The 230,686-nt window shown below is 61.1% G+C and carries 179 protein-coding genes and 8 pseudogenes (1 of these 187 running past the window's edge); 105 read left to right on the top strand and 82 right to left on the bottom strand.

All coding sequences use genetic code 11. The features are described 5' to 3' along the window. Nucleotides 1–1,962 carry the 5' portion of a beta strand repeat-containing protein gene (locus RPMA_RS10810; RefSeq protein ID WP_211912807.1) on the bottom strand. Its footprint begins 147 nt before the window's first position, so 1,962 of the gene's 2,109 nt are visible here — the first part of the coding sequence; it begins with the start codon at nucleotides 1,960–1,962; its stop codon lies beyond the left edge, outside the window. Between the two features lie 1,318 nt (nucleotides 1,963–3,280). After that, nucleotides 3,281–4,204, bottom strand: coding sequence for a hypothetical protein (locus tag RPMA_RS10805; protein ID WP_211912806.1), 924 nt, complete (start codon nucleotides 4,202–4,204; stop codon nucleotides 3,281–3,283). Nucleotides 4,205–4,579: 375 nt separating this feature from the next. Between RPMA_RS10805 and RPMA_RS10800 the strand changes: the two genes are divergently transcribed. Continuing rightward, nucleotides 4,580–5,548, top strand: coding sequence for a DUF2336 domain-containing protein (locus RPMA_RS10800; RefSeq protein WP_211912805.1), 969 nt, complete (start codon nucleotides 4,580–4,582; stop codon nucleotides 5,546–5,548). Here the strand turns inward: RPMA_RS10800 and RPMA_RS10795 are convergent. The 3 genes from RPMA_RS10795 to RPMA_RS10785 are packed head-to-tail and all read right to left on the bottom strand — an operon-like array spanning nucleotide 5,545 to nucleotide 8,470. Continuing rightward, nucleotides 5,545–5,892, bottom strand: a complete 348-nt coding sequence (locus RPMA_RS10795) for a DUF1491 family protein (protein WP_211912804.1) — start codon at nucleotides 5,890–5,892, stop codon at nucleotides 5,545–5,547. The two genes, RPMA_RS10800 and RPMA_RS10795, sit on opposite strands and share 4 nt — an antisense overlap. A 33-nt stretch (nucleotides 5,893–5,925) precedes the next feature. Further along, the gene (locus RPMA_RS10790) at nucleotides 5,926–6,651 is read right to left on the bottom strand and encodes a peptidoglycan-binding domain-containing protein (protein WP_249225627.1); all 726 of its coding nucleotides are present in this window, start codon (nucleotides 6,649–6,651) and stop codon (nucleotides 5,926–5,928) included. Further along, nucleotides 6,644–8,470 (bottom strand): PAS domain-containing sensor histidine kinase, encoded by a 1,827-nt coding sequence (locus tag RPMA_RS10785; protein WP_408056521.1) that lies wholly within the window; start codon nucleotides 8,468–8,470, stop codon nucleotides 6,644–6,646. The genes RPMA_RS10790 and RPMA_RS10785 overlap by 8 nt, the downstream gene beginning before the upstream one ends. A 428-nt stretch (nucleotides 8,471–8,898) precedes the next feature. On the opposite strand from RPMA_RS10785, the gene RPMA_RS10780 reads away from it, so the two are divergent. Further along, nucleotides 8,899–9,297 (top strand): DUF5330 domain-containing protein, encoded by a 399-nt coding sequence (locus RPMA_RS10780; protein ID WP_211913605.1) that lies wholly within the window; start codon nucleotides 8,899–8,901, stop codon nucleotides 9,295–9,297. A 93-nt stretch (nucleotides 9,298–9,390) separates the two neighbouring features. Beyond that, the gene (locus tag RPMA_RS10775; RefSeq protein ID WP_211912803.1) at nucleotides 9,391–9,825 is read left to right on the top strand and encodes a SufE family protein; all 435 of its coding nucleotides are present in this window, start codon (nucleotides 9,391–9,393) and stop codon (nucleotides 9,823–9,825) included. Here RPMA_RS10775 and RPMA_RS10770 read toward each other — a convergent pair. From RPMA_RS10770 to RPMA_RS10760, 3 genes are all read right to left on the bottom strand, one after another. Continuing rightward, complete coding sequence (locus tag RPMA_RS10770; protein WP_211912802.1) at nucleotides 9,822–10,418, bottom strand: DUF6456 domain-containing protein; 597 nt, start codon at nucleotides 10,416–10,418, stop codon at nucleotides 9,822–9,824. The genes RPMA_RS10775 and RPMA_RS10770 overlap by 4 nt on opposite strands. 182 nt (nucleotides 10,419–10,600) lie before the next feature. Continuing rightward, on the bottom strand, nucleotides 10,601–11,020 hold the full coding sequence (locus RPMA_RS10765; RefSeq protein WP_211912801.1) for a MucR family transcriptional regulator: 420 nt from the start codon (nucleotides 11,018–11,020) through the stop codon (nucleotides 10,601–10,603). A gap of 150 nt (nucleotides 11,021–11,170) precedes the next feature. Next, entirely contained in the window at nucleotides 11,171–12,088 is a 918-nt protein-coding gene (locus RPMA_RS10760) for a hypothetical protein (RefSeq protein ID WP_211912800.1), read from the bottom strand. Nucleotides 12,089–12,457: 369 nt separating this feature from the next. On the opposite strand from RPMA_RS10760, the gene RPMA_RS10755 reads away from it, so the two are divergent. Together RPMA_RS10755 and bla are read left to right on the top strand one after the other, a co-directional pair. Then, nucleotides 12,458–14,107, top strand: a complete 1,650-nt coding sequence (locus tag RPMA_RS10755) for a glycosyltransferase family 39 protein (RefSeq protein ID WP_211912799.1) — start codon at nucleotides 12,458–12,460, stop codon at nucleotides 14,105–14,107. Between the two features lie 72 nt (nucleotides 14,108–14,179). Next, on the top strand, nucleotides 14,180–15,037 hold the full coding sequence (bla, locus tag RPMA_RS10750) for a class A beta-lactamase (RefSeq protein WP_211912798.1): 858 nt from the start codon (nucleotides 14,180–14,182) through the stop codon (nucleotides 15,035–15,037). Here bla and RPMA_RS10745 read toward each other — a convergent pair. Beyond that, nucleotides 14,997–15,941 (bottom strand): DMT family transporter, encoded by a 945-nt coding sequence (locus RPMA_RS10745; RefSeq protein WP_211912797.1) that lies wholly within the window; start codon nucleotides 15,939–15,941, stop codon nucleotides 14,997–14,999. The genes bla and RPMA_RS10745 overlap by 41 nt on opposite strands. A gap of 90 nt (nucleotides 15,942–16,031) precedes the next feature. Between RPMA_RS10745 and pdxR the strand changes: the two genes are divergently transcribed. The 3 genes from pdxR to RPMA_RS10730 all read left to right on the top strand — a co-directional run bounded on the left by pdxR (nucleotide 16,032) and on the right by RPMA_RS10730 (nucleotide 19,467). Beyond that, nucleotides 16,032–17,585, top strand: coding sequence for a MocR-like pyridoxine biosynthesis transcription factor PdxR (gene pdxR / locus RPMA_RS10740; RefSeq protein ID WP_249225626.1), 1,554 nt, complete (start codon nucleotides 16,032–16,034; stop codon nucleotides 17,583–17,585). An 86-nt stretch (nucleotides 17,586–17,671) separates the two neighbouring features. Further along, on the top strand, nucleotides 17,672–18,454 hold the full coding sequence (locus RPMA_RS10735) for a class II aldolase/adducin family protein (RefSeq protein ID WP_211912796.1): 783 nt from the start codon (nucleotides 17,672–17,674) through the stop codon (nucleotides 18,452–18,454). 131 nt (nucleotides 18,455–18,585) lie between these two features. Then, a complete protein-coding gene (locus RPMA_RS10730) occupies nucleotides 18,586–19,467 on the top strand; it encodes a DUF3800 domain-containing protein (RefSeq protein WP_211912795.1) in 882 nt (293 codons plus the stop codon). Nucleotides 19,468–19,650: 183 nt separating this feature from the next. On the opposite strand, the gene RPMA_RS10725 is transcribed toward RPMA_RS10730, so the two are convergent. From RPMA_RS10725 to RPMA_RS10715, 3 genes are all read right to left on the bottom strand, one after another. Next, nucleotides 19,651–19,866, bottom strand: coding sequence for a hypothetical protein (locus tag RPMA_RS10725; RefSeq protein WP_211912794.1), 216 nt, complete (start codon nucleotides 19,864–19,866; stop codon nucleotides 19,651–19,653). 190 nt (nucleotides 19,867–20,056) lie between these two features. Beyond that, a complete protein-coding gene (locus tag RPMA_RS10720; protein ID WP_211912793.1) occupies nucleotides 20,057–21,463 on the bottom strand; it encodes a M20/M25/M40 family metallo-hydrolase in 1,407 nt (468 codons plus the stop codon). Between the two features lie 49 nt (nucleotides 21,464–21,512). Further along, on the bottom strand, nucleotides 21,513–23,150 hold the full coding sequence (locus RPMA_RS10715) for a helicase HerA-like domain-containing protein (RefSeq protein WP_211912792.1): 1,638 nt from the start codon (nucleotides 23,148–23,150) through the stop codon (nucleotides 21,513–21,515). A gap of 359 nt (nucleotides 23,151–23,509) precedes the next feature. On the opposite strand from RPMA_RS10715, the gene RPMA_RS10710 reads away from it, so the two are divergent. Together RPMA_RS10710 and RPMA_RS10705 are read left to right on the top strand one after the other, a co-directional pair. Next, nucleotides 23,510–23,869 (top strand): DUF2267 domain-containing protein, encoded by a 360-nt coding sequence (locus tag RPMA_RS10710; protein ID WP_211912791.1) that lies wholly within the window; start codon nucleotides 23,510–23,512, stop codon nucleotides 23,867–23,869. A gap of 54 nt (nucleotides 23,870–23,923) precedes the next feature. Continuing rightward, nucleotides 23,924–24,331 (top strand): DUF4332 domain-containing protein, encoded by a 408-nt coding sequence (locus RPMA_RS10705; RefSeq protein WP_211912790.1) that lies wholly within the window; start codon nucleotides 23,924–23,926, stop codon nucleotides 24,329–24,331. Nucleotides 24,332–24,350: 19 nt separating this feature from the next. On the opposite strand, the gene RPMA_RS10700 is transcribed toward RPMA_RS10705, so the two are convergent. Then, a complete protein-coding gene (locus RPMA_RS10700; protein ID WP_249225295.1) occupies nucleotides 24,351–25,346 on the bottom strand; it encodes an IS110 family RNA-guided transposase in 996 nt (331 codons plus the stop codon). Between the two features lie 297 nt (nucleotides 25,347–25,643). Between RPMA_RS10700 and folP the strand changes: the two genes are divergently transcribed. From folP to RPMA_RS10620, 16 genes and pseudogenes are all read left to right on the top strand, one after another. Continuing rightward, the gene (gene folP, locus RPMA_RS10695; protein WP_211912789.1) at nucleotides 25,644–26,477 is read left to right on the top strand and encodes a dihydropteroate synthase; all 834 of its coding nucleotides are present in this window, start codon (nucleotides 25,644–25,646) and stop codon (nucleotides 26,475–26,477) included. Further along, the gene (folB, locus tag RPMA_RS10690) at nucleotides 26,474–26,839 is read left to right on the top strand and encodes a dihydroneopterin aldolase (RefSeq protein WP_211912788.1); all 366 of its coding nucleotides are present in this window, start codon (nucleotides 26,474–26,476) and stop codon (nucleotides 26,837–26,839) included. Before folP ends, folB begins: the two co-directional genes overlap by 4 nt. Before the next feature lie 3 nt (nucleotides 26,840–26,842). Then, the gene (folK, locus tag RPMA_RS10685) at nucleotides 26,843–27,334 is read left to right on the top strand and encodes a 2-amino-4-hydroxy-6-hydroxymethyldihydropteridine diphosphokinase (RefSeq protein ID WP_211912787.1); all 492 of its coding nucleotides are present in this window, start codon (nucleotides 26,843–26,845) and stop codon (nucleotides 27,332–27,334) included. Between the two features lie 353 nt (nucleotides 27,335–27,687). Continuing rightward, the gene (locus RPMA_RS10680; protein WP_211912786.1) at nucleotides 27,688–29,553 is read left to right on the top strand and encodes a methylmalonyl-CoA mutase subunit beta; all 1,866 of its coding nucleotides are present in this window, start codon (nucleotides 27,688–27,690) and stop codon (nucleotides 29,551–29,553) included. Nucleotides 29,554–29,556: 3 nt separating this feature from the next. After that, on the top strand, nucleotides 29,557–30,024 hold the full coding sequence (locus RPMA_RS10675; RefSeq protein WP_211912785.1) for a GFA family protein: 468 nt from the start codon (nucleotides 29,557–29,559) through the stop codon (nucleotides 30,022–30,024). Nucleotides 30,025–30,153: 129 nt separating this feature from the next. Next, complete coding sequence (scpA, locus tag RPMA_RS10670; protein WP_211912784.1) at nucleotides 30,154–32,310, top strand: methylmalonyl-CoA mutase; 2,157 nt, start codon at nucleotides 30,154–30,156, stop codon at nucleotides 32,308–32,310. Between the two features lie 3 nt (nucleotides 32,311–32,313). Next, nucleotides 32,314–32,592, top strand: coding sequence for a type II toxin-antitoxin system Phd/YefM family antitoxin (locus RPMA_RS10665; RefSeq protein WP_211912783.1), 279 nt, complete (start codon nucleotides 32,314–32,316; stop codon nucleotides 32,590–32,592). Next, complete coding sequence (locus tag RPMA_RS10660; protein WP_211912782.1) at nucleotides 32,589–32,996, top strand: type II toxin-antitoxin system VapC family toxin; 408 nt, start codon at nucleotides 32,589–32,591, stop codon at nucleotides 32,994–32,996. Before RPMA_RS10665 ends, RPMA_RS10660 begins: the two co-directional genes overlap by 4 nt. Before the next feature lie 58 nt (nucleotides 32,997–33,054). Next, entirely contained in the window at nucleotides 33,055–33,372 is a 318-nt protein-coding gene (locus RPMA_RS10655) for a nucleotidyltransferase family protein (protein WP_211912781.1), read from the top strand. A 73-nt stretch (nucleotides 33,373–33,445) separates the two neighbouring features. Beyond that, a pseudogene (locus RPMA_RS10650) lies at nucleotides 33,446–33,699 on the top strand (HepT-like ribonuclease domain-containing protein). After that, complete coding sequence (locus RPMA_RS10645; RefSeq protein ID WP_211912780.1) at nucleotides 33,696–34,484, top strand: DUF3298 and DUF4163 domain-containing protein; 789 nt, start codon at nucleotides 33,696–33,698, stop codon at nucleotides 34,482–34,484. Before RPMA_RS10650 ends, RPMA_RS10645 begins: the two are co-directional and overlap by 4 nt. Before the next feature lie 10 nt (nucleotides 34,485–34,494). Further along, nucleotides 34,495–35,484, top strand: a complete 990-nt coding sequence (gene meaB / locus RPMA_RS10640; protein WP_211912779.1) for a methylmalonyl Co-A mutase-associated GTPase MeaB — start codon at nucleotides 34,495–34,497, stop codon at nucleotides 35,482–35,484. 118 nt (nucleotides 35,485–35,602) lie between these two features. Continuing rightward, nucleotides 35,603–36,268, top strand: coding sequence for a pyroglutamyl-peptidase I (locus RPMA_RS10635; RefSeq protein ID WP_211912778.1), 666 nt, complete (start codon nucleotides 35,603–35,605; stop codon nucleotides 36,266–36,268). A gap of 118 nt (nucleotides 36,269–36,386) precedes the next feature. After that, on the top strand, nucleotides 36,387–37,637 hold the full coding sequence (locus tag RPMA_RS10630; protein ID WP_211912777.1) for a multidrug effflux MFS transporter: 1,251 nt from the start codon (nucleotides 36,387–36,389) through the stop codon (nucleotides 37,635–37,637). 124 nt (nucleotides 37,638–37,761) lie between these two features. Next, nucleotides 37,762–38,019, top strand: a complete 258-nt coding sequence (locus RPMA_RS10625) for a hypothetical protein (RefSeq protein WP_211912776.1) — start codon at nucleotides 37,762–37,764, stop codon at nucleotides 38,017–38,019. A gap of 311 nt (nucleotides 38,020–38,330) precedes the next feature. After that, nucleotides 38,331–39,692, top strand: a complete 1,362-nt coding sequence (locus tag RPMA_RS10620; protein ID WP_211912775.1) for a TIGR03808 family TAT-translocated repetitive protein — start codon at nucleotides 38,331–38,333, stop codon at nucleotides 39,690–39,692. Nucleotides 39,693–39,699: 7 nt separating this feature from the next. Here RPMA_RS10620 and RPMA_RS10615 read toward each other — a convergent pair whose 3' ends face one another. The 3 genes from RPMA_RS10615 to RPMA_RS10605 form a co-directional block, all read right to left on the bottom strand. After that, a complete protein-coding gene (locus RPMA_RS10615; RefSeq protein ID WP_211912774.1) occupies nucleotides 39,700–40,215 on the bottom strand; it encodes a TIGR03809 family protein in 516 nt (171 codons plus the stop codon). A 434-nt stretch (nucleotides 40,216–40,649) separates the two neighbouring features. Then, the gene (locus RPMA_RS10610) at nucleotides 40,650–41,480 is read right to left on the bottom strand and encodes a zf-HC2 domain-containing protein (protein ID WP_211912773.1); all 831 of its coding nucleotides are present in this window, start codon (nucleotides 41,478–41,480) and stop codon (nucleotides 40,650–40,652) included. Further along, nucleotides 41,477–42,046, bottom strand: coding sequence for a sigma-70 family RNA polymerase sigma factor (locus tag RPMA_RS10605; protein WP_211912772.1), 570 nt, complete (start codon nucleotides 42,044–42,046; stop codon nucleotides 41,477–41,479). The genes RPMA_RS10610 and RPMA_RS10605 overlap by 4 nt, the downstream gene beginning before the upstream one ends. 496 nt (nucleotides 42,047–42,542) lie before the next feature. Here RPMA_RS10605 and RPMA_RS10600 point away from each other — a divergent pair, with 496 nt between their 5' ends. The 4 genes from RPMA_RS10600 to RPMA_RS10585 all read left to right on the top strand — a co-directional run bounded on the left by RPMA_RS10600 (nucleotide 42,543) and on the right by RPMA_RS10585 (nucleotide 47,347). Beyond that, nucleotides 42,543–43,691, top strand: a complete 1,149-nt coding sequence (locus tag RPMA_RS10600) for a GGDEF domain-containing protein (protein WP_211912771.1) — start codon at nucleotides 42,543–42,545, stop codon at nucleotides 43,689–43,691. 59 nt (nucleotides 43,692–43,750) lie between these two features. Further along, complete coding sequence (locus tag RPMA_RS10595) at nucleotides 43,751–44,863, top strand: DUF2336 domain-containing protein (protein WP_211912770.1); 1,113 nt, start codon at nucleotides 43,751–43,753, stop codon at nucleotides 44,861–44,863. A gap of 124 nt (nucleotides 44,864–44,987) precedes the next feature. Beyond that, complete coding sequence (locus RPMA_RS10590; protein ID WP_249225625.1) at nucleotides 44,988–46,022, top strand: NAD-dependent epimerase/dehydratase family protein; 1,035 nt, start codon at nucleotides 44,988–44,990, stop codon at nucleotides 46,020–46,022. Further along, complete coding sequence (locus RPMA_RS10585; RefSeq protein WP_211912769.1) at nucleotides 46,019–47,347, top strand: flavin-containing monooxygenase; 1,329 nt, start codon at nucleotides 46,019–46,021, stop codon at nucleotides 47,345–47,347. Before RPMA_RS10590 ends, RPMA_RS10585 begins: the two co-directional genes overlap by 4 nt. Nucleotides 47,348–47,350: 3 nt before the next feature. On the opposite strand, the gene RPMA_RS10580 is transcribed toward RPMA_RS10585, so the two are convergent. From RPMA_RS10580 to RPMA_RS10560, 5 genes are all read right to left on the bottom strand, one after another. After that, nucleotides 47,351–48,658: an HlyD family type I secretion periplasmic adaptor subunit gene (locus tag RPMA_RS10580; protein ID WP_211912768.1), complete on the bottom strand. Its 1,308-nt coding sequence runs from the start codon at nucleotides 48,656–48,658 to the stop codon at nucleotides 47,351–47,353. Next, on the bottom strand, nucleotides 48,655–50,427 hold the full coding sequence (locus RPMA_RS10575; protein ID WP_211912767.1) for a type I secretion system permease/ATPase: 1,773 nt from the start codon (nucleotides 50,425–50,427) through the stop codon (nucleotides 48,655–48,657). Before RPMA_RS10575 ends, RPMA_RS10580 begins: the two co-directional genes overlap by 4 nt. Nucleotides 50,428–50,522: 95 nt before the next feature. Further along, the gene (locus tag RPMA_RS10570; protein ID WP_211912766.1) at nucleotides 50,523–51,521 is read right to left on the bottom strand and encodes a hypothetical protein; all 999 of its coding nucleotides are present in this window, start codon (nucleotides 51,519–51,521) and stop codon (nucleotides 50,523–50,525) included. Nucleotides 51,522–51,686: 165 nt separating this feature from the next. Beyond that, complete coding sequence (locus RPMA_RS10565; protein WP_211912765.1) at nucleotides 51,687–52,325, bottom strand: NrsF family protein; 639 nt, start codon at nucleotides 52,323–52,325, stop codon at nucleotides 51,687–51,689. Between the two features lie 2 nt (nucleotides 52,326–52,327). Next, nucleotides 52,328–52,873 carry a sigma-70 family RNA polymerase sigma factor gene (locus RPMA_RS10560; protein WP_211912764.1) on the bottom strand — a complete coding sequence of 182 codons (546 nt, stop codon included), beginning with the start codon at nucleotides 52,871–52,873 and terminating at the stop codon, nucleotides 52,328–52,330. Nucleotides 52,874–53,007: 134 nt separating this feature from the next. On the opposite strand from RPMA_RS10560, the gene RPMA_RS10555 reads away from it, so the two are divergent. The 3 genes from RPMA_RS10555 (at nucleotide 53,008) to RPMA_RS10545 (ending at nucleotide 54,695) form a co-directional block, all read left to right on the top strand. Continuing rightward, nucleotides 53,008–53,544 carry a hypothetical protein gene (locus RPMA_RS10555; protein ID WP_211912763.1) on the top strand — a complete coding sequence of 179 codons (537 nt, stop codon included), beginning with the start codon at nucleotides 53,008–53,010 and terminating at the stop codon, nucleotides 53,542–53,544. Nucleotides 53,545–53,615: 71 nt separating this feature from the next. After that, nucleotides 53,616–53,837 carry a hypothetical protein gene (locus RPMA_RS10550; RefSeq protein WP_211912762.1) on the top strand — a complete coding sequence of 74 codons (222 nt, stop codon included), beginning with the start codon at nucleotides 53,616–53,618 and terminating at the stop codon, nucleotides 53,835–53,837. A 78-nt stretch (nucleotides 53,838–53,915) separates the two neighbouring features. Beyond that, nucleotides 53,916–54,695, top strand: coding sequence for an enoyl-CoA hydratase (locus RPMA_RS10545; RefSeq protein ID WP_211912761.1), 780 nt, complete (start codon nucleotides 53,916–53,918; stop codon nucleotides 54,693–54,695). Here RPMA_RS10545 and RPMA_RS10540 read toward each other — a convergent pair. Then, nucleotides 54,658–56,535, bottom strand: coding sequence for an acetyl-CoA hydrolase/transferase C-terminal domain-containing protein (locus RPMA_RS10540; RefSeq protein ID WP_211912760.1), 1,878 nt, complete (start codon nucleotides 56,533–56,535; stop codon nucleotides 54,658–54,660). The two genes, RPMA_RS10545 and RPMA_RS10540, sit on opposite strands and share 38 nt — an antisense overlap. Nucleotides 56,536–56,878: 343 nt before the next feature. Here RPMA_RS10540 and RPMA_RS10535 point away from each other — a divergent pair, with 343 nt between their 5' ends. Then, nucleotides 56,879–58,276, top strand: coding sequence for a TolC family outer membrane protein (locus RPMA_RS10535; RefSeq protein ID WP_249225624.1), 1,398 nt, complete (start codon nucleotides 56,879–56,881; stop codon nucleotides 58,274–58,276). A gap of 2 nt (nucleotides 58,277–58,278) precedes the next feature. Here RPMA_RS10535 and RPMA_RS10530 read toward each other — a convergent pair whose 3' ends face one another. From RPMA_RS10530 to RPMA_RS10500, 7 genes and pseudogenes are all read right to left on the bottom strand, one after another. After that, a complete protein-coding gene (locus tag RPMA_RS10530; RefSeq protein WP_211912758.1) occupies nucleotides 58,279–60,840 on the bottom strand; it encodes an HWE histidine kinase domain-containing protein in 2,562 nt (853 codons plus the stop codon). Nucleotides 60,841–61,013: 173 nt separating this feature from the next. Continuing rightward, nucleotides 61,014–64,141, bottom strand: a pseudogene (locus RPMA_RS10525) (efflux RND transporter permease subunit). 35 nt (nucleotides 64,142–64,176) lie between these two features. Continuing rightward, complete coding sequence (locus RPMA_RS10520) at nucleotides 64,177–65,313, bottom strand: efflux RND transporter periplasmic adaptor subunit (protein WP_211913602.1); 1,137 nt, start codon at nucleotides 65,311–65,313, stop codon at nucleotides 64,177–64,179. A 255-nt stretch (nucleotides 65,314–65,568) separates the two neighbouring features. Next, nucleotides 65,569–66,981: a CoA transferase gene (locus tag RPMA_RS10515; protein WP_211912757.1), complete on the bottom strand. Its 1,413-nt coding sequence runs from the start codon at nucleotides 66,979–66,981 to the stop codon at nucleotides 65,569–65,571. 91 nt (nucleotides 66,982–67,072) lie between these two features. Continuing rightward, the gene (locus RPMA_RS10510) at nucleotides 67,073–70,423 is read right to left on the bottom strand and encodes an error-prone DNA polymerase (protein WP_211912756.1); all 3,351 of its coding nucleotides are present in this window, start codon (nucleotides 70,421–70,423) and stop codon (nucleotides 67,073–67,075) included. Continuing rightward, complete coding sequence (locus RPMA_RS10505) at nucleotides 70,420–72,012, bottom strand: Y-family DNA polymerase (protein ID WP_408056546.1); 1,593 nt, start codon at nucleotides 72,010–72,012, stop codon at nucleotides 70,420–70,422. Before RPMA_RS10505 ends, RPMA_RS10510 begins: the two co-directional genes overlap by 4 nt. Then, on the bottom strand, nucleotides 71,897–72,715 hold the full coding sequence (locus tag RPMA_RS10500) for an ImuA family protein (RefSeq protein WP_249225623.1): 819 nt from the start codon (nucleotides 72,713–72,715) through the stop codon (nucleotides 71,897–71,899). Before RPMA_RS10500 ends, RPMA_RS10505 begins: the two co-directional genes overlap by 116 nt. 155 nt (nucleotides 72,716–72,870) lie before the next feature. On the opposite strand from RPMA_RS10500, the gene RPMA_RS10495 reads away from it, so the two are divergent. Together RPMA_RS10495 and RPMA_RS10490 are read left to right on the top strand one after the other, a co-directional pair. Then, entirely contained in the window at nucleotides 72,871–74,112 is a 1,242-nt protein-coding gene (locus RPMA_RS10495) for a putative DNA modification/repair radical SAM protein (RefSeq protein WP_211912754.1), read from the top strand. 173 nt (nucleotides 74,113–74,285) lie between these two features. Next, nucleotides 74,286–75,746 (top strand): UdgX family uracil-DNA binding protein, encoded by a 1,461-nt coding sequence (locus tag RPMA_RS10490; RefSeq protein ID WP_211912753.1) that lies wholly within the window; start codon nucleotides 74,286–74,288, stop codon nucleotides 75,744–75,746. Nucleotides 75,747–75,873: 127 nt separating this feature from the next. Here the strand turns inward: RPMA_RS10490 and cnbZ are convergent, their stop codons facing one another. The 4 genes from cnbZ to RPMA_RS10470 all read right to left on the bottom strand — a co-directional run bounded on the left by cnbZ (nucleotide 75,874) and on the right by RPMA_RS10470 (nucleotide 81,755). Beyond that, nucleotides 75,874–76,617: a 2-amino-5-chloromuconate deaminase CnbZ gene (gene cnbZ / locus RPMA_RS10485; RefSeq protein WP_211912752.1), complete on the bottom strand. Its 744-nt coding sequence runs from the start codon at nucleotides 76,615–76,617 to the stop codon at nucleotides 75,874–75,876. A 120-nt stretch (nucleotides 76,618–76,737) separates the two neighbouring features. Beyond that, entirely contained in the window at nucleotides 76,738–79,827 is a 3,090-nt protein-coding gene (locus tag RPMA_RS10480) for a MexW/MexI family multidrug efflux RND transporter permease subunit (protein ID WP_211912751.1), read from the bottom strand. 19 nt (nucleotides 79,828–79,846) lie between these two features. Further along, nucleotides 79,847–81,034, bottom strand: a complete 1,188-nt coding sequence (locus RPMA_RS10475; protein WP_408056545.1) for an efflux RND transporter periplasmic adaptor subunit — start codon at nucleotides 81,032–81,034, stop codon at nucleotides 79,847–79,849. 7 nt (nucleotides 81,035–81,041) lie between these two features. Further along, nucleotides 81,042–81,755: a TetR/AcrR family transcriptional regulator gene (locus RPMA_RS10470; protein WP_211912749.1), complete on the bottom strand. Its 714-nt coding sequence runs from the start codon at nucleotides 81,753–81,755 to the stop codon at nucleotides 81,042–81,044. A 735-nt stretch (nucleotides 81,756–82,490) separates the two neighbouring features. On the opposite strand from RPMA_RS10470, the gene RPMA_RS10465 reads away from it, so the two are divergent. Continuing rightward, nucleotides 82,491–83,393, top strand: coding sequence for a cobaltochelatase CobT-related protein (locus tag RPMA_RS10465; RefSeq protein WP_249225622.1), 903 nt, complete (start codon nucleotides 82,491–82,493; stop codon nucleotides 83,391–83,393). A 267-nt stretch (nucleotides 83,394–83,660) separates the two neighbouring features. On the opposite strand, the gene RPMA_RS10460 is transcribed toward RPMA_RS10465, so the two are convergent. The 8 genes from RPMA_RS10460 to RPMA_RS10425 all read right to left on the bottom strand — a co-directional run bounded on the left by RPMA_RS10460 (nucleotide 83,661) and on the right by RPMA_RS10425 (nucleotide 92,108). Continuing rightward, nucleotides 83,661–84,524 carry a sugar phosphate isomerase/epimerase family protein gene (locus RPMA_RS10460; RefSeq protein WP_211912748.1) on the bottom strand — a complete coding sequence of 288 codons (864 nt, stop codon included), beginning with the start codon at nucleotides 84,522–84,524 and terminating at the stop codon, nucleotides 83,661–83,663. A gap of 2 nt (nucleotides 84,525–84,526) precedes the next feature. After that, a complete protein-coding gene (locus tag RPMA_RS10455; protein ID WP_211912747.1) occupies nucleotides 84,527–85,723 on the bottom strand; it encodes a dihydrodipicolinate synthase family protein in 1,197 nt (398 codons plus the stop codon). Between the two features lie 9 nt (nucleotides 85,724–85,732). After that, nucleotides 85,733–86,884, bottom strand: a complete 1,152-nt coding sequence (locus tag RPMA_RS10450; protein WP_211912746.1) for a Gfo/Idh/MocA family protein — start codon at nucleotides 86,882–86,884, stop codon at nucleotides 85,733–85,735. Between the two features lie 2 nt (nucleotides 86,885–86,886). Beyond that, complete coding sequence (locus tag RPMA_RS10445) at nucleotides 86,887–88,290, bottom strand: hypothetical protein (RefSeq protein WP_211912745.1); 1,404 nt, start codon at nucleotides 88,288–88,290, stop codon at nucleotides 86,887–86,889. Nucleotides 88,291–88,442: 152 nt separating this feature from the next. After that, entirely contained in the window at nucleotides 88,443–89,300 is an 858-nt protein-coding gene (locus tag RPMA_RS10440; RefSeq protein WP_249225621.1) for an ABC transporter ATP-binding protein, read from the bottom strand. A 22-nt stretch (nucleotides 89,301–89,322) separates the two neighbouring features. Next, on the bottom strand, nucleotides 89,323–90,327 hold the full coding sequence (locus RPMA_RS10435; protein WP_211912744.1) for an ABC transporter substrate-binding protein: 1,005 nt from the start codon (nucleotides 90,325–90,327) through the stop codon (nucleotides 89,323–89,325). Between the two features lie 71 nt (nucleotides 90,328–90,398). Further along, entirely contained in the window at nucleotides 90,399–91,208 is an 810-nt protein-coding gene (locus RPMA_RS10430; RefSeq protein WP_211912743.1) for an ABC transporter permease, read from the bottom strand. A 246-nt stretch (nucleotides 91,209–91,454) separates the two neighbouring features. Next, complete coding sequence (locus tag RPMA_RS10425; protein WP_211912742.1) at nucleotides 91,455–92,108, bottom strand: TetR/AcrR family transcriptional regulator; 654 nt, start codon at nucleotides 92,106–92,108, stop codon at nucleotides 91,455–91,457. A gap of 259 nt (nucleotides 92,109–92,367) precedes the next feature. Between RPMA_RS10425 and RPMA_RS10420 the strand changes: the two genes are divergently transcribed. Beyond that, nucleotides 92,368–93,129 (top strand): sulfite exporter TauE/SafE family protein, encoded by a 762-nt coding sequence (locus RPMA_RS10420; protein ID WP_211912741.1) that lies wholly within the window; start codon nucleotides 92,368–92,370, stop codon nucleotides 93,127–93,129. A gap of 105 nt (nucleotides 93,130–93,234) precedes the next feature. On the opposite strand, the gene RPMA_RS10415 is transcribed toward RPMA_RS10420, so the two are convergent. Continuing rightward, complete coding sequence (locus tag RPMA_RS10415) at nucleotides 93,235–94,080, bottom strand: VOC family protein (protein WP_211912740.1); 846 nt, start codon at nucleotides 94,078–94,080, stop codon at nucleotides 93,235–93,237. 246 nt (nucleotides 94,081–94,326) lie between these two features. Here RPMA_RS10415 and RPMA_RS10410 point away from each other — a divergent pair, with 246 nt between their 5' ends. Then, nucleotides 94,327–95,217, top strand: a complete 891-nt coding sequence (locus RPMA_RS10410; RefSeq protein ID WP_211912739.1) for a sugar kinase — start codon at nucleotides 94,327–94,329, stop codon at nucleotides 95,215–95,217. A 109-nt stretch (nucleotides 95,218–95,326) separates the two neighbouring features. Here RPMA_RS10410 and RPMA_RS10405 read toward each other — a convergent pair whose 3' ends face one another. From RPMA_RS10405 to RPMA_RS10395, 3 genes are all read right to left on the bottom strand, one after another. Beyond that, entirely contained in the window at nucleotides 95,327–97,033 is a 1,707-nt protein-coding gene (locus tag RPMA_RS10405; RefSeq protein WP_211912738.1) for an IlvD/Edd family dehydratase, read from the bottom strand. Nucleotides 97,034–97,136: 103 nt separating this feature from the next. After that, nucleotides 97,137–98,315, bottom strand: coding sequence for an IS481 family transposase (locus tag RPMA_RS10400; protein WP_211912318.1), 1,179 nt, complete (start codon nucleotides 98,313–98,315; stop codon nucleotides 97,137–97,139). A 127-nt stretch (nucleotides 98,316–98,442) separates the two neighbouring features. After that, nucleotides 98,443–99,261, bottom strand: a complete 819-nt coding sequence (locus RPMA_RS10395; RefSeq protein WP_211912737.1) for an NAD-dependent epimerase/dehydratase family protein — start codon at nucleotides 99,259–99,261, stop codon at nucleotides 98,443–98,445. A 226-nt stretch (nucleotides 99,262–99,487) separates the two neighbouring features. On the opposite strand from RPMA_RS10395, the gene RPMA_RS10390 reads away from it, so the two are divergent. Then, entirely contained in the window at nucleotides 99,488–100,444 is a 957-nt protein-coding gene (locus RPMA_RS10390) for an SMP-30/gluconolactonase/LRE family protein (RefSeq protein WP_211912736.1), read from the top strand. A 186-nt stretch (nucleotides 100,445–100,630) separates the two neighbouring features. Here the strand turns inward: RPMA_RS10390 and RPMA_RS10385 are convergent, their stop codons facing one another. The 3 genes and pseudogenes from RPMA_RS10385 to RPMA_RS10375 all read right to left on the bottom strand — a co-directional run bounded on the left by RPMA_RS10385 (nucleotide 100,631) and on the right by RPMA_RS10375 (nucleotide 104,611). Further along, nucleotides 100,631–102,061, bottom strand: a complete 1,431-nt coding sequence (locus RPMA_RS10385; protein WP_211912735.1) for an aldehyde dehydrogenase family protein — start codon at nucleotides 102,059–102,061, stop codon at nucleotides 100,631–100,633. A 352-nt stretch (nucleotides 102,062–102,413) separates the two neighbouring features. Further along, nucleotides 102,414–103,388 (bottom strand): DMT family transporter, encoded by a 975-nt coding sequence (locus tag RPMA_RS10380; RefSeq protein WP_211912734.1) that lies wholly within the window; start codon nucleotides 103,386–103,388, stop codon nucleotides 102,414–102,416. A 303-nt stretch (nucleotides 103,389–103,691) separates the two neighbouring features. Then, nucleotides 103,692–104,611: pseudogene (locus tag RPMA_RS10375) on the bottom strand (c-type cytochrome). A gap of 77 nt (nucleotides 104,612–104,688) precedes the next feature. On the opposite strand from RPMA_RS10375, the gene RPMA_RS10370 reads away from it, so the two are divergent. Together RPMA_RS10370 and RPMA_RS10365 are read left to right on the top strand one after the other, a co-directional pair. Beyond that, nucleotides 104,689–104,904 carry a type II toxin-antitoxin system PrlF family antitoxin gene (locus tag RPMA_RS10370; RefSeq protein ID WP_211912733.1) on the top strand — a complete coding sequence of 72 codons (216 nt, stop codon included), beginning with the start codon at nucleotides 104,689–104,691 and terminating at the stop codon, nucleotides 104,902–104,904. After that, nucleotides 104,891–105,235 carry a type II toxin-antitoxin system PemK/MazF family toxin gene (locus RPMA_RS10365; RefSeq protein ID WP_211912732.1) on the top strand — a complete coding sequence of 115 codons (345 nt, stop codon included), beginning with the start codon at nucleotides 104,891–104,893 and terminating at the stop codon, nucleotides 105,233–105,235. The genes RPMA_RS10370 and RPMA_RS10365 overlap by 14 nt, the downstream gene beginning before the upstream one ends. 13 nt (nucleotides 105,236–105,248) lie before the next feature. Here the strand turns inward: RPMA_RS10365 and RPMA_RS10360 are convergent, their stop codons facing one another. The 5 genes and pseudogenes from RPMA_RS10360 to RPMA_RS10340 all read right to left on the bottom strand — a co-directional run bounded on the left by RPMA_RS10360 (nucleotide 105,249) and on the right by RPMA_RS10340 (nucleotide 112,097). Next, a complete protein-coding gene (locus RPMA_RS10360) occupies nucleotides 105,249–105,695 on the bottom strand; it encodes a c-type cytochrome (RefSeq protein WP_211912731.1) in 447 nt (148 codons plus the stop codon). 105 nt (nucleotides 105,696–105,800) lie between these two features. Further along, nucleotides 105,801–108,097: pseudogene (locus tag RPMA_RS10355) on the bottom strand (xanthine dehydrogenase family protein molybdopterin-binding subunit). 101 nt (nucleotides 108,098–108,198) lie between these two features. Beyond that, nucleotides 108,199–109,731, bottom strand: coding sequence for a murein biosynthesis integral membrane protein MurJ (gene murJ, locus RPMA_RS10350; RefSeq protein ID WP_211912730.1), 1,533 nt, complete (start codon nucleotides 109,729–109,731; stop codon nucleotides 108,199–108,201). 149 nt (nucleotides 109,732–109,880) lie between these two features. Continuing rightward, nucleotides 109,881–111,020, bottom strand: coding sequence for a DegT/DnrJ/EryC1/StrS family aminotransferase (locus RPMA_RS10345; protein WP_211912729.1), 1,140 nt, complete (start codon nucleotides 111,018–111,020; stop codon nucleotides 109,881–109,883). A gap of 72 nt (nucleotides 111,021–111,092) precedes the next feature. After that, nucleotides 111,093–112,097: a Gfo/Idh/MocA family protein gene (locus tag RPMA_RS10340; RefSeq protein ID WP_211912728.1), complete on the bottom strand. Its 1,005-nt coding sequence runs from the start codon at nucleotides 112,095–112,097 to the stop codon at nucleotides 111,093–111,095. 620 nt (nucleotides 112,098–112,717) lie between these two features. Between RPMA_RS10340 and RPMA_RS10335 the strand changes: the two are divergent. The 5 genes and pseudogenes from RPMA_RS10335 (at nucleotide 112,718) to RPMA_RS10315 (ending at nucleotide 120,073) form a co-directional block, all read left to right on the top strand. Continuing rightward, nucleotides 112,718–114,255, top strand: a pseudogene (locus RPMA_RS10335) (TolC family outer membrane protein). A gap of 195 nt (nucleotides 114,256–114,450) precedes the next feature. After that, nucleotides 114,451–116,676, top strand: a complete 2,226-nt coding sequence (locus RPMA_RS10330; protein WP_211912727.1) for a type I secretion system permease/ATPase — start codon at nucleotides 114,451–114,453, stop codon at nucleotides 116,674–116,676. After that, nucleotides 116,663–117,997 carry an HlyD family type I secretion periplasmic adaptor subunit gene (locus RPMA_RS10325; protein ID WP_211912726.1) on the top strand — a complete coding sequence of 445 codons (1,335 nt, stop codon included), beginning with the start codon at nucleotides 116,663–116,665 and terminating at the stop codon, nucleotides 117,995–117,997. The genes RPMA_RS10330 and RPMA_RS10325 overlap by 14 nt, the downstream gene beginning before the upstream one ends. A gap of 209 nt (nucleotides 117,998–118,206) precedes the next feature. After that, nucleotides 118,207–119,295, top strand: coding sequence for a transglutaminase-like cysteine peptidase (locus RPMA_RS10320; protein WP_211912725.1), 1,089 nt, complete (start codon nucleotides 118,207–118,209; stop codon nucleotides 119,293–119,295). 313 nt (nucleotides 119,296–119,608) lie between these two features. After that, nucleotides 119,609–120,073, top strand: coding sequence for a hypothetical protein (locus RPMA_RS10315; protein WP_249225620.1), 465 nt, complete (start codon nucleotides 119,609–119,611; stop codon nucleotides 120,071–120,073). A 112-nt stretch (nucleotides 120,074–120,185) separates the two neighbouring features. Here the strand turns inward: RPMA_RS10315 and RPMA_RS10310 are convergent, their stop codons facing one another. Together RPMA_RS10310 and RPMA_RS10305 are read right to left on the bottom strand one after the other, a co-directional pair. Beyond that, a complete protein-coding gene (locus tag RPMA_RS10310) occupies nucleotides 120,186–136,997 on the bottom strand; it encodes a DUF5801 repeats-in-toxin domain-containing protein (protein ID WP_211912724.1) in 16,812 nt (5,603 codons plus the stop codon). Then, on the bottom strand, nucleotides 136,976–138,748 hold the full coding sequence (locus tag RPMA_RS10305) for a DUF5801 repeats-in-toxin domain-containing protein (protein WP_211912723.1): 1,773 nt from the start codon (nucleotides 138,746–138,748) through the stop codon (nucleotides 136,976–136,978). Before RPMA_RS10305 ends, RPMA_RS10310 begins: the two co-directional genes overlap by 22 nt. Before the next feature lie 242 nt (nucleotides 138,749–138,990). Here RPMA_RS10305 and RPMA_RS10300 point away from each other — a divergent pair, with 242 nt between their 5' ends. Next, nucleotides 138,991–139,374 (top strand): hypothetical protein, encoded by a 384-nt coding sequence (locus RPMA_RS10300; RefSeq protein WP_249225619.1) that lies wholly within the window; start codon nucleotides 138,991–138,993, stop codon nucleotides 139,372–139,374. 702 nt (nucleotides 139,375–140,076) lie between these two features. Here RPMA_RS10300 and RPMA_RS10295 read toward each other — a convergent pair. Continuing rightward, entirely contained in the window at nucleotides 140,077–141,489 is a 1,413-nt protein-coding gene (locus tag RPMA_RS10295) for a mannose-1-phosphate guanylyltransferase/mannose-6-phosphate isomerase (RefSeq protein ID WP_211912722.1), read from the bottom strand. Nucleotides 141,490–141,529: 40 nt separating this feature from the next. Next, on the bottom strand, nucleotides 141,530–142,522 hold the full coding sequence (locus tag RPMA_RS10290; protein ID WP_211912721.1) for an NAD-dependent epimerase: 993 nt from the start codon (nucleotides 142,520–142,522) through the stop codon (nucleotides 141,530–141,532). Between the two features lie 214 nt (nucleotides 142,523–142,736). Here RPMA_RS10290 and RPMA_RS10285 point away from each other — a divergent pair, with 214 nt between their 5' ends. Further along, a complete protein-coding gene (locus tag RPMA_RS10285) occupies nucleotides 142,737–143,762 on the top strand; it encodes an MraY family glycosyltransferase (protein ID WP_211912720.1) in 1,026 nt (341 codons plus the stop codon). Here the strand turns inward: RPMA_RS10285 and RPMA_RS10280 are convergent. The 3 genes and pseudogenes from RPMA_RS10280 to rfaD form a co-directional block, all read right to left on the bottom strand. Beyond that, complete coding sequence (locus RPMA_RS10280; RefSeq protein ID WP_211912719.1) at nucleotides 143,759–145,669, bottom strand: polysaccharide biosynthesis protein; 1,911 nt, start codon at nucleotides 145,667–145,669, stop codon at nucleotides 143,759–143,761. The two genes, RPMA_RS10285 and RPMA_RS10280, sit on opposite strands and share 4 nt — an antisense overlap. Continuing rightward, nucleotides 145,666–147,134 (bottom strand): annotated as a pseudogene (gene rfaE1, locus RPMA_RS10275) (D-glycero-beta-D-manno-heptose-7-phosphate kinase). Before rfaE1 ends, RPMA_RS10280 begins: the two are co-directional and overlap by 4 nt. Nucleotides 147,135–147,150: 16 nt before the next feature. Beyond that, complete coding sequence (rfaD, locus tag RPMA_RS10270; RefSeq protein ID WP_211912718.1) at nucleotides 147,151–148,131, bottom strand: ADP-glyceromanno-heptose 6-epimerase; 981 nt, start codon at nucleotides 148,129–148,131, stop codon at nucleotides 147,151–147,153. Nucleotides 148,132–148,311: 180 nt separating this feature from the next. On the opposite strand from rfaD, the gene waaF reads away from it, so the two are divergent. Beyond that, nucleotides 148,312–149,385: a lipopolysaccharide heptosyltransferase II gene (gene waaF, locus RPMA_RS10265; RefSeq protein ID WP_211912717.1), complete on the top strand. Its 1,074-nt coding sequence runs from the start codon at nucleotides 148,312–148,314 to the stop codon at nucleotides 149,383–149,385. Then, on the top strand, nucleotides 149,382–149,915 hold the full coding sequence (locus RPMA_RS10260; protein WP_211912716.1) for a D-glycero-alpha-D-manno-heptose-1,7-bisphosphate 7-phosphatase: 534 nt from the start codon (nucleotides 149,382–149,384) through the stop codon (nucleotides 149,913–149,915). Before waaF ends, RPMA_RS10260 begins: the two co-directional genes overlap by 4 nt. Here the strand turns inward: RPMA_RS10260 and RPMA_RS10255 are convergent. Beyond that, the gene (locus RPMA_RS10255) at nucleotides 149,897–150,955 is read right to left on the bottom strand and encodes a glycosyltransferase family 4 protein (RefSeq protein WP_249225618.1); all 1,059 of its coding nucleotides are present in this window, start codon (nucleotides 150,953–150,955) and stop codon (nucleotides 149,897–149,899) included. The genes RPMA_RS10260 and RPMA_RS10255 overlap by 19 nt on opposite strands. Nucleotides 150,956–151,072: 117 nt before the next feature. Between RPMA_RS10255 and galE the strand changes: the two genes are divergently transcribed. From galE to RPMA_RS10235, 4 genes are all read left to right on the top strand, one after another. After that, a complete protein-coding gene (gene galE / locus RPMA_RS10250) occupies nucleotides 151,073–152,086 on the top strand; it encodes a UDP-glucose 4-epimerase GalE (protein WP_211912714.1) in 1,014 nt (337 codons plus the stop codon). Between the two features lie 156 nt (nucleotides 152,087–152,242). After that, a complete protein-coding gene (locus tag RPMA_RS10245) occupies nucleotides 152,243–154,045 on the top strand; it encodes an ABC transporter ATP-binding protein (RefSeq protein ID WP_211912713.1) in 1,803 nt (600 codons plus the stop codon). Nucleotides 154,046–154,108: 63 nt separating this feature from the next. Continuing rightward, nucleotides 154,109–154,807: a fumarylacetoacetate hydrolase family protein gene (locus RPMA_RS10240; RefSeq protein ID WP_211912712.1), complete on the top strand. Its 699-nt coding sequence runs from the start codon at nucleotides 154,109–154,111 to the stop codon at nucleotides 154,805–154,807. An 82-nt stretch (nucleotides 154,808–154,889) separates the two neighbouring features. Then, the gene (locus RPMA_RS10235; RefSeq protein ID WP_211912711.1) at nucleotides 154,890–155,915 is read left to right on the top strand and encodes an LLM class flavin-dependent oxidoreductase; all 1,026 of its coding nucleotides are present in this window, start codon (nucleotides 154,890–154,892) and stop codon (nucleotides 155,913–155,915) included. 163 nt (nucleotides 155,916–156,078) lie between these two features. Here RPMA_RS10235 and ahcY read toward each other — a convergent pair whose 3' ends face one another. From ahcY to RPMA_RS10220, 3 genes are all read right to left on the bottom strand, one after another. Further along, a complete protein-coding gene (ahcY, locus tag RPMA_RS10230; RefSeq protein ID WP_211912710.1) occupies nucleotides 156,079–157,500 on the bottom strand; it encodes an adenosylhomocysteinase in 1,422 nt (473 codons plus the stop codon). Nucleotides 157,501–157,650: 150 nt separating this feature from the next. Continuing rightward, nucleotides 157,651–158,844 carry a methionine adenosyltransferase gene (gene metK / locus RPMA_RS10225; protein WP_211912709.1) on the bottom strand — a complete coding sequence of 398 codons (1,194 nt, stop codon included), beginning with the start codon at nucleotides 158,842–158,844 and terminating at the stop codon, nucleotides 157,651–157,653. 71 nt (nucleotides 158,845–158,915) lie between these two features. Beyond that, nucleotides 158,916–160,271: a hypothetical protein gene (locus RPMA_RS10220; protein ID WP_211913597.1), complete on the bottom strand. Its 1,356-nt coding sequence runs from the start codon at nucleotides 160,269–160,271 to the stop codon at nucleotides 158,916–158,918. 211 nt (nucleotides 160,272–160,482) lie between these two features. On the opposite strand from RPMA_RS10220, the gene RPMA_RS10215 reads away from it, so the two are divergent. Continuing rightward, nucleotides 160,483–161,796 (top strand): UDP-glucose dehydrogenase family protein, encoded by a 1,314-nt coding sequence (locus RPMA_RS10215; RefSeq protein ID WP_211912708.1) that lies wholly within the window; start codon nucleotides 160,483–160,485, stop codon nucleotides 161,794–161,796. An 18-nt stretch (nucleotides 161,797–161,814) separates the two neighbouring features. On the opposite strand, the gene RPMA_RS10210 is transcribed toward RPMA_RS10215, so the two are convergent. The 7 genes and pseudogenes from RPMA_RS10210 to RPMA_RS10180 form a co-directional block, all read right to left on the bottom strand. Then, a complete protein-coding gene (locus RPMA_RS10210; RefSeq protein ID WP_249225295.1) occupies nucleotides 161,815–162,810 on the bottom strand; it encodes an IS110 family RNA-guided transposase in 996 nt (331 codons plus the stop codon). 311 nt (nucleotides 162,811–163,121) lie between these two features. After that, complete coding sequence (locus RPMA_RS10205) at nucleotides 163,122–164,240, bottom strand: cobalamin-independent methionine synthase II family protein (protein ID WP_211912707.1); 1,119 nt, start codon at nucleotides 164,238–164,240, stop codon at nucleotides 163,122–163,124. Nucleotides 164,241–164,289: 49 nt separating this feature from the next. Further along, nucleotides 164,290–164,997: pseudogene (locus tag RPMA_RS10200) on the bottom strand (ABC transporter ATP-binding protein); the annotation flags it as partial. Beyond that, a complete protein-coding gene (locus tag RPMA_RS10195) occupies nucleotides 164,990–165,742 on the bottom strand; it encodes an ABC transporter ATP-binding protein (protein WP_211912705.1) in 753 nt (250 codons plus the stop codon). The gene RPMA_RS10195 and the pseudogene RPMA_RS10200, both read right to left, overlap by 8 nt. Further along, nucleotides 165,739–166,755 carry a branched-chain amino acid ABC transporter permease gene (locus RPMA_RS10190; protein ID WP_408056520.1) on the bottom strand — a complete coding sequence of 339 codons (1,017 nt, stop codon included), beginning with the start codon at nucleotides 166,753–166,755 and terminating at the stop codon, nucleotides 165,739–165,741. The genes RPMA_RS10195 and RPMA_RS10190 overlap by 4 nt, the downstream gene beginning before the upstream one ends. A 4-nt stretch (nucleotides 166,756–166,759) precedes the next feature. After that, a complete protein-coding gene (locus RPMA_RS10185; protein ID WP_211912704.1) occupies nucleotides 166,760–167,626 on the bottom strand; it encodes a branched-chain amino acid ABC transporter permease in 867 nt (288 codons plus the stop codon). A 229-nt stretch (nucleotides 167,627–167,855) separates the two neighbouring features. After that, a complete protein-coding gene (locus RPMA_RS10180) occupies nucleotides 167,856–169,025 on the bottom strand; it encodes an ABC transporter substrate-binding protein (protein ID WP_211912703.1) in 1,170 nt (389 codons plus the stop codon). A 224-nt stretch (nucleotides 169,026–169,249) separates the two neighbouring features. On the opposite strand from RPMA_RS10180, the gene RPMA_RS10175 reads away from it, so the two are divergent. Together RPMA_RS10175 and RPMA_RS10170 are read left to right on the top strand one after the other, a co-directional pair. Next, nucleotides 169,250–169,738, top strand: a complete 489-nt coding sequence (locus RPMA_RS10175; RefSeq protein ID WP_211912702.1) for a MarR family winged helix-turn-helix transcriptional regulator — start codon at nucleotides 169,250–169,252, stop codon at nucleotides 169,736–169,738. A gap of 224 nt (nucleotides 169,739–169,962) precedes the next feature. Then, entirely contained in the window at nucleotides 169,963–170,133 is a 171-nt protein-coding gene (locus RPMA_RS10170; protein WP_211912701.1) for a hypothetical protein, read from the top strand. A gap of 18 nt (nucleotides 170,134–170,151) precedes the next feature. Here RPMA_RS10170 and purU read toward each other — a convergent pair whose 3' ends face one another. Next, a complete protein-coding gene (purU, locus tag RPMA_RS10165) occupies nucleotides 170,152–171,012 on the bottom strand; it encodes a formyltetrahydrofolate deformylase (protein ID WP_211912700.1) in 861 nt (286 codons plus the stop codon). Between the two features lie 128 nt (nucleotides 171,013–171,140). Between purU and RPMA_RS10160 the strand changes: the two genes are divergently transcribed. The 7 genes from RPMA_RS10160 (at nucleotide 171,141) to RPMA_RS10130 (ending at nucleotide 179,732) form a co-directional block, all read left to right on the top strand. Next, on the top strand, nucleotides 171,141–171,971 hold the full coding sequence (locus tag RPMA_RS10160; RefSeq protein ID WP_211912699.1) for a uroporphyrinogen-III synthase: 831 nt from the start codon (nucleotides 171,141–171,143) through the stop codon (nucleotides 171,969–171,971). A gap of 64 nt (nucleotides 171,972–172,035) precedes the next feature. Then, nucleotides 172,036–174,480, top strand: coding sequence for a CaiB/BaiF CoA-transferase family protein (locus RPMA_RS10155; protein WP_211912698.1), 2,445 nt, complete (start codon nucleotides 172,036–172,038; stop codon nucleotides 174,478–174,480). A 138-nt stretch (nucleotides 174,481–174,618) separates the two neighbouring features. Then, the gene (locus RPMA_RS10150; protein ID WP_211912697.1) at nucleotides 174,619–175,866 is read left to right on the top strand and encodes a branched-chain amino acid ABC transporter substrate-binding protein; all 1,248 of its coding nucleotides are present in this window, start codon (nucleotides 174,619–174,621) and stop codon (nucleotides 175,864–175,866) included. A gap of 179 nt (nucleotides 175,867–176,045) precedes the next feature. Next, on the top strand, nucleotides 176,046–176,993 hold the full coding sequence (locus tag RPMA_RS10145) for a branched-chain amino acid ABC transporter permease (protein WP_211912696.1): 948 nt from the start codon (nucleotides 176,046–176,048) through the stop codon (nucleotides 176,991–176,993). Continuing rightward, nucleotides 176,990–178,291: a branched-chain amino acid ABC transporter permease gene (locus RPMA_RS10140; protein WP_211912695.1), complete on the top strand. Its 1,302-nt coding sequence runs from the start codon at nucleotides 176,990–176,992 to the stop codon at nucleotides 178,289–178,291. Before RPMA_RS10145 ends, RPMA_RS10140 begins: the two co-directional genes overlap by 4 nt. Further along, nucleotides 178,288–179,037, top strand: coding sequence for an ABC transporter ATP-binding protein (locus RPMA_RS10135; protein WP_211912694.1), 750 nt, complete (start codon nucleotides 178,288–178,290; stop codon nucleotides 179,035–179,037). Before RPMA_RS10140 ends, RPMA_RS10135 begins: the two co-directional genes overlap by 4 nt. After that, a complete protein-coding gene (locus RPMA_RS10130) occupies nucleotides 179,037–179,732 on the top strand; it encodes an ABC transporter ATP-binding protein (protein ID WP_211912693.1) in 696 nt (231 codons plus the stop codon). The genes RPMA_RS10135 and RPMA_RS10130 overlap by 1 nt, the downstream gene beginning before the upstream one ends. A gap of 104 nt (nucleotides 179,733–179,836) precedes the next feature. Here the strand turns inward: RPMA_RS10130 and RPMA_RS10125 are convergent, their stop codons facing one another. Next, nucleotides 179,837–180,511, bottom strand: coding sequence for a Crp/Fnr family transcriptional regulator (locus RPMA_RS10125; protein WP_211912692.1), 675 nt, complete (start codon nucleotides 180,509–180,511; stop codon nucleotides 179,837–179,839). A 229-nt stretch (nucleotides 180,512–180,740) separates the two neighbouring features. On the opposite strand from RPMA_RS10125, the gene RPMA_RS10120 reads away from it, so the two are divergent. The 6 genes from RPMA_RS10120 (at nucleotide 180,741) to RPMA_RS10095 (ending at nucleotide 187,859) form a co-directional block, all read left to right on the top strand. Beyond that, a complete protein-coding gene (locus RPMA_RS10120; RefSeq protein WP_211912691.1) occupies nucleotides 180,741–181,562 on the top strand; it encodes an ABC transporter ATP-binding protein in 822 nt (273 codons plus the stop codon). After that, nucleotides 181,559–183,490, top strand: coding sequence for a long-chain fatty acid--CoA ligase (locus RPMA_RS10115; protein ID WP_211912690.1), 1,932 nt, complete (start codon nucleotides 181,559–181,561; stop codon nucleotides 183,488–183,490). The genes RPMA_RS10120 and RPMA_RS10115 overlap by 4 nt, the downstream gene beginning before the upstream one ends. A 10-nt stretch (nucleotides 183,491–183,500) precedes the next feature. Beyond that, entirely contained in the window at nucleotides 183,501–184,394 is an 894-nt protein-coding gene (locus RPMA_RS10110; protein ID WP_211912689.1) for a branched-chain amino acid ABC transporter permease, read from the top strand. Nucleotides 184,395–184,397: 3 nt separating this feature from the next. Next, nucleotides 184,398–185,471: a branched-chain amino acid ABC transporter permease gene (locus RPMA_RS10105; RefSeq protein WP_211912688.1), complete on the top strand. Its 1,074-nt coding sequence runs from the start codon at nucleotides 184,398–184,400 to the stop codon at nucleotides 185,469–185,471. A gap of 53 nt (nucleotides 185,472–185,524) precedes the next feature. Beyond that, on the top strand, nucleotides 185,525–186,805 hold the full coding sequence (locus RPMA_RS10100) for an ABC transporter substrate-binding protein (RefSeq protein WP_211912687.1): 1,281 nt from the start codon (nucleotides 185,525–185,527) through the stop codon (nucleotides 186,803–186,805). A 214-nt stretch (nucleotides 186,806–187,019) separates the two neighbouring features. Beyond that, complete coding sequence (locus tag RPMA_RS10095; RefSeq protein WP_408056519.1) at nucleotides 187,020–187,859, top strand: ABC transporter ATP-binding protein; 840 nt, start codon at nucleotides 187,020–187,022, stop codon at nucleotides 187,857–187,859. Here RPMA_RS10095 and RPMA_RS10090 read toward each other — a convergent pair. Next, the gene (locus tag RPMA_RS10090) at nucleotides 187,856–188,497 is read right to left on the bottom strand and encodes a TVP38/TMEM64 family protein (RefSeq protein WP_211912685.1); all 642 of its coding nucleotides are present in this window, start codon (nucleotides 188,495–188,497) and stop codon (nucleotides 187,856–187,858) included. The genes RPMA_RS10095 and RPMA_RS10090 overlap by 4 nt on opposite strands. A 70-nt stretch (nucleotides 188,498–188,567) precedes the next feature. Here RPMA_RS10090 and RPMA_RS10085 point away from each other — a divergent pair. From RPMA_RS10085 to RPMA_RS10075, 3 genes and pseudogenes are all read left to right on the top strand, one after another. Next, nucleotides 188,568–189,796 (top strand): annotated as a pseudogene (locus RPMA_RS10085) (phenylacetate--CoA ligase family protein). Between the two features lie 105 nt (nucleotides 189,797–189,901). Then, on the top strand, nucleotides 189,902–190,324 hold the full coding sequence (locus RPMA_RS10080) for a GtrA family protein (RefSeq protein WP_249225617.1): 423 nt from the start codon (nucleotides 189,902–189,904) through the stop codon (nucleotides 190,322–190,324). A 186-nt stretch (nucleotides 190,325–190,510) separates the two neighbouring features. Beyond that, the gene (locus RPMA_RS10075) at nucleotides 190,511–191,407 is read left to right on the top strand and encodes an FkbM family methyltransferase (RefSeq protein ID WP_211912683.1); all 897 of its coding nucleotides are present in this window, start codon (nucleotides 190,511–190,513) and stop codon (nucleotides 191,405–191,407) included. On the opposite strand, the gene RPMA_RS10070 is transcribed toward RPMA_RS10075, so the two are convergent. The 5 genes from RPMA_RS10070 to RPMA_RS10050 form a co-directional block, all read right to left on the bottom strand. Then, complete coding sequence (locus tag RPMA_RS10070) at nucleotides 191,401–192,513, bottom strand: AGE family epimerase/isomerase (protein WP_211912682.1); 1,113 nt, start codon at nucleotides 192,511–192,513, stop codon at nucleotides 191,401–191,403. The genes RPMA_RS10075 and RPMA_RS10070 overlap by 7 nt on opposite strands. 174 nt (nucleotides 192,514–192,687) lie before the next feature. Continuing rightward, complete coding sequence (locus RPMA_RS10065) at nucleotides 192,688–193,704, bottom strand: NAD-dependent epimerase (protein WP_211912681.1); 1,017 nt, start codon at nucleotides 193,702–193,704, stop codon at nucleotides 192,688–192,690. 2 nt (nucleotides 193,705–193,706) lie between these two features. Continuing rightward, entirely contained in the window at nucleotides 193,707–194,990 is a 1,284-nt protein-coding gene (locus tag RPMA_RS10060; RefSeq protein WP_211912680.1) for a nucleotide sugar dehydrogenase, read from the bottom strand. Nucleotides 194,991–195,178: 188 nt separating this feature from the next. Then, nucleotides 195,179–195,781: an acyltransferase gene (locus tag RPMA_RS10055; RefSeq protein WP_211912679.1), complete on the bottom strand. Its 603-nt coding sequence runs from the start codon at nucleotides 195,779–195,781 to the stop codon at nucleotides 195,179–195,181. 2 nt (nucleotides 195,782–195,783) lie between these two features. After that, nucleotides 195,784–196,719, bottom strand: a complete 936-nt coding sequence (locus RPMA_RS10050) for a Gfo/Idh/MocA family oxidoreductase (RefSeq protein ID WP_211912678.1) — start codon at nucleotides 196,717–196,719, stop codon at nucleotides 195,784–195,786. A 273-nt stretch (nucleotides 196,720–196,992) separates the two neighbouring features. Between RPMA_RS10050 and RPMA_RS10045 the strand changes: the two genes are divergently transcribed. From RPMA_RS10045 to RPMA_RS10030, 4 genes are read left to right on the top strand one after another with little or no spacing between them, the layout of a single operon-like run. Further along, nucleotides 196,993–197,559, top strand: coding sequence for a winged helix-turn-helix transcriptional regulator (locus RPMA_RS10045; protein WP_408056544.1), 567 nt, complete (start codon nucleotides 196,993–196,995; stop codon nucleotides 197,557–197,559). Further along, nucleotides 197,556–198,059, top strand: coding sequence for a transcription termination/antitermination protein NusG (gene nusG / locus RPMA_RS10040; protein ID WP_211912676.1), 504 nt, complete (start codon nucleotides 197,556–197,558; stop codon nucleotides 198,057–198,059). Before RPMA_RS10045 ends, nusG begins: the two co-directional genes overlap by 4 nt. Nucleotides 198,060–198,072: 13 nt before the next feature. Continuing rightward, entirely contained in the window at nucleotides 198,073–198,756 is a 684-nt protein-coding gene (locus RPMA_RS10035) for a class I SAM-dependent methyltransferase (protein ID WP_211912675.1), read from the top strand. A gap of 11 nt (nucleotides 198,757–198,767) precedes the next feature. Beyond that, on the top strand, nucleotides 198,768–199,628 hold the full coding sequence (locus tag RPMA_RS10030; RefSeq protein ID WP_211912674.1) for a class I SAM-dependent methyltransferase: 861 nt from the start codon (nucleotides 198,768–198,770) through the stop codon (nucleotides 199,626–199,628). A 23-nt stretch (nucleotides 199,629–199,651) separates the two neighbouring features. On the opposite strand, the gene RPMA_RS10025 is transcribed toward RPMA_RS10030, so the two are convergent. From RPMA_RS10025 to RPMA_RS10015, 3 genes are all read right to left on the bottom strand, one after another. Then, nucleotides 199,652–200,659 (bottom strand): GDP-mannose 4,6-dehydratase, encoded by a 1,008-nt coding sequence (locus tag RPMA_RS10025; RefSeq protein WP_211912673.1) that lies wholly within the window; start codon nucleotides 200,657–200,659, stop codon nucleotides 199,652–199,654. Between the two features lie 23 nt (nucleotides 200,660–200,682). Further along, on the bottom strand, nucleotides 200,683–200,877 hold the full coding sequence (locus RPMA_RS10020) for a hypothetical protein (RefSeq protein WP_211912672.1): 195 nt from the start codon (nucleotides 200,875–200,877) through the stop codon (nucleotides 200,683–200,685). 300 nt (nucleotides 200,878–201,177) lie between these two features. Then, a complete protein-coding gene (locus RPMA_RS10015; RefSeq protein WP_211912671.1) occupies nucleotides 201,178–201,600 on the bottom strand; it encodes an aldo/keto reductase in 423 nt (140 codons plus the stop codon). A 229-nt stretch (nucleotides 201,601–201,829) separates the two neighbouring features. Here RPMA_RS10015 and RPMA_RS10010 point away from each other — a divergent pair, with 229 nt between their 5' ends. From RPMA_RS10010 to RPMA_RS09880, 27 genes are all read left to right on the top strand, one after another. Beyond that, complete coding sequence (locus tag RPMA_RS10010) at nucleotides 201,830–202,957, top strand: aminotransferase class I/II-fold pyridoxal phosphate-dependent enzyme (RefSeq protein ID WP_211912670.1); 1,128 nt, start codon at nucleotides 201,830–201,832, stop codon at nucleotides 202,955–202,957. Further along, nucleotides 202,954–203,523 carry an acetyltransferase gene (locus RPMA_RS10005; protein ID WP_211912669.1) on the top strand — a complete coding sequence of 190 codons (570 nt, stop codon included), beginning with the start codon at nucleotides 202,954–202,956 and terminating at the stop codon, nucleotides 203,521–203,523. Before RPMA_RS10010 ends, RPMA_RS10005 begins: the two co-directional genes overlap by 4 nt. Continuing rightward, entirely contained in the window at nucleotides 203,520–204,527 is a 1,008-nt protein-coding gene (locus RPMA_RS10000; protein ID WP_211912668.1) for an N-acetylneuraminate synthase family protein, read from the top strand. Before RPMA_RS10005 ends, RPMA_RS10000 begins: the two co-directional genes overlap by 4 nt. Beyond that, nucleotides 204,524–205,708: a UDP-N-acetylglucosamine 2-epimerase gene (gene neuC, locus RPMA_RS09995; protein ID WP_211912667.1), complete on the top strand. Its 1,185-nt coding sequence runs from the start codon at nucleotides 204,524–204,526 to the stop codon at nucleotides 205,706–205,708. The genes RPMA_RS10000 and neuC overlap by 4 nt, the downstream gene beginning before the upstream one ends. After that, nucleotides 205,678–206,079 (top strand): AAC(3) family N-acetyltransferase, encoded by a 402-nt coding sequence (locus tag RPMA_RS28545; protein ID WP_408056518.1) that lies wholly within the window; start codon nucleotides 205,678–205,680, stop codon nucleotides 206,077–206,079. The genes neuC and RPMA_RS28545 overlap by 31 nt, the downstream gene beginning before the upstream one ends. Then, nucleotides 206,063–206,914, top strand: a complete 852-nt coding sequence (locus tag RPMA_RS09985) for a Gfo/Idh/MocA family protein (protein ID WP_249225713.1) — start codon at nucleotides 206,063–206,065, stop codon at nucleotides 206,912–206,914. Before RPMA_RS28545 ends, RPMA_RS09985 begins: the two co-directional genes overlap by 17 nt. A gap of 19 nt (nucleotides 206,915–206,933) precedes the next feature. Next, the gene (locus RPMA_RS09980; protein ID WP_211912665.1) at nucleotides 206,934–208,418 is read left to right on the top strand and encodes a DegT/DnrJ/EryC1/StrS family aminotransferase; all 1,485 of its coding nucleotides are present in this window, start codon (nucleotides 206,934–206,936) and stop codon (nucleotides 208,416–208,418) included. A 70-nt stretch (nucleotides 208,419–208,488) separates the two neighbouring features. Next, nucleotides 208,489–209,187, top strand: a complete 699-nt coding sequence (locus RPMA_RS09975) for an acylneuraminate cytidylyltransferase family protein (protein WP_249225616.1) — start codon at nucleotides 208,489–208,491, stop codon at nucleotides 209,185–209,187. Next, nucleotides 209,184–210,302: an N-acetyl sugar amidotransferase gene (locus RPMA_RS09970; protein ID WP_211912663.1), complete on the top strand. Its 1,119-nt coding sequence runs from the start codon at nucleotides 209,184–209,186 to the stop codon at nucleotides 210,300–210,302. Before RPMA_RS09975 ends, RPMA_RS09970 begins: the two co-directional genes overlap by 4 nt. Continuing rightward, nucleotides 210,299–211,684 (top strand): amidase, encoded by a 1,386-nt coding sequence (locus tag RPMA_RS09965; protein WP_211912662.1) that lies wholly within the window; start codon nucleotides 210,299–210,301, stop codon nucleotides 211,682–211,684. The genes RPMA_RS09970 and RPMA_RS09965 overlap by 4 nt, the downstream gene beginning before the upstream one ends. A 23-nt stretch (nucleotides 211,685–211,707) precedes the next feature. Beyond that, nucleotides 211,708–212,232: a GNAT family N-acetyltransferase gene (locus tag RPMA_RS09960; RefSeq protein WP_211912661.1), complete on the top strand. Its 525-nt coding sequence runs from the start codon at nucleotides 211,708–211,710 to the stop codon at nucleotides 212,230–212,232. Continuing rightward, nucleotides 212,225–213,784: a capsular polysaccharide export protein, LipB/KpsS family gene (locus RPMA_RS09955; protein ID WP_211912660.1), complete on the top strand. Its 1,560-nt coding sequence runs from the start codon at nucleotides 212,225–212,227 to the stop codon at nucleotides 213,782–213,784. The genes RPMA_RS09960 and RPMA_RS09955 overlap by 8 nt, the downstream gene beginning before the upstream one ends. A gap of 469 nt (nucleotides 213,785–214,253) precedes the next feature. Further along, the gene (locus RPMA_RS09950) at nucleotides 214,254–215,318 is read left to right on the top strand and encodes a sugar phosphate nucleotidyltransferase (RefSeq protein ID WP_211912659.1); all 1,065 of its coding nucleotides are present in this window, start codon (nucleotides 214,254–214,256) and stop codon (nucleotides 215,316–215,318) included. Then, entirely contained in the window at nucleotides 215,319–217,157 is a 1,839-nt protein-coding gene (locus RPMA_RS09945) for an ABC transporter ATP-binding protein (RefSeq protein ID WP_211912658.1), read from the top strand. Nucleotides 217,158–217,165: 8 nt separating this feature from the next. After that, the gene (gene pseB, locus RPMA_RS09940; protein WP_211912657.1) at nucleotides 217,166–218,185 is read left to right on the top strand and encodes a UDP-N-acetylglucosamine 4,6-dehydratase (inverting); all 1,020 of its coding nucleotides are present in this window, start codon (nucleotides 217,166–217,168) and stop codon (nucleotides 218,183–218,185) included. A gap of 2 nt (nucleotides 218,186–218,187) precedes the next feature. Then, entirely contained in the window at nucleotides 218,188–219,390 is a 1,203-nt protein-coding gene (gene pseC, locus RPMA_RS09935; RefSeq protein ID WP_211913594.1) for a UDP-4-amino-4,6-dideoxy-N-acetyl-beta-L-altrosamine transaminase, read from the top strand. Between the two features lie 29 nt (nucleotides 219,391–219,419). Beyond that, on the top strand, nucleotides 219,420–220,568 hold the full coding sequence (locus RPMA_RS09930) for an N-acetyl sugar amidotransferase (RefSeq protein WP_211912656.1): 1,149 nt from the start codon (nucleotides 219,420–219,422) through the stop codon (nucleotides 220,566–220,568). Between the two features lie 5 nt (nucleotides 220,569–220,573). Then, nucleotides 220,574–221,203, top strand: a complete 630-nt coding sequence (hisH, locus tag RPMA_RS09925) for an imidazole glycerol phosphate synthase subunit HisH (RefSeq protein ID WP_211912655.1) — start codon at nucleotides 220,574–220,576, stop codon at nucleotides 221,201–221,203. Between the two features lie 6 nt (nucleotides 221,204–221,209). Further along, complete coding sequence (gene hisF, locus RPMA_RS09920; RefSeq protein WP_211912654.1) at nucleotides 221,210–221,968, top strand: imidazole glycerol phosphate synthase subunit HisF; 759 nt, start codon at nucleotides 221,210–221,212, stop codon at nucleotides 221,966–221,968. 62 nt (nucleotides 221,969–222,030) lie between these two features. Further along, entirely contained in the window at nucleotides 222,031–222,696 is a 666-nt protein-coding gene (locus RPMA_RS09915) for a glycosyltransferase family protein (RefSeq protein WP_249225615.1), read from the top strand. Between the two features lie 13 nt (nucleotides 222,697–222,709). Next, on the top strand, nucleotides 222,710–223,357 hold the full coding sequence (locus RPMA_RS09910) for a pseudaminic acid biosynthesis-associated methylase (RefSeq protein WP_211912652.1): 648 nt from the start codon (nucleotides 222,710–222,712) through the stop codon (nucleotides 223,355–223,357). Between the two features lie 49 nt (nucleotides 223,358–223,406). Then, nucleotides 223,407–224,504, top strand: coding sequence for a UDP-2,4-diacetamido-2,4,6-trideoxy-beta-L-altropyranose hydrolase (pseG, locus tag RPMA_RS09905; protein WP_249225614.1), 1,098 nt, complete (start codon nucleotides 223,407–223,409; stop codon nucleotides 224,502–224,504). Then, nucleotides 224,501–224,794 (top strand): GNAT family N-acetyltransferase, encoded by a 294-nt coding sequence (locus RPMA_RS28540; protein ID WP_211912650.1) that lies wholly within the window; start codon nucleotides 224,501–224,503, stop codon nucleotides 224,792–224,794. The genes pseG and RPMA_RS28540 overlap by 4 nt, the downstream gene beginning before the upstream one ends. 48 nt (nucleotides 224,795–224,842) lie before the next feature. Further along, on the top strand, nucleotides 224,843–226,435 hold the full coding sequence (locus RPMA_RS09895; protein ID WP_211912649.1) for a hypothetical protein: 1,593 nt from the start codon (nucleotides 224,843–224,845) through the stop codon (nucleotides 226,433–226,435). 29 nt (nucleotides 226,436–226,464) lie between these two features. Continuing rightward, nucleotides 226,465–227,523, top strand: coding sequence for a pseudaminic acid synthase (gene pseI / locus RPMA_RS09890; protein ID WP_211912648.1), 1,059 nt, complete (start codon nucleotides 226,465–226,467; stop codon nucleotides 227,521–227,523). A 663-nt stretch (nucleotides 227,524–228,186) separates the two neighbouring features. After that, nucleotides 228,187–229,314: an asparagine synthase-related protein gene (locus RPMA_RS09885; protein WP_211912647.1), complete on the top strand. Its 1,128-nt coding sequence runs from the start codon at nucleotides 228,187–228,189 to the stop codon at nucleotides 229,312–229,314. Continuing rightward, on the top strand, nucleotides 229,311–230,036 hold the full coding sequence (locus RPMA_RS09880) for a polysaccharide deacetylase family protein (protein ID WP_211912646.1): 726 nt from the start codon (nucleotides 229,311–229,313) through the stop codon (nucleotides 230,034–230,036). Before RPMA_RS09885 ends, RPMA_RS09880 begins: the two co-directional genes overlap by 4 nt. Nucleotides 230,037–230,686: the final 650 nt, after the last annotated feature.

Here is a 230,686-nt window from a genome sequence, read left to right as displayed (position 1 = left end):
GCTTGCAACCGTCAGCGACGCCGTGCCCGAAATGTCTGATATCGTCCCGTTCAATGACGAGATGGCGCCCGCCAGCGATCCGCTCTTCAGCGTTCCATTGGACAAGCTGATCTCGTTGATCGTCTGCGCAAATCCGCCGAGATCCACGACTCCCGACGTCACGACGATCTGACTAGCCGCGCTGAATGCTTGATCATTGCTCGCCGTCAGCGTTCCGCCAGACACAGTGGTGTAACCGGTAAAGGCATTGGCGCCCGACAGTGTGGTCGTACCGGATGACGTCGCCAGCGACGCTGTGCCGGACAGATTTGAAATCGTTCCGCCCGACGATGAGATATCGCCGGTCAGTACGCCATTCGTCAACGTGCCGCCGGACAGCGTGATGCTGTTGATCGCCTGCGCAAAACCGCCGAGATCGATCGTGGCGCCGGTGCCCGCCGTGAGCGCGGTCGCGGCGTTGAACGCGTTGATCGAGCCGCCCGCCAGCGTCGCGCCGCTACCGATCGTAATCGCACCCGTGAAAGTGTTGTTCCCTGTCAGGGTCGTCGTGCCGCCGGTCAAATCAAGCGACGCGGTACCGGCGAGATCGAAGACCGAGCCGCCCGATGACGAGATCGCGCCGGTCAGCGTGCCATTGCCCAGCGCGCCACCGGCGAGCGTGACGGAATTGATCGTCTGCACGAAGCCGCCGAGATCGAGCGTGCCGCCGGTTGCGACTGTGGTCAGGCTGCCCTGGCTGAATGTGTTGACAGCGCCGGCCTGTAGCGTGCCGCCTTCGATCCGTGTCTCACCGCTATAGCTGTTGGCGCCAGTCAGAATGAGCGTGCCGAAATCCGTTTTCTGCAGGCCGCCTGATCCGATCAGCGCAGATCCCATGATTGCAGTGGTGCTCGCGCTTGCAGTGGTGCCGTCACCGACGCGGATGGTCGTCAACGGATCACCCAGTTCGATCGCATCACCGATGACCTCATAGCCACTGGTAACGAATTGCATGCCGGCGCTGACAATCTGTCCGGCGGAATTGTCCACCGTGACCGTGCCTGGATTGCCTTCGAAGACGGCGAAGCCGGGCGACGGATTCATATTTCCATTGAATGTACCCGACGCATCGCTCCAGTTACCTCCATTCAGGCTCCACGTCCCGCTGCCGCCATTAACCGTGCCGCTGCCCGGCCCCGCCGACGCTGGCCCGTTCCAGAACTGCAGATCGAGGCCCGATGCATTGACGAGATTGACCTGGCCGCCACCGGTGCGCAGCGTCAGCGCATTCGCGTCCGTCCCTGAGGGCAAGTTGCCGATCGTGAGGCCGTTATTGACCAGCGTGCCGTAGTTGAACATGCGATACACGCCGACGCCGAATGCACCGGTGTTGGTGATGTTGAGCGTGCCATCGAGCGTGAGCGTGCCGGTGACATCGAACAGCGCGCCGCTCGCGGGCGTTGCCCCGAAATCTATATCGATGGCCGAGCCCGATGACAGGGTCAGCGCGCCCATGGTCAGTGTCGCGCCTGCGCTGCCGGTCAGCGCGCCGCCACTGGCGATCGAAACCGACTGGGTGATCGTGCCGCTGCCTTGCAATGCGCCGCCGGAATTGACGGTGACGGCGCTGCTGCCGAGCGTGCCGGTCACGGCAAGGACACCGCCATTCACCGTCGTCGCGCCGGTATAGGCGTTGGCGCCGGAAATCGTCGTCGTGCCGCTGCTGAGTGTCAGCGACGTCGTGCCTGCGAGATCGGACACAGCCCCGCCTTTGGACGCAATCGTGCCCGTGAGCGTGCCGTTCTTCAGCATGCCGCCGTCCAGCGTCACGCTGTCGATGACCTGCGCGTAGCTACCGAGGTCGATCGTGCCGCCGGTGCTGACCGTGGTCGCGCTTGTTTTACTGAACGCATTATCCCTGTCGGCCGTGAGCGTTCCGCCTGCGACAGTCGTCGCTCCGCTATAGCTGTTGTTTCTGAGCACCGTCGTGCCGGACAAGGTCTTGAGCGACGCTGTACCGGAAATATCCCATACTCTGCCGCCAGTTGACTCGGTCGCACCGGTGAGCACGCCCCTCCACAACAGTCCCCAGCCAGATTGATCTTGTTGATCGTCTGCTTGGTATCGCCGAAATCGAGATATGCCCCATCGTGGATCGTGGTCTCGCTATCCGCGCTCAGCACATTGTCCTGGGACAAGAATATTGCACCACTGTTTTGGAGCACCGTCGCGCCCGTATAGGTGTTGCTCCCATGGAAGGATGTGGTGCCCCCTCCCTCCACGGTCAGCGTCGCATCGCCGGACAGGTTCGTAATGTCCGCGCCTTTCGCGAGAATCGCGCCGCTCAGCGATCCATCCTTCAGAGAGGAAAATTGCTCCAGAACGACGCTGTCGATCTTCTGCGCGAAACCGCCGAGATCGAGCGTCGCACTGTCGCCCACCGTGATCTCGCTGGCGGCGCTAAATGCATTGGCAGAGGTCGCACGCAATGTAGTGCGCCAATCAAGAACGGACGTTACGCCTGTATAGGTGTTCGTTCCGCTGATCGTCGTTATGCTGCCGTTGCCGACGACATTCAGTGCGGCTGTGCCCCGGAGGTCGGAGATCGCCGCGTTATTCGACGTGATGGTGCCGCTGAGCGTGCCGTTGGTCAGCGTGCCATCGGTCAGGGTCAGGCCCGTCGTCGATTGTGACGTGCCGTTGAGATCGAGCGTGCCACCGGACACGCTCCATGCGATGGCATTCGTCGGGGACGATGTGCCGCTCAGCGTCAAGGTGCCGCTGCCCTCCTTGCTCAGCGTGGAGATGCCGTTGAATTGGGTGCCGGTGCCGTTCATCTGCGACATGTCGAATGAGCTCGCGACCGAACCGCCGAGCGCCAGCGTCGTCGCGCCGGCGCCCTGCACATTGCCGTCGATCGTGTAGCCGGACAGCAGTTCGAGCCGATTGTTCGTGCCGGAGAAGGTGATGGCATTGGCGCGCACGCCAGCGGCGGACAGGCCGCCGGCAACGGTGCCGGCGAGCGTGATCGTCGCGTTGCTGGCCGTGATGCCGGCACCGCCGAGACCGGCTGCACCGGCCGACTCGCCCCCGGCACCTGCGCCGCCGAGGCCACCTGCGCCGCCGAGGACCGACATCGATGCGCCGACGACCAGCGCTGCCCCGGCGTCGAGATGGACGCCCACGCCCCCTGCACCGCCGGCGCCACCGCGGCCACTTCTCCCCGCAATGCCGCCATAGGCGCCTGCCCCGCCAACGCCTCCGGCCCCGCCGCGCACGAACGCGCCTGCGGTGTCCAGCGTCAGGCTGCCCCGGAGATGATAGCCCCCGTCGCCCCCGCTCCGCCCGCCCCGCCCCAACCTGCGGAGTTGCCGTCGACCGCTCCTCCTGCGCCACCAACACCGCCAGCACCGCCAATGATGCTGGACTGCAGAAGCGCCGCAGTGCCCGTCGCCGTCAGGCCCGCGCCACCCGCGCCTCCTGCGCCGCCGGTCCCCGCCGACCAGTTCAGTGCACGCCCGCCGACACCACCGGCGCCACCAGCGCCGCCGATCACAGCGGCGCGCAGGGTCAGCGATGCATCCGATACCCCGATGCCGAATGCGCCGGAGCCACCATCGCCACCATAACCGGCCGAAGCATTTCCACTCGATTGCCCGCCGGCTCCGCCCGCGCCGCCGCCGCCGCCCGTGACCGTCGCATCGACTTCATAAGCCTGGCCGCTGCCGCCAAGAACGGCACCGGCTCCGCCACCACCGCCTCCGCCGCCGCCGCCACCGCCACGCCCGAAATCGTCTCCAGCGCCGCCCGCACCTCCAAGACCACCGGTGAGCGGCGACGCGATGAGCCCGCCTGTCGTCATCGATTGCGCAACGCCGCCACCGCCGCCGCCGCCGCCGCCGCCGAGGCCACCGCCTTCGTCCGCCCCCGCACCGCCATCGGCGGTCCCCGTTTGCCCTGCGTTCTCAAAACTGGCGCCGCCGCCACCGCCACTTCCCGCACCGGAAGCCGTGACCCCACCACCCCCTGCGCTACCAACGTTATACGGGCGGCCTCCGGCCCCGCCCGCACCGGTGGCGCCGCAGCCGATGCCTCCGGTTTTTCCGGTGGCATCAAAACCGTCCGGACACGCCGCCATCGCCGGCTGCCAGCCGAGCACCACCGCCGTCAGCGCCGTGCCGGCAAGCAGCGCGCGCTTCAGCAGTCGCGACGTGGGAATGATCATTCGTTGAACGGGACGCGACATCGGCAATGACACAGTCTGACGCAGGCGGGACATTCGCGACCGCGGCCCCCTGCGCATCGAGGCCAAACACCTCCCGTTGCAGAACAGAATCGAACGGGAGACACGCTGAGGGCGATATTGCCATACCAAGTTACCTATTTATTTCGATGTGATGTGAAATGTCACGCATTCGAGATTTCTTTAACGGTGTGTCCGCACCGCTACGTTTTCATTTCGTAGATTGCACAGAACCGCGCGAGCGCTGCGCATTCGCATCGCCCGCGACATCCGTTGCTGCCGCCGGCCCATGGTTAAACGGATATTAATTCGTCGGTCGTAATTTGAGGCAAAGCAGCCTCTGTCAGCGTACCGATCATGACCTCTCCTCCGATGTTTCCGGGCTTCGATGGCCTGATGACATTATCGCGCCGTGAAGGCGTCGATATCCGTCCGACATTGCTGCGCGTGCTGACCGATCTCTATGTGCAGTCGCCCACCCATTCCGCCGACGAAGAGAAACAGTTCGTCGAACTGACCTCGCGTCTGATCGAGCAGGTCGATGACGCCACCCGCGCCGCCGTGCGTGGCCGGCTGTCGATCTATCCGAACACGCCGCGCGTGATCCTCGACCAGCTCGCATTGCGCCCGAACACCTCGGACAAGCCGTTGCCGCTGGCGCCTGCCATCGCGCCGGAAGCGCCGGCCGCGCCGACATTGCAGCAGCCCGCACCGCCGCCGTCGCGCATCGTCAACCGCACGATGCAGCCGCAGGACGCCGCGGAAATCAGCAACCTGTTCTTCGCCGCCAATGCCGCCGAACGCGCGAAAATGCTGCACAATCTCGCCGACACGCCGCTGCAGCCCTCGGCCCGCATTCCGCAGTCGCGTGCTGCGCGTGCCATGCACATTCTCGAAATGGCGGCCTTCGCCGAAGATCGCGAAAACTTCGCGCGCGAGATCAGCGAAGCCCTGATGCTGCCCATCGCGATCGCCGATCAGGTGGTGAACGATCCCGGCGGCGAGGCGCTTGCCTGCTGCGCCAAGGCGCTTGGCATGTCGAGCGCGATCTTTCAGCGCGTGCTGCTGTTCCTCAATCCGGAATTCGGCGCGTCGGTGAACAATGTCTATCGGCTGTCGCGCATGTATGACGTGCTGACCGAGCGCGCGGCACTGATCATGGTGGCCGCCTGGCGCGGCGCACATCTCGCAGCCACGCGTGCGAAATTCCGCCCGACTCTGTATGACGACGAGCGCCAGCGCGCCCGCCCCGCCATGCCGTCGTCGCGCCCGAGCGTGCAGCCCGGCATCGACATCACACGCATCCGCAATACGTCGGGAAGCTAGGCCTTCACCAGATCCAGAAAGTGCCGGCCGGCTCTGTCCTCGATCTCGACGATCCAGAGATCGGGATCGAAGTTGATCTCTTTCTGCAGCCGCTCCTCGACCTTCTGCTCTTCCACCGGCTGCGGCGGCGATGGCGCGAACACGCGATCGCTCGGACGGCTGTCGTCATAGGCGGATTGCGGTGCCGGCGTGAACAGCATGGCGGTGCCGTCGAGCAGCGCCAGCTTGATGAACACCGCTCCCGCCTCCTCCGCACCACGACGACGTACCGCACCGAACACGCCTTCGGTCTGGCAGCGGCGCAGATAGGCGGCCACCCATATGGATGATTTCAAACGGCTCATGATGGAAACGATAGGCCAGCCGGTCGGCCGGCGCTAGTCGATCGCGCGGCCGGTGACGGCGGCGAGCTCGCGCACCATGCGATCGGACATCTGCCCGGTCACCGGCAGCTTGCGTTCGCGTTCGAAGCGCTGGATCGCGGCCGCGGTATCGGAGCCGACATTGCCGGTGGGCTTCAACTGACCATAGCCGAATTCGGTGAGCGCGCGCTGCACGGCGGCAACGCGGCGGGTATTGGTGATGAGATCGCCGAGCGGATCGACCTTGCCGGCATGCGGGATCGCTGCCGGCGGCCGCGCCACCGAGGCCGTAGTCGGCGCAGGCGCAGCCGTCGCCTTGACGAGATTGCCCATCGGATCGCCACTGCGCTGCTCGGCAGGTTTCGCCACCACCGATGGCTTGGCTTCGCTGGCTGCATTCACAGGCCGGGAATCCAGCATGCGCGTGTCGAGCCTGGTATCCATCGAGGTCAGCGTCGCATCGCTCGGGCGCGGCTTCGGCAGCGGATTCATTGTCGGTGTCGGCGCCGGAAACGCCACCACCGTGCTGCTGCCGAACATCGGCGACGGATGATGGCCTTTCTGCAGGAAGATCGCATTGGCAATGATCGCACTCACCGCGGAGAATGCGATCAGCCCTGCCACCATGTCCTTCGGGCTGTGCAGCAACATGCGCATGAACAGCCCGCGCTCGGCCGGCTCATCGACGACGACAGCACGGGCGCGCTTGGACTTGGCGGATTTGGAACTTGCTTTAGGCACTCTTCTTCACCTGATCGAGGGTCTCGGGCGGCGCGCTACGCGGCGCGGGCGTCAATGTCGTGATGTTGCTCGGTGCGGCCACCGGCGGCGCATAGTCGAGCGGCAGTGCGATGGTGACCGTGGTCCCCTCGCCGACGCGGCTCTGCACCTGCATCTCGCCGCCATGCAGCCCGACCAAACTCTTGACGATCGAGAGGCCGAGGCCGGTGCCTTCGTGGCGGCGCTGATGATAGGTCTGGCCGGCCTGGAAGAACGGATCGCCGATCCGCGCGAGATCGTCGGCCGCGATGCCGACACCAGTGTCACGCACGCGCACGATCAGACGCGCCGCTTCGACGCCGGCGGTGACGGTGACGCTGCCGCCGCGCTCGGTGAACTTGATGGCGTTGGAGACGAGATTGAGCAGGATCTGACGGAACGCGCGCGGATCGCCGTTCACTTCGGGCAGGTCCTTCGGCGCATCGGTGATCAGGTCGACGCCGTTGTCGCTCGCCTTCAGCGCCAGCAGATTGCAGCAATTGATCAGCACCGAGCGCGGTGCGAACGGCTCGGGCGCCAGTTCGAAACTGCCGGACTCGATCTTCGACATATCGAGGATGCCATTCACCACCGACAACAGATGCAGGCCGGAATCATTGATCAGCCGCGCATATTCCTGGCGCTTGGCAGCGTCCAGCATCAGCACGTCTTCCTGCGCCATCATGTCTGAGAAGCCGATAATGGCATTCAGCGGCGTGCGCAGTTCATGGCTCATGGTGGCCAAGAATCTTGTCTTCGAAGCATCGGCGCGCTCGGCGACGATCCGCGCTTCTTCCAGCGCATCCTGCTGCAGCTTGCGATCGGTGACGTCACGCAGCACGGCCACCACTTCGGTCTCGGCATTGGCCGGCACGGTGCGATCGTCGGCCGCCTCGAGCGGCTGGCATCGCATCTCGACCCAGATGAAATCGGCAGCGGCACGCTCGTTGCGCGCGCCGTCGCGGCGCAGCCGGAATTCGACGCTGCGCGCCTCACCGCCCCGCGCCGCATCGGACAATGCGGTGAGATAGGCCGGACGATCGGCAACATGGACGCGATCGAACAGGCCATGGCCGAGCAGACGCTGCGGCTGCACGCCCACCAGCGCTTCGGCGGCCGGCGAGATGAACTGCACGGTGCCGTTCGGACGGTGACGCGAGATCACGTCGCTCATGTGCCGGGCCAGCAGGCGATAGCGGTTTTCCTCGACATTGAGCAGCGACACACTGGTGCGGCCGAGCGATTCCGCGCCGAAGGCGAGACCGGCTGCATAAAGCGTGGCGGATGCGATGCCGAAGGTCATGAAGATGGCATGGCTGGCGACAGCCGCTTCGGAGGCCGGCAGCCAGGCGAGCCCGGTCAGCGCCGCCAGTAGACCGACGCAGGCGAGCGCCAGCATGGAGGCGAATGCGACGACGCGGCGCGACGCCGACAACGCGGCCTCGATGGGAACCACCACGAGCCAGATCGCGGCGAAGGACGCGATACCGCCGGTGGAGATGGCCACCATCATCACGAGGCTTGCGAGCGCGACCGACGACATCAGCTGCGCGTTTTCGTAGCGGCCGGTCCGCGACAGGAAATAGGACAACAGGATCGGCGCGATCAGCCACGCAAATGCCGCGACCTCGATGGCCGTCGGCGCGCCGCGCATCGCCAGATAGACGGGAAACGCCGCGAAGGCTGCGAGACTACCGATCAGACGCGGTGCCATGAAGGCGCGGTGCCGCGCACTGGTCAACGCATCATAGCGCGCTGAAGGGTGCAGCATCGCATCAAGACAGTCGCGAATGATGTTCAATACTGGCACTCGTTTCGCTTCGACATACTCGTCGTGACAGACGCGTCGAAACGCCTCCTTTGTTGTTGCGCCAACCTGTCAGAGCGACATTAAACGAACACTAAAGCGATCGCGGGCCGGACCGTGCCTAACGCGCAAATGCTGATTTGAACGGTGTTTTCGCATTTTTCTTCGAGCATGATGGTGAACGGAAACTTTCACCGGCGCGCATATGGTTTCGAAAGTATGGACACGGCTTCGAAAGCCCCGCGATCCACATGCATCGGCGTCATCGGCCGCGCATCAATGGAAAATTTACGCCATCTGCAATCGCGTCAATTTTCGTCGAATTAATCGCTTCGCAAATACTTCAAGTTTATCGACGCTGCCTAGCTTCGGTATTGACTGCGATCGATCGCACGCGTTCGAAAGAGACCAACGGGGTTTTCATGTTCTTCCTGCTGCGCATGGCATTCTGGATCGGGCTGGTGCTCGTGCTGCTGCCGCGGGATCACACGCCCGAGGCCGACAAGGCGGCGCCACAGGTCGGCGCTTCCGACGCGATCTCTGCTGCGACCGCTGCCGCATCGGATATGAGCCAGTTCTGCAAGCGCCAGCCGCAGGCTTGCGAGGTCGGCGGCAATGCCGCGGCCTTTATCGGCGAACGCGCCAAGGAAGGCGCGCGCAAGGTCTATCAGATCATCACCGAGAAAAAGCCCGACACCACCGGCTCGATTGGCGGCGAAGGCAGCGAGCAAGGCGATGTCGCCATGGTGCAGCCGAATACGCTCACCCAGGACGATCTCGCGGTGGAATGGCATTCGCCCGACGCACCGCCCGCCCCGTAATGTCAGCCGGTTCCCGGCGACAAATGCCCGGAATACGGTCGCATTTGATGCTGTTCGTCCCTATATAGGGCCGATCATTGCATCAAGGTTTCCATGACCACGACCATCGACGACATCCGCGCCAATTTCGAGCTGCTCGAAGACTGGGACGACCGCTATCGCTATGTCATCGAGCTCGGCCGCACGCTTGCGCCGATGCCGGACGACGAGCATTCGGCCGCCAACAAGGTCAATGGCTGCGCCAGCCAGGTCTGGCTCTCGCGCAAGGTCGCGCAAAGCGACACCGGTGCGCCGGTGCTGAGCTATCTCGGCGACAGCGACGCCCATATCGTCCGCGGCCTGATCGCGATCCTGCTGTCGCTCTATTCCGATCGCACGCCGAAGGACATTCTGGCCACCGACGCCATCGCCGTATTCGACGAACTCGGTTTTCGCGACCACCTCACCCCGCAGCGCTCGAACGGGTTGCGCTCGATGGTCGAGCGCATCCGCAACGACGCCCGCGCGACGCTGGAAACCGCGGGCTAAACCTCGAACGCCGCATCCTCCGCGAGCCAGGTCCGCAGCTTCGCCGACCTGCCTTTGGCCTCGTCCGCAAGGCCGTAATGCCGCGCGAGCCGGTCGAGCCCGAGCTGCAGCACGACCTTGGCCGAGCGCGCCGGCCAGCTCCGTTCACGCTCGATATCCTCGAGGCCGCGCAGGAAGCAGCAGACATCCATCAGCAGCCCCGAGAATTCGGGACCGCAGGCATCGAGCGCCTGCCCGACCTTCTGCCGCGATGTGATCATGACATCGGTCATGTCGCCTGGACTGAGGCCGGAGCCCCGCGGCCGGCCTCCGGTCGGTGCGGACCAGTTGGCGGTAACGCGCGGGGCCATGTTGCCGCGGGTGAAATCGGCGCGCAGCTTCTCGCCGGCGATAAATTGCTGCGGCGAGATCATGCTGCGGCCATCGCGGCCCTTGCGCCGCGCCAGCCAGGCCAGCGGGCTCTCGCCATCATTGACCAGAACGCTGGCCACGCCCTCGTCGGTGAGCACATTGCGCGCTTGCAGCGACAGATGACGCGCGCGATGCGGATTGATCGGATCCGGTGTCTCTCGGCGGCTTCCTGCTGTTCTCATTTTGTTCTCCTTATAGGAGAATAAACACATGCCTCACCGGATTCCGCAAGCGCTATTTTTGACGATTTTCCTATTTGTGGATAGCGGCAGCCACGCCCGCAAGGACTGCGCTCGCCTTCACAGCGGTCAACTTTTCGTCCCGATTTGTTCCACATTCATTCCGGAAAGTGGAACCCAGGTATCTATTTGCCGCGGCGTTTGCGCTGCTGGCCGAGGCCCATCTTCTTGGCCAGCTGCGAGCGTGCCACCGCATAATTGGGCGCGACCATGGGATAGTCGGCCGGCAGGCCCCACTTCTCGCGATACTGCTCCGGGGTCATGCCATACTGGGTCCGCAAATGCCGCTTCAGCGACTTGAAGCGTTTGCCGTCTTCGAGACAAACCAGATATTCGGCGGTCATCGACTTCTTGACCGAGACCGCGGGCTTGGCCGGCTCGCTGGTTGTCACCGCCGGCGCCCCGTTCGACACCCGCACCAGCGCGCCATGCACCTGGTTGATCAAAGCCGGCAATTCCGCCGCCGGCATCGGATTGTTGGCCACATAGGCCGACACGATCGTTGCCGTCAGGTCGATGAAACTCTTGCCGGCGGTGTCGGTCATGCGTGCGATCTTTCGGGAATGGGAGCGGCGCTATACTTGGCGAGTATGATGCCGGCCCGGTTAGTCACGCAATATGACCGTATTGCGCTCCCGAACTATTTAAGCGGCAAGTTGAACGCACGCATGCATAGGGGATTGGCTGCAGCCTGATCAGTTGCGGTTGTCGAGATGCTCGCGCAGGTCGTCGATGGAGGCGAAGCGCATCAGCCCCTCCGGCATCTGCGCCTCGATCGAGCCGTCCGAATACAGCGAATAGGCCATGCCATCGACCACGCCGGATTTCAGCACGGTGACGCCTGCCGGCCGTTCCGGCGGTGCAGCCGCGGGCGGCTCGCGGTCAGGAATGTCGTTGAGATCCGGCAGATGATCGGCCTCGTGGGTCGTCGACGCACGCGCCGCCTGGCGGATCGCATCGGAGAAACGCGGACGATCCGGTTGCGGACGGTCGGTGCGCGGGCGATCGCTTTGCGGCCACGCATTATCGAAATTGCCGGGCTCGCGCGCCCGCGTCTCGTCCGCCGCCGGCGTCGGCTCGGGCGCATCGAGATCGAGCTGCAGGGCCTGCGCCACCGCGGCCTCGGACTGCTCCTTCGCACGCTCGCGTCGGGTGGAAGAGAACATCAGATTGCGGCGCTTCGGCTCCTCGGACGCGCCACTGGCGGCAGCGGCCAGGCGTTCCCGGTCGCGCAGCACGTCGTCCTGCCAGGGCGGTGCGCCACTGTCGGGCGCTGCGGGGCGCGGAACTGGAGGAACCTCCCGATCGAAGAGCGGGTTCGGCCGCGGCGCGGGCTCCTCGTCCTCCTCGGCGTCATCGACGGGCGGCGTCAGGTTGAGTTCGCGGCGCGGCATCCGCGGCATCGCCTCGACCGAACCGGGCAGCGGAACCAGTTTCTTGATTTCGCGGACGACGATCCCGAGGCTGATCATGATCAGGCCGGTGCACACCCCGACCGACCCGGTCAGGATCAGCGTATTGCCAAACCCGAATTCCTTGACCGGAATACCAAAACCCACCGCGGCAAGGCCTGCCAGGATAACCCCGATCCCGGCAATCAGCAGCACTGTCATCGTCGTCAAACTCCTGGACGAACTCTTGGACGGACACCCCGCGAGTCTCGTCACGCCACCAAGATAGCGTCATATGACGCACTTCACCAAACGGCAATTTAGCGTTCATAGCTTGGGGAAATCTCAACGGCGGTAGAGGCTTCCGACCATCTGCTTGGCTGGCTTGACGGCCCGATCCCGCGCCCGGCTGCCCCGCCGAATGGCTTTCCCACAAAGCTTTTGTGCTGGCGCGTTGTTGCCTTGCGTTAAGACAACTTCAGCCACAATTCTCAATTACTTCAAAAGAGAAGTGCGCTATATCGATGCCGGGGAACGAGGCTCAGAAGGCGCTACGCTGAGCCATTGTAGGGCACCGGGTTATCTATAGCCATGTCATCGATTACGACTGCGGACATCGACACGCCTGCGCGGCGCTCGGTGGACCAAACATGTGACGACCTCGCCATCCTGGCGCTGGTTGTTGTCAGCATCGTTGCCGCTTTCACCTTCAGGGATTACGGACTCGGCTGGGACGACTACACCCACGCCGAATATGCCGACCTCTTGCTGAAGATGTATGGATCGGGCTTCCGCGATACCGGCGCCCTCTCCTTTGCCAATCTCTATATGTATGGCGGCGGTTTCGACATGGCCGCAGCGCTGCTGCACAAGGTCATCCCGCTCGAACTGTTCGAGACGCGTCGCCTGCTCGGCGCCATTGTCGGCGTGATCGGCATCGCCGTCACCTGGCGCGTCAGCCGCCGGATCGCCGGCCCGGTCGCCGGCCTCGTCACGCTGCTGCTGCTGGCGCTGTGCCCGACCTTCTACGGCCACATGTTCATGAACCCGAAGGATGCGCCCTTCGCCGTGGCCATGATCGTGCTGATGCTCGGCCTCGTCCGGCTCGTGCAGGAATATCCCAATCCGTCGCAGCGCACCGTGTTGATCCTCGGCATCGGTGCCGGCTGCTCGATCGGTTGCCGCATCCTGGCCGGCCTCACACTGATCTATGCGCTGATCGGCTTCGCGCCGCTGTTCCTCGAAGAGTGGCGCAACAACGGCCTGCGCGAAAGCATCCGCCGCCTGCTGCACGTCGTCTATCTGCTGCTGCCCGGCCTCGCCTTCGGCTATCTGATCATGGGCCTGATCTGGCCATGGTCGATCCTGGAGCCCGCCAATCCGCTGCGCGCACTGACCTACTTCTCCACCTTCTTCGAGAAGCCATGGAAGGAAATGTTCGACGGCGCCATGATCTCGGTGCCGGACATGCCGTGGTCCTATCTGCCGACGCTGTTCGCGCTGCAGCTGCCGGAAGTGCTCATCACGTTGCTGGCCGGCGGCATCGCGCTGACGATCTTTTCCGCCGCCCGCAAGGACGTGCCGGCGCGCCGCAAGACCATCCTGCTGATGCTGACGGCGGCTGCGATGCTGCCGCTGATCATCGCCATGGTGAAGCGCCCGGCGCTCTATAACGGCATCCGACATTTCATTTTCGTCATCCCGCCGATGACGGTGCTGGCCGGCGTCGCCTTCGCGTCGCTGATGGGCTGGCTGCGCGTCCATCATCGTGGCGCACAGGCCGCGGCCGTGGCTGCGCTGTCATTCGGCCTGATGCTGCCGATGGCCGAAATGATCCGGCTGCATCCCTATCAGTACACGCACTTCAATTATGTCGCCGGCACCGTGCGCCAGGCCGACGCGCTGTTCATGCTCGATTACTGGGGCCTCGCGCTGAAGCAGGCATCGGACGCGCTGAAGGAGCAGATCGACGAGCGGCAGGAACACGCCCCCGCCGGCCGCAAGTGGAAGGTCGCGGTGTGCGGTCCGCAGCGCCCGGCGCAGGTCGCGCTCGGTCCTGACTTCACCATCGGATGGGACAGCCACGCCGCCGACTTCGCGATGACCCTTGGCGAATTCTACTGCAAGGGCCTCACCGCCCCCGTGATCGCCGAAATCAAGCGCGACGACGTCGTGTTCGCTCGCGTCTACGACATTCGCGGCAGCAGCATTTCCAGCCTGCTGGCGATCCCCGCGCCGTAATGCGCCTGTGCGTTCGATGCCGTCCGCATCGAACGCCATCATTTCTCCCCGTTCGGCTGCGAGCGAGATCGCATGATGATTGATCGCCGCACCTTTCTCCTGACTGCATCGGCCTTCGCGGCCACCCCGGCTTTCGCCAAAGAAGCCCCGGCCGCCTTGCTCGCCTATGAGCGCGACAGCGGTGGGCGGATCGGCGTCTATGCCAGGAACCTGACCAGCGGCGCCGAACTGCGCTGGCGCGACACCGATCGCTTCGTCATGTGCAGCACGTTCAAGGCCTCGCTCGCGGCCTGCGTGCTGTCGCGCGTCGATCACGGCAAGGATCAGCTCGATGCCATGATCCCCTACACGCAAAAAGATCTGATCACGCACGCACCGGTCGCGAAAGAGAATCTCGCCAAGGGTGCGCTGTCCGTCGGCGAGATGGCGAAAGCGATCGTCGAGATCAGCGACAACACCTGCGCCAATCTGCTGCTCGCGCGTATCGGCGGCCCCAAGGCTCTGACCGCCTTCTGGCGTGAACATGGCGACGTCACCTCGCGCCTCGACGATTACGAGCTTGAACTCAATCGCACTCCTCTTGGCAGGATCGAGAACACGACGACGCCGCGCGCCATGGCCTTGAGCCTCGAACATCTCGCCATCGGCGACGGGCTGCAGCCGGTGTCGCGCGCGCAATTCGTCGAATGGCTGGTGAATTGCAAGACCGGCGCCAATCGTTTGCGTGCGGGCCTGCCCGCGTCCTGGAAGATCGGTGACAAGACCGGCAACAACGGCAAGGACGCCGCCGGCGACATCGCCGTGGCATGGCCGGCGCCGGATCGCCCGGTGGTAATCGCCGCCTATACGCGGGGCGGCAAGCCGACGCCCGCGCAGATCGACGCCGTGTTCAAGGCGATCGGACAACTGGTCGGCGAACGGCTCGGCTGAGCTGCGCAGGCGTCCCGCCCGTGAACGTGCCCACCGCGATGCCGCCGAGGATCAGCGCCATCGCGACGACCAGCGCGAGACTGACGGTCTCGCCGAGCAGCAGCGCCGACAGAATGACGCCCATCACCGGCGTTGCCAGCAGTCCCAGCGATGTCGTCGTGGCCGGCAGGCTGCGATTGATCAGCGCCATCGCCCAATGCGCCAGCGCCGTGCCGCAGATGCCAGCGAACAGAAATGCCGCCACGAGCTCGCGCGTCCAGACGATGGCCGGCGGTGGTCCCTCGCAGAGGAAGGCCAGTGTCGTGAGGATCAAGCTCGCCAGCAACGCCTGCCAGAACACGAGTTGAAACGGCGTTGCGATCCAGCGGTGTCGGCGCAGATAGACGATGTTCGCGGCCCAGCACAGCGCCGCCAACAGCAGCAATCCATTGCCGACCAGCGCGTCGCGTGAGGCCCAGTCGAATGCGAGCGGATTGAACATAACCATCAGCCCGGCAAGGCCGAGCGCGATGCCGCCCAGCCGCGCCGGTGTGATCGGTTCACGCAGCAACAGCCACGCCGCGGGCGCGACCCAGAGCGGCGTCGTATAGCCGAGCACGATGGACCGTCCGACCGGGACCAGTTGCAGGCCGAATGCGATGAGCGCAGAGAACGCGCCCATATGTAGCGTAGCCACGGATAGGACCACGGGCCAGTCGCCCCGCGCGGGCACGATCAGTTGCCGGCGCGCCAGCAGCACGACCAGCAGCGTCACTGTCGCCAGCGCCGACCGGATCGCGCTCGACCACAGCGGCGATACGCTCAGGACCAGGAATTTCGTGACGGTCCAGTTCAGCCCCCACGTCACAACGACCACGGAGAACAACACAAGTGCCGTGCGGCGCGTCAGCAGGTGATCAGTCATGCGCGTCAACCATTCGTCGCTGTCGAACCTCTCGACAGGCCGGCGACCCTAGGCTCTACTGGCTCCAAACAAAGATCCATTTCGTTAAAAATGACAGGGCCAGTTATGGACGACATTCCCGTTGGCCTGGCGTCGCTCGATCTCAAGCCGGCCGCCGGCACGACATTGACGCGGCAACTCTATGATGAGCTGCGCGCACGGATCCTGAACGGCGCATTGCCGCGCGGGCTGCGCCTGCCGTCCAGCCGCGATCTCGCGCTCCGGCTTCGGGTGTCGCGCAACACGATCTCGCTCGTGATCGATCAGCTCGCGATGGAGGGTTATCTCAACATTGCGCGCGGACGCCGTCCCACCGTAGCGGAGGTGCCGGCCACGACCCTCGCCACCGGGCAATCCGTCCGGCAAACCCGCATCCGTCCGCTGCGCCTGTCGCGCTGGGCCGATCGCACACGCAAGACCGACTGGCCGTTCCCGATCGAAGGCCCGCCGCGGCCGCTCGCCACCGTGCTGGCCGATGCCCGGTTGTTTCCGCACGATCTGTGGGGACGTTATCTCCGGCGCGCTGCGCGGCGGCCGCTCACCCGATTGCCGACTATCAACCGCGCACCGTTGCGCGAGGCCCTGCTCCGCCATCTCGTTGCGCATCGCGGAGTCAAGGCCGAGGCGCGGCAGATCATCATCATGCCCTCCGCGCAGGCGTCGCTCGAACTGATCGCGCGCATGCTCGTCAATGCCGGTGACATCGGCTGGGTCGAAAGCCCCGGCTATGGCGGCGCGCGTGCCGCACTGGAAGCGACGGATGCCACGGCGCGCGGCATCACGCTGGATGATGGCGGCATCGCGCTCAAGGGCCGGCGCGATCGTCCGCGCCTGATCTTCGTGACGCCGTCGCACCAGCATCCGACAGGTCGCCTGATGCCCGTCTCCCGGCGTCAGGAGCTGCTGGCATTCACCGACGACACCGGCTGCGCGCTGGTTGAGGACGACTATGACAGCGAATTCCACTATGACGGCCGCCCTGTCGCGGCGCTGCAAGGCCTCGATCGCAACGGCCGCGTGTTCTATGTCGGCACATTCGCGAAATCGATGTTCGCCGATATCCGCAGCGGCTATGCTATCGTGCCGCCCGATCTCGTCGCCGTGTTCGAGACCGCACAGCGCCGAAGTGGACAGATCGTCCCCGCGCCGGTGCAGGATGCGCTCACCGGTTTCATCGATGACGGGCATTTCGCCGCCCATATCCGCAGGATGACGCGAATCTATCACGGCAGGCGCGACCATCTGGTGCAGGCACTGCGCCTGCATGCAGGCGATCATCTCACCGTGGAGCGGCCGGCCGGCGGCATGCAACTGCTTGCTCATCTCGCGCCGCATTGGGACGATCGCGACGTCGTCGCGCGTCTGGCGCATGCCGGCGTCACCGCACGCGCGCTCTCGCAGCATTTCACAGGCCCGGTCACCGGCAAGGGACTGTTCCTCGGCTTCGCCGCTTGGAACGAACAGGAGATCGACAAGGCCGCTGCCGTGATCGGCGACGTACTGCAGAGCATGCACGCGCCCAAAGCACTGCGCCGGTCTGGTAAAGCCGTGCCCGCATCCGGTCCCCGTCAGCCACGACCGTCGCTGTCGGGCCCGAAAGCATGACTGCCGCGCATCGCCACCGGCTTGCCGCCTTGCCGGCGCACGACTAGGCTGCCCCCACCACCGATATATCCAACCGGAGATGACTTATGTCACCAGCCGAAGCTGCCCATCTGAAAGAAGTGCCGAAGCATATGACCGAGGCCGAATGGGCGCAGCGCGTCGACCTGGCCGCCGCCTATCGTCTGGTCGCGCTCTATGGCTGGGACGATCTCATCGACACCCACATCTCTGCCCGCGTGCCCGGCCCGGAGCATCACTTCCTGATCAATCCCTACGGCCTGATCTTCGAAGAGATCACCGCATCGAGCCTGGTGAAGGTCGATCTCGACGGCAACCAGCTCTCCGAAAGCGACTACAGCATCAACCCCGCAGGCTTCACCATCCATTCCGCGATCCATGAAGTGCGCGAGGATGCCGGCTGCGTGATGCATCTGCATACGCCGGATGGCACCGCCGTCGCCTCCTGCATGGAAGGCCTGCAGCCGCTGAACCAGACCGCACAGCTGGTGATCCCGGAACTCGCCTATCACGACTATGAAGGCGTCGCCCTCGATCACGACGAACGTCCCCGCCTGCAGAAGGATCTCGGCGACAAGAACATCATGCTGCTGCGCAATCACGGCACGCTGACCGTCGGCCGCTCCGTCGCCTCGGCCTTCGAGCGCATGTATTATCTGGAACGCGCCTGCACCATGCAGGTCCGCACCCGCATGCTTGGCCCCACCGCCTATCCGGTGGAGCAGATCGTCATCGACAAGAATGCGGCGCTGGTCGGCAACCCCGACAAGGCCGAGCTGCGCTCCCAAAAGCTGGTCTGGCCGCCGATGCTGCGCAAGCTCGACCGCCGCGATCCGTCTTACCGGACCTAAAATCACGTGCTATAGAGAGGCCACAAACCTCTACGCAGACGACAAAACGCCGCCCAATCCCGGGCGGCGTTTCTTTTGAGATATACACAATTTTAAGTTGATAATTTTGGCCTACTCGCTAGCCTGTGTTGATGGCGTGGTTTCTCTTCATCGATGAGAGTGGGCAAGACCACCGGGAATCTCCCTATGAGGTCCTCGCCGGAGTGGCAATTCTCGATGCAGACCTTTGGGATCTCGTGAAAGAACTTCACGACGCCGAGACGACTAACTTCGGTCGGCGTTACAGCGACGGAGAGAGGGAGCTAAAGGGAAAAGCAATCCTCAAGCGAAAGACGTTCGCTAAAGCACGCACCTTGCCTGAGATACTCCCGAATGAGGTATCTGCCTTGGCAAAAGCCGTGCTGGACAACGGAGCGCAGCATGGCTCGGAACGAAACATAAAAGCATTGTCGCTTGCGAAGATTTCTTACGTAACCGACGTCTTTGCTATCTGCGAAAACTATGATTGCAAGATCTTCGCGAGCCTCGTTCATCCGGCTGCTCCTCAAACCACAGGTGGCGGCCTTCGCAAAGACTACGGATATCTTTTCGAGAGATTCTTCTATTTTCTAGAGGATCAGACGACGCTAACCGGGTTTCCCCAACACGGCATCATCGTTTTTGACGAACTCGATAAAACCCGAAGTCACATCCTGATTGATCAGGCACACAAATACTTCAAGGAAACGGCGATCGGCAGGCATCGCGCAGAACTTATTATCCCTGAACCGTTCTTCGTGCATAGCGATCTAACCATCGGAATTCAGATCGCGGATCTTGTCGCATACTGCCTGTCTTGGGGATTTCGGTTACCGACAATGGAAAAGCCAGCGCGCGAAGAACTGGCGCCATATATCGCCCAATTAAAGCGACTACGTCATCGCGCCGTCCGTAGCATCCAAGGGAAGAGTGACTTTGAAGTGTGGAGCGTCGCCTATATCGACGACCTCAGAACGGCGAGCGAAAAACTCTGAGCCAAACGAAAAAGGCAATGCAACACTTTCGCGCCACAAAGCCTCCACTCAGGAAAATAGCGATTAATAGCTAAAAATCAAGGCGTCTCGCAGACCAACCTTGCCCGTGAAGGGTGGCGCCCTCAACGGAATATGATCCATCAGCAAACTTGAACGCGCTCTGAAGATCACATCGCCAGTTAGCTACGGCCGCATGAACGCGAAATCGGTATCCGGATCGCAATTATCAGCGAGGAAATGAAGCTCCGACTGCACGTCGGCGGCGCTGCGGCTTTCCAGATATTTGGAGACGATCAGCCCCAGCATCGCGCGGCAGACGCCGTCCTGATCGATCCCCGCCGCCTGCGCTGCGGCCATGGCGGCCGTGAAATGAGTATTGGCGATCTCGCTGGCGGACATTGGCGTTCTCCCTGTTGTTGCTTGAAGCAAAGACGGAGAACCGCGCCCCGCCATTGATCTGCGTCATTGTAGGGTGGGCAAAGCGACCGCCATAGCGCGAAGCGCGACGGCGGAAGCGTGCCCACCACCGCATGCACGACAGGGTGTGGTAGGCACGGCACAAGAGCGTCTTTGCCCACCCTACAGATGCTTACGTCTTCACCTCCGACAGCGCCGCGATGATGCGTGTCCAGGAGCGGATGCCCTTCTGGAAGCTGCGCAGGTCATATTTCTCGTTCGGTGAATGGATGTTGTCGTCGTCGAGACCGAAGCCGATCATCAGCGAGTCCAGGCCGAGCGTGCGCTTGAAGTCGGCGACGATCGGGATCGACGCACCGGAGCCGATCAGCAGCGCCTGCTTGCCCCATTCTTCGGTCAGCGCATCGCGCGCCGCCGCGAGCGGCTTCATGTTCCAGTCGAGCGCGATGGCCGGCGCGTTGGAGTGGTCGAGGAACTCGGCCGTGCAATCGCCGGGCAGCTGATCGATGACGAATTTGCGGAACGCATCGCGGATCTTGCCGGGGTCCTGGCCTTCGACGATGCGGAACGAAACCTTGGCCGAGGCATGCGAGGCGATCACGGTCTTCGAGCCCTCGCCCGTATAGCCGCCGACGATGCCGTTGATATCGCAAGTCGGGCGCGAGGTGATCTGCTCGATCAGCTCGCGGTCCTGCTCGCCGGCCGGGATCGACAAGCCGATCGGCTTCAGGAAGCTGTCCGGCGTTAGGCCCAGGCCCTTCCACTGCTTGAGGATATCCGCCGGCAGGTCCTTCACGCCATCATAGAAGCCGGGAATGGTGATGCGGCCGGTGTCGTCATGAAGCTTGCCGAGGATATTGGTGAGCACGCGGATCGGATTGCGCGCGCCACCGCCATAGATGCCGGAATGCAGGTCGCGATTGGCGGCGGTGATCTTCACCTCTTCATAGACGAGGCCGCGCAAGGCGGTGGTGATGGCTGGCGTCGATGGATCCCACATGCCGGTGTCGCAGACCACGGCGAAATCCGCTGCAAGCTCTTTCTTGTTGGCTTCGAGGAACGGCACAAAGTTCTTCGAGCCAACCTCCTCCTCGCCCTCGATGCAGATGGTGAGATCGATGGGCAGCGATCCCGTCACCTTCACCCAGGCCCGGCAGGCCTCGACGAAGGTGGAAAGCTGCCCCTTATCATCCTGCGCGCCGCGCGCGACGATGATGTCGCGGCCATCGGCATGCTTGGTCACCACCGGCTCGAAGGGCGGGCGATGCCACAGCTCCAGCGGATCGACCGGCTGCACGTCGTAGTGGCCGTAGAACAGCACATGCGGGCGGTTGCCCGTATTGCCGTTCGCCGTGGCAACGATGGCCGGATGGCCCGCGGTCGGCCGCACCTCGGCCTTGAAGCCGAGCGCTGCGATCTCGCCGGCGAGATGCTCCGCCGCCTTCCTGCAGTCATCCGCAAAAGCGGGATCGGCGGAGATCGACTTGATGCGCAACAGCGTGAACAGCCGCTCCAGCGCCTGATCGAAATCGCCATCGACATGCGCGAGGACGGCATTGAGTTGCGAGGATGCGGACATGACGACTTCCTTCAAACCAGACGTTCAGACTGTATGATCAATGACGGGATCAGCGCTTCATGATGCCGCCGAGCGTGCCGCGCACGATCTCGCGGCCGATGGTGCTGCCGAGCGAGCCGCCGATCTGCTTGCCGACATTGGCGACGATGCCGCCGACCACCTTGTTGGTGACCGTGCGGGTGACGCTGCGTGCGATCACCTGCCCGGTGGTCAGCCGGCCGCGCCGCGTGCCGGTGCCGAAGATGCTGCCGATGATGCCGCCGAGCGTACCGAGGAAGCCCCCGCCGCCGCCATTTGCCTGACCGGCATCGGCCGGCGTCGCGGCCGTGCCCGCAATGCGCTTCTGCAGAATCTCATAGGCGGACTCGGAATCCACTGCGGTGTCGTATTTGCCCTTCACCGGGCTGGCATTGATGATCGCCTTGCGCTCATCCGGCGTGATCGGCCCGATCCGCGCCACCGGCGGGCGCACCATCACGCGCTCGACGATGGACGGCGTGCCATTCCCTTCGAGGAACGACACCAGCGCCTCGCCCTTGCCGAGTTCGGTGATGGCCTTCGCCGTATCGAGCTTGGGATTGGCGCGGAACGTTTCGGCCGCGGCGGCGACCGCCTTCTGGTCGCGCGGAGTGAAGGCACGCAAGGCGTGCTGCACGCGGTTGCCGAGCTGCGCGAGGACGCGATCGGGCACGTCGATCGGGTTCTGGGTGACAAAATAAACGCCGACGCCCTTCGATCGGATGAGGCGGACCACCTGCTCGATCTTGTCCATGAGGGCTTTCGGAGCATCGTTGAACAGCAAATGCGCCTCGTCAAAGAAGAACACCAGTTTCGGCTTCGGCAGATCGCCGACTTCCGGCAGTTCCTCGAACAGTTCGGACAGCAGCCACAGCAGGAAGGTCGCATAAAGGCGCGGGCTGGCCATCAGCTTGTCGGCGACGAGGATGTTGACCATGCCGCGCCCGTCGCGGTCGGTGCGGATGAAATCCTTCAACTCCAGCGCGGGCTCGCCGAAGAATTTTTCACCACCCTGGTTCTCCAGCACGAGCAATTGCCGCTGGATAGTACCCACGGTGGCCTTCGACACATTGCCGAAGCTCGATGCCGAGGCACGGATCTCCGCGAGCGGATCGAACTCGTCCTTCTTCACGGCCTTCGGCACGATGGCGTCGAGCAGCGAGCGCAGGTCCTTCATGTCGAGCAGCGTCAGGCCGTTTTCATCGGCGACGCGGAAGGCGACGTTGAGCACGCCCTCCTGCACGTCATTGAGATCGAGCAGCCGCGCCAGCAGCAGTGGCCCCATCTCAGAGACGGTGGCACGCACCGGGTGTCCCTGCTCGCCGAACACGTCCCAGAACACGGTCGAGAACTGATCGGGCTGGAATGTGAGCCCCATTTCCTGCGCGCGCTTCAGGATGAAGTCCTTGCCCTCGCCGACTTCGGCGATGCCCGACAAATCGCCTTTGATATCCGAGGCAAAAACGGGAACACCTGCGCGGGCAAAGCCTTCCGCCATCACCTGCAGCGAGACCGTCTTGCCTGTTCCCGTCGCGCCGGTGACGAGACCATGGCGATTGCCGAGCGCCAGCGTCAGCCATGCCGGCTGCTCGCCTTTGCCGATGAAAATCTGTTTGTCCGTATCGCCCGATATCGGAGCTGCGGTGGCAGTTGCAGTTGTCTTGGCCATCTGATCGCCTCTGGGATCGCCTATCGCGCATCAAAAAATTGCGAAGAATATTCGCGGCGCTTCATGATCTTACCGTATGTTGCGGAACGAAGGCCAGCGCATGCGCGTCACGATGTCCGATGGTCAAGGAACAACAGCGCGTGCCAAACCCCTTTGAAATATTTCCAGAGTGGAGCGCTCTCGCGAGCGCGAACAATTGACCAGATTTTCACGTTTGCGATTGCATTGCTGCAACACTCGACGCGCGATCACGTTGAATCGCACTTCGAATGGCCGCGTGTGCTTGTAATTCGAATCACACCGGCACAAGATGATTTTTCAAACGAAGGGCACTGGTTCAACCGGTGTGGCGGGGCATCATGGATGAATTGATCAAAGCGCTGACCGCAAAGGTCGGCATCGATGAAGCCGTGGCTGAAAAAGCCGTTGGCAGCATCCTCGAATTCCTCAAGCGCGAAGCCCCTCCCGAACCTGTCAATGCTCTGATCGCAAATATTCCCGGCGCCGAGGCTGCTATTGCAGCCAATGAAGGCGGCGGCTTCAGCTTGATGGGCGGCGGCCTGATGGCACTCGGCAGCAAGCTGATGGGCATGGGTCTCGGCATGGGCGAGATCCAGAGCGTCGCCCGGGAACTGTTCAAGTTCGGCCGCGACAAGGTCGGCGCCGATGCGATGGACCAGATCATCGCGGGCACGCCCGGCCTCAGTCAGTTCGCCTGACCTGCCGGCCATCTTCAAAGCGTCAAGCACCTTCTCTTCGAACATTCGAGTATCATGGCTTATTCTATTTCCGAGATCGAAGGTCTCACGGCTTTCGCCGCGACCCGGCTGAAGAAAGCAGGCATCCGCACCATGGAGAGTCTGCTGGAGGCCGCTCATTCCGCCAAATGCCGGAAGGAGCTCTCGGCCAAGACCGGTTTCACCGAACAGCAATTGCTGGAATGGGCCAATCTCGCCGACTATCTCCGCATCCCCGGCATGGGCGCCGCAAAGGCCGAACTGCTGCGTGCCTCCGGCGTCTCCACGGTGCGCGAGCTCAAGCACCGCAACCCCGCCCGCCTCGCTCAGGCGATGCGCGAGGCCAACGAGACCCGCAAACTGGTGCGCGTGCTGCCGTCGGAAAAATCCGTCGGCGACCTGATCGAAAAGGCCCGGCAGCTGCCGCTGAAGATTTCGTATTGAGACTGTGCCGTAGCAACCATTAAAGCGCGGGACTTTTGATCCACGGAGTTCCGCGCTGGACGACGGTGTTAGCGTAGACGATGAGCTTCCTGGCACAGGCGATGAGTGCGGCCTGGTGGGCTTTCCCACGGGCCATCAATCGTCGGTAGAGGTCGATCAGAGCCGCATTCCACCGGAATGAAGCCGGCAAAGCGGCCGCGTACAGCGACCGGCGCAGCCGATCGCGCCCGCCGGCAATATGGCGTTGGCCACGGTGCTTGCCGCTGTCGTTATCAAACGGCGCAAGGCCAGCCAAAGCTGCAGCTTCCTCGCGGCTGATCTGGCCGAGCTCAGGCATGCGGATGACGATGGCAAGCGCGGTGCGTTCGCCGATACCGGGAATGCTAAGCACCAAGGCGAGGCGCCGCGCCAGATCATCATGCTGGCGCAGCAGAGCAGCAATCCGCTTGAGTTCGGCCCGGCGCCGCGCCTGCAAACGCGCAATGTCGCGAAGATAAAGACGTCGCTGCTGTGGCTCGCCAATATGCTCGAGGCGGATTTTGAGACGGGCGATGTCCTCCTCAGTCTGCTCAACAAAGGTGAGTTGGCCCGCTAATCCCGTCAGTCTGGCGTCCGGCGCAATATCGCGCGGCTCGGCCTGCGCGGTGTAAGCGGCGATCAGTTCGGCATCGAGAGCGTCATTTTTGGCGCGGCGTAGCCGTGACTTTGCAAAGTTTTTCACCTGTAGCGGTTGCAGCAGCAGAACCACAAAGCCGGCTCCCCGCAAATAGGCAACGACGCCGCTTTCGTAGCCGCCGGTGGCTTCGATTCCGACCTTGTTGACGCCAGCTCCGGCGAGGCGTGACGCCAGATCCCGCCATCCACTGACGCAATTCTCGATCTGCCATCGCTTTGACTGGCCGTGCAGCGCGATATCGAGCTTGTGCTTGGCCGTATCGATACCGGCCACCTGTGTGATAGTCTGTGTCATCTTCCTCGACCCTGCCTTGTGAAAGCGAACCTTGAGTTCCGGCAACCATCCGGGTCCGATGAAGGTGCTGGCGCGATCCCGCTACGAGACAGTCTCAGACGACTCAGGGCGGATACGATCCGATCGCCAGCGCTCTGCCGCGGATTGCACTCCGCGGCAGAGCATTCCTCTCGGAATGGCCTCACAATAACAGGTCGGGCTATTACAAGGGCGGATTAGGCGCAGCCGTAATCCGCCGCGGAGTTTCAACAGTGAAGTCGGCCGGCGGATTACGCTTCGCTAATCCGCCCTACGCCCCCACCCCACCTTGACTCCCTCCCCGCCCGCGCGCAAAGCGACCGCATGATCGCGCCTGCCGCCACCACGCCGACTGTCCTTGCCGCCCTGCTGGCGCGGCCGGTGCCGGCTGTGATGGGTATCCTGAACGTCACCCCGGATTCCTTCTCCGACGGCGGTAATTTCAACGTCCCGGAGCGGGCGCTGGCCCATGCCCGCGCCATGATCGCCGCCGGCGCCGACATCATCGATATCGGCGCGGAGTCAACCCGTCCCTACGGATCGCAGCCGGTCTCGGCGGACGAGGAATGGCAGCGCCTCGCGCCGGTGCTGCCCGATGTCGTCGCGCTCGGCGTGCCGCTGTCCATCGACAGCATGAAGGCCTCGGTCACCGCCCGCGCGCTTGCAGCCGGCGTCGCCATCGCCAATGACGTCTGGGGCCTGCAGCGCGATCCCGACATGGCGCGCGTGGTCGCCGAACACGGCGTGCCCGTCGTCGTCATGCATAATCGCGATGACGTCGATCCATCGGTTGACATCATGGCCGACATCATCGGCTTCTTCGCCCGCACGCTGGAGATCGCCGCGAAGGCCGGCATTTCCGAAAGCCACCTCATCCTCGATCCCGGCATCGGCTTCGGCAAGACTCCGGAGCAGAATCTGATTGCGCTGGCGCGCGGCGGCGAACTCGCGCACTTCGGCCTGCCCGTGCTGGTCGGCGCATCCAGAAAGAAATTCATCTCCACCATCGTGCCGTCCGAACCGCAACAGCGGCTCGGCGGCTCGCTCGCCGCCCACTTGATCGCCGTTCAGCGCGGCGCGAAGATCATCCGCGCGCATGACGTGGCCGAGACCATCCAGGCGCTGCGCGTCGCAGCCGCCATCGAGGAATTCCGATGACCGACATGATCTTCATCAAGGGCCTCTCGGTGCATGCCCATCACGGCGTACTCGATTACGAGGGCGTCGTCGGCCAACGCTTCATCATCGATCTCGAACTCGATGCCGATATCGGCCTCGCCTCGCGCAGCGATCGCCTTTCCGACACGGTGTCCTATGCCGATGTGGTCGCCACCGCGATCGCTGCGTTCAAGGATGTCAATTACAAGCTGCTGGAACGCGCCGCCGGCGCCGTTGCGGACGCCATTCTCGCAAAATTCGCCAAGATCAGCTCAGTGAAGATCACCGTGCACAAGCCGCATGCCCCCATCGCTGCGATCTTCGACGATGTCGGCGTGGTGCTGCGCCGTTCGCGAGCATAAAGGATGGCCAGCGTCCTGATCGCGCTCGGCGGCAATGTCGGCGATGTCCGCACCACTTTCCGCAAGGCCGTCAGCAATATCTGCGGCATGACTCAGGCCGGCCTCGTCGCGCGCTCATCGGATTACGAGACGCCGCCGGTCGGCGACATCCCGCAGGACAATTTCATCAATGCGGCGATCGAAATTGATACCGATCTCGATCCGCACGCGCTGCTCTTCACGCTGCATAAAATTGAACACAAATTCGGCCGCAACCGCGCCGCCGAGGGCCATTGGGGCCCCCGCCCGCTCGATCTCGACATGATCGCCTATGACGACGTGGTGATGCTGAAGCCGGAACTGATGCTGCCGCATCCCGGCGCCACCCAGCGCGCCTTCGTGCTGGTGCCCCTCGCCGAGATCGCCCCGGACCGCGTGATCGCCGGCAAGACCGTGACCGAGCATCTGGCGAAGCTCTCGACCGATGGCATCGTGAGGTTGCCGGATCTGAATTGAGCGCAGGTCTCTCCGAACCTCTCCCCGCATCTTGCGCGGGGAGAGGTCGCCGCGTCTTCGCGGCGGGTGAGGGGCGGCACGCTGCGCTATCCTCATTCACATCCTCGCGAATCGCACCAAGCGCCCCGCTCCAACCAGATTGGCACTACTCGCCTGCCCCGCCCTCACCCGACCGCGCTACGCGCGGCCACCCTCTCCCCGCGCAAGATGCGGGGAGAGGGAACCGAGCCAAATCTGGAAATTCCGCGCCCCAAAAGCGCGCAGCGCCATGCTGTAACAGCCATTGGCAACCCCTTCGTCCCATGGCATTTTCCGGCCAAATACGAACTCATGCCGGGAGTGAACCGTTTCCTATGTCGACTACGACTGATGACCTCAGGCTGGCCGCCGATTTTGCGCCTGCGACCCATGACGACTGGCGCAAGCTCGTCGATGGCGTGCTGAAAGGCGCCCCGTTCGAGAAGCTGATCGGCAAGACCTATGACGGCATCGCCATCCAGCCGATCTATGAGCGCGCGCCCAATGCCGCGCCGATCGCTGGCCGTGCGGCCGCAGCCCCCTGGCAGGTCATGCAGCGCATCGATCATCCCGATGCCGCGAAGTCGAACCGACAGGCCCTGCACGATCTCGAAAACGGCGCCACCGGCCTGACGCTGGTGTTCGAAGGCGCCAATGGCGCCCGTGGCTTCGGTCTTGTCGCGTCCGAAGAGACCATCGCGACCGTGTTCGACGGCATCTATCTCGACGCAGGGATCGGCATCGAATTGCAGGCTGGCCCGCAATCGCGCATGGCCGTCACTTGGCTCGCGGACTACATCAAAGCCAAAGGCATCGACGCCGCCCAATGTGACATCCGCTTCGGCATCGATCCCATCGGCGCCACCGCCGTCTGGGGGACGTCAGCCTATAACTGGTGGGAGATGGCGCCGGCCGTCACCGACACCATCAAGAAGCTCGCGGAACAAGGTTTCAAGGGCCCGTTCGCCGTCGCCGATGGCCGCATCATTCACGATGCCGGCGGCTCGGAAGTCCAGGAGCTCAGCTACACGCTCGCCACCATGCTCGCTTACCTGCGCGCGCTGGAAGAGCATAACATCCCGCTCGAGACTGCACGCGGCATGGTCTATGCGCGTCTCGCAGCCGATGCCGACCAGTTTATGACCATGGCGAAATTCCGCGCGCTGCGCCTGCTCTGGGCGCGCGTCGAGGAGAGCTGCGGGTTGACACCGAAGCCGCTGTTCATCGCTGCTGAGACCGCATGGCGCATGCTGACCCAGCGCGACGCCGCGGTGAACATGCTGCGCGCCACCATGGCGACCTTCTCGGCCGGCCTCGCCAGCGCCAATTCGATCACCGTGCTGCCGCATACGCTGGCGCTCGGCCTGCCTGACTCCGGCGCCCGCCGCATCGCGCGCAACACCCAGCTCGTGCTGCTGGAAGAGTCCAACCTCGCCAAGGTCACCGATCCCGCCGCCGGTGCCGGCGGCATCGAGACGCTGACGCGTGAACTCTGCGATGCCGCCTGGGTGCAATTCCAGGAGATCGAAAAGGCCAGCGGCATCTTCCATGCACTCGGCAACAACCTGATCCAGCCGAAAGTCGCCGCCACCCGCAAGGCGCGGCAGGCCGCCGTCGCCAAGCGCCGCGACGTGCTCACCGGCGCCAGCGAATTTCCCAATCTGCACGAGACCCGCGCCACCGTGCTCAAGGTCAAGCCGATTCCCGGCAAGCCCTATGGCAAGGACAAGATTAAGTTTCCCGCGCTGGAGCCGATCCGTCTTGCGCAGCCTTTCGAGACGCTACGCGACAAATCCGATCACCTCCTCGCCCGCAAGGGCGCGCGGCCGCAGGTGTTCCTGGCCAATCTCGGGACGCCCGCGGATTTCACCGCGCGCGCCACGTTCGCCAAGAGCTTCTTCGAGACCGGCGGCATCGAAGCGATCGATACCAACGGCTTCACGGATCCCGCGGCCCTCGCCGATGCCTTCAAGGTTTCCGGCGCTGCGCTCGCCTGCATCTGTTCCTCGGACAAGCAATATCCGGCCCATGCCGCAGCGGCCGCGCAGGCCCTGCAAAAGGCCGGCGCCACGCATATCTATCTGGCAGGCCGTCCCGGCGAGCTGGAGACCGACTTGCGCGGGGCCGGCGTGCAGGATTTCATCGTCGCCGGCGGCGATGCACTGGCGATGCTGGTGCAAGCCTACACCCGGATGGAGTGAGCGATGACGCAGGCGGCGAGCAAACCCATGCTGACCGGCGGCTGCCAATGCGGCGCGATCCGCTTTGCGGTGAGCGCTGCGCCGACACGTGTCAGCATCTGCCATTGCCGCATGTGCCAGAAAGCCACCGGCTCGCCCTTCGCCTCGCTTGCCGATATTCCGAACGACAATTTCGCATGGACCCGCGGCACGCCATCGGCGTTCAAGTCCTCGTCGATCGCAGAACGCGACTTCTGCGCCAAATGCGGCACGCCGCTGAGCTATCGCCGCATCGACGGCCCGAATATCGAGATCATGACCGGCGCGTTCGACCGTCCCGACCGCGTGGTCCCGACGAAACAATTCGGCAGCGAAAGCCGTCTCGGCTGGGTCGGCAATGTGTCGAACCTGCCGAGCAAGACGACGGCGCAGAATTACGGCCCGGACAAGATGGCGAGCGTGTTCAGCTATCAGCATCCGGATCATGACTGAGATGAAACGCAACAACAGCAACCGTCATTGCGAGGAGCCCGCAGGGCGACGAAGCAACCCAGAGAGCCTCAAGCGAAGACTGGATTGCTTCGCTGCGCTCGCAATGACGACCGATAAGGCTGGATGGAAATGACCAAGATCCCCGACTTCACCAATATCGCCTTCGCCACCATCGCGCCCAGCGCGCCCGCGGGCCGCGCCGAGCCCTGGCTGACGCCGGAAGGCATCCTGGTCAATCCGGCCTATGGCGAGGCCGATGTCAAAGGCATCGACTTCCTCAACACCTGGCCCGGTGCAGCGCCGTTCCTGCGCGGCCCCTACCCGACCATGTATGTCAACCAGCCTTGGACGATCCGCCAATATGCGGGCTTCTCCACGGCGGAAGACAGCAACGCCTTCTATCGCCGTAACCTCGCCGCCGGCCAGAAAGGACTATCGGTCGCCTTCGATCTCGCCACCCATCGCGGCTATGACAGCGATCATCCGCGCGTCGCCGGCGACGTCGGCATGGCCGGTGTTGCGATCGACTCGATCTACGACATGCGCACGCTGTTCGCCGGCATCCCGCTCGACCAGATGAGCGTGTCGATGACCATGAATGGCGCGGTGCTGCCGATCCTCGCGCTCTATGTCGCCGCCGCCGAAGAGCAAGGCGTGCCGCCGGAGAAACTGACCGGAACGATTCAGAACGACATTCTGAAAGAGTTCATGGTGCGCAACACCTATATCTATCCGCCGGCGCCCTCGATGCGGATCATCTCCGACATCTTCGCCTACACCTCGCAACGGATGCCGAAATACAATTCGATCTCGATCTCCGGCTATCACATGCAGGAGGCCGGCGCGACGCAGGATCTCGAACTCGCTTATACGCTGGCCGACGGCGTCGAATATCTGCGCGCCGGCATGGCCGCGGGCATCGATGTCGATAAATTCGCGCCGCGGCTGTCGTTCTTCTGGGCGATCGGCATGAACTTCTTCATGGAAGTCGCCAAGATGCGCGCCGCCCGCCTGCTCTGGGCGAAGCTGCTGACCCAGTTCAATCCGAAGGATCCGAAGTCGCTCAGCTTGCGCACCCACAGCCAGACCTCCGGCTGGTCGCTGACGGCGCAGGACGTGTTCAACAATGTGATGCGCACCACCGTCGAGGCGATGGCGGCGACGCAAGGCCACACCCAGTCGCTGCACACCAATGCGCTCGACGAGGCGCTGGCGCTACCAACGGACTTCTCCGCCCGCATCGCGCGCAACACGCAGTTGTTCATCCAGCAGGAAACCGGCACCACCCGCATCATCGATCCGTGGGGCGGCTCCTATTATGTTGAACGCCTGACCCATGACCTCGCCGTGAAGGCCTGGGGCCATATCCAGGAAGTCGAGGCGCTCGGCGGCATGGCCAAGGCCATCGAGGCCGGCGTGCCCAAGCTGCGCATCGAGGAAGCGTCGGCCAAGACCCAGGCCCGCATCGATGCCGGCCGTCAGGCGGTGATCGGCGTCAACAAATACAAGCCCGAGAGCGAGACGCCCATCGACGTCCTCAAGGTCGATAACTCCAATGTCCGCCGCCTGCAGATCGACAAGCTCAAGCGCCTACGCGGCGAGCGCAACCAGGCCGATGTGGACGCCGCCATCAATGCGCTGACGCGCAGCGCGCAGGACGGCAGTGGCAACCTCCTTGCGCTGGCCATCGACGCGGCCCGCGCCAAGGCCACTGTCGGCGAAATCTCGGACGCGATGGAAAAGGTGTTCGGCCGCCACCGCGCCGAGATCAAGTCCATCACCGGCGTCTACAAGCGGGAAGCCTCCAGCATGAACGACAATGTCGCCAAGGTTCAGGCGCTGATCGATACTTTTGAGGATGCCGAAGGCCGCCGCCCGCGTATCCTCGTGGCCAAGATCGGCCAGGACGGCCATGACCGCGGCCAGAAGGTGATTGCCTCCGCCTTCGCCGATGTCGGCTTCGACGTCGATATCGGGCCGCTATTCGCCACCGCCGATGAAGCCGCCCGCCAGGCCGTCGAGAACGACGTCCACATTCTCGGCCTCTCCTCGCTCGCCGCCGCGCATCTCACCGCCGTGCCGGAATTGAAGGAAGCGCTGAAAAAGCAGGGCCGCGAAGACATCATGATCATCATCGGCGGCGTCGTGCCACCGCAGGACTATGAGGAACTCTACAAGGCCGGCGCCGAAGCGATCTTCCCGCCGGGCACGGTGATCTCGGAAGCCGCGGAAGAACTGATCCACAAGCTGAATGCAAGACTGGGGCATAGCCAGGCAGCGGAGTGATGCATGACAAAGCATGTCGCGATTTCGGGAGAGGATTCGCAGCTCGCTCAAATGGTCGCTGAAATGGAGACCACGGGCGACGAGGTGATCATCACACGCGACGGCGTTGCGGTCGCGCGGCTGGTTCCCGAACAACGCTCGGTCGTGAACGGCGAGCTGACGCCCGAACAGATCGAAAAGCGGAAGCAGGCAATCGCAAATCTTCAGAAGATGGCGCGTGAACTCAAGGTCGGCGCGACACATGACGAAATCAAAGGGTGGATCAATGAGGGGCGCCGTTGATCGTCCTCGACGCCTCGGTGACCGTCGCCTGGCTCCTTAACGAGCCCGGCGCACCAGCGCTCGAATTAAACGCAGCGCTTGCAATACATCAAGCAATCGTTCCGGCTCATTGGCCAACAGAAGTCGGCAATGCTCTGCTGACGGCGTTTCGACACAAACGCATAGATATGGCTGGCATCGCTCGACTGTCGAACGACATTCAGGATCTCGACATCCGCATCGATCCGCCAAGGCAAGCCCACCATTTGACAGAACTGATTGCCTTTGCCGAGGCATATGGATTGACGACTTACGATGCCGCCTATGTCACGCTCGCGCTGGAAACAGGCGCGGCTCTCGCGTCACTGGACAAGGCCATGCGGCGCGTTGCCATTCGGCTCGATATCGACATTCTTCCCGCTTGAGACCTCCTCTGGCGCGTTTCTCGCTGCAAATCGCCGCCCAGAATGCTAATCTGCTGCCATGACCGACGTGATCGACATCCCGCTGGAAACGATCCTCGCAAAACTGCGAGCGCTTGCGCCTGCCATCAAGGCCGAGGGGGTGACGCGACTGGCGGTGTTCGGCTCGCGCGCGCGTGACGATGCGCGGCCGGACAGCGATCTAGATATCCTGGTTGAATATCCACCTTACCGTGAAGGTCCGCCGTTTTTTAGGTGGTCTAAGGTCATGAATATGATCGAGGACGAGATCGGGGTATGGCCGCATGTCATGACGGACAGCGAACTCACGCCGCGCATCCGGGAACGCATGGCGGATGATCTGATCGAGGTGTTTTGATGCCGCCCGCCCCGAAGATCGCTTGCGGGATATTCTGGTCCATATCGCGAAGATCAGCCGCGCAACGCACGGCATGGATATCGGTCAATTCGCCGAAGACGAAATCATACGGGGCGCAACAGAGCGTTTTCTCGGAATCATCTGCGAGGCAGCTTTGCGCTTGCCAGAGGAGATCAAACAGTCTGCGAAAGGTGGCGTGCCATGAACGATTTCGGCAATGTCCTCAAACACGGCTACCACTTGGTGCAAGTGGAAGCCGTCTGGGATATCCTTCAGCATCACATCCCGCCCCTCAAAGCCTTCGTCGAAAGCCGCCTCAGCGAATGATCCGCCTCGTCTCGTCCGCCATCTGCGTCGCAGCCGCGTTGCTGACGCTCACATCTGCCCTCGCCGCCGATCGCAAGCCCGACATTGCGCTCAAGGCGAAATACACCGAGGTCACCGTCTCGTTTGACGATGCGATCAGGGCCGATGCGCCGCTGCTGAAATATCTGACCACGGCCGGCAAGAGCTGGGCGTCGAAGACGCTCAAGGAGCTGGTCGAACAGCGCAAGGACATGACCGACCTGCCGGCGGATATCCGCAACCGGCCGTGGAGTGCGGAGCGCGGCTATACGCAAGATGCGCTGGTGGTGAACCGCTATGCCAGCATCATCCGCAGCGAGTTCAGCTACACCGGCGGCGCGCATCCCAATCATGGCAGCGATACGCTGCTGTGGGACAAGCAGACCGGGAAGATGATCAGCATCCGCCCGTTCTTCACCGAGCTTGCCGATGATGGCCCGGCGATGACGGCGATCCGCAATGCCGTGGTGGCCGATCTCAAGGTCGAGAAGAAGAAGCGCGATCCGGATCAGCCCGACATGAGCCTCGTCGATGCGCTGGAGCCGAAGCTGCTCAAGATTGGTGCGATCGCGCTGGCGCCATCAACGACCGTCGGGAAAAGCTCGGGTCTCACATTCCTTTATCCGCCCTATGCCGTCGGCGCCTATGCCGAAGGTGGCTACACGGCCTTCGTTCCGTGGGAGGTGCTGAAACCCTATCTCTCCGCGGAAGGCGCCGCGATCTTCGGTGGCACGCAGCCACCTGATACAGGCGACAAGCCCAAGTGAGTAAGTCTAAGTGAGCAGCGCCAAGCCCATCGATATCGATACGCTCGCGCGCGACCTGCGTGCCGGCTCCCGTGCGGCGCTGGCGCGCGCGATCACGCTGGTGGAAAGCCGCCGCGCCGATCATCAGGCCGCGGCGCGCGAGCTTGTGCAGCAATTGTTGCCCGCCACCGGCGAAGCGTTTCGCGTGGGGATCACCGGCTCGCCCGGCGTCGGGAAGTCGACCACCATCGACGTGCTCGGCATGTATCTGATCGACAGGGGCCACAAGGTGGCCGTGCTGGCGGTCGATCCCTCGTCCGCACGCACCGGCGGATCGATCCTCGGCGACAAGACGCGGATGAATGATCTCTCCGCGCATCCCGATGCGTTCATTCGTCCCTCGCCCTCTTCCGGCACGCTGGGCGGCGTCGCAGCGAAAACCCGCGAGGCGATGTTGCTGTGCGAGGCCGCGGGCTTCGATGTGGTGCTGGTGGAAACCGTCGGCATTGGCCAGTCCGAGACCGCGGTCTGCGACATGACCGATTTTTTTCTGGCGCTGATGCTGCCCGGCGGCGGCGACGAGTTGCAGGGCATCAAGAAGGGCCTGATCGAACTCGCCGACATGATCGCCATCAATAAGGCCGACGGCGACAATCTCAAGCGCGCCAATATCACCGCCGGCGACTATCGCGGTGCGCTGCATATCCTGGCGCCGCGTTCGGAGCACTGGCATCCGCCCGTCGTCACCTATTCCGCGCTGGCCAAGACCGGCATCGCCGAGTTGTGGGAAAAGGTCGTCGCGCATCGCACGGCGATGAATGCCTCCGGCGATTTCGCAGCACGCCGGCGCGACCAGCAGGTGAAGTGGATGTGGACCATGCTGGAGGATCGCCTGAAGGCGCGCCTGCGCAGCGATCCCGTCATTCGCGGCAAGGTCAAGCAGGCCGAGCGCGATGTCGCCGATGGCAAGATGACGCCGGCCGTGGCTGCGGAGACCATCGTGGATCTGCTGAAGGATTGAGGATGCGTAGGATGGGTAGAGCGAAGCGAAACCCATCACCTCATGCGCGTGGGGTGATGGGTTTCGCTCCGGCGCGCCGCGCCTGCGCTCTACCCATCCTACGATCGCGAGCGCTTCGATGAGCGCTCCCCGCATCCTCATCACCGGCTTCGGCCCCTTCCCCGGCGCGCCGGTCAATCCGACCATGCCGCTGGTGCAGAAACTTGCGACACTGCGGCGTCCCGCTTTCGCCGATGTCATCCGCATCCCGCATATTTTCGACGTCACTTACGCCACCGTCGATCGCGAGCTCCCGGCACTGATCGCCCGCCATCGGCCGGATGCATTGCTCTGCTTCGGCCTCGCCACGCGCACGCCGCATCTGCGCATCGAAACCCGCGCCCGCAACGCCGTCTCGATGCTGTGGCCCGATGCCGATGGCACGCCGGTGCGTCGCGGCTTCATTGTGCCTGGCGCCGCCGCGCAGATGTTCGGCCCGCACACCGCGCGCCTGCTGCAGGCCGCGCGCCTCACCGGCGTTGATGTGCGCCCCTCCCGCGATGCCGGGCGCTATCTGTGCAACTACCTGTCCTGGCGCGCCATTGAGGCCACGCGTACCGCTGGCGGCCCGTCATTGGCGGCGTTCATCCATGTGCCGCTCACGGCCATCGATACCACGCCGCAACGCATGACCACTGACGAGCTCACCGATGCCGGTGAGGCCATCCTGCTGGAATTCGCCCGCCTTGCGCGCAGCCGACGGCGCGAGGTCGTCCAGCGCGAGCAGGAAACGCCTGTTTCCTGAGCATTTGGCGGGTGAATACCGTTCTCGCGCCGCCTATCGCGATGCAGCCATGCCAAAACCCGCCTTGTGCAGCGCAACATCCGCGCTCAAATGGCTGCCATCTTCCAGGGAATGCTTCGTGACCGATATCAATGCCGACGCTCCGGTGGCCTCACCGGCGCACCTCCCCATGCGTTTTGCCGAATTCGTCGCCATGATCGCCGCGATCATGGCGCTGAATCCGCTTGCCATGGACATCATGCTGCCGGCGCTGCCGCATCTGGGCCACGCCTTCAAAATTGCCGATGGCAATCAGCTTCAGGCGGTGTTGTCGGTCTTCCTGCTCGGTTTCGGCGCGGCGCAGTTTGTCATCGGACCGCTGTCGGATCGTTTCGGCCGCCGTCCGATCCTGCTCGCCGGCATGGGCGTCTATTGCGTGGCCAGCGTGCTGGCCTTGTTCGCGCCGTCCTTCGAAACGCTATTGCTGGCGCGCCTGTTGCAGGGCATCGGCACCGCTGCGACGCGGGTGATCGTGGTGTCCATCGTGCGCGACTGTTATTCCGGCGGCCGCATGGCCGGCGTGATGTCGCTGACAATGATGGTGTTCATCTCGGTGCCGGTGGTTGCCCCGTCCTTCGGCCAGGCCTTGATGCTGCTCACCGAATGGCGCGGCATTTTCGTCGTGCTGATCGTCTATGGCCTTCTGGCGCTGATCTGGAGCGCCTGGCGCCTGCCGGAAACGCTGCCTGTCGCCAAGCGTCGCTCGCTGGCCATTCGCGATGTGCTGTTCGCCTATCACCAGACCATCAGCCATCGGCAGACCATCGGCTATGGCATTGCCGCCGGCACGTTGCAGGGCGCGCTGTTTGCGTTCGTCTTCACGTCGCAGCAGGTGTTCACCGAGATCTACCATCTCGGTCACTATTTCCCGCTTGCCTTTGCCTCCATCGCCTTTGGCATCGCCATCGCCGGCTTCTTCAATGCCCGCGTGGTGCATCGCTACGGCATGCGCGCGCTCTCTCATGCGGCGCTCGTCGGCTTTGTCGTCGTCGGTGCTGTGATGCTGCTGGCCGCGGTGATCGGCTTCCTGCCGCTCCCGCTTTTCATCGCGCTCTCGATGCTGATGATGTTCGCCTTCGGCCTGATGTTCTCGAATTTCACGGCGCTGGCGATGGAGCCGCAAGGCCATATCGCCGGCACCGCCTCTTCGCTTTACGGCACGCTGACCACGCTGCTTGGCATCGCCATCGGCGCGTTCATCGGCCAGCACTATGACGGCACGCTGTTGCCGTTCACGACCGGCCTGTTCGCCTGCACGCTCATCGCCTTTGCGGTTGTGCTGCTGGCGGAAAAGGGCCGCCTGTTCACGTCTCACAAAGCGGTGAGCTGAACGTCTGCGCTTATGGCCCATGGCCATGGCGCAAAGCTGCAATGCCATTGAAATGCCGCCGGCCTCGGGTGCGAACCCGCCGTCGCGTCGGACGTTATTCAACCGTCATGCCCGGAGCAATCCGATGCCCTATGCCCTGTTCTGCGACGATGCCAAGCTGAGCAAGTCGTATCCGACCGAAGCCGATGTCTGGAAGCTCGCCTCCGACAGCGGCCTCGTCACCGATGTGGAAAGCAAAGACGGCCAGCCCGCCCCGCGCCGCATGCTCGACAACGATTACGAGATCCGCCCCTGCCAGGCCGAGCCCGGCGAGTGCCCCGAAAAGAACGAACGCGACGCCCAGGCCGAAAAGGATTTCCAGCTACTGCTGAAGGGACGTTGAGAGGCGAAGCAGTGACGCGCAAGAGCGCGTGGCCTCCCTCCCTCAAGCCGCGCAGCGGCGCAGTGGAGAGGGTCGGCCGAGCGAAGCGGAGGCCGGGGTGGGGTCTATCCCACGTGACGTCGGCGTTTGGAGAGACACCCCACCCGTCTCGAAGCTCGCTGAACGCTCGCTTCAATCCACCCTCCCCAGTCGCTTCGCTCCGGGGAGGGAGAAGTGGCCTCCCTTATTAACCCTAGCCCGCGACATCATCTCACGCATCGCGGCGATCGCATAGAATAACCGCGCCCGATCCCCTTCACCGGACCAGCGCCATGATCACCGACCGCCGCAACCTGTTGAATGCCTACGCACTCGGCGCCGCGGGTGCTCTCATCGCATCGCGCGCCGATGCAGCGCCCCTGCCCTCGGCACTCGGACGCGACGTCACGCAATATGGCGTGCGCTCCAACACGCAGGACGACCAGACCCGCTATCTGCAACGCGCCATCGACGACGCCGCGCGCTTGCAGGCGCCGCTTGTGCTGCCGCCCGGCAATTATCGCAGCGGACCGCTGAAGCTCGCGCGCGGCACGCAGCTGGTCGGCATTCGCGGCGCCACCGTGCTGACATCGCTCGGCGGCGGGCCGCTGCTGTCCGGCGAAGGCGCCGATTATGTGGGCCTCAGCGGTCTCACGCTCGACGGCAACTATGCCACGCTGCCGCCACGCCGCGGGCTGGTCCAGTTTACGCAAAGCAATGAGATCCGGATCGATGATTGCATCATCGTGAAAAGCGGCAATGCCGGCATCTGGCTCGAACAATGCGCCGGCGCCATTCGCGGCAATACATTTGGCGACATCGCCACCACCGCGATCGTCTCCTTCGATGGCAAGGGCCTGCTGGTCGCGCAGAACACGATCAGCAATACGCGCAGCAACGGCATCGAAATCCTGCGCAGCGCGCTGGGCGACGACGGCACGCAGGTGATCGACAACCGCATCGAGGACATCAAGGCCGGTCCCGGCGGCTCCGGCCAGTATGGCAATGCGATCAATGCATTTCGCGCCGGCAATGTGATCGTCTCCGGCAATCGTATCAAGAATTGCGATTACTCTGCGGTGCGCGGCAATTCGGCGTCGAACATCCACATCACCGGCAACAACGTGTCGCAGGTGCGCGAGGTCGCGCTGTATTCGGAATTCTCTTTCGAGGGCGCGGTGATCGCCAACAACACCGTGGATGGGGCGGCCTTCGGTGTCTCGGTCTGCAACTTCAACGAAGGCGGACGCATCGCCGTCGTGCAAGGCAATGTCATCCGCAACCTCATTCCGCGACGGCCGGCCGGCACGATCCCGGATGACGAAGCAGGCGTTGGCATCTATGTCGAGGCGGACGCGACGGTGAGCGGCAATGTCGTCGAGAACGCACCGGGTGTCGGCATCATCGCCGGCTGGGGGCGCTATCTCCGTGACGTCGCGATCACCGGCAATGTGGTACGCAATTCGTTTGTCGGCATCGGCGTGTCCGTGATGCCCGGCGCGGGAACGGCGCTGGTCAGCAACAACATGATCTCGGGTGCCGCACGCGGCGCCGTGGTCGGGCTCGATCATGCCAAGCCGACAACCCCGGATCTGACGGCCAAGGGCGCGCAGAGTTTTCAGCAGATCGCGCTATCAGGAAACACCGTGCGCTGACGCACCGTCACATCGCGGCGCGCAGCATCGGATAGCGATCGCGGATGGCGTCGAGATCGACAGCCACCGGCCAGTCGGCGATCGGACCGGCCTGGGCGACATCGCGGTTGCGCGGCTCGAGCACCGGCGCTGGAATCTCCGGCGCGTCGTTGACGGCCACGAGATGCGGAAGCACCCGCTCCGGCTCGCGCGGCGCCAGATGTTCTTCGAGCACCGCCATCTCCACAGCCGCTACGGGCTGCAGAACCTGCGGCACATCGCGGATCACCGGCGAGACGAACTGCCCATTGGCCATGGCCCGCCAGCGTTCGACGGCATCCTTGGCCTCGGCGATGTTTTCGAGAAAATCGATCTCATTGTGAAACCGGCGCCAGCGCCCGGTTTCGAACAATTCGGTGAGGTGGCTCAGCCGCTTCTCGGCCAGCACAGACCAGCGCTCGGCGATCTGGCGGGTCTTGAGGTCACCGTAATGCGATGACGCGGAAGAGAGCGAATGGGAAGACAAAGAAGAGTGCAGTGACATGTGCATGTCCGCAGGAGGGAAAACGGACTCGACGCAACAGAATCACTCACCGGTACATGTCTACAATCTGTGGAAAAGTGTCAGACGTCTACCAGAATGTGTTCGGAATTAGACACTTTGTTGTCGCACCGATGAGGAAAGCCCCGTCAAACCTGTGCTTGTTGCGTCAAGCAGGCGCAACGAATGACTGCGCCGCAAAAATGCGCGGAACAATCACAGAGGATGCGATAGCACGTTCCTGAAACGAGAAGACCCGCCCGGGGGGACAACCGGACGGGTCTGGCCATACCTGGCGATGTGTTGGGCGCATCCGCCGGGTCGGTCTCTGGGGAGGGACTTGCCGCTCCCACATTCATGAGTCCGCCCAAGCCGCAAAACGTTCAACGGGATGAGATGTAAATCGGCGGCCGGATCGCACCAGCCGCCGGCGACGCTTACTGCGCCGGCACCGCCATGCTCACGATCTTCTCGTTTTCGAGACGACGGATCAGGCCTGCGATCTGGTCCTTGGTCATGACCTGGCTGCCGAACTGAAGTCGGAACAGTCCGTCCTTGTCATTGCCAACGATCGTTCCCTGATAGGCATCGAGCAAGGCCGTGATGTCGGACACCCGCGCGGTTGGTGCGAAGCGCACGAACAGACGTGTCGCGCCGTCACGCGCAGCAGCGGCCACTGGCGCCGAGACTGCACCGGCGGATGGCGCGGGCGCTACGGCTGAGGAATTCAGGCCGCGAACGATGCGCGCATCTCCAGCAGGGGCGCTCTCGCGCGCTGGCGCGGCACTCGGGGCCGCGGTCGGCGCAGCCATCGGAGCCGACTCCTGGCTGAGCGGACGGAAGCCGCTGCCATCGCGTTGCATGACGATGCTGCCGATCACGCCGGCCTGCAGCATGATGGCGAGACAGCCGATCGCGGTGCCGGCCATCAGCGTGCGCGGCGTCAGCGAGCCGAAGAAGCTCGAAAGGCGCGATCCGAAGCCCACCGATTTCGACGTGTCCTTGCGAGCCGGCTCGGCATCGATGGCCGCGAACAACTTCTGCATGGCGCGCGACGACGGCGCGCCCAGGCTCTCGTTCAGAGAAATCGTCTCGGCATATTCCTCACGGATCACGGCATATTGGCGGGCCAGATCGGAATCATGGGCCAGCGCCTCCTCGACGCGGCGGGCGTCGCGGGCGTTGAGCGTGCCTGCGGCGTGCCAAGGCAGCAAGGCCTCGATCTCGCCCGGCTCCTGCTCCGGCACCTTATTGCTCATTGCCATCATGGCCAGCCTCGCTCCACGCCGGCTGCCTTCAGCAGTTCGGCCAATTTCTTCCGTGCATAAAACAAACGCGTCTTCACAGTGTTCTCGGGAATCCCGACAATCTCCGCCACCTCTTCCACCGATTTCTCGTGGTAGTAGACGAGATCGACGATCTCCCGGTGGTCCGGCGAAAGCGACGTCAAACACCTTCGCAACGCGTCACCCTTGTCCTTTTTCTGGATCGTCACCTCAGGATCGTCGGACGTATCCTCGATCGCATTGGCGGTTTCGTCGTCCAGCTCGGCATCCTTGCGCTTCCGTAATGCGGAGAGCGCCTTGAACCGCGTAATGGCCAGCAACCAGGTCGAGACGGCCGAACGCCCCTCGAACTTTCCGGCCTGGCGCCACACATCCAGGAACACCTCGCTGATAAGGTCCTCCGCAATCTGTTCGTTCCGCACCAGCCGGAGGCCGAAGCGAAACACCCGGACGTGGTGCCGCCCGTAAAGCACCTGCATCGCGAGACGGTCGCCTAGCGCAATCCGGCCGATCAGGGTTTCGTCTGATGTTGCCTGGGTCGCGCTCACTGTCCGTCTCGCAAAGTTGGTCGGGCTGAAATCGTAAGAGGTTCGACTGGCAAGGGCAAAATCTTCTCAAAAAGTTGCGGAATAGGCCATTGCGCCCTGGGAAAGGTGCAAGCTGGCTCTCCCGGTCCCATGGAGGCTCAAAACGGGTACCATAATGCTTGGTCGTTTCCGAGTGTGTCTGCACGATTCACCGGGAAAGCTTACCAAGTCGTCAGCCTGATCGAGAAACCCGCACGGGATGCAAGGCCGGTATGTGACACCTCATCGTGCCCGGATCGTATCTTGAGGCGGCGGGTATCCGCTACATCAAGTGAAACTCGCCCCGGCCGCATTCCGGCCGGGGTTCTTTTACCCCCGTCAAAGCCCTCACCGGCATCCCGATACGGCAAATTATCCTGCATTTCAGGTGACATAGCCGGGTTCCCCCGAGGCAATAGATACCAAACAGAAAGGCTTGCGGCATAGAGTTCCACTGTTGAAACCAGAATGTGGATCAATGTCGGCCATCGCGAGCTCATCCTACGATCCGGTCAACGGCGATTTCGAAGCCGTCGAAGGCGAGACGGCGTCCGCGATGCTGAAGCGACGCCTGGCGCGCCGCCGTCAGGTGATGCTGCTGGCCGCAGCCAGTCACGTCATCAACATCGCTCTGCTGCTGTTGTTCGCAGCCGCGGGAAGCACGTCATTTGCCATCGTGGGCATGTTTACCACTTGCGCTGCCGTCAAGCTCGCAGTCTTCATCGCCATCTCCGAGAGCGGCCTGAGCGACCGCTGGAAGGACCACTTCTTCGCCGCCCCTTATACGGCGGTGACCTGCGCCATGATGCTGGGCTTCATCTATCTGGCGCCCGAAGTCGGTATTGTCTTTCTCAGTGCGTTCTTTCTCATCGCCAATGTGATCGCCTTCCGCGCGTCTCCGCTCCAGGGCCTTGTGGCCTGCATCCTGATGACGGGCAGCGTCGCCGCACTCTACCTGGTCGCAGATCTGCCGCTCGCCGTGCCAGCAACGACACTGCTCGAGCGCGTGGGAACGCTGCTGACCTTCGCCGTCACCATCGGTCGCGGCATGTTCATCAATATCTTTGCGAGCCGGATGCGCGACAATCTGTATCGCAGGGGCGTCGAACTCGAAGGCGCTTACAAGCGGATCGAAGAACTTGCCGAACTCGACGATCTCACCGGCGCCCTCAATCGACGCAGCATCATGCAACTGCTCGAAGGCGACATCGCGCGCACGCAAGGCGGTGCGTCGCCCTGCACCGTCGCACTCATCGACCTCGACTGGTTCAAGCGTATCAATGACAGGTTCGGACACCTGACCGGCGACGAGGTGCTCCGGACATTCGCCATCACCATTTTCGCGAACATCCGCAGCATCGATAAATTCGGCCGCTTTGGCGGTGAGGAATTTTTGCTGATCCTGCCGGACACCCCTCACGATCAAGCCGTTCGCATGCTGGAACGTCTGCGTTCAATCATCGAGACGCTCGACTGGAGCGCGTTCTCGGGCGGCCTGACTGTCACCATCTCGGCAGGAGTTGCGACACACCGCCCCGACGAAGCCGCCGAATCTATGCTTGCACGTGCGGACAGCGCACTCTACGCAGCAAAGGAGAGCGGACGTAACCGCATTGCCGCCGCCTGATTTTGCCTCACGACCAACCGCCGAGAATGGCGGTCAATTGATTGCTCCAGGAAAGAGTTATGTCTCCCAGGTCCACGCTATCGACCAATTTGCTCGATGAACTCCAGGCGGCGCTCGCCCATGGCAATGTGGCACGCCGCGTGGAAACACTGCGCAAGGTCACCGATCTTTTTGTCGATCATTCGGTCGAGTATTCTGCTGAGCAGATCGCCGTGTTCGATGATGTCTTTCAATGCCTGATCGAGCAGCTCGAAGGATGCGCCAAAACGCTTCTTGCAGAGCGCCTCGGTCCCGTTGCCGGCGCCCCGCCCCAGGTCATCCGAACGCTCGCCTTCGACGACCTGATCGAGGTCGCCGCGCCTGTGCTGTCACAATCGGACCAACTCGACGAAAACTCCCTCATCGAGAATGCGCGCACCAAGAGCCAGGGGCATCTGCTCGCCATCTCGACGCGAAAGGTTCTGAGCGGCGCAGTGACCGATATCCTCGTCGAGCGCGGCAATGACGACGTCGTCAAGAGCACCGTGAACAACCAGGGCGCCGCGTTTTCGGAGCAAGGCTATACCAGACTGGTGCAGCGCGCAGACGGCAATGACGAGATCGCCACCTGCGTCGCACTGCGGCCATCGATCCCGCGGCACCATCTGCTCAATCTGATCGCCAGAGCATCGAGCTCGGTCCGTACGCGTCTGGCCACCGCCAACCCGAAACTGGCGGCCGAGGTTTCACTTGCGGTTCAGCAGGCGACCACACGCGCAAGGTCGGCGCGGGCAACAATGAGCGAGGAAGCGATTATCTCGCACGAACTGGTACGCCTGCTGTTCAAGGATGGGCGCCTCGACGAAAACGAGGTGCTGAAATTCGCCTTGAACAAGAAATTCGACGAGGCGAATGCGGCCATCGCCTGCCTTGCCCACATTCCCGTTTCGGTCGCAGAGACCATGATGGTGGAATCCAGCAATGAGGGCATCCTCATTCTGTCGAAGGTTGCGAATTTTTCATGGGAGACGGTGAAGGCGATCATCAATATGCGCGAGGCGCTGTCGGGGCTGCCGATATCGGATAGCGCGACCGATCGCGACACCTATGAAAGGTTGCGCCCTTCGACGGCGCAGCAAGTGCTGCGCTTTCATCGTATGCAGCAGGCCACATCTTCGCCGCCGGCAGCGTAAGCGCGCGTTTGCCGCGGCGATCCTCAGCCGCCTGCATCATTGCAGCCGATGACCGCAACACCAATTGCGCTGATCTGCCATTCCACCAGCAGGCATCGACTTCACCGCCAACGGGTTGATAGTGATGGCATCGTCGCAGCGGTCCACGCTGCACAGGCTCGTCAACAACGGGGCGGAATTCATGCGCATCCTGATTACCGGCGCCGGTGGTTTTATCGGAACGACGCTCACGGCAGCGTTGCTTCAGGCAGGCTCGCTGAAAAACGCCAAAGGTGTCTCGGAGAAAATCGACGAGATCCTTCTGCTCGATACGCATTTGCCGGACATCTCCGACCCGCGCATTACATCCATGCAGGCCAGCATTGCCGATCGCGAAACGCGCATGCGGATCGCCGCATGGAAGCCGCACAGCGTTTTTCATCTCGCGGCCGTCCTGACCAGCGCCGCCGAAGCCGACCCGGCCGCAGCACTTGCGGTCAACGTCTTGTCGCTGGCCGACATGATCGAGACCGTCGGCAACCGCACCGCGCCACCGCGCCTGATCTTCCCGAGTTCGATTGCCGTGTTCGGCGGCCTGCTCCCGGACAATGTCGACGACGATCATCTGCAGCGGCCGCAGACCACCTATGGCACGCATAAGGCCATCGCCGAGCTGATGCTGGCCGATGCCACCCGCCTCGGCCTGATCGATGCCCGCGCCCTTCGTCTCCCGATCGTGCTCGTGCATCCCGGTCCGCCGACACAGTCGGTCTCGGATCGCATTGCCGGCCTCGTGCGCGACAGCGTCGCAGGCCAGCCGTCCGTCTGTCCGTTACGACCGGACACCAAGGTCCCTGTCGTCTCCGTGGACACGGTGGTGCGCAATCTCATCACGCTGCATGATACAGATTCGACCGCATTGCGTGGCAAACGGGCGCTGAACCAGCCAGCATTGACGGTCAGCATGGAAGACATCGTCACCGCATTGACGATTGTCACGGACACAACGCCGCAGGTGACTTTCGAACCCGACGCCGAGCTGAAAAAGATTGTCGATGGCTGGCCGAAAGGCTTTATTTCGACACGCGCACCTTCCATCGGTGTGACGGCCGACAAGACCTTCGACGAGATCATTCTCAGCTATCAGCGACATTCGGGTAGAGAGACCTCCACTGCATGATCGAGACTGCTTCGGATATCTGCATCATCGGCGCGGGCTCCTCCGGCATCGCCGTGGCGAAAGCCCTTCATGACAAAGGCCTGAGCTTCGATATCTACGAAAAAGGCTCCGACATCGGCGGCATGTGGCGCTACGGCAATGACAATGGCCTGTCCTGCGCCTATCGCAGCCTGCATATCGACACCAGCCGCAATAATCTCGGCTATTCCGACTTTCCCATCGGCGACGACAAACCGGACTTTCTGTCGCATCAGCAACTGCTTGCTTATCTCGAAGCTTATGCCGACCGCTTCGGCGCGCGGTCGCGCACCCGCTTCAATTGCGAGGTCACCTCCGTTGAGAAAGCCGACGAAGGCTGGCGCGTCAGCACTGGCGATGGCGTTCGCACCTATCGGTCCGTGATCGTCGCGAATGGCCATCTCTGGGACCCGCGTTGGCCGGCCTTTCCAGGTCATTTCGAGGGTACCGCCATCCACTCCAGCCAGTATCGCACCGCGCAGCCATTCGACGACAAACGGGTGCTGGTGGTCGGCATCGGCAATTCCGCCGTCGATATTGCGGTCGATCTCTGCAAGCGCGCGAAAACGGTGACTCTATCGACCCGCACCGGCGCCTATGTGATGCCGAAATATATGATGGGCATTCCGATCGATCGCTGGTCGGCCTTCTTCGGGCGCAAGCTGAAGCTTCCCACGCTGCTGACGCGGAAGATCATGGCGCGGCTGATCTATCTGGCGGTCGGCGATCAGACCCGGTTTGGTCTCCCCCGACCGAAACATCCGATGTGGCGCGAACACGCGACGTTGAGCCAGGAGCTGTTGCCCTATATCGGTCATGGCTGGATCGACGTGAAGCCGAATGTGGTCGCGCTCGACGGCAATGCCGTTGTCTTCGCCGATGAGACGCGCGCGGATTACGACGCCATCATCTATGCCACCGGCTACAAGACCACTTTCCCCTTCCTGGCTCCCGAAATCTTTGCCGTACCGGAAGGCGGCGGCATGGTCGATCTCTATCGCCGCATGGCGCCACCGACACAGCCCGGCCTCTTTTTCGCCGGCCTCGTGCAGCCAATCGGGCCGACCATTCCGCTGGTCGAAGTTCAGGCCCGCTGGATCGCCGCCGTGCTGAGCGGCCGCGTCGAACTGCCGAGCCCGGGTGACATGGCGCTCGAAGTGCGCGACTTCCATCAGAAGAAGATCAGCACCTGGCTGAACTCGGCGCGCTATACGCTGGAAGTCGATTTCAGAGACTATACGCGTGAATTGAATGGTGACATCGCTCAGGGAGCCACCGGGCGATCGCCGGCCAGCGCGTCGGCGTAATCCTCATTTTTCGCGGAATGCACGATGCATCTGATCGGCCATGGGCTTCATCAGATATGACAGCAATGTCCGTTCCGCCGTGCTGATGAAGACCTCGACCGGCATGCCGGGCATCAGTTTGACGCCACCGAACTTCTTGATCTGGTCCTGCCCGATCGCGATACGAACCACGAAATAGGTCGGGCCGGCCTTGTCCTCGCGTGAGACGTCGGCACCGATCCGCAAAACCTGGCCATCGATCTCCGGGGTGGTCCGCTGATTGAAATTGGTGAAACGCAGCACCGCGGACTGACCGAGCTTGACCTGGTCGATGTCTTGCGGGGGCACGCGGGTCTCCACGATCAAGCTATCGGCATCAGGCACGATGGTCATCACCGTCTCGCCCGCGGCGATCACTCCGCCCTCGGTATGAATGTTGAGGTCGTGAACCACGCCTGTCTGCGGCGCGCGGATTTCCAGTTTTTCGGCCTGGTCACGCGCCGTGACCTTCTTCTCGAATGTCTCCGCATATTTGGCGCGAACGTCGGCGAGCTCCTTGGCCACGTCGCTGCGGAAATCCTGATCGATCTGCAGGATCTTCAATTCCGTCTCGGAGATCTTTCCCTTCGCCTGCGCGATCGATGCGGTGAGCTGCCCCTTCTCGCCAAGCAGCCGCGCGGAATCGCGCTGCAGGGTCACGAGACGCGTGATCGAGACAAGCCGCTGCTCCCAGAGCTGCTCGACGCCGACCAGCTCCTTGCTCAGCAATTCAGTCTCCTGCTTCTTCGCCGTCAGCTGATCCTCCAGCCCGACGATCTGCTCCTTCAGTTGGGAGACCTGTTCTTTCAACTGATGTTTCTGCCCCTCCGCCGCATCATGCCGGAGCTGGAAGAAACGGCGCTCACCCGACACGATGGACTGCGCCGGTGAATCTGGCGGCAGCGACGTCAATTCATCGGGAAAACTGATCTCCGTCAGCCCGTCTCGTTCGCTCTGCAGCCGCGCACGCCGCGCTTCGAGCTCCCACAGGCTTTTGGTGACGGCCGAGAGATTGGCCTGCGCGACTGTTTCATCCAGGCGGATCAGGAGATCGCCGCTGCTGACCTTCGCGCCTTCGGTCACCAGCAGGTTCTTCACCACGCCGCCTGCGGGATGCTGCACTTTCTTGACGCTGGACTCGACCACCAGCGAGCCCGACGAAATGACCGCACCCGACATGTCGGTCGCGGCGCCCATGACCCCCATGCTGCCGATCAAGACAATCGCGGCGCAGCCCACCGCCATCATGTGATGCTGGATCGATCGCTTGTTGTTCGCCACATCCCTTGTCATTCGGCCACCGCCTGTTTCTTGCTGCCGCGCTTGGACGCAGACGCCGGAGCGACATCCTGAGATGCAACGACCGGCTTCGCGGTCAGCATCGGCAGCACTGCATCGGTCTTGCCGAAAGCCTGCTGCCTGCCCTCATTCAGCACCAGCATGTGATCCACAGCCGCCAGCAATGCAGGCCGATGCGCGACGACAATGACGATCCCGCCGCGTGCGCGGATGCCTGAAATGGCCTTCACCAGCGCGCGCTCACCTTCGCTGTCGAGATTGGAGTTCGGCTCGTCCAGCACCACCATGAATGGGTCACCATAGAGCGCTCGTGCCAGTGCGATCCGCTGGCGCTGTCCGCCTGACAACATCATTCCGCCCTCGCCGACCTCGGTCTCGTAACCGTTCGGCAGCCGCAAAATGAGATCATGGACGCCGGCCTGCTGCGCTGCGGACAGCAGGCGCTCCGCATCTTTCTCGGCGGCGAAACGCGAGATATTCTGCGCAACGGTGCCGCGAAACAACGCGACGTCCTGCGGCAAGAATCCCGTCGATGCACCAAGCGCCAGTTGATCCCACTGCGCCAGCGCCGCACCATCGATGCGAATCACGCCGCGAACCGGCGGCACCACGCCGACCAGCGCCCGCGCCAGCGTCGATTTGCCGGAGCCACTCGGCCCCACCACTGCGACCGCACTTCCTGCCTGAAGGGCGAAGCTGATGTCGTGCAAGATCAGTGCTTCCGCACGCGGCACGGTGAGGCTGACGGAATTGACGCGCAGTTGACGCGTCGGTTTGGGCAGATCGACGGTCTTTGGCTTGATGGGGAGCGCTGCGAGGCTGTCACTGAGGCGCTCGAAACTGGCACGGGCCGCGATAAACCCGCGCCAATTGGCGATAGCCAGTTCGATCGGTGCAAGGGCGCGGATGGACAGGATGGTCGCCGCCAGCATCACGCCGGGCGTCGCCTGCTGATTGATGACGAGCCACGCACCAAGCGCAAGCACGCCCGACTGCAACAACATCCGCAGCAGCCGTGACGCGCTGCCGAAACTGCCGGTGAGGTCCGATGCCGCCCGCTGGCCATCGAGAAAATCACCGGTTCGCTCGCTCCAGAGATCGCGCATCCGCCGCTTCATGCCGAGCGCATGCACGACTTCAGCGTGGTTGAACGCCGTCTCGCCGATGGTCCGCCGCGCCGAAGCGAGCCCCACCAACGCCTGGGTCGGTGCACGCGTAAACGTCTCGGACGCCCAGGTAATGGCGCCGAGCAGGATGGCGCCACAGGCGACCGCAAACCCCATCCACGGATGAAACAGCGTACAGACGAGGATATAGAGCGGCGTCCATGGCAGATCACAGGCGGCGATCAGGCCACTGCCGGACATGAAGCCGCGCACCGTATCGAGGTCGCGGACATTCTGCAGGCCGTCCGTCCCGGGTTTGCTCAAGGCCGCATGCTGCACGCTGTCGAATACCGCGGCGCGGATCGACAGGTCGAACGCCTCGCTCATGCGCGCCAGCAGGCGACTGCGCACGATGTCCACGATAGCCTGGATGTGCAGCAACACAACAGCGATCAGCAACAGCCCGACCAGCGTCGATATGCTGCGGCTCGGCAGCACCCGGTCATAGACCTGCAGCATGAATAGCGGGCCGACCAGCATCAGGAGATTGACGATGAAGCTCGCGCTGGCGACGGCAATCAGCGCGATGCGTGTCTCACCAAGGGCAGTGCGAACGGGAGTTGGCAATACGGAAAAATTGAAACGCGGACCACTCATCGACATCCTCTCGGCAAACGCACCGGGTGATGGGGGATGTTCTCAGCGACTTGACGAAGGAGGCGTGGGCATGCCGCGCCTCCCCCGCGATCTCGTTAGATGATATGAGCACCGTGCAGATCGAGAATGCCATGATCGCCGGTGAGGACATCGGTGAGGCCAGCAACGAGATCGAGCGGCGCTGCGGCATGAGCAGAAGCCGATGCGTCGGAGGCTGCTTCGCCGCCGAACAGCTCGCCTCCGAGCAGACCGCCGACAAGACCATGCGGCCCGAGCAGCGTTCCAGTGAGTGCGTCGGTGCCGGCACCGCCGAGATTGGGAATGTCGAGGATGCCGCCGAGCAGCCCTCCCTGCGCTCCTCCGTTGTCGCCGGATGCACCGCCGAGCAGATTTCCGAGGATCGGCAGCTCATTCAGGCTCCCCGTCAATCCAGTGACGAGATCGGCGACCGGATCCAGCAAGCCGGTATTGCCAAGCAAATCATCGAGCGAATGAACGAGCGACCCCACGGTCTCGCCGACATGTTCGATCGTATCGCCGAGGCCTCCATTGAGCAGCCCGCCATTCAGCAGTCCCAGCGGGGTGCCGAGCAAGCCGGTCACGGGATCAGCGTTTCCACCTGCGGCCGAGGACACGAGGCTTCCGGCGCCCTGCACGACCGTGTCGGTAAGCTGTTGCGCGAGATCGACGGGAAGCTGGATGAGGTCGCCCTGGTCGCCAAGCAGATGCAGATCGCCGACGACATTCTGCACGGTGTCCGCGACAGGTTCGGTGAGATGCGCCAGGTCGAGCTGCGTATCTGGTTGCAGCGCGATGATGTCACCGAGGCCGAGGAGATTGGCCATATCGGGGGCAGATGTGTCAGCGCTCGCGTCTGCGGCGAGGTCGAGCTGGATCGGATCCAGTTGCGCATGGGCGCCCGCTGTTGCGGTGTCATCGATCGTCGCATCGGCCGATATCGTGTCCTCGCCGAGCAAGGCATTGAGGGGCAATTGAGACGCTGCATCGGCACTGGTTGCGGATAACAGTGCAGCCGATCCGGCCAGTACTTCGGCAAGCCGGTTATTGTCGCTTCCGTTCAGAAGGGTCGTCATGAGGAACGCTCCACGCTGAGTCAGACGTGCAGCGAGAACGAGCAGCAAAGCTGGTTGTTGCAGGGATATGGTTACCTACGGCCTCGTTGGGTAACGATGCGATACCCGGACCATGCGAAATTGGTGAAAGCTTTATCCAGATGGAACGCGGCTGACGGTGTCACGTCAATAGCGAAGCACCCGCGCGCCCAGGACTGCCCCCACCGCGGTCACCGCGATGTTCGCGAGCGTATACCAGACTGCAACGAAGAGCGGCGAGTCATCCGCGCAGTGGGCCGCATAGATCGCGGCAGCAAGACCGGACGACATCAGCCCTGCAAGCGCACCTGCGAGCACCGGACGTGACGGCGCGCCCTGACGCAGGGCAAACAGCGTCGCGCCGAGAATAGGCAGCGAGAGCACCGGGATCGACAGGCTGCAGAGCATGGCGCTGCGGCCCATCATGCGCGCCATCATGGGCGCACGTTGCGGCATCGCCATCTCGGCAATGATGGCAGCGACGAGAATGAACGGTGATAGCAATAGCAGCCAGACCCAACGGCCAAGCGACGCTTCCGGACGCGACAGATGCAGGCTGATAACGATGGCGGGAATGGCGAGAGCCAGCGTCACCACGAATTTGAGATCGAAGAACGGATTGCGCATCGCCGCCATGAAGTCCGGTCGCAAGCCGATCGTGACCAACATCATCGCAGCCGTCACAGGCAGTGCGACGAGCAATGCTTTCGCGAGCTGGATGCGCACCGGTTGCGGGCGGTGATCAAGGTCGGCAGCGAGCGCCAAGATCAAACGGTCGGTATCCATGCTCATTCCTCCCGCAGCTTGGCCGCAAGGCTTGCAAGCCCGCGATGCAAAGTGACGCGCACATTGCCTTCGGTCATCGACAGTTTTTCGGCCGTCTGCCTGATCGAGGCGTTCTCGACGGCGATCGACTGCAACACATCGCGTTGACGCGGCGTGAGATCATCGAGATGGCTCGCGATATCTACGGACGGCAACGGCTCGGCCGGCGGCTCGCTCGCCAGCGTCTCCGAAAAATCGTCGATATCGACGAAGATGCGCCTGCCGCGCTTGCGCAGAGCGTCGATCAGCTTGTTGCGCGCGATCGCGAACAGCCAGGGCGCGAACGGCGCGTTGGCGTCCCAGGTCTGCCGCTTCAGATGCACCGCCAGCAAAATGTCCTGCACGATATCCTCGGCCTGATCGGGCGACTGGCCGGCACGCGCCAGGCCCTGTCTTGCCCCTGCACGCAGCACCGGCGTGACGGACTTCAGCAGGCGGTGATAGGCAGCGCCATCCCCTGCATTGGCCGACCGCATCAGATCGGTCCATTCGTCGTCACGTCCGCGCACACGCGCTCCTGAAGGCATTTCGGCGGTGGGATCAGAGTGTTACATCCGCCGCGGTGAGATCACAGAACCGTGACCATGCGGGCTCGCCCGGGCAAGGTTTCGGATCAGGCTTTGCGGCTCATAACACCTTTGCCATGCGTCATCCCAGCGCTGAAAACGGCTTTCGCCCGAACATGGCAAAAACTGGCGCGAAGATTCCCCTTTTTTGCCCCCATGTGGTCACCTGCGCAGTTTCCTTTGGCGCTGTAGGGGCGGGTATCTTTGGGGAGACCATGATGAGATTGAAGACCGGACACGCCGCATGGATCATCGCGGCGGGATTTTGGGCATCGGCGTCGCTGTTATCGGCTGGCGAAGCCGCCGCGCAGACGACAGCTCAGGAACAGCCCGCTGCCGTCGGCACCGCCACCGGTGTCACGGCCACATCCGACGCCCCGGTTCGCCTGCATCCGAAAAAGTCCGCCAGCAAATCCCGCAAGGCCGAGCGGCAAGCCAAGGCCAAAAAGCCGGCCAAGGAAGAGACCGCCAAGCGAGAAGCCAAGGCGGACGACCTCAAGCCCACACAGGACGACAGCATGCCCCCTCTGTCGCCAATGCGAATGCGCAGTGGGCCAATGACGCCAAACCCACCGACACCTACAACATGTCCGCCCAGGCCGGAACCGTGCTGAGCCAGATGGGCGCGCAACCCGAGCCACATGCGACAGCTGCTCCCGACGACGCCACACACGGGACCGAAGTTATGGCCTCCGATCAGCTCAACGAGCTGGACCGCGCGGCTGAAGACAAGCCGCCGCTCACGCTGGCCAAGGCCACCATCGACGCCCCTGCCTCGCCGGCGCCGGCAGCAACGACCGTGGAAAATAACAGGCCGTGGGAGCAGACCTCGCTGATCGGCAAGGTGTTCATTGCCCTTGGCGGATTGCTCACGGTGGCCTCGGCAGCCCGGATGTTTATCGCTTGAACCGCATCCCCTGAGCGGGCAGATTGCGCACGGTCGCCGGCTCCGGTGGCCGCAATCAACAGACCCTTGGGATGAAACATGAGTAGCTTCGAACACATTCTCGTCGAGCGCAAAGGCGCCGTCGGCATCGTGACCCTGAACCGTCCGAAGATGCTCAATGCATTGTCCTTCGGCGTGTTCAGCGAGATCAAGGTGGCGATCGACGATCTCGAAGCGGATGATGCCGTCGGCTGCATCATCGTCACCGGCAGCGAGAAAGCCTTTGCCGCCGGCGCTGACATCAAGGAGATGCAGCCGAAGGGCTTCATCGATATGTTCTCGCAGGATTTCACCCAGATCGGCGGCGACCGTGTCGCCACCTGCACCAAGCCGACGATCGCGGCCGTGTCAGGCTATGCGCTGGGTGGCGGCTGCGAGCTTGCAATGATGTGCGACATCATGATCTGCTCGGACACCGCCAAATTCGGCCAACCCGAAATCACCCTCGGCACCATTCCCGGCATCGGCGGCACCCAGCGCCTCACCCGCGCCATCGGCAAGTCCAAGGCCATGGATCTCTGCCTCACCGGCCGCATGATGGATGCGGCGGAAGCCGAACGCTCCGGCCTCGTCAGCCGCATTGTACCTGCTGACAAGTTGATGGAAGAAGCGATCGCCATGGCCGAGAAGATCGCCGGCATGTCGCGCCCGGTGGCGTCCATGGCCAAGAGCGCCGTCAACCGCTCGCTGGAAACCTCGCTCGCCGAAGGCCTCAAGGTCGAGCGCGACCTATTCCACGCGACCTTCGCTTTGGAAGACCGCAGCGAAGGCATGGCGGCCTTCATCGAGAAGCGCAAGCCGGTGAACAAGAACCGTTAAGCGCGCTGCGCTTCAACGCTGCCGCCACCAACAATCGATAGGCCCGCTCCCGCATGGTGGCGGGCCTATCGAGTTTCAGGCGTGCGAGACCGGTTTCGTCATGCGCGCTTGGCGATGACGTGAGCCCCTCCCAGAACAGTCCGGCGAGAGTCGTCGGCGTCTTCACCGCCGCGCTCAATATCTGCAGCGCCGGAATCAGGCGCTGCTCGACATCCGTGAAATCACTGCTGAACGGAAACAGCGGCAACAGACCGGCATCGCGTGCGGGCTTCAGTGCCGAGGCAATCCGCTCAGGTGTGTTGTCGCGATGCGCAGGAGCGATCTCAAAATTTTTCTGCAGCTTGCCCGCATCCTTTGCCTGATGCATCAGCTCCGGCTGGAAACGCGAGTCGGCAATCGCCAGCATGGCCGCGATCGTATCCGCATCGGATTTGCCGCGCAGATCGGCGACGCCATATTCGGTGACGAACATATCGCGCAAATGGCGCGGGATGGTTTGGTGCCCGTATGACCAGCGGATATTCGATGACGGAGCCTTGCCCGGCCGTGTCGCTTCCAGCGTGAGGATCGAACGTGCACCTTCCAGCGAAAAAGCCTGCGCGACGAAGTTGTACTGGCCGCCGACGCCGCTGATGACCTGCCCGTCCTCAAGACCATCGGAGACCGCGGCGCCCATCAACGTCGCCATCATCGTATTGTTGACGAAATGCGCATCGACGCGCGCGCGTCGCTTGCCGGCTTCGTCGCCATAGAGCTCGTTGGTAAACGACACCGGCATCATCTGAATTTTCGCCAGACGTTCCGGCGGCATCTCGCGCAAGGACCGGTAAAATGCTTTCGGGCCGAGGAAGAAAGCCGCGTGCAAAATCGTGCCATCCACTTCGCGCTTCAGAACGCCCGCCTCGATCAGACCAAGAAATGCCTCGAACAGCATTTCACTGACACCGTAGAGCCCCTTCTCGAATGGCTCGCTTCGCACGGCAATGCCCGGTGCAAGCCGCTGCACCGTCGCCTTGAATGCATCGTTATCACGATGGCGCGCAATCAGTCCCTGCGCCAGCGCATCGCCGATCTGGCCGATGCCGATCTGCAGCGAGCCGCCATCGCGGATCAGGCCCGCGGCGTGCAGGCCGATTGCATATTTGGTATCGCTGACGGGCTCCGATGGCGGTGCAAACAGCGGAAACTCAACGTCCGGGCTTTCCAGCACCGCATGGAATTCATCGCCGGCAAGATCGCCCTGCCCCGGCATGTAAGGCAGTTCGGAGTTTATCTGACCGATCAGCTTGAATGACGCGCGACCTTCGGCTCGTGCACGCATCAGGTCGAGCGTCGTGTCGGTGTTGCAACTCAGGCTGTAACGCGCGGCGCCATCGACGACGCGCTTTGAGACGAGCTGCGTGATGACATTCAACCCGCGCGCCATCAGATAGCAAGCGGCGTGGGTGTAGTTCGCGGAAATGTAATTCTGCTGGGCATCCGCGACGCGAAGCCACTTACCCGCAAGAAAGAAGAACTCGTTGACCTGGATATTCGACGGCAGCTCGTGCTTGCGGATGGCGTTTGCGTAGTCGAGGTCGGGATAACCACCGAACAGGCGATCGATGACCGGGCCAATGAAGCGCTTCTCGAGCTCGTTTGACGGCCGCGGCTTTTCCAGCGTCAGCGCCGAGAAGAAGGTGAGATTGATATTCCGATCGGCCACGGCGCGCCGATACAGCGCATTGATGATGTGATTGGCTTTGCCGAGACCGAGCGGCAGTCCGACCACCAGCGTGGTGCCGACATCGCGCACAATGTCTTCGACGACCGCCTCGGGATCGCTAAAAATCTTCGGCATTCGGACCCCGGTTGAAGAGTTTGAAGGCATCTCGAAAACGCGGCATACCGGAAAAAGGTACCGCCCCGCGAGTCACCAGAGATGTGCCCATCATGCAACAGGCACGTGAGAACTGAACGGGCTGATCGTCGCATTCCATCGCCTGTCCGATCCCGCTAGGTTGTTGATCAATCGAACGGATCGGGGCTTCAAAAAGCCCTGTGGGGAACGCGTGAAAGCCCGGAGGTTCTTCGCCGGAAGGTTTGCCACTGCTGGCAACGCCCTCTAAACATATGAGTGGATGTCAGCGGGGGCGGATATCCGAAGATCGCTTTGGGACAAAATGACGAGTCATCGCGTAAGAATGGGCCGCGTCGCACGCAACGTGCTGCGTACGGGAACGGCTTTGGGATTGATCGGCTGCAGCATCTTCGCCGTGGGCGATGCGCGCGCCGAAACCGTCCTGGACGCGATGACCAAGGCCTATCAGACCAATCCGCAACTCAACAGCGAGCGCGCGCGGCAACGCGCGACCGACGAGAATGTGCCGCAGGCCATGGCGGGCTATCGCCCGCAGGTCAACGCGACGCTCAGCGTCGGCCTGCAATCGGTCCGCAATCTTCAAGTCGATAACACCATCGTCGGCGCGACGCTGAAGCCATGGGTGATCGGCGTCACCGTCACGCAGACGCTTTATAACGGCAACAAGACAGCCAACAGCGTGCGTGTCGCCGAGTTCCAGGTGCAGTCGGGCCGCGAAGCCCTGCGCAATGTCGGCCAGGGCGTGCTGCTCGATGCGGTCATCGCCTATATGAACGTGCTGGCGAACCAGTCGCTGGTGGAGGCGCAACGTTCCAACGTCGCCGCGCTCCGCGAGACGCTCGATATTGCGAAAAAGCGCCTGAATGCCGGCGACGTAACGCCGACCGATACCTCGCAGGCCGAAGCACGCCTCGCCCGCGGCCAGGCCGATCTGAACGCCTCCGAAGTCGCGTTGTCCATCAGCCAGGCGATGTATGCGCAGGTGGTCGGCGTGATGCCGGCCCGCCTTTCCCCCGCCGAGCCCGTCGACAGGTTGCTGCCACGCAATCGCGACGACGCCATCGGCCAGGCCTTCAAGGCGCATCCGGCCGTGCTGGCCGCCGGCTTCGATGTGGACGTCGCCACGACCAGCATCAAGGTGGCGGAGAGCAGCCTGCTGCCAACCATCACGCTGCAGGGCAATGCCAGTAAATCGAGCCAGAACGATTCGACGCTGGGCACCTATGGACAGGATCAGGCTTCCATCGTCGGCACGCTGAATGCGCCGATCTATGATGGCGGCCTCGGTGCCTCGCAGACCCGACAGGCCAAGCAGCTCTCGACCGTGAGCCGCCTCGTGCTCGAACAGGTCCGCAACCAGGCGCGCACCGCGGCGGTTGGCGCGTGGGTCTCGAACGAAGGCGCCAAGACGGCCGTCAGTGCCGCCGAGGCCGAAGTGCGCGCCGCCGACGTGGCGCTGCAGGGCGTGCGCCGCGAGGCTGCCGGTGGCCAGCGCACCACGGTGGAAGTGCTGAACTCGCAGCAGGATCTGATTTCAGCCAAAGCACGCCTGATCGGCGCGCAGCGCGACCGCGTGATCGCGTCCTACTCGCTGCTGAGCGCAGTCGGCCGGCTCGACGTCAAGACGCTCAGCCTGAAGACGCCGGACTATCTGCCGGAAGTGCATTATCATCAGGTACGCGACGCCTGGCACGGTCTGCGTACGCCAGACGGCAAGTAGGGCTAATCCACCCGACGGCTACGTGCCATCGCGACGCCGAGCGCTGTCACCAACGACGTTAGGTCATACGGCTTGCGGATCACCGGCACGGCATCCAGCGCTGCCGGAATGAGGCTGGTCTCGCCGTAGCCTGTCGCGAACACGAAGGGCACGCCGAGCTCGCTCAGCATATGCGCCACCGGCATCGACGTTCCCGTACCGAGATTGACGTCGAGGATCGCAACATCGGGCTTGAACGATCCGAGGATCGCAAGCGCCTCCTTGGCTGACGCCGCCGTCTCCACCCGTGCGGCGCCCTCGCCGGCCAGCATGGTTTCGACATCCATGGCGATCAGCAGCTGGTCCTCAACCATCAAGACGTCGAGCCCACGCATCGAAGCGACCGGCCTGTCGTCACTGCGCTTGGCCTGACGCGTGCGAGTCGCCAGCGGCGCCGGCCAGGTGACGAAGCGTGCCGGGATCAACAGGCGCACGCGCGTGCCGGCCGGCGCGTAATCCACATCGCTCTCACCGCCGAGATCATAGGGAATGCTGCGGCCGATCAGCGTCGAGCCGAAGCCGGGCTTCGATGGCGGGGTTACCAGCGGACCATCGTTTTCCAGCCAGCGAATTTCACAATCGCCGCTATCGAGGCGCTGCCATGTCAGCGACAAGCGTCCGAGCCCCACCGACAGCGCACCATATTTGGCCGCATTGGTCGCAAGCTCGTGCAACACCAGCGCCAGCACCGAGAAGGCACGGGCATCGAGCATGACATCGGGACCAGCGACCTCGATCTCCTTCACCGCCTCGCGATAGGGCGACAGTTCCGCATCGACCAGGCTTTTCAGCGCGCCGCCACCCGCGCCGCGGATGACCTGATCATGCGCCAGCGATAGCGCCTGGATGCGGCCTTTCAGCGAGGCGACGTAATCCTCAATGCTGCGTCCCTCTTCCACCGGATGCGAGACCAGCGACTTGATCAGCGCCAGGATATTCTTGACGCGATGATTGAGCTCTTCATTGAGCATCTTCTGGCGAAGATCGGCCTTGTGGCGCTCATCAGCCAGGAGCTCGTTGTGGCGCAACACCACTTCCACCAACGCGGCACGCGTCGCTTCTGCAGTATCGCGCTCGCTTTGCAGCCATGGCTCGGACTGCAGCTCGACCGTCTCCTTCCAGATCTCGAAACTCTTGCGCGGCGTCAGGCGATCGCCGAGCGGGCCGGTCTCATAGGTCTTGTTGGGATCGCCCGCCCAGTTCACGGTCTGCGCGACTTCGCTGCGGAAGAACATGAGGTAATCGCGCGGCAGTTGCGAGAGCGGCACGGCCAGCACGCCGGCCACCAGCGCACTGTAATCCTCGGCTTCCGGCAGGCGATCCGACAAGGCGCTGGTGGCCCAGACGCGTCCCTCGGCGGCTGAGTTCACCAGCGCCATCAGCGCGGGAATGGCATCGGGCGGCGGCACCTTGCCAAAGCCCGTCCATGTATCGTTGAAAAAGATGCCAACACCGTCGCACGGCATCAGCTCGCGGAAGTCGCGGATATTGTTCTTGAGCAGATCCTCGACATTGCCGTGATGCGAGACATTGTGAAGGAGCTGATCGAGGTAACGCCGTGCGCGTTCACTGGCAGCGAGCTTCCGCTTCTGGATCAGCGACGCCAACTGCATCGAGAAGAACTCGCCGAACATCTCGGCGGCGACACGCTTCTCCATCGACAGCACGCGGGGTGCGTAATGATGGCATGCAATCAGCCCCCACAGCGCGCCATCGAGAATGATGGAGATCGACATGGAGGCGCCGACGCCCATGTTGCGGAGATATTCGCAATGGATCGGCGACACGCTGCGCAAGTGAGCGAAGGACAGATCGAGCGGCTCACCCGACATATCGTGTTCCGGCACGATAGCGACGCGCGCACCTGACGAATCCGAGACGATGCGGACGGTGTTCTGCACATAGAGAATGCGCGCCTGTTGCGGGATGTCGCTGGCGGGAAAATGCTGGCCGTGAAAGCTCTCGAGATCGCCGCGCTTGGCTTCGCTGATCACGCGACCGGAGCCGTCATGGGCGAACTGGTAGACCATCACGCGATCATAGCCGAGCGCACCCCGCAGCAGGCGCGAGGCATTGTCGAACAGCACGTCGAGATCGTTGCACTGGCCGATGCGGCCGATCAGGAGGCGCGACAGCTCCAGCGGTGGCGTCGCCTCGATGGGATCGACCGGTTCGAATTCGACGATATTGACGCCCTGATGCCGATGCACGGCGACATTGAAGGACGTTTTCGTATGGGCGACCTTGAAGTCGATCAGCAGGCCTGCGCGCTGCTGGCTGCCCCATTTGGCGATGGCGTTGCGAATGTCGTGTGCCGGCTTTTCGCCGATCAGATCATCGAGGCGACGGTCATTGATCTCGCCGGTGACCCCGAGCATGGCGCCGGCATTGGTCGAATGGCGCCGCACCATGCCCACCGAACCGTCGCAGGCCAGCAGGCAGCCGTGAGGTTGGATGCTGCCGGGAATATGGATCGGCTCGCGGTCGCAATTGGTGAGATCGACGGGATCGGACGTGGTGAGCATCAAGTCTCTCTAAAGCGGCAATCCGCGCAGGCAATAAGCGGGAGAATGCCACGTCCTGAGACTTTGACAAAGAAACACCCGTCGCGGTCTTCCAACAGAATGGAACCCGGCATGACGGTTCTAACAAGCGAGCCGCACTTTCGATCCAGCGCGGCCCAGCTTTATTGCGCGCCTTATGCCCGCTTCGGCCGCTTGGCAAAGAAGGTCATCAGCACCGGTAACGTGATGAGGATGACCAGCGGTGCCAGCATCATGCCCATGACCACGACAACGGCCAGCGGCTTCTGAACCTGCGAGCCGACGCCCTCCGACAGCGCAGCCGGCAGCAGGCCGACGCCTGCCACAATACAGGTCATGAGCACCGGACGCAGCTGCAGCTCGCCGGTCTTGATGACCGCCTTGATGCGCTCCATGCCCTCGTCGATGAGCTGGTTGTATTGCGAGATGATCAGAATGCCGTCCATCACGGCGATGCCGAACAGCGCGATGAAGCCGATGGCGGCCGACACGCTGAACGGAATGCCGAACAGGAACAGGCCGAGCACACCGCCGAACACCGCCATCGGGATCACGCTCATGGCGAGCAATGTGTCGGCCATAGAGCCGAAATTGAACCACAGCAGCACGCCGATCAGCAGCAGGCTGATGGGCACCACGATGGACAGGCGCTTGATGGCATCCTGCAGATTGCCGAATTCACCGACCCATTCGGTGCGCGAGCCCGGCGGCAGTTTCACCAACGCATTGACCTTCTCATGCGCTTCCTGGATCGCGCTGCCGAGATCGCGTTCACGCACCGAGAACTTGATCGGCAGATAGCGTTCCTGGTTCTCGCGATAGATGTAAGCCGCGCCGGAGATCAGGTTGATGGAGGCGACCTCGCTGAGCGGAATCTGCGTGATGGTGCCGTTCGGTCCGGGCGCGCCGATACGCAGGTTCTGGATCGCCTCGGCGCTGCGGCGGAATTCCGGCGCAAGGCGCACCACGATCGGGAAGTGACGATCGCTGCCGCCCTCATAGAGATCGCCCGCACTGTCGCCACCGATCGCCACCTTGATGGTGGCATTGATGTCGCCAGGCGCCAGGCCATAACGCGCGGCCTTGGCGCGATCGATATCGATCTGGATGGTCGGCTGGCCGAGCGAAGTGAACACCGCGAGGTCCGTCACGCCCTGTACGGTGGACAACACATCCTTGATCTCGTTCGCCGTCTTGGTCAGCGTCTCCAGATCGCTGCCATAGAGCTTGATCGAATTCTCGCCCTTCACGCCGGACACGGCTTCAGAGACGTTGTCCTGCAGATATTGCGAGAAGTTGAATTCAACGCCGGGAAATTTGACCTGCAAATCCTTAAGCAGCCGCGCCGTCAGCTCGTCCTTGTCCTTCGTCGTCGGCCATTGGGCAACGGGCTTCAACGGCGTGAAGAACTCGGCATTGAACAGACCAGCCGCGTCGGTGCCGTCATCGGGACGACCATGCTGCGACACCACCGATTCCACTTCGGGCTGCTCGCGGATGAAGCGGCGCATCTCGTTGACGTAAGTGTTGCCCTCCTGCAGCGAGATGGTTGGCGGCAGCGTGGCGCGGATCCACATATTGCCTTCTTCCAGCTTCGGCAGGAATTCGAGACCGAGCAACCGGATCATGATCGCGGTGGCCACCAGCAGTGCAGCGGCGATACCCATGACCATGGTGCGGCTCTTCACCGCCCAGCCCAGCACCGGCACATAGAGATGATGCAGCTTGCGGACGATCCAGGTCTCGGTTTCCTGCACATGCGCAGGCAGGATCAGCGCCGACAGCGCAGGCGTAATGGTGAAGGTCGCGATCAGGCCGCCGGCCAGCGCGTAAGCGTAGGTACGCGCCATCGGCCCGAAGATGTTACCTTCGACGCCCGACAGCGTGAACAGCGGCAGGAAGGCCGCGATAATGATTGCCGCAGCGAAGAAGATCGAGCGCGATACGTCTGCGGACGCACTGAGGATGCCGTGTTTCTTCATCCCCATGATCGTCTCGGGGATATGTGACTCTTCTCGGCATCCGATAGCGGCGTCGTCTGCGTCAGTCGCCTGAAGATCGCCTCCACCATGATCACGGTGCCGTCGACGATCAGGCCGAAGTCGATGGCGCCCACCGACAACAGATTCGCCGACTCCCCTCGCGCGACCAGAATGATGACGGCGAAGAACAGCGCGAACGGAATCGTGGCCCCGACGATCAGGGCGCTGCGCAGATTGCCGAGGAACAGCCACTGCAGGAAGACGATCAGCAGAATACCGACCACCATATTGTGCAGCACCGTATGGGTGGTGATGTCGATGAGGTCCTTGCGGTCATAGATGCGTTCGATCCGCACACCGGGCGGCAGCACACTGCCGTTGTTGATGGCGCGCACCGCTTTTTCAACATTGGCGATGGTCGGTGAACTCTTCTCGCCACGCCGCATCATCACGATGCCCTGGACGATGTCGTCATCATTGTTGAGACCGGCAATGCCGAGCCGCGGCTTCTCCCCCACCGTGACGGTGGCGACATCACGGATCAGCACCGGATTGCCACCTGTCTGCGAGATCATCGTGTTGGAAATGTCGTCGATCGAGCGGATCAGGCCGACGCCGCGCACCACGGCCGATTGCGGGCCGATATTGACGGTGTTGCCGCCGACATTGATGTTGGCATTGCCCACCGCGGTCAGCATCTGCGGCAGTGTCAGGCCATAAGCGACGAGCTTGTTGAAATCGACCTGGATTTCATAGGTCTTGGTCTTGCCGCCCCAACCGACGACGTCGATGACACCTGGCACCGCGCGGAAACGACGCTGCAAGACCCAGTCCTGCAGTGTCTTCAGATCGAGCACGCTGTAATTCGGCGGGCCGACGAGGCGATAGCGGAAGATTTCGCCAACCGGCGAGAGCGGCGAAATGCCGGGCTGCGCATTGTTCGGTAGCGGGCCGAGCTGCGCCAGCCGGTTCAGCACCTGCTGCAGCGCTTCATCATACGTGTAGTCGAATGAGAATTGCAGTTTGACGTCCGACAGACCGTAAAGCGAGATCGTGCGGATCGTCTTCAGGTTCTTGATGCCGGCGACCTGGGTCTCGATCGGGATGGTGATGTAACGCTCGATCTCCTCGGCCGAGAGGCCGGGAGATTGCGTCACGATGTTCACCATCGGCGGCGTCGGATCTGGATAGGCTTCGATGTTCAGCTGCTGAAAGGCGAAGATGCCGCCGATGAACACAGCGAGAAACATGCCAACCATCAGGAAGCGACGGTCGACAGCAATAGAGACGAGACGATCCATCCAGATCGGACCTTTCAGAGAAGCCGAGCTGGAACTTAGCTAGCGGAAGCGACGCGATCGATGAACAGACTTCCGCGGGTGACGATCTTCTCACCCGGCCGGAGGTTGCCGAACACTTCCACCAGGCCCGCATTGGTCATGCCGGTCTTGATGGTGCGCAGCTCGATGGTCTTGTCGTCATTGGCGACCCAGACGCGGACCTGATCGCCTTCATAGATGAGCGCGGTCTTGGGCACGCCGACAGTCGGCTGTTCGCCCGGTGCATAGATCGTCACCGTGGTGAACATTTCCGGCTTCAGCAGGCCGTTGCCGTTATTCAGCGTGGCGCGCACCTGCAGGCGACGCGTCGCGGGATCGAGCGCGGTGGCGACATAGTCGATCTTGCCGGTCATGACGCGGCCGGGCAGCGCCAGCGCGGTGAAGGTCATTTCCTGGCCGACCTGCACAGAGGCTGCTTCGGTCTCGCGCACATAGGCATTGAGCCAGACGGTGGAGAGATCGCCGATCACGAAGACGGGATCGCTGGCGCCGGCGCTGATGAACTGGCCGGGACCGACCTTGCGCTGAACCACGGTGCCGGCGAGTGGCGAGAACACGGTCGTTTCCGGATTGATGCGGCCCTTCTCCTGGAAGGCGGTGATCGCATCTTCCGTGAGGCCGAGAATGCGCAGACGATTGCGCGAGGCTTCGAGCGCGGTCTCGGCGGTGCGGAAATCGTTCTGCGTTTGCAACAGGGTCGCCTGCGCCTGCTGAAAATCCTTCAGCGGCACGGCCTTGCCTTCGAACAGATCCTTGGCGCGCTTGTCCTGGATCACGGCGAGATCGAGCTGCGATTTCGCCTTGTTGAGCGCCGTGACGGCCGCGACGAAATCATTCTGCGCGCCGACAGTGTCGGCCGCCTCGACCACGAAGAGCGGCTGCCCCTTGACGACCTGATCGCCCGGCTTGGCGAGCAGTTTGGTGACACGGCCTGCATAGGGCGAGAAGATCGGCGTGGATTTTTCTTCATCGACGGCGATCTTGCCCTCGGTGACCGATTCCGACCGGAACGACTTCACCGTCACTGGCTCGATGGTCAGGCTCGCCCATTCGGTCGCGCTTGGCGTGTAGCGCTGCGGGTTCTTGCGCGACTGGCTGGAGACGTCGGAATGCTTCTGGGGCGTCGCGGTCATCTGCGTATAGGCATAGCCGCCGCCGACGAGAATAACGGCCGCACAGGCGCTGATGACCAGCTGCTTGCGGCTGAATTTCGAAGATCCCTGGTTCACGTTCGTCACCTGCCGAGCCCTTGAATACGAGTCCGCTTATGCCGCGGCGTTTTGTCCCAATGCGCGCGCTATTAGTGCGCATATGGACGTGGAGACAATCAAAAAACGCAGGTCAGACCCGCATTTTCGGTTAAATTTTCAATACTCTTAAGATCAGCGTCATATAGCGGACCCCCATACCGGTGGGTGAGCCCCGAGTGGCATCGCTGGGCGGGCCCAATATGCCGGAGTGCCGCCTAACACGGCCGCATGACGAATAGCCGACAGGACACCAAAGCCCGACGGCATATCCTCAACAAATGAGGCTACGGCGTCACCACCGATATCCGGCGCATTCAAGCCGTTTTCAAGGCGGCCCATATCCCACAGCCACTTGCCGGTGCGGGCCAGCGAAACCTGAACGTGCCAGCTGCCGCCCTCACGCGCCTGACGGAGTTTTGCCATCATGGCGCCGAAGGCCATGAGATATCCGGTGGCGTGATCGAGCATCTGTGCCGGCAATTCCTTTGGGGCCAATTCTTGCGAATCTGCGACGCCGGCCGCCTGCCCTTCTGCATGATTGAAGCCTGTAGCGCATTGGACCAGTGAATCGAAGCCGCGACGCTGCGCCCAATGACCGCTGCGACCATAGGCGCACAGCGAGACATAGATGATGCCGGGACTTGCACGCGCAGCGTCGTCCGGCGCGAAGCCGCGCTTGGCGAGGGAGTGCGGACGATAGCCCTGTGAAAAGATATCGGCGTCTGCGAGCAGACCGCGCAACGCATCCCTGCCCTCATCAGTGTCAAGATCTGCAAAGCATGAGCGCTTGCCGCGGCCGGTGTCGATGGTGAGCCACGGGATCGCCGGCAGCTTCGGGCTGGAGACCAGCATGACCTCGGCGCCATGCGCCGCCAGCGTGCGGCCAGCGACGGGACCTGCAATGACGCGCGACAGATCTAGCACGCGCAAGCCGGCAAGCGGACGATCGCCGGCAGGCCACGGTTTTGGCGCGGCGTCGCCGATCTTGGTGATCTCGACCAGAGGCAGTTCGGCGATCGCCTGCGACTGCGGCAGTGCCATCCATTCATCGTGGCTGCGCATCAGCGCGACAACGCCGCCGGCTGCATAGACCGCGGTTTCGAACGCCGCGCCCTTCCACTGCATCAGCGCAGCCTGCACGGCGTCGCGCTCGGCTGCGCAGGACAGCACCTGGCAGACGGCGTCACGATGATGCGGGAAATTGGTGTGCAGGCGAACGAAGCGCCCGTCGCCGGTCTTGTAGACACCGGCAATCGCATCCCATGCAGGCGGCGGCGGATGGCCATCGCAGCGCAGATAGCGCTCGCTGCGGCATTCGACGACGGCGTGGCGCATATCGACGCTGACAGATTGCGCCTGTCCGCTGCGGGCGCGCCAGATCTCGGTAGCCGCGAGACCCGCTGCTGCGATGGACACCTGTGCAGCGGCACCGGTGCGGAACGACGACGGCAGCGCGGGCTCGTCGCCGGTCAGCACGACGCGATCCAGCGCGGTGCGATCACCGCCCAGATCGGTCCACAGCTCGGCAAGCATGTCGCGCGGCGTCTGCATCGTTGTCTGACCTGAGAGACGGTGGCTGACTCGCTGCAGCAGACCGTGAATGCATGATGCAGGTCAATGGCTGAACGGTTGCTGAACGACCTCAGTGAAAGTCGCGCGAGCGCGGCAGTATGCGGACATCGCGCGGATGGCGGATGCGCTGGGCGGGATTGTCGGGATGTTCGCGGCGATCGTCATTGAGTGGTTCGGCCAGAATCGGGCCAAGCGGTATCGCCGGGCGCGCAGCAAGATTGTCCGACAGGCGCTGCAGTTCATGGCTGCGATCCACCAGCCGCTCGGCGACGAGATGAACCACTCTCTCCTTGCTGCTCTGGATCCGGCCTTCGACCCAGATCAGCCGCGCCCCCATCACCTCCTTGCGAAACGTCTCCATCACCTTCGGCCACACCACCACATTGGCGATGCCGGTTTCGTCCTCCAGCGTCATGAAGATCACGCCCTTGGCGCTGCCCGGCCGCTGCCGCACCAGCACGACACCGGCGCAGCGTGCCGGCGTGTTGTTGGGAGACGCAGAGACCGCCGCACAGGTCATGACCTTCTCGGCGGCAAACATCGCACGCAAGAATTCCATCGGATGGCCTTTGAGCGACAGGCGCAAGGTCTGGTAATCCGCGACAACCTCCTCGGCGCGCGGCATCTGCGGCAGCGGCGCCGCGTTTTCATCGGGCTGCTCGCGCGCAGTCGCCGCCTCGAACAGCGGCAACGCCACATCATCCGGCAAGCGCCGCACGGTCCACAGCGCGGCACGGCGATCGAGGCCGATAGAGCGGAACGCATCGGCATCGGCCAACATGATCAGCGCGCGTTTCGGCAGGCCGGTATCGCGGGCAAAATCTTCCAGCGAGGTAAAGGCGCGCTTCTCACGCGCGGAGACAATGCGGACGCCCCAATCTTCGGAAGGAGACGGCGGATTCGTCTTGCTCTGCCTCAGTCGCTCCTCATCAGCATCAGCCCATTTGAAACCATCGATCTGGCGGAAACCGAGGCGGACGGCGTGATATTTGCCTCCGATGTCTTCGAGCGTGTTTTGCGAATGGCTGTACGAGACATCAATCGGATGCACCGTCACCCAATTTTTCTGCGCATCCTGCACGATCTGCGACGGCGCATAGAAACCCATCGGCTGCGAGTTCAGAAGGCCGCAGCAGAACACGTCGGGATGAAAGCACTTCAACCATGAGGACACATAGACAAGTTGCGCAAAGGAAGCCGCATGGCTTTCCGGAAATCCGTAGCTACCGAAACCCTTGATCTGATCAAAACAGCTCTTGGCAAAAACCGGATCATATCCGCGATTAATCATCTGATTGACCATCTTATTTTCGAAATTTCCGATGGTCCCGACATTACGAAATGTCGCCATAGCGCGTCGCAAGCCGTTGGCTTCTTCTGACGTGAACTTCGCTGCTTCGATGGCGATACGCATCGCCTGTTCCTGAAACAGCGGAACACCCCGGGTCTTTTTCAAGACATTCTTGAGCTCGTCTTTGTCACCGCCTTTTGGGTATGGATATTCGATATCCTCTTCGCGCATCTCCCTTCGCTTTAGATAAGGATGCACCATGTTGCCCTGTATCGGGCCGGGCCGCACGATGGCAACTTCGATGACAAGGTCATAGAAAGTCTTCGGCTTAAGCCGCGGCAGCATATTCATTTGCGCTCGACTCTCGACTTGAAATACGCCTAAAGATTCGCCACGCTGGAGCATCGCGAATACTGAAGGCGCATCATCTGCTTCCGCCTTGATATCCTTCAGTTCGTACCGCCGCCCCTTGTGGCGAAAAATAAGTTCGAAACAGCGGCGGATACAGGTCAGCATGCCCAGCGCGAGCACGTCGACCTTCATCATCTTCATCGTATCGACATCGTCCTTGTCCCATTCGATGAAGGTGCGGTCATCCATCGCCGCATTGCCGATCGGCACATAGGTGTCGAGATTGTCCTGCGTCAGCACATAACCGCCGACATGCTGCGACAGGTGGCGCGGAAATTCGATGAGCTGTATGGCAAGGGCTACGGCTTGCATGATGGCGGGATTGCTGGGATCGAGACCGGCCTGTTTCACCTGCATCTCGTTGAGGCCCTTGCCCCAGCTTCCCCATACGGTGTCCGCGAGAGATGACGTGACGTCCTCCGTCAAGCCGAGCGCCTTGCCGACATCGCGGATCGCAGAACGTGGGCGATAGTGAATGACGGTGGCGATGATCGCCGCGCGGTGACGACCGTATCGGCGATACACATATTGCAACACTTCCTCGCGCCGGACGTGTTCGAAATCGACATCGATATCCGGCGGCTCCAGGCGCTCCTTGGAGATGAAGCGTTCGAACAGGAGATCGACCTCGGCGGGATTCACCGAGGTGATGTCGAGCATGTAGCAGACCGCGGAATTCGCTGCCGAGCCGCGGCCCTGACACAGAATATTCTGGCTGCGTGCATATTGGACGATGTCGTGCACCGTCAGAAAGTAATGTGCGTATGCGAGCTCTCTGATCAGCGCGAGCTCCTTATGTAAGGTCGCTTCCAGCTTCCCATCGACCGTATTAGGAAAATGCCGGCGATAGCCTTCCCATGTCAGGTCTTCGAGATGACCTTGCGCCGTCTTTCCCAGCGGCACGGGCTCATCGGGATACTGGTATTGTAACTGACCGAGCGTGAAGGTGATGCGCTCCGAAAATCTGATCGTTTCGGCGATCGCATCCGGATAATCACGAAACAGCCGCGCCATCTCAATTGCCGATTTGAGATGACGTTCGGCATTGGCCTGCAGCCGGCGGCCGACCTTGTCGATGGTCGTCTTCTCACGAATGCAGGTCAGAACATCCTGCAGCGGTCGCTGGCTATAGGCGTGATAAAGAACCTCGTTGGTCGCGATCAGCGGCACGCGGGCCGTGCCTGCAATGCGTTCAAGCCGTGCGAGGCGGCGCTTGTCGTCGCCATGATGCCAAAAGCTGGCGGCGATCCATACATTGTCGGGACATGCTCGTGTCAGATGATCTAGCGTTTTGAGCGCAGTCACTTTGTCGAAGCGGTGCGGCAAAGAAAGGATGCAGAGTTGTCCTTCAGCAAAATCGACGAGATCGGCAAGCGTGAGATGGCAGCCGCCTTTATCCGCCTTCAGCTTTCCACGGCTGAGCAATTGGCATAGCCGCCCATAGGCGTCGCGATTCCGGGGATAGACGACGATATCGGGCGTGCCGTCGATGAAGACGAGACGCGCACCGATCAGCAGCCTCGGCGGATGCGGGATATCCTTGTTGCCCAGTTCATCATAGGCGCGCACCACGCCAGCCAGCGTATTGTGATCGGCGATGCCGATGATCGGTAAACCGATCTCACTCGCCTGTTGCACATAATTTTGCGGATGCGAGCCGCCATGCAGGAACGAGAAATTGGTGGTGATGCCGAGTTCGGCATAGGCTGGAATGGTCATGCGAACATCCCGTGCACGAACCATTTCGGATCGACGCGCTTCTCCTCTTTATCCAGGATTTCGCCATAGAGACCATCGCGAAAAATCCATAGCCGCTGCCCGATATCGTCCTCGATACGAAAGTAATCGCGGGTCGGCTGTGGCTCCTGCGAGCGCCACCATTCCATCGCGATACGCTCAGGGCCTTCAGCACGGCGCACGATGCGGTTGATCCGCCGCCATGTGAAGGCATGCGGCGGCTTGTCGGGAAATTCGGCGAGCGCGACATCAATCGGCTCGGGCCTTTCGAACAGGCGCAGCGGTCGCAGCGGCGGTTCGCCGATGATGCGGAGCGGCCATGGCGCCAATGAGGCTTCGATCAGTCCCCATTGCGCCGGCATCGGACCCGCTTCCCGCTCCGGGATATGCGTATCGACCGGCAGATGCACGAACACACGGCGCGGGCCGATCCGTGCCGAGAGACGATCGACGAGACCGATCACCTCGTCATTGTCCCGCGCACGGCTGTCGAGATCGCTTTGCTGCTGTACCACCACTTCGGTGTGGCTGGCGGACAGCCGGATCATGTCGAAGCCGAAGCCGGGATCGAGGGGATCGGCGATGGCATCGAGGCGTTCGCGAAACAGGCGATCGACGACCTCGACCCGGCTCACCGCCTGCCCTGTTTGGGCTGTGATCACGCGCACCACGCCATCTGTGCGAAAGAAAGCTGCTTCAAGCAGGCGCGCGCCTTTGCCCTGCTTGTCCATCGCGGCGATCAGCATGCCGGCCAATGACGTCAGCGTCGTGGTGATCACCGCATCAGTGGCGATGGGTTCGGGAAAGCGCTTTTCGACGATGTAATCCGGCAGCGGTTTTCGCGGAGAGATCGGGCTGTCGCCCTGCCCGAGTGCTGCTTCCAGCAAGGCGGTGAAAGCCGCACCAAAACGTGCGGTGATCTCGGCGCGGCCGCGCGCTGCGACATCACCGATGGTCTTGAGGCCCGCACGCCGCAAGCCACGCATGATCGCATCATCCGCGCCAAGCGGATAAAGCGGCAGCGGTTTTACAGCCTTCGCTTCATCACCGGCTGCTATGATGCGGCCATGCTTGTGGCGGCTGAGCGTGCGCGCGCAGACTGACGTGCCGGCAATCGCGGCACTGACGATGAAACCCTGCTTTGTCAGCGTGGCGCAGAGCTGCTCCATCAACGCCGCCTCACCGCCGAACAGATGTGTGCAGCCGGTGATGTCGAGAAACAATCCATGTGGCGCATCGAGCGCCACAAGCGGCGTAAAACGATCGCACCAGTCGGCGATGGCATTCAGCAATTCCGTGTCCGCGACGGGATCGGCATCGCAGACATCGATATCGGGACAGACCGCGCGCGCATTGGCGAGCGGCATGCCGATCTCGAGGCCGAGCTTTGCCGCCGCATCGTTCAGCGCGGTGATCTGCCAGGCATTGTTTTCCTTCGCGGCTACGATCAGCGATCTATGCGCGTCGTGCAACGCGCCGCTGCGGGCGCGCTGGCGCTTGATGCGGTCGGTCGGCAGGCGCGGTAGCCACAGGCTGAGAATGCGTCTTCCCTGCTTCAGACTCGGTGTCACGGAAAAGGCACTCATCACATTTCCATTCCATGATCCATCGGCCGGTCTGGCCATGGCGATTGCGAACGAGATTGACGTCGAGGACCGGTGCGCCCCAGGCTTCCCATGGCGCTGTCGGCGGCGAACGCGCGGCCTGCACCACCCAGCGCGTCTCGGCTGTGCTGACCATCGGCAAGGCAGACGTCCGCAGCATCACGCAAGAGACGCCGGAGTTTTGTGCGGCCAGCGTATATTTGCGGCTGGCGACCAGATCGAAGGCGCGCACCTCGCCCCACAGATCGAGGATGACGGTGCCGAGCGCATCGCAGGCCAGCGCATCGGCGCCGACGCGCAGCGCCATCTCATGATCGGCCGCCGCGACCAGCACGATGCCGCGCGGATCGAGGCCGAGTTCCTTCAGCCCGCTCATCGCCAGCGCACCGCCTTCGCGGGCAACGAAATCCTGCCGGATCCACAGCAGCGGCTTAGCCCTGCTCAGGCGCTGCGCCATGCCGGCAACGAAGCCCGTCGCGGCGCCGATCTGCCGTGTCTCCAGCGCGAAGACTTCATGCAGGGTTCCGCGGATAAGGCCGCCCTGCAGCACTTCATCCGCCCCGGCATGGCCCAGCGCCACGCGATCGAGGCGCGTGGTATCTTCATGCCCTTCGATGCGCTCTATGCTGCCGCGCAAGCGCGCAAGCGTGTCCGTGCGTGCGCCGGTCATGCGCCGCTCCTCAAAATCTTTGCCAGTGATGGGTTTCCAATGAACCCGTTACTGGCTCATTTGTTCATGATGTGTTCTATATAACGACGAGAGGCTCGGCTGAGTCAATCGGGACAGCGACCCATATTTTCGCAGCGGTATTGGAAGGGACTGACATGGACGTGAAGCGCAAGCTGGAGATCCTCGCGGATGCCGCCAAATATGACGCTTCATGCGCATCAAGCGGCACCGAGAAACGGGATTCCCGCGACGGCAAGGGCATGGGCTCGACCGATGCAGGCATGGGCATCTGTCATTCCTATGCGCCGGACGGCCGCTGCATCTCGCTGCTGAAGATCCTGCTGACCAATGCCTGCAATTACGATTGCCTCTATTGCGTCAACCGCGCCTCCAGCAATGTGACGCGGGCACGCTTCACCGTGGATGAAGTGGTGCAGCTCACGCTGGATTTCTATCGGCGCAATTATATCGAGGGGCTGTTTCTCTCATCGGGCATCATCCGCAGCGCCGATTACACGATGGAGCAAGTGGTCGCCGTCGCGCGAAAATTGCGCGAGGAACATCACTTTCGCGGCTACATCCATTTGAAGACCATTCCCGAAGCCGATGAGGCATTGATTACCGAGGCTGGCAAATATGCGGATCGGCTTTCGATCAATATCGAAGTGCCGGATGAAGGCAGCCTGAAGCAACTGGCGCCGGAAAAGGACGTGCGCGCGATCCGCCGCACCATGGGACGTTTGCGTCTCAAGCTGGATGAAGCCCGCGAGGGCGCCAAGCCGACGCCGCGCGGCCGCACGGCGCCGCGCTTTGCGCCGGCCGGCCAAAGCACGCAGATGATCGTCGGCGCCGACAGCGCCAATGACGCGACCATCATCAAGACCTCGGCCAATCTCTATGGCTCCTACAATCTGAAGCGCGTCTATTACTCGGCCTTCAGTCCGATCCCCGATGCCAGCCGTTCCTTGCCGTTGCGCGCGCCGCCCTTGATGCGCGAGCATCGGCTCTATCAGGCCGACTGGCTGATGCGTTTCTATGGCTTCGATGCCGACGAGATCGTGGCTGGCGATAACGGCATGCTGTCGCTGGACATGGATCCGAAACTCGCCTGGGCGCTGCGCCATCGCGACCGTTTCCCGCTCGACATCAACCGCGCCAGCCGCGAGGATCTGTTGCGCGTGCCCGGTTTTGGCGCGCGGGCTGTGCAGCGGATCATCGAGACGCGGCGGATTTCGGCGATCCGCGTCGGCGACCTCGCAGCGCTGCATATCCCACGGAACAAGGCGCTGCCGTTCATCGTTCTTCCTGATCACCGACCGGCAACGGCGCTGCTCGATGGCGCCAATCTGGCGGAGCGGTTCAAGCCGAAGGCGAAGCAACTGGGATTCGCCTTTTAAGCGCGCCCCACATCCTCCGCCGTCATCCTGAGGTGCGAGCACTGGCGAGCCTCGAAGGATGGTGTTTGGCGCAGTCAGAGCCCGCGGCCGTCCTTCGAGGCCGCGCGTTGCGCGGCACCTCAGGATGACGGGAGAGTTTGTGGTGAGATTGTTGAAGACGAGAGTGTATTGACATGCACACCATCATCCTCGATGGCGAGACCGATTTCGATGGCTGGCGCAAGGCGGCACGTCTGCTGGCGATGAATGCCGTTGCGCCTGCGGATGTGACCTGGCTCGTCGCCGGCGGCAATGAGCCCGAACTATTGCCCGCAACACAGAGCGCACCGCTCGAAGACATCCGCGGCACCTTCAATGTGCCGGCGCAGTTCGTCGATCTCGCAAAATCCGTGATCCTGCATCGCGATCCCCAGCGCTTTGCCCTGCTCTATCGCATGCTGTGGCGGCTGCGCAGCAATCACGATCTGCTGCAACTGGCGACCGATGCGGACACCGCCAAACTTGAGAGCATGGCCAAGGCGATCCGCCGCGACGAGCACAAGATGCATGCCTTCGTGCGCTTCCGCGAAATCGGCCGCGATGCCAAGGCGCATTTCGTGGCGTGGTTCGAGCCGGAGCATCACATCGTCGAACTCAGCGCGCCGTTTTTCGCGCGGCGCTTTGCCGACATGTCCTGGTCGATCCTGACGCCGGATCTGTGCGCGCATTGGGACGGACACAAAGTGTCGTTCTCGCCGGGCGTAGATAAATCCATGGCGCCGTCGAGCGACCGGCTCGAAGAGGTTTGGCTGACCTATTACGCCAATATCTTCAATCCCGCGCGTCTGAAGACCATGGCGATGCAGAAGGAGATGCCGAAGAAATACTGGCGCAACCTGCCCGAAGCGGCGCTGATCAAGCCGCTGATCGAAAAGGCGGAACGTGTCACAGGCGAGATGATTGCCGCGGAAGCGCTGGAGCCGAAGAAGCCGCAGCGCCGCGAGGACATCGTGCCGCGATCACACACCGCATCGGATGAGCATTCAAACGACAACAGCCTCACCGCATTGCGCGACGAAGCTGCCGATTGCCGCGCCTGCGCGCTTTGGAAGGATGCCACCCAGACCGTGTTCGGCGAAGGGCCGAAACAGGCTTCGGTGATGATGGTCGGCGAACAGCCCGGCGACAAGGAAGACCTTGCCGGCAAGCCATTTGTCGGGCCGGCCGGACAGATGCTCGACAAGGCACTGAAGGAAGCCGGCATCGTCAGAGACAAGGTCTATGTGACCAATGCGGTGAAGCATTTCAAATTTGTGCCGCGCGGCAAATTCCGGCTGCATCAGAAGCCCGCAACGCCGGAAATTAAGGCGTGCCGTCCTTGGTATGAACGCGAGAAGGCGTTGGTGCAGCCGGAGCTTGTCGTCGCGATGGGCGCGACGGCTGCGCAGAGCGTGTTCGGCAAGATCGTGCCGGTCGGCAAGACGCGCGGCCGCGTGATTGATCTGGAGGATGGCACGCGCGTGCTTGTGACCGTGCATCCGTCCTATCTGCTGCGCCTGCCGGACGAAGATGCGCGGCTGCGCGAATATGCGAATTTTGTCGCGGATCTTCGCATTGTCGCCGCGCATCTCAGTGCCTCACCGCGCGCCGCTTAGTCTGTCATCCCCGCGAAAGCGGGGATCCATAACCTCCGCAGAGCTAATTGGAATGCCATAGCCTGCCGTGTTTTCATTATCTCGACAGCGTGTATGGATCCCCGCTTTCGCGGGGATGACATGGGAGTTAAATCACGATCTCCCGCATTACGCGGCGTGTATCCATTTCGAATTCGAGATCGACCACGGGCGGCCGTGCGAAGTGCCAAGTCATGCCTTGGCGTGCGGCACCGCGTTTCACGAGTTCATCCGCCACGACCGGGTGGAAATCCTGCACCGTATAGACCTGTGTCACCGTCGTATCCTTCCAGCTGAAGCCGAAAGCGCTGAGACGCTCTTCCATCGTGTTCATCGTCATGCGCGCTTTCTCGCGCAAGGCATCCGCCGACGTTTCGCGGTAGCGCACGATGCGCTCGGGATATGTGCCAGCACCACCGCGCGCTTCCGCGCCGCCTGCGATGACGAAGCTTGGTCCCGCGCCCTTCGATTCCCGCACGAAGGAAAACGCGTAGAACGACGGTTCGCTCGGCGGATCGATTTCGAGACAGACATTGCTGCGCGCGACGGGATTATTGGTGCCGTCGAAGATGCCCCACTCCGCAAGCGTCTTCACATAATGTTCGTTGAACTTGCGAAAACCGGCTTCATCGACAACGCCCGGCGAGCGCAATTCGCAGGCGCAGAACGATGTGAGTGGACGACCTGCTGCGCGAATATAGTCGGCGATGCGCGCAAAGCCTTCGGCCAACGGCAACCACCTATCGAAGCGGACGCGTTCGACCTCGTAGCCAGGCAATGCTGCAGCGCCGCTCGAATACTGAAACAGTGCGGGAATGTAACGATAATTGCCGGGCGTGAAATCGCGCGTCATCGAGGGGGCTCCTCCGGGGGCGTCCGCCTCAAAACGCAAATGGCGGATCGATTTTGTCGATCCGCCATCCAACCTCAATCCATCTAAGCCTGCAAGCTCAGCGCCGCAAGGCCCGATGCGTCACGTCGTCTTTGCATGCTTGAGATCGAAATCGGCGATCTCCTTGGCGCGCTGGCTTTCCTTGCCGGCGCGGTGGTCGGTAGCGATGGCCACATAGACCGCGGGCAGCACGAACAGCGTGAACAGCGTGCCGATCATCATGCCCGCCACGACCACGAGGCCGATGGAGAAGCGGCTGGCAGCACCCGCGCCCGACGCGGTGAGCAGCGGCAGCAGGCCGGTGACCATCGCCGCGGTCGTCATCAGGATCGGACGCAGACGCACGCGGGCGGCCATCTCGATCGCGGAGCGGCGATCGAGACCTTCCTTGAGCTGGAGCTCGTTGGCGAACTCCACCATCAGGATGCCGTGCTTCGAGATCAGGCCGACCAGCGTCAGCAGGCCCACCTGGGTGTAGATGTTGATCGTCGCCATGCCGAAGAACAGCGGGATCAGCGCTCCCGAAATGGCCATCGGCACCGAGATCATGATCACCAGCGGATCGCGGATCGACTCGAACTGCGCCGCCAGCACCAGGAAGATGATGATCAGCGCGAAGCCGAACGCCACCGCGAGCTGGTTGCCTTCCTGCACATACTGGCGCGAGTCAGCCAGATAGTCGTGGTTGAAGCCAGCCGGCAGTTTCTTGGCAGCTGCCTCCAGGAAGTCCACCGCCTGACCAACGGTGACGCCCGGCATCGGCACGGCCTGGAAGGTCGCCGAGTTCAGCTGGTTGAAATGCGACAGCGCGTTCGGATTGGTGCCGGTTTCCACCTTCACCAGTGTCGATAGCGGAACCTGCTGGCCCGTGGCGGTCGGCACATAGTAGTTGGCCAGCGAATCCTGCGAGATACGCATGCCGCGCGGCACCTGCGGGATCACCTGATAGGAGCGACCTTCGAGGTTGAAGCGGTTGATATAGTTACCGCCGAGCAGCACCGCGAGCGTATTGCCGAGGCTCTGCATGGTGACACCGAGATCATTCGCCTTCGACCGATCGACGCTGACGCGCACCACCGGCTGGTTGAAGTCGAGATCGCTGTCCGAGACGATGAACAGACCGCTCTTCTGCGCTTCGGCCTTCAGCTTCACCATCTCCTCATAAACGGACTGGAAGCTGCCGACGGTGTTGATCACCATCTGGATCGGCAGGCCGCCAGGACCGCCCGGAAGCGCCGGCAGGTTGAACGCGAAGGCATTGACGCCCTCGATCTTGCTGAGCTCGTTCTGCACGGGCTGCTTGAGCTGGTTGGTGGAGCGCTTACGCTCGTCCCACGGCTTCAGCAGCATGCCGGCGATACCGTTATTCGGACCGTTGATGCCGTTGATGATGAAGCGCAGATCGGTCTCCGGGAACTGCGCGAACGCCTTGTCCATCTTCTCTCCGTAATAATCGGAGTAGTCGATATTGGCGTATTTCGGCCCCTTCGTGATGGCAAACAGGATGCCCTGATCTTCCTCCGGCGCCAGCTCCTTGGATGTGTTCACATACATGAAGCCGACGAGACCGAGGATGACCACCGCGAACAGCGCGGTGATCGGCCGGTAGTCGAGCGAACGGTCGAGCTGACGGCCATACCAGCGCGTCACCGCGCCGAACACCCGGTCCACCTTCTTGGCAAACCAGCCCGGCTCCTCCTGCTTCAGCAGCACCGAGCACATCATCGGCGACAGCGTCAGCGCGATGACGCCCGACACGATCACGGAGCCTGCGAGCGTGAAGGCGAATTCGCGGAACAGCGCGCCGGTGAGACCGCCGATGAAGCCGATCGGCGCATACACCGCCGCCAGCGTGATGGTCATGGAGATGACCGGACCGATGATTTCGCGCGCGCCTTCAAGTGACGCCTGGACCGGTGGTTTGCCCTCCTCCAGATGGCGATGGATGTTCTCCACCACCACGATGGCGTCGTCCACCACAAGGCCGATGGCGAGCACCATGGCGAGCAGCGTCAGCAGGTTGAAGCTGAAGCCGGCCATCAACATGAGACTGCAGACGCCGATCAGCGACAGCGGGATCGTCACCACCGGAATGATGACCGAGCGCAGCGACGCCAGGAACAGGAAGATGACGACGACGACGATGACCACCGCTTCGATCAGCGTATTGCGCACCTCCTCGATGGACGAGGTGATGAATTTGGTGGAGTCGTAAGCCACCTTCATCTTCAACGACGGCGGCAGGTTGCGCTCGAGTTCGGGGAACAGGTCGCGTACGCCCTTGACGATGTTGAGCGGGTTGCCCAGCGGCGTCGATTTCACGCCGATGAAGATGGCGCGCTCGCCCGAGAAGGCCACCGACGCGTCGGTGCTCTGCGCGGCCAATTCGACGGTGGCGATATCCTCCATGCGGACGAAACCGCCATCCTTCGCCTTGATGATCATCCGCTTGAATTCACCGACATTCTGCAAGTCGGTATTCGCGGTGACGTTGGAGACGATGTAGTAGCCCTTGGTCTGGCCCGCCGCTGCCTGGAAATTGTTGGAGCGGATGGCATTGACCACGTCGTCGGACGACACGCCGCGACCATTCATGCGCTGCGGATCGAGCCACAGACGCATGGCAAAGGTCTGGCCGCCCAGGATTTCGGCATTGGCCACGCCGTCCACCGTCGATAACACGGGCTGCACGGCGCGCGTGAGATAGTCGGAGATCGCCGAGCCCGAGAGTTCGTCACTGGAGAAGCCGAGATACATGATCGCGGTGGTTTCGCCGGTGGACTTCAGGATCACCGGGTCGTTGGCTTCACGCGGGATCAGATATTTGACCGAGTTGACCTTCGACAGCACTTCGGTGAGCGCCGCATTCGGATCGACGTTCAGCTTGATGTAGACCGAGATCAGGCTCTGGCCCTGGGTCGAGGCCGAGGTCATGTAGTCGATGCCTTCGGAGGCCGCGACAGCCTGCTCGATCGGCGTGGTGATGAAGCCCTGCATCAGGTCCGGCGACGCGCCCGGATACACCGTGGTGATGGTGATCACGGTGTTGGTGAGCTTCGGATATTGCCGGATCGGCAGGCTGGTGGCCGCCTTGAAACCGATCAGCAGGATCAGCAGCGAGACCACCACCGCCAGCACGGGGCGCTTGATGAAGATATCCGTGAAGGACATGCGTGTGTGCTCCCCGTCCTTAGTTCAGCGGCGGCTTGGCGGGAATCTTCGGCGGCGGATCAGATGAGATCTGCACCAATGCACCCGACTGCAGCTTCAGCTGGCCGACGGCGACGACGCGATCGCCGGCCTTGACGCCCTGGGTGATCACGGCGCGGCCGTCGATGCGGTCGCCGGTGCGCACGAAGGTGCGGATGGCGTGCAGCTCGGTCTTGCCGTCCTCAAGCTTCTTCTCTTCGATCAGATAGACGCTGTCGCCATAGAGTGTGTAGTCCACGGCGGTTTCCGGCACGGTGACGACGGCAGGTTTATCCGGCAGCACGACGGTCGTTGTCGCGAACATGCCGGGCTTCAGGATGCCTTCCGGATTCTGGATCGTCGCCTGCACGCGGATGTTGCGCGTATCGGCGGAGATCTGCGGCTCGATCGTCGTGAGCTTGCCTTCGAAGCTGCGGCCCGGATAGGCATCGACCTTGATGCGCACGACCTGGCCGACCGCGAGCTTGCCGGAATCCTTTTCGGTCACGGTGAAGTTGGCATAGACGGCGGACAGATCGGTGAGCGACACGATCTGCGTGCCGGCCGTCAGATACTGGCCGACTTCGATGCGGCGCGTACCGAGAACGCCGTCGAAGGCTGCGCGGACCTGCTTCTGCGAAATCACCGCTTCGGTCTTGGAAACGCTGGCGAGCGCCTGATCATATACGGCTTGCGTGGTATCGACGGTCGCCTGCGGACCGACCTGACGCTCGGCCAGCTGCTTGGCGCGATCGAGATTGATGCGCGCCACGGATGCGGCCGCCTTGAAATTGGCGAGGTCGCCCTGCTCCGGTCCGTCGAACAGCTGCACCAGCGGCTGGCCCTTCTTCACGGTCGCGCCGGCCTGGAACATGATCTCGGTGACGCGGCCATTGGTGTCGGACGACACATTGACCTGATGCACGGCGGCGAGATCGCCGACGGCGCCGATCAGGTTCGGCACCACTTCGGACTTCGCCTCCGCAATGCTCACATTGATCGGCGGCTGCTTCATGGTGGCGAAGAACTGCTTGATCATATGCGCGCGGAACGCGTTGAAGCCGACGATGGCGACGACCAGCAGCACCAGCAACCCGCCGATGATGATGAACCACTTCAGCGTCCGCGGACGCTTGCGCGGCTTCTCGCCGACAGGCTGTTGATGCGCTGTGGGTGGATTTTGGGTCATGGTCATCTTATGCGCTTTCTGTCGTGGTCGCGTGCGCCTGCATCAGTTCGGGCGGCAGCGCGCGGTTTATATGCGATGCGATGGCATCGTCGTTCAGTCCGATCCCGCGAAGGATGAATTCGGTGAGTTGCAGATCGAGGCTTTCTGCCTTGCCGTAAGCGAGACTTGGCACGGTCGGCAGCAGCGACAGCGACGTGGTCATCGCCGCGTGATGCGCGAACCAAAAGAGATTCATGGGCGACTGCGAGGATGCGCGCGCGTCGCCGGTCTTCACCGCCTGCCCATAGGCCGCGACGAAAGCCGAGCCGATGATGCCCGCGATCTTCTCATGCATCAGGCGCGCGAATTCGCCGTCGTTGAGATAGCTGATGGTGACAAGGCGCAGACGCTGCGCTTCCTCGTCGTCATCGTCCTGCTGACGAGCGATATCGAGAAAATGCCGCACCATTTCGCGGATCAGGATCACCAGCGTCTCGGTCGAAGGCGGCAGATCCAGCAGCTGGTTCAAGCCCGGATCGGCCTTGCATTCCTCCGCCAGGATCTCGGCATAGAGCGCCGACTTGGTCGGGAAATGCTTGAACAGCAGCCCTTCCGAAATCGATGCAGCCGCGGCCACGCTCTTGGTCGTGGTGCCGGCAAAGCCGTTATGCGCAAAGCAGCGCTTGGCGGCTGACAGGATCAGTTCGCGCCGGAGATCATGGGTCATGCGGAGAGTCGTCATAGCGGCGTGAGTAAGCGCTCACCTCGGTTCCTGTCAATGAATTGGTGCGTCGCATCAAGGGATTTACCGGTGGTGGTAGCGGGGGAGACACAGTGTTCCGACCTCGCAACGCCGGAGCGTCCAAGGCGTCGGGTAGAACTCCCCTCCAGCGATGAGGGGAGGCAGCACGCCGCAAGGCGCGATGTGGTGGGACTGACGCAGCCCGTCCTGCTGGATCGCCAGCAAAACCGCGACCGCGCAACGCCTTACGGCGTGCCACCGCGACGTTCTATTGGCCGAAGGACCGTTCTTCCGGGTACTGGGCAGTCTCCCGCAGGAGACTCGATCCGACAGGTTTCCCCGCCTTCACCCGCACCACGTCCAGCCGCACTAGCGGCAGACCCCCATAGTGGGGTCGGACGGTTACCCCCGACCACCCGAGTGCAGGAGGTACGTCCTCCCCTGCCCGCAGGCGCCGCATTCCGCCCCGCTTAAAGACGCCTCATGAAAGCGCCCCTCACGAACGAAACGGGCGGGAGGATATTCCCGATTGGGGACATTGTCAAGAACAAAAGAAGAACATCTTTATGTGTGTCGTAGGGCGGATGAGCGCAGCGTCATCCGCCATTCTTAGCCACATGCGCTCGGCCGGCGGATTACGCCTTCGGCTCATCCGCCCTACGACACTTGTCAAGAACAAAACACGAACTAAAGTGACGCAACCTTAAGGCGCGACTGAACGATAAGGGGTCAGCGATGGTGGCGTCAGCGGCTCACGGTACCTACCGGATCTACACCCGCGCATTCGACCACATCGTTACAGCGGACGAACTCGACAGCGTGCTCGGCCCGCTCTCAGTGGAGAGCACGGCATCTCTGGAAAAAGCCTGGGACATTTTCCAGACAGGTTTAATCGACTGGAAGATGCGGGTTCATCTCGACGCGCTCGCAGCGTCGGAGCGGATAAGGCACGTCACGACCCACGATGATCGCGCCGACACGGTGATCACCCTTCTCGTCGATCAATCCGGCTCGATGCGCGGGCAATCGATGCTGCTGGCCGCTGCAGCCACCGACATCGCGCAGGAGTTTCTGGCCCATCTCGGCTACCGGATCGAAATACTGGGCTTCACCACGGTGTCCTGGAAAGGCGGACATCCACGAAAATTCTGGCGGTGGTGGTTTCGCCCGAAAGCGCCGGGGCGCCTGTGTGAATTGCTGCATATCATCTACCGATCTGCCGATGACAACCAGGCGGTACGGCTGGGATGGGGCATCCGGCACATGCTGCGCCCGGACCTGCCGAAGGAGAACATCGACGGCGAAGCGCTGATCTGGGCGTCGGAGCGTCTCACAATTCGTCCAGAGAAGCGCAAGATCATCATCGTGATCTCGGACGGTGCCCCCGCTGACGATTCAACCCTTGATGCAAACGAGCCGGATATTCTGGATGCGCATCTGCGCGAGGTGATCGCGGGCATCGAGGCCAAGGGGAACATCGAACTATTCGCCCTCGGCATCGGATTCGACGTGAAACGCTATTACACCGCCTGCACGACGATCCAGACGGCGCAGGATTTGGGAACGAGCCTGATCGGATTGCTGGAGGGCGCGCTGACGGGGCGACGGTCCCCTGAGCTGTCTGACGAGAATGCGTAGGAAGGGCTGAGACACACGTTGCAGCGGCGAGGCGAACTCTTCTTCTCCCTCCCCCAAGCCGCGCAGCGGCGCCGTGGGGTCCGACGGACGAATTCGTCCGTCGTAGGTGGCGAGAAGCGAGCATTCAGCGAGCTTCGAGACGGGTGGGGTGTTTCCCCACGTGACGTCCTTCCGTGGGGAGACACCCCACCCGGCGCTACGCGCCACTCTCCCCACTGCGCCGCTACGCGGCTGGAGGGAGGGAGACCACGCGCCGCGGCGTTAAAGCTACACCACCGTCTTATGCCGCTCGATGCAGGTCTGCAGCACTTCATCCATCGGCTTGCTCCACCAGTGCTCCGAAAATATCTCGATCTCGGAGTAACCAGCAAAGCCCTGCGCCTCGACGGCCGCGCGGGCCGCTTTGATGTCGATGACACCGTCACCCATCATGCCGCGGTCGTTGAGGATATCCTTCGTCGGCACCAGCCAGTCGCACACGTGAAATGCGTGCAGACGGTCCTGCCCTGCCCGTTCGATCTGGCCGAGCATCTGCGGGTCCCACCAGATGTGATAGACATCGAGCGCGACGCCGAGCATGCCGGTGCGGTTGGGATCGAGACGATCGCAGATGTCGAGTGCCTGTTCGGTGGTGTTCACGCAGGCGCGGTCGGCGGCGTAAGCGGGATGCAGCGGCTCGATGGAAAGCGGCATCTTCGCCTGCTTCGCGTAATCCAGCATCGCGGCGATGCCGTCATCGACCTGGTTGCGGGCGTCGATGATGTCCTTCGACGTCACGCTGCCCGGCCGCGAATATTGCGGCAGGCCGCCGACGACCAGCACGATGCAGGGCGAGCCCAGCGCCACAGCTTCATCGACGCAGCGCTTGTTGTCGTCACGCTCGGCCTGGCGATGCGCGGCGTCGGCCACGAACATGCCGCCACGGCAATAGCCGGACAGTTCGAGATCGTGGTCCTTCACCGCCTTCACCGCGCGATCCAAACCAACATGCGCGACCTGATCGCGCCAGGGCGAGACGCCGCGGATCTTGTGACGGGCACAGGCCTCGGCGATGGCGACGAAATCGCCCTGCTTGCGGATTGTCGCCGTATTCAGCGACAGCCAGCGATGGTCCTTGGAAAAGTCACGCATGATCAGGCGTCGATTCCGCGCGTGGCCATGACCGACTTCATCCGCGCAACCGCAAGCTCCGGATTGGCGAGCAGGCCGGCTTTGTCGGCGAGACGGAACAGTTCGGCGAGATGCTGGGTCGAGCGCGTGCTCTCCTGCCCGCCGATCATGGTGAAGTGATCCTGATGGCCGTTGAGATAAGCCATGAAGACGATGCCGGTCTTGTAGAAGCGCGTGGGCGCCTTGAAGATGTGACGCGACAGCGGCACCGTGGGGCCGAGCACATCATGGAAGCCGGCTTCATCGCCTGCTGCGAGACGTGACAGCGCGTAGGAAGCAGCCGGCGCAATGGCATCGAAAATGCCGAGCAGCGCGTGGGAATAGCCCTTGTCGTCGCCGGCGATCAGTTCGGCATAGTTGAAGTCGTCGCCGGTATACATCTTCACGTCGGGCACCAGACGACGGCGCATGTCGATCTCGCGCTGCGCATCGAGCAGCGAGATTTTCACGCCATCGACCTTGGCGGCATTGCGATTGATGACATCGGTGGCGGTGTCCATCGCCTTGCCGAGATCGGCCGTGCCCCAGTAACCGGTCAGCGCGGGATCGAACATGTCGCCGAGCCAGTGGATGATCACCGGGTTCTGCGACTGTGACAGGATGCGATCATAGACCTTGGCATAATCGTCGGCATTCTTGCCGAGCTTGGCCAGCGCACGCGACGCCATCAGGATGATGCGGCCACCGACTTTCTCGATGGCTTCGAACTGCTGTTCGTAGGCCTTGATCACGTCGTCGATGGATTTTGCATCTTCCACCGCGAGGTGATCGGTGCCGGCGCCGGAGAAGACGAGGCCGTTACGCGGCTTCGCGGCATTCACCGAGCGCGTGATGAGTTCGAGTGAAGTCGGCCAGTCCAGACCCATTCCGCGCTGGGCGGTGTCCATGGCTTCGGCAACGCCGAGGCCGAGATCCCACACATGTTCACGGAATGCGATGGTCTTGTCCCAATCGATGGCCTGATTGAGCCACGGATCGCATTCAGCGAGCGGATCGGCCACCACATGCGCCGCCGAGAAGGCGACGCGGTTGAGCGTGCCGGTGAGCTTGGCCGGGAACGAACGCGAGGCTGCGAGACGATAAGTCTCGATGCTGCGATCGGCGGTCGGCAGCTTCAACGACAGCGAGGAGCCGGTGGTGGACTGGACTGGCTTGTTCATGACGAGACCTCAGACCTTGAGTGCGGGAACATCGACCCAGCGACGCTCCTTCCAGCTCTGCAGCGCGCATTCGACCGTCTGCACGCCCTTGGCTCCTTCGAGCAGCGTGTACTTGTAGGGCGCGTCCTCGCAGACATGGCGGATGAACATTTCCCACTGCACCTTGAAGCCGTTGTCATCGACGGTGTTGTCAGGAACCTTCTGCCAGTCACCGTAGAAATCGTGGGTGCGCTTCTCGTCGGGATTCCAGACCGGACGCGGCGTCGCCTGGCGGGCCTGGATCATGCACTCGGTGAGACCGGCCACAGCCGAGCCATGGGTGCCGTCGACCTGGAAGGTCACGAGGTCATCGCGATAGACGCGCGTGGCCCAGGACATGTTCATGTGGGCGATGACGCCGCCCTTGAGCTGGAAGGTGGCGTAAGCGGAGTCATCGGCGGTCGCCTTGTACTTCTTGCCCTGCTCGTCCCAACGCTCCGGAATGTCGGTGGTACCGAGGCAGGTCAGCGCCTCCACTTCGCCGAACAGATTATCGAGCACATAGCGCCAGTGGCAGACCATATCGAGGATCATGCCGCCGCCGTCTTCGGCGCGGTAATTCCAGGACGGGCGCTGGGCTTCCTGCCAGTCGCCTTCGAACACCCAGTAGCCGAACTCGCCGCGCACCGAGAGCATGCGGCCGAAGAAACCGGAGTCGCGCAGCATGGCCAGCTTCTTCAGGCCCGGCAGGAACAGCTTGTCCTGCACCGTGCCGTGCTTGAGGCCCTTGGCATTGGCGACCTTGATGACGTCGAGGGCTTCCGCGAGATTGGTCGCAATCGGCTTCTCGCAATAGATGTGCTTGCCGGCGGCAATCGCCTTCTGCAGCAGGCCCGGGCGCGCCTGGGTCGTCGCGGCATCGAAGAAGATGGTATCGTTCGGATCCTGCAGTGCCTTGTCGAGATCGGTGGTCCAGCGCTCGATGCCGAAGCGCTTGGCGAGGCCTTCGATCTTCTCGGCATTGCGGCCGACCAGGATCGGATCCGGCATCATGCGGTCGCCGTTCTTGAGCGTGACACCGCCCTGCGCGCGGATCGCAACGATCGAACGGATCAGATGCTGGTTGAGACCCATACGGCCGGTGATGCCGTTCATGATAATGCCGAGGCGGTGGACAGCCATAGTCAGGACTCCTGGAGGACTTTTGGTTCAGGGACTGCGAGCGGCGTGAGTGCCGTCCAGTCCGGATGTGCGCCGGATGCAAATCCGGGAGTGGTGAGCGATTCCGTGAGGAGATCGCCGTCATTGATCTGCAGGCGGATGAAATCCTCATCGCGGCTGTAGAGATCGGGATGGGCCTGCAGGAAGGCCTCCGCCTCGCCAGCGGGCGCGAAGCCAAAACCATCGACGTAATGATGGCCGTTGCGCTCGGCATGGGTGACGCCGATCAGCGCGCCGAGCGCGAGATCCTGCTGCACGCCGAGGCCGGCCTGGCAGGTGAGATCCTCGCCGGTGATGAAATGCGGCGCGCCCTGCGCGCTCCACGCGGCAGCGCGGGTCGCATTGACGATGGATTTGTAAAAGCCCTTGCAGGACTTTGACGAGATGCCGCGATAGCCGAGTTGCTTGGCGGCCGGGAATGCATCCCAGCTGTCATCGGCTTCGTCGATGATGAAGGAGCGCGAGGAGAGCATGCCGAGCGGCTGTTCGCGCGTGATATCGCGTGGCATCGGCTGCTCGATATAGAGCAGTTTTGACGCGATCGGCGCGAGGGCTGTGTCCTTATCGAGGCGATCGACGAGCGTGCAGAGCGCTTCGAGATCGGCATATTGCTCGTTCGCATCGAGCGTGACCTGATAGTCGTAAGGCAGCGTGGCGAGCGCATTGCCGATCCGCGTCAGGCGCTTTGCATCGGCATCGGGATCGCCATTCATCTTCAGCTTGAAATAGCGCGCGCCCGAATTCTCCGAGGGATCGGCGACACCGCCCTCGCCTTCGATCACGTCATCGAGACCGACGGTGTGGCGCAGCGCGACGCGCGGCAGGCGCTCACGGCTGGCGAGGAAGGTCGCGATATCATCGGCTCCGAGATCGGGCGCAAGACGCGGCGTGAGGCCGGCGACGTTAGCCTTCATGCCGGAGAAGAAATCGGTGCCGAGACCGCGCAGCAAGGCGTCAAGCACGGCCTTGTCGATCTCGGCGGGACCGAAACATGCCGCGAGCGGCGGGATGTCTCGTGCGGCGCACATCTGCATCTGCGCACCGATGCAGGCGGCATGCAGACCAAAAGCGGTGATGAAGCCGGACTGCGCGCGATAGAGGTCCTTCGCGATCGCCAGCGACTGCCGCAGCTCGTTCACGGTGTCATCGATGGCGAGATGCGGCCGCTTGTCGAACCACTTTGGCACCATCAACTCGGCGGAAGCGCCGACGAACACGCCCCTGCCCTCGACTTCGAGCTCGACGCGCACAAACGCCTGTGGTGCTGCATGCACCGTCACGCTGCCAAAGCGGAACGGCCGCACAAACGCCGTCGGGCGCTCGAACAGCGTAATGTCTCGCAAGGCGATGCGTGGGGCTGATGTCATTGGGAGCTACGACCTCTCAGCCGTCATTGCGAGGAGCGAAGCGACGCGGCAATCCAGGCTTTGGCAAAGAACTGGATTGCTTCGCCCAGCGAATTGGATTCTCCAATTCGCCAGGGCTCGCAATGACGGGGATGGGTTTATGCGCATCGCCGTCAGTCCAGCGTGCTGTTGGTCATAAAATGCTTGCGGATGCGGGCCACCAGATCGGTGAAGATCGGGTTCGACATCACATCGAGATTGCGTTCGCGGCCGAGCGGCACGTCGTAGATCGCCGCGATGCCGCCGGGGCGTTCGGTCATCACCAGCACCTTGTCGGCGAGGAACACCGCTTCGGGAATCGAATGGGTGATCAGCAAGATCGTCTTGCCGGTGGTGCGCTGGATGCGCGACAGCTCGACATTCATCTTCTCGCGCGTCATGGCATCGAGCGCGCCGAACGGCTCGTCCATCATCATGATCTTGGGATCGTGCACCAGTGCGCGGCAGATCGAGGCGCGCTGCTGCATGCCGCCGGACAACTGCCACGGCAGCTTCTTCTCGAAGCCTTCGAGGCCGACCATCTTCAGCAGCTCTTTGGCGCGCGGCGTATATTTCTCGCGCTTCTCGCCCTTCATATCGATGGGCATCAGCACGTTGTTCAGGATGTTCCGCCACGGCAGCAGCAGCGCGTTCTGGAACACGATGCCGACATCGCCATGAGGCTCGGTGACCTTGTTGCCATCGACGCGGATTTCGCCGGTGGTCGGCGGCAACAGGCCCGAGATCATCTTCAGCAGCGTGGACTTGCCGCAGCCGGAGGGACCGACCACGACGAAGAACTCGCCGTCATTGATGTGGAAGTCCAGGGGACGCAGCGACTGCACCTTGCCGTCACCGGTCCCGTAGGTCTTGGAGACGCCGGAGAGATTGATCCCCGACGTCGTGCTTTGCGGCTGCTCCGACACGACACGAAGATGCGCGCTGGGTTGATCGACGCTCATGAGGTTCGTGGCTTTCATCGTTGCAGTCATCGGTCGTCCTATTCGCGTTCGCTTACTTCGGCAGATAGTCGTTGGTGTAGAAGGCCTTCGGATTGTCCTTGGCCTTCGCTTCCAGACCGCCATATTCGACCATCAGCTCCACCGACTCCTTCATGTTCTGGTCGGTGACCGAGAACACCGGCTTGTCCTTGGTTTCCGGCGTCTTGTAGAACTGGGTGGTGAGCTCGAAACCCTGGGTGAGCGTGTCGATCTTGCCGCCCTTGGGGTTGGCATCGAGGATCGACTGCGCGGCGAGCTTCGGATCCTTCTGGGCTTCCTCGACCGACTTGATGGTCGCCTTCATGAAGCGCTTGACGAGATCCGGATTGGCCTTGGCCCAATCGGTATTGGCGATGATGCCCGACGAGACGAGATGGATGCCGTAATCCGCGAACTTGATCGCGTTGACGTCCTTACCGGTGGCATCCTTGATCTTCATGGACTGATCCATGACGTAGCCGAGCAGCACATCGGCCTGGCCGTTGATGACGGCGTTCAGCTTGGTCTGCGCATCGCCGGCGACGGTCTTGAGATCGCTTTCCTTGAGGCCGGCCTTCTTGAGGAACAGCGGCCAGATCTGGCTCAGCGCATCCGCCGGCGTGACGGCAACGGTCTTGCCCTTGAGGTCTTCGGGCTTCTTGATGTTCTTCTCGACAAAGCCCATGGCCGACATGGCCGTGGTCTGCAGCAGCACGCCGGTGGCGACCACCGGGGCGCCCTTCACGGCGGCGCGCATCATGGTCGGGACGTCGGCATAGCCGAAGTTCACGGTCTTGGCAGCGACGGCCTGCACGGTGTTGGCCGAACCACGGCCTTCCTGAATGTCGAGATCGATGCCTTCAGCGGCATAGATGCCCTTGGCCTTGCCGTAATAGAACGGCGCGTGCTCGCCATAGACATACCAGTTGAGCATCAGCGTCACCTTGTCGGCGGCAGCGGCCGGCGTGGTGAAGGCGATGGCTGCGGTGATCGCAGCGGTGGAAACAGCGGTGGAAACAGCGGTAACCCATTTCAGCATAGTCAGCCTCCCTTTGAAGCAGGTGAAGGCGGCCCGTTCAGTCGGGCCGCGTTTTGCAGTTTGGCGCCCGGTCAGGACGCGACGAAGACATCAGCGCGCTGGCTGACGTGCCACGGAATCGCAATCCGCTCGATGCGATCGACCAGCCAGAACAGGATCACGCCGAGCAGTGCGAGAATGACGAGCGCTGCGAACATGGTCGGCAGATCGAAGGTGCCGATGGAGCGCTGCAGCACATAGCCGATGCCGGAATTGGAGCCGACGAACTCGCCGACCACAGCGCCCACGACGGCGAGCGTGACCGAGACCTTGAGGCCCGAGAAGATCGCCGGCATCGCATGCGGCAGGTTCACGGCGCAGAACACGCGGAAACGGCTGCCCTTCATGGCGCGGGCGAGATCGACCATGTCGGGATCGACGGACTTGAAGCCCTGCACGGCGGAGACCACCACCGGGAAGAAGCCGAGCAGGAAGGCCGAGATGATTTTCGGAATGATGCCGAAGCCGAACCAGACAACGAATAGCGGCGCGATGGCGACCTTCGGGATCGACTGCGAGAACACCAGCAGCGGATAGACATAGCTCTCCACCGTGCGCGAGCCGGCGATCAGCATCGCGATCGGAATGCCGAACACGGCAGAAGCGAGGAAGCCGAGCAGCGTCGCGTAAGTCGTCGGCCACGACTGCGACAGCAGTTCGGGCCAATCGGTGTAGAGCACCTTCACCACGTCGATCGGCGCCGGGATCTGATAGGCCGGAATGCCGAAGATGCGGATCGAGAGATCCCATGCGGCGATGATGAACAGCAGAAAGATGAACGGGCGCAGCCACGATGAATTCAGCAGTCTGGTCACTGCTCCTGGCGCCTTTTTCTCACTCACGCGTTTCGTCTCCCAAATGCCGGCTTCGCGGTCGCAATTAACTCGTTGGATAAATACTAGCCACACGAGTTGCGTTGTCAATTGGGCGATTAATTACAAATTTTTATGAAGTGAATTCAGAAGCTTACGTCGGGAAAGCGGACCTCGTAGCCCGCATGGAGCACAGCGTCATCCGGGGACCGGCGATCTGACTGAAACGCTGAATCCCGGATTGCGCTACGCTCCATCCGGGCTACGGCCGAGGCGCTATTGGGCCACGCGCGCGGCTATCGTCTGCGGAGTTGGCACCGCAATCTCCGCAGCCGAACGCCCCGTCAGCGCACCCAAAATGAGGGACACCATATGCGCCAGACGCTCGTCCTTGGCGTCCTTGGCGAGCAGATCGCGGCCGAAGATCACGCTCAGCGTGGCATTGTTGCCGATATAGAAGAAGCTGAGACCGGCGATGGAGATGTAAAGCTGCACCGGATCCATCGCGACCTTGAAATCGCCAGACGCAACGCCGCGCAGCACCACTTCGCGGATCATTTCCACGAAGGGCGAATGCATCGACTTCACCTTGTCGGAGCGCTTGATGTGCTTCGCCCGCTCCAGATTCTCGGTGTTCAGCAGCGCGAGGAATTCCGGATTACGGATGAAGTAATTCCAGGTGAAGGTGATCAGGCTCTCGATGGCTTCCGGCGGATCGAGATGTTCGAGGTCGAGCGTGCGCTCTTCGGCGCGGATCTTGGCATAGGTGCCTTCCAGCACCGCCAGATAGAGATCATCCTTCTTTCCGACATGGTAATACAGCATGCGCTTGTTGGCGCCCGCGGCTGCTGCAATGCGGTCGACGCGTGCGCCGGCGAGACCCCGTGACGCGAATTCCTTGGTCGCCGCTTCGAGGATGCGCAGGCGCATGCCCTCGGGATCGCGCTGCCACCTCGTTACCCTGCCCGCCTTGGTCGATCGTTTCCTGATCGTTGGCTTGATTGTTTGTTTCTTGGCCAAACGTTGTCCCTGTCGCTGACCGGGATGATGGATCACACCGGCAACCTCATCGCCTGTAGCATGCGGTTGCAGCATTGAGAACAGCATACGGTCTGGCGAGTATGCACAAACATCCGTCGCCTTTTAGCGATCGCATCGCTATCACAGCGCGACCCAACTGGATCCTGCCGTGCCCACCATCATCACCGACCCATTCTTCTATGTCGTCGCCATTCCGGCCGTGCTGTTCCTCGGCCTGTCCAAGGGCGGCTTCGCCGGTGTCGGTATTGCGGCGACACCGCTGCTGGCGCTGTATCTGCCGCCGCTGGAAGCCGCAGCCCTGCTGCTGCCAGTGCTGATCACGCAAGACCTGATCTCGCTCTATGTCTATCGCCGCGAATGGGATGCATCGAACCTCAAGATCATGCTGCCCGGCGCCATCATCGGTATGGCGATCGCATGGTTGTTCGCCGCGATCATTTCAGACGATGCGGTGCGCATCATTGTCGGCCTGATCGGCCTGGTCTTCGTTGTCGATGTCTGGCGCAAGCGCGCACAAATCGAGCCGCGCCGTATGGGGCCAGCCGCCGGCGTATTCTGGGGCGCGGTCTCGGGCTTCACGTCATTCATGACGCAGGCAGGCGCGCCGCCGTTTCAGGTCTATGTGCTGCCGCAGCGATTGCCGAAAATGGTGCTGGTCGGCACCATGACCATCTTCTTCGCCATCGTGAATGCGCTGAAGATCGTGCCGTATCTCGCGCTCGGCCAATTCAACACCGCGAATTTCGCGACATCGCTGCTGCTGCTGCCAGCGGCCGTGGCGACGAATTTCGCCGGCATCTGGCTGGTGAAACGCACACCGACAAACCTGTTCTACAACATCGCCTATGCCATGCTGCTGGTGATCTCGATCGTGCTGCTATGGCAGGGTGTGGGGCATTTCGTGCGGTGATGCGCGGTTCATCCGTAGGGCGGATGAGCAAAGCGTAATCCGCCGCGCAGTTTCAGCTATAAGGTCGGCCGGCGGATTACGGCTTCGCCTCATCCGCCCTACGATTTACCCTTCCCTCTCCGTCCGCTCGATCAGCAGTGTCGGAATGCCCAGCGTGCCGTCTTTCAGGCTGGCGACGCGGGTGCCGGGCTTGCGGCCGTTGCGGACCTCGGAGACGGTGACATGGGCGGCCAGCAGACGCTCGCGCACGGCATCGATATCGGCGACGCGCCATGTCATGCCCCACAGCTGATCGCGATTGACGTCGCCCTGGTCATGCGGGCGCTTCACCACCTCGACGATGAGGTCGCCGCAGCGGAAAAACATCAGGTGGCCCCAATCAGGATTAGAGCGATCCAGCGCGAGATCGAGGCCGAGCCGCGCGCCATAAAGCGCAGCGGCACGCTCGGGATCCTGCGTCGAGACGACGATGTGATCGAGGCCGACGATCGGCGTCTCGGCGGTGCTGGTCGAGACCTCGCGCTCGCCGTTCAATTCGAGAAAGAACTGACGCACGCCGCGGGTGTGATCGGTGGCCGCACGTGTGCGCTTCCAGGACAACACGGCGCCGGTGTTGCGATCCCGGCTTTCAACCTCGGTGACAGGGTCCGGCTTCAGCGCCACGCGATCGAGGCGGCGATGCATCTTTGCGATGTCGGAGGTGGCAAAGCAGATGCTGGCCAGTGTCGCGCCGCTTTCCGGCAGCACAGCCCGGATCCGCGTGGCGGCGGTGCCGTCGCCATGGGGCGCCATTAGTTCGACGGACATATTGGCGAGCGTGAAGATCGCGAGCTCCGCGCCTTCGCTGGTGCTGCGCCAGGACGGCTTTCGCGCGAACAGCGTCTGATAGGTGGCGATGCCTGCCTCCAGATCGTCCAGCAGAATGACGACATGATCGAGCCCGGTGATCATCGCTTGCTCCTTCCCGTTTCTTATCCGGCCACTATGGCAGCTTTTCCGGCGGAGCGGTCAAGACGACGCAGTTTCAACGCCCGATTTGCCCCAGTGTGGCCATGACGGGGGCACAGACAGGAGTCGCGGGACGATCTTGCGGCACCGCACAATTTCGATGGCGGGCGGCGGCGGCGCTGCTAAGCTGCGTGAGGTGGCCGATGCCGGCGGCCGCACCGCCATCACCCTGACGCGACGGACGGATTCATGAAAGCGCTCTTTATCGGACAGACCTATATCGACGTCACCTTCATCACCGACCACATGCCCACCGGCGACGAGAAGCATGTCGCCTCCGATTATGCGGTCTCGTTCGGCGGCAATGCCGTCACCGCCGCCTTTGCCTGCGCCAAGCTCGGGATCGTGCCCGACCTGATCGCCACCGTGGCCAATGACTGGCTCGGGCGCATGTTCATGGACATGAGTGCGAAGTACAATATCGAGATTCATCCACGCAAAGTGGCGTCATCCTCGCTGTCCTTCATCATGCCGAAGGACGGCAAGCGCGCCATCGTCCGCTGTCGCGACGACGAGCACATCCATCCGTTTCCGCTGCTCAATCTGGGCGCCTGCCGCGCGCTGCATGTGGACGGGCATCAGCCGGATGCGGCGATCCATTATGCGAAACTCTGCCGCGAGGCCGGCATCCTGACCTCGCTGGACGGCGGCGGTCTCCGCACCAATACGCATGAGCTCCTGGAATATATCGACGTCGCCATCGTCGCCGAGCGCCTGTGCGAGCAGATGGACCTGACGCCGGAGAAGATGCTGGACTATCTCAAGAGCCGCGGCTGCCGCGTCGGCGGCGTCACGCTCGGCGAGCGCGGCCTGCTCTGGTATGACGAGGCCGGCGCGGTGCATACGCAGCCGGCCTACAAGATCCCGCGTGACAAGGTGATCGACACCAATGGTGCCGGCGACGTGTTTCACGGGGCCTATGTGTATTCGTATCTCGCGAATCCGAGTGCGAGCTGGTCGGAGCATTTCCAGTTCGCGCGCGCGGCTTCGACGCACAAAATCCAGAAGCTCGGCAATGAGGCTGGGCTACCGACGCTGGCGGATATTGCGGATGTGAAGGAAGAATTTGAGAGGGTGTAGTTGCCAAACTCTCGCTTGTCATCGCCCGGCTTGACCGGGCGATCCAGTATATTCAAGAGCTAACGTGTTTACTGGGTCACCCGGTCAAGCCGGGTGACGACAGAAAGAGTTACCCCTTCCCCTCGCCCGTCATGAAGTCGAAATCGCAGCCTTCATCGGCCTGCAAGATCGTCGTGTGGAACAGATGCGCGTAGCCGCGCTTGGCCCAGTCCGGCGTCTCCGGCTTCGGCAATGCGGCCTGGCGCTTTGCGAGTTCTGCGTCATCCACCAACAGGTCGATACGGCGGCCGGCCACATCCAGCCGGATCATGTCGCCATTCCGCACCAGCGCCAGCGGGCCGCCCACCGCGCTTTCCGGCGTGATGTGCAGCACAATGGTGCCGAAGGCGGTGCCGCTCATGCGCGCGTCGGAAATGCGCACCATGTCCTTCACGCCACCACGCGCGAGCTTCTTCGGGATCGGCAGATAGCCTGCCTCAGGCATGCCCGGCGCGCCCTTGGGGCCGGCATTGCGCAACACCAGCACGTCATCCGCATTCACATCGAGATCGGGATCATCAACGCGGTTGGTCATGTCCTCGACGGACTCGAACACCACGGCGCGGCCGGTGTGCTGCAACAGCTTTGGCGAGGCGGCCGCGTGCTTGATCACGGCGCTGCGCGGCGCGAGATTTCCGTGCAGGATCGCGAGGCCGCCTTCGCGCTTGATCGGATTGTCCTTGGAGCGGATCACGTCCTGCCCCGGCACGTCTTCGGCGCTGGCGACGATCTCGCGCAGCGTCTGCCCCGTGACCGACTTCGCATCGAGATCGATGAGGTCGCCGAGCTGCTCCATCAGCTTCGGCACGCCGCCGGCATGATGGAAATGCTCCATGTAATGATCGCCGGACGGCTTGAGATCGACCAGCACCGGCACGTCGCGGCCGAGATCGTCGAAGGCGCCGAGATCGATGCGGTTCGGCGTGCGGTTGGCCATCGCGGTGAGATGGATCAGACCATTGGTGGAGCCGCCGATCGCCTGCAGCACCACCTGCGCATTACGGAACGAGCCCGGCGTCAGGAACTCACTCGGCTTCGGCCCCTTGTTCTTCGCCAACTCGGCCGCGACCTTGCCGCTGGCTTCAGCCGAACGGAAGCGCTCGGCATGCGGTGCGGGGATGGTCGCACTCATCGGCAGCGACAGGCCCATGGCTTCGGTGATGCAGGCCATGGTGGAGGCCGTACCCATCACCATGCAGGTGCCGACGGACGGCGCGAGGCGCGCATTGACGGCATCGATTTCCTGCTGGTCGATCTCGCCGGCGCGGAACTTGCCCCACATGCGCCGGCAATCGGTGCAGGCGCCCAGCACCTCGCCCTTGTGATGGCCGACCACCATGGGTCCGACCGGGATCACGACAGTGGGCAGATCGACCGACAACGCCGCCATGATCTGCGCCGGCAGGGTCTTGTCGCAGCCGCCGATCACCACCACCGCATCCATCGGCTGGGCGCGGATCATCTCCTCGGTATCCATGGCCATCAGATTGCGCAGATACATGGAGGTCGGATGCGCAAAGCTCTCGCCGATGGAGATGGTCGGGAATACCATCGGCAGCGCGCCGGCCAGCATGACGCCGCGCTTCACCGCCTCGATGATCTGCGGGGCGTTGCCGTGGCAGGGATTGTAATCGCTATGAGTGTTGGTGATGCCGACAATGGGGCGGTCGAGCGCATCGTCGGAATAGCCCATGGCCTTGATGAAGGCTTTTCGCAGGAACAGCGAAAAGCCGGCATCGCCATAACTCGTGAGCCCCTTGCGCAATCCGTCGGCCATGTGCGTTCCCGCTGCTTGTTTTGAATGGTTCTTATGGAGCCGTGGGAGCGGATGTCAATGTTGCATAGCGGAGCGCTGACCTAACCTCTCCCCGCCCTTTTGTTCAGCCCGGAGACATAGCTGACACCTGTTCGGAGACATGACTGACACTTTTGCGGCGGGTCAAGTCGATGGTTGCGACCTGCCTGCTGCCAAAGAAAACGCCGTATTGGCCATCGATACCGCTCGGGCGGATGGCCAAATGTTCGCCGCGGAAAGCGCGTGGCACGCGCCATGGCTGCCCCTTGAAGCTGATCGAGGCGCCGCGCTGGGTCGATACGCTGCGGACGATGTCGCCCGGGGCGTAGACAATGTCTGCGAGCCGCTCAGGCATCGATCGCAGCGATGGCCGGTAGCGGCTGGCCGGCACGGCCATGCCCAAGGCCTCATGCGGGCGCTCCAGATTGTAGACGCTGCGCCATGTATCGAAGGCCCGCTGCAATTCGGTGAAGCCGTTGAAGCGACGCACGGCCAGCACTTCGGCCTTCAGCGTGCGATGGAAGCGCTCGTTCTTGCCGCGGCTCTGCGGATGCAGCGGCCGCGCATAGATCACCTCGACGCCGAGCTTGAGCAGCCAGACCCGCAAGCCGGTCCAGCGCGATTGCGAACTGTCGCCCCAGGGCGGGCCGTTATCGACGAACAATGCGTCGGGCAGTCCGTAGCGACGGAAGGTCTGCGTCAGCTGCTCCTGCACGGTCATGCGCTGCTGGTTACTGCAGGCGGCAAGACGCAGGGCATAGCGCGAGTGATCGTCGATCATGGTGAGCGGGTGGCACGGCGTGCCGTCGGCCAGCGGGATATGGCCCTTGAAATCCATCTGCCACAGCGCATTCGGGGTGTCCTTCTCGAAGCGCGTGAACGGCTGCCCCGGACCGTTCGGCGGCACGATGATGCGGCCATGGCGCTGCAGGATCGCATGTACAGTGGAAGCCGCCGGCGGCACGAGGCCGTCGCGGCTCAGGCAATGGACAATCTTGCGTGCGCCCCAGGCCGGATGGGCATCGCGAATGGCGAGCACCTGCCCCTCGATCGCTGCCGCACTGCGCCGCGGGCTGGCATGTGGCCGGCGCGAGCGATCGGCAAGCTCCGCATCGCCGCCGACATGCCGCGCCAACCATTTGTAGCCGACGTCGGGACTGATGCCGAACCGCCGACACAACTCCCGCCGGTTCGCACCGTCCTGCAGCGCCAGCCGCACGAACTCCAACCTCTGATCCATTACCGACACCTCGCACCACGGCATGGAAGCCTCCCAAAAAGGAACTTCCACCCAATATGGATGTGTCAGCTATGTCTCCGAACACCTGTCAGTGATCTGTCCGGGCTGAACATAAAGAACGGGGAGAGGGAAAGACGCCGCATCGCCGGCGCTATTTCGCTTGCCAGACCTTGCTGAAATCACCCGAAAATTCGGCGCTGCAAAATGCGCCGCCCTGATAGAAATCGCCGACCGGATCGGGCTTCAGCTTGGCCTGTTCCGCCATCGCGTGTTCGCGATGATCCTCGCCTTTCCCGGTCGGGCGATAGCCGAGCTCGTAGGCGCGGGTGTTGTCCCACCAAGCGCGCTCGTTATAGGAGGCGCCGTAAAGCACCTCGAAATGGATATCGGGATGCGCGATGCCGATCTGGCAGAGCTGCACCAAGTCCTCGGGTTTCAGCCAGATCGACAGCCGGCGCTTGTCGAGCGGCATGTCACCAAAATTTCCGATACGCAGGCATGTGACGGAGAGACCGTGCTTGTCGGCATAGAGCGCACCGAGTGCTTCGCCAAACACCTTGCTGACGCCATAGCGGCTGTCCGGCCGTGCGGTGACATCCGGCGGGATCTTGCTGTGGCGCGGATAGAAGCCGACGGCATGGTTCGACGACGCGAACACGATGCGCTTCACGCCCTTTTTGCGCGCAGCTTCGAACAGATTGTAGCAGCCGATGATATTGGCTTGCAGGATCGTGTCCCACGGGCCTTCCACCGAGAAGCCGCCGAAATGCAGGATGCCATCGACGCCCTCGCAGATGGACTCCACAGCGGCGAGATCGGCGAGATCCGCCTGTTTGAACGTCTCGCTGGATTTGAGGTTTTGCGGCGTGTTGAGATCGCTCAGCACGAGATCGGGATAGATCGGCGGCAGCAATTCGCGCAAGCGTGTGCCGATGCCGCCCGATGCGCCTGTCATCAAGATCTTTGGCATTCCCGCTCCTCATGATGTTGTCAGTTGTCAGACAAGTATGGCGCGGCCGCGACAGGGCGACAAGCCTCTCCCCGTCATTGCGAGCGCAGCGAAGCAATCCAGTTCTTTCTTGTGGCTTTCTGGATTGCTTCGCTGCGCTCGCAATGACGGAGGATGGGCCATTGCTTGCGTCGCGCTACCAATGTTAGCAATTCTACCCGAGGAAACGACAATCAACGAGACACCAATGTCCGACACGTCATCTGGCTGGCAGCCCGCCAATCATTATCCCGATCCCGCCATCACCGCCCTCGATCCCCGCTTCGAAAAATACTGGATCAAGCTCGGCGCCGTGGAACGCATCGCGACCGGAATGCGCTGGGCAGAAGGACCGGTTTATTTCGGCGACGGACGCTATCTCTTGTGTTCGGACATTCCCAACAACCGCATCATCCGCTGGGACGAGGAAACCGGCGCCGTCAGCGATTTTCGCAGGCCATCGAACTATGCCAATGGCAACACGCGCGACCGGCAGGGCCGGATCATCACCTGCGAGCATGGGCGCCGCCTGATCCGTACCGAATATGACGGCAGCATCACCGTGCTGATGGACAAATTCGAGGGCAAGCGGCTGAACTCGCCGAATGACGTGGTGGTGAAATCCGACAATTCGATCTGGTTCACCGATCCCTCTTTCGGCATCCTGAGCGATTATGAAGGCGACAGGGCGCCGTCGGAAATCGGCATGAACGTCTATCGCATCGATGGCGAGACGCTGCAGCCGAGCATCGTCGCCGACGATATCCTCGCGCCGAACGGGCTGTGTTTTTCACCGGATGAATCGATCCTCTACATCGTGGAATCCCGCGGTGTGCCGACACGAAAGATCCTCGCTTACGATGTCGCCGCGGATGGCAGGACGCTCAGGAACAAGCGCATCGCCATCGATGCCGGCCCTGGCACGCCGGACGGCATGCGCTGCGATATCGACGGCAATCTGTGGTGCGGCTGGGGCATGGGCACGCCAGAACTCGACGGCGTGATGATCTTCGCACCGGATGGCGCGCCGATCGGACGCATCGCTTTGCCCGAACGCTGCGCCAACCTCGCCTTCGGCGGGCGTAAGCGCAACCGGCTGTTCATGGCGGCGAGCCAGTCGATCTATGCGGTCTATGTGAACACGCAGGGGGCGCTGGGGGGATAGCTCGAAATCGTAGGATGGGTAGAGCGCAGCGAAACCCATCATTCCGTCGATCGCGGCAAACTCCGCCGATGGGTTTCGCTCCGGCGCTGCGCGCCTGCGCTCTACCCATCCTACAAGCACAACAAAAACGCCGGAGCTTTCACCCCGGCGTTTTCAGTCACGAAGCTTTCGCTTCAGGACGCGGTCTTACGCCGCGTCGTAGCCTGCGATGGCCTTCACCTCGAGGAAGTCCTCGAGACCATGCTTGCCCCACTCACGGCCGTTGCCGGACTGCTTGTAGCCGCCGAACGGCGCGGTGCGGTCGTTCGGGGCGCCCTGCAGATTGACGTTGCCGGCGCGGATGCGGCGACCGAACTTGCGGGCGCTTTCGATCGTGTCGGCCGAGACGTAACCGGCGAGACCATAGGGCGTGTCATTGGCGATGCGGAGTGCGTCGGACTCGTCCTTGGCGCCCATGATCACGAGCACCGGCCCGAAGATTTCCTCGCGCGCGATGGTCATGTTCTCGGTGACGTCGGCGAAGATCGTCGGGCGCACATAGAAGCCCTTGTTGACGCCTTCCGGCAGGCCGGGGCCGCCAGCAACCAGCGTCGCACCTTCGTCGATGCCCTTCTGGATCAGGCCCTGGATCTTGTCCCACTGGCCGCGATTGACCACCGGACCGATCACGGTGCCGTCAGCACGGGGATCGCCGGCCTTGGTCTTGTCGGCCTGCGCCTTGGCGATGGCGGCGATTTCCTTCATCGCGCCCTGCGGCACGATCATGCGCGACGGCGCGTTGCACGACTGTCCGGAATTGTTGAACATGTGCGCGACGCCACCGGTGACGGCCTTCACATAATCGGCGCCTTCCAAGATCACGTTCGGCGACTTGCCACCGAGCTCCTGGCTGACGCGCTTGACGGTGTTGGCGGCGCGCTTGGCAACATCGATGCCGGCGCGGGTCGAACCGGTGAACGACACCATGTCGATATCCGGATGCTCGCTCATGGCAACGCCGACCTCTGGGCCGAGACCGTTCACGAGGTTGAACACGCCCTTCGGCACGCCGGCTTCGTGCATCACTTCTGCGAAGATCAGCGCCGAGGTCGGGGTGAATTCCGACGGCTTCAGGATCATGGTGCAGCCGGCAGCGATGGCAGGCGCAACCTTACAGGCGATCTGGTTGAGCGGCCAATTCCACGGCGTGATCATGCCGACGACGCCGATCGGCTCCTTGGTGATGACGGCCTGGTTGTGCTTCTCGTCGAACTCGTAGGTCTTGAGCACGTCGAGGGTCGCGGTCAGATGGCCGAGGCCGGCACCGGCCTGCAGGCGCTCGGCCATGGGCAGCGGTGCGCCCATTTCGTCCGACACGGATGCGCCGATGTCCTTGATGCGGGCCTTGTAGGCGGTGATGATCTTTTCGAGCAGCGCAATGCGCTCTTCGCGGGTGGTCTGCGAGAAGGTCTCGAAGGCGCGCTTGGCAGCAGCGACCGCTTTGTCCACGTCGGCCTTGGATCCGAGGGCAACTTCATACATCGCTTCTTCGGTCGCCGGATTGACGACGGGGGTCGATTTCTTGACGGCGGGATCGACCCAGGCGCCGTCGATGTAGAATTGCAGGCGGTTGACCATTGGTAACCTCTTTGAATACGGGAGCGTTTTTTGAATGCCAGTGCCGACGGGTCGTGTGGGACGGCGGCCTGCGCGGCAAGCATCCTTGCGCGATCATTCCGCCTGATGAACCCGCCATGCACGGGATGTCGCGTGGATGCGACAGACGGCATTTAAGTGCACCGGCATGGCGGGAGCAAGGCCTGCCACATTGTGCATATTCCAAATTCAAAAATGCCGCAGCTCGACGAAGTGTGCACTGCAACAAGCGAAAGCCGTCATTGCGAGGAGCCGCTGCGACGAAGCAATCCAGTCTTCGCTTGCTGCCTTCTGGATTGCCGCGTCGCTTCGCTCCTCGCAATGACGGCGGAAACTAGCGCGCCTTGCCGAGCACCGTCACAGGCGCGTCGGGATCGGTCTCGTCGTCGGCCATGGTGGAGATCGGCGACATCGGCGTGTCGCGCAGGCGCTTGAGGCCGAGATGGCGCTCGCGCAGGATCACGAAAATGCCAGCGCCTGCGACGATCACCGCGCCGAACACGACATAGGTCGTCGGCACTTCACCGAACATCCAGAAGCCGAGCAGGAAGGCCCACAGCATCGCCGTGTAGTCGAACGGCGCGAGAAACGATGCCGGTGCGTAGCGGTAGCTCTCGGTGAACAGCATCTGGCCGAGACCGCCGCAGATGCCGATGCCGACCAGCAAGGCCAGCTCGAACGTGGACGGCCAGACCCAGCCGAACGGCGCTGTCAGCAGCGATGCTGCCATCACGATCAACGTCATGATGATGACGATCGCCGAGGAGGATTCCGTCGCGGTGAGACGCCGGATCTGGATGGTGGCGCCGCCGGATGTGAAGGCATTGAGCAGCGCGAGACCGAGACCGATCATCATCGAGGTCGTGATCGCCGCATGGTTCTGGAGATATGGCGACAGCATCAGGATGACACCGGAGAAGCCGACCGCCACCGCCGACCAGCGATAGACGTAGACCTTCTCTTTCAGAAACAGCGCCGCGAACACCACCGTGATCAGCGGCGCGATGAAGGCGATGGCGGTGACATCGGCGATCGGCAGGCGGGCCAGCGCGCCGAAGGTGCAGAACGTGCCGACGACGCTGAAGGAACCGCGGACGAGATGCGCCGAGAACCGGTTGGTGTGCATGGCGCCGCGCAGCTGCCCGCGCCAGCCGAAGAACAACAGAATGGGGATCAAGGCGAACAGGCCGCGGCAGAACACGATCTCGCCGAGCGGAATGGCGCTGCCGAGATAACGCCCCTGCGCACCCATGACCGCAAAGGCCATGGTGCTGGCCACTTTCAGCGACACGGCCTTGAAGATGTTCATCGGAGGGCGGGAGATCAAAATGTCGGGGATTCGTTGAATGAGAAATGCTGCATCACACAAACACGTGAGCAGACGCACGAAAACCACCATGGGGACATGGCTTGGCGGGTTTCCATGCGTGGGAGGGGCGCTCTCTTCACCTCTCCCTCCGGGGAGAGGTCGCGCGCCCTTGCGCGCGGGTGAGGGGGCAGCAGCAGGCGACGGAGCTCGTGGCTCCACCTTACCCGCCCGCCCCATCGATGCTTCGCATCGAAAGGTCGGTCGACCTCTCCCCGGTGGGGAGAGGTAAACCAAGAGCCCCGCCTACCCCTTCTTCGCCGGCTTCGGCGGCCCGTCCACGGCTGGCAGCGATTTCAGATAGGCGGCCATCGCCGCCCGGTCGTCATCGCTGAGCTGGGTCGTATTGCGGATGACCGGTGCCATGGAGCCGCCGGCCGTATCGCCTTCCGGCGTTTCCCCGGTCTTGAGGAAATAGGCGATGTCCTTTTCGCTCCAGTCGCCGATGCCCTTCTGGGTGATATTGGGCACCCAGCCCTGCCCTCGGGATTGGGGCCACCGGCAAAGCGCTGCTTCTCGTTGAGACCACCGAGCGCATTGCGCGGGCTGTGGCACTCGGCGCAGTGACCCAACGCATTCACCAGATAGGCACCGCGATTCCATTGCGGTGATTTCGAACTATCGGCGGTGAACGGCTTGCCGTCCATGAACAGGAATTTCCAGACGCCGAGATTGCGACGCAGATCGAACGGAAAGCCGATCGTGTGATCCGGCGCTTTCGTGGTCACCGGTTGCAGCGTTTTGATGTAGGCGAACATGTCGCGCGCATCGGCGGAGGTCATCTGCTGATAGGAGGTGTAGGGAAACGCCGGGAAGTAATGCTCGCCCTTCGGCGAGGTGCCCTTCAGCAGTGCGGTGACGAAATCCGCCTCGCTCCAGCGGCCGATGCCGACATTCGGATCCGGCGAAATATTGGGGGCATGGAAGGTGCCGAACGGCGATTCCAGCGCGAGACCGCCACCGAGCTTGAGCTTGTCATCCTGCCCCGGCGTCGCATGGCACGACGCGCAGCCACCGGCATTGAAGACGAGCTTGCCATTGGCGACATCCGGCGTATGCGCCGGCAATGTGCTGGCCGCAACGGTCGCCGGGATCGTCAGCCACCAATAGACGCCAAGGCCGACGGCGAAGAAGAACGCGAAGAGGATGAGGAAGCGTTTCAGCACGCGGGTACCTGCGAAGTTCTGTGCGCCCCATTGTCAGATGTAAGGAATATCCTTACCTTGGGGCTGGAGGAGTTTGAATGATTACGAGCCGAATTTCGAGCAAAGCGCAGACCACCATTCCCCAACCAGTGCGGTCCGCACTGGGTCTCAAGGAAGGTGACGAGATTGCCTATGCCATCGAGGACGGTCGAGTGGTCATGACCCGTGCTGAGCGGGGTGCACAAGACGACCCTTTCGCGACGTTTAGTGAATGGGACGGCGCGATCGACCGAAAAGCCTATGGCGAACTTTAAGCAGGGTGACATTATCCGCGTCCCTTTTCCCTACACCGACAGGGATACAAGGCAACGTCGTCCGGCGCTTGTCGTTTCGTCAGGTCCGATCGGCGATGCTGGCGCGCTTTTATGGGTGGTCATGATCACCGCAGCTGAGAACCGTCCCTGGCGAGGCGATGTCCGCATCTCAAACCACAAAAGCAGCGGCCTCCCCGTTCCGTCCGTCGTGCGACCATTCAAGATTGCAACGATCGAAACGCGCTTTGCTGATCGCCTTGGCAAGGTGACGAAGCCAACACTTCGCTCGGTCATGGATCAGTTGCAGGCGATTTTCGCCACCCGCAACTGATCCGTCTTATGCCTCAGCTCTTCAGGCGATAGGTCTCGTGGCAGGCGCCGCATTCCTTGCCGATGGCGCCGACATTGGCCTTGAGGCTGTCGAGATCCTTGACCTTCGCCTTGGTGTCGGCGACGGCCTTGGTGAAGCTCTCGATCTTGGCAGTGAAGCCGGCCTTGTCGTCCCACACCTTCGGCGAGGACGCGTATTCGGTGCCTTCCTTCAGGCCCTTGGTGCTGTCCGGAAACATCGCCGGCAGCTTCTTGGCTGTCTCGGTCAGGGTCGCGAAAGCGGCGTCCACCGCGGCCTGGTCATAAGGCTTGTCGCCCTTGGCCATGGCGCTGAGCGTGCCGCCGAGCGCGCGGCCGGTGGCCTTCATGGTGGCCTGACGGTCCTTGACGATGTCCTGCTGGGCCGAAACGGCGCCGATGCCGAGCGCCAAAGTACCGGCGACGAGAAGTACGTATTTCATCAAGAGCTTCCTTCTTTGGAATTCGACTAGGACTAATGTGCAATACGGGTGTGAACCCCGGCTGACAACGGCTATTCCCGCGCCGCCGGGGCCTGCGACAGGTTGTCAGAGGGTGTGAAGCCGCTCCTGCTCGCGGATCGCCATCCAGACCCGCTCAGGGGTTGCAGGCATGTCGATATGCTCGATCCCGAATTCGCGGTGCAGGCCTTCGATGATCGCATTCATGATGGCCGGGCACGAACCGATGGCCCCGCCTCCCCCGCGCCCTTCACGCCCAGCGGATTGGTGGTGCACGGGATGTTGTGCGTCTCGAACGAGAAGGCCGCACCATCTTCGGCACGCGGCAGCGCATAGTCCATGAAGGTCGCGGTGACGAGTTGGCCGTTTTTGGGGTCGTAGACCGCCTGCTCCATCAGCGCCTGGCCGATGCCCTGCATGGTGCCGCCATGGACCTGGCCGGCCAGCAGCAGCGGATTCAGCGTGACGCCGAAGTCATCGACGATGACGTAATTGACGATGCGGATCTTGCCCGTCGTGGGATCGATCTCGACCTCCACCGAATGCGTACCATTGGGGAATGTGCCATCGGCGCTGCTGAAGGTCTCGGACGCATTGAGCTTTGACGGATCGGCTTTCTTGGCGAGATCGGCGAAGGACACCGAGCGATCGGTGCCGGCGATGCGCACGACGCCACCATCGATCTCCAAATCTGCCACGCTGGTCTCCAGCGCGTCCGCCGCAAGCTCTTTCAGATTGATGCCGAGCTGCTTGGTCGCGCGTTGCACGCTGACGCCGCCGGTAGGGATCGAGGCGGAGCCGCCGGTGCCGAGGCCGGTGGCGACCTTCGCGGTGTCGCCCTGGATGATATGCACGCGCTCGGGTGCCACGCCGAACTGTTCGGCGACGATCTGCGCATAGGCGGTGTGATGGCCCTGCCCGGTGGACTGGGTACCGATCAGGATGGTGATGTCGCCATCGGCGCCGACAGCCACATTGGCGGTCTCGTCGCCCATGGTGCCGCAGACTTCCACATAGGTGGCCATGCCGATGCCGCGGACGAGACCGTCTTTTTTCGCGGCCTTGGCGCGCTTCGGAAATTCCTTCCAGCCGGCGACATCCATCGCGCGCTTCATATGCGCGGTGAAATCGCCGGAGTCATAGACCTTGCCGGTCGCGGTCTTGTACGGCATCGCCTTCGGCGCGATGAAATTCTTGCGGCGGATTGCATCCGGCGACATGCCAAGCTTTCGCGCGCATTGATCGACGAGGCGCTCGACCACGTAAGCGGCTTCAGGCCGGCCGGCGCCGCGATAGGCATCCACCGGAACGCTGTTCGTGAACACCGTGCGGACGCGGCAATGGAAGGCCTGGATATCGTAGAGGCCCGGCAACATGCCGGCGCCGCCATGGGGAATGTAGGGGCCGAAGGTCGACAGATAGGCGCCCATATCGGCCATCAGATCGACATCCATGGCGAGAAACCTGCCGTCCTCGCTGAGCGCCATGCGGGCATGGGTGACGTTGTCACGGCCCTGCGCATCGCCCAGGAAATGATCGCTGCGATCGGCAGCCCATTTCACATTCTTGCCGAGCTTCTTGGCCGCAAAAGCCACCAGCGCATATTCGCGATAGGGGAACAGCCGCGTGCCGAAACCACCGCCCACATCGGGGCAGATCACACGCATCTTGTCCTTCGGCATCTTCAGGACATTGTCGCAGAGAATATCGCGCAGGCGGTGGCTGCCCTGACTGCCGATGGTCAGGGTCATGAAATCGCGCTTGGCGTCGTATTCGCAGATCGCGGCACGGGTCTCCATGTAGTTGATGACGACGCGTGGATTGACGATCTTCACTTCAGCGGTGATCGGCGCCCTGGCAAAGACTTCATCGACTTTCTTCTTGTCGCCGATCGGCACATCGAACAGCACATTGCCGGGATGCTTGTCCCAGACCTGTGGCGCGCCCTTGGCGACAGCGTTGGTGAGGCCATTCACGGATGGCAGCGGCTGCCATGTGACGTCGATGGCTTCGATCGCGTCGCGCGCCTGCTCCACCGTCCCCGCGACGATGAAGGCGATGGCGTCGCCGACATGGCGCACTTCCTTCGCGGCGAGGATCGGATAATCCGGGCCGGTGAAGGGATGGTCCTCGAGATTGAACAGGCACGGCAGCCCGCCGAGATTCTTCGTGTCTTCAGCCGTCAGGATCGCAGCAACACCGGGCTTCGCACGGGCCGCGCCGGCATCGATGGTGAAACTCGCATGCGCATGCGGCGAGCGCAGCACGAGGGCATGGAGCGTCGCGGGCGCGTGATCGTCGGTGTAGCGGCCACGGCCGCGGATCAGGGCATCGTCTTCCTTGCGCAGGACGCTTTGTCCGACGCCGAACTTGATGGGGGCCATACGTCCTCCGACTGCAATTTAGAAACAGTCTACACAGCAGAGGGAGAGCGGCAAGTGGGCGGCGCAGCATCGCCGTGCGGCCCCGGACACGTTCGCGCGAGCTAGCGCGGCCGCACCAGATTGCGCAGCCAGCTCTTGCCGAACAGCCCAAGAATCGACGCGCAATAGACGACCAAAGTCACGATGATGAGAATACCCAGCGTCGCTTCGTCGCGGAGCGTGGTCATCCCGGCAAATTGCAAAGCGGCGTATCGCGCCGTGGCCCAAAGCGCTGCGGCAAGGACGATGCCCGCGACGACGAATTTGCCGAGCGCCACCAGGAACGCGCGATCAAATTCCAGATAGCCGGCGCGTGTCGCGAAGAAGATCACCAGCAGAAGATTGATCCAGGCGCCCGCCGCGGTGCCGAGCGCGAGGCCGATCTGGGCCAGCGAGCCCATCAGCATGACCTTCAAAGCCACATTGACGGCAATGCCGGTGAGTGCCGCGATCATCGGCGTCGTCGTGTCCTTGCGTGAATTGAACGTCGCGACGGCACTGCGGATCATCACGAAGGGGATCAGCGCGATGGCATAGGCGGCGAGCGTCGCTGCAGCGATGTCGGCATCTGCTTTGGTGAAGGCACCGCGGGCAAACATCGCGCGCATGATGACATCGGGCACCACGAGGAAAGCCGCGACGAAGGGGAGCGAGAACAACATCGTGAACAGAAACGCGCGGCGCTGCGCGCCCATGGCGCCGACATGATCGTTCGCCGCCATGCGTCGCGACATTTCCGGCAGCAGCACCGTGCCGATCGCGATGCCAATGACGCCAATGGGGAGCTGGTTCAGGCGATCGGCATAATACAGCGCCGACAGCGCGCCGACCGGCAGGAAGGTGGCGATGATGGTGTCCGCGAACAGCGCCACCTGCGTGCCCATGGAGCCCAATGTGGCCGGGCCGAGCGCGCGGAAGAAGCCGCGAATGTCTTCATCGAGCCGCAATGGCGCGAAGCGCGGCAGGCCGCCATGGCGCTGCAGGTCGCCGGCAAGCAGCAGATATTGCAGCACGCCGGAAATCAGCACGCCCCAGGCGGCGGCATGGCCTGCGCTGGGGAAGAACGCGGCGAGCGCCAGCGTCGCCATCATCGAGATGTTGAGGAAGATCGACGCAGCGGCAGCACTGGCGAAGCGCTGCATCACATTCAGCATGCCGCCATAGAGCGTCACCAGCGTGATCAGCAGCAGATACGGGAACGTAATGCGCGTCAGCTCGATAGCGAGATGGCGTTGTGTGGGATCGTCCGTGAAGCCCGGCGCCAGGATCGTCATGGCCTGCGGCATGAACACCACGGCCAGCACCAGCAGCACCACCTGCGATGCGAACAACAGCGTAAAAATGCGATCGGCGAACAGATGCGCGGCATCCTGGCCGCCCTTCCCGCTCACATGGGCATAGGCCGGCACGAAAGCGGCATTGAAGGCGCCTTCGGCAAAAATGGCGCGGAAATGATTAGGCAGTCGCAACGCGACGAAGAAGGCATCGGCAATCGGGCCGGCACCGAGAATGGCGGCGAGCATGATGTCGCGCGCGAATCCGGTGATCCGCGAGAGCAGCGTGTATCCGCCGACGGTGAAAATGCGTGCAAGCATCGGGTGAGTGTACTGCCCCAGACTCTCGTGTCGTCACCCGGCTCGACCGGGTGACCCAGTATACACAGGTGACTGTGTGTCACACTGGTTGCGCCGGATACTGGATCGCCCGTTTTGACGGGCGATGACAGCTGATGTTGGGCCCCACCTCAAGCGAGCGCGTCGCGGACGGCCTGGATGACGCGATCCTGCGCGGCTTCGTCGAGATAGGCGTGCACTGGCAGGCTGATCACGTCGGCCGACAGCGCCTCGCAAACCGGCAGGCCGCCATCGACGACCGGATAGTGCTTGTAGGCGGTCTGCATATGCATCGACTTCGTATAATAGATCGCTGATGGCACGCCCTGCGCCTTCAACGCATTGGCAAAGGCATCGCGGTCGGTGCCCTTCGGCAAGCGGATCGTGTAGCAGGCCCAGATGGACGTATTGCCTTCGGCGACACGCGGCACCGTGACGAGATTGCCGAGGCTGCGGGCGTAGCGATCCGCCACCTTGTTGCGGGCGATGATCTCCTCATCGAAGATCTTCAGCTTTTCGAGCAGCACGGCGGCCTGGATCGTGTCGAGGCGCGCAGTCATGCCGAGGCGGACATTGTCGTATTTGTCGGAGCCCTGCCCGTGGATGCGGATGCTGCGCAGGGTGTCGGCGAGCTGATCGTCATCGGTGAAGATCGCGCCGCCATCGCCGAAGCAGCCGAGCGGCTTGGCCGGGAAGAAGCTGGTGGTGGTGGCCAGCGCCGAGGTGCCGACGCGCTTGCCCTTATAGGTGGAGCCAAAGCCCTGCGCGGAATCTTCGAGCACGAACATGCCTTCGGCATCGGCGATGGCGCCGACGGCATCGAGATCGGCGGGCTGACCGAACAGGTCCACCGGAATGATCGCCTTCGGCTTCAGGCCGGCAGCTTTCGCCGTGATGATGCCGCGCTTCACCGATTCAGGACTGATGTTGAACGTAACCTCGTCGACATCGACGAACACCGGGCTCGCGCCGACCAGTGCGACGGCTTCGCCGGTCGCGCAGAATGTGAAGGACGGGCACAGCACGGCGTCGCCGGGACCGACGCCCTTGGCCATCAGCACCATCACCAGCGCATCGGTGCCGCTGGCGCAGCTGATCACATGTTTGGCGCCGCAATATTTGCCGAGCTCGGCTTCGAGCTTGGCGACTTCCGGACCATTGATGAACTGGCAGTGATTGAGCACGCGGGTGACGGCTTCATCCACCGACGATCCCAGGCGCTGGCGCTGGGCATTGAGATCGATGAAGGGAACGGGAGTGTGCTGGTTCATCACAAAGCCTGTCGGAAAGGAGATCATTGAATCGATGCCGGCGCCGCAGCGGGCGCCGGAAATGACGTGGGATTAGCCCGCCACTTTGCGAGCGCGCGGCGCGGTAGCCGCCTGCGTCTTCGGTGCTTCCAGGCACTGGATCGCAATTTCGAGCGACGCGACGCCTTCCTCACCGGTGACAGCGGGCACGCCACCGCTGCGCACGGCATCGAGGAACGCGTTGAGTTCGGCACGCAGCGGCTCATCCTGCCCGACCGGGAGATGGCGCATGGAATAGCTGCCATCGGTCTTGAAGCCGAAGCACTCGGTGACCTGGCGCGTCAGCAGATCGCCAGTCACATATTTGCCGCGCGTCGCCACCGTCACGGTGCGCGCCTTGAAGGGCGTCAGCCAGTTGGTGTTGATATGCGCGAGCACGCCCGACGCCGTGCGGAACTGGAGCAGCGCAATGTCCTCGCGCTCCGCGATGGCGGAGGCGAGCTGCGGCTGCACTTCGACGATGTCGCTTTCGGTGAACCAGCGGATCAGGTCGATGTCATGCACGGCCAGATCGATGACCACGCCGACATTGGACATGCGTGGCGGGAACGGTCCGACGCGGGTGATGCCGATGGAGAGAATGTCTTCGCCGGCGATCGCCTTCTTGATCGCGGCCACCGCCGGATTGAAGCGCTCCACATGGCCGATCATCAACGTGACGCCGGCCTTCTTCGCCGCATCGACGATCTCGCGGCCCTCTTCCACCGTCGAGGCCACCGGCTTCTCGACCAGAACGTGGATGCCCTTAGCGATGCAGGCGAGCGCGACTTCATGATGGAGATGCGTGGGGGCAGCGATGGTCACCGCATCCACGCCGGACGCCAGCAGGCCATCGAGTTCGGTAAAGGTTTGGCAGCCGATCAGGTTTTCAGCGCGGGTGCGGTGTTCTGCGAGCGGATCGACAATGCCGACCATTTCGATGCCCGGCAGGCCAGCCAACACGCGGCCGTGATTCGTCCCCATCACGCCCGCGCCGACCACTCCGACGCGGAGCACGCGGGACGTATCAGCCGTCGCCGCACTATCTTTCAAAACCATATCAACAGACCTCGGAATTCTCGTGAGCGCAGGAATCAGCTGAGCCGTCCGCGCATTTCGGGTCTCGTATCATGGCGCCTTACATGTGGCGATTATCCGCAGCATGTAACCCAAACACGTTTTCATTCAGAGAATTACACAGGGGGCTTGCTGAGTCTTGGATGTGGCGGATCGACGTCGTCAATGCGGCATGAATGAGTCGAACGCTTCGTCTGACCGATCGGCAAAAAGCACCCCTCGGTTGACTGCATTGAAGCCACTGAATCGCCTCACGTTTGACGGGAATTCCTCGCAATTAATTAACGATTTTCGTCGCGCGATTTTTGCGAACACCCCGCCAATAAGGCGTTGCAAAACATTGCCTTTTCCTGCAGGTTCCGTCAGAATTGAGCAAAATGATACTGACCTTGCGCCTGGGAGGGCGTGCAAGGGCTATATATTACCTTTTATGCGGCCTGAACGTGGCAATTGAGACACACGTTCCAATTGAACGCACGTGACACGGTCTTTGTTCCAAGTTTCACTTTTCAATGTTCCCCTGATCGGTATTTAAAGTTGCAATCAAGGGGCACAAGCTATTCTGACGGGGGATTTATGCATCGCTTGGTAACCAGGGGGTCTTGATCGCTATCGGGTTGGCCCTGCCCATTGCAGCGAGCGGCGCCGATGTGTTTTCGATCAACGACGCGCTCAAGCAGGCGATTGCCACCAATCCAGGCGTCGGCGAAGCCGCCGCAAATCGCCGCGCGACGGAATCCGAACTGCGCCAAACCCAATCAACCCTCCTTCCGCAAGTCCGATTGGAAGGTCGCGCCGGCCCGGAGCGCTTCAATCAGGACGTCGTCGTGCCGCCGCTTGGCAATGGCCAGTGGCGAAACGGGCGCGAAGCCTCCATCGTGGTCCGGCAGCTCGTATTCGACGGCTTCACGTCCATCAATGAGATCTGGCGTCAGTCGGCACGTGTGAGCGCTGCGGCATCGCGCGTTCACGAACGCACCGAACTCCTCGCCCTCGATGCGGCCGAGTCCTATGTGGACGTCACGCGCTATACGCAGCTGATCCGCATCGCCGAAGACAATGTGCGCGTCCATCGCACGCTGTTCGCCAATGTCCAGTCGCGCTTCAACGGCGGCCGGTCCGGCGAAGGCGATCTCGAACAAGCCCGCGAGCGCGTCGAGAATGCCGAGGCGATCCTTGCCGGCTTCCGGCAGAGCCTGGACGAGTCCCGCGGCAAGTATCGTCGCTCCGTCGGCATCGAGCCCTATAATCTGCGCACGCCGGGACGGCTCGGCGGACTGCCGTCATCCAAGGACGAGGCGCTCGCCACCGCGCTGCGCTTCAACCCCACCATCAAGGCAGCCGATGCCGACGCACGCGCCGCGAAATACGCTTTCCACGGCACCGCAGGCGCATTCGTGCCGAACGTCTATCTGGAAGGCCGCGGCTCCAAGGGCACCGATGCGAACAACTATGTCGGCAATCGCGACGATCTGAGCGGCAAGGTTGTCGTGAGCTGGGACATTTTCCGCGGTGGACAGGACACCTGGCGCCGCTCTGAAATGGCCGAGCGCTATATCGAAGGCACCATGCGTCACGCCCGCCTGCAGCGCGATGCCGTCGAATCCATCGACCGCGCCTGGGCTGCCCGCACGCTGACCGCCGACCGCATCCGCGCGCTGAACCGCCAGGTCGCCTCGGATCGCAAGGTGATCGTCGCGTTCCAGAAGGAATACGAGCTCGGCCAGCGTACCCTGGTCGATCTGCTCAATGCGCAGAACCAGCTCTTCAACGGCATCGTCTCGGTGGTCTCGACCCAGAGCGTCGCCGTGTTCGCGGACTATCAATTGCTCGCCGCGATGGGCGGCCTGATCGAATATGTCAAAGCACCACCGCCGGCAGATGCGGCCCCGCTGCCTGTCGAACCGTTCGGGCTGGTCTCCGTCAAGCTCCCCCGATCCATTTCAACCTGCCGGTTTCTGGACCTGAGCCGCTGAAGGTTCAGAACGTCGCTCCGGTTCCGGCGCTCAATTATGCAGAAGCTGCTCCGACCCGATCCATGTCAGACGGTTCTCCCAATTTTTCGAACCGCTGGCAGCCAATAAGTCCGACTTCCGAGCTGATCGACGCCGCCGTGAACTGGCAAGTCCGGCGCAAGTGATCAGGCTCTCACGTTAGGACAGACGGCCGACAGCCCCGGGGCTCTCGGCCGTCTTGCCGTTTCAAGGTTCAGGTTTGGGCTTTGGGGGATATTCGTGGACGTTAGGGCTAATTTTAGGTTTTCAGGTATTTGAGCCCGATCCGCGCTAGATCGTAGGTATATACGGATTAATTTTAAGCGTGGGGATTGTACCAAGTGAGTGCCACAGCGAGCCGCGCGGCCAATGAGCCCGGCGAACACGATCCCGTCTCCGACCGGAGAGATCCCCTCGCCGACGCCCTGCTTCATCTGGCGGCCTATCACGGCCGAGCCATCAGCCGCGAAGCGCTGCTCGCCGGTCTCCCCATCGTCAATGGACGATTGACCGCAGCCCTGGTCGAACGTGCTGGCCTGCGTGCCGGTCTCGAGGTCGAACCGACCCGACGCAAGCTTGCGGACATCCCCGCCCTCGTTCTCCCTGCCGTGCTGATCATGCGCGATGGGACCGCCCTGCTGCTGACGTCCAGCGATGCGCGGAACGCCATGGCCGATCTCGTCGATCCCGCATTGCCGCAGGATATCAGAACGGTCCCGTTCGAAGAGATCGAGCGCAACTATTCCGGCTACGCGTTCTTCATCAAGCCGCTCGCCACTGCCGATGCGCGAACCGTGGCGGCAGGCGACCTGCCGAAAACCCACTGGTTCTGGTCGGTGGTTCGGCGTTTCGGTTCGAACTACAGTCACGTGGCGCTGGCGGCGCTGCTGGTCAATCTGCTGGCCCTCGCCGCTCCCCTCTTCACGATGAACGTCTATGACCGTGTCGTCCCCAACGGCGCCGTCCCGTCTCTGGTTGCCCTCGCCGTCGGCCTGACCATTGCGATCGCGTTCGACTTCCTGATCCGTATTGTCCGCAGCCGGATCATCGATCTGACCGGCAAGAAGATCGACGTCGTGCTGGCCGCCAACATCTTCGAGCATATCCTGGCGCTGAAGATGGCCAATCGTCCTGCCTCTGTCGGCATTCTTGCCAACCAGATGCGGGACTTCGACTCGGTCCGTGAATTCTTCACCTCGGGCACCGTCGTCGCCGCCACCGACCTCTTCTTCGCGATGATCTTCATCGGCGTGTTGTTCGTGGTGGCGGGGCCGCTGGCCTGGATCCCGCTGGCCATGCTCCCGATCGTCATCGCCACCGGCTTCATCCTGCAGCAGCCGCTCAACCGCGCCATGAAGCGATTGCAGGCGGAGTCCGCCGCGCGGCACGGCGTCCTGATCGAGTCTCTGTCGGGGATCGAAGCGGTGCGTGCCACCGGCGCGGAATCGCGCATGCAGACGGCCTGGGAGCGCTCGGTCGCAGCCACCGCCCGGTCAGGCGAAGCCGTGCATTTCTGGTCGTCGCTGGCGCTAACGATCTCCAGCTCGGCGCAGCAGATCACCAGCATGCTGCTGGTCGTGATCGGCGTGTTTCTCATTCTCGACGGCAAGATCACCATGGGCGCGCTGATCGCCGCCAACATGCTCGCCGGCCGCGTGCTTGCGCCGATCTCGAGCCTGGCCTCCGTGATCACGCGCGCCACCCAGACCATCAGCTCGCTGCGTTCGATCGATCGCCTGATGGATCTGGAGCGCGAACGCCCGCCCGGCCGCGCTTACGTGGCCCGCAAGATCGAGCAAGGCACCATCACCTTCAACAATGTCAGCTTCAGCTACCCGAACAGCAAAGAGAAGGCGCTGGACAATGTCTCGTTCACGATCGCTCCGGGCGAGCGCGTGGCGATCATCGGCCGTGTGGGCTCCGGCAAGACCACCGTCGGGCGGCTGCTCTCTGGCTTCTACGAGCCGGCAGAAGGCAACATCCTGATCGATGGCATCGACTCCCGGCAATACGATCCCGCCGACCTGCGCTCCGGCACCGGCTTCGTCATGCAGGACACCGATCTGTTCTTCGGCAAACTGCGCGAGAACATCACGCTCGGCAAGCCATCTGCCACCGATGACGAAGTGATCGAGGCAGCGCGCCTTTCCGGCGTCGAGCAATTCATCGCCGGCCATCCGCTCGGCTACGACATGCCGATCGCCGAAGGCGGCCGTAGCCTGTCGGGCGGACAGAAGCAGGCCATCGGCCTGGCCCGCGCAATGATACGCCAGCCGAAGATCCTGTTCATGGACGAGCCGACGGCGCATTTCGACGTGCGCAGCGAGACGGAGTTTCTCGAGCGGCTGAAGGCCATCGCGCGCGCCGACATGACCATCATCGTCTCCACGCATCGGCCGTCGCTGTTGTCGCTGGTGACGCGCATCCTTGTGTTCGAACGCGGCAAGCTCGTCGCGGACGGCCCTCGCGAAAACATTCTTGCGACCTTGCAGGCCACCGCCAAGCGACAGCAGGCGGAGCCCGTCAAATTCGATCCGAACGCGGTGAGATCCAATGCGGCAGTCTGATTTCGCATTCGCCAATGACATTCGCGCCGCGGTCGAATTGCGAACGCCGCAAACCTCCCGCCTCGTTCTTCTCTCGACCCTGGCGCTGATCGTCGCGGGCGTGACCTGGGCTCACTTTGCGATCCTGGACGAGGTCAAGCGCGGCAATGGCCGCGTGGTGCCGACGCGGCAGATGCAGGTGGTGCAATCGCTCGAAGGCGGCATCGTCGGCGCGATCCTCGTGCAGGAAGGCGCCATCGTCAAACAGGGCGAACCCTTGATGCGGATCGAGGACACCAAGTTCGCGTCCGAATTCGGCGAAATCCGCGAACGCCGCGGCGCCATGGCGGCGCGTGTCGAACGGCTGGAAGCCGAGGCGTCCGAGAAAGAGAACTTTGTCTTCTCCAAGGAGCTGATCGAAACGGCGCCGAAAGCCGTCGCGGCTGAAAAGAGCCTGTATGATGCGCGCGCGCGAAAACTCGCGCAGGATATCGACGTGGTCGCGCAGCAGGAAATCCAGCGCCGGCGCGAGTTTGACGAATACCGGGCCACCGAAGTCAAACTGACCGAGACGCTCAAGCTGCTGCAGCGCGAGGTCGATCTGACCCGCAATCTCTATCAGCAGAAAGTCGTGCCCGAGATCGAGATGCTGCGCATCGAGCGTCAGGCGAGCGAAATGCGCGGGCAGCTGCAGGTCATCAAGGCCTCGACCGCGAAGGCGGAAGCCGGCATCCAGGAAGCCCGCTCGCGCCTGCAGAATGCGCGCACCACGTTGCGCGCCCAGGCCGACGAAGACCTCGCCAAATCGCGCGGTGACCTTGCCGTGCTCGACGAGAACATCAAATCTGCAAAGGACCGCGTCTTCCGCACCGAGATGAAATCGCCGGTCTATGGCATCGTCAACAAGGTCAATGTCACGACTGTGGGAGCGGTGGTGCAGCCCGGCGGCAACCTGATGGACATCGTCCCGCTCGACGACAGCCTGCTTGTCGAAGGCCGCATCCGGCCGCAGGACATCGCTTTCATTCGCGCCGGCCAGGATGCCGTCGTGAAGATTTCCGCCTATGACTCCTCGGTCTATGGTTCGCTGAAAGGCAAGGTCGAGCGCATCAGCGCCGACGCCATGGCCGACGACAAGCCGGACCGCGGCGAGAAAGGGGAGACCTTCTATCGCGTGATGGTGCGCACCGACAAAAACCATCTCGGGACCGCGGATGCACTGCTGCCGATCATCCCCGGCATGATCGCAACGGTCGAGGTTCTCACGGGCGCGAAGTCCGTGCTGGACTATCTGATCAAGCCGGCCCGGCTGTTGCGCGACGAAGCGCTGCGCGAGCGGTAAGGAATTCTCAAGGTTAGCGGATCGTTGCATCCAATTGATTCAATGTTGAAGCATCCGCGTTGCCGTTCCTTGACTCTCCCGCGCACAATACCCGGTTGTATGAACCGCCTTTAATATCGTTCTCAGCATCTCCCCGCATGATCGCTCCAGAACACGGGACGAGATCATCCACCAAGGATGACTGACAGTCCCGGTCTTCGGGGCGTCATATGTCGGTGTTTTTCAAGTCATCCGTCGTGGCTCAGGTCACGCTCGGGCTCGCAGTCGTGATGGGTGGTTTCTCCGCATGTGAAGCGGCGGGAAAAGCCAAGGCCCCGACGCGCTATTTCGACGACCTGCTGACGCCCTCCATGCTGGCGGACACGGAGCGCACGCCGCGCCCGCCCGCCAACAACGTCAAGTTCTTCTCCATCAACAGCGTGCTGGCGAAGCTGGACGGCAAGGCGCCGCCAAGCGCGCCCGTCCGCGTCGCGGCGATCAGCAATGACGCTGTGATCTCGGACGCTCCGGCGCAGACCATCACGCTCGGCACGGCGCAGGATCGCCTCGCCGCACGATCCGACGAACCGTTCAGCCTCGTCACCTTCCGCGCGCCCGAAGGCGTGCTGTGGCGGAAATGGCGGGGCGCGCAGGCCGACATCACCATCGACCTCGCCGACGTCGCGCGCTGCAAGGCGGACCAGAGCCGCTGCAGCCCGGCCGCCAGCCGTTTCCTGATGATGCTGGGCGAGGTCCGCTCGCGCGATGGCATCGCGGCCATCGAGACCGCCAACCGGCTGGTCAACGGCGCCATCCGCTATGTCAGCGACCTCAACCAGCATGGCGAGCTCGACGTCTGGTCCGCGCCGCTCGCAGCCCTCGCCAACCGACGCGGCGACTGCGAGGATTACGCGATCGCCAAATACGCCCTGTTGCGCGAAGCCGGCATCGCGGACGAGGACCTCCGCATCCTGCTGGTGCGTGACCGCGCCGTGCGCGACGACCACGCCGTGCTGGCGGTGCGCCATGCCGGCACCTGGCAGATCCTGGACAACCGCCGCTCCGCTTTGGCCACCAGCGCCGAGCTGCCGCATTTCACCCCGCTCTACGCCCTCAATGCCCGCGGCATCCAGCTGTTCGCCACGCCCTATCTGGCGCAGCGGCTGAAGATGGATCCATCGGTCACCGTGGCCGCCGCCGAGCCACTGCCGACAGTCGATATGCCGACCATCCCCGATGTCGTCGCAGCCGTGTCCGAGCCGACCGCGCAAGCCCAGCCGCTTTATGCGAGCGCCGGAGACCTTCCTCTCCTGATGTGATCCCGGGAAGGCTTTCCGGGACAGGCCGACGTTCCACGCCGCCTGCATTGCCCCGCCGTCTTGCCTTCGTGTCGGACCTCGCGCGAAGCAGTTCGCGTCGCTGCGCAGCATGTGCTCGCATGTCGCCGCGGCAGCCTCGACCGAACTACGCATGGGCCGCGGTCTATGCTAGAGTCCGGCCATTATTTGATGAGCCAGGCTGTCGTGTTTCCGCTTGCGCATATTGCCCTCCGCAAACAGTCCCTTTTCGGATGATGTGCGGATTTTGAACCAGCGCATGCGATCGCGACGACACCGGATTTTGGGGATAGGCATGCCACACCACGCATTTCATCGTCTGCCGTCACGCTCCCGGCTCGGACGTATCGTCCTCTGTCCGCTCCTTGTCTCGGCCGCGCTTGCGCTCGCCTTGCCCGCGGCGCTTGCGCAGGAACAGGTGGTGGAGCGCGCCGCCAAGGGCGTGGCCGCCAAGGATATTCGTGTCGGCGTCTATCTCAATGTCCAGCAGGATTGCAGCAGCGGCACCCTGCCCGCCATCCGCCTGCTGAGCCCGCCCGCCAATGGCACGGTGAACATCAAGCGCGGCAAGGTCAGCGCGACCAATTACAAGCAATGCCTGGCCCTCGAAGTCCCCGGCTTCGTGGCGTTCTACAAATCGAAGCCGGACTTTTCCGGCACCGACACCGTCACCCTCGAAGTCAAATACCCGGGCGGCCGCACCGAGATCCAGAAGATCAAGGTGACCGTGGGCGACGGGAAGGAAGGGCAGAAGATTTGAGGGACATAACCTCGCTTGGCACCGCCTAAAGTTACTGCTGTCGTCTTGCGCGACTTGCAGACATGAAAAAACCCCGCCGGAAACGATCCGGCGGGGTTTTTCGTGAGGCTGGTTAGCCCGTTGCCTGCAGCTGATGCTCCGTGCCGGCAAACACCATGTTCACGATGTCGCCGTGGCTCACTGCCCCGTAATTGGCGAGGACGGCGACGTCGTGAGCGCCTCCGGCAAAGTTGCCCTGACCGGTGGTGTCGACCTGAACGGTGATGCCATTCTCCGACTGCGCGAGATGCACGAAGTTCTCGACATTGGCGCCCGGCTCGAACACGGCATCCAGCAAGGCTGACAGATCGAGCTTGTCACCCTCCGCACCATTGAAGTTCGTGATCGTATCGACGTGCCCGGCACCAATACCGGAGACTGCGAACACGTCCTGAACCCCATCCGTTCCAGTCACGGTCTGGCCCGGCTCCCCAAGAACCGTGTCGAAATCGACCTCGACAAACGTTCCCTTGGTGCCATCGGCGTAAGTGAAGGTTCCGGTAAACGGAACCGACTGACCGTCGATCACCGTATCCGATGCCGTCACCGCGAGATCGATGCCGGTGATGCCGAGATCGCCGAGCTTGAACAGCTCGCCCTCGTCGCTGACGCCGTTGTGGTTGGCATCCTGCCAGACAACGAGATCACCGAAGGCCTGATCGTGGCTATCGATCACACCGTCATGGTTGCTGTCGAGGCTCGCCAGGGCAGCGATGCCGTCGGCGAAATGACCACCCGCAAAGTCCGGCGTGAACAACTCGCTGCCGCTTTCGATCTTGCCGGAACGATCGACATCGAGGGCGAGCAGACCATCCTGGCCATTGGTCCAGGCAATCTGATCCTTGGCGTCGTCGTGATTGATGTCGAATTTGACACCATGATCGAGCGAGCTGAACGAGATGCCGGGCGTACCGAGATCGAGCACGATGGGATCGGCAACCGAGTTATAGACAACAATATCCGCGGCAGTGATCTGTGTCAGCTGGTCCAGCGTTGTCACATTGTCGAGTGTCGCAACTTTCGTTCGACCGCCGACGTCATCCCAATCGGTATCAAACCAGATCTCGCCACGTTGAGTAGTCGTGTTAAATACCAAAACGTAGATGTTCTGTGAGTTATTTCCACCGATTCCGGTCGTGATTTGGTTGGTTGTCTGGCCATCCGTGAGACGCACGACATGGTTATCGTCGTTTCCAGCAATTGCCGTGATTGTTGCTCTTATCTGGAAGTCAGTCGAATTCAACGAGGCGCCTGCAGCGGTACCTGTCGTAGCAGCAAAATTCACACTTCCAGTCGCACTAGAGGACGAACTTCCAAGATCCAGGAAGCCGATCTTATCGGTTCCAGCGATATAGTCGGTGACAGTGTCAGTCCCGCCGTTGCTCCTGAGACGGAACTGATCAGCACCTCCATTTCCGGTCAAAATGTCGTTGCCCGATCCTCCGACAATGGTGTCGCTGAACGCGCTTCCAAGGATCGTGAGCGCTTCAGTTTGGTTGTTGAAATTCAGCTTCACTCCGGCCGCCGCATCGACAGCACTGATGATCTCGATCCCTTGAATTTGATTATTGTTCGCGCTGGTGAAATTTGCCCCAACCACAAGGGTATCTGTTCCGCCACCACCATTCAGCAACGTGTCGTTTTGAGCTCCGATGATAGTATCATCACCCGAGCCGCCTGTGATGCTGTCCGCACCGGACGACCCCGTGATCCTGAACCCCTCCGTTTGATTGGATAGGTTCACTGTAACAGCTGCCGTCAGCACTACATTTTCGATATTCACGATCTGCGCATTGTTGCCGTTATTGAAATTCGCACCAAGCTGTAGGGTATCATTACCTCCACCACCGTTCAGCAGTGTGTCGTTCTGAGCACCAATGATGGTGTCGTCTCCCAAACCTCCCGTGATGGAGTCCGCGCCGGACGACCCGGTGATCGTGAAGCCCTCGTTCTGGTTCGACAGATTCAACGTTGACGCACCCGTCAGCGTGATGTTCTCGACGCCCTCGATCTGCGCATCGCTGCTGCTGGTGAACGATCCGCTGATTTGCAACGTGTCGGTTCCCCCAGCCAGATCAAGCGACGTGAGTGCCGACAGCTGAGTGGCTGTGAGCGTAACATTATCGTCTCCGGTGCTACCGGTCAGCTTTTCGATACTGGTAAGAGTGCCGGTGGTGAAGTTCACCACCGTCGCATTTGTCAGCAGGATCGTGTCCGTGTCTGCACCGCCATCAATCGACTCGGCTCCGACAAAGTCACCATTGGCAAGTCGGAACGTGTCGTTGCCGGCACCACCACTCAGAACATCGGCACCGAGGCCGCCCGTGATCGTGTCGTTACCGGCACCGCCGGCAATCGTATCGGCACCGGAACCACCGGTCAGCGTATCGTCGAACGACGAGCCTGTGACCGTGAGATTCTCGCTCTGGCTTGCCAGGGTGATCGTGACCGCGGCAGCTGCCGTCGCCGCAGAGATCGTCTGGACATTGGCCAGCGCAGTATCCGACAGGCCATTCAGATCGCTCGACGTCGATTTCAGGTTGATCGTATTGGTTCCAAGGCCAAGATCGATCGTCCCCGCGCCAATCAGAATGGCATCCAGCTGATCGCCGCGCAGGGTGATCGTATCGTTTCCTGCGGAGCCAGACAGACCGCCAGTTTCGGTGTTCGCAACCGATGTCAGCGTTGCCGTCGAAATATCGGCGATCCCACTGACCCGGACATTGAGCGCGTCAGTGCCGCCGGCCAGGTCGATCGCGTTGAAGGCTGCCCACTGCTGGGCTGACATCGTCACGGTGTCGTTGCCGCTGCTGCCGGTGACCGTTTCGACGCCGGTGATGGTCCCTGTCGTGAAGTCCACCACCGTCGCATTGGTCAGCACGATCGTGTCGTTATCTGCACCGCCATCGATGGACTCGCCAGAGACAAACTCGCCATTGGCAAGCCGGAACGTGTCGTTGCCAGCACCGCCAGTCATGGTGTCGACGCCCGTGCCACCAGTGATGGTGTCGTTGCCGTCACCGCCGGAGATCTGGTCGTTGCCTTCCTGGCCGTAGATGATGTCGTCGCCGGTGCCGCCATCGATGATGTCGTTGCCGCCGGTGCGACCACTCTCAACGGACAAAGCCTGATGATTGGCCTGGATATAGGTCAGGGTACCCGCACGGCCGCCCCATGCCGAAACATTCGTTTCAAGCCATGCGATAACCGCCCAACCCGAGCCTGCAATCTGCAGATTGGCGGGGATTTGCGGATAGGTCGCTTTCAACGCGTCGGTGTTGAGAACATCGCCAAAGATGATGTCCGCGCCCGCTCCACCCTTGATGGAGTCGTTACCCGCCGCGGCAAGTTCCGTCGAGCCACCGAGCACACTCACAGCCGCAACCAGTTGTGCCGCCGTGGTGACATTCAGTGCACTGCCACCACCAGCCGAACCGGCGACGCCATCCTCGACATCATTGAGATTGGAGAGATCGGAAATCGCGATACCGATCGCGTCGATCGTGAAACCGTTACCGAACGCGGTGCTCTCCTTGATCATCTTGACTTCGTTGGAATTGTTGTCGCCATTCGCCGTTCCGAGGACGTGCTGCATGGCCGAGGTCGCGTTGCCGAAGGTGCTCGTTCCGTGCTCGCCGCTCATATAGTAGTTCGGTTCGCCATCCGAGATGAACAGAACCTTGTTGATATCGGCATTGGCGAGCGGATCCTTGTTGGTATCGCCATTGATCCACTTATAGGCCTCGTAGAGCGCTGCCTCATAGTTCGTTCCGCCCGGCCCCGTGCCGCCGGGCTGCTCTGCGGTCAACATTCCATTGATCGCAGTCTTTGCCTGGGTCAATTCCGCCGTGCTGACCGCTCCATTCACGATATCGAAAGTACCAATCGACTGCGCGTCGCCGTCAAACTGAACCACATGAACGCGAATGGCGCTGGCACCGCTCGTCCCGAGAGAATCCAGGAGGGCCGTCACAGCGTTCTTCATCGCCGTAAAGCGATCGGTGCCGCCGGAAATGGCGCCATCATCACCCGTCATGCTCGGCGAACGATCGAGCACAAGCACGATATTCGCCTTCTGACCGCTGGTAACGGTGACGGAACCGGTATCCCCGACGATCTTGTCGTCGAGGCCACTACCGACCAACTCCCCATTCGACTGCCCCTGCGGGTTCGCCACGGTGTGACCCGCCCCCTGTCCGACGATATCGCCGGCATTGGAGCCAACCAGCAGCAACGGCGTCTGCGTGTTGGTGATGTTCACCACCTGCACCGCAGTCGACATATCGCCGTCGCCATCAGTGATGCGATAGGTGAAATTGCCCGTCGTATCAGACGTGCTGGCGTTCACGCTCGGATCGAATGACCAGTCGCCATTCGCCTGGAAGACATATGTGCCATTGGTAGTGGTGAGCGTGGTCGTGCCCGATGAATTCACCGCTTCCCAGTTAGCGCCACCATCGAAGGACACATGCGTCAGCTTGGCACCATCGGCACCCTGGGTGTCGTTGGCGAGGAGGTTGACCCCAGTGGTTGCGCTCGCAGTCTCTGCAACAGTGAAATTGGGTCCCGCAACCGCCACCGGCGCATCGTCCACGATGGTGATCACCAGATTGCCAGCCGGCGCAGTGTCGCCATCGGCATCCGTCACCACCACCGCGAAGCTCACCGAGGACGGATCCGCAAGCGTGTTGTCCTGCAGCGTGTAGCTGTAGGTGATCGTGCCGGCACCGGTTGCTGCATTGTAGCTGTAAGAGGCCGTCAGACCGTCCGAGAAGGTCTGCGACGCCGTCGTCAGCGCATGCCCGCCCAGCGACACCGCCTGCAGACCGTCCACCGAGGTGAAGCTGATCGTGCCCGACGTCGTCTCGTTGTTGGCCGCCGCATTCGAACCCGCAGGCTCGTTGCCGCGCGCCGGCAGGCCCGCTTCATACACCGTCGTCGTGGCACCGCCCGCCGCAGGGATGGTCGAGGTCGGCGTGGTGTCGCCGATCGCGATCGTCAGCGTCGTATGCGACAGGTCGCCGTCACCGTCCTTGACCGTGTAGGTGAACACGTCACTGACGCCGCCCTGCGAACCCGGATTCCGGGCGTAGCTGTACGAGCCGTCCGCATTCAGCGTCAGCTTGCCATAGGTGCCGTTGACCACCGTGCCGACCGTTCCGGTGCTGTCCAGGTTTGCATTGGTGTTACCCGCTGCAACGCCAGCCACCACGACGCCATCCGCGCCCTGGCTGTCCGCTCCATTATTGGTCGTGCCCACGCCGCTGATCACATTGCCCGTCGCCGCCGCGAACGAACCAGCCGCAATGCTGTCCGTATCTGCAACCGCCACCGGCGCATCGTCCACGATCTTGATCACCAGATTGCCGGCCGGCGCAGCGTCGCCATCGGCATCCGTCACCACCACCGCGAAGCTCACCGAGGACGGATCCGCAAGCGTGTTGTCCTGCAGCGTGTAGCTGTAGGTGATCGTGCCGGCACCGGTTGCTGCATTGTAGCTGTAAGAGGCCGTCAGACCGTCCGAGAAGGTCTGCGACGCCGTCGTCAGCGCATGCCCGCCCAGCGACACCGCCTGCAGACCGTCCACCGAGGTGAAGCTGATCGTGCCCGACGTCGTCTCGCTGTTGGCCGCCGCATTCGAACCCGCAGGCTCGTTGCCGCGCGCCGGCAGGCCCGCTTCATACACCGTCGTCGTGGCACCGCCCGCCGCAGGGATCGTCGAGGCCGGCGTGGTGTCGCCGATCGCGATCGTCAGCGTCGTATGCGACAGGTCGCCGTCACCGTCCTTGACCGTGTAGGTGAACACGTCACTGACGCCGCCCTGCGAACCCGGATTCCGGGCGTAGCTGTACGAGCCGTCCGCATTCAGCGTCAGCTTGCCATAGGTGCCGTTGACCACCGTGCCGACCGTTCCGGTGCTGTCCAGGTTTGCATTGGTGTTACCCGCTGCAACGCCAGCCACCACGACGCCATCCGCGCCCTGGCTGTCCGCTCCATTATTGGTCGTGCCCACACCGCTGATCACATTGCCCGTCGCCGCCGCGAACGAACCAGCCGCAATGCTGTCCGTATCCGCGACCGCCACCGGCAGATCATCCACGATGTTGATCGTCAGCGTTACTGCCGGAGAGGTGTCGTTATTCACGTCGGTCGCGGTGATGGTGAAGACGTCCGTGACGGCGCCGCCAGCGTGGTTCTGATTGTCCTGCAGCGTGTAGACATAGGTCACGACGCCGGTGTTCGCATTGTAGCCGGTGATCTCGAGCTTGCCTTCGGCAGTGTCGATGACGACAGGTGCGCCGGGGGTCGCGCCGTTCAATTGCGTCAGGGTGATCGTGACCGCCGTATCGTTGCCGTCCGGAACAATCTTGATCGACGCCAGCGCATCGGGCGAGATCACCTTGAAGCTGCCACTGACAGCTTCAGACTGCACACTGTTGTTATTCGGGTTGCCGTCGGCCGCTTCGGCCGATCCAGCGGGCTCGCCTGCACGAGGCGGCAGGCCGGCTTCATGGACGTCCTGCGACGCCGGGGTGATCTCGATGGACGGGACCGCGCTCGGCTTCACCGTGATCGTCAGGGTCGCGGAGCTTCCATCGCCATCGCCATCGACCAGCGTGTATTTGAACGCTTCGATGCTGTTCTGATTGTCGATGCCGCTCGACGGGGCAAGATAATCCCAGTCGCCGGCCTGGTTGAGGCCGTTACTGGCAAAGTTGAAGATGATCTTGCCGCCGATGGCGGTGTTGACCACGATCTGGGTCCCCGAATTGGACACGAGGCTGAAGCCCGCCTCGAACGTCCCCGACGATACGATGGTGTGATCGCCATTGAAGGTGAAGACCACGCCACCGATCGTGACGGACTGGATATAGCCGCCATCGGCACCGAAGTGATCGTTGCTGAGGATGTTGCCGCTCGGATTGCCCGGCAGCGAGCCCTGCAGCAGCAGATTCAGATCCGATGCGTTCTGGATAACCACCGGTGGCAGATTCGCGTTGCCCGGCGCCCAGGCGATCGGCGTCAGATCGCTATCCGTCACCGACGTGTCGATGCCGACGGCGTATGATGCGTCGACATGGTTGTTCGCCAGGAACGTCTCCCATGCCAGTTGCTCGGCGCTGTTCAATCCGCCGCCGCTGCTCGGCTGGCCGTCGGTGATGAAATACAGCAGCGTCTTGGTCGCAGCGGTCGGGCCGCCGCCCCATTGCGAGATGACTTCGCCGACCGCCGCGTCGTAATTGGTGTTGCCCCCCGCTGTCAGGCCGTTGATGTAGTTGATCGCATCCTGCTTGCTGGTCCAGACGTGGCCCGCCTCAGTATTGATGCTCGCCCCGCCCGAGAAATTCACCACCATGATCTGGTTGAAATCGACATTCGGGCTGTTCAGCAGATTGACAGCAGCCTGCTTGGCCAGCGTCAGCCGCTCGCCTTCCATGCTGCCCGACGTATCGATCACCAGAACGATATTGGCAGAGGCGAGACGGCCTTCCGTAGCTTCGTAGCTCTCGCTGACCGCATCGGGCGTATCGTCATCGACCTTGATGCTGAGCGTGGCGGTGGCCGTATCGTTGTCGCCGTCCTTCACCGTGTAGGTGAAGTTGAGGGTCAGTTCGTCCTCGAACTCGACATCCGGACCATTGTTCTGGAAATCAGCATCCGTGAACGGATGGCTGAACGGTGCATTGGCCGAGAACGTATAGTGGCCGCTGCCGTCCACGGTGAGCGTGAAGGCCGGATTGGTTGTCGTGCTGTAATGACCGCCTTCGGTGAGGCCATAAAGCGTGCCGCCATCGCCATTGGCCACCCACAGCAGCTTAACCGCCTCGGTGGTCGGCATATGCGTCACGGGATCCACATGGATCACCGACAGTGTCGTGCCGGTGGCGTTGGCGCTGTTGGTCACCGTCAGCGACGCATCGGAGAAGGCGAACGACTTAATGCCATCGGCGCCGCCGGAGGCGAGGAGATCGCCGCTGGCGACAGACAGATTGCCGCCGGCCAGATCGTCGGGACCGCCGTCAATGCCGAACGGCTGCTTCTCGTCGTCCAGAACCACCGTGGCGACCGTATTCTGTGCGCTCGGCCCATCATCCGTGAAGCGGATATTGCCGCCGAGATCGACGGTTTCCGAGTCGGATTTCGAGTCCTGATCGCGATCGACCACCGTGGCTGTTGCCGTCAGCTTGACGAGATCGTTGGCGAGCACGGCCACGTCGTTGCTGTAGGAGCCAGACGACGCCACCGTGTGGTCGATCTGCTGATACTGCGTGAGCGTGACGACGCCGGAGCCATCGACGGATAGCGAGAACACCACCGACGGATCCGTTGCGGAGATCGGGGCGACATTCGACGTCGAGCCGACGACCACACCACCGACGGTGTAGAGGTGGATATCCGCACCATGGCTGTTAAGGCCGGAATCTCCGCCAGCGGTCACTAGGCTCAGTGCATAGGTCAGCACCGGCGGCGTCCCCGCCCCGTCCGCGCCATAGCTCCAGCTACCGATCGAGAAGACCGCACCGAAATTCGCAGCTGCCGTGGCGGTGTCGAAGTTGGAGCCGATGGTCAGGGCATCATGCGTGGTGAGCTCGATCGCTGCTTCTGCCCCCTGAATGACATTGATGCTCGGACCATCATCCTTGAAGGTCAGGCTCTGGCCGATATTCAGCGTTGCTGTGGCGCTGTCGTTGTCATGATCGGTGATCGTCGCCGTCAGCGTGACCAGGTTGGCGGCAGACAGAGTCCGCCCCTCGTCTGGATTGTTGGCGTTGTCGTGGACGACCGGGCGCTGCTGGTCGAGCGTGACATCGCCGGCAGCGTTGACGCTGACCTTGAAGACGACCTGGCCGGTTTCGGCGGCAGTCGCATCCGCGCCTTCACGGCCGACCACCACGCCGGATTCCAGGAACAGGAAGACGTGGTGACCTGTTGCCGTATCGGTCAGACCGGAATCCGCGCCCTTGGCCGAGATGCCAACCGCATAAGTGAGACCACCGGAGGCCGCCGCGCCGTCTGCACCATAATGAGCAGTAAAATTCCCAGCGAAGCTCGCCGTGTCATCCGTCGTCAGCACCGTCTCGTCCACCGTCAGCGACGGCAGCGCTCCCGTGGCCGCGACGATCGTCGGCGTGTCGTCATTAACAACGATGGTGAACGATCCCGTCGATGTGTCACCGTCATAGTCGGTGGCCTGATAGCCGATGGTGAACGAGACGTCATTCTCGTTGCTGCCATCGGGATGGTCGATCGGCTTCAGCTGCGTGACGGTGTAAGCGCCCGTCGCAGGATTCGTCAGCGTGATCTGCAGCACGCCGACGCCGTTCTGATTGATGACAATGCTGGTGGCAGACGCGCTGCCGACCGTGAAGCCGCCATTCGCCGGCAAGGTGATGGTACCAGCGCTGGTGAGGAACGCCGTCGATCCCGCGCCATCGGCGCCGAAATTGACGTTCAGCGCGGCATTGACAGTGATCGGGCCGTTGCTGTTTGGCGCGCCCGACGGATCGTAGTCACCGACGCCGCCAGGATTGCCGTTGGCCAGCCCGTCTTCATCGAGATTGACGGTAGAGACGCCGGCGACCGGGATGTCGTTCTCGATCGTGATGCGGATCGATCCGAGGCCGAGATTGACGGCGTCGCCATCGAAATCGGTGGCAACGAGTGCCTTGGAGAGATCGAGCACGAGGGTCTTCGCATCGCCCGAACCCGTCGTTGCCAGACCGTTGTTGTGATCGATCTTGTCACGCAGGTCGAACACAAAGCCGGTCGCCGAGGGCGTCAGCGTGAAGACGATGCGATCGCCGGCTTCATAAGTGTAATTTGCCGAGCCCGTATCCGCGAAACCAATAATCTGACCATTCACATAGTCGAGGATGATGGAGGACCCGTGAGACGTCACCATCCAATTATCGACTGTTACCGCCATGCCGGTCACAGCCTGATTGAGCGAGAACTGGACGTCATCGTCAGCGCCGGAGACGACAAGCGTCAACAGATCAGTCGTCTTGATTTCGACCTTGTCCGATGAATAGGCCGTGCCGGGCTGGTTGCCCGACACCGCATCGGGCGGCGTCGCCGACGTGCTGAGATAATCCTCGGCCACGCCAACCTGGACATAGGCACTGGTATTCGCCGGAATATCGTTCTCGACCTTGACGGTGAAGGCACCGCTGGCCACGGGCACCTTGTCGCCGTCGTAATCCGTGATCACGACTGCGGCAGACAGATTCAGTTCGAGAATTCCACCATCGCCGGAGCCATACGGGTGATCGATCTGATCCTGCAGATCGAACTTGATGTCGCCATTCGCACTCTGCGACAGACGGAACACGTTCTTTTCGCCGACATCGAGCTGACCATTGCCGTTGGCGTCCGCAAAGCCCACGACATCGTTGCCGCTGACGGCATATTTCACCGTGACGCCATGCGACTTCACGTCGTGACCATCCACATCCTTCACCACCGTGCCGGTGGCGAATGCGGATTGCAGGATCACGGAACCGGTCTCGTCAGCACCGATATTTGCGATGAGGTTATTCAGGCTGGCTTTGGTGAAGGTGAACTTGTCGGTCGTCGAGTCGGACGGGCCATTGCCTTCGGCCGGAATACCCGTCGAGTTGTCGCCATCGACACCCGCGCTGAGGTCATCCTCGTCCACCTGGCCGGTGACATAGGCACCGGTCGCCGCGACCGGCATGTCGTCATTGATGCCGACCTTGAAGGAGCCGTTGACCGCATCGCCATCGGAATCCGTGGCGGTGAAGTTGAACGACAGATGGATGTCGTTCTCGTTGCCGCCCGGCGCATGGTCGAGCTGATCGAGCAGCACCACGCGGAACTTGCCCGAGCCTTCATCCGAGAGCGAGATCTGGATCACGGCACGGTCGCCGGCCATACCCGTCAGCACGGTCTTGTCGGCATTGAGCACGAACGTCACCGGCTCGCCATGCGACAGCAGGCTGCCGACGCCGGTCACCGCAACGACGGTGTTGGTGAAGGTCACGCTGCGATTGCCGACGCCACCGGGCGCGTCCTGCACGAAGGCATTGAACGGGCCCGACACACCATCGACGCCCTTGTCCGCATCATCGGCGCCCCACTTGATGTAGAGATTGCCGGTGGATGTCGCTTCGTTGTTGTCGTTATCGGTGTTGGCGACGACCTTGTCACCCGGCTGCGAGTCGTGATTGCCCTGCGACAGCGCGCCCGTCAGACCGTCCTCATCGACGAAGACTTCGCCCATGGCCACCAGGCTGACATTGTCGAGGAAGGCACCGAGCTGGTTTGCCTGGCCACTGCCCTGGAAACCGACGGTGTTCGAACCGGCCTGCGCCGTTACATAGACGGTGATCAGCTGCCAGCCTGCCGGCTGGTTGGTGGAGTCGATGCTGTAAACGACATTGCCGTTCCAGATCACGTTCATGCTGCTGCTGTCGGGATTGCCGTCATCAGGACGCGGCGCATACCAGAAGGTCAGCTCATAGACATCGCCTTCCGTGAGCGGTGTCGAGATCGTCTGCTGGATCGTGGCGTTGAGCAGTTGGGTGCTATTGCCGGACGGATCCGAATCCAGCTCGACCTTGGAGTTGCCATCCTGGGCGGCAAGACCACCCGTGGCACCGCCATTGGGATCGACCTGAATTTCGAACGGCACATGGTCTGAACCATAGGTCCAGCCAGTAATCCCGGTGAAGGTTCCGAACCCGCTACCGGCGTTATTGAGCGCGCCGTGCTGCTCGAAGCTGCCATTCACGATCAGATTGACCGGTGGGCCACCGGGCTGCGCGCCGATGATCGGCATGTCGTCGTCGATGGAGATCGACAGCGTGCCGGTCGCCGTATCGCCGTCAAAGTCCTTGACCGTATAGGTCAGGTTCAGCGCGAGATTGTCTTCATAGGCGGTCTGCGGACCATCGTTCTGTCCGTCTGCATCGTGGCCGGGGTGATCGAGCTGCGTGAGCAGCGAGAAGCTGTAGGCCCCTGTGGACGGATTCGTGACCTGGATCGAGAACGCGGCACCGGCCGTCGTTCCGTCGGTGGTCGCATACAGCGTGTTGGTGCCGCTGACCCAGAGATAGGTCAGAGCAAGACCGCCGGAGGTGATCGCGACTCCATTGGCATCGACGACAGCTGTGCCACCCAGCGGCCCGAATCCGACCGTGGCAGGTGCGTCGGCGCCGGACGAGAATCCGAGCGTGCCGATGAAAGACACCGGACCTGCGGCTCCATCGTCGCCCGGCGAGTTCGTATTCTGGTTGCCGGTTCCGAGATCGTCCTCATCGACGGACCTGGACGTCGTCGGGGTGGCCTTCGGACCATCATCGTCGAAACGGATGTTGCCGCCGAGATCGACCGTCGCGCTCGACGTCGCCTTGTCGCCGTCACCATCGGTGACCGAAACCGTCCGCGTCAGATTGACGAGGCCGTCGGCCAGGCTGACGACGTGATCGGCATAAGGCGCCCCCGTGGGTGTCGGGTCGGTGGTCAGATGATCGATCTGGGCAAATTGCGTCAGCTTGACGGTGCCATCGGAGGACACCTCGATCCGGAAGATGCTGTTGCCGGCATTGATCGCGTTTTCGCTGGTGGCCGTCGATCCGGTAATGACGCCATTGGCGTCGATATACAGACGGATTCCGAGTCCATTGCTGAGAAGGCCGGTCGGGGTACCCTCGCTCACGGCAAGGCTGAGCTTGTAGGTCGAGGTGACGCCGCCATTCGGGCCAGCACCATCCGCACCGAAGGACGATACGACACCGAAGACACCGCTGAAGTCTGCGGTCGATACGGCGGTGTCGCTGACATTCTGGCCGATCGTTTCGGCGTCCTGCGTCTCGAGCACGACACTCGCTTCATTGGTCACCGTGACCTGGACGGTCGGACCATCGTCCTCGAAGACGATCTTGTTGCCGATGTTGAACGATTCAGAGACCGAGTCGCCGTCGTGATCGGTCACCGTCACGGTGACGCGGACGGCGCCGTTCGTGATTGCCTGCTGTATCGGGCGACCGTCGTCCGGCGACGCATCGTTCGCGCTGGAGCCGTTGTCGTTGTATTCGTCGAAGTCACCGCGATCGTCATGCTCGATGGCGACATATTGCACGACCGTGAGCTTGCCGGTGGTCGGATCGATATGGATCGCAAACGCCGCCGGATCGCTCGAACTGATGCTGCCGCCATTCACGTCGTAACGGCCGACAATCAGAGTCGAATTCACCTCGAACAGATAGATCGGACGATCGCCGACCGTTGTGCGCAGGCCGCTGTCAACGGCGTTATTGCCGGGCACGTCGATCGCGAACACGGTGCTGCCAGGGCCATCGGCGCCGTAGTTCGGAGTGACGACAACAACCGGACCGGCGCTCTGCGCCACTGCAGGCGCGCCGTTCAGCGTCGAGGTCGAACCAGGGTTGCCCGGATTGGTCACCGCCACCGGGAATGGGATGGCGACGTCGTTGTCGTCCTTGTCTCCGACCACATTGGGCGTGGCGGTCGCATTCTGCAGGCCCGCGGTCTCGTCGATCGTCACCGATGCGCCGGATTGCAGGATGAATTTCGGCTCGGGCGAATCGTCGTCCACGTCGATCTTGATGCTGCCGGTGATGGTATCGCCGTCACCATCGGTCACGCTGTACTTCACCGTGAACGGAAGATTGTTCTCGGTATCGTCGCCGTTCTGACCATTGAGTGTCGGATGATCGATCGGATTGAGTTGGGTGACTTTATACGCGCCGTCGGTGTCATTGGTCAGTTCGATCTTCAGAACAGGCCTATTGCCCTGGCTGATGATCATCGACAGACCATCTGATGCCAGCGACATAGAGAAGCCGGCTGGCAGATCCGTGCCCGTCAGCACCAGCTTGCCCGGACCATCGGCACCGTAATCATGGCTGAGGGTGCCAGTCGCATTCAACGGCGCGTTGTCGTCCCCGGGGCCGCCATCGATGCCGCCCGGAAGATCGTCGTCCTCGAGCGCAACTGCGGCGTTGGAAGACACGCTCGGGCCGTCATCGAGGAAAGTGATGAGCTTGCCGATATTGACGGTGTCGGTGGACGTGTCGCCGTCAGAATCCTTGACCGTCAGCGTGACGGTGATCTTGCCGTCGAGATTCTGCTGAACCGGATTCGGCGTGTCGTTGGGCGATGCGTCGGCGCTGTTCGAACCGTTGTCGTTGCTCTCGTTGAAATCGCCGCGGTCGTCATGCCGTATCGGCAGATACTGCGCGACGCTGACGCGGCCATCCGAGGCGATAGCAATGGCGAATGCGATCTGGCCCGCCAGCGCACCTTCGGCGACCGTACCGATCACTAGACCTGCGTCGTTAACGGACAGATTGATCTTGCTGCCAGTGGCCGTGCCATCGGTGACATAGAGACCGGAGAACACGACTCCCTGGGCAAGACCCAATGCGTATTGATGCGGATAGGGCGGCGAATCCGCACCGATATCGGAATTGTTCACGACGACAGCAACGTCACTGCGCGCATAAGCGAGCGCGCCGTTGACGTTTATCGCAATAGAGGCGAACTGATTCTTGACCGCCGCCGATGTCGTATCGTCCGCCTGGTTGCCGGCGCTTTCGTCGATGGTGACGGAGCCGCGGCCGATATCGATATCGGCATGCGGAACGTCATCGGTGATCTTGATGATGAACTTGCCGCCAAGATTGATGGAATCGCCATCACGGTCGGTGAAGTTGATGATGGAACCGAGATCGAGACCCGAAATGCTGCCGTCCGGGCCGGAGCGCAGCATGGTGTTTTCACCATCGCCCACGGTGTGGATCAGTTCGTCGAACAGACGGAATTCATAGGCGCCCGTCACCGTGTTCAGGGTGATCGAAAAAACCGGATTGCCTTGCGGGTTCGGCTCATAGGCGGTGATGACGATCTCATTGCCGTTCGTCACCGGATTTGAGTAGACGAGCTCCTTGCCGTTCTCGCCATTGCCGGTGGCCGTCTCTTTCGAGAACAGATGCAGAGCCTGCAACTGGTTGACCGCTGTGGCCGTGAAGGAGAATTTGCCGGGATCATCAGCGCCGGCCTTGACGAGCGAGCTGAGCGAACCGGTCACGATCGCCGCACCGGTCGATCCTTCGGTCAAGGAGCCGTCAGCGTCGCCATCATTCGGGCTGTTACCCTGCGACCACGAGGTCCTGATGTCGTCCTCATCGACCGTCCGCTCGATGATTTTTCCAGTGAGCGAAGGTCCATCGTCCTCGAAGCGGATCATGCCGGAAATGTCGGCAGCCTTGGAAACATGATCGCCATCGCCGTCGGTGACGGTGACATTGGCCTTCAACACACCGCTGTTGAGATAAATTCCTTCGTCGTAGCTGTTGTGATCGGGATGGCTCAGCGACACATACTGCACGATCGAGATCACGCCAGTCTGCGGATTGATGGTGATGGCGAAAGCGGCATTGTCTGCCGAGGTCACACCGCCGACACCATTGGAATCGTAACGGCCGACAATGATCGTTCCGCCATTTTCGGAGAACAGCTGAATCGCCTGCCCTGCCGAGGTGGAGAGACCTGAAAACGTACCGTTGACGGCAATGAGATTGTAGACCGTCGCCGCGGCAGCATTGCCGCCCTGCGGACCATCGGTGCCGAAATCGACGGTGACGTCGAGCGCGCTCGACTTGCCGGTGGCATATTGCGCCGGCCCCATGCCGGCGTCGGAGCCCTTGTTATTGACGCCATTGAACAACGCAATGATCGCAGGATCGGTCGTCTCGTTTGAAGCGGCATCGACGCCAGGCGTCTCATCGATGACGATGGCATCGACGATCTTCACATTGGCTAGATAGGTGCCCTGATTATCGGGAGCGCCGGTTTCACGGAATTCCAGCACATTGCTGCCGGAGCCCGCGGTGACCTCGACGGTATAGATCTTCATCGCATTGGTCGGATCGATATCGGCGACCAGCTGACCGCCGAACCAGACCTGGAGATGCGCGCTGCCGGGCACCGGTGCGCCGGCCTCGAAGGACAGAATGTAGGTCTGGCCTGGGACCAGTCCGTTGACCGTCTGGGTCAAGCTGATGTCACGCGCCGTCGCATCCAGATCGACCATGAAGCCGCCGGTCGAGGTGTGCATCCCCTGATAGCCATCGCCCACGCGTTCGAGCTGGATGGTGCCGGTGCCGTATTGGTCGGGATTGTTCGGATCGGTCGGAGCCGTCCCACCGATGGTCCAAGAACCGGAGGTCCCGGTCGCGATTCCGCTGTTCGCGCCCCAGTTCCCGTACGGGGTGAAGCCGCTGAAGAAGAAATCATTCGAGGCGACATTATGCGGGGCGACCGATAGTGTCGGACCGTCGTCCTGGAAGTCGATTCCAGAAGACGCATTCGTCGCCAGCGACACGGTCGCGGAATCGCTGACCTTGTCACCATCATTGTCGGTGATCGTCGCGGTCAGCGTGATGCCGAGGCTCGCATTTTGTCCGGCCAGCAGCAGCGACTGGATCGAGTCAAAATTGTTGCCGTCATTGCCATGGTCAATCGCCATATACTGATCGACAATGAACTGGGCGCCAGACAGATTCCCGGCGTCAGTGAGCGTCAGACGGAGTGCGATGTCACCGGTCTGGCTGTTGCCGACATAGCCGACGATCTCGGTATCGCTGATGCGGAACAGATAGATCGTGGTGTCGCTGTAGTGCCCCGTCGCATCGGTTACGTGAAGCTGGGTCGCGACGCCGCCACCCTCGCCCGCACCCGTCAGGCTGAACGAATAGGCGTAAGTCGTCGACTTCTCACCATCGGCGCCAGCGTTCTTGTAGACACCGAACAGCGCTTGCAATTGGCCCTGACTTTCATCCCCACCTGCCGATGTCTTGATCTCGCCGATCGGCTTCACGCCAGTCGGATCGGGCACAGTGTTCGGGGAACGTCATCCGTTTGTGCGTTCGAATCGTTGACGTCGGCTCCGATCGATTCATCGAGCGTCAGATGCAGCGTTGCAGGGCTCTCGTTCTCGGAAAACTCCTGATAAACCTCGATGGTCGGCGAATCGTCATCGACATTGATGGTAAGCGTCGCGCTCGACTTGTCGCCGTCACCGTCCGTTGCCGTATAGGAGAAAGTGAGACGGAGGTTGTCCTCCCAGGAGGTCCCAGCCTCTTCGGAATTCGGATTGCTGGTTAGCGGATGCGCCAACGGTGCGTTGATCGTGAATGTGTACTCGCCCGCCGCGTTCACAATCAGCGTGAATGCGGGCTTTCCCGCGAGGAAGTGCGCGCTGGTGCCCGTGAGCGTGCCACCTCCCGTGCCGTTGGACACCCAGGCCAAGCTGACAGTCTCGAGATGACCAACACCGTCCCCATCGATCCAGATTACCTGCAGCGGAGGATTGCTGCCATCGTCGGCCGTGACCTTGACCTGCGGAGCGCCTTCGGCATCGGTGAACGCCACGGCCTTGAGACCGTCGGCACCTGGCGCGATATCGAGCTTGCCCGAAACCCACTTGCCTTCGCCTGGATCGTCGCCGTTGAGGGCATCGCCCGCGATGCCGCCGGATTGGCCTTCATCATCGAGCGTCGCGTATTGCGTGGAGCCGCCTTCGCTCCCCTCGCCGCCTTCGCTACCTTCGTTGGGAATCTCCACGTCAACCGGCGCGCTGTCGCGCGCGATCGGCGTATCGTCGTTGATTTCCAGCGTCAGCGTGCCGTTCACCGCAGTCCCGCTGGCATCGGTGACGGTATAGGTCAGGCCGAACGTGGCGCTCACTTCGGTGTCGTCCGCGAGTGCATCGCTGTGGTGATGCAGAGCGTGCAGCATGTTGATCGTAAACGCGCCGGTCGCCGGATTGGTGACCGTCAGTGAGAACACGTCGTTGCTGCCATCATTGGCGATCAGCGTATGCGTTGCCTGATTCCAAGTAAACGTGACCGTGATGTCATTGAAGGTCCGGGTGGCACCGTTCATCAAAGCGAAGGTGATGTCGCCGACGCCATCGATTCCAAAATCATGCGTCAGGGTGCCGTTGAACGAAGCTGGCGCAACGATATCGTCAACACCACCCGGATTGCCATTGGCACCGAAAATCTCGTCGTCATCGAGCGCAAGACGATCGTCATCCCCAGCCGTCGGAATGCCATCGATGAAAACCTGCGCCAACAAATTGTTGATCACGAAATTCGGCAGCTCTTCCTGGCCGAGCAGATCGATCGGATTCGGCGCGGCGAGCGGATCGATGCCGACCGTGCTGAAATTTGCACCCGACGACTGCGCGCCGCCGGCATTGCCCTCACCGGCCGCAGGAAGAATCGACTGATCTTCCGTGACGGGGAAGAGCGCTGCGAACTCGGCACCAGTGAGCAAACGCCCCGGCGAGACTTCGACATTGATGGCATCGAGCGGCTTGCCGGCCGCATCGAAGAACGGCTCGAGCGTGACTGTCGATTTGTTGTCGAACAGAATGATCAGCTTCTCGCCGATATGTACCAGCGTGATGTTTTCTCCGGCGATCGCCGAGAGATCCGCTTTGACTGTGCCGTCGTAGCTGAGCGGGACAACAACGGATTGATCATTGAATGGCTTTGCGATCTTGACGACGCGTGCTGCGCGCGCCGTGTTCGCGGACTGCACTGCCACATTCGCCTGCGCAACCTGGAATGGTCCATTCATGATCGTGATCCCGAAAAAAGGAAAATTAAAACCTAAACGCGAATATTAAGAGTTCCTTAAGGATGCATACTCGGTTCCGCGCGACTTTCGGTCAAGGAACTCTTGCGTCCAATTTTGCTCAAAGGCTAACTGTGGTTAAATTGCAACTTCACGCGCCACTCGCAGAGCGCGATAAGGAACTTTGTTGACGTCGGCCTCCCGTTAACTAATGGTGGTGCCGAGGACTTCGCTGGGGAACCGCAATGAGATTTGATTTCGCCATTAAAATCAGCGCCTTAGCCCTTATTTTGGGGCTTATCGCCGGCACTCCGAATGCGGCTAAAGCAGCCGATCTCGGCCTGACACCCGCCGGGGGCGCAGTCATCGGAAGCTGCGCAGAGGTTGCATTGAGCTGCGAAAACGGCCGCCAGTATCCGGTTTGCCCGATCGCCGTCAGTGTCGCAGGGGAGATTGTTACCGCCCGAATCCAGCTGGCACCGCAGCGTTCGGCCTATGTCAGGCTTGTACCGATGGGAGTGGGATACCGCTACATCGGCAAGGGAATCTGGTTTGACGGCCTGCGGGAAAATGCCCTGCTGTATCTAAGCAAGGACAGCTCGGTGGGCTGCACCGTCCTAGGATCCTGATCAAACAGACTTCGACATCCGTTGCCAGGGGCCGGATGTCGAGACCGCTGGGTGCGATGATAATCGCCGTCGCTGAAATATCGGCGGCGCCGACAGGATCGCTGTTTGCCGCGATATTTTGCCGAGATACATCGCATCGATTGAAGGGGAGCAGCATCAGGTGCTGCATGCGCTTCCACTCTGGCGTCACGATATTCGCTGACAGCGGAGATTTCCGCTATCAGACTTCGGTGTGCGAGTTCGCTTTCAAATCCGTTCTCTGCAGAAATCTCACGCTCAGCCGCGCACCCGCAAGACCGACCTGCCACGCGAATACATATTAGCTTTCGGGCGCACATAAACAGGACAATGATCGTACCAGCTGTGCTGCTGCCAATTCCATTTCCAGCAGCCCGATGCGATCTGCGGCTCATACTCATAGCCCAAACCGGGCCAGTATGGCCTGTCACCGAATGCATGCGCGCTGCCGGCGGACAAACAGCCCGCTAGAACAACTGCGCCAATCAAGCTTTTCGAAAACAATCTGGACATAGAGCCCCCCAGCAAGCCGCGGAAAAACTCGTGTCAGACTGCCAAAGTCACCACGGGAGATCAAGCTCAATCACAGGTTACTACAATTCGGCCGCACGCGCAGTCGATCGTTTCGAGAGCCACACACCGTCATGATGTGACGGGCTCCCATCAGCGCGCGCATCGACCACGCTAGCTGCGCTTGTAATCATCCTCGATCCGCACGATGTCGTCGTCGCCGAGATAGCTGCCGGTCTGCACCTCGATGAGTTCGAGCGGTATCTTGCCGGCATTCTCAAGACGGTGAGTCATGCCCATCGGAATGTAGATCGACTCGTTCTCGTGCATCATCTTCACGTCGTCGTTCAGCGTCACCTTCGCCGTGCCGCGCACGATGATCCAGTGTTCGGATCGATGATGGTGCATCTGCAGCGACATGCGTTCGCCCGCCCTCACCACCAGGCGCTTGACCTGATAGCGCTCACCGTCCTCCAATGCCTGCACCGAGCCCCAAGGCCGATGCGTGGTCAGGTGATCGGCAGTGACACGCGGCGCAGCTGTTTTCAGCTTGGCGACAAGCCGCTTGAGATTGTTGGCATCCTTTTGCCGGGACACCAGCACAGCATCCTGCGTCGCCACGACAACGAGATCTTCGACACCTTCGAGTGCGACCACAGGACCATCGCTGGCGACATGGCAATTGTGCGCATCCTCGAACACGGCTATGCCCTGCGCGGCATTGCCCTGGGCATCCTTGTCGGACAGCTCCCACACGGCAAGCCAGGAGCCGACATCCGACCATCCGCATGAGACCGGCACCACCGCCGCTTTCGCGGTCTTTTCCATCACGGCATAATCGATGGAAATGGCGCGTGCCGCTTTGAAGGCGTCCGGATCGAGCGTGAAGAAGCCGAGGTCGCGGCCTGCATTCTTCACTGCCTTTGAAATCGTCTCGACGCTCTCCGCATCGACGCTGCGATACTCGTCGAGCAGGATCGACGCGCGGAACATGAAGTTACCGCTATTCCAGAGATAGCCCGCTTCGACATAACGCGTCGCAATTTCGAGGTCCGGCTTCTCGACGAAACTGGCGACGCGCTTCACCTCTCCAGACAAGCCATCGCCCGGCGAGATATAGCCATACTCGATCGCGGGGCGCTCAGGTGTGACACCAAAGGTCACGATGTGACCTGCATTGGCTTCAACCAGGCCAGCGCGGCATGCGGCGACAAAGGCCGGCACATCGCGCACGACATGATCAGCCGCCAATGCGAGGACCACCGCACCCTCATCGCGGCTGGCCGCAAAAGCAGCGCCTGCAGCGATCGCGGGACCGGAATCGCGGCGGGCCGGCTCAAGAAGAATATCGGCCTCGCAGTCTATTTCGGCGAGTTGCTCGCGCACCATGAAGCGGTACGCCTCGCTGGTGATGACGATAGGACGATCGAACAATTCGGGATCGGAGATCCGCAGGATCGTATCCTGAAAGGTCGAGCGCGCTCCGAACAGCGGCAGAAACTGCTTCGGCCTCCCCTCGCGCGACGAAGGCCAAAGCCGCGTTCCAGCACCGCCACACATGATCAAAGGAATGATGCGCTTGCTCATCGTTCGGTCGGCCTCTTCCGTCTTACAGGGCGTTAGCTGCTTACGCGCCAAGATTACCGTAATGCCCGCGATACCAGGTCACGAAATGCCGAATGCCATTTTCGATCGACGTGTCAGGCTTGAAGCCGACATCGCGCATCAGGTCATCGACATCCGCAAATGTCTCGGGCACATCGCCGGGCTGCATGGGCAGCATCGTCTTGATGGCTTCGAGCCCAAGCTCCGCTTCCAGAACCTTCACCACGTGCATCAAGTCTTCCGGCTTGTGGTTTCCGACATTGTAGATGCGTGCGGGCGCCTCGTCGCTATTGCCAGCGGGCACATGGTCGATCAGCCGGCCGATCACGCTGACCACGTCATCGACATATGTGAAGTCGCGCCGCATATCACCGTGATTGAACAGCTTGATCGGCGTTCTCTCGATGATCGCTTTGGTGAACAGGAACATCGCCATATCCGGCCGTCCCCACGGGCCGTAAACCGTAAAGAACCGAAGCCCTGTCGTGGGCAGGCGATAGAGATGGCTATAGGAATGCGCCATCAACTCATTTGCTTTCTTGGTCGCCGCGTAAAGACTGATCGGATTGTCGACGCGGTCTTCTACTGAGAACGGCTTCTTTTTATTGGCGCCATAAACCGACGACGACGACGCATAAAGCAGATGCCTGCAATCATTGTGACGGCAACCTTCGAGGACATTCAGGAAGCCTTCGAGATTGGCATCGGCATAAGCGTGGGGATTGTCGATCGAATAGCGGACGCCGGCCTGCGCCGCGAGATGGATCACCACCGGAAACTTGTGCGTGGCCATCAGATCCAGCAGCGCTGCACGATCGGCAAGATTCGCTTTGACGAAGGTGAAGCCCGGATGAACCAGAAGTTGCGCGAGACGGGCCTCTTTCAGGGCGGGGTCGTAATAATCATTGACGCTGTCGAGGCCAACAATGGTGTAGCCCTCCGCCAGCAACTGCCGCGCAACATGAAATCCGATGAAACCTGCAGCACCCGTCACCAGAATGGTTCGATCGGACATCACGCCCTCAATTTACCGGAAAAACCGCAATACGCGGCTCCCCTACGCATCCACTAGCCATTTGGACGCGAATACTGCAACATTTCTGCATCGCAGCATCCGATTGCGTCAGAACCGCGACCTCGCCCTGTGGTCATGCTTGAGAATGCCGCTATAAAACCCGCCATGCATAGCTTGCTGCAATTCTCAACATCGTTGTCCGCTCGTCATCCCCATGTCGCCATCTGAGACCATCGCCGCGCTGATCGCGCTCGTCATTGCCGCCGCGATCCTGTCTGCCGCGTGCATTCGCGCCATTCACCCTCTGCTCGTTCGCTATGCCCTGGCGCGGCCGAACGCACGCTCGTCGCATCGTATTCCGACGCCACAAGGCGCAGGGATCGCGGTCATTGCGGCCTCGCTGCTCGTAGCCGGCATCGCGGTCGTGTGGTTCGCGTCGCCATCGCTGACGTTATGGGTGTTGTTTGGCTCTACCGTGACGATTGCGACGGTCGGGGCGATCGACGATCTCCGGCCAATGCCGGTGCTACCGCGGCTGGGTCTGCAAGCTCTCTGTATCCTGGCCATCCTTCTCGTTTTGCCGGGTCAGAACCAGATTACTCCCATATTGCCGCTTTGGCTCGAACGCGCCTTGTTGCTCGTGGCGGCTCTCTGGTTCGTCAACCTCACCAACTTCATGGATGGACTGGACTGGATCACCGTCGCGGAAGTCGTCCCGGTGACAGCGGCCTTGGCCTTGATGGGATTCGCCAGCGCGATCCCGCTACCGACCGCTTTTCTCGCAGCCGCCCTGTGCGGCGCCATGCTGGGCTTTGCACCGTTCAATAAACCTGTCGCAAAATTGTTTCTAGGCGACGTGGGCAGCCTGCCCATCGGCCTGTTGCTCGCGTGGTGTTTTCTGGAGCTCGCTTACGCCGGACATCTCGCCGCAGCGATCCTGCTGCCGCTCTATTATCTTTGTGACGCGACGATCACCCTGCTGCGACGAATGGCACGGCGCGAGCCCTTCTGGATCGCTCATCGCTCTCATTTCTACCAGCGGGCCACGGACAACGGATATTCCGTGCAAGACGTGGTGCAGCGTGTTTTCCTGCTGAATATCGGACTGGCATCGCTTGCCGGCTTGTCCATCTATCTGCCGGGAGCGGTATCTGACATTGTCGTGCTTTTGGTGGGCGCAGGATCCGTATCTCTTGTTCTTCGTCAGTTCGGCACCTTGCGAAACCGGCAAGCAGGTTAGTGTAATTCCACCTGATATTCCGGAACAGCCGACCTCAACGTGGCGACAACCACATCCTGCTGATCGCTATCGATCGCTGATTTCAAGGTTTCGAGCCACTTGTTGATCGTGACGAGCGGCAACTCATTCGGCCGCGCAGCCATGACGCCGGCAACGCCGATCTCGCTGGTCGGCTCCTGCTTGGCGAACAGGATTTCATGCATGCGCTCACCCGGCCGCACGCCTGTAAACACGATATCGATGTCGTAACCGGGCTGCAGACCGGACAACCGGATCATGCGATCCGCCAGATCGACGATCTTGACCGGCTGGCCCATGCTGAGCACGTAAACCGATGCATCGGCATGCTGGGAGTTCATCGCATGGGTCGCGGCGGTGACGACCAGATCGCAGGCTTCGCGGATCGTCATGAAGTAACGCACCATATCGGGATGCGTGACTGTGACGGGGCCACCCGCTTCGATCTGCGCCTTGAATTTCGGCACGACCGAGCCATTCGATGCGAGCACGTTTCCGAAACGGACCGAGATCAACCGCATACGCGGTTTAGCTGTAGCGCTGGCGCTCATGTCGCCATCGAGCGCCTGACAATACATCTCCGCAAAGCGCTTGGTCAGGCCGAGCATCGAGACCGGCTCGATCGCCTTGTCGGTCGAGATCATCACCATCGCCTCGGCGCCGGACGCCAGGGCCGCATCGGCCACATTGACCGAGCCGAAAATATTGGTTTTGACCCCCTCGCCCCAATCGCGTTCGAGAATGGGAACATGCTTCAACGCCGCAGCATGAAAGACCGCATCGGGCTTGAACGCCATCAGAAGCTGATGAATACGCGCGCGATCACGCACATCCGCGATGCGCCCTTCGATCGTGGCCGAGCTCACCTTCTCCGACAGTTTTTCCATGGCTGCATGAAGTGCAGGCTCGGAATTCTCGATGACCAGAAGCCGCGACGCTCCGAAGGTCACCACGCGATCGCACATCTCGTAGCCGATCGAGCCGCCGCCGCCGGTGACCACGATCGCCTTTCCGCGAATGAAGCCCTCCAGCCGCTCATAGTCGATCTTGACGCTTGGGCGGAGCAACAGATCTTCGACGGCAACCGGCGCCAATTGTGGTTTGTCCCGGCTTTCCTCCAGCGACGGAATGCGACTGACCGCGAGGCCAAGCTTGCGCGCCTTCATCAGGATCGATTCCGGCTGGGCCTCATCCTCGAACGCCGAAGGTGTCATCACAACACGTTCGATCGGGCGCTCGCGTCCCTTGAAATCGTCGATGATGTTGCCGAGATCGTCCAGCCCGCCAAGCACCGGCACGCCGCGGATCGCCTGACCACGATCCGAGGCCGCCGGTGACACGATGCCGATCGGCCACATCCGCTTCACCGCACCGCTCTCGATGCCGCGCAAAAACACTTCGGCATCGGCGGCACGGCCGATCAAGAGCGCTGGTGCAGCATCCATCGCGCGCGCCTGATTGCGCGTGCGCGTGTAGCGGAAATAGCGGTATGCCAAGCGCGCGCCGCTCAGGAAGAATATCTGGATGAACCAGTAGATGACGATCGTCGTCTTGCCGAGGAAGAAGGTGCCGTAAACGTTTGGCGCCAGGAACACGTAGTCGAGAACCAGAAGCGCCCCGGTCAGAACCGTTGACGCCTTGATGATGTTCAGCAGATCCGGCAGCGAAATGAAGCGCCACTTCGTCGTCGTCAGATTGAAGACGTAACAAACGAAGAAGCTGAAGATCACGAAGTAAGGTAGAATCCTGGCGACAAGCGGCAGCCGCTCCCAGAGATTTTCACCGTCAAACCGCAGCATAAAGCTGATCAGCACCGCAGCCACAGTGACGATGGCATCATGGGCCGCAATCATCCAGTTGCGAGCGCTAAAATTCGAAATCCTCGTCATGACTGTCCGCTGCGCGCACGCTCGACCAGCGAAGTCGTGCTGTGGCCTTGAAGAATATCAACGAGTAGAACCTCGCCACCATAGGCTGCGACGACGTCGTGACCGACTACCTGTTCTCGTGTGTAGTCCCCACCCTTGATCAAAGTCAGTGGCCGGATTTGCGTAATCAAGTTGATCGGCGTGTCCTCTTCGAAGACGACGACCAAGTCAACCGCCTCCAAAGCCGCGAGGACTTCGGCCCTTGCACGCTCGCTCTGTACCGGACGATCCTGGCCTTTGAGGCGCTTGATGGACGCGTCGCTGTTCAGACCAACGATCAACCGGTCACAGGATGCCCGTGCAGCTGTGAGCACCTTCACATGACCGGGATGCAGGATGTCAAAACAGCCATTGGTGAAGCCGATCCGCAATCGCTCGCGGCGCCACCCGGCCAACCGTTGCTCGAGTTCATCTGTCGCGACGATCTTGTCTTCAGCTGCGAGCATGGCATGCGGCAACATCTTGCGACGCAGTTCCTGCGTCGTCACCACGTCAGTTCCCTTTTTGCTGACCGCAACGGCCGCAGCGGCAGACGCCATCCGCAATGCCGCTTCCCAATCCGCTCCCGCTGCCAGCGCCACCGCCAGTGTCGCGGCAACCGTGTCCCCGCGCCGGACACGTCGCGCACTTTCACAGGCAGCGCCGGAACATGAACTGCATCTCCATCGCGAACCACCAGCGTCATGCCGTGCTCGCTCTGGGTCACCAGCATCGCCGAGCAATCGGCGAGGATCATCGCCTCCTGGGCCGCATGGGCGATGGCCGCGTCATCATTTGCGCGGCTGCGCGTCGCTTCGGCAAATTCCTTGCGATTTGGCGTCAGCAGCGTGGCACCACGATAGATCGCGAAATTTGCGCTCTTCGGATCAACGATGATGCGTTTTCCCAGCGCTTTGGCGACGTCGATGACGTTACGGATCACGCGTGCTGTCAGCACACCTTTGGCGTAGTCCGAAAATAATACGATATCGGCGCGCGCGACTTGTGGGAGAATGGTGTCGAGCAGCTGCTTTTCGACCTCCGCCGATGCAGGCGCTGCCAGTTCCCAGTCTGCACGCAGCATATGCGTGGAGAAGTGCTCGGAGACAAAACGCACTTTTCGGGTTGTCGGGCGCGATGCGTCGGCAACCAGCAGCGCCTCGATCCGGCTCTCCCGTCCGAGCGCATTTTTCAGCGTGACCGCGGCATCATCGGCACCGATCAGTCCGACGAAAATGCACTTGGCTCCCAGCGCAGCAATGTTCCGCGCAACATTGCCGGCGCCACCGACAACGATCTCGCTGCGCTGTGCGGCAATCACGGGGGCCGGTGCTTCCGGCGAAATCCGCGATACCTCGCCATAGACGAATTCGTCCAGCATGAGATCGCCGATGCAGAGAACGGTCTGCTTCGCGATCGCATGCGACAAAGCGTCGAAATCGAACATCACAGCGGCCTTTGCGTCAGCGGAATCGATCGGCCTGATCGAGGTGGGACTTCACATAGTGCGCCACAGCATCTTCCAGCGGAGTGAAGCCGCCATTGTAGCCGGCGGCCTGCAAGCGGGCGCCTTCGCTCTGCGTGAAGTACTGGTAGCTGCCACGAATCTGCTCGGGCATGTCGATATAGGAGATTTTCGGCGCGATGCCGAGTGCAGCATAGGCTGCCAGCATGAGATCCTTGAAGCTGCGCGCGATGCCGGTACCGACATTGTAGATGCCGGAGACCTGACGCGACGCCAGCAGCCAGGTGATGACGCGGACCACATCCTCGACATAGATGAAATCGCGGCGCTGGTCGCCATCCGCGATCCCCTCGCAATGCGACTTGAATAGCTGGATATCGCGACCGGCCTTGATGTCATCAAAGCGCCGGGTCAGCACGCTCATCATGCCGCCCTTGTGATATTCGTTCGGGCCGAACACGTTGAAGAACTTCAACCCGACCCATTGCGGCGGCATCCGCTCGCCCCGGGCGACCCGCTCGGCAACTGCGAGATCGAACAGGTGCTTGCTCCAGCCATAGAGGTTCATCGGGCGGAGCAGCTTCAACGCGGGCACCGTGTCGGCGTCACGGAACCCCTGCTCTCCATCCCCATAGGTCGCTGCAGAGGACGCGTAGATGAATGGCACGCCGTTATCGGTGCACCAGTCCAGCAGACGCATCGACAGCCGAAAGTTCGTCTCGATCACCAGGTCGCCATCGGTCGCGGTGGTCGCCGAGATTGCCCCCATGTGGATGACGGCATCGAGCCGGCGCCCCTGCAGCCAGCCCATCAGCTCGGCCGGCGGCACCACATCGGCCAATTGACGCTTGGCCAGATTTTGCCACTTGCCGTCATGGCCGAGAAAGTCGCAAACGGCGACATCCGCTCGCCCGGCGTCATTCAGCGCCGCCACGACGTTCGATCCGATGAAGCCGGCTCCTCCGGTCACAAGTAGCATGAAATCCCCGATTGCCTTTTGCGCCGTCACCTTTGCCTTAGTCCCGCCCGTCAAGCAACTTCGGCCCGCACACAGCGGACTGCCCGTGGAGAGGGCTTTAAACCTCTGCAATTTGCTTTACGTGGTGGGACGGACGGGCTACCGACTTGCTCCGTAATTTTAGACGAAGTCTTTGAAAGAATGAACGGAAATACCCCATATGCCGGCGTGACGGTGGATAAGGCGGACACCCGCCCGATCCTGCTCATCCCGTATATGTGGATCGGTGATTTCGTCCGCGGCCACACGGTGGTGCGGGTGTTGAAACAGCGCTGGCCCAACCGCCCCATCGATATCCTGGTGACGAAACTGGTCGCACCGCTGGTGGATTACATGCCTGGGGTGCGGAGCGGGATCGTCTGGGACCTCCCCCGACGACAGCTGGCGCTCACCAAACAGTGGGAACTCGCAGCGCTTCTTCGTGAACGGAACTACGGCACGGCCCTCGTCATGCCGCGGACCTGGAAATCCGCCCTCGCCCCCGCCTTGGCGGGCATCCCCGAACGCGTCGGCTTTGTCGGCGAGGTGCGGTTCGGCCTCCTCAATGACTGGCGCTGGGGCGAGAAGAAGCTCGCACGCATGATCGACCGCAAATGCGCGTTGGCGCTGCCGCCCGACACAGATCTGCCGACCGAATGGCCCGTTCCGGACTTCCGGGTGCCGGCCGACGAGATCGCACGCTGGCGGCAGGCTAACAATCTCGGCAACGGTCCGGCGGTCGCACTCGGCCCGGGCTCGGTCGGCTCGTCGAAGCGCTGGACCTATTATCCCGAGGCGGCAAAGCTGCTGGTGGAACGCGGCTACGATGTTTGGGTCATCGGCGGCCCCGGCGAGAAAGACCTCGCCAATGAGATCATCGCCGCCGCGGGCCCCAAAGCGCGCGACCTGACCACCAACGACCTGCGCAATGGCGTGATCGGCATGGCCGCCGCCAAGGCAGCCGTGGCCAATGATTCCGGCCTGATGCATATCTCCGCCGCAGTCGGCACGCCGACCATCGGGATTTTCGGTCCGACCAGTCCGCAATTGTGGGGCCCGCTCAATCCGCTCGCCGCCACCGTGCAGACCAAAACCGTCGTGCCTTGTCAGCCCTGCCACACGCCGATCTGCCATATGAACAATCACGCCTGCATGCGCGACATCCCGGCGCGTGACGTGGCCGACATCATCGAGGGTGTCATGGCGAAAGCCGCAGCCGACAGCTTGCTCTCATGACATCGATCAAGCAGCCGAAGCCCGCCGCGATTCTCGATCGCGATGGCGTGCTGAATTACGACGACAACTATGTCGGTCATCCCGAAAAAATCCGCTGGATGCCGAATGCGGCGAAAGCCGTGAAGCGGCTCAACGACGCCGGCTATCACGTCTTCGTCTTCACCAATCAATCCGGCGTCGCGCGCGGCTATTTCACCGAAGCCGAGCTGAATACCCTGCTCGACTGGATGCGCAGCGAACTCGCGAAGGACGGCGCACGCATCGACGACGTGCGCTACTGCCCGCATCATCCGAGCGGCACGGTCGAAGGCTATCTCGAAGATCACCCGTGGCGGAAACCGAAGCCCGGCATGATCCTCGACCTGATGCAGCACTGGCCGGTGATCACAAAAGGCAGTTTTGTCATCGGCGACCGCGACAGCGATATCGAAGCAGCCACGGCAGCCCATCTCCCCGGCTTCCTGTTCGCCGGCGGCGACCTCGATGCCTTCGTGGCCGATATCCTGAAAGGTCAGATCAGCCTGCGATAGACCGCAGCGATGTTGCGGGCTTCGGCGTCCAGGCTGAATCGTTCCAGTACGCGCTGGCGGCCGCGCTGGCCCATGGCGGCCGCAGCATCCGGATCGCGCATCAATGGCTCCAGCGCATTTGCGAGAGCGTCGGCATCGCCGGTCGGGACCAGCGTTCCGGTCACGCCTTGCTCCACCGCCAGTTCGGCAGCACCGGCGCGCGTGGCGACGAGGGCGGCGCCCACCGACATGGCTTCGATGAGCGTGAGGCCAAAGCCTTCGTTGCGGGACGTGAATGCGTAGATCGTCAGGCGACGATACCAGCGCTCGACCTCTTCGATCGGCAATTCGCCGGTGATGAGGATGCGATCCTGCAGACCGGCATCAGCGATCTTCTTGCGTAACTCGTTGGCGAATCCGATCTGGTCCGGCGTGATTGCGCCAACGATCACCGCCGAAAAATCGGGATAGCGCGGCAGCAAGGCACACATGGCATCGACGAACAGATCGGTCCCCTTCTGCGCGCGCACGCGGCCGAAGCAACCGATCGCGTAACGGCCCGGCAGCTTTGCTTCGGCGAAGGCTGCGGCACGATCAGCTGGAGGCACATAGCGCTCGGTATCGACGCCATGCGTCACCACCGTCGCGTCACGCTTGAGATAGGAGGCCGAAACATCCGACGTGGCGATGATTGCGTCCATGCGGCGGATCAGCCAGCGCGTGATCCAGCTGTGATGGCGCTGCGCCGCCGATGTGAACAGCAGCTTCAGCGGCCAGCCGAGCGCGCGGAGCAAAACACCGACGATCATTTCGTTGTTGCGCCGCGCATGCCAGATCACCGGCGCGCGTCGCATCCACAATGACAGCAATTCGCCGACGCCCATGCGCCGGATTCCGTCGGGCGCATCGGAGCCGAGCCATGCGGCATCGATCATCCCGGCAATCTTCGGTGCCACCATCCGGTTGGTCGCTGTCACACCGGAGTAGCGCCAATGCAGATTTGTGATGATCACCTGCAATTTTCCGGCTGTTTTGTCCGCAATCGGCACAGAGCACTCCATCTCGACACAGTTCCTATACGCAACATTAAGCATAGAGACCAGTAACCCCACGCCGAAACCCACTCTTCACCGCAGACGGTCTAGCGTCTCTCAAAAGTGGGAGAGTGGATCAATCCAATGACGGTTCTGGTCACCGGCGGTGCCGGCTATATCGGAAGTCACATGGTGCATGCGCTGGTCGAGGCCGGCGAGAGCGTCGTTGTCATCGACAATCTGTCCACCGGCTTCTCCACCTATCTGCCCGAAGGCGTTCCGCTGTTCATCGGCGATGTCGCCGACGAGAATCTCGTCGAGGGCGTGATCAACGCCCATGGCATTGATGCCATCATTCATTTCGCCGGCTCCGTCGTCGTGCCGGAATCCATGCGCGATCCGCTTGCCTACTATCGCAACAACACCGCGACCTCGCGCAACCTGCTCAATGCAGCCGTGAAATGCGGCGTGAAGCGCTTCATCTTTTCGTCCACCGCCGCCGTTTACGGCAATCCGGACATCACCCCCGTTGCCGAAGAAGCGCCGACGCGGCCGCTGTCGCCTTACGGTTCATCGAAGCTGATGACCGAGATCATGTTGCATGACATTGCGCCGGCCTATGGCATGGAATTCGTCGTGCTGCGCTACTTCAACGTCGCCGGCGCCGATCCGCAGGGCCGGACCGGCCTTGCCACCATGGGCGCGACGCATCTGCTCAAGATCGCCGTCGAGGCCGCCACCGGCCAGCGCAACAAGATCGACGTCTACGGCACTGATTATCCGACACCGGACGGAAGCTGCATCCGCGACTTCATTCATGTCAGCGACCTCGTGCAGGCGCACCGCGCCGCGCTCGCTTATCTGCGCGAAGGCGGAACCTCCACAACGCTGAATTGCGGCTATGGCCGCGGCTATTCCGTGCTGGAAACCATCGAAGCCGTCCGCCGCGCCTCCGGCCGCAATTTCGCCGTCCAATATGCCCCGCGGCGCGACGGCGACATCATGACCATGATCGCCGACACGTCACGTATCCGCGCCACCCTTAACTGGACACCGCAATACGACGACCTGGAAACCATCGCCCGCCACGCGCTCGCCTGGGAGGAGAAACTCGCCCGAGAGCGCTTCGGGGTCGAACTGATGGCGAAATCGGCCTGATTCCGGCAGGTGCCTCGGTTCGAGCAACGGGTTAACAAAGTCCTGACAAGCCCGAATTTGGCTTGAAAATCTGCGCTTTAACGGGCAATCAGGCGGCTGTTTCGCAACGCGAATGGGCCCCTGGCAAGCTCCTGCCTGGCCGCCTCTGGACCGCGGATGGCCAAAGTTACACGCAAAGTCACTGACGACCCCTATGGCGCCTGGGCGCTGATCCGCCGGCTGATCACCGAGCAGGCCGCCACCTATTGGCGCGGCTACCTCGCCGCCTTCCTGCTGATGGCCGTCTCGGCCGGCGCCACCGCGTCCTCCGCCTATATGCTGGGCGAGGTCATCAACCAGGCCTATGTGGACCGGAGCATCGAGCGCATCGCGCTGTTCTCCGGCTTCGTGGTCCTCATTTTCCTGGCCAAGGGTGCTGCCACCTATGGCCATACGGTGATCCTGTCCAAGATCTCCAACGCCATCGTCGCCAACAACCAGCGCCGGCTGTTCGCCAAGCTTATGAGCGAGAGCATCGGCTTCTTCTCGGAGCGCCATTCGTCCGAATTCCTGCAGCGCCTCACCGCCGGCGCCAATTCGGTGACGCAGGTGCTGAACCTGCTGATCAACGCGGTCGGCCGCGATCTGCTGTCGCTGATCGCGCTGGTCAGCGTGATGGTGATGCAGGATCCCTATATGGCGATCACCGGCTTCCTGGTGGCGCCACCCGCGATCCTGGTGCTGCGCAAGCTCGTCCGCCGCATCAAGGGTCTCGCGCGAAATCAGTTCACCGGCACGACCGAGATTCTCGAAGTCATGCAGGAATCGCTGCAGGGCATCCGCACGGTCAAGGCCTTCACGCTCGAGCAGACGATGCAGGCCCGCATGGAAGCCAGCATCACCTCCGTCGAGCAGAACGCCAACAAGATGGCGCGCGTCTCCAGCCGTTCGTCGCCGCTGATGGAAACCCTTGGCGGCTTCGCCATTGCCGGCGCGCTGATGTATGGCGGCTACCGCGTGGTCGAGATGGGCGCGACGCCCGGCCAGTTCTTCTCGTTCATCACTGCATTCCTGCTCGCTTATGAGCCGGCCAAGCGGCTTGCGCGCTTGAATATCGACCTCAACAGCCAGCTGATCGGCGCGCACACGCTGCTGGAGATCGTCGATAGCCCCGCCACCGAGCCCAATGACGACCACAAGCCGGCGCTGAAACTCAATGACGCCCGCGTCGAGCTGCGCGACGTCACCTTCCGCTATCGCCCCGGCGAGATCGTGCTCAACCGCATGAGCTTCACAGCCGAGCCCGGCAAGATGACCGCGCTGGTCGGCCCTTCCGGCGGCGGCAAGTCCACCGTGCTGGCGCTGCTGCTGCGCATGTACGAAGTCTCCGAAGGCCAGATCATCATCGACGGCCAGAACACCGCCGACGTCTCCCGCCGCTCGCTGCGCGGCCAGACCGCTTATGTCGGCCAGGACGTCTACATGTTCCGGGGCACCATTCGCGACAACATCGCCTTCGGTCGGCCGGGCGCCACCGAGGACGACATCGTCGCCGCGGCCCGGGCTGCCTGCGCCCATGATTTCATCCTCAGCTTCCCGCTCGGCTATAACACGCCGGTGGGCGAGCATGGCACCACGCTCTCAGGCGGCCAGCGCCAGCGCATCGCCATCGCCCGCGCGCTGGTGAAGAATGCGCCGCTGATCCTGCTGGATGAGGCAACCGCAGCGCTCGATTCCGAATCCGAAAAATCGGTGCAGGAAGCCATCGAGCATCTCTGCCAGAACCGCACCACCATCGTCATTGCGCATCGCCTGCACACCATCATGCATGCCGATGCGATCCTGGTGGTGGAAGGTGGCGAGATCGTCGAGCGCGGCCGCCACGATGACCTGCTGCGCCAAGATGGCCGCTATGCGTCCTTCTTCCGCCTGCAGCATCGCGAGGCCTCCCCGCTGGCGCCGCTCGACGCATCGGCGTAAGAACTTTCACCGGCCGCCTCGCGGCGGATCAACGTCACTTGCAACCAGTCTGAGATCAACTTCATGACCGCTTCCTACGTGATCCCACAGCCGCCGCAGGCCGCCATTGCCGTCCAGGGCGAGACTGCCAAATTCCCGGTCCGCCGCGTCTGGTGCGTCGGCCGCAATTATCTCGAACACATCCGCGAGCTCGGCAATGACGAGCGCAACCCTCCCTTCTTCTTCGCCAAGCATGCCGACATGGCGGTGGCCGATGGCAGCGTGATCCCCTACCCGACCCTGACCAAGGACATGCAGCACGAGGTCGAGCTACTGGTGGCGCTGAAGAGCGGTGGCCTCAACATCTCGCCCGAGCAGGCGCTCGATCACGTCTGGGGCTACGGCGTCAGCGTCGATCTCACCCGCCGCGACCTGCAGACCATTTCGCGCAAGAAAGAGCAGCCCTGGGAGATCGGCAAGTCGTTCGACATGTCGGCACCCACCGGCGCGCTGATCCCGGCTTCGAAGTCCGGCCATCCGTCCAAGGGCAAGATCTGGCTGTCGGTGAACGGCACCGAACGCCAGAAGGGCGACCTGTCGGAAATGATCTGGAATATCGCCGAGATCATCTCGAAACTGTCGCTGCAGGTCGAACTCGGCGCCGGCGACGTCATCCTCACCGGCACGCCTGCGGGCGTGGCTGCGCTCAATCCCGGCGACAAGGTCACCTGCGGCGTGGACGGTATCGGCACCTTGAACTTCGCGATCAGCGAACCCAAGTAAGCGCCAGCAAAGCTGGACGAGAAAAATCAAAAGGCCGCGCATCCTGCGCGGCCTTTGTCGTTTTCAGCCCGGGATACATCACATGACACTCGAACTCGGTCTCGACACGTTCGGCGACGTCACGCGCGGCGCCGACGGCCAGATGCTGTCGCATGCCCAGGTCATCCGTAACGTCATCGACGAAGCTGTTCTCGCCGATCAGCTTGGTGTCGATTTCTTCGGCGTCGGCGAACATCACCGCGCGGATTTTGCGGTGTCCGCACCGGAAGTCGTGCTTGCGGCGATCGCTGCGCGTACTAAGCGCATCCGTCTCGGATCGGCCGTGACGGTGCTGAGCTCCGACGATCCGATCCGCGTCTTCCAGCGCTTTGCGACAGTTGATGCCGCATCCAATGGCCGTGCCGAAGTGATCCTCGGCCGGGGCTCGTTCACCGAGTCCTTCCCGCTGTTTGGATTCAAGCTCGAGGATTACGAGACCCTGTTTGAGGACAAGCTGGATCTGTTTGCGGAGCTGGTGAACAGCGAGGACGTCACCTGGAGCGGCACCACGCGCCCTCCGCTCACCCATCAGCGCGTCTATCCGCCCATCGAGACCGGCAACCTCACCACATGGATCGGCGTCGGCGGCAGCCCGCAATCCGTGGTGCGCGCGGTACGCTACGACATGCCCTTGATGCTCGCCATCATCGGCGGCGATCCCAAGCGCTTCAAACCCTATGTCGATCTCTATCACCGCGCCTATGCCGAGATTAAACGCCCGGTGAAACCTATTGGCGTGCATTCACCCGGCTATATCGCAGCCACCGACGAACAGGCGCGCGAGGACATCTGGGGCGACTACAAGCAGATGCGCGACCGCATCGGCAAGGAGCGCGGCTGGCCGCCGATGGAACGCCGCGAATTCGATCAGGAAGTCGATCACGGCTCGCTCTATGTCGGTTCGCCCGAGACCGTGGCGAAGAAAATCGCGAAGACGGCAAAGGCGCTCGGCCTCTCGCGCTTCGACATGAAATACAGCGCCGGCCCGCTGCCGCATGAGAAGCTGATGAGCTGCATCGAGCTGTACGGGACCAAGGTGATCCCGATGGTGCGGGAGATGCTGAAGTAACGCATTTCCTTGTCGTCGCCCGGCCTGACCGGGCGATCCAGTAAACACCGAATCTGCAGTGTGTACTGGGTCACCCGGTCAAGCCGGGTGACGACAATGGAGAGCATCAAAACAAAAAGCCCCGGATCGCTCCGGGGCTTTTCTTATTCAGCTCTCGCCGAACTCAGTAGCGGTAGTGCTCGGCCTTGAACGGGCCTTCCTGCTTCACGCCGATATAGGCGGCCTGCTCGTTGCTGAGCGTGCTGAGCTTGACGCCGATCTTGGCGAGATGCAGGCGCGCGACCTTCTCGTCGAGCGACTTCGGCAGCACGTACACTTCCTTCTTGTACTTGCTGTCCTTGTTGTTGGCGTAGAGTTCGATCTGCGCCAGCGTCTGGTTGGTGAAGGACGCCGACATCACGAAGGACGGGTGACCGGTCGCGTTGCCGAGATTCACAAGGCGGCCTTCCGACAGCAGGATCATACGCTTGCCGTCGGCGAAGGTGATCTCGTCGACCTGCGGCTTGATGTTGTCCCACTTCAGGTTCTTCAGCGCACCGACCTGGATCTCGTTGTCGAAGTGGCCGATGTTGCAGACGATGGCACGATCCTTCATCGCGCGCATGTGCTCGATGGTGATGATGTCCTTGTTGCCCGTCGCGGTGACGAAGATGTCGGCGCGCGGCGCGGCGTCTTCCATGGTCACGACTTCATAGCCTTCCATCGCCGCCTGCAATGCGCAGATCGGATCGATTTCGGACACCAGCACGCGGCAGCCGGCCTGGCGCAGCGAGGCGGCCGAGCCCTTGCCGACGTCACCGAAGCCGGCGACCATGGCGACCTTGCCCGACATCATGACGTCGGTGCCGCGGCGGATGCCGTCCACCAGCGATTCACGGCAACCATAGAGGTTGTCGAACTTCGACTTGGTGACGCTGTCGTTGACGTTGATGGCGGGCCACAGCAGCGTGCCAGCCTTCTGCATGTCGTACAGACGATGCACGCCCGTGGTGGTTTCTTCCGACACGCCCTTGATCGAGTCGGCGATCGCCTTGAAGTAGCCCTTCGGCTTTTCCTTGAGCTGCTTCTTCAGCAGCGCGAAGAACACTTCCTCTTCTTCCGAACCCGGCTTGTCGAGGAAGGCGGTGTCGCCGTTCTCGGCGCGCAGGCCGAGATGGACATACATGGTGGCATCGCCGCCGTCGTCGAGGATCATGTTCGGGTGGCCACCGCCATGCCAGTCGAACAGCTTGGCGGTGTAGTCCCAGTAATCCTTCAGCGTTTCACCCTTGACGGCGAACACCGGAATGCCGGCAGCGGCGATCGCGGCGGCGGCGTGGTCCTGGGTCGAATAGATGTTGCACGAGACCCAGCGGATGTCGGCGCCGAGCGCCTTCAGCGTCTCGATCAGCACGCCAGTCTGAATGGTCATGTGCAGGGAGCCGGCGATGCGCGCGCCCTTCAGCGGCTGCTTCGGGCCGAATTCTTCACGGGTGGCCATCAGGCCCGGCATTTCGGTCTCGGCGATCGAGAGCTCCTTGCGGCCGAAATCGGCGAGCGAAATGTCCTTGACGATGTAGTCGGTGAAACCGGCGGGTGCGGCCATGGGGGATGTCCTTGTTTGAAGCGCCATCGAGGCGCTGGAAATGTTTCTCACCGTCATGGCCGGGCTTGTCCCGGCCATCCACGTCTTTCAGGTGCATGTAGTTAAGGCGTGGGTGCCCGGGACAAGCCCGGGCATGACGTCACGCGTGGCTTAAACGTTGCGCTTCAGCGCATCGACGAGGTCGGTCTTCTCCCAGGAGAAGCCGCCATCCGCATCGGGCGTACGGCCGAAGTGGCCGTAAGCGGCGGTGCGGGCATAGATCGGCTTGTTGAGGTCGAGATGCTTGCGGATGCCACGCGGGGTGAGATCCATCGAAGCGGCAACGGCCTTCTCAATCTGGTCGTCGGCGACCTTGCCGGTGCCATGGGTGTCCACATAGATCGACAGCGGACGCGCCACGCCGATGGCGTAAGCGAGCTGCAGCGTTGCCTTGTCGGCGAGGCCGGCGGCAACGATGTTCTTGGCCACGTAACGGGCGGCATAGGCAGCCGAACGATCGACCTTGGTCGAATCCTTGCCCGAGAACGCGCCGCCGCCATGCGGAGCCGCGCCACCATAGGTGTCGACGATGATCTTGCGGCCGGTGAGACCTGCGTCGCCATCGGGACCGCCGATGAAGAACTTGCCGGTCGGATTGATGTGCCAGATCGTCTTGTCGGTGATCCAGCCTTCCGGCAGCGCCTTGCGGACGTAAGGCTCGACGCGCTCGCGCACCTGGTTCGAGGTCATGTCCTCGACGAGATGCTGATGCGAGACGACGATCTCGCGCACGCCGACGGGCTTGCCGTTTTCATACTGCACGGTGACCTGGCTCTTGGAGTCCGGGCCGAGCACCTTTTCGGTGCCGGCATGGCGGGCTTCCGAGATCAGGCGCAGGATCTTGTGCGCGTAGAAGATCGGGGCCGGCATCAGCTCCGGGGTCTCATTGGACGCGTAGCCGAACATGATGCCCTGGTCGCCAGCGCCTTCTTCGGCATTGGTCGGCTGCTTGGCATCGACGCCCTGTGCGATATCGGCCGACTGCGGATGCAGCAGGATCTGCACATCGGCCTTCTGCCAGTGGAAGCCGTCCTGCTCGTAACCGATATCCTTGATGGCAGCGCGGACGACGGCTTCGATGTGGTCATTGGTGACGGTCGAGGGGCCGCGGGTTTCGCCGGCGATCACGACCTTGTTGGTGGTGGCAAGGGTTTCGCAAGCAGCGCGAATGTCCCAGGGATCGATGCCTGCCTTCGGGCCTTCGCGGAAGAACAGATCGACGATTTCGTCCGAGATTCGGTCGCAGATCTTGTCCGGATGGCCTTCGGAAACCGATTCACTGGTGAAGAGATAAGACGCGCGCATCAACTAATCCTCTGTGGTTGCGCCGGGGTCGGCAAATGTCTTGAATGTGCTGGAAGTGTTGTTCTGCTCTGTCAGTCGCGACGCCGCGAGATGACGTAGGATTCGTCGTAGAACCAGAGACCGTTGTGCTTGCGCAGAACCTCTCTCGTGGCATCCAGATAACGGCCGCTCTGCGTCACTTCCGTCAAACGGTCATCCTCGATTTGGGCCACATAGACCGCCGCGTTCCAGGCTGCGAATGCCGTCGAGGTTCCGATCGAACCGGTGACCTCGTTCGGCAGCGCCTCCATGGCGTAGCGAAAGATCGACCGCTGGTCGGAATAGGCATTGAAGTTCAGATCGCGGCCGGCGGAGCCCAGCTCGTATTTCACCGCCCGCAATAGCTCATGCCGGGAGACGGCGAAAGGATTTTCTTTGGGCCAGACGGCTTGAACGATCTCCATGCCGGGGTCCTGCCCATGCGAATGGATGCCGATGAGCCGCCCACCGGCCCGCAAGGCGCGCGCCAGCGGCGCGATGATGCGGCGAGCCCGGAATTGGACGGAACTCTTCGCCCGATAGGGTTGGGAGGCGATAATCAGGTCAAAATTGGCCTCGGTACGGCCTGCCCGGGGAATGATCGTGTCGAGCAGGAACCGGTGATCCTCGCGATAGACCACCAATGCGACGGGGCGTTCATAGGTCGGCATGCCCGAACGCGGATTGATGCTGGCGCGCCAGTTGTCCTCTAGAAATGCTCCAAGCCCCGCGATCTGGTCGGCAAATTCGCCGGAGGAACCACCGCGCAGGGGAACCTCGTGCCAGATCATCGCGGCGGCCGCCGCAGGCGATGCGGGGGTCAGCGACGGCGCTTCGGCATAGTGCATATTGGTGAGCACGAAGACCGTGGCGGGATGCTCGAACAGCCGATCCGGGATCTTGTCCAGGGTCAGCCGCGCATCCTCGAGGCTCAGTTCCTTGCCCGCAATATAGAACGGCATATGCGGAAAACGGCCATGCATGGAGCGCATCACGCGTGACAACACGGTGCCGTCGCCGACGCCGGCATCGAACACGCGCAGCGCTGGCGGGCGCGGATGGATATTCGCCAGTTCCAGTGCCACACGATCGGCGATCACCCGTTTTTCCGAGCAGGTATGCACGAAAAGCAGGTATTTCTGCCGGTTTTCGAAGAAACGAAAATTGCTGCGCGGATCGCGGCGCTCGATCGGCGCCTCCAGGCCGGGCGGCGGCGGCACGCCCTCCGGCATCGACTGCGCGATGAAGGCCTGGATGCGCTCCAGCGTATCGATGGTGATGCGCTTGCCCTCGCGCAGGCGCGCGACCAGCTTGCCATCATTCACCGCCCGGCGGCCGAAGGTCGATTCCGCCATCTCGGCCTGGCGGCAGAAATCGGCAATCGTGGCGAGGATCTGGTCGTTTTTCATCTGGCTTTCTTGCGGCAAAACGTATGGCAGACTTGCGGCAGCCAGACGGCGACGAGTGGGCAGATATATATTCTGCCCACTCCTTAGCACGTCCTGCCCACAGGGGAAATAACCCGCCCATGTTCCGAATTGTCGTGTGACAGTCGCCCCGTTTTGTTAAGACGCCGCGGCGTCACTTCCGCTCTCGAGCGTTCCAGACAAGGTTGTTTCCATGCGCATTGCGATGATCGGCACCGGTTATGTTGGCCTCGTCTCGGGGGCCTGTTTTGCCGATTTCGGCCACCAGGTGACCTGCGTGGACAAGGACAACCGCAAGATCGAAGCTCTCGAGCGCGGTGAAATCCCGATCTACGAGCCCGGCCTCGACGCCCTCGTTGCCAGCAATGTGAAATCCGGCCGGCTCTCCTTCGCCACCGATCTCGCCGGCCCCGTCGCGCAGGCCGATGCGGTGTTCATCGCCGTCGGCACCCCGTCCCGCCGTGGCGACGGCCACGCCGACCTCTCCTATGTCCACGCCGCCGCCCGCGAAATCGCGGCGAATGTTCAGGGTTTCACGGTGGTCATCACCAAATCCACCGTTCCGGTCGGCACCGGCGACGAGGTGGAGCGCATCATCAAGGAAGCCAATCCGGCCGCCGATGTCGCCGTCGCCTCGAATCCCGAGTTTTTGCGCGAGGGTGCGGCGATCCGCGATTTCAAGCATCCCGACCGTATCGTGGTCGGCACCGAGGACGAGCGCGCTCAGAAAGTAGTCGCCGAGATCTATCGGCCGCTTTACCTGAACCAGGCGCCGATCATGTATACGGGCCGCCGCACCGCCGAACTGATCAAATACGCAGCCAATGCGTTTCTCGCCACCAAGATCACCTTCATCAATGAAATCGCCGATCTCGCCGAGCGCACCGGCGCCGATGTGCAGGACGTCGCCCGCGGCATCGGCCTCGACAACCGCATCGGTGGTAAGTTTTTGCACGCCGGCCCCGGTTTCGGCGGCTCCTGCTTTCCGAAAGATACGCGCGCGCTGGTGAAAACCGGCCAGGACTATGAAGCCCCGCTGCGCATCGTCGAAGCCGTGCTCTCGGTCAACGACAATCGCAAGCGCGCAATGGCGCGCAAAGTCCAGCACGCCCTAGGCGGCAGCCTCCGCGGCAAAACTGTCGGCGTGCTCGGCCTCACCTTCAAGCCCAACACCGATGACATGCGTGAAGCGCCGTCGATCCCGCTGATCACAGCGCTGCAGGATCTCGGCGCCAGCGTGCAGGCCTACGACCCCGTCGGCATGGAGCAGGCCAAGCCCGAACTGCCCGCCTCCGTCACCTATTGCGACGATGCCTATGCCTGCGCCGATGGCGCAGACGCGCTGGTGATCGTGACCGAGTGGGAGCAATTCCGCGCGCTCGATCTTGCGCAGCTGAAGGCGAAGATGAAGCAGCCGGTGCTGGTCGATCTGCGCAACGTGTATCGGCCGGACGAGATGGAGAAGGCTGGGTTTACATATGAGAGCGTGGGACGCGGACGAGGTTAAGCGCCGCCGTAGCAACCATTAAAGCGCGGGACTTTTGATCCACGGAGTTCCGCGCTGGACGACGGTGTTAGCGTAGACGATGAGCTTCCTGGCACAGGCGATGAGTGCGGCCTGGTGGGCTTTCCCACGGGCCATCAATCGTCGGTAGAGGTCGATCAGAGCCGCATTCCACCGGAATGAAGCCGGCAAAGCGGCCGCGTACAGCGACCGGCGCAGCCGATCGCGCCCGCCGGCAATATGGCGTTGGCCACGGTGCTTGCCGCTGTCGTTATCAAACGGCGCAAGGCCAGCCAAAGCTGCAGCTTCCTCGCGGCTGATCTGGCCGAGCTCAGGCATGCGGATGACGATGGCAAGCGCGGTGCGTTCGCCGATACCGGGAATGCTAAGCACCAAGGCGAGGCGCCGCGCCAGATCATCATGCTGGCGCAGCAGAGCAGCAATCCGCTTGAGTTCGGCCCGGCGCCGCGCCTGCAAACGCGCAATGTCGCGAAGATAAAGACGTCGCTGCTGTGGCTCGCCAATATGCTCGAGGCGGATTTTGAGACGGGCGATGTCCTCCTCAGTCTGCTCAACAAAGGTGAGTTGGCCCGCTAATCCCGTCAGTCTGGCGTCCGGCGCAATATCGCGCGGCTCGGCCTGCGCGGTGTAAGCGGCGATCAGTTCGGCATCGAGAGCGTCATTTTTGGCGCGGCGTAGCCGTGACTTTGCAAAGTTTTTCACCTGTAGCGGTTGCAGCAGCAGAACCACAAAGCCGGCTCCCCGCAAATAGGCAACGACGCCGCTTTCGTAGCCGCCGGTGGCTTCGATTCCGACCTTGTTGACGCCAGCTCCGGCGAGGCGTGACGCCAGATCCCGCCATCCACTGACGCAATTCTCGATCTGCCATCGCTTTGACTGGCCGTGCAGCGCGATATCGAGCTTGTGCTTGGCCGTATCGATACCGGCCACCTGTGTGATAGTCTGTGTCATCTTCCTCGACCCTGCCTTGTGAAAGCGAACCTTGAGTTCCGGCAACCATCCGGGTCCGATGAAGGTGCTGGCGCGATCCCGCTACGAGACAGTCTCAGACGACTCAGGGCGGATACGATCCGATCGCCAGCGCTCTGCCGCGGATTGCACTCCGCGGCAGAGCATTCCTCTCGGAATGGCCTCACAATAACAGGTCGGGCTATTACAAGGGCGGATTAGCCGAAGGTGTAATCCGCCGCGGAGTTGCAATCATGTATTCGGCGGGCAGATTACGCTTCGCTAATCCGCCCTACGGCACGCACATATAAAAATGCCCGGCATGAGCCGGGCATTTGCATCTCGTCAGATCGGGAAACTCACTTCCCCCAAAGCTCGTTTGACACATCCACTGCGAGCTTCAGTTTTGCCCACTGCTCATCCTCGCTGAGGATGTTGCCCTCTTCGGTGGAGGCGAAGCCGCATTGCGGGGAGACGGCAAGTTGCTCGAGCGGTGCGAACTTTGCCGCTTCCTTCATGCGGGCCAGGATGTCTTCCTTCTTTTCCAGCTCGCCGAATTTCGAGGTGATGACGCCGACGACCACGACCTTGTTGCCCTTGGGCAGGAAGCGCAGCGGTTCGAAGCCGCCGGCGCGGTCGCTATCGTATTCCAGGAAGTAGCCGTCGTAATTGGTGCCGGCGAGCAGCGTTTCCGCCACCGGTTCATAGCCGCCCGAGGAAATCCAGGTGGAGCGGAAATTGCCGCGGCACACATGCGTGGTGATCACCATGTCGGCGGGGCGATCGGCGATGGCGTAATTGATGATGCGGGAATAGATCTGCTGCAGATTATCGGCATCCTCGCCGCGGGCGCGCACTTTATTCAGCTCGTCTTCCGAGCAGAGATAGGCCCAGACCGTGTCGTCGAACTGGAGATAGCGGCAGCCCGCATCGTAGAAGGCCTTTACGGCCTTGCGATAGGTCTTGCCGAGATCCTCGAAAAACACGTCGATATCCGGATAGACCTCTTTCGAGATCGCCTTGCGGCCGCCGCGGAAATGCAGCACGGCCGGTGACGGGATCGTCATCTTCGCCGCGACGCCAGCGATATCGGCATGCCGCTTGAGGAAGCGGAAGTGATCGAGCATCGGATGATCGTCGGGGAAATCCAGCTTGCCGATCACGCGCACCGAGTCATGGCGGGTTTCGACACCGGTGAATTGGATGCCGGTGTCGGGGTGATAAAGCTCGCAGCCGGTCAGCTTGGCGAGGAAATCGAAGTGCCACCAGGAGCGCCGGAATTCGCCGTCGGTGGCGAGCTTGAGGCCGACCGATGCCTGACGATGCACCACTTTCTCGATTTCGAGATCCTCGACCTTGCGCAGATCATCGGCGCTGATTTCGCCCTTTTCCAGCTTGGCGCGCGCTTCCTTGATGGAGGCCGGACGCAGAAGGCTGCCGACTTCGTCGGCGCGGAACGGGGCTTTGGTTCTCTGCATGTGATACTCCCAGATGATCAGTTGGCAGATTGATGTTTGTTCTTGTCCCCGCGGCGCCGGCGACACCGAGGAAATGGTCGAGCACGGACGGATCGGCCTTCAGCGTCTCGCTGGCGGCATCATGCACGATCGTGCCGCGCTCCAATATCACGACCCGGTCAGCAAGGCCCAGAATCTTTCGCGCATTCTGTTCCACGATGATGGAACAGATGCCACCGGTGCGTGAGATCTTGCCGATGGCCGACAGCAATTCCTCGACGATGATCGGGGCCAGACCTTCGGTCGGCTCGTCGAGCAGCAGCACTTTCGGGTTCAGCACCAGCGCGCGGCCGACCGCCAGCATCTGCTGCTCGCCGCCCGAAAGCTGATTGCCAAAGTTGTTCTTGCGCTCTTCGAGACGCGGAAACATCTCGTAGACCTTGTTGACGGTCCATTCCCCGGGCTGCGCCACAGCTGTCATGTTCTCTTCCACCGTGAGCGAGCGGAAGATGTTGCGCTCCTGCGGCACCCAGCCGATACCGCCGCGGGCACGCTGGTCGGCGCGCAGCGTGGTGAAATCCCTGGCCCCAACCTTGACCGTGCCGCTAAAGCGGCGCGTCACGCCGACGATGGAATTGATCAAGGTCGTCTTGCCCGTGCCGTTGCGGCCAAGTAGTGCCAGCACCTGGCCTTCGCCGAGCGACAGCGTCATTTTCGGAATGACGACGGCTTCGCCATAGCCGGCGCGGAGATCGGTGATGGCAAGGAGCTCAGACATCGGCGCCCTCGCCCAGATAGACCGCCTTCACCTGCGGATCGCGCGCAACTTCATCGGGCGCGCCTTCCACCAGCATGGCGCCGTTGACCAGCACCGAGATGCGATCGGCAAAGGAGAAGACGAGATCCATATCGTGCTCGATCAGCAGCACCGTGACATCGCGCGGCAGGCTGGCCACTGCAGCCAGAATGTCATGCCGCTCGCTTTCGGGCACGCCGGCGGCGGGCTCGTCCAGCAGCAGCACGCGCGGCTTGGCGGCGATGGCGACCGCGATCTCGAGCAGGCGCTGCTTTCCGTAAGGCAGCGTGACGGTGCGCTCGTTCATCACATCGAGCAGATGGAAGCGCGCGAGGTTCTCCGCGATCTCGTCATTGACGTCGCGGCGCGAGCCCATCAGGCGCCACCAGTCGCCGCCATGGCCGAGGCGTTCGGACACAGCCAAGCCCACGGTCTCGCGCGGCGTGAGATCGGGGTAGAGCTGGTTGATCTGGAAGGTGCGCGACAGGCCGCGCAGCACGCGCTTATGCACGGGCAGGTCGGTGATGTCGGTGCCTTCAAGGTTGATGCGGCCGCTATTCGGCCTCAGCACGCCGGTGAGCAGGTTGATCACCGTGGTCTTACCGGCGCCGTTCGGGCCGATCAGCGCATGGCGCGCGCCAGCCGTGACCTTCAGCGAGAGATCGCGGGTGACGCGCAATCCACCAAAGGACTTTTCGAGATGGGACGTTTCCAGCGCGATGGTCATGCCGCACCGCCTCGCGAAAACTTGCTCGCGATCAGACGCGGCACGAACATCACCCAGCGATGCAGCCGTTCACGGCCGATCAGCACGATGACGACCAGCACGGCGCCGATCCAGAACTGCCAGTATTGCGGCGTGATGGTGGAGAACAGCTCCTGCAGGAGCTTGAAGATGACGGCGCCGATCAGGCCGCCATAGAGATAGCCGGTGCCGCCGATGATCACGACCAGCATCAGGTCGGCCGAGCGCTCGAACGCAAAACCATCGAGGGAGGCAAGCGCGGTGGTCTGCGTAGAGAGCGCGCCGGCGACGCCGGCATAGAAAGCAGCAAGCGTATAGATCGCGATCAGGCGGCGATTGACGGGAATGCCGATGGCGGAGGCACGTAGCGGATTGTTGCGGATCGCCCGCACCGAGAGACCAAACGGCGAATTCACGATGCGCCGCGCGAGCAGGAAAAGGATGAACAGCACGACCAGGCAATAGATGAAACCGACCTTGCCAAAGATGTCGAAGGAGAACAGGCCGAGGATCGGCTGCATCTCGATGCCCTGCAGGCCATCGGAGCCGCCGGTGAGGCCGGAAAACTTGTTGGCGAGTTCGCGCAGCAAGAGCGCGATGCCAAGTGTCACCATCAATCGCGTCAGATCCGATCCGCGCATGACAAGGAAGCTGGTGACGAAACCGAGCAGCATCGCAGCGAGGCCGGCGACAAGCAGCGCCAGCACGGGCTCCTTGATGATGCCATGCAGGGCCAGCAAGCCCGCGCAATAGCCGCCGAAACCGAAGAAGGCGGCATGGCCGAGCGAGACGATGCCGGCATAGCCGAGGATCAGATCGAGCGAGAGCGCGAATAGTGCGAGCCAGGCGATCTCGGTGAGGATGAGATAGCGGTTCGGGAACAGCAGGATGCAGCCCGCTGCCAGCAGCCAGAAGGCGACCTCGGGCGAACGCCAGCGCGCGCTTTCCATGGCGACCGTGGCGACTTCGGGATGGGTGGTGCTATCCGCCTTCATGCCCTCACCTCGCCGCGCTGCGGCCGAACAGGCCGTTGGGACGCCAGAGCAGGATCACGATCATCAGCGTATAGATGACAAAGGCGCCGAGCGTCGGCACGTAATATTTGCCGGCGACGTCGCCGATGCCCAGCAGCAGCGACGCAAAGAATGGCCCGGTGATGCTGGAGGAGCCGCCGACAGTGACGACGATCAGGAAGTAGATCATGAATTTCAGCGGGAAATGCGGATCGAGGCCGAGGATTTCGGCGCCGAGCGCGCCGCCCATGCCGGCGAGACCACAACCGAAGGCAAAAGTGAAAGCAAAAACCTGCGGCACATTGATGCCGAGGCCCGAGGCGGCGCGCGGATCATCCACCGCAGCGCGCAACCGGCTGCCGAAGCGCGTCTTCGACAGGATCAGCTGCAGCGCGATGGTGAGCAATCCGCAGATCACGACGATCATCAGACGGTAGCGGCCGACATGAAGGCCGAACAGATCGATCTGCCCTTGCAGATAGGACGGCAGATTGATGAACATCTGCGACGAGCCCATCACGTAATCAACGCCGGTCACCGCCATGAAGACGAGGCCGATGGAGAACAGCACCTGATCGAGATGGCTGCGATGATAGAGATGGCGATACAACGTGCGCTCCAGCACGGCACCAATCAACGCACTGGCAATGAAGGCCATGGGAAGTGCGGCGAAGAACGGCCAGCCAATGCGATTGACCAGAATGGCGCAGACATAGCCGCCCGCCATGGCGAAGGCGCCATGGGCGAGATTGACGAAATTCATCAGCCCCAGCGTCACCGCCAGCCCGCATGCGAGCACGAACAGCAACATGCCGTAGGCGACGCCGTCGAACAGGATGGTGAGGAGGGTCATTGAATATCGAAACTCTCAATAAGGGCTCGATGATCCCTCCCCCAGGCGGCGAAGCCGCGCAGTGGGGAGGGTGGATTGAAGCGAGCGTTCAGCGAGCTTCAAGACGGGTGGGGTGTCTCCACAAACGCTGACGTCACGTGGGGGAAACCCCACCCGGCGCTACGCGCCACCCTCCCCACTGCGCCGCTGCGCGGCTTGGGGAGGGAAACCATCGGCGTCACTGCAAGACTTACTTCTTCGTCTTGCCCGGATCCTTCACCGCTTCGAACGTCGCGAATTCCACATTATACAGCTCGCCATCCACTTTCTTCACTTCGCGGATATAGATGTTCTGCACGATGTCGCGGGTTTCCGGGTCGATGGAGATCGGGCCGCGCGGGCTTTCCCACTTCATGCCCTTCATCGCCGCGATCAGGCTATCGCCATCGGCCTTGCCACCGGTCTTCTTCAGCGCTTCGTAGATGAGATGGATGCCATCCCAGCCGCCGACGGCCATGAAACCAGGACGCGCGTTGTAGGCCTTCTTGTAGTCGGCCACGAAAGCCTTGTTCATCGCCGAGGGATGCGCGGCCGAATAGAGATGCGCGGTGACGGCGCCGATGGCTGCATCGCCCATGCCGTTGAGCAGATCGTCATCCATGACGTCGCCCGGTCCGATCACCTTGATGCCGGACTTGTCGAGGCCACGCTCGGCATATTGCTTCATGAAGTTGCCGCCCTGCCCGGCCGGTACGAACACGAACACCGCGTCAGGCTTGGCATCCTTCATGCGCTGCAGGAACGGTGCGAAATCCGGATTGGCGAGCGGGACTTTCACTTCCTCGACGATGGCGCCGCCACCGGCGGTGAAGTGCTCCTTGAAGGCCGCGAGCGCATCGTTGCCAGGCGCATAATCGGAGGTGAGCGTCACCACCTTCTTGATGCCGTTCTTCGCGGCCCAGTCACCGATGATCGTGGAAGACTGCGCGAGCGTGAACGAGGTGCGCGCGATATAGGGCGAGCGCTCGGTGATGATCGAGGTGCCCGCAGCCATCACGATCAGCGGCACTTTTGCCTGCGTCGCCAGCGGCGCGGCGGCCAGTGCCGCAGGCGTCACGCCGAAACCGGCGATGATGTTGACCTTCTCGTTGACGATCAGTTCCTGCGCCAGGCGCTTGGTATTGTCCGGCACCGCCGCGTCATCCTTGAGGATGACCTCGACCTTCTTGCCGGCGACGGTGTCGCCGTTCTTCTGCTGGTACAGCTTGATGGCATTGTTGATCTGCTGGCCGGTGGACGCCTGACCGCCCGTCATCGGCACGATCAGGCCGATCTTCACGGCCTCCTGCGCGTTTGCAACCGCGCCCAAAGCGAATACGCCGGCGGCAGCGACCGCGGCAGAAATGAATGTCTTCAGCATGTGTCCTCCTCTGCGTGATGTCGGCTCTTGCGGCCGGAAGATCGTCGTCCCCATACACGTCGGTCCGCGATAACGAAGCCATGTTGACGTGTCAACGGCTGCCTTGACAATGCGCAACGGAGGGGTGAACTGCGTAATTCCGACGCATTGCGGCATGCTGCTAAAGTTCTAGCAGCGTGCTGTGACGCTCTTGTTTTGGGACGTTTCAGAGCATTTCATTTGGCATGACGAAGCCGGTCATCAATCACACGCGATACGTTCCTGCCCTCATCAACTTCCTCGCCAACAAGCTGGCCGGCGGAGCCTCGAGCGCCTACCGACGCGAATTCGGTGTGGGCGTAACCGAATGGCGCATCCTGTCCAAGCTCGCCAGCGAAGACGCGTGCACTGCACAGCAGATCTGCCAGTATTTCGATCTCGACAAGGGACTGGTCAGCCGCACACTGAAATCGCTTTCCGAGAATGGAAGCGTGACCGTGGTCGATCAGGGCGACGGCAAGCGCATCATCGTGATGACCAAGGCTGGCCGTGCATTGCATGACCGCATCATCGAACTGGCGCTGGATCGCGAAGGGGTATTGCTAGATTGCCTGAAGCCGGATGAGGTGGAAGTGCTGATCGACCTGCTGCGGCGGCTTCTGGCACAGACGCCGGCCGTGAATGCGGTACAGGTGCGCAAGCCGGTAACGCAAAGGCGGAAGACCACCGACTGATCGGTGTACCCTCGCGCCAGCAGTGCCGACGTAAAAAATGATGCCGGCCCGCTTCCCCTACCTTCACTTTTCTGCGCACGCGATGTATGTGAGCATTCACTCACCTCTCGACCATGTTGCGTCCGATGCCTTCCACTCGCCGCTTATCAGCCGTTTTCGGCCTAGTCCTGCTGTCCTGCGGCCTGTCCGGCTGCGGATCGATCAGCTCATTCGTGGCGGGTGGCATGGCCGATCTGATCCCGGCATGGGCCGGCGGATTGCCGGCAGACGCACCGCCGCGGCCGGGGACGCCGGAATATGAGGCTTATGCGGCGAAGCAGCGCGAGCAGTCGCAGGGCGACATCGCGCCCGGGCCAGATCCGGCAACATCGCCTTCGGCAAGCGCCATCCACTGACGGCGCCGGCGTCTTACATCAATTGGTGAACACGACCGTCTTCTTACCGTTTAGGATCACGCGATCCTCGAGGTGATAGCGCACGCCGCGCGCGAGCACGCGACGCTCGATGTCGCGGCCCTTGCGGACGAGATCTTCCGGCGAGTCGCGATGGCTGATGCGCTCGACATCCTGCTCGATGATCGGACCTTCATCGAGGTCGCTGGTGACGTAATGCGCGGTTGCGCCGATCAGCTTGACGCCGCGCGCATGGGCCTGGTGATAGGGCCGCGCGCCCTTGAAGCCCGGCAGGAACGAGTGGTGGATGTTGATGCACTTGCCGGACAGTTTTGCCGACATGTCATCCGACAGGATCTGCATGTAGCGCGCGAGCACGACGAGCTCGGACTTGGTCTCCTGCACCAGATTCCAGATCGCGGCTTCCTGCTCGCGCTTGGTTTCCTTGGTGATCGGCAGGTGATGAAACGGAATGTCGCCGAAATCGATGCCGTTATAGGTCTCGCGCGGATGGTTCGATACGATGGCGGTGGGGATCATCTCCAGCTCGCCGGTGCGCCAGCGATAGAGCAGATCGACAAGGCAGTGATCAGACTTCGAGGCCAGGATCATGACGCGGCGCTTGGTGTCCTGATCGCGCATCTGCCAGGCCATCTTGAAGCGCTCGGCAATCGCACCGAAGCCGGTCTGCAGTGACGTGAGATCGACATTCACATCGGCGGCGTTGAACACCACGCGCATGAAGAAGCCGCCCGTCTCGTTGTCGTTGAACTGCTGGGCATCGACGATGTTCTGGCCATTATGGGCGAGAAAGGTCGAAACGGCAGAGACGATGCCGGGGCGATCCGGGCAGGACAGCGTAAGGACAAAATGGTGCGACATGTTGGGCTACTGGCTTGAGATTCAGGGGAAATTTTGCCCTGCTCTACCATCCCGGCTGGCCTTGCGCCAATCCAATTGCGCGCTGCACTATGGCGAGGTTGCCGCGCGATTAACGAAAGGAAGCGGACATGGCTGAGCGACTGGACGGCACCCGCATCCTGATCCTGGAAACCCGCGAAGAGGCGCAATTCTCCAGACTTCTCAAGGAGAAAGGTGCGGACGTGCTGCAATGTCCGATGTTCACCATCGAGGACGTTCCGGACGCCAGGCCGGTGGAGGACTGGATCGCCCGTTTTGTCGCCGATCCCTTCGATGATCTGGTTTTGATGACCGGGGAAGGCTTGCGGCGCATGCTCAAAGTGGTCCGCCGGACTTGCGGCGACGCAGCCTTCGTCGAGGCAGTCGGCAAATCGCGGAGATTCACCCGTGGGCCGAAGCCCGGCAAGGCACTCCGCGAGATCGGCCTCGCTCCGGACGTGACCACGGAGAAGCCGACCTCGGAGGGCATCGCCGAGATGCTGGCGGCATATGATCTCACGGGCCGCAGGGTTGGACTCCAGCTTTATCCGGAGAAGGATCATGCGGCTTTGATCCGCGCCATCGAAGCGCAAGGCGCCGTTGTCGATGCCGTTATCCCCTACATCTACGATTCCAAAGCCGCCGACACCAACATCCTCGCAGCCATCGACGAGATGGAGAGCGCGCGAGTCGATGCGATTGCGCTGACGAGTTCGGGCCAGGTGCGGCGCCTTGTCGATGCCGCGCGTACGCATGGACGCGAGGATCAACTACGTAACGCACTTGCGAAGACGCCGATCGCGTCCGTCGGTCCCGTTGTCTCCGATGAATTGGAGTCTTACGGATTCCGTGCGTCGATCACGCCGGCCGAGGGCGCGTTCTTCATGCGGCCGCTGATCTCCGCCATGTCGGTTGCGCTTGCACGGAATCCTTCAAGCTGACTTGACGCATCGGCTCAGCCCGACATGATGCCCGTTCAAGAAAAGAAGAACGGGTGGAATTGTTATGCCGAAACTCCCGCTATCGGATTTGCGCGTGGTGGAAATTGGATCCGGCGATCAGCTGGGCTACTGCGGCAAGCTGTTTTCCGATTTCGGTGCGGAGGTCATCAAGATCGAACCACCCGGCGGCGATCCGATGCGGCGGCATGCACCGCTTATCGATGCAGGCCGTGGCAAAAGCGAGAGCGGCGTTTTCGCCTGGCTGAACACGAACAAGCACAGCGTCATCGCTGATCTCGCTGACGCCGCGGATGTCGCGACCATCAAGACGCTCCTGCAAAGCTGCGATCTCTTGCTCGATGCACGACCGCCAGCAGACATTCCGATATCATTTCTCACGCACGACGATTTACGCCGGGACAATCCCGGCCTCGCCATCACCGCCATCTCATGGTTCGGCGAAAACGGTCTCTATTCGGATTTCCACACCACCGACTCGATCTGCCGCGCGCTGGCCGGCTGCGTGAAACTCGTCGGTGCCAAGGAAGGCCCACCGGTGCTGCCGCGCGATGGGCAGATCTCGGTCATGACCGCCCTCACCGCTTTCATCCCGACGCTGGCCGGCCTGTATGGTCGCAAGCGCGGCGCGCGGCGCTTTGCGGTCAGCGCGCATGCGGCGATGCTGCATATCAGCGAATTCGACACCGGGCTTGCATTGGAGTCCGGCTTCACGCGCCCGCGCACGGCGCTCAATCGTTTCGGACGCGGCTATCCCGTCGGCAATTTCCAGACCAGGGATGGCTGGCTCGGCATCACGGTGGTTACACCGGCGCAATGGGCTGCGTTTTGCGGGATGCTCGGTCTGCCCGAATTGGAAAAAGAAGCCAAGTTCACCGACGGCCTGGTGCGCTCGGTCAACTCCGCAGAACTTGCCGCCATCTTCCAGCCGATCCTGCTGCAGAAGAGCGCGCAGGAATGGTTCGAGATGGGCATCGAACTGCGTATCCCGCTCGCCGTAGTCCCGAGCATGGAAGAACTGCTGCGCCAGCCATATTACCGCGAGCGCGGCGCCTTCGCCGACGTGACCATCGGCAGCGCATCATTCGAAGCGCCGGTGCTGCCGCAGCGTCTCACCGGCTCGCTGCCGCTTGCCAATGGCAAGGCGCCGCTCGCCGGGAGCGACGATGTTGCGAGCTTCAGGCCTCGTGATCGCATCGCGACACGACAAGCCACGCTAGACGATCCGCTGCCGTTGAAGGGCCTGCGCATCGTCGATCTCACCATGGGCTGGGCCGGCCCAACCGCGACGCGACAGATGGGCGATCTCGGCGCCGACGTGATCAAGGTGGAGTCGTGCCAGTATCCCGACTGGTTTCGCGGCACCGATCCGCGCGGGCCCTATCATCCCGAACGCACCTACGAGAAGGTCTATTGGTTTCAGCAGATGAACCGCAACAAGCGCGGCATCACGCTGGACCTCACGCAACCGAAAGGCCTTGCGCTGCTCAAGCGGCTTATCGCGGACGCGGATGCTGTCATCGACAACTACGCGGCCGACGTAATGCCGCGGCTCGGCCTCGATCCCGACGCGATGCGAAAGCTCAACCCGCGTCTCATTGTCGTCACCATGCCAGCCTTCGGCATGACAGGCGCATGGAGCGGCGTGCGTGCCTATGGCTCGACATTGGAGCAAGCATCCGGCCTGCCCTCAATCACCGGCAGCGAAGGCGATCCGCCGACCATGGTGCATACGGCGCTCGGCGATCCCTATGGCGGCGTGAGCGCGGCAGCAGCATTGATGATCGGATTCATGCATCAGAAGCGCACAGGCGAAGGCCAGCATATCGATCTCAGCGCCACCGAAGCGCTGCTGCCGATGGTGGCGCCGTCGGTGATCGAGCAATCCGTCACCGGCACCACAAGCCCACGGCTCGGCAACCGCCATCCGCGCTTCGTGCCCCATGGCTGCTTCCCCTGCATCGGCGAAGATCAGTGGCTCACCATCGCAGTGCGCAGCGATGAAGAATGGCAGGCGCTCTGCAAGGTGATCCACCGGCCTGATCTGGCGGAAGATGCGACCCTTGCCACCGCAGACGGCCGTCGCGCCGATGAAGATCGCATCGAGGTGGCGATCCGGCACTGGACCATGACGGTGCGGCCGGAACTTGCGATGAATGCGCTTCAGGATGCAGGCGTGCCGGCCGGCACTGCACGGCTACCTATGGACATGGCCGGCGACCCGCATCTGCTCTCTACCGGACATTGGCAGCCGGTGACGCGCCGTTTCATGGGCCCGCATCTGTTACCGTCGGTCGCCTATCGTGAGGGCAGCTCCCGCGCGCCCTATGCGATCACGCGCTTGGCGCCGACGCTCGGGCAGCACAATGAGGAAGTCCTCCGGGAGGTGCTCGGCCTGGCCGATAGCGAGATTGCTGAATTGCGCAATGCCGAAATTATCGGCGATACCGCTACGTCCAAGAAATCAAAGACCGTCGCCCCCGCGACGTAATGTGCCTACGACGAACGGATGCTTGCAGCCTTTGCTGCATTCGCTCACACTCGCCCGCAAGAACCGCCATCGGATGGATCAATCAAGATTCGGCGCTGGAACCACGGTCGTTCAAACGAATATTCAGGGAGAAAACACATGCATAAACGCCATCTGATCAAATTGGCCCTTGGCGCGTCGCTAGCTCTGCCGTTCTTCGGCACCGCAGCGATGGCGCAGGAAACCGTCAAGCTCGGCTATATCGATCCGCTCTCGGGCGGCGGCGCCAGCGTCGGCGAAGTCGGCCTCAAGACGTTCCAGTTCCTCGCCGATGAACTCAACGCCAAGGGCGGCATTCTCGGCAAGAAGGTCGAGATCGTTCCCCTCGACAACAAGACCAATCCGCAGGAAAGCCTGATCCAGGCGCAGAAGGCGATCGACAGCGGCGTGCGCTACATCACCCAGGGCAACGGCTCGGCCGTGGCCGGCGCGCTGAGCGACTTCGTCACCAAGTTCAACGAGCGCAATCCCGGCAAGGAAGTGCTGTTCTACAATTACGCCGCGGTCGATCCGGTGCTGACCAATGAGAAGTGCAGCTTCTGGCATTTCCGCTGGGACGCCAATTCCGACATCAAGATGGAAGCCCTCACGAACTATATGAAGGGCACGCCGGCCATCAAGAAGGTCTACCTGATCAATCAGGATTATTCCTTCGGCCAGTCCGTGCGCACGCAGGCCCGCGCCATGCTGAAGGCCAAGCGTGCCGACGTCGAAGTCGTCGGCGACGAGCTGCATCCACTGCTGAAGGTCACCGACTTCGCGCCCTATATCGCGAAGATCAAGGCCTCGGGCGCCGACAGCGTTATCACCGGCAATTGGGGCCAGGACTTCGCGCTGCTGCTGAAGGCTGCCGCCGATGCCGGCCTCAAGGTCAACTGGTACACCTATTATGCGGGCGGCACCGGCGGCCCGACCGCCATCAAGCAGGCTGGCCTCGACCACCAAGTGTTCCAGGTCGGCGAAGGCATCGCCAATGTCGATCACAAGCCGGCGCAGGACTACGAAACCGCGCTGCGCGCGAAGTATGACTTCAGCAACTTCTATCCGCGCGCGGCCAACCAGATGCGCATGTTCGCGGCAGCGGCTGAAAAGGCCAAGTCGCTCGATCCCGTCAAGGTCGCGGGCGCACTCGAAGGCATGACGTTCCAGGTGCTGAACGGCGGTGAAGGCGTCATGCGCAAGGATGACCACCAGTTCTTCCAACCGATCTATATCTCGTCCTTCGGTACCCGCAGCGACAAGGAAAAGTTCGACGAGGAAAAGACCGGCTGGGGGTGGCGTTCGGTGGCCAAGATCGACACCAAGGACACCATGTTGCCGACGACGTGCAAGATGGATCGGCCGTAAGCAGTAGCTGAACGCTTCCGATGCTTCGCGCCCCGTCGCCCCCTCTCCCCTCCGGGGAGAGGGTTGGGGTGAGGGGGAGCTCCAAGCTCGGACGCTTACGTCACGTACCGCCCCCTCACCCGTCGTGCTTCGCACGCCGACCTCTCCCCGGAGAGGAGAGGTGAAGTAAGAGGTCCTTCGTGCTCGAACTCATCGTCATATCCACGCTGAACGGCATTCTGTTCGGCATGCTGCTGTTCCTGATGGCCTCGGGCCTGACGGTGATCTTCAGCATGCTCGGCGTGCTGAATTTCGCTCATGCCAGCTTCTACATGCTCGGCGCCTTCTTTGGATTTCAGATCAGCAAGTGGTTCGGCTTCTGGCCGGCGCTGATCATCGCGCCATTGCTGGCCGGAGCGCTCGGCGCGATGGTCGAACGCTACGGGCTGCGACAGGTCCATAAATACGGCCATGTGCCGGAACTGTTGTTCACCTTCGGGCTGGCTTTCGCGATTGAGGAGATCGTCTCGATCGTCTGGGGCAAGAGCCCCGTCGATTTCCGCGTGCCGGCGCTGCTGGATTTCCCCGCCTTCACGCTGTTCTCGACCAACTATCCCGCCTTCAAGATCTTCATGCTGGTAATCTCCATCGTGATCTTTGCCGGCCTTCTGATCACGCTGAAGAAAACCCGCATCGGCCTGATCGTGCAGGCCGCCCTCACCCATCCGCATATGGTCGGCCATCTCGGCCACAATGTCGGGCGCATCTTCATGCTGGTGTTCGGCGTCGGCACCGCGCTTGCCGCGGTGGCCGGCGTGATCGCCGGACCTGCCCTCGTCACCCAGTCGAACATGGCCGGCCTGCTCGGCCCGATCCTGTTCGTGGTGGTGGTGGTCGGTGGCCTCGGCTCGCTGCCTGGCGCCTTCATCGCCTCGCTGCTGATCGGCCTCGTGCAAACTTTTGCAGTGTCCATGAACGGATCGCTGGCCGGGCTGTTCGGGCCGCTGAGCCCTGACCTTGCCGCCACCTGGCTGTCGGATATCTGGAACGTCACCATCGCCCAGATCGCGCCGATCATGCCCTATGTGCTGCTGGTGCTGATCCTGATGTTCCGCCCGATGGGCCTGCTCGGGACGCGTGAAACATGAGCGACACCACCATGAATATCGCGCCACCCGCGCCCACCGCCGCCGATCGTCTGAAATTCTATGGCATGTGGGTGATCGTCGCCGCGGCGCTGATCATCCTGCCAAAAATCTTCTCGTCGGGCGGATCGCTGACGACCTTCAGCCTGATCGGCATCTCGATCATCTTTTCGCTGTCCTACAATATCCTGCTCGGACAGACCGGCATGCTGTCTTTCGGGCATGCGGTCTATTACGGGCTCGGCGGCTTCCTCGCGATCCATGCCATCAACATCATCGCCAAGAACAAGTTTGCGATCCCGCTGCCTTTGGTGCCGTTGATCGGCGGCTTCGCGGGCCTCGGTTTCGCGCTCATCTTCGGCTGGGTCTCGACCAAACGGTCCGGCACCGCCTTTGCCATGATCTCGCTCGGCCTCGCCGAACTCGTGGCATCCTCGGCGCTGATCCTGCGGACCTTCTTCGGCGGCGAAGCCGGTGTGTCGGCCAATCGCACCAAGGCATTCCGGTTGTTCGACTGGAGTTTTGGCCCACAGATCCAGATCTACTACCTGGTCGCGGCATGGACGCTGATCGCCGTGATCGCCATGTATGCCCTCACCCGCACGCCGCTCGGCCGCATGTGCAATGCCGTGCGCGACAATCCCGAGCGCGTGCAATTCGTCGGCTACGATCCACATGTGGTGCGCTTCATCGCCTTCTGCTTCTCCGGTTTCTTTGCCGGCATCGCGGGCGCGCTGGCGGCGATCAATTTCGAGATCGCCAATTCCGCCTATCTCGGCGCCGTGCAGTCCGGCACCGTGCTGTTCGCCACCTATATCGGCGGCGTCGGCTTCTTCATCGGCCCGATCGTCGGCGCCATCTTCGTGACCCTGCTCTCGCTCGGCCTCTCGGACCTCACGCAGGTGTGGCAGCTCTATTTCGGGCTGATCTTCATCGCCGTCGTCATGTTCGCGCCTGGCGGCCTCACCGGCCTCATGATGATGCACTGGCCGCTGATCAAGGCCGGCACCATCGCCCGCGTGTTGCCGGCCTATCTGATCTCTTTCATTCCGACGCTGGCGATGCTGGTCGGCTTCATCCTGGCCGTCGAGGTCATCGTCTTCCATATGGTCCATGCCGGCGGAGATTCGCACATCAAGGCGTTCGGCATTCCGTTCGACGCGGAGAACCGCGGTGTCTGGGCGATCGCCGCCGTGCTGCTGTTCGTCGGCGCCTTCGCTGCGCGCAAGACCTGGAAAATGATCGCAGCGCGCTGGGACGATGCCCTCACCGAAGCCCGTGCCAAGGGAGCGGCCGCATGACCAACGCCATTGAAATGCACGGCGTGGAGAAATCCTTCGGCATCACCAAAGTGATCCAGGGTGTGACTCTCTCTGTCGCCAAGGGCGAACGCCACGCGCTGATCGGCCCGAACGGCGCCGGCAAATCCACCACGTTCAACCTGATCTCGGGCTATATGAAGCCGACCAGCGGGACCATTCTGCTGAACGGGCAGGATATCGTCGGCCTGCCGCCGTTCCAGATCAATCGCCGCGGTCTGTCGCGCTCGTTCCAGGTCACCAACGTCTTCGCCAAGATGACGGTGTGGGAGAATCTGCGCTGCGCCGTGTTGTGGGCCACCGGGCATCGCTACGCATTCTGGAAGAATGTGGACGCCCTGCCCGAGGTGCGTGAGCGCACCGCGCAGATCCTGCAGGACATCAGCCTGGTGTCGCGCCGCGACGTGCCGGCGGGACTGCTGACCTATGCGGAGCAACGCGCGCTGGAAATCGGCATCACCATTGCCGGCGGCGCCGATGTGGTCCTGCTTGACGAGCCCACCGCGGGCATGAGCCATGCCGAGACGGAGCGCGCCGTGGAGCAGATCCGGCGGCTCACCGAGGGGCGCACGTTGCTGATCGTCGAGCACGATATGAGCGTGGTGTTCGGCCTCGCCGATCGCATCTCGGTGCTGGTCTATGGCGAGGTGATCGCCACGGGCACACCGGCCGAGATCCGCGGCAACAAGAAGGTCAAGGAAGCCTATCTCGGCGAGGAGGCTGCCTGATGCTGGAAGTCAAAGACCTGCACGCCTATTACGGCAAGAGCCACATCCTGCAGGGCGTCGACCTGCATATCGATGCGAGCGAGGTCGTCTCGCTGCTGGGGCGCAACGGCGTCGGCCGCTCGACCACGGTCAAGGCCATCATGGGCGAGGTGCCGCCGCAGGGCACGATCAAGTTCAAGGGCAAGGACATTGCCGGCCTGCCGAGCTTCAAGATCGCGCATCTCGGCCTCGGCTATGTGCCGGAGCATCGCGACATCTTTCCAGGCCTCACGGTGCGGCAGAACCTGCTGCTGGGCATCAAGGACTCGCGAAAGCCGGGCAAATGGCGGCTCGATGATATGCTGGAGATGTTCCCGAACCTCGCCCGCCGCGCCGATACGGCAGCCGGCGTGTTGTCCGGTGGCGAGAAGCAGATGCTGACCATCTGCCGCACGCTGATGGGCGATCCCGAGCTGGTCATGATCGACGAGCCGACCGAAGGCCTGGCGCCGCTGATCGTGCAGCAGGTCGGCGATCTCATCGCCGAGATCGCACGCCGCGGCGTGGCGATTTTGCTGGTGGAGCAGAAGCTGTCGATTGCGCTCCGCATCTCGCACCGGGTCTATGTCATGGGCCACGGCCGCATCGTGTTCGAAGGCACACCGGCGGAGCTCAAGGCGAATGACGGCGTGCGCAAGGAATGGCTGGAAGTGTGAGGCCGTAGCCCGTATGGAGCGCAGCGCAATCCGGGGACCGGCGGATATGCTGAGGCTCCGATTCCTGGATTGCGCTTCGCTCCATCCAGGCTACAAGATGAGCCCTATTCGCCATACCGCCCCAGCCGCTCCAGATCGATTACCGTGACGCCACCATATTCAAGCCGCAGCAGGCCCTCTTTTTCGAGGGTCTGCAGGCACTGATTGGCCTTCTGCCGCGAGATGCCGGAGATCGCCCCGAGCTCCTCCTGCGTGATTTCCAGATGCCGCGTGGCGTCACGATACAGGATCGGATTGAACAGCGAGGCGATGCAGCGCGCGAGCCGGCCGGTGGCATCCAGCATGCGGCCATATTCAGTCGCCGCGATGAACTGGCCGAGGCGTTCGTTCAAAAGCGACACCAGGAATCGGTTGAAGCCAACGCTGTTCTCGAACAGCCAGAAAAAGGCCGACCGCTCCATCATCGCCACGCGGGAATCGCGCATCGCCACGATGTCATAGCGGCGAGGCTCGTTTTTCAGCACACTGCCTTCGCCGAACCATGCGCCTGCGGTGAGGCCGGTGATGCTGACCTCCTTGCCGCCCCGCGAAATCGTCCCGATCTTGACGAGGCCCGACACTACCCCGGTCCAGTAATCGAACACATCGCCGCGCATGGAGATGAACTCGTTCGCCCTGAACGATTTCTCGACGATGCCCGCGCGCGCGACCTCGATTTCCCGGTCCGTCAGATCGCGCGACCAGGCCGCGATCTTCTTCAATTGATCCGCAGCAATCATGCCACCGCCGCCAGTCCGCCTTGTTGCGACGCAACAATACATGCCACGCGACAAATTGCCTGACAGATTGTCCGGCGCGAGACATTTCCCACGCCCGGTTTAACGTAGGGAGAATGATCACGGAAGGTTCATTAGTCGAATGGCCGTGACCGATCCGGCGTTATAAGCTGCGACGGTTACCGTGGACGGGATAAAGAGCGCGCCAAGCGCCGTATCTGGGAGGGCATGCGTGACGGTTGCTTTGGAAGTACGCGGCGTATCATTGCGCTTTGGCGGCGTGCGCGCGCTCACCGATGTGAGCTTCGCCGTCAATCAGGGCGAACTGTTCTCCATCATCGGGCCCAACGGCGCCGGCAAGACTTCCATCGTCAATTGCATCTCCGGCCGCTACAAGCCGACCGAAGGCCAGCTGTTCTACGGGGGCCGTGAGATTACCAATCTCAATACCAATGCGCGTCCGGGGATCGGCATCGGCCGTACCTTCCAGAACCTTGCGCTGTTTCATCATATGAGCGTGCTCGACAATATCATGGTCGGCCGCCATCACCTCTTGAAGAACAACTTCCTCACCGGCTCGCTTTACTGGCTCACCGGTGCGCGCAAGGAGGAACTCGAACATCGCCGCAAGGTCGAGGAGATCATCGATTTCCTTGATCTCCAGAGCGTCCGCAAGGCGACCGCGGGCACCCTGCCCTACGGCTTGCGCAAGCGCGTCGAACTCGCCCGCGCGATGGCGCTGGAGCCGAACCTCATTCTCCTCGACGAGCCGATGGCCGGCATGAATTTCGAGGAGAAGGAGGACATGGCCCGCTACATCGTCGATCTCAACGAAGAGTTCGGCATGACCGTGATGATGATCGAGCACGACATGGGCGTGGTCATGGACATCTCACACCGCGTCATGGTGCTCGATTTCGGTCGCAAGATTGCCGAGGGCGATCCCGCCGCCGTGCTCGCTGATCCGCATGTGAAGCGGGCTTATCTCGGCGAGGAAGACGAAATGCTGGTCGATCCGGACGATGCACCGGCGAACGCGGAGAGCGTCGCATGATGGATTACGCCGGACGCGTCAAACAGGCCGACACCTATCCGAAGCTGCTTCGCCTCAACGCGAAGGAGCACGGCAGTGAGATCGCGCTGCGCGAAAAGGATTTCGGGCTCTGGCGCGAATTCACCTGGAACGACTATCACGCGCGCGTGCGTGATTTCACGATCGGCATGCTTGAACTCGGCATCGGCAAGGGCGACGTCATCGGCATCATCGGTGACAACCGGCCGGACTGGGTCGCTGCCGAGATCGCCGCCCATGCGATCGGGGGCATGAGTCTCGGTCTCTATCGCGATGTGCTGGACGAGGAAGCCGCCTATCTCCTCAATTACGGCGAAGCGAAGATCGTATTTGCTGAGGACGAGGAACAGGTCGACAAGCTACTCGGCCTCGCCGATCGTGTCCCTGCTCTGCAGCACATCATCTACAGCGATCCGCGTGGCATGCGGAAATACGATGATCCCCGCCTGATGGGAGCCGATCGGCTCGCGCAGATGGGCCGCAATCGTCTCTCGCACGAGCCACATATTTACGATGAACTCGTGGATGCGACCCGCGGCGAGGATGTCGCGATCCTCTGCACGACCTCGGGCACCACATCGAACCCGAAACTCGCCATGCTGGCCGCCGGCCGCGTGCTCGGCCATTGCGCCGTCTATCTGTCGTTCGATCCGAAGGGCCCGGATGACGAGTATGTCTCGGTTCTGCCGCTGCCCTGGATCATGGAACAGGTCTACGCGCTCGGCAAAGGCCTGCTGTCGCGGATGAAGGTCAACTTCGTTGAGCAGCAGGACACGCTGATGAACGATTTCCGCGAGATCGCGCCAACCTTCGTTCTGTTCGCGCCCCGCGTCTGGGAAGGCATCGCCGCCGACGTCCGCGCGCGGGTGATGGATGCCTCGCCGCTGAAGCAGAGCCTGTATGAGCTCGGCATGAAGACCGGGCTCAATGCCCTCGCAGATGGCAAGCGCTCCGTCGTCGCCGATGCCCTGCTGTTCCGCGCGCTGCGCGACCGTCTCGGCTTCACCCGCCTGCGTTCGGCGGCCACCGGCGGCGCCGCGCTGGGGCCGGATACGTTCAAGTTCTTCCGCGCCATGGGCGTGCCGCTGCGCACGCTGTACGGTCAGACCGAAACGCTCGGCGCCTTCACGCTGCATGCGCCGGATGCCGTTGACCCCGACACCACGGGCATTGCGATGGGCGACAATATCGCCATCGAGGTCCGCGACCCCGACAGCCAGGGCGTCGGCGAGATCGTGGTGAAGCACCCGAACATGTTCCTCGGCTACTACAAAAACGAGGAAGCCTCCGCCGCCGATATGCGCGACGGCTGGATGTATTCCGGCGATGCCGGCTATTTCAACGACGACAAGCAGCTCGTGGTCATCGACCGCATCAAGGATCTCGCCGAGACCGCCCGCGGCGAGCGCTTCTCGCCGCAATATATCGAGAACAAGCTGAAATTTTCGCCCTATGTGGCGGAGACTGTCGTGCTCGGTGCCGGCCGCGATGCGCTCGCGGCGATGATCTGCATTCGCTATTCGATCATTTCGAAATGGGCGGAGAAGAACCGGCTGTCCTTCACGACCTATACCGACCTATCCTCGCGCCCTGAGGTCTATGCGCTCTTGCAGAAAGAGGTCGAGGCCGTCAATGCCACGCTGCCGCCGGCGCAGCGCATATCGCGCTTCCTGCTTCTGTACAAGGAACTCGATGCAGATGACGGTGAGCTCACGCGCACGCGAAAAGTCCGCCGCAACGTCATCAACGAGAAATATGCCGACATCATCGACGGCATCTATGGCGGACAGAGCGACATTCCGGTCGATACCACCATCCGTTTCCAGGACGGCACATCGCAGCGCATCCGCACGAGGTTGAAGGTGGTGAACATGACGCACGACGTTGCCCCTTCCCAAGCTGCCGAGTGAGAGAATCGCCATGAACACGCAGTTCCTCCTCCAGCTTCTCGTCAATGGTCTCGTGGTCGGCACGCTGTATGGCGTGGTCGCGATGTCGTTCGTGCTGATCTACAAAGCCACGCAGGTCGTCAATTTCGCGCAGGGCGAATTGCTGCTGATCGGCGCCTGGGTGTGCTGGACGCTGCTGACCAAATATCAGGTGCCGTTCTGGCTCGGCATGCCGATGACCCTGGTCTTCATGTTCGCCTTCGGCATCCTCGTGCAGGTGGTGATCCTGCGGCCGCTGATCGGCGAGCCGATCATTTCGGTGATCATGGTGACCATCGCGCTGTCAGCCGTCTTCCAGGCCGCGCTGAAATGGATCTATGGCGTCAACCCGCAGCCGTTCCCGCGCGTTTTCACCAGCCAGGCGGTGACGATTGGCAGCCTGCAGATCCAGACCGTCTATGTCATGAGCCTCGTCGTGTCCGTGCTGATGATGATCGGCATGGCCTGGTTCTTCAAGGTCTCGAAATGGGGCCTGGCGATGCGCGCCACGGCGTTCAATCAGCAAGTGGCCCAATCGCTCGGCATCTCCGTCAAAACGGTGTTCGCCATGGCATGGGCGATTTCGGCGATGGTCTCCGCCGTCGCAGGCGTCGTCGTCGCCGTGGTGAACGGCGTGTCGTCGGGCCTGTCGATCTACGGCATCAAGGTGTTCCCGGCGGTGATCCTCGGCGGCCTCGATTCCATCGCAGGTGCGGTTGTCGGCGGCATCATCATCGGGCTGCTGGAAAATTTCGCGCAGTTCATCGACAGCGAATATCTGCATTGGGGCAATCTCTACGAGATCGCGCCATTCTACGTGCTCATCATCATCCTCATGATCAAGCCTTACGGCCTGTTCGGCACCAAAGACATCGAGCGGGTGTAAGCCATGGCGAATTCCACACTTCTCCCCGCCGGCGACTTCCGCTCCTCCTATGCGGTCGACACCACGATCTTCCCGACCACGACCAGCCGTAACTTTGCGATCCTCGGCATTGTGCTCATCTGCCTCGCACCGATGGTGTTCAGCGACTACTGGCTGAGCATCCTGATCCAGATCGGCATCTACGGGATCGCCGCACTTGGCTTGAATATCCTGGTCGGCTTCACCGGCCAGATCTCCATCGGCCATGCCGCTTTCTTCCTGCTGGGCGCCTTCACATCAGCCTATCTGTCCAGCAAGATATCGATCCCGGTCTTCTTCGCGATCCCGTTGTCGGGCATTGTCACTGCCATTGTCGGCCTGCTCTTCGGCCTGCCAGCGGCGCGACTGAAGGGGCTTTATCTCGTCATCGCGACGCTCGCCGCCCAGTACATCCTGATCGACTTCTTCTCGCGCGCCGAATGGTTCTCCGGCGGCTCGGTGCCGGCGATGGCCGAGCCGTTCTCCATCTTCGGATATGTGCTGCGTGGCGACCGGCAGTATTTCTATGTGGTGCTAGCCTATGTGGTCGTCAGCTATCTGCTGGTTACCAACCTGATGCGCTCACGCGACGGACGTGCGCTGGTGGCCGTGCGCGACCATTATCTCTCGGCCGAGATCATGGGCATCAATCTCACCAAATATCGCACGCTGTCGTTCGGACTCGCGGCATTCTTCGCCGGCATCGCGGGTGCGCTCTATGCGCATTACCAGCTGGTTGTCTCCAACGAAGGCTTTGGCATCGAGCGCTCGATCCTGTTTCTCGCCATGGTGATCATCGGCGGCGCCGGCTCGATCATGGGCACGCTGATGGGCACCGCCTTCGTGATCCTGGTGCCGGAAGCGATGGAATGGATCAGCATGGAGCTGAAGGGGGGCGTCATCGACAAGGCGCTGGCGCTCAATAACAACCTGACCTTTTTACGCGAGATCGCCATCGGCGTCGTCATCATCGCCTTCCTGGTGTTCGAGCCCGACGGGCTCGCGCATCGCTGGCGACAGATCAAGGCCTACTGGAAACTCTACCCGTTCTCACATTGAGGCCGGGGATCAACGACCAAGACGACAAAACATAAAACGCTGGGAGAATGCTCATGACGGTGAAATCATTTCTGACTTCTGCATCACTCGCTCTGCTCATCGCAGGCGCCTCGGCCTCCGCACAGGCACAGATCGCCGTCGGTCATCTCGCCGATTATTCCGGCGGCACGTCCGACGTCGGCACGCCCTATGGCCAGGGCGTGGTCGATACGTTCGCCTGGATCAACAAGAATGGCGGCATCGGCGGCAAGCAGGTCAATCTCGACAGCAACGACTATGGCTATCAGGTGCCGCGCGCCATCGCGCTGTACAAGAAGTGGTCGGGCGGCGACAAGGTCTCGGCCATCATGGGTTGGGGCACAGCGGATACCGAAGCGCTCACGGGATTTTTGGCGCAGGACAAGATCCCGGATATTTCGGGCTCCTACTCCGCTGCGCTCACCGACCCGACTGGTGCCGGCGGCAAGGCGAAGCCTGCGCCCTATAACTTCTTTTATGGCCCGAGCTATTCGGACGCCTTGCGCGCCGAACTCACCTGGGCGGCCGAGGACTGGAAGGCCAAGGGCAAGACCGGCAAGCCGAAATACGTCCATATGGGCGCCAACCATCCCTATCCGAACGCCCCGAAGGCTGCGGGTGAAGCACTCGCCGCCGAACTCGGCTTCGAGGTCTTGCCGCCGCTGGTCTTCGCGCTGGCGCCGGGTGATTACTCTGCGCAGTGCCTGAGCCTGAAGAGCGCCGGCGCCAACTACGCCTATCTCGGCAACACCGCCGCTTCCAACATCTCGGTGATGAAGGCCTGCAAGGCGGCCGGCGTGGACGTGCAGTTCATGAGCAATGTGTGGGGCATGGACGAAAACGCCGCGAAGGCCGCTGGAGATGCGGCTGATGGCGTGATCTTCCCGCTGCGTACCGCTGTGGGCTGGGGTGGCAACGCGCCGGGCATGAAGACGGTGCAGGAGATTTCCAAGATCTCCGATCCCTCGGGCAAGATCTATCGCCCGGTGCATTACATCGCCGGTGTCTGCACCTCGCTCTACATGAAGGAAGCGATCGAGTGGGCAGCGAAGAATGGCGGCACCGGCGGCGAGAACGTCGCAAAGGGCTTCTACCAGAAGAAGGACTGGGTGCCCGCCGGGATGGAAGGCGTCTGCAATCCTTCGACCTGGACCGACAAGGATCATCGTCCGACCACAAAGGTCGATCTCTATCGCTCCAAGATCTCCGGCTCGACTGATGGCGATCTGAACGACCTGATGGCCAAGGGCACGATCAAGCTCGAAAAGGTGAAGACCGTAGATCTGCCGCGCAAGCCGGAATGGCATGGGTGGTAGTTTGAACTGAGACGCTGATGGCCTCCCTCCCCCAAGCCGCATAGCGGCGCAGTGGGGAGGGTCCGCCGAAGGCGGGGTGGGGTGTCTCCGCAAGCGCTGGAGCCTGTGGCTACCCCACCCGTCCGGCCCCAGAGGGCCGGCCACCCGTGGCGGACGAATTCGTCCGCCAGCCCCCACAAGGGGGAGGGAAAGAACCGCGACCGGAGCAATGCCTGTGCAAACTTCACTTCAGTCAGAGACGAAAATCACAGCGACACCTGTCACCGCCCCCCTCCTCGATGTCCGCAACATCGAGGTCGTCTATGATGACGTGATCCTCGTGTTGCGTGGCCTCAGCATGGAGGTGCCGAAGGGCGCTATCGTTGCACTGCTCGGCGCCAATGGCGCCGGCAAGTCGACGACGCTGAAGGCGATCTCCGGCCTGCTCAAGACCGAGGACGGCGAGGTCACGCGCGGCGAGATCATGTTCGACGGCGAACGCATCGACGGCACCGATCCCGACAAGATCGTCCGCCGCGGCATTTTTCAGGTGATGGAAGGCCGCCGCATCGTCTCCGACATGACGTCGCTGGAAAACCTCCGCCTCGGCGCCTTCACGCGGCGCGACAACGAGGTCTCCGCCGATATCGACATGGTCTATGACTACTTCCCGCGCCTGAAGGAGCGGACCGGCCTCGCCGGCTATCTGTCCGGCGGTGAGCAGCAGATGCTGGCCATCGGGCGTGCGCTGATGGCGCGACCGAAGATGATTCTGATGGACGAACCATCCATGGGCCTGTCGCCGCTGCTGGTGAAGGAAGTGTTCGCCATCATCAAGAAGATCAATCGCGATCTCGGCGTCACCATTCTCCTGGTCGAGCAGAATGCGCGCGCGGCGCTTTCCGTCGCCAGCCATGGTTACATCATGGAACAGGGCAAGGTCGTGCTCGACGGTACCGCGGACGAGCTACGCGACAATGAGGACGTGAAGGAGTTCTATCTCGGCGGCGCCGGTGATCAACGCAAGAGCTTCAAGAACCTCAAGAGCTTCAAGCGGCGGAAACGGTGGCTCTAGTTTTGCACAATCTGCTCGCCACAAACCGGTCCCGCGCAGACAACGCCAGTCTTGCGCGCGAGGATCGCGCGGACACGGCGGGATACCAGGAACACAATGGCAGCCATGCTGACCGCGGCCGCGACGATCAAGCCACGTTTGAGAGAGGATCCGTCTTCCAGCAGCAAGGCGCGGCCGGAGGCGCCGAGATAATTGAAGAAGACGAGCTGCGGCATCGTGCAGATCGTGGTGATCAGAAAATAAGGCAACAGGCCGATCTTGGTGAGACCAAACAGATAGTTTTGCGCGGAGTTCGGCATCGGGCCGAAAAACCGCATCAGCGCCATGATGCGCCAGCCCTCGTCATTCACGGCCTGCGCGATCAAACGCCAGGTGGCTCGCTTCTCGATCTGGCGCTCGACCCAATTGCGCAGCACGTGGCGCGCCAGCAGCGCGGCCAGAACCGATGCGACAGCAGCAACTGGCAGGATAACCAGCAAGGAACGCATGCCGAATGCGGCACCCGCGCCGATGAAGACAAAGGTCCGGGGAAAAGGCAGGAACGACGACGCAACGACCAGAGCCGCCAGAACGCCCGCTGCTGGGAGATCAAGATGGCCCCAGCTTCCGAGCCATTGGACGATACGTTCTGACAACATGTTTTTCCCGTAGCACGACAGCGCAGGCCAAGGAACGACCGCAACGTCGCAACCACCAGGACACAGCCAGATGCGCCATTTCGACAGCCTCGAGACCTGCGACCCGTCGCACCGCCACGCCAACCTGTTCTCCCGGCTGCCGGACGTGCTGCGTCATGCCTTGCAGGCGCCGGCCTATGCGGAACATCTGAAGGGCATCAATCCAGCCGCCATCATCAGCCCGGCGACGCTGGCGCAATTGCCGGTGCTGCGGAAATCCGACCTCCCGGCCCTGCACAAAGCCAAGCCCCCTTTGGCGGGTTCGTCGCGGCCCAACCCGGCGCGTTCGGCCGGCTGTTCACCTCCCCCGGTCCGATTTTCGAGCCGGAATCGAAACAGGCCGACCCCTGGCACGGCGCCCGGGCATTGCATGCGGCAGGGTTCCAGCCCGGCGACATCGTGCTCAACACCTTCAGCTATCATCTGGTGCCCGGCGGCTTCGTGTTCGATGGCGCCGCCCGGGCGCTCGGCTGCGCGGTCATCCCCGCAGGCCCCGGCAATACCGACCAGCAGCTGGAGCTGATCGAGGCCTATCGCCCCGCCGCCTATACCGGCACCCCGGACTTCCTCAAGATCCTGCTGGACGCCGCAGAGAAGGCCCAGCGCGACGTTTCCTCGGTCAAGCGCGCGGTGGTGTCCGGCGCAGCCTTCCCGCCCTCCCTGCAGGCGGAAATCAAGGCCAGAGGCATCGACGCCTATCAGGCTTATGCCACCGCTGACCTCGGCGTCATCGCCTACGAGACCGCCGCGCGCGAGGGCATGGTCGTCAACGAGGACCTGATTCTGGAGATCGTCACCCCGGGCACCGGCGATCCCGTGGTCGAGGGCGATGTCGGCGAAATCGTCGTGACCTCGCTGGACCCGCATCACCCGTGGATCCGGCTGGCGCTGGGGGACCTGACGGCAGCCCTGCCCGGCCGTAGCGCCTGCGGACGCAGCAATATGCGAATCAAGGGCTGGATGGGCCGCGCCGACCAGGCCACCAAGGTGAAAGGCATGTTCGTCCGCCCGGAACAGATCGCCGAAATCGGCAAGCGGCACCCGGAACTCGGCCGTCTCAGGCTGGTGGTCTCGCGCAGCGGCGAGAATGACGTGATGGTGCTGAAGGCCGAAGCAACGTCTCAAAGCGACGACGGCCTCCAGCAGGCCGTGGCAGCCACCTTGCGCAATGTGAGCAAGCTTGGCGGCGCCGTCGAACTGGTGGCACCGGCCTCGCTCCCCAATGACGGCAAGGTGATTGCGGACGAGCGCGGCGCCTGAGGACTTAGGGGCCGGCGCGCGCGAAAATCCCGGACTTCCCGGCTCGATCCTGCTATGCAGCATGGGACTTTCCGGAAACGACGATCGCCTGCAATGTTACACAATATGTCTCAAACTGTCGGAGCGTGGCTGCGCCATCCGACGGTGTCGAAGATGTTCAGCTTCGGCGTGATTGGCATCGGCAATGCGGCGATCGATTTCGGAATCTTCAGTATCGCCTATCAGCTTCTCAGCGTGCCTCTCATTCCAGCCAATGTGATCGCATGGCTGGTGGCGGTGTCGATCTCCTACGTGATGAACACGATGATCACGTTTCGCGCGGAGTCCGGCCGCGTGCTTCGGCGCAGGGACTATCTGACATTTGTCGCCTCCGGCACCGTCGGCATGGTCGCCAATACGGTCACCCTGCTTTTGCTGTCATACATCATGCCCGTCTATGCAGCGAAGATCGGCGCCATCTTCACGGCATTCATCGTGAATTTTGCGATGTCGCACTTTGTGGTGTTCCGCACTCCGCCGCGCGCGTGACAAGCTACTCTGGCAGATTTTTGTCACGCAACATCTGACCATCATTTGCATCAGACATAACTACCACTTTTGGAAATGGCGGGAGCCTTAACGCTTCTGCATGGTTGTAGCTGACAGAATGACCAATCCCTGCGATGCCTGCAGGCAGATCGACGCTGCCCCGAACTGCAGAATGGACGTCAGACGATGGTCTACCGGCCCCTACAATATCTTCGACTTGGCAAGCAGCGCTTCAGCGTCGTGCGCGATATCCTGCGTCATCCATTGAACAGAGGGACTGCGGCCAAGACGCTGTTCGACTATGCGAGCTGGAATCTCGCGCGCAAGGCGATGAATCACAAAGTGGTCCTGCAGATGCCGAACGACCTGCAGATCATTGTACCGAACCAGAGCAACTTCGCCACCGGCCTCTATCTTCATCAGCTCTACGACTTCAACAATATGGCCTTCTTCTGCCACGTCCTGCGCGCGGATGACCTGCTGCTCGATATCGGCGCCAATGTCGGTGTTTATGGATTGCTGTCTGCCAAAAGCACGGGATGCCGCGTCATTGCCTGCGAACCGGCACCCGACACGTTTCGCACATTGTCCGACAATGTCCGTCTCAACCGGCTCGACGATCTGGTCGAGCTTCACAATGTGGCCGTGGGTGATAGCACTGGCGAGATCCGACTGTCGGTCGGCCAGCACGGCCTCAACCATGTGGTGAGCGGCGAAGGCACGGTGGTCGCGCAACGCCGGCTCGACGACATCATCGGCAACCGCACCCCGAGCGCCATGAAGCTGGACGTGGAGGGCTATGAGATGCATGTGCTGCGCGGCGCACCCGACATGCTCGCCAATCCCGCATTCAAAGTGATCATGGTCGAGATCAACGGCCTGATCGAGCGCTACGGCGAAACCGTCGAGGGCATCCGCGCCCATCTGCGCGCCCACGGATTTGCGCCAGTTGCTTATGATCCCGGCGAACGGGCGCTCAATCCGGGCGGCGCGCATGACGAGATGTTCGTGCGCGACTGCGATTTTATCGCTGCGCGTGCAAGGGACGCAAAGCCATTCTCATTGTTCGGAAAGGATTACTGAGCGTCAGGCCCGAGAACGCGCTCGGCTTCAGCCACCGCACACAGGATGTGATAGAACGACGACGCCGGGATCGTGTCGACCAGCGAGCGGCCGTCGCTGTCGAACTGATCGTACCACCCGCCTTTGACGGGATGTTGCAGGTAATGCGTGTCGAGCCGCACCAGCGCCGCGCGGGCCTCATCAGCGGCCCCTTCCACTCCGGACTCGGCCTGGGCCAGCCAGGCCTTCACGATCTCGGTTTGCGGCCAAAGCCGCCGGCTCGCTTTCACGATGTTACCTTGCGCATCGCCCTCATCCACCAGACAACCGGTGGCATCACGATAGCGTAACGCAGTTTCCAGCAGCGCCGAGCGATACTTTCCGGTCGGGCACCCGGTGATGCGCTCGAACTGTTTGAGCAGCCAGACCCATTCGGCCTGATGGCCGGGCTCGACACTGACCGGCTCGATCCGCGACCAGTCCTGCTCGAAATATTCGCCGAGCACGCCCTTCTGCGCATCAAACAGATTGGACACGAACAGGCCGAACAGATCCCCCGCCCGTTGCTGGAACGCTTGATCATGCGTGGCATCGAACGCCGCGATGAACGCCTCGAACAGATGCATCTGCGGATTCTGCCGCCGCGGCATCGCCGCCGGCACGCCCTCGACATAACCGCCATCCGGCGAGCGCAGTTGCGTATCGATGAAATGCATCAGGCTGTCGATCTCGGCACGCACGCGCACCTCGCGATCGAGCTGATAAACTGTCGCGAGTGCAAGCAGAATAAACGCGTGGTCGTAAGTATCGCGCAGCGGATTGAGCACCGCGCCATCGGGCGCAAGGACATGCACGAATCCAGGCTTGCCATCAGGCGACTTCGCCTTGGCGATCAGGTAATCGAGCCCTTGACGCGCAATCGCGGCACCTTCGGGATACCAGCCGAGATGTGCGGCCTTGGCGAAACAGTAGATCTGACGGGCCTGCACGCGCACGCGGCGGGGGGCGACCGCATCAGCGACACCGCGAGCACCGAGCTTCTCAATGAAGCCGCCGGCTTCTGCATCCCACCCCGTTGTTGACCAGAGAGCGAGCGCCCCGATCATCTGATACGAAAGATCACCCATCGGCTCGCTTGGTGTTGCATCACATTGACCCGTCTTGATCTCATTCATACCGAACTCAGATCCATTTGCCTCACCTTGCCGCCTTCATATTACAGCCGGCGACAATGGTCCAAGTGTGGTCATAACGATCGGGACGTCACTGTCGCCCCTGAAACTCGTCTAAAAGGCGATGTCTCAAACCCGATTATAATCTCGATACCACCGCGCGAAGCGGTCGATGCCGTCCTCGATCTTGGTCGCAGGCTGGAATCCAATATCGCGATAGAGATCCTCCACATCGGCATAGGTCGCCGGCACATCGCCGGGCTGCATTGGAAGAAACTCCTTTGTCGCTATCCGTCCGAACTTGCTTTCGAGGATGGACACGACGTTCAACAGATCTTCTGGCTGACTATTGCCAATATTGTAAATCTTCCAGGGTGCCTTGCTACTTGCCGGATCCGGACGATCGCCGGACCACTGCAGATTGCCTTGGGGCGGATGTTTCATCAATTCAACGATTGCATGGCTCACGTCATCGACAAACGTAAAGTCACGCCGCATCTGGCCGTGGTTAAACAACTTGATCGGGCGCCCTTCGACGATCGCCTTGGCAAAAATGAACATTGCCATATCCGGACGTCCCCACGGACCATAGACCGTGAAGAACCGCAGCCCCGTCGCGGGCAAGCCGTAAAGATGGCTGTAGGAATGCGCCATCAGTTCATTGGCCTTTTTCGAGGCTGCATAGAGGCTAATCGGATGATCGACATTGTCGCGTACCGAGAAGGGCAGCTTTGTATTGGCGCCGTAGACCGAAGATGAGGATGCGAAAAGCAGATGCTCGCATCCAAAGTGGCGACAGCCTTCGAGTACGTTGAGAAAACCCTCGATATTCGCATCCGCATAAGCGTGTGGATTCTCGAGAGAGTAGCGAACACCTGCTTGGGCCGCGAGATGAATCACAACCGGAAAGCGATGTTTTTCAAACAAGGCCTTTATCGCGCCACGATTCGTAAGATCGAGCCTCTCGAACGAGAAATTCGGATCGCGCTCCAGGATGGCTAGTCGGGCTTCCTTTAGGCTTGGATCGTAATAGTCGTTGACGATATCGAGACCGATAACGCGCCTGCCGGCAGCGAGCAGCCGTTGCACGACGTGGAAGCCGATAAACCCGGCAGATCCGGTGACCAGTGTAGCCTTATCCGTCATGTTCAGAGTCGCCAAAGCTCAATGCCAGTTGGAAGCGAAGCGCGATCAAGCTTCATCTTGACATCAAGAACGAGCCCCTCGCCTCCCACCAGCAATTTCTGGATAAGCGGCCAGCCGGCTGTCAAGTAGGACTCATGCGCGACCGCGAGAATGACGGCGTCGGCCGGCACGAGTTCGTCAAGATGCGTCAGCGTCACGCCGTATTCATGCTTTGCATCCTCGGCTTGCGCCAATGGATCGTGAATTTGCACGGTCAGCCCGAATGATTCCAGCTCCTTGATGACATCGATCACGCGGGAGTTGCGCGTATCGGGCACGTCCTCTTTGAATGTCAAACCGAGGATCGTGACAACGTCGCCTCGCTTTTTTCGACGCAGCAGGCCACGAATGCATTCGCGTGCGATATTCTGCCCCATGCCGTCATTGATGCGGCGTCCGGCTAGGATGACTTCCGGGTGGTATCCGGCTTTTTCGGCACGAAATGTCAGGTAGTAAGGATCAACGCCGATACAGTGGCCGCCAACCAGCCCTGGCTGGAAAGGCATGAAATTCCACTTGGTGCGCGCAGCGGCAAGTACATCGCCGGTATCGATCTCAAGCGCTTTAAAGATGAGTGACAGCTCGTTCATGAAGGCAATATTGAGATCACGCTGGGTGTTTTCGATTACCTTGGCGGCTTCCGCCACCTTGATCGACGGCGCGCGATGTATTCCGGCGCTCACCACCGATCCGTAGACAGCGGCAACAACATCAAGCGTGTCAGCATCCTGGGCCGAAACAACCTTGGTTATTGTCTCAAAACGATGTTGTTTGTCACCGGGATTGATGCGTTCGGGTGAATAGCCGACGGTAAAATCGACGCCAGGCTGCAAGCCGGAATGCTTCGCCAGAATAGGCAGGCATTCTTCCTCAACGGCACCGGGATAGACCGTGGATTCGTAAACGACGATATCCCCCTTTTTTAAGACTTCGCCGACGCTGCGCGACGCAGAGAACATCGCGCCGAGATCCGGGCGTCGGGCCTCATCGATGGGCGTGGGGACAGTGATGATGTAGAAATCGGAAGCTTTGAGAGACGCCCCTACATGACTGAAATCGAGTGACGGCATCTCAAGATCTGACGGCGCAACTTCCCGCGTGCGATCATGACCGGCTTTCAGCTCTTTGATGCGCACTTGGTCAATGTCAAAGCCCACGGTGGGATTACCGGCACGTGCAAACGCGACGGCCACCGGTAGGCCTACATATCCCAAGCCAATCACCGCAATCTTCCGGCCGTGCGACATCAGGCGATCATCCAGGATTTGAGGTTCGCGCCATCATCAGCGCCTTTGCGGCATCTGTTTAGCCGCGGCCTTACCAATATCGCAAGCGTTAAGGCGGGAACTGCTTGGCCACATCCATGACCGCGCAGTGCTATCGCGATACTGTCAATAATATATCGACCGGCCAATACGCCTCGAGGTCGATACTTTTACGAAACACATCTCAACTCGTCGCCGATGAGTTCGTATCGCTCGCCGGTACGCGGGCAAACAAGGTCCGCCCCCAATCGATCGCCAGCCTTCGCAACCCAGCCGATACGCTTGGCTGGGTTGCCAACAACCAACGCAAAATTCGGGATACGATGTGTAACCACTGCGCCCGCTCCCACCATGCACCATTCGCCCAGAGGACGTCCGCAAACAATCGTGGCATTGGCGCCGATGGTCGCGCCCTGGCCGACAACTGTCGGAGCAAACTCACTCTTGCGGGATACACTTGCGCGCGGCGTCAGAACATTCGTGAACACGCATGACGGGCCGCAAAAGACGTCCGAACCAAGTTCGACACCTTCATAGAGGGAGACATTGTTCTGGATCTTGCAGCGGTCACCGATTGTTACTTTCGGGCCGATCATTACGTTCTGGCCGATCGAACAGTCTTTCCCGATCACTGTGCCTGCAATGATATGACAGAAATGCCAAATTTTTGTCCCTGCACCAACGATCGCACCGTCATCAACGAACGACGACCGATGAATGAGAGCACCTGGGAAACGGGGATCCGCGAGCAAACCTGATTTATCGGTGCCCATCGTCATCTCCGGAGCGCGAACGGATGTGCAGATTTATCCAACGTGACGACCGTCATGTCACGAATGGCCGAAGCAATGTTGATCGATGGCCTTACGAGGTCGATACCGAAGCCACGTCCCGCAAGAATCTCTTCATATGACCGCGTGTGGAGGTCGGTGAACCCTTCCGAGAACTCGACCTCTTCGCCATCGACCGCCACCGACCGAAAAGTGGTCTGTCCAGCCTTCAGCTCGGCAGGCAGATCGGCGCGATCAACGGACAGAAACCAGCGCACCTCAGCCTTACCACATTGAAGCGTGCCGGCCGCACGATCCCTGTCACGCAAATAGAGCGTCTGCTTCGTGACCGGACCGAACAGCCAAGTCAGCATGTCAAAAAAATGGATTCCGATATTGGTCGCAACGCCGCCAGCTTTGCCAGTGTCGCCTTTCCATGACGAGTTGTACCATTTTCCGCGCGAAGTCACGTAGGTCAAAACCACTTCATGGTCGGTCCGATCAGTCGCGTCGATCCGCGCCTTCAACGCCTGTAAGGCGGGATGCAGACGCAACTGGAGAATCGTCGAGATACGGCGCCCCGTTTCTTGCTCGATATCGCTGAGACCGTCGATATTCCAAGGATTGAGGACCAACGGCTTTTCGCAGATGACATCCGCATTAGCGCGCATCCCGAATCGGCAATGGGCGTCGTGCAAATAGTTCGGAGAGCAGACAGAGACGAAATCGATCCCGCGCCCCGCACGGCGTAATTTGTCGATATGGCGGTCGAAGCGCTCGAATTCGACGAAGAAATGAGCATCCGGAAAATGACTGTCGATGATGCCCACGGAGTCACTTGGGTCAAGCGCCACGGCAAGATCGCCGCCAACGGCCTTGATGGCCCGCATATGCCTCGGCGCGATGTAGCCCGCGGCACCGATAAGAGCGAAGGTTTTCATAACTGCTTCAATTGCTTACCGAGGCCTACACGAAAGTTGCGACGAGCAATTCCGGTGAGTGGGCGCATCAGGTGACTTGCACAGATGTTCATGCTATGAACATCTGTGATTAACATTGGGCAGCCGCCCCCGCAAGAGCAGTCTCCAAGACACAGAATGACTGAACTCACTCATGATTCAGCATTGCACGACCTGTCCGGCAGGTTCGATGACAGCACAGCCGAAGACGAAATCACGTTGGGCGTGCTGGCGACGGTCGATGCAAACGCCAATATTTCGCAGCGCCACATGGCGCGTGAACTGGGAGTCGCGCTCGGCCTCGCAAACGCTTACCTGAAGCGCTGCGTACGCAAAGGCCTTATCAAGGTTCAACAGGCGCCGCGTCGCCGATATGCGTATTATCTGACACCACATGGCTTCGCCGAGAAGACTCGTCTTACCGGCGACTACCTCTCTTCATCGCTGCGCTTCTTCCGCACCGCGCGCGCGCAGATTTCATCATTGATGAAAAATTGTGTCGAGAATGGTTGGAAGAATATTGCTTTGGTTGGAGTTTCAGAACTGGCGGAGATCGCCACTCTTTGCAGACATGACGTCGATATCAAGATCGTCGGCATCGTGGATCACAGCTCGAACCTTGCACAGTTCAGCGGGCTCCCGGTAGTACCTCGATTGGCTGACCTCGATAACGTCGATGCTGTCATCGTCACCGCGATGCGGCATGCAGAGAAAATGATCGGCATGCATTGTTGCGACATCAAATCCGAACGTGTTCTAGCACCGCGCGTGCTCCGCTTGCCGCCGACCGTCTTCAACACTCAATCAACTGCCGAATCATGATCCGCTGGTTTGTTGTTCACACGCAGCCGCGCATGGAAGCTGTTGCCGTCGAGCACCTCGACAGACAGGGCTTCGAGACCTATTTACCGAAGTTCAGAAAACGCAGGAGTCATGCGGGCCGTGTTAGTGAAGTCTCCTCGCCGCTGTTTCCGCGTTACGCTTTCGTTGCATTTGACCCGGAAGGCTCGGGCTGGCGCGCCATTCGTTCAACGCGCGGCGCAGTTGATGTAATCCGCGTGGGCACCGATCCCGCGCCGATCGACGAAACTGTGATTGCCGACATTCGGGCGCGGCAGGACGCAAGCGGACATGTCGTTCTGGCACGTCAGTTTGAGCCACAAGAAGGCGACCGCGTTAGCATCCAGCATGGCGCTTTTGCGCGCCATACCGCGATCTTCAAAGCAATGAAGGATAGCGAGCGAGTCGTTGCGCTGTTATCGCTGCTTGGCCGAGAATTCCCGGTCATCGTCCCAGTCAGTCACATCGCCCCTGCCGTTTGATCGGAATATAATTGTGAGTCTCCCCGAAAAACTCGTCGACAAATTCTACCATGCACGCGGTGCACATCATGCCTGGGAAGCGGAGGTTACGCGCCGCGCCGATGGATTGCAGCTGACTATCGACAGGGAATTCTTTTTCCACATGAACCCGCTCTACGAGCCCCGCCTTGCCATGCAATATGTCGTCGGCCGCTATGAAGCGGCTTACGACGCGCTGGCCGACCTAAAGCCGAAATCGGTACTGGAGATCGGCTGCGCCCATGGCTTGTCAACATGGCTGATGACCAGCTATGCCGAACGCGTCGTCGGCCTTGATATCGGACCGAGCCGCGTCGCGGTTGGGCGTCACCTATTTCCTGAGGTCGAATTCGTCCAGGAAGACTGGCTCGCCTATCTGGAACGAACAGGCGAAGTGTTCGACGTGATCGTGTCGTCGCATGGCCCGATCATCTGGCACGATGCGCTGCCGCGGTTCTGCAAGAATTACATCAATGTTGGCTATCGCACCACCGAGTGGGCGCAATGGCTTCGCGGCAGCCACAAGATAGCCGGTCGGCAGCTATCCTTTTCGACGACACACTGGTCCGCCGACAATGCCGGCACACGCGGCAAGAGCTACTGGCGCTATTTTTTCAGGCGTAACTACCTGAAGGAAGCACGACATGCCGTCACCAACGGCTATCTTCTGCCTATTTGAAACGACAGAATATGGATTGGCACCGTTTCTTGAACCGCGTCGAGCGGATGCACGCTACGACCACAGACGCCGAGCTGCGCTCAGAATGGCAAGCGCTCATCGCCGAAGTGGACGAAAACGACAAACCCTATCATCTTGCCCTTGCCGTGGACGAATTTGAAAGCCGGCGCGGCGACAGGCCGCGTTCGGACTTCCACATCCTGGATCATGGCTGCGGACCGGCCTCAGCACTGGTCTGGCTCGCCGCGATCGGCTTCACCAATTCGCGCGGCGTCGATGTCGGTGGCGATTTTGAAGCTCAGAACCGTTGGGCGCGCGTCGCATTAGGCCACAATAACGATTGCTTTGCGATTTATGATGGCAAGGAACTTCCTATTGCCGATCGCAGCATCGACGCCATCATCAGCCATCAGGTCCTCGAACACGTTCCCGAAGCCCAGTTCGAGAGCTATTATGCGGAGCAAGGCCGCGTTCTTGTCGATGGCGGGATTGTGCTGGCACAGGTGCCACACAAACTTGTGCCCTATGATTCGCACTCGCGAACCTGGGTCCTACACATGCTCCCGAAGGCGATTGCCGAATCACTGATGAAAGCGGCCGGACGGGAATGGCCCGATCACCTGCACCTGCGCTGGCCTTCGACCCATGTGAGCATGTCAAAGCGATTTATTGGCCCCGTGATCAATCATTCCGCGAAGCGCTTGGTCGAACTCACGACCATGAAGTATTATGACGGGCCGCGAGGAATGCGCACTTTCATCGGCAGCCTGTGCAGGGTGCCAGGTGTTGGCAGGCTTTTCGCGCGCGTTCTATCGTCGTTCGTCCTGATGGAGACCGTGGCTACACGCTGTCGGCCGGACTCCAGCCGATAATGCCAGGGAGTGCGCACCCGCACTCACGTCATGTAGCTGCTTGACGCACGAACTTGTCCCACAGCGATCCGCGACTTCCACCACGCGATGGATTGTTCGAGTCCCTGCTCGAGCGAGTATGAGGCCTGCCATCCTGAAGCTCGTTGCAGCCGCGACGGATCTGCGATCAGCGCACGCACTTCGGAATGAGCCGGCCGTACCCGCGCCTGCTCGGTCACGACCGGCTTGTCAGTGCCGCACAGCGACTGGATCGCATCGAGAGTCTCGCCGATCGAAACCGAGCGGCCCGTTCCACCATTATAGGCCGTGCCGTAGGCAATATCCTGCGCGGCACCGAGCGCGAGAAAAGCCCGAGCCGTATCGACGACAAACGTAAAGTCTCGCCGCGGCGACAAATCGCCCAGATTGATCTGCTGGCAATGCGGGTCCAGCGCCTGGCGAATGATCGTCGGGATCACGGCGCGCTCGCTTTGACGCGGCCCGAACGTGTTGAACGGGCGCAACGTAATCACCGCCATGTCGAAGGATCGCGCATAGGCTTCGGCCATCATGTCTGCGCCGATCTTGGAAGCTGAATAAGGCGATTGCCCCTGCAATGGATGGCTCTCGTCCATCGGCTCGACCTGTGCCGTGCCATAGACTTCGCTCGTCGATGTATGCACCACTCTAGCGAGGCCGTTGGCCCGCGCACCTTCCAAGACATTGAGGGTGCCCGTTACATTGGTTTCGACATAGGACTGCGGCGCAACATAGGAATGCGGAATGGCGATCAGTGCCGCCAGATGAAAACACATCTCCTGCCCCGCGAGCAGGCGCATGACGAAACCGGGGTCGCGGACGTCACCGCGGACGGCCTTGACGCTGCGTGCAACTTCAGGGGCGAGATCATCGAGCCAGCCTAGGCTATCGAACGAGTTATAGGCCGCAAGGGCGGTCACTTCCGCGCCGGCGGCAACGAGTTCTTCCACGACATGGGAGCCGATGAAGCCGTCAGCGCCGGTCACAACGACTTTCCTAGAGCGATAGTTCACCGCGCGATCTCCATAAGCATAAGTTAATTCAGTTTGTGCCAGTTTGCGGGATCAACAATCGCGGCTGGAAGCCCAGCCACCGCCGCATCGAGGGCTGCGACGGTCTCCTGGTCGAGCGGCGGCGCACCGATCACCGCAAGATGTTGCGCCAGTTGCTCGGCGCTCTCCACACCCACCACGAGGCTATCATTTCCAGGGCCATCACGCACCGCCATCATGCAAAGCTCCGATACGGACCTGCCAGTTTCCAGCGAAATCCTGGCAAGTTTCGTAAGGACGGGCTGGAGCGGGTGAGATAACGAGATAAGTGGGCACTGCCCCAGCCTCCATCAAAAGTGCGCCTTGCGGAAAGACAGAGCGCGCAAACACTTTAACCCCGTTACGCTGTGCCTGCGCGACGACAGGTACAAATCGCCGATCGGCGAGGTTTGCAGGCAGTTGTATCGCCGCAATGCGTACGGAGTCCATCAAGGTAGCGGCGCCATCGACGGTTGACACTGAAGCGCCAAAAGCGCCAATCAACTTCCGCGCAATTGGCTCGTCGAGAGTGTCGCGAATGGCTCGTCGAGAGTGTCGCGAACGGCCGGCGACAGCAGGTCCGTTTCCCGATGCGCAAGTACCAGATCGATCGGGGCCGCCAGGGCATCCAGCGATGCTCGCAGCGACCGTTCCGCGGCATCGCGCTTCATGCGTCCGTCAACCGCTGTCAGCGGCGCGAGTTTGGTGATGATCTGCAACGGGGCGGCGCGCTGCCGTCGCCAGCGTCCAATCACCTCCTCGGATGCACCATAAGCACGCGCGGTCTCGAGTGCGCCGATGCCACCGCCCAGCGCCCTATCGAGGATCGCGAACGCCTCCGCCTCCCCCGGCCGGCCCGCCACATTGGCCACGCCATAGGGCAGCCCCAACTGGACGGTTACAAGGGTCAGACGTGAGGCCACAGACATCGCCGGCAATGAGAAATCCCCCGAAACCATACAAACGACAAGGCGCTCGAAAAGGCCATGTTCACAGCGTGAACAATCCCTTGACCGAGACCTTATAGGGGGTTTACCCCTCTGGGGAAGATCGATGTTGCGACCATTAAGAGAAATCTCGCCGGGCCGTGAGGGTGATCATTTTCACCCGCACTGCGGTAGCTTTCGCTATTTTTTCAAATAGTTATCAGCTTTGACCCCATTGTCACGAATTCCTCTCGCCATCCCCGATCTTCGCGGTCGGGAAGCCGAGCTGCTGGTGAAATGCGTCACTGATAACTGGGTGTCGTCTGCCGGTCCCGAGGTGACAGCGTTCGAGGCCGGCATCGCCGCGCTGACCGGAAGATGCCACGCGATCGCGGTGGTGAATGGCACCGCAGCCCTTCACCTAGCGCTGTTGGCGTCGGAAATAAAACCCGGCGACCGCGTCGTGGTCCCTGACTGGACCTTTGCGGCCTCGGCTAATGCGGTGGCCCATGCCGGTGCGACGCCCATCTTCGTCGATGTGACGGAGGTCGACTGGGCACTGGATCCCATCCTGCTGTCCAAAGCTCTCGCCGCCGACCGGACGATCAGAGCTGTCATCGCTGTCGACCCGGTGGGTCACGCTGCCGACCTGGACAGCATCCATTCGATCTGCCGCCAGTACGACGTCGTGCTTGTCGAGGACGCAGCCGGCGCGATCGGCGGCACATACAAGGGCAAGCCGTGCGGTGCGCTCGGCGACGTGTCGGCATTTTCGTTCAACGGCAATAAGACACTCACAGCTGGCGGCGGCGGCATGGTGCTGACCGATGATGCGCATATTGCGCAGATCGTTCGCCATCGCTCGACGCAGGCCCGCCCGGGCGCCGACTACATCCATGACGCGGTCGGCTACAATTACCGGATGACCAACCTCAATGCGGCGGTCGGCCTCGCGCAGCTGGAGCGACTGGGCGAGATGGTCAGCGCCAAGCGCGCCATCGCCGCACGCTACGACGCTGCGTTCGCCGGCCGCACCGACATCAAGCCCATGCCGCGACCGGACCATTCGGAGAGTTCTTGCTGGCTGTATAGTGTACGGGTCGAGCACGAAGACGCCGCGCGTACGCTGGTCCGCACCCTTCAGGAACATAATGCCGAGGCACGCATCTTCTGGCGCTCGCTTTCGCAGCAAGCACCGTGGCAGGGTGCACCGCGCTATCTCAACGGAGTTGCGGAAGCTCTGTCGGGAACAGTCGTCTCACTCCCCTGCTCTTCGTCCCTCAGCGAGAACGATCAGGATAGGGTGATCGCGGCAATTGACGTGTGGCGCGATTCCGGAATGGCGGCCGCGTGAACTTTGTCTTGATTGGCGCCGGTGGACATGCCCGCGTGGTTGCAGACATCATCGCCCTGTCCGGCGGACAAGTCGTTGCCTATTCAGACACAATGCAAGCCGAATGGCTCTCTGCGAAGCGCTATGAGAGCGACGCCGAGGCTGCCGACAGTCATCCCGACGCAGCTTTGGCCCTAGGCTTTGGCGGCGTGTCACCTGCGACATTGGCGCGTCGGCGCGCGACATTGAACGCTGACTGGGCCGACAAGCGTATGTGGCCGAACCTGGTTCATCCCGATGCATCTGTCGCTCGCACAAGCGAATTGGGGCGAGCCGTCCAGATCATGGCGGGCGCCAGAATTCAACCCGGCGCAAAAATCGGAGATGGAGCGATAGTCAATACCGGCGCGATCGTCGAACACGAAACGACAGTCGGCGATGGTTGTCACATCGCGCCGGGTGCGATCATTCTCGGCGACTGCATCATCGGTGAGGCGACGATGATCGGTGCAGGCGCTGTCGTTCTTCCCGGTACAAGCATTGCTTCGGCATTTCTACTTCCGGCTCTAACCCGGTACCCAATATGACCCGCCCGCTCACGATCATCGCAGAGGCCGGTGTCAACCACGATGGCGACGTGCACAAGGCCATCGCCCTTGTGCGCGCCGCGCGCAAGGCCGGTGCCGATATCGTCAAGTTCCAGTATTTTCAGACCGACACCATCGTAGCCGCAGGCGCGAAAAGCGCGGCTTATCAACAGGCGAACACCGGCATCGCCGATCAATCCTCCTTGTTGCGCAGCCTTGAACTCAGTCTCGAGGACTATGCGCGCGTCGCTGCCGCGTGCAGGGATGAAGGCATTGGATTTCTGTGTACGTCGTTCGACACCAATGCCATAGCTGCTCTTGTCGCCCTGGGCATGCCCGCGCTGAAAATCCCGTCTGGAGAATTGACTAACCACCCCATGCTGAAGGCCTATGCTGGTCAAGGCCTTCCCGTGTGGCTGTCAACCGGCATGGGAACATTGGCCGAGGTCGGCGTTGCCCTCGCCGTTCTCGATGCAGCCGGCGCAACAGATGTCACCATACTGCATTGTACATCGATCTATCCGGCTCCTGTCGATGCACTTAATCTCCTCGCCATCGGCACACTGGCTCAGAGTTTTGGCAGGCCCGTGGGTTATTCCGACCACAGCCTTGATGATCACGCGTCAGTGGCGGCCGTTGCTCTCGGCGCACAATTGATCGAGAAGCATTTCACGCTCGACTGCAACTCACCCGGCCCGGATCATCGCGCATCTCTCGAGCCTGCGGCCTTTGCCCAAATGGTCCGTCGCTTGCGGGAAACGTCAGCCATGCTCGGCGACGGCGTGAAGCGCCCTGTGCCGGCGGAGATGGAGACGGCACGCTTGGTACGGCGGTCTTGGCACAGCACGCGCGATCTGCGCGCAGGTGACGTGATTTCTTCACGAGATATCGTTCTGTTGCGTCCTGCAACGGGCATTGCTCCTTCACAGGGCATCGAAGGCCGGCGCCTTGTGAGAGATGTCCGTGTCAACTCGGCAATCAACACTGACGATATCGCGCCATGACGCGCCTTCTCATCGTGTCATCCTCCCGTGCCGATCTGGGTGGTCTGTCGGCGGTGTGGCGGCAGACTTCGGGGCATCCAGAGCTCGAAACCCAAGTCCTTCTGACAGGGCGACATGCGAACCGTTCAACCGATTACGATGCGGCAATAGCCTGCCTCCCGGCTGGAATACCGGTTCATGTTGCGGGGAACGACATCGGCGGTCGTGACGCGGAAACCGCGGCAAGAGCTATGGGTGACAGCGTTACCGCTATCGCCGGCCAGCTCGCTGAAATCGCGCCTGATCTCCTGCTCGTTCTTGGCGACCGGCTTGACATCGCGCCTGCAGTCTTCGCTGCCGTCCCTTTCAATATTCCCGTAGCTCACATCCACGGTGGCGAGCTCACTCTGGGCGCCGTTGATGATCGAGTGCGCCATGCCGTTAGCAAGCTTGCGCATGTTCACTTCGCGTCAACGACGGATGCGGCCGAGAGGCTCTGCAAAATGGGCGAGGAACCTTGGCGCATCCACGTGACGGGAGCGCCGGGCCTTGACAGTCTCCGCCAGCAGAATTTGGTGGAACGACGTGCATTCCTTGCCTCGGTCGGTTTGCCTAACGAGCCATTTCTGCTTGTTACCGTGCATCCCGAAACCAATGTTGAAAAACCCCTCGCCGCGTTCGAGGCTGTTATTGAGGCGATCAAGCAGCTCGGCATTCAGGTTTTGGCCACGGCTGCCAATGCAGATTTGAACGGCGCGCTGATCAATGAGTCTCTGCAGGCACTGTCGAAGGTTAACTCCCGGGTTGTGTATTGCGACACACTGGGCGCGGCGCGCTATGCGAACGCATTTGCCCATGCTGAAGCCATGTTAGGTAATTCGTCCAGCGGGATCATCGAAGCAGGGATGTTCGGACTTCCCGTCGTCGATGTGGGCGGACGGCAGCAAGGACGTGCGCGCGGGGCAAATGTGGCGCACGTTGATGCTGACGTCAAAATGGTGAAAGCTGCAGTGGAATCCGCTCTTGGCCGCCGTTTTAATCCTGACGAGGTCTCGCTGTACGGCGATGGTCACGCAGGGCAGCGGATTGCTCAGGAGTTGATGCGGCTGCCAGCCAAAGCTCGACTTTTGCTCAAGGACTTTCATCACGGCGGCGCACGTTTCTCTGCGCCATGGACGATTCAGGAAAGCCTCATCGCATGATAATTGCGACACGTCAGTCGATCGCAGAGAATCTGGCTTCGCTCGGCGTCGAGACCGGCGACACCCTGTGTGTCTATTCCAGCATGAGCGCATTAGGCCTGGTGATCGGCGAGGCACGCGCAGTGGTCGAGGCGTTGGTCAATGCGGTTATATCAAACGGCACCATCATGATGACGGCTTGTTCGGGGACCTTTCAGATCCAGCTAATAAGGAGGGTATTGCAAAGTGAGCACGACTCTTCGGGTCGCAATCGCCGGTCTCGGCCAAGTAGCCTGGAAATTCGATCGAGAAGTTGGCCGAAAGATTGTCTGGACCCACTTAGGTGCATATCGCGCGCTAGGTCGCGACATTTTCGTGGCAGGTTGCTGTGACCCTTCGGAATCCGCTCGCTCAGAATTTTCTCGCGCTAATCCTGGAATACCAGTGTTTGAGACGGTCGCCGCCATGATGAAAGCGACAAACCCTCACATTCTGAGCATCTGCACACCTGCTGGGACTCATAGTGAAGTGCTGCATGCAGCAATTACCTCACAGGATCTGCGCGCCATTTGGTGCGAAAAGCCACTCGCTCTCAATCTGAGCGATGCCATCAGCATGAATGAACTCTGCAAAGCCCGCAATGTGAGCTTGATCGTCAATCACGTTCGTCGATGGAGCCCATTGTGGCGGCGAGTAAAAGAGTTGGTCGATGGCGGTGCCGTCGGGCTTCCGCGATTGGTGCGCATTTCGATGCCAAATCGGCTCTGGACCATCGGGAGCCATGCTGCTGATCTTGCCGTGATGCTTGGAGGTCCGGTGACGAACGTAGCACAGCTTCGAATTCCCTCTTTGGACCAAGATGGCGAACCAGCTCTCCCTGCTTTACTCCAATTCATGAGCGGCGCCTCTGGCGCGATACTGGTAACCGGCCTTAAAGATCGCTTGATCGTCGACGTCGAGATCATCGGCGACGATGGACAACTACTCGCGAGAGAAGATCGAGGTGAGATTACGCTTGAAGCCTTCGAATCCAGCACTCGCTTTACGGGGTATCTTGAACGCGCCACGCCACATCTGGAAAATCTGTCAAATATGACGGGCTCATCCCCTTTCATTTCCGCTGTAACCGAGGTTCTGAACCACGCACGCGGAGACAGCCAAATTTTGACCTGTGGTGGCGCTGACGCTTTGGAGACGATGCGCCTCCTAGATTTGATAGCTGCCTGAAATCAGAAAGCGAAGATTTATGCCATCTCTGAATTTGACTTCATCCCCCGATGATAGGCTGGCAATACTCGGCGGCACACCAACGCGCTCGGCTCAATTCCTCGTTGAGCCTATGACAGGGGTGGAAGAAGAGCAATTTGTGCTGCAGGCGCTTCGGGAAAAAAGCTTTTCGCGCTATATTGGAATGGCAGTCGACGAAGCTGTACTGAGATATACGAGTGCTGAAGCCGCCGCACTCTCCGATTACTGGCACGTCCTCGGTGGTCCTCATGTTCGCGCCTTCGCAGCCGACTTTGCCGCCGCAATGCAGGTTCCGTTTGCCATTCCCGTGTCGTCTGCAACCAGCGGCTTGTCTATCGCGCTCGCTGCCGCGGGTGTTGGCCCCGGAGACGAAGTGATTGCTCCGGCCATCTCTTTCTCTGCCACGGCGATGTCCGTTTTGATGTTCAATTCGATTCCCGTGTTTGTAGATGTCGACCCGCAGACATTCTGCATCGATCCAAACGCTGTCGAACGCGCAATCACGCCGCACACACGCGCTATCATGCCCGTACATCTGGCCGGAAATATCTCGGACATGAACGCATTGGCGGCGATCGCGTCTAAACACGATCTGGTCATTATCGAAGATGCGTGCCAGGCCATCGGCGGCACCTTGGATGGCGTCAAGGCTGGAGCAATCGGCGACGCAGGCGTTTTCAGCTTACAGCAATCAAAAAATATCATGACTGGCGAAGGCGGCATGATCATTACGAAAAACCCCGAAATAGCCCGGCGTGCGCGCTTGATCGCCAATCATGGAGAACTGCAATTCGATGAACGTGCGACGGTAGAGGACTTAGCCAATATCGTCGGCTTCAACTTCCGCATGCCAGAACTTTGCGCAGCTGTGGGTCGTGCACAAATCGCGAAGCTTGATCGCGTCAACGTTTGGCGCACTAATAACTACCGGATTCTCTGCAAGGAAATTGCCAATCTTCCGGGATTGCGCGTGGCTGATTTGTCTCCGAGAACAATTAAAAATAGCGTCGCGATCCCTCATTTTCTCGTTGCACACTATGACTCCGCAACGATGGGCATCCCTCGCTCAATCTTTGTCGCAGCGCTACGAGCAGAAGGCATTCCGGTTGGCACCGGCTACAGTCGGCCTTTGTACTTAAATCCTACATTCACAAAGAAAACCGCATATGGCTCAAAGGGCTCCCCCTGGAGCGATAGCGCCTACAAGGGAAACGTGAGCTATTCGCCACAGCAGTGCCCTGTCGCGGAGCGGTTGCTGAACGAAGAATTTCTTTGGTTCTACCACATTGCGTATTCCTGCACGGAAGACGACATGCGTGACATCGGCCGGGCTGTTCGCAAAGTTGTTGCCGCTCGAAAAGAACTGTTCGCCGCAGTACCTTCGTTGATGGAGAAAACTCACGGTCATTCGGCTGGCAGAATTGGCGTCGATCCTAATCAGGTCAAAGGAGCAAAAGCGATCGGATCCGGGAAAAATGACTGACTCCTCATCACTCCGTTCACTCGGCGTCATCTGCGCCCGAGGCGCATCGAAGCGCCTCCCGCGGAAACATATGCGCGAACTGGGCGGAGTTCCACTTGTCAGCTGGATGTGTCGAGCGGCTGCCGCCAGTAAGCTGACACGCGTCGTAATCACGACCGAGGACGCCGAGATTGCCGCAGTTGCAGCCGCAAATGGCGCAGAAGTCCTGTTCCTTCGGGAGCCTCATTTAGCTGAAGATTTCGCGGCTGATCACGATATTGTCGTTGATGCGCTCAACCGTGCAGAGAGCAACGACGGCACCCGCTACGATATCGTCGTTATGATCCAGCCCACCACGCCATTCACGCTCCCAGAAGATATTGATGGATGCCTGGCGCGCCTTTCTGAAAATCAAGAGCTGGCCACCTGCTTCACCGTCAAGCCGGTTTCCGAGCCACCTCAATGGATGTTCATCGAGAACGATCATCGTTACGCAATCCCGCTGCTAGACGGGATCGGCAACAACAATATCGCCCACAAACAACTCCTCACCCAATATTGGCTCCCGTCTGGCGCTGCATATGCCATTCGTGCATCGGCCCTGCGTATGCAGGCGAGAATCTACTGCGAGCCTTTCGCACTTCAACCTATGGACCGAGCGCGATCCGTTGATATCGATGAAGCAATCGACCTAACAATTGCAGAAGCCATTGCTACTATGCACGGTTACCAGCCGGTTGCACTCAATCTTACACGACCACGGCTCGCCGATACTGGAGATCAAAAATGAAATCACAGCAGAGATTTCCCGGCGATGCACCTTACCCTCAGCTGACCTATTGCTCCCGATGCTGCATGCCCGAAACCAATGAGGGTGTTGACTTCGATGAAATGGGCATCTGCAAAGCGTGCCGCTCATCCGAACAAAAAATGCGGATTGACTGGACAGCTCGAGCAGAAATCCTGGGGCGCTTGATCGACGACGCAAAGAAGAAGTCCGGCAACAACTATGATTGCGTCGTTCCTATTTCAGGAGGAAAAGATAGCGCGTTCCAATTGCATATTCTTGTAAAGGTTTATGGCCTGACACCTTTAGCGGTGACCTTCAGCCACAACTGGTTTACGGAAACCGGAAAATATAATCTCGAGAATATTCTCGAAAAACTTGGCGTAGACCACATCATGTATACGCCAAGCCGTGGACTGGTAAACAAACTAGCGCGAAAATCACTGCCTATGATCGGCGATGCTTGTTGGCATTGCCATGCCGGCGTCTGGTCGTTTCCCTTTCATGTCGCGACTAAATTCAAAATTCCATTGATTATTTATGGAGAGTCGCCGGCTGAATTTTCGGGGCGCACCACGTATTTCGACCAAGACATCAAGGCCGACAAAGACTTTGTGAAAGTCGGGATGACGAACTCGATCAAAGTTCCGGCGGAAAATTTCGTTGGTGATGGCGTTTCACGCAAAGACTTAAATCTATTCTTTCCTCCAACTCCCGAAGAGCTCGAAGAAGCAGGCGTCTACGGCATGTTTCTAGGTGACTTTATCTTCTGGGATCACGAGCGGCAGACCGAGTTTCTCGTTAAAGAATATGGCTGGAAGGAAGATAAAGTCGAAGGTTCGTATAAGTGGTACAAGAGCGTTGAATGCAAAATGGCCGGCGTGCATGACTATGCCAAATATGTCAAACGAGGCTTTGGTCGGGGTACCGACTTTGCAAGTCAAGATGTGCGGGCCGGCTTGATCACACGCGAAGAGGCTTTTGATCTCGCGGCACAGGTCGACGAACTCCGTCCAGAAACTCTGAATTACTACTTGGAAATCACCGGTTACACTGAGGATGAATTTTACGAGATCCTCAAATCAAAGCGGCAAAACAAGGCGACATCGTTGCCATGAAAATTGCTGATCAGACCACATTGGCGAAGTCAGATACGTTGCTTACCGCTGGAAACAGTCTTACCGAACTCACGGCAACAGAGTTTTTGCGAATTCGCGCCAAGGGCCAGATATCGGCTTTGGATTACGTGCAAGCCTGTCTCGATCGTATTGAGGCACTCGACAGCACTGTACAAGCCTGGAAGGTTTTTGATCGCGAGCGCGCCGAGCGGCGGGCACGCCAAGACGACGCACAAGACCCACAAAAACGCGGACGAATTGGCGGAGTCCCTGTCGGCGTCAAAGATATCTTCAACACCTACGATTTCCCGACCTCGATGGGCAGCCCCATCATGGAAAACTATACTCCCGGCAACGATGCGCGCGTTGTGAGCGACATCCGTCTCGAAGGCGGCCTCGTCCTGGGAAAAACGATTACAGCCGAATTTGCGGTTCACTCGCCAGGCCCGACAAAAAATCCATGGTCGCTTGATCGATCTCCCGGAACATCGTCAAGCGGTTCAGCGGTCGCCGTTGCAACCCGGATGGTACCCGTTGCCCTAGCCACGCAAACCGGCGGCTCAATTATCCGCCCTGCCAGCTATTGCGGTATCGCTGGCTTCAAACCGTCCTTTGGCTTAATACCTCGGACAGCGATGTTAAAAACTACGGACACATTGGACACCGTAGGTTTTCTCGCACGATCGACCGACGACCTGCAGCTGATGTTCGAAACCTGCAGGGTGCGCGGACACAATTACCCCGTTAGCGAAACGGCACTAAACGAGGCATCACGGCAACAGACGCCTCGGCGTTGGCGTGTTGGCATTGTCAATGGCCCGAAGGCTTCTTACGAGTCTGTCAGAGTTAAGTCAGCTATCGATGACGTCGCGAGAAAGCTTGAGAACGCCGGCTGCGAAGTATTTCAACACCAGCTTCCAGAGCCATACAGCACAGTTCACGATCTACATGACACGATCTATCGTCGCGCCCTTGCGTACTATTTCAAGACTGAATGGGCGTCTCATGCCGATCTGTTCAGCGCCTCTATGCACGAAATGGTGGAAGGCGGCATCGCAATAACGCCTGCGAAATACATGGCGGCAATTGAGCAACAAAACAGCTTTCGTCAACGATTCGATGCCGAAACCGAAGCCTTCGATGTCTTGATATGCCCTTCAACGTCAGACGAAGCTCCTTTAGGCCTCCATGCTCCGGATTTGCCAGATCATTGCCTGATATGGACTTTCGTTGGCGCTCCCGTCATCGGCCTCCCGGTTCTTACGGGAAGCACCGGGCTTCCGGTTGGTTTACAGATCGTAGGCAGAAGGTTTGCCGACTATAAGCTTTTGGCATTCGCACGCTTCGCTGAGGAAGTGTTACTCAGTCGTACCGCCCAATGAACTTACTCGGACCACGGTTGACCTTGAAGCCTTTCGCCGAGGACATGATCTCTCAGCGCTATCTCGACTGGCTTTCTGATCCAGACGTAAATTTCTACTCGCGACGCCTTGGACAGAGAAAGCAGTCTCGCGAGGACGCGATCGAATGGCTTGCCAGGATAGCCGATGGAACGACCGTACTTGCAATCTTTGCTCCGGAGTTCGGACACATAGGAAACATCAAATTTGGTCCCATCGACAGCGTGAATCAGAGTTCGGACATCGCGATAATGATCGGCGAACGCAAAAGCTGGAATCGGGGATATGGTGCGGAGGCTATCAGCCTTGTCACTCGTCATCTGTTCGACACAGGCAGCGTAAGCCGCGTCGAAGCCGGCTCCGCAAATCCCGCGTTTATAAAATTGGTCCACGGCCTCGGTTGGAAAATCGACCGCATCGAACCAAAGCGAGTATTAATTGGAGACCAACTGCTCGACTGGACTTATCTATCCTTGGAAAAGATCGACGCGCCATCGGCCGAAAAAACAGATTGCATCCCTTATGACTAATCTCACGGCTGGTGACGGAAAGATGCCGCGATCAATTGCGATCCTCCTTTCACCAGAATTACGCTATTTCTTGATCGATCTTGCACGTGACCTCAAACAACGGACGGGGGCCGATATTCATGGCTACGTCGCAACCGAGCAAGAGATTACTTTCTATCAAACCAATAGCGAAGAAGGCCTTTTTGATTCGCTCAGCAATGCCGAGCGGGATGTCCGCAATCCGCCAGCTACTCCAGATAGCGCTGAACTATTTGAAGAAGCGGCTATTTGGGAGAGAAAGATTGGGACCACATTCGCGCGTCTGGCGGTTAGCCATCGGCACTTTGGACGAGGATATGCGCTGGCTGGCTCAGGACATCCACGATCACGACTTTCGGAATCATTCGATTTAGCAAGAATGACGCGCGCGTATGTGATGCAGTGCCGATTTTGGGAGAACGAATTCGCAACTCGCTCGATAGATCTCGTGATCAACGGCGGCACGACCGTTAGTTTGATGGCTAAACGCCACGGCGCTTTTCATCGCGCCATCCTAGGGTCTCGCATAGAAAATCTACACTTCTGGGCTCAAGATTCTCATTTCTACACATCTGAAGTGGAATCCAAGTTTTATGCAGAACCTGCTGCGGACGTGGAAACAGCCGAACTACTTCGACCATACATGGTTGAACGGACGCATCGCCAAATATTCAAGAACAAGTCTTCCCTTTTTCGATTGATACAAGAAGCGGGCGTTATGATAGCCCGGCGGGCTTATCACCATCTACGTGGATATGAAAAAGCGCGCGGATATTACCTGACTGAAGAGTTAAAGTTTATCGGACGACGATGGCTAGATACACGTCGAATGACTGATCAACGCACACTGACCCTCTCGCAACTAGCGGGTAAACCATTTATTTTTTTTCCTCTTCACACCGAGCCCGAGGCTTCGGTGGGGCAGGCATCACCGGAATTCTTTTTTCAGCACGCCGCTATAGCGGCGATATCGAGGGATCTTCCCGCCGGCTACTTGCTGGCAGTAAAAGAGACTATTCACGGGGTCGGACGCCGGCCGCGAGATTTCTACACGCAGGTTGCCGATCTTAAGAACGTTGTCTGGCTGAACATGATGGAATATGGTCTGGACGTCGTTCGCGACGCTACGGCCGTAGCGACGATAACAGGCACCGCCGGCATGGAGGCCGCAGTCATTGGCAAGCCCGTAATTTCATTTGGGCGCCACAATATCTATAATTTTCTCGACCATGTGTTCGATGTAGCCGACATCACCGATTTAAGCATTCCGATCCGCGCCATAACGCAGGTAGGTGTGGACCTTGCGCAAGCTCGGCGCGACGGAGCACGCTATATCAGGGCTGTTACATCGACATCGTTCGATATGCGCGACTATAACTACGTCAACTTGAAGAAATTCCAGAAAACGTCGGTTACAGATGCGGTAACCAGTCTTTCAGCAAGCCTCCCGACATTCTCACGTTTCGCCTCTGAGGAAGAGAATGCGACAGAGCCCAATACTATGGACGCAAGCGGAAGCAACATAGATGCTTGATGAAATCATTATAATCGATCTCCGCGACCTGACATGTGTTTCAGATGCGCCCGCGAGTAACGTTCATCCTCGCACAAACTTAAGATATGACAGCTTTCACCTCGTAACAGAGCTAAATAAGCTCAGCTAAACATGCCCGAACTTTTAAAAATGGCGCGTGAAACAAGATGAGAGATTTGCGTGTCTGCTATGCACAAAATTCGCGCTATGCGAGCGAGCCAGCGCAACTTGATTCTGCAAAATCGAGAGACAGCGATTTACCTCGGTGATGCGCACTTTGCAAAAGTCGGCAGCCAATCTCAGGTTACATCTTCGGCAAGTGATTATCGTCGCGGTTGATATTAGCGCTACGCTTCTCTGGGCTATGGGCGAGATGATTGCCTCATCTCTAAATTTGCTCCAGCCAAGAATGAGTTCTCCCGCCACACCATGCAATTTGTCCATTTGCGTACTTTGAGTGGTGTTTTTCATGCCGTCAGTTAGCGTTCTCAAGCCAACAAATGAGATGATCTGTTCAGCCGACGCACCTTTAAGGGATGTGCTCGCCCAGATCAGTACTGCTTCCATTGTTGCGTTGATTGTGGTCGATGGTGACGATCGCCTCGTCGGCGTCATGACAGACGGCGATGTAAGGCGCGCCCTGTTGCGCCGGCTTGACCTTGATACGCTCGTACGCGACGTGATGAACCCAAATCCGGTACTCGGGCGACTTGATGACGACCGCCACAATGCTGCAGCATTGGCCGCGACCTCATCGATCATACGTTTTCTTCCAGTTGTTGACACGGAAAGGCGTCTGGCCTGCGTATGGGTGAATAGTGCCGTCAGGGGCACGCTCAGCGCATTGGTCATGGCCGGCGGACTTGGCTCAAGACTCGGCAATCAAACCCGGCATACACCAAAGCCCCTGCTTCCCGTCGCGGGAGAGCCGATGATCGAACATGTGATCCGGGCGCTGGAAAACGCTGGGATTACCAACATCTATATTTCAGTTCTGCACCTCGCCGATCAGATTGAGCGGTATGCACAAAAGCGAAGCGGAAAGTCCAAGCTTCATATCCTACGTGAACCGCAACGATTAGGAACCGCTGGTGCAGTTGGCTTGTTGCCGCCTGACGACGCCGGTCCTTTGCTGGTTAGCAACGCCGACGTCATGACGACTGTTACATTTGACGCCATGGTCGATTTTCATACGCGCCAAGGCAACCATGCTACAATCGCGGTAGCCAGACACGAACAGCGTTTGGAGTTTGGTATCATCCACCATGACGAGCAGGGCCGTTTTCGAAACATTGAGGAAAAGCCGACGTTCGTACATTTCATTGCGGCCGGCATCTATCTACTTGGCCCCGAAGTGCGGCGACTGGTTCCGCGCAACACTTACATCGACATGCCTAATCTCCTAAACGCCGCCCGTACCGCAGGTCTCGATGTCGGATTGTTTCCGGTCCACGAGTACTGGCGAGATGTGGGCCGGCCGATCGATCTTGCAGATGCCGACGCCGATCTTCGCGCCAGCAAGAGAGACTTTTAGATGAAGTCGGGTTCGTTCGTTAGTACTGCTCAACTATTGGGGTTGCCTCTCAGTAGAGCAGCATTGTTAATTGCTCTGTCGCTCGCAATGGCCGCATGTGAGGTTGGTGCACTGATATTAATGGTGCCAACCTTCCAATATATTCAGGGTGATGGTGACGTCGACAAACTAATCGCGACATCTCGGGTATGGCAGGAATTGGCGCGCGCTCATGCCTGGCTCGGATTGCCGCTCGGCCTCGCATCGCTGCTGAGCACGAGCTTCGCTTTCGTGCTCTTCCGACAGGCGCTGACATTTGCCTATAGCGTCGTGCTGTCACTGTCGAAGACCAAGCTCACGCGCTCCATTCGGCTTCAGCTTTTTGAGCGGTTTCTCCGCGTCTCCTTGTCAGATCAGGAAAGAAGCTCCTCTGGACAACTTGTGAACACGTTCACCCAAGTGACTGACGGTGCAGCAATCGCCGTATTTCAGGCCATTCATCTCACGACACTTGGACTGCTCTTTGCAGCATATGGTTGCGTGATGCTGGTCTTTTCGTGGCAGATGACTGCGATCACAGTGGTTATGATCGCAACAACGGCGATCGTTCTGCGGAACTTGGTTAGACGCGCCCATCTGGCTGGCGAGGCCTTCAATGCAGCCAACGAAGCGCTTGGACGTTTCCTCGGTGAGCGCTTGCGCCTGCTGCGACTGATCCGTCTTAGCCATATGGAGCCAGCGGAACAAGCTGCGATGGAGCGCCTGACCGCCAGCCAGCGAAAACATATGGTCCGCATTGATATCTTGAGTGCGAGACTCGATCTACTGGTCGAACCCATTGTGGTCGGTATAGCATTTACCTTTGTGTTTATCGGCTACACCCGTTTTCAGTTGACGCTGGAGCAACTCGGCGTTTTCTTACTGATACTTCTCCGTTTGACTCCTGTCGGACGCGATTTCATGCGATCGCGACAGCTGTTGGTGGCATTTCGACCCATGCTCAACAGCGCACTAGCGACGCTGGAGGCGTGGCGCGAACAGGAAGAGCCGTCCGCAGGCACTACAGCTTATGTCAGCGCGGGAAGCAAAATCGTCTTCGATCGCGTCAGCTTCGCCTACGATGAAGCTGTTGAAAAGCTGGCGTTAACTGGGGTCGATCTTACGATTGCACCGCGAGAATTCATAGCTCTCGTCGGCCCGTCCGGTGCCGGAAAATCGACTCTGGTTGATCTTCTACCACGCCTGCGGATTCCGCAGCGCGGCTCAATTCGAATTGATGGCAGGGAGCTCAGTGAATTCACGCTGACGTCGCTTCGAGAAAGTGTAGCCTATCTGCCTCAGCTGGCTCAGATCTTCGATGTGACAATCGCCGAACATCTACGTTACGGTAAGCCATACGCGACCCAGACCGAGATAGAGGAAGCACTCAGCCTCGCCGGCGCGGCAGAGTTTGTCAGCCGCCTACCCCATGGAATTAATACGCGTCTTGGCGAGAGCGGAATTTCCCTTTCCGGCGGCCAACGCCAAAGACTGGATCTTGCGCGCGCTCTCATCAAGAAAGCTCCAATCCTCATCCTCGATGAGCCCACCGCCTCGCTGGATGCGGAGTCTGAGGAAGCCTTTCGTCAGTCGCTGATTCGCTTGCGCGACGAGCGCGCTTCCACAGTGGTTCTCATTGGCCACAGACTTTCAACTGTGATCATGGCGGATCGGATTGCCGTGCTTGAAGGCGGCTGCATCACCGAGATCGGCACACATACCGAATTATTAGCTCAAGGTGGGTGGTATGCCCGCGCTTGGGCCATCCAGCGTCCAGACGACAAGGCGCTTCACGCATATGCCTCAGGCACGCTCTCATAAGGGTAATCATGCTGTATAGCTTCACCAAACCGGAAGTCGATCTCAGCGGTAAAGCAATTCTGGTTACCGGCGGAACGGGATCGTTCGGTAAACAATTCATTCGCGAGGTCTTGGAACACCATAAGCCACGCAAGGTTATCGTGTTCTCGCGCGACGAATTTCGCCAATCCGAGATGATGCTCGAATTTCCAGCGAGCAAGTTCGAGAATCTGCGGTTCTTCATCGGAGATGTTCGGGATGCCAATCGGCTCGAACTCGCCATGCGTGACGTCGATATCGTCATTCATGCCGCCGCAATGAAGCACGTCACAATTGCAGAGTATAATCCACTCGAATGTATCCGCACCAACGTCGGGGGCGCTGAAAACATCGTACAGGCGGCGTTGCGAAGCGGTGTTGAGCGCGTGATCGCACTCTCGACCGACAAAGCTGCCAATCCGGTCAATCTGTATGGTGCATCTAAGCTTGCTTCCGATAAGATTTTCGTCGCTGCGAATGCTCTATCTGGTGACCGAACGACTCGCTTTTCGGTGGTCCGTTATGGAAATGTAGTGGGTTCACGCGGCTCGGTCGTACCGTTTTTCGAGAAGCTGGTGGCCGACGGCGCCAGAGAGCTGCCCATCACGGACGAACGAATGACCCGTTTCTGGATCACGCTTCCGCAAGGCGTATCTTTCGTTCTGTCATCCCTGGCAATGATGAAGGGTGGCGAGATTTTCGTGCCAAAGATTCCGTCGATGAAGGTCATCGATTTGGCATCGGCTATGGCGCCCAATCTTCCACACAAGCTCGTTGGCATCCGACCGGGAGAGAAGCTGCACGAGGTCATGATCACCGAGGACGATGCGCGCACCACGACGTCTCTGCCAGACCGATATGTCATTGAGCCGGCATTCGCGGAACATCGCCGGGGCACCCGTGTAACTGGCCTCGGAGTCGCTGACCGCTTCCGGTACACCTCGGACACCAATGAGGAATGGGCTGACATCGAGACCTTGCGCGAAATGCTCTCGGTGCCGCGTACGTGACAATGCAGCAAAAATTTCTGCCATATGGTCGTCAACTGATTGAGGATGACGATATCGAAGCAGTGGCCGCGGTGCTACGTGGCGACTACCTCACCACGGGTCCGACTGTGGCGGCGTTCGAGACTGCGCTGGCCGCCCGTCTTGATGCTCCGTTTGCAGTTGCGTGTTCGTCGGCAACCGCCGGCTTGCATCTCGCCGCAATGGCGCTGGGGCTTGATCAAGGCGATGTCGCAATTGTTCCGGCGAATACCTTCCTGGCGACCGCCAACGCGATACGATATGTCGGCGCTGATGTCGTGTTTTCCGACGTCGACCCGGACACAGGACTTTCAACGGCCACGCACTTCGAAGCCGCGACCAAGAAAGCCTCAGGACCTGTCAAGGTCATTTTGCCAGTGCACTTTGCCGGGCAAGCGCAGGGGCCGGAAGAAATACGCAAAGTAGCTGAGCGCCAAGGGGCGAAAATCATCGAAGATGCTTGCCATGCGATCGGCGCTGAATATGACCGTAATGGCGTCCGCTCCAAGATCGGCGCGTGCCTCGATTCAGACATGGCGGTTTTCTCCTTCCATCCTGTAAAAACGATAGCCATGGGTGAAGGTGGCGCAGTGACAACACGTGACGCGGGCCTTGCTGAAAAGCTGTCGCGGTTTCGCTCTCACGGCATGGTGCGTGATGCGACCCGATTTTCACAGCAGGATATGGCAACGGATACGAGCGGTGGCCTCAATACGTGGTACTATGAGATGTCCGAGCTCGGGTTCAATTACCGTGCGTCGGACATCCATTGCGCGTTGGGATTATCGCAACTTCGAAAGCTTGATCGCTTCGTAGCGCATCGCAATGATCTTGCGGACCATTACGATCATTTATTGGCGCCGATCGCTTCTGTCGTACGCCCGTTGAGACGGATAGCGGGAAGCAGCCCGGCGTGGCATCTCTATGTTGCACTGTTCGATTTCCAGGCAATTGGGAAATCTCGGGCTCAAGTGATGGCCGAACTACAAATGCTGGGGGTGGGCACACAGGTTCATTACGTTCCCGTACCGCATCAACCGTATTATCGGGCCCTTTACGGTAACGGCGAGTATCCCGGCGCGGAAGCGTATTACAGTCGCTGCTTGTCGCTTCCGATGTTTGCTTCCATGAGCCACGATGATGCAACTCATGTAGTTGACAGCATTGTGCGCGTATTAAACTCCTGACATAGATCAGAACGAGAAGGTCCAATTCCGTGCTGAAATATTGCTCGCGCTGCCTATATCCAGAATCAAAGCCCGACCTGCAGTTTGACACGCGCGGCGTTTGCTCCGCTTGCGTGGGGTTTGAAACTCGTGTTGCCGTCGACTGGGACAAGCGACGCGAGGAGTTCGTAAATATTACGACGCGCTACAAATCGAAGAACTCGACGAATTATGACTGCATCGTACCGGTCTCGGGTGGAAAAGACTCGACCTATCAGGTCATTCGGCTTCTGGAATACGGCTTGAACCCTATATGCGTGACTTCGACAACCGACTCCCTGTCCGAAATCGGCCGTCGTAATCTTGAGAACATTTCAAAACTCGGCGTTGACCATATCGAGGTGACGACCAATCCGGTTATCCGGCGACGCATCAACCGTCTGGCGTTGACAGAAATAGGCGACATCTCGTGGCCAGAACATGTGACCATTTTCACAATCCCGGTGAGGCTTGCGACGCAATTATCTGTGCCCCTCATCGTATGGGGCGAAAACTCCCAGCATGAATACGGCGGCCCGGCGGCAGCCCAGGGCAATTCCACGCTCGATCGACGATGGCTGGAGGAGTTTGGCGGCTTGCTAGGCTTGCGGGTATCGGATTTGATCGGCATCGAGAACATCGAACGACGACATCTCATTCAATATTCGTATCCGACCGACGCTGAACTTCAATCTGGTGGGATCACGGGAATTTTCCTCGGCTATTACTTCCCATGGGATGGCTATCAGAACGCTTTGATCGCGCAAGGCTATGGCTTTGAAACCATAGGCACCAACGTCGAAGGATCTCTGGCAAATTACGAGAATCTCGACAACTATCAGACTGGAATTCACGACTACTTCAAATACCTGAAGTTTGGATTTGGCCGCGCCACCGACATCGCCAACAATCATATTCGCCGCGGCCGCCTAACGCGCAACGACGCGAAGGACTTGGTCCGGCGAGTTGATGGAAAGTTCCCATGGACCTATTTGGGTCGACCGATCGAGGAGATTCTCAAAGAGATCGACATGACCATCGACGAGTTCTTGATCGTCTGCGACCGCTTCACCAACAAACGTCTGTTCAAGACTGGCAATGACGGAAAGCTGATGCGCGACCGTAACGGCGAACTCGTTCCCCTCTTCGAGCTTCACTAACCAGAATGCCCAACAGGTTTACAGCGATCGTCGACTACGGACTTTGCAACATCGACTCGATCACGCGTGCGGTTGAGGAACTTGGTGCAAAAGCAGAGAGGACTCGTGATCCACAAGACATCCAGAGGGCCGATCGGATCATCCTGCCAGGCGTGGGTTCTTTCGGCGCAGCAATGAAAAATCTCGTGGAATGGCACCTTGCCGATGCCATTTGTGAGCGCGTTACTAACTTCGACGTTCCTTTTCTCGGTATTTGCCTTGGCATGCAGTTGATGGCTACCAGTGGAGAGGAACACGGGCATCACGCAGGACTGGGTTTGATACCCGGAACAGTCGTGCAACTGCAGCGACAGACGTCAGAGGACCGCATTCCACATATGGGCTGGAATGAGGTGCATCTGAAGCGCAACAGCCCCCTGTTCGAAAGTATCGCTCCAGGCAGCGATTTCTACTTCGTTCATTCTTATCATTTTCAAGCCACGGACGCGCAGAGTGAAATCTGCCATACACCCTATTGCGACGGTTTGACGTCAGCCATCCAGCTTTCCGATCGTCCTATTTACGGCACTCAGTTTCACCCCGAGAAGAGCCAGCGCCCCGGCCGGCAACTTCTGCGCAACTTCCTCGAGGCCTGACTGCAAATGCTCAAGACCCGGGTGATGCCGACCTTGCTCTTTAAGAACGTCGGACTCGTCAAAGGCGTCGGATTCGAGTCTTGGCGTCGTGTTGGAACCGCGCTTCAATCGATCCGCGTGTACAACTTACGGGAAGTTGATGAGTTGATACTGCTCGATATTGGAGCAACGCCAAATGGCAGCAAGCCCAACTTCAATGAAATTGACGAATTGGCCGACAACTGCTTCATGCCGATGACCGTCGGTGGTGGCGTATCGACCATCGAAGACATTCGCTCGCTGCTCGCGGTGGGCGCGGACAAGGTGTCGATAAATTCCGCGGCGATTGCGACCCCGGACCTTATTCGAGACGGCGCCAGACAATTCGGCACGCAATGCATCGTCGTATCGATGGATATCAAACGCGCAAACGACGGAGCCGTCGAGGTCATATCGCATTGCGGAACGACGGCAACTGGCCGTGATGCCGTTTCATGGGCAAAAGAAGTAGAAGCGCTCGGCGCCGGCGAAATCCTGCTGACGTCCATCGAACGCGATGGTACGATGACAGGATACGATGTCGATCTTGTTCGCGACGTTTCATCCGCAGTGAATATTCCAGTCATCGCATCAGGTGGCTGTGGCAACTACGAGCACATGGCCGAAGTGCTCTTAGGTAGTCAGGCCGCCGCTGTTGCGGCGGCTTCAATCTTTCATTTTACCGAGCAGACGCCGCTTGAGGCGAAGCGCTACCTGGCAGACCGCGGTTTCAGGATGCGACTGTGACGTCCAGAACAGCCGTCATTGTTCAGGCCCGAATGGGATCATCGCGGCTTCCCGGAAAAGTCATGTGCTCGCTCGGAGATCGCACCGTCCTCGAAGAAGTGCTCGGACGTTGCGCATCGATACCAGGTGTCGATGTTGTCGTCTGCGCCGTCCCAGATAAGCCAGAAAGCGAAACGCTGGAAGCTCTGACACGCGCTTGTGGCGCGGAAGTATATCGGGGATCGGAAACTGACGTTCTGCAGCGTTACCTCGGTGCCGCCCGAGCGGCCAACGCGGACGTCATTATGCGCGTTACATCAGACTGCCCGCTCATCGACCCCGAAATTTGCGGCGCGGTGCTCAGATTGCGTGCGACTGAGGCTGCAGATTATGCATCCAATAATCTGGAACGGACTTTCCCGCACGGACTGGACTGCGAGGCGTTTACGACCCCGGCTCTAATTGACGCCGAGGCGGCAACGCAACTCGCTCATGACAGGGAACACGTAACACCGTGGCTTCGACGGTCACCCGGACTCAAACGCGTAAATCTCGCAGCCCGTGAGCCGTATCATGTCGATGAGCGCTGGACGCTTGATTACCCAGAAGATCTAAGCTTCATGCAAGCCGTATTTTCTGAAATGCCAAAAATGACCAGAGGGTACATGGCCGATATCCTCGCAATACTGGATGCCAACCCCGCGCTACGTGCGATCAATGCGCATCGTCGCCTTGTCAGCGAGCAATAACGGAGACATTCTCATGAGCAACGAGACATCCACCCCGCAAGTCGAATTCTGGCGAGGTGACTTCGGCAACAGCTACACCGAGCGAAATACGGCCACTCATCGGCAACTCGCGGCGCGTGTCGCGATGTGGAGCGATATTCTCAAACCGCTCGTCGGCAAAATGCCAGAATCAATTCTTGAAGTAGGCTGTAATCTCGGAATCAATCTGCGCGCCTTACGTGCCTTGTCGCCCGCGACGCTCTATGCTGTCGAACCCAACGAATCCGCGCGCGCCGTCCTCGTTCGTGACAATGTTTTGGCGCAGGAGAATTTGACTGATGGATTTGCTCAGTCGATCAAATTTCCCGATCGTGTAGCAGATCTTGCGTTTACATCTGGCGTCCTGATTCACATCCATCCAGATAATCTTCTCCAGGCTTGCGAAGAAATTCATCGCTGCTCGGCACGATATATCGCCTGCGTCGAGTATTTCTCCGACAAACCGGAGATGATTCCTTATCGCGGTCACGACGATCGCCTGTTCAAGCGCGATTTCGGCGATTTCTGGATGGAACATTTCCCGGATCTGACCGTTCTCGCCACCGGCTTTGCTTGGAAGAGGATCACCGGCCTGGATAATCTGACTTGGTGGTTGTTCGAAAAGAAAAACAGTGCCAGCTAATATTATCTTTCGTTGCGACGCGTCACCTAAGGTAGGCGCTGGTCATGTAATGCGATGTCTCACGGCAGCCGAAGCCTTCTCATGGGCGGGCTGGACATGTGGCTTCTCAGTCAATGCAGAAGCGATTGATACCCTCCCAGCATTGCGCACCAGCGGTTATCGCGTGGAGATAGACGAAAATGAGCGTATTCTCCTGAATGCGGCGCATACGGTCGTCATCGACAACTACGCGCTCGACGCACATTACGAGAGACGACTTCGAACAGATGACCGACAAGTCATCGTATTCGACGATCTGCAGACAGAGACGCACGCTTGCGATATTCTTCTTGATCCGACGCCCGGCCGAGTCGAAGGTGATTATTCCTCGGCGATCGACACAGACACCACATACCTGCTCGGCGCGAAGTATGCCCTGATCTCGTCGCGCTGGCGCGCATGCGCAAGGACGGCGACGGAACGCCTCGCAAGACCCATTCCGGCAAGCCGTATCCTGGTATCAATGGGCGCCACAGACCCATCGAATGCAACGGGGCAGGTTTTGGCTGCGCTGAAAATCGCGAATCTTGATGTTCATATCGACATTGTTCTTGGATCAAATGCGCCGCACCTGAAGTCGATTCAGTCATCGATTTGTTCCGCCATAGCACTTCACATCGATCCACCGGATTTGCCAACAATAGCCGCAAGCGCGGACTTCGCGATCGGCGCCGCAGGAACTTCCAGCTTCGAACGCGCTATCCTCGGGTTGCCGGCCATTCTGTTGCAAACAGCCGATAATCAAAAGTTTATCGCTGACGCTTTCTCCAACACAGGTGCAGCGCTTACCCTACCCAGTAAACTCTTGAACGATTCCACCCTATTCGCTGCTAGGATCGCAGCATTTGCCATGAATCGAACCGTGCGCGCAGCAATGTCGCGAGCAGCGGCGACGATGACTGATGGTCGCGGGGCTTCCCGACTTCTGCTTGCAGTTGCCACTCAAGCGCATAGCAGAAAAGGAGGGGCTGTTCGACTTCGACTGGCTGAACCAATTGATCGGGACTGGTTACTCGACCTTCAGCATCAACCGAAAACACGAAAGTTTTCAAACAATTCGGCGCCCCCACCGCGATCGAGCACGCCGAATGGTTTGCCAATGCTATGAACAGTGAGGATCGCCTGCTGACGATCATTGAGAGCGGCGGAACCGCTGTCGGCATGTTACGACTGGATCGTGTGCCAGATGTCACTCGCGGCTATGAAGTCTCAATTGCGATAAGCGGTCAATTCCATGGAATGGGTTTTGCTACAGCGGCGCTCAAACTTGCTCGGCAAGTCGTTCCATCGTCCGACCTACTTGCCACCATCTTCCAGGACAACAAGCCATCACGGGCCTTGTTCGCTGCAGCTGGATTCGTTCCTGTGGCGCCACAGCGTTTCCTCAGTCGCCCCTAGGCACGAGAAATTGTTAGTCACGATGCCTCGTCTAAAGCCATGCTAGTAATGAATAGAGAAAACGAAATAGAGGTGCCATTCGGCGTAGCCGAGGTTCTGACCTCTGTGCCAGACTGGCGCAGCCGATTTGAATGGCCGATTTCGTCACAGATCGTATTCGCGTCTGCGACCGCCTTACTCTCTCGTCTCAACGATCTGATTGTCGCGATTGACGAACCATCTCGTCGTATTCTGTTACTCGGAAGATCGTTCAATCGTGCTGCGGCCCTTCTTGAGGCGGCTCTCGCCGTCCAGGCTGAGAGATCGCGCGGAATTCGTCTCACAGGCCCGCAAGATCTAGCTATACTGAGAAGAGAACTGCCATTCGATTCCAAAGTAGCCAGCAACACGATGTTGATGGTTGCGAGTGGAAAGCGCGCGACTTTGAAACGGCTGAGGCAAGTCGCGCGAACGGCGAGTTGGAGCAAGCCGCTCGATTTACCTCGAGCTGTTTTGGCGCCCAACGGAATAGTGCTGACACATAACAAACTTCTAGTAAGCGACGTAAGGCAGCGTGGGCTGATACTGCGTTACGAAGCTGTCGATTATCTTTTTGATCGCTACATCAAACACACTCCCGCGGACGCGCGACCACTACTGTCAGGTGATGCGCTCGATGAATTGATCGAAAGAACACTAGCCACGATCATCAATGATCCGGCCCTGGATGGCGACACAGCGTCTATCCTCCTGGAGATGATGCGGCCGATCGTTACAGAGGACTTGAACCGCGCGAGCGCAACTCTTGCTGCGCTTGACAACTCATCTGTTAACTTCCCGAAACTCATCCTTGGAGGGACTGCGGGCTCCTATCGCGCGCGCGCCATCGGCATGGCCGCGATGCGCCGTGGAAACATAGTGCGTCGCTACGACCATGGCGGCACCGCAAGCTTGATGGCGGACAGGAATTTTCTTGTTCAGCAAGAGCTTGCTGTATCGACGGAGTTCGTTATGCCAACCCAAACAGCGACGCGTGCCGTTGAGCCCGCCGCGAACTCGCGCACACCATTGAAGGTGGCCAAACTAGAATTCAGCTATGGCGATCCCGGTCTTGATCCGGGACCACTTTGGCGGCATTCGCGCGGTTCGCAAAGCAAGCGAAGTGCACTTTACGTGGGCACAGCATATTACGGATTCAGCCAGACTTTTCCCCCTTTTCCTCCCTCTCCCGTTTATATTGATTGGCAACACCGATTGCTTGAAGCGCTCAAACGGCTTCCGATTAAGCTGAGTCACAAGCCGCATCCAGGCGGCTTAATGCGCGGCCAACCAACATTTCTTGCTGAGCATGGACCTATGCTGACGAACCGTTTCGAAAATGCATTGGCTCAGTCCGATGTTCTGATTCTTGACATCGCAGCATCGACGACTCTGGCAACAGCGATGTGCACCGAGCATCCAATCGTTCTGCTAGATTTCGGCTGCATGCCGTTCAACCAGTTCGTGGAAATCGAAGTCCGGAAACGATGCCGCGTCATTCCCGTGACGTCTGACGACCGCAATCGCCTTATCGTCGACGAACAGCTTCTGCGAGAGGCGGTTTGTGGCGGGCCTGATCGTGAAGATCCATCCTTCTTTCGCTCGTTCTTCCTCGATCTGTGAATCAGAAGAAGAAAGGTAGATAAGAGTTCATGAAGATAGGTTCAGCTTATGAAATTGCAGGGCGACCGATTGGCCCAGATCATCCGCCTTATATTATCGCCGAGGTATCAGCGAATCACTTGGGCAATCTAGATCGCGCATTGGAACTGGTCGACATCGCTGCAGCCTGCGGATGCGACGCAGTAAAGATACAGACATATCGCGCCGACACCATCACGATTGATCATGACGGCCCTGATTTCACGTTGACCGAAGGTCTGTGGCGGGGACGTCGACTTTATGAACTTTATCAAGAAGCGCACACGCCATGGGAATGGCACGAAGCATTGTTCAAGCGAGCTAGAGAAAACGGCGTAACTATCTTCTCCAGCCCTTTCGACGCTACCGCTGTCGAACTTCTTGAGCGGCTCGAAACACCGGCTTACAAGATCGCGTCATTCGAGATCGTCGACATACCTCTCATCGAACTGTGCGCGTCCACCAAGAAGCCGCTGATCATTTCGACAGGCATGGCCAACCTTGGTGAAATTGAAGAAGCTGTGAACGCAGCAATCCGCGCCGGAGCCGCCGGAGTCGCACTTCTACATTGCACTTCCGGATACCCAACTCCATTTAAGGATGCGGATTTGCGGACAATTCCAAGTCTAGCAGATGCATTCGGCGTTCCAGTCGGCCTATCAGATCATACCGACGGACTATCCTCTCCTGTTGTCGCTATCGCTCTGGGAGCGTCCATCATTGAAAAGCACATCACAAGGTTACGCTCCGACGGAGGGCCTGATGCTGCCTTTTCCCTTGAACCAACCGAATTTACCGAGATGGCTAAAGCGTGCAATAACGCATGGTCAGCATTGGGGCGCGTGCGCTATAGCCGCGCAATCAGTGAAGACGCAAATGCCAAAATTCGACGTTCGCTGTATGTTGTGGCGGACATTAAGAAGGGTGACCGCATTTCTAACGAGAACGTCCGCTCCATACGTCCAGGCTTCGGCTTGCCACCCAAACATTTACCCACAATTATCGGAAAAACTGTGCGGCACGACCTCAAACGGGGCACGGCCCTCGCATGGTCGGATATAGAGAACTGATTCCTCCAGCTCGGTTCGAACAACGTTCGTCGAGAACAATGTAGTCCAAATCTGGTCTGCGACCCACTTCATGTCAAACAATAAACATCAATCTGCGCTTGCGAAAGATGCCCCGCTGAATTTCAAATTTGAAGTCGCAAACCTGTGCCATTACAGTTGGACCCATCATTCGACGCACAGTGAACGATCTTCATTCCGTGGCTACTTGTTTGATGGAACCCGCACACTGCAGGGGCACCAAGCAATTGCGTTTGCCAAGAGCTTAATTTGCCACGCAAAGAACGACAATGCCCTGCGATTGGCATTGGCCAACCTTGCAGGCCACTTCGCACTAATTGTCGAATCTCCCGACCGTCTCATCGCCACCGTCGATCGCACACGTTCCATTCCGCTCTCATGGGCCGAACACGACGGGGCACTTCATATCGATGATTGCGCCACAAGATTGCGGGACGTGTTGCATCTTGGTCCCCGCGATATTGTCACCCATCAGGCCATTGCTGTTTCAATGTCAGGCTACACGATCGGTAGCGGGACGATCTATCGGGGCTTGAGCGACCTCCGCGCCGGAGAAGCTCTTATCGTTGATCATGAAAGTGCCCGAACGCTCCGATGGTTCGTTTACGACGCCTGGCGGCCCGAGCCCGTCACGGACCCGGAACGATGCCTCTCCGATCTTCATCGAATGATGATCGAGCGGCTGGCGTCTTCAGCGGATGGCCGGCCGATCTGTGTCCCCTCTCCGCAGGCCTCGACTCACGTTTCATTGCCGCCGGCCTCAAGGCCGTGGGTTATCGCAATGTTCGTACCTTTTCCTATGGACGTCCCCGCAATCACGAGGCCGAAACGGCGAAAGCCATTGCGGAACAACTCGGCTATTCCTGGACCTTCGTGCCATTTACTGCACAGAAGCAGCGCGCAATGTTCGACGATCAGCAGCACGAAAACGCGTTGTGGGAGCGCCACGATGCCTGCACATCCGTACCGTTCGAGCAGGACTGGCTGGCCATCACGACATTGCAGCGCTCCGGCGTGATCACCGAAGATGCCATCATCGTCAACGGTCAGTCCGGCGATTTTATCACGGGCAATCATGCGCCTGCTGCCTTGATGAGTACCCCTGTCGGCGAAAGCCCTGAGGCCCGGCAGGCACGTGTGCTGTCGGCCATCACGGCAAAGCACTATCGCCTCTGGGGATCGCTCGCTACGCCACGCAATGACGCCACGATCGCGGCACTCCTGCTCGAAGAAGCGAAGGCAGCCGGCGCGACTTTCGGAGATGACGAGGCTCTGCACGGAATTCATGAGATGCTCGAGTATCAGGACCGTCAGGTCAAATATGTCATCTCGGGACAGCGGACCTATGACGCGCTTGGTATCTCCTGGCGGTTGCCGCTGTGGGACGATGAATATGTAATGTTCTGGCGGCGCGCGCCGGCTTCGCTGAAGCGCGATCAAAACCTATATCGGCGTGTGTTGCAGGCTGATAACTGGGGCGGAGTATTTCAGAATATTCCCGTCAACCGCAAGACCATCACGCCCGCCTGGATCCGACCGTTACGTACCGCTACCAAGCTCGCCATCGCACCGTTCGGCCGCTCCCGATGGCATGCAGTCGAGCGCCGGGCTTTCGCTTGGTGGATGGACCCGCTCCGGGTATCTGCGGTCATTCCCTATCAACGAGCACTGTTCGACCAGCGTGGTGCTCGCCATGCTGTCGCACATCTCACTGAACGATATCTCGCCAAGCATGGCGTCAGCCTCGATGATCTCGGGAGCGTCAATCCGTGAGCCCTCCTCCTTTCACGCTGGACGGCTATCGCGATACGATCCGTGGCCTTGCGGCGCGCGGCTATGCGATTGCCGATTTCACCGACGTGTCGCCCCGATCACGCGACCTGATTCTTCGTCATGACATTGATCAGTCGATTGTCCGCGCACATGCGCTTGCCACGCTGGAGGCGTCCGAAGGATGGAAGGCGACTTACTTCGTGCTGCTACGGACCGAGATGTATAACCCATGGTCCGCGAATGGTGCCCAGCTCCTGCGCGACATGCTGCGCATGGGCCATCGTATCGGTCTCCATCTCGATGCCACCTGCTACGATGATCGGGATGCGCTCGAGGCCGGCGCAGATGCGGAATGCCGGAGCCTGCAAGACGTGATCGGCCACCCCGTTGATATGATCAGCTTCCACCGCCCCGCCCGAGAATTACTCGGTGGAGACCGGCTTGTTGCCGGACGGCTGCACACCTATATGGATAGATTTACTAAGGAGATCGGTTATTCATCCGACAGCCGCGGCGAGTGGCGATACGGTCACCCCTGGGACCACGACGCCGTGCGGGCTGGACGTGCCTTGCAGTTGCTGACGCACGCTGTTTGGTGGGCTGATCAAGACGAATTATCACCGCGCAGTCGCTTGGTACGTTTGCTTCAAGAGAACGTTACACGTTTGGACACAGAACTCGCTTCGAATAGCGATATTTGGAAAAATTCGCGGTCGGCATGATAAGCATCCGTTCAGCGAGGGAACGTCTCTTAGATCGCGCCTATTCGTATATGACGGAGGACATGGGCTGCACGTGCACTTCTGCATCAGCTGCCGTCAAAAATGCATCGGCCGCCACAACTTGGGTAGAGTTTGCACATACGCCGCAACTTCCGCACTTAGGGGTTGCTCGTACAATGTTGGTTGCAGACAGCCAAGCAGCAGCTCTACGTGGAAGCTTGATCTTTTTCGTCAATGATCATTTGCCTGCACGTGACCTTCCGGAAGCCCGCCAGTTGCCATTGTCTATAAATGGCCAAGCAGTCTCTGCCAGTCCAAGTATAGCATTACCCGGAGCCGCTCGCAAAAAGGGAATGACTTTCCTACCTTGCCCGAGCGTAGAAGCGCTATCGATTTTTGAGAGTCGGTGGATGGAAATCGAGCCTGGTCGTAAAAACAGAATTAGCGAGATCGTCACCGCACTTCGAACATTCGCGTCCCAATCCAAAAGTTACGCGTCATTTCTTGCGCGAGCGATGATTGAGCTGACCAGCAGCTCAGGTCTCGTCGTTCCCACTTCCGCAATGGCCGCAGATTTCTCCGAGCTAACCCCTGCGCTTCAAAATGCGGGACATATGTGGGAGCATTGCGGTAACTGCGGCTATCGCCTC

The organism is Tardiphaga alba (genome assembly GCF_018279705.1).
Taxonomy (GTDB): domain Bacteria; phylum Pseudomonadota; class Alphaproteobacteria; order Rhizobiales; family Xanthobacteraceae; genus Tardiphaga; species Tardiphaga alba.
This window is presented reverse-complemented; position numbering and strand designations above follow the sequence as displayed.

What these genes read in the sequence shown, in the direction of transcription:
- RPMA_RS10805 (WP_211912806.1), bottom strand. Translation starts at nt 4,204, where the DNA reads ATGATCATTCCCACGTCGCGACTGCTGAAGCGCGCGCTGCTTGCCGGC.
- RPMA_RS10800 (WP_211912805.1), top strand. Translation starts at nt 4,580, where the DNA reads ATGACCTCTCCTCCGATGTTTCCGGGCTTCGATGGCCTGATGACATTA.
- RPMA_RS10795 (WP_211912804.1), bottom strand. Translation starts at nt 5,892, where the DNA reads ATGAGCCGTTTGAAATCATCCATATGGGTGGCCGCCTATCTGCGCCGC.
- RPMA_RS10780 (WP_211913605.1), top strand. Translation starts at nt 8,899, where the DNA reads ATGTTCTTCCTGCTGCGCATGGCATTCTGGATCGGGCTGGTGCTCGTG.
- RPMA_RS10775 (WP_211912803.1), top strand. Translation starts at nt 9,391, where the DNA reads ATGACCACGACCATCGACGACATCCGCGCCAATTTCGAGCTGCTCGAA.
- RPMA_RS10770 (WP_211912802.1), bottom strand. Translation starts at nt 10,418, where the DNA reads ATGAGAACAGCAGGAAGCCGCCGAGAGACACCGGATCCGATCAATCCG.
- RPMA_RS10765 (WP_211912801.1), bottom strand. Translation starts at nt 11,020, where the DNA reads ATGACCGACACCGCCGGCAAGAGTTTCATCGACCTGACGGCAACGATC.
- RPMA_RS10760 (WP_211912800.1), bottom strand. Translation starts at nt 12,088, where the DNA reads ATGACAGTGCTGCTGATTGCCGGGATCGGGGTTATCCTGGCAGGCCTT.
- RPMA_RS10755 (WP_211912799.1), top strand. Translation starts at nt 12,458, where the DNA reads ATGTCATCGATTACGACTGCGGACATCGACACGCCTGCGCGGCGCTCG.
- bla (WP_211912798.1), top strand. Translation starts at nt 14,180, where the DNA reads ATGATGATTGATCGCCGCACCTTTCTCCTGACTGCATCGGCCTTCGCG.
- RPMA_RS10745 (WP_211912797.1), bottom strand. Translation starts at nt 15,941, where the DNA reads ATGACTGATCACCTGCTGACGCGCCGCACGGCACTTGTGTTGTTCTCC.
- pdxR (WP_249225626.1), top strand. Translation starts at nt 16,032, where the DNA reads ATGACAGGGCCAGTTATGGACGACATTCCCGTTGGCCTGGCGTCGCTC.
- RPMA_RS10735 (WP_211912796.1), top strand. Translation starts at nt 17,672, where the DNA reads ATGTCACCAGCCGAAGCTGCCCATCTGAAAGAAGTGCCGAAGCATATG.
- RPMA_RS10730 (WP_211912795.1), top strand. Translation starts at nt 18,586, where the DNA reads ATGGCGTGGTTTCTCTTCATCGATGAGAGTGGGCAAGACCACCGGGAA.
- RPMA_RS10725 (WP_211912794.1), bottom strand. Translation starts at nt 19,866, where the DNA reads ATGTCCGCCAGCGAGATCGCCAATACTCATTTCACGGCCGCCATGGCC.
- RPMA_RS10720 (WP_211912793.1), bottom strand. Translation starts at nt 21,463, where the DNA reads ATGTCCGCATCCTCGCAACTCAATGCCGTCCTCGCGCATGTCGATGGC.
- RPMA_RS10715 (WP_211912792.1), bottom strand. Translation starts at nt 23,150, where the DNA reads ATGGCCAAGACAACTGCAACTGCCACCGCAGCTCCGATATCGGGCGAT.
- RPMA_RS10710 (WP_211912791.1), top strand. Translation starts at nt 23,510, where the DNA reads ATGGATGAATTGATCAAAGCGCTGACCGCAAAGGTCGGCATCGATGAA.
- RPMA_RS10705 (WP_211912790.1), top strand. Translation starts at nt 23,924, where the DNA reads ATGGCTTATTCTATTTCCGAGATCGAAGGTCTCACGGCTTTCGCCGCG.
- folP (WP_211912789.1), top strand. Translation starts at nt 25,644, where the DNA reads ATGATCGCGCCTGCCGCCACCACGCCGACTGTCCTTGCCGCCCTGCTG.
- folB (WP_211912788.1), top strand. Translation starts at nt 26,474, where the DNA reads ATGACCGACATGATCTTCATCAAGGGCCTCTCGGTGCATGCCCATCAC.
- folK (WP_211912787.1), top strand. Translation starts at nt 26,843, where the DNA reads ATGGCCAGCGTCCTGATCGCGCTCGGCGGCAATGTCGGCGATGTCCGC.
- RPMA_RS10680 (WP_211912786.1), top strand. Translation starts at nt 27,688, where the DNA reads ATGTCGACTACGACTGATGACCTCAGGCTGGCCGCCGATTTTGCGCCT.
- RPMA_RS10675 (WP_211912785.1), top strand. Translation starts at nt 29,557, where the DNA reads ATGACGCAGGCGGCGAGCAAACCCATGCTGACCGGCGGCTGCCAATGC.
- scpA (WP_211912784.1), top strand. Translation starts at nt 30,154, where the DNA reads ATGACCAAGATCCCCGACTTCACCAATATCGCCTTCGCCACCATCGCG.
- RPMA_RS10665 (WP_211912783.1), top strand. Translation starts at nt 32,314, where the DNA reads ATGACAAAGCATGTCGCGATTTCGGGAGAGGATTCGCAGCTCGCTCAA.
- RPMA_RS10655 (WP_211912781.1), top strand. Translation starts at nt 33,055, where the DNA reads ATGACCGACGTGATCGACATCCCGCTGGAAACGATCCTCGCAAAACTG.
- RPMA_RS10645 (WP_211912780.1), top strand. Translation starts at nt 33,696, where the DNA reads ATGATCCGCCTCGTCTCGTCCGCCATCTGCGTCGCAGCCGCGTTGCTG.
- RPMA_RS10635 (WP_211912778.1), top strand. Translation starts at nt 35,603, where the DNA reads ATGAGCGCTCCCCGCATCCTCATCACCGGCTTCGGCCCCTTCCCCGGC.
- RPMA_RS10625 (WP_211912776.1), top strand. Translation starts at nt 37,762, where the DNA reads ATGCCCTATGCCCTGTTCTGCGACGATGCCAAGCTGAGCAAGTCGTAT.
- RPMA_RS10620 (WP_211912775.1), top strand. Translation starts at nt 38,331, where the DNA reads ATGATCACCGACCGCCGCAACCTGTTGAATGCCTACGCACTCGGCGCC.
- RPMA_RS10615 (WP_211912774.1), bottom strand. Translation starts at nt 40,215, where the DNA reads ATGTCACTGCACTCTTCTTTGTCTTCCCATTCGCTCTCTTCCGCGTCA.
- RPMA_RS10610 (WP_211912773.1), bottom strand. Translation starts at nt 41,480, where the DNA reads ATGATGGCAATGAGCAATAAGGTGCCGGAGCAGGAGCCGGGCGAGATC.
- RPMA_RS10600 (WP_211912771.1), top strand. Translation starts at nt 42,543, where the DNA reads ATGTCGGCCATCGCGAGCTCATCCTACGATCCGGTCAACGGCGATTTC.
- RPMA_RS10595 (WP_211912770.1), top strand. Translation starts at nt 43,751, where the DNA reads ATGTCTCCCAGGTCCACGCTATCGACCAATTTGCTCGATGAACTCCAG.
- RPMA_RS10590 (WP_249225625.1), top strand. Translation starts at nt 44,988, where the DNA reads ATGGCATCGTCGCAGCGGTCCACGCTGCACAGGCTCGTCAACAACGGG.
- RPMA_RS10585 (WP_211912769.1), top strand. Translation starts at nt 46,019, where the DNA reads ATGATCGAGACTGCTTCGGATATCTGCATCATCGGCGCGGGCTCCTCC.
- RPMA_RS10580 (WP_211912768.1), bottom strand. Translation starts at nt 48,658, where the DNA reads ATGACAAGGGATGTGGCGAACAACAAGCGATCGATCCAGCATCACATG.
- RPMA_RS10575 (WP_211912767.1), bottom strand. Translation starts at nt 50,427, where the DNA reads ATGAGTGGTCCGCGTTTCAATTTTTCCGTATTGCCAACTCCCGTTCGC.
- RPMA_RS10570 (WP_211912766.1), bottom strand. Translation starts at nt 51,521, where the DNA reads ATGACGACCCTTCTGAACGGAAGCGACAATAACCGGCTTGCCGAAGTA.
- RPMA_RS10565 (WP_211912765.1), bottom strand. Translation starts at nt 52,325, where the DNA reads ATGGATACCGACCGTTTGATCTTGGCGCTCGCTGCCGACCTTGATCAC.
- RPMA_RS10555 (WP_211912763.1), top strand. Translation starts at nt 53,008, where the DNA reads ATGCGTCATCCCAGCGCTGAAAACGGCTTTCGCCCGAACATGGCAAAA.
- RPMA_RS10550 (WP_211912762.1), top strand. Translation starts at nt 53,616, where the DNA reads ATGGCCTCCGATCAGCTCAACGAGCTGGACCGCGCGGCTGAAGACAAG.
- RPMA_RS10545 (WP_211912761.1), top strand. Translation starts at nt 53,916, where the DNA reads ATGAGTAGCTTCGAACACATTCTCGTCGAGCGCAAAGGCGCCGTCGGC.
- RPMA_RS10540 (WP_211912760.1), bottom strand. Translation starts at nt 56,535, where the DNA reads ATGCCGAAGATTTTTAGCGATCCCGAGGCGGTCGTCGAAGACATTGTG.
- RPMA_RS10535 (WP_249225624.1), top strand. Translation starts at nt 56,879, where the DNA reads ATGGGCCGCGTCGCACGCAACGTGCTGCGTACGGGAACGGCTTTGGGA.
- RPMA_RS10530 (WP_211912758.1), bottom strand. Translation starts at nt 60,840, where the DNA reads ATGCTCACCACGTCCGATCCCGTCGATCTCACCAATTGCGACCGCGAG.
- RPMA_RS10520 (WP_211913602.1), bottom strand. Translation starts at nt 65,313, where the DNA reads ATGACCGCGACGCCCCAGAAGCATTCCGACGTCTCCAGCCAGTCGCGC.
- RPMA_RS10515 (WP_211912757.1), bottom strand. Translation starts at nt 66,981, where the DNA reads ATGCAGACGCCGCGCGACATGCTTGCCGAGCTGTGGACCGATCTGGGC.
- RPMA_RS10510 (WP_211912756.1), bottom strand. Translation starts at nt 70,423, where the DNA reads ATGACCATTCCAGCCTATGCCGAACTCGGCATCACCACCAATTTCTCG.
- RPMA_RS10500 (WP_249225623.1), bottom strand. Translation starts at nt 72,715, where the DNA reads ATGACCGGCGCACGCACGGACACGCTTGCGCGCTTGCGCGGCAGCATA.
- RPMA_RS10495 (WP_211912754.1), top strand. Translation starts at nt 72,871, where the DNA reads ATGGACGTGAAGCGCAAGCTGGAGATCCTCGCGGATGCCGCCAAATAT.
- RPMA_RS10490 (WP_211912753.1), top strand. Translation starts at nt 74,286, where the DNA reads ATGCACACCATCATCCTCGATGGCGAGACCGATTTCGATGGCTGGCGC.
- cnbZ (WP_211912752.1), bottom strand. Translation starts at nt 76,617, where the DNA reads ATGACGCGCGATTTCACGCCCGGCAATTATCGTTACATTCCCGCACTG.
- RPMA_RS10480 (WP_211912751.1), bottom strand. Translation starts at nt 79,827, where the DNA reads ATGTCCTTCACGGATATCTTCATCAAGCGCCCCGTGCTGGCGGTGGTG.
- RPMA_RS10475 (WP_408056545.1), bottom strand. Translation starts at nt 81,034, where the DNA reads ATGACCCAAAATCCACCCACAGCGCATCAACAGCCTGTCGGCGAGAAG.
- RPMA_RS10470 (WP_211912749.1), bottom strand. Translation starts at nt 81,755, where the DNA reads ATGACGACTCTCCGCATGACCCATGATCTCCGGCGCGAACTGATCCTG.
- RPMA_RS10465 (WP_249225622.1), top strand. Translation starts at nt 82,491, where the DNA reads ATGGTGGCGTCAGCGGCTCACGGTACCTACCGGATCTACACCCGCGCA.
- RPMA_RS10460 (WP_211912748.1), bottom strand. Translation starts at nt 84,524, where the DNA reads ATGCGTGACTTTTCCAAGGACCATCGCTGGCTGTCGCTGAATACGGCG.
- RPMA_RS10455 (WP_211912747.1), bottom strand. Translation starts at nt 85,723, where the DNA reads ATGAACAAGCCAGTCCAGTCCACCACCGGCTCCTCGCTGTCGTTGAAG.
- RPMA_RS10450 (WP_211912746.1), bottom strand. Translation starts at nt 86,884, where the DNA reads ATGGCTGTCCACCGCCTCGGCATTATCATGAACGGCATCACCGGCCGT.
- RPMA_RS10445 (WP_211912745.1), bottom strand. Translation starts at nt 88,290, where the DNA reads ATGACATCAGCCCCACGCATCGCCTTGCGAGACATTACGCTGTTCGAG.
- RPMA_RS10440 (WP_249225621.1), bottom strand. Translation starts at nt 89,300, where the DNA reads ATGACTGCAACGATGAAAGCCACGAACCTCATGAGCGTCGATCAACCC.
- RPMA_RS10435 (WP_211912744.1), bottom strand. Translation starts at nt 90,327, where the DNA reads ATGCTGAAATGGGTTACCGCTGTTTCCACCGCTGTTTCCACCGCTGCG.
- RPMA_RS10425 (WP_211912742.1), bottom strand. Translation starts at nt 92,108, where the DNA reads ATGCGCCTGCGCATCCTCGAAGCGGCGACCAAGGAATTCGCGTCACGG.
- RPMA_RS10415 (WP_211912740.1), bottom strand. Translation starts at nt 94,080, where the DNA reads ATGATCACCGGGCTCGATCATGTCGTCATTCTGCTGGACGATCTGGAG.
- RPMA_RS10410 (WP_211912739.1), top strand. Translation starts at nt 94,327, where the DNA reads ATGAAAGCGCTCTTTATCGGACAGACCTATATCGACGTCACCTTCATC.
- RPMA_RS10405 (WP_211912738.1), bottom strand. Translation starts at nt 97,033, where the DNA reads ATGGCCGACGGATTGCGCAAGGGGCTCACGAGTTATGGCGATGCCGGC.
- RPMA_RS10400 (WP_211912318.1), bottom strand. Translation starts at nt 98,315, where the DNA reads ATGCCGTGGTGCGAGGTGTCGGTAATGGATCAGAGGTTGGAGTTCGTG.
- RPMA_RS10395 (WP_211912737.1), bottom strand. Translation starts at nt 99,261, where the DNA reads ATGCCAAAGATCTTGATGACAGGCGCATCGGGCGGCATCGGCACACGC.
- RPMA_RS10390 (WP_211912736.1), top strand. Translation starts at nt 99,488, where the DNA reads ATGTCCGACACGTCATCTGGCTGGCAGCCCGCCAATCATTATCCCGAT.
- RPMA_RS10385 (WP_211912735.1), bottom strand. Translation starts at nt 102,061, where the DNA reads ATGGTCAACCGCCTGCAATTCTACATCGACGGCGCCTGGGTCGATCCC.
- RPMA_RS10380 (WP_211912734.1), bottom strand. Translation starts at nt 103,388, where the DNA reads ATGAACATCTTCAAGGCCGTGTCGCTGAAAGTGGCCAGCACCATGGCC.
- RPMA_RS10370 (WP_211912733.1), top strand. Translation starts at nt 104,689, where the DNA reads ATGATTACGAGCCGAATTTCGAGCAAAGCGCAGACCACCATTCCCCAA.
- RPMA_RS10365 (WP_211912732.1), top strand. Translation starts at nt 104,891, where the DNA reads ATGGCGAACTTTAAGCAGGGTGACATTATCCGCGTCCCTTTTCCCTAC.
- RPMA_RS10360 (WP_211912731.1), bottom strand. Translation starts at nt 105,695, where the DNA reads ATGAAATACGTACTTCTCGTCGCCGGTACTTTGGCGCTCGGCATCGGC.
- murJ (WP_211912730.1), bottom strand. Translation starts at nt 109,731, where the DNA reads ATGCTTGCACGCATTTTCACCGTCGGCGGATACACGCTGCTCTCGCGG.
- RPMA_RS10345 (WP_211912729.1), bottom strand. Translation starts at nt 111,020, where the DNA reads ATGAACCAGCACACTCCCGTTCCCTTCATCGATCTCAATGCCCAGCGC.
- RPMA_RS10340 (WP_211912728.1), bottom strand. Translation starts at nt 112,097, where the DNA reads ATGGTTTTGAAAGATAGTGCGGCGACGGCTGATACGTCCCGCGTGCTC.
- RPMA_RS10325 (WP_211912726.1), top strand. Translation starts at nt 116,663, where the DNA reads ATGCGGCAGTCTGATTTCGCATTCGCCAATGACATTCGCGCCGCGGTC.
- RPMA_RS10320 (WP_211912725.1), top strand. Translation starts at nt 118,207, where the DNA reads ATGTCGGTGTTTTTCAAGTCATCCGTCGTGGCTCAGGTCACGCTCGGG.
- RPMA_RS10315 (WP_249225620.1), top strand. Translation starts at nt 119,609, where the DNA reads ATGCCACACCACGCATTTCATCGTCTGCCGTCACGCTCCCGGCTCGGA.
- RPMA_RS10305 (WP_211912723.1), bottom strand. Translation starts at nt 138,748, where the DNA reads ATGAATGGACCATTCCAGGTTGCGCAGGCGAATGTGGCAGTGCAGTCC.
- RPMA_RS10300 (WP_249225619.1), top strand. Translation starts at nt 138,991, where the DNA reads ATGAGATTTGATTTCGCCATTAAAATCAGCGCCTTAGCCCTTATTTTG.
- RPMA_RS10295 (WP_211912722.1), bottom strand. Translation starts at nt 141,489, where the DNA reads ATGAGCAAGCGCATCATTCCTTTGATCATGTGTGGCGGTGCTGGAACG.
- RPMA_RS10290 (WP_211912721.1), bottom strand. Translation starts at nt 142,522, where the DNA reads ATGTCCGATCGAACCATTCTGGTGACGGGTGCTGCAGGTTTCATCGGA.
- RPMA_RS10285 (WP_211912720.1), top strand. Translation starts at nt 142,737, where the DNA reads ATGTCGCCATCTGAGACCATCGCCGCGCTGATCGCGCTCGTCATTGCC.
- RPMA_RS10280 (WP_211912719.1), bottom strand. Translation starts at nt 145,669, where the DNA reads ATGACGAGGATTTCGAATTTTAGCGCTCGCAACTGGATGATTGCGGCC.
- rfaD (WP_211912718.1), bottom strand. Translation starts at nt 148,131, where the DNA reads ATGCTACTTGTGACCGGAGGAGCCGGCTTCATCGGATCGAACGTCGTG.
- waaF (WP_211912717.1), top strand. Translation starts at nt 148,312, where the DNA reads ATGAACGGAAATACCCCATATGCCGGCGTGACGGTGGATAAGGCGGAC.
- RPMA_RS10260 (WP_211912716.1), top strand. Translation starts at nt 149,382, where the DNA reads ATGACATCGATCAAGCAGCCGAAGCCCGCCGCGATTCTCGATCGCGAT.
- RPMA_RS10255 (WP_249225618.1), bottom strand. Translation starts at nt 150,955, where the DNA reads ATGGAGTGCTCTGTGCCGATTGCGGACAAAACAGCCGGAAAATTGCAG.
- galE (WP_211912714.1), top strand. Translation starts at nt 151,073, where the DNA reads ATGACGGTTCTGGTCACCGGCGGTGCCGGCTATATCGGAAGTCACATG.
- RPMA_RS10245 (WP_211912713.1), top strand. Translation starts at nt 152,243, where the DNA reads ATGGCCAAAGTTACACGCAAAGTCACTGACGACCCCTATGGCGCCTGG.
- RPMA_RS10240 (WP_211912712.1), top strand. Translation starts at nt 154,109, where the DNA reads ATGACCGCTTCCTACGTGATCCCACAGCCGCCGCAGGCCGCCATTGCC.
- RPMA_RS10235 (WP_211912711.1), top strand. Translation starts at nt 154,890, where the DNA reads ATGACACTCGAACTCGGTCTCGACACGTTCGGCGACGTCACGCGCGGC.
- ahcY (WP_211912710.1), bottom strand. Translation starts at nt 157,500, where the DNA reads ATGGCCGCACCCGCCGGTTTCACCGACTACATCGTCAAGGACATTTCG.
- metK (WP_211912709.1), bottom strand. Translation starts at nt 158,844, where the DNA reads ATGCGCGCGTCTTATCTCTTCACCAGTGAATCGGTTTCCGAAGGCCAT.
- RPMA_RS10220 (WP_211913597.1), bottom strand. Translation starts at nt 160,271, where the DNA reads ATGAAAAACGACCAGATCCTCGCCACGATTGCCGATTTCTGCCGCCAG.
- RPMA_RS10215 (WP_211912708.1), top strand. Translation starts at nt 160,483, where the DNA reads ATGCGCATTGCGATGATCGGCACCGGTTATGTTGGCCTCGTCTCGGGG.
- RPMA_RS10205 (WP_211912707.1), bottom strand. Translation starts at nt 164,240, where the DNA reads ATGCAGAGAACCAAAGCCCCGTTCCGCGCCGACGAAGTCGGCAGCCTT.
- RPMA_RS10195 (WP_211912705.1), bottom strand. Translation starts at nt 165,742, where the DNA reads ATGACCATCGCGCTGGAAACGTCCCATCTCGAAAAGTCCTTTGGTGGA.
- RPMA_RS10190 (WP_408056520.1), bottom strand. Translation starts at nt 166,755, where the DNA reads ATGAAGGCGGATAGCACCACCCATCCCGAAGTCGCCACGGTCGCCATG.
- RPMA_RS10185 (WP_211912704.1), bottom strand. Translation starts at nt 167,626, where the DNA reads ATGACCCTCCTCACCATCCTGTTCGACGGCGTCGCCTACGGCATGTTG.
- RPMA_RS10180 (WP_211912703.1), bottom strand. Translation starts at nt 169,025, where the DNA reads ATGCTGAAGACATTCATTTCTGCCGCGGTCGCTGCCGCCGGCGTATTC.
- RPMA_RS10175 (WP_211912702.1), top strand. Translation starts at nt 169,250, where the DNA reads ATGACGAAGCCGGTCATCAATCACACGCGATACGTTCCTGCCCTCATC.
- RPMA_RS10170 (WP_211912701.1), top strand. Translation starts at nt 169,963, where the DNA reads ATGGCCGATCTGATCCCGGCATGGGCCGGCGGATTGCCGGCAGACGCA.
- purU (WP_211912700.1), bottom strand. Translation starts at nt 171,012, where the DNA reads ATGTCGCACCATTTTGTCCTTACGCTGTCCTGCCCGGATCGCCCCGGC.
- RPMA_RS10160 (WP_211912699.1), top strand. Translation starts at nt 171,141, where the DNA reads ATGGCTGAGCGACTGGACGGCACCCGCATCCTGATCCTGGAAACCCGC.
- RPMA_RS10155 (WP_211912698.1), top strand. Translation starts at nt 172,036, where the DNA reads ATGCCGAAACTCCCGCTATCGGATTTGCGCGTGGTGGAAATTGGATCC.
- RPMA_RS10150 (WP_211912697.1), top strand. Translation starts at nt 174,619, where the DNA reads ATGCATAAACGCCATCTGATCAAATTGGCCCTTGGCGCGTCGCTAGCT.
- RPMA_RS10140 (WP_211912695.1), top strand. Translation starts at nt 176,990, where the DNA reads ATGAGCGACACCACCATGAATATCGCGCCACCCGCGCCCACCGCCGCC.
- RPMA_RS10135 (WP_211912694.1), top strand. Translation starts at nt 178,288, where the DNA reads ATGACCAACGCCATTGAAATGCACGGCGTGGAGAAATCCTTCGGCATC.
- RPMA_RS10130 (WP_211912693.1), top strand. Translation starts at nt 179,037, where the DNA reads ATGCTGGAAGTCAAAGACCTGCACGCCTATTACGGCAAGAGCCACATC.
- RPMA_RS10125 (WP_211912692.1), bottom strand. Translation starts at nt 180,511, where the DNA reads ATGATTGCTGCGGATCAATTGAAGAAGATCGCGGCCTGGTCGCGCGAT.
- RPMA_RS10115 (WP_211912690.1), top strand. Translation starts at nt 181,559, where the DNA reads ATGATGGATTACGCCGGACGCGTCAAACAGGCCGACACCTATCCGAAG.
- RPMA_RS10110 (WP_211912689.1), top strand. Translation starts at nt 183,501, where the DNA reads ATGAACACGCAGTTCCTCCTCCAGCTTCTCGTCAATGGTCTCGTGGTC.
- RPMA_RS10105 (WP_211912688.1), top strand. Translation starts at nt 184,398, where the DNA reads ATGGCGAATTCCACACTTCTCCCCGCCGGCGACTTCCGCTCCTCCTAT.
- RPMA_RS10100 (WP_211912687.1), top strand. Translation starts at nt 185,525, where the DNA reads ATGACGGTGAAATCATTTCTGACTTCTGCATCACTCGCTCTGCTCATC.
- RPMA_RS10090 (WP_211912685.1), bottom strand. Translation starts at nt 188,497, where the DNA reads ATGTTGTCAGAACGTATCGTCCAATGGCTCGGAAGCTGGGGCCATCTT.
- RPMA_RS10080 (WP_249225617.1), top strand. Translation starts at nt 189,902, where the DNA reads ATGTCTCAAACTGTCGGAGCGTGGCTGCGCCATCCGACGGTGTCGAAG.
- RPMA_RS10075 (WP_211912683.1), top strand. Translation starts at nt 190,511, where the DNA reads ATGGTCTACCGGCCCCTACAATATCTTCGACTTGGCAAGCAGCGCTTC.
- RPMA_RS10070 (WP_211912682.1), bottom strand. Translation starts at nt 192,513, where the DNA reads ATGGGTGATCTTTCGTATCAGATGATCGGGGCGCTCGCTCTCTGGTCA.
- RPMA_RS10065 (WP_211912681.1), bottom strand. Translation starts at nt 193,704, where the DNA reads ATGACGGATAAGGCTACACTGGTCACCGGATCTGCCGGGTTTATCGGC.
- RPMA_RS10060 (WP_211912680.1), bottom strand. Translation starts at nt 194,990, where the DNA reads ATGTCGCACGGCCGGAAGATTGCGGTGATTGGCTTGGGATATGTAGGC.
- RPMA_RS10055 (WP_211912679.1), bottom strand. Translation starts at nt 195,781, where the DNA reads ATGGGCACCGATAAATCAGGTTTGCTCGCGGATCCCCGTTTCCCAGGT.
- RPMA_RS10050 (WP_211912678.1), bottom strand. Translation starts at nt 196,719, where the DNA reads ATGAAAACCTTCGCTCTTATCGGTGCCGCGGGCTACATCGCGCCGAGG.
- nusG (WP_211912676.1), top strand. Translation starts at nt 197,556, where the DNA reads ATGATCCGCTGGTTTGTTGTTCACACGCAGCCGCGCATGGAAGCTGTT.
- RPMA_RS10030 (WP_211912674.1), top strand. Translation starts at nt 198,768, where the DNA reads ATGGATTGGCACCGTTTCTTGAACCGCGTCGAGCGGATGCACGCTACG.
- RPMA_RS10020 (WP_211912672.1), bottom strand. Translation starts at nt 200,877, where the DNA reads ATGATGGCGGTGCGTGATGGCCCTGGAAATGATAGCCTCGTGGTGGGT.
- RPMA_RS10000 (WP_211912668.1), top strand. Translation starts at nt 203,520, where the DNA reads ATGACCCGCCCGCTCACGATCATCGCAGAGGCCGGTGTCAACCACGAT.
- neuC (WP_211912667.1), top strand. Translation starts at nt 204,524, where the DNA reads ATGACGCGCCTTCTCATCGTGTCATCCTCCCGTGCCGATCTGGGTGGT.
- RPMA_RS28545 (WP_408056518.1), top strand. Translation starts at nt 205,678, where the DNA reads ATGGACGATTCAGGAAAGCCTCATCGCATGATAATTGCGACACGTCAG.
- RPMA_RS09980 (WP_211912665.1), top strand. Translation starts at nt 206,934, where the DNA reads ATGCCATCTCTGAATTTGACTTCATCCCCCGATGATAGGCTGGCAATA.
- RPMA_RS09975 (WP_249225616.1), top strand. Translation starts at nt 208,489, where the DNA reads ATGCGCGAACTGGGCGGAGTTCCACTTGTCAGCTGGATGTGTCGAGCG.
- RPMA_RS09970 (WP_211912663.1), top strand. Translation starts at nt 209,184, where the DNA reads ATGAAATCACAGCAGAGATTTCCCGGCGATGCACCTTACCCTCAGCTG.
- RPMA_RS09965 (WP_211912662.1), top strand. Translation starts at nt 210,299, where the DNA reads ATGAAAATTGCTGATCAGACCACATTGGCGAAGTCAGATACGTTGCTT.
- RPMA_RS09955 (WP_211912660.1), top strand. Translation starts at nt 212,225, where the DNA reads ATGACTAATCTCACGGCTGGTGACGGAAAGATGCCGCGATCAATTGCG.
- RPMA_RS09950 (WP_211912659.1), top strand. Translation starts at nt 214,254, where the DNA reads ATGCCGTCAGTTAGCGTTCTCAAGCCAACAAATGAGATGATCTGTTCA.
- RPMA_RS09945 (WP_211912658.1), top strand. Translation starts at nt 215,319, where the DNA reads ATGAAGTCGGGTTCGTTCGTTAGTACTGCTCAACTATTGGGGTTGCCT.
- pseB (WP_211912657.1), top strand. Translation starts at nt 217,166, where the DNA reads ATGCTGTATAGCTTCACCAAACCGGAAGTCGATCTCAGCGGTAAAGCA.
- pseC (WP_211913594.1), top strand. Translation starts at nt 218,188, where the DNA reads ATGCAGCAAAAATTTCTGCCATATGGTCGTCAACTGATTGAGGATGAC.
- hisH (WP_211912655.1), top strand. Translation starts at nt 220,574, where the DNA reads ATGCCCAACAGGTTTACAGCGATCGTCGACTACGGACTTTGCAACATC.
- hisF (WP_211912654.1), top strand. Translation starts at nt 221,210, where the DNA reads ATGCTCAAGACCCGGGTGATGCCGACCTTGCTCTTTAAGAACGTCGGA.
- RPMA_RS09915 (WP_249225615.1), top strand. Translation starts at nt 222,031, where the DNA reads ATGTGCTCGCTCGGAGATCGCACCGTCCTCGAAGAAGTGCTCGGACGT.
- RPMA_RS09910 (WP_211912652.1), top strand. Translation starts at nt 222,710, where the DNA reads ATGAGCAACGAGACATCCACCCCGCAAGTCGAATTCTGGCGAGGTGAC.
- pseG (WP_249225614.1), top strand. Translation starts at nt 223,407, where the DNA reads ATGCGATGTCTCACGGCAGCCGAAGCCTTCTCATGGGCGGGCTGGACA.
- RPMA_RS28540 (WP_211912650.1), top strand. Translation starts at nt 224,501, where the DNA reads ATGAACAGTGAGGATCGCCTGCTGACGATCATTGAGAGCGGCGGAACC.
- RPMA_RS09895 (WP_211912649.1), top strand. Translation starts at nt 224,843, where the DNA reads ATGAATAGAGAAAACGAAATAGAGGTGCCATTCGGCGTAGCCGAGGTT.
- pseI (WP_211912648.1), top strand. Translation starts at nt 226,465, where the DNA reads ATGAAGATAGGTTCAGCTTATGAAATTGCAGGGCGACCGATTGGCCCA.
- RPMA_RS09885 (WP_211912647.1), top strand. Translation starts at nt 228,187, where the DNA reads ATGCCTCTCCGATCTTCATCGAATGATGATCGAGCGGCTGGCGTCTTC.